205 protein-coding genes, 1 tRNA gene and 2 pseudogenes (1 of these 208 only partly in view) are annotated in these 226,257 nt (G+C 72.0%); 129 read left to right on the top strand and 79 right to left on the bottom strand.

All coding sequences use genetic code 11. The features are described from left to right. Positions 1-30: 30 nt before the first annotated feature. The 20 genes from Q7L65_RS09900 to Q7L65_RS09805 all read left to right on the top strand — a co-directional run bounded on the left by Q7L65_RS09900 (position 31) and on the right by Q7L65_RS09805 (position 18,908). Positions 31-273, top strand: a complete 243-nt coding sequence (locus Q7L65_RS09900) for a helix-turn-helix domain-containing protein (RefSeq protein ID WP_304720800.1) — start codon at positions 31-33, stop codon at positions 271-273. 113 nt (positions 274-386) lie between these two features. Beyond that, the gene (locus Q7L65_RS09895; RefSeq protein ID WP_304720798.1) at positions 387-1,217 is read left to right on the top strand and encodes a hypothetical protein; all 831 of its coding nucleotides are present in this window, start codon (positions 387-389) and stop codon (positions 1,215-1,217) included. A gap of 22 nt (positions 1,218-1,239) precedes the next feature. Next, a tRNA-Arg gene (locus tag Q7L65_RS09890) sits at positions 1,240-1,312 on the top strand. A gap of 29 nt (positions 1,313-1,341) precedes the next feature. Beyond that, on the top strand, positions 1,342-1,938 hold the full coding sequence (locus Q7L65_RS09885) for a metallophosphoesterase (protein ID WP_304720797.1): 597 nt from the start codon (positions 1,342-1,344) through the stop codon (positions 1,936-1,938). Positions 1,939-1,953: 15 nt separating this feature from the next. Beyond that, the gene (gene rnz / locus Q7L65_RS09880) at positions 1,954-2,937 is read left to right on the top strand and encodes a ribonuclease Z (RefSeq protein WP_304720796.1); all 984 of its coding nucleotides are present in this window, start codon (positions 1,954-1,956) and stop codon (positions 2,935-2,937) included. Positions 2,938-2,939: 2 nt separating this feature from the next. Next, the gene (locus Q7L65_RS09875) at positions 2,940-3,329 is read left to right on the top strand and encodes a PASTA domain-containing protein (RefSeq protein WP_304720795.1); all 390 of its coding nucleotides are present in this window, start codon (positions 2,940-2,942) and stop codon (positions 3,327-3,329) included. Between the two features lie 111 nt (positions 3,330-3,440). Beyond that, the gene (pyrR, locus tag Q7L65_RS09870) at positions 3,441-3,995 is read left to right on the top strand and encodes a bifunctional pyr operon transcriptional regulator/uracil phosphoribosyltransferase PyrR (RefSeq protein WP_304720794.1); all 555 of its coding nucleotides are present in this window, start codon (positions 3,441-3,443) and stop codon (positions 3,993-3,995) included. Further along, on the top strand, positions 3,992-4,951 hold the full coding sequence (locus tag Q7L65_RS09865; RefSeq protein WP_304720793.1) for an aspartate carbamoyltransferase catalytic subunit: 960 nt from the start codon (positions 3,992-3,994) through the stop codon (positions 4,949-4,951). Before pyrR ends, Q7L65_RS09865 begins: the two co-directional genes overlap by 4 nt. Positions 4,952-5,029: 78 nt before the next feature. Then, entirely contained in the window at positions 5,030-6,385 is a 1,356-nt protein-coding gene (locus Q7L65_RS09860; protein ID WP_304720790.1) for a dihydroorotase, read from the top strand. Beyond that, positions 6,382-7,530, top strand: a complete 1,149-nt coding sequence (gene carA, locus Q7L65_RS09855) for a glutamine-hydrolyzing carbamoyl-phosphate synthase small subunit (protein ID WP_304720789.1) — start codon at positions 6,382-6,384, stop codon at positions 7,528-7,530. The genes Q7L65_RS09860 and carA overlap by 4 nt, the downstream gene beginning before the upstream one ends. A 1-nt stretch (position 7,531) precedes the next feature. Further along, positions 7,532-10,669, top strand: a complete 3,138-nt coding sequence (gene carB, locus Q7L65_RS09850; RefSeq protein WP_304720787.1) for a carbamoyl-phosphate synthase large subunit — start codon at positions 7,532-7,534, stop codon at positions 10,667-10,669. Positions 10,670-11,011: 342 nt separating this feature from the next. Then, positions 11,012-11,353: an integration host factor, actinobacterial type gene (gene mihF / locus Q7L65_RS09845; RefSeq protein WP_304720785.1), complete on the top strand. Its 342-nt coding sequence runs from the start codon at positions 11,012-11,014 to the stop codon at positions 11,351-11,353. 4 nt (positions 11,354-11,357) lie between these two features. Continuing rightward, positions 11,358-11,918 carry a guanylate kinase gene (gene gmk / locus Q7L65_RS09840; RefSeq protein WP_304720783.1) on the top strand — a complete coding sequence of 187 codons (561 nt, stop codon included), beginning with the start codon at positions 11,358-11,360 and terminating at the stop codon, positions 11,916-11,918. Between the two features lie 103 nt (positions 11,919-12,021). Continuing rightward, positions 12,022-12,456: a helix-turn-helix domain-containing protein gene (locus Q7L65_RS09835; protein ID WP_304720782.1), complete on the top strand. Its 435-nt coding sequence runs from the start codon at positions 12,022-12,024 to the stop codon at positions 12,454-12,456. Between the two features lie 35 nt (positions 12,457-12,491). Next, the gene (gene rpoZ, locus Q7L65_RS09830) at positions 12,492-12,719 is read left to right on the top strand and encodes a DNA-directed RNA polymerase subunit omega (RefSeq protein WP_221243089.1); all 228 of its coding nucleotides are present in this window, start codon (positions 12,492-12,494) and stop codon (positions 12,717-12,719) included. Positions 12,720-12,748: 29 nt separating this feature from the next. Further along, the gene (coaBC, locus tag Q7L65_RS09825; RefSeq protein WP_304720780.1) at positions 12,749-14,032 is read left to right on the top strand and encodes a bifunctional phosphopantothenoylcysteine decarboxylase/phosphopantothenate--cysteine ligase CoaBC; all 1,284 of its coding nucleotides are present in this window, start codon (positions 12,749-12,751) and stop codon (positions 14,030-14,032) included. Beyond that, positions 13,989-14,954 (top strand): MoxR family ATPase, encoded by a 966-nt coding sequence (locus Q7L65_RS09820; protein ID WP_304720779.1) that lies wholly within the window; start codon positions 13,989-13,991, stop codon positions 14,952-14,954. Before coaBC ends, Q7L65_RS09820 begins: the two co-directional genes overlap by 44 nt. A 57-nt stretch (positions 14,955-15,011) precedes the next feature. Then, on the top strand, positions 15,012-16,121 hold the full coding sequence (locus Q7L65_RS09815) for a DUF58 domain-containing protein (RefSeq protein WP_304720777.1): 1,110 nt from the start codon (positions 15,012-15,014) through the stop codon (positions 16,119-16,121). After that, positions 16,118-18,463, top strand: a complete 2,346-nt coding sequence (locus Q7L65_RS09810; protein ID WP_304720776.1) for a transglutaminase family protein — start codon at positions 16,118-16,120, stop codon at positions 18,461-18,463. The genes Q7L65_RS09815 and Q7L65_RS09810 overlap by 4 nt, the downstream gene beginning before the upstream one ends. A 79-nt stretch (positions 18,464-18,542) precedes the next feature. Then, positions 18,543-18,908, top strand: a complete 366-nt coding sequence (locus Q7L65_RS09805) for a tetratricopeptide repeat protein (RefSeq protein ID WP_304720775.1) — start codon at positions 18,543-18,545, stop codon at positions 18,906-18,908. A gap of 45 nt (positions 18,909-18,953) precedes the next feature. Here the strand turns inward: Q7L65_RS09805 and Q7L65_RS09800 are convergent, their stop codons facing one another. Both Q7L65_RS09800 and Q7L65_RS09795 read right to left on the bottom strand, forming a co-directional pair. After that, positions 18,954-19,700, bottom strand: a complete 747-nt coding sequence (locus Q7L65_RS09800) for an AAA family ATPase (RefSeq protein ID WP_304720773.1) — start codon at positions 19,698-19,700, stop codon at positions 18,954-18,956. Continuing rightward, positions 19,697-20,116, bottom strand: a complete 420-nt coding sequence (locus Q7L65_RS09795; protein ID WP_304720772.1) for a YbjN domain-containing protein — start codon at positions 20,114-20,116, stop codon at positions 19,697-19,699. Before Q7L65_RS09795 ends, Q7L65_RS09800 begins: the two co-directional genes overlap by 4 nt. A gap of 253 nt (positions 20,117-20,369) precedes the next feature. On the opposite strand from Q7L65_RS09795, the gene rimP reads away from it, so the two are divergent. The 11 genes from rimP (at position 20,370) to Q7L65_RS09745 (ending at position 29,590) form a co-directional block, all read left to right on the top strand. Then, a complete protein-coding gene (gene rimP / locus Q7L65_RS09790; protein WP_304720771.1) occupies positions 20,370-20,789 on the top strand; it encodes a ribosome maturation factor RimP in 420 nt (139 codons plus the stop codon). Between the two features lie 5 nt (positions 20,790-20,794). After that, a complete protein-coding gene (gene nusA / locus Q7L65_RS09785; protein ID WP_304720770.1) occupies positions 20,795-22,240 on the top strand; it encodes a transcription termination factor NusA in 1,446 nt (481 codons plus the stop codon). Continuing rightward, positions 22,237-22,515 carry a YlxR family protein gene (locus Q7L65_RS27710; RefSeq protein ID WP_370552546.1) on the top strand — a complete coding sequence of 93 codons (279 nt, stop codon included), beginning with the start codon at positions 22,237-22,239 and terminating at the stop codon, positions 22,513-22,515. The genes nusA and Q7L65_RS27710 overlap by 4 nt, the downstream gene beginning before the upstream one ends. Then, positions 22,512-24,959: a translation initiation factor IF-2 gene (gene infB, locus Q7L65_RS09780; RefSeq protein WP_304720769.1), complete on the top strand. Its 2,448-nt coding sequence runs from the start codon at positions 22,512-22,514 to the stop codon at positions 24,957-24,959. Before Q7L65_RS27710 ends, infB begins: the two co-directional genes overlap by 4 nt. Before the next feature lie 87 nt (positions 24,960-25,046). Continuing rightward, positions 25,047-25,466 carry a 30S ribosome-binding factor RbfA gene (gene rbfA / locus Q7L65_RS09775; RefSeq protein ID WP_304720767.1) on the top strand — a complete coding sequence of 140 codons (420 nt, stop codon included), beginning with the start codon at positions 25,047-25,049 and terminating at the stop codon, positions 25,464-25,466. Then, positions 25,466-26,470: a bifunctional oligoribonuclease/PAP phosphatase NrnA gene (locus Q7L65_RS09770; protein WP_304720765.1), complete on the top strand. Its 1,005-nt coding sequence runs from the start codon at positions 25,466-25,468 to the stop codon at positions 26,468-26,470. The genes rbfA and Q7L65_RS09770 overlap by 1 nt, the downstream gene beginning before the upstream one ends. Next, positions 26,467-27,288 carry a tRNA pseudouridine(55) synthase TruB gene (gene truB / locus Q7L65_RS09765; protein ID WP_304720763.1) on the top strand — a complete coding sequence of 274 codons (822 nt, stop codon included), beginning with the start codon at positions 26,467-26,469 and terminating at the stop codon, positions 27,286-27,288. Before Q7L65_RS09770 ends, truB begins: the two co-directional genes overlap by 4 nt. Before the next feature lie 84 nt (positions 27,289-27,372). Continuing rightward, complete coding sequence (locus tag Q7L65_RS09760; protein WP_304720761.1) at positions 27,373-28,284, top strand: bifunctional riboflavin kinase/FAD synthetase; 912 nt, start codon at positions 27,373-27,375, stop codon at positions 28,282-28,284. After that, a complete protein-coding gene (gene rpsO, locus Q7L65_RS09755) occupies positions 28,281-28,553 on the top strand; it encodes a 30S ribosomal protein S15 (protein ID WP_304720760.1) in 273 nt (90 codons plus the stop codon). Before Q7L65_RS09760 ends, rpsO begins: the two co-directional genes overlap by 4 nt. Next, on the top strand, positions 28,550-29,008 hold the full coding sequence (locus tag Q7L65_RS09750) for a redoxin domain-containing protein (protein WP_304720758.1): 459 nt from the start codon (positions 28,550-28,552) through the stop codon (positions 29,006-29,008). The genes rpsO and Q7L65_RS09750 overlap by 4 nt, the downstream gene beginning before the upstream one ends. A 78-nt stretch (positions 29,009-29,086) precedes the next feature. Further along, entirely contained in the window at positions 29,087-29,590 is a 504-nt protein-coding gene (locus Q7L65_RS09745) for a DsbA family protein (RefSeq protein ID WP_304720757.1), read from the top strand. Between the two features lie 9 nt (positions 29,591-29,599). Here the strand turns inward: Q7L65_RS09745 and Q7L65_RS09740 are convergent, their stop codons facing one another. Beyond that, positions 29,600-30,082 (bottom strand): SRPBCC family protein, encoded by a 483-nt coding sequence (locus tag Q7L65_RS09740; protein ID WP_304720755.1) that lies wholly within the window; start codon positions 30,080-30,082, stop codon positions 29,600-29,602. Between the two features lie 113 nt (positions 30,083-30,195). On the opposite strand from Q7L65_RS09740, the gene Q7L65_RS09735 reads away from it, so the two are divergent. From Q7L65_RS09735 to Q7L65_RS09705, 7 genes are all read left to right on the top strand, one after another. Beyond that, on the top strand, positions 30,196-32,466 hold the full coding sequence (locus Q7L65_RS09735; protein ID WP_304720754.1) for a polyribonucleotide nucleotidyltransferase: 2,271 nt from the start codon (positions 30,196-30,198) through the stop codon (positions 32,464-32,466). 97 nt (positions 32,467-32,563) lie between these two features. Further along, positions 32,564-33,853, top strand: a complete 1,290-nt coding sequence (locus Q7L65_RS09730; protein ID WP_304720753.1) for a pitrilysin family protein — start codon at positions 32,564-32,566, stop codon at positions 33,851-33,853. Continuing rightward, positions 33,850-34,506 (top strand): 4-hydroxy-tetrahydrodipicolinate reductase, encoded by a 657-nt coding sequence (dapB, locus tag Q7L65_RS09725; RefSeq protein WP_304720752.1) that lies wholly within the window; start codon positions 33,850-33,852, stop codon positions 34,504-34,506. The genes Q7L65_RS09730 and dapB overlap by 4 nt, the downstream gene beginning before the upstream one ends. Before the next feature lie 37 nt (positions 34,507-34,543). After that, positions 34,544-34,861, top strand: a complete 318-nt coding sequence (locus Q7L65_RS09720; RefSeq protein WP_304720749.1) for a hypothetical protein — start codon at positions 34,544-34,546, stop codon at positions 34,859-34,861. Between the two features lie 17 nt (positions 34,862-34,878). Next, entirely contained in the window at positions 34,879-35,208 is a 330-nt protein-coding gene (locus Q7L65_RS09715) for a hypothetical protein (RefSeq protein ID WP_304720748.1), read from the top strand. A gap of 48 nt (positions 35,209-35,256) precedes the next feature. Then, complete coding sequence (dapA, locus tag Q7L65_RS09710) at positions 35,257-36,117, top strand: 4-hydroxy-tetrahydrodipicolinate synthase (protein WP_304720746.1); 861 nt, start codon at positions 35,257-35,259, stop codon at positions 36,115-36,117. Further along, entirely contained in the window at positions 36,114-37,784 is a 1,671-nt protein-coding gene (locus tag Q7L65_RS09705; protein WP_304720745.1) for a ribonuclease J, read from the top strand. The genes dapA and Q7L65_RS09705 overlap by 4 nt, the downstream gene beginning before the upstream one ends. A 41-nt stretch (positions 37,785-37,825) precedes the next feature. On the opposite strand, the gene Q7L65_RS09700 is transcribed toward Q7L65_RS09705, so the two are convergent. Next, positions 37,826-39,265, bottom strand: coding sequence for a HAMP domain-containing sensor histidine kinase (locus Q7L65_RS09700; RefSeq protein WP_304720744.1), 1,440 nt, complete (start codon positions 39,263-39,265; stop codon positions 37,826-37,828). Next, positions 39,204-39,893: a response regulator transcription factor gene (locus tag Q7L65_RS09695; protein WP_304720742.1), complete on the bottom strand. Its 690-nt coding sequence runs from the start codon at positions 39,891-39,893 to the stop codon at positions 39,204-39,206. The genes Q7L65_RS09700 and Q7L65_RS09695 overlap by 62 nt, the downstream gene beginning before the upstream one ends. A gap of 101 nt (positions 39,894-39,994) precedes the next feature. Here Q7L65_RS09695 and Q7L65_RS09690 point away from each other — a divergent pair, with 101 nt between their 5' ends. The 10 genes from Q7L65_RS09690 to Q7L65_RS09645 all read left to right on the top strand — a co-directional run bounded on the left by Q7L65_RS09690 (position 39,995) and on the right by Q7L65_RS09645 (position 52,854). Further along, positions 39,995-42,706 carry a DNA translocase FtsK gene (locus tag Q7L65_RS09690; RefSeq protein WP_304720740.1) on the top strand — a complete coding sequence of 904 codons (2,712 nt, stop codon included), beginning with the start codon at positions 39,995-39,997 and terminating at the stop codon, positions 42,704-42,706. A gap of 111 nt (positions 42,707-42,817) precedes the next feature. Then, entirely contained in the window at positions 42,818-43,648 is an 831-nt protein-coding gene (locus Q7L65_RS09685; protein WP_304720739.1) for a helix-turn-helix domain-containing protein, read from the top strand. Continuing rightward, positions 43,645-44,952, top strand: a complete 1,308-nt coding sequence (locus tag Q7L65_RS09680) for a competence/damage-inducible protein A (RefSeq protein ID WP_304720738.1) — start codon at positions 43,645-43,647, stop codon at positions 44,950-44,952. The genes Q7L65_RS09685 and Q7L65_RS09680 overlap by 4 nt, the downstream gene beginning before the upstream one ends. A 188-nt stretch (positions 44,953-45,140) precedes the next feature. Next, positions 45,141-46,229 carry a recombinase RecA gene (recA, locus tag Q7L65_RS09675; protein ID WP_304720736.1) on the top strand — a complete coding sequence of 363 codons (1,089 nt, stop codon included), beginning with the start codon at positions 45,141-45,143 and terminating at the stop codon, positions 46,227-46,229. A gap of 15 nt (positions 46,230-46,244) precedes the next feature. Continuing rightward, entirely contained in the window at positions 46,245-46,727 is a 483-nt protein-coding gene (locus tag Q7L65_RS09670; RefSeq protein WP_304720734.1) for a regulatory protein RecX, read from the top strand. 327 nt (positions 46,728-47,054) lie between these two features. Next, positions 47,055-48,497 (top strand): ribonuclease Y, encoded by a 1,443-nt coding sequence (gene rny / locus Q7L65_RS09665; protein WP_304720732.1) that lies wholly within the window; start codon positions 47,055-47,057, stop codon positions 48,495-48,497. Between the two features lie 26 nt (positions 48,498-48,523). Beyond that, a complete protein-coding gene (gene miaB / locus Q7L65_RS09660) occupies positions 48,524-49,873 on the top strand; it encodes a tRNA (N6-isopentenyl adenosine(37)-C2)-methylthiotransferase MiaB (protein ID WP_304720730.1) in 1,350 nt (449 codons plus the stop codon). 86 nt (positions 49,874-49,959) lie between these two features. After that, positions 49,960-50,628 (top strand): HAD family phosphatase, encoded by a 669-nt coding sequence (locus Q7L65_RS09655; protein ID WP_304720728.1) that lies wholly within the window; start codon positions 49,960-49,962, stop codon positions 50,626-50,628. Positions 50,629-50,659: 31 nt separating this feature from the next. After that, a complete protein-coding gene (locus tag Q7L65_RS09650) occupies positions 50,660-51,787 on the top strand; it encodes a radical SAM protein (RefSeq protein WP_304720726.1) in 1,128 nt (375 codons plus the stop codon). 107 nt (positions 51,788-51,894) lie between these two features. Continuing rightward, positions 51,895-52,854 (top strand): mechanosensitive ion channel family protein, encoded by a 960-nt coding sequence (locus Q7L65_RS09645; protein WP_304720724.1) that lies wholly within the window; start codon positions 51,895-51,897, stop codon positions 52,852-52,854. 16 nt (positions 52,855-52,870) lie between these two features. On the opposite strand, the gene Q7L65_RS09640 is transcribed toward Q7L65_RS09645, so the two are convergent. The 3 genes from Q7L65_RS09640 to Q7L65_RS09630 form a co-directional block, all read right to left on the bottom strand. Beyond that, positions 52,871-54,649 (bottom strand): DEAD/DEAH box helicase, encoded by a 1,779-nt coding sequence (locus Q7L65_RS09640; protein ID WP_304720723.1) that lies wholly within the window; start codon positions 54,647-54,649, stop codon positions 52,871-52,873. 113 nt (positions 54,650-54,762) lie between these two features. Next, a complete protein-coding gene (locus tag Q7L65_RS09635; RefSeq protein WP_304720721.1) occupies positions 54,763-55,182 on the bottom strand; it encodes a helix-turn-helix domain-containing protein in 420 nt (139 codons plus the stop codon). Between the two features lie 15 nt (positions 55,183-55,197). Next, positions 55,198-57,198: a beta-propeller domain-containing protein gene (locus Q7L65_RS09630; RefSeq protein ID WP_304720720.1), complete on the bottom strand. Its 2,001-nt coding sequence runs from the start codon at positions 57,196-57,198 to the stop codon at positions 55,198-55,200. 162 nt (positions 57,199-57,360) lie between these two features. Between Q7L65_RS09630 and Q7L65_RS09625 the strand changes: the two genes are divergently transcribed. The 4 genes from Q7L65_RS09625 to dhaK all read left to right on the top strand — a co-directional run bounded on the left by Q7L65_RS09625 (position 57,361) and on the right by dhaK (position 60,734). Next, on the top strand, positions 57,361-58,233 hold the full coding sequence (locus Q7L65_RS09625; protein WP_304720718.1) for a class II fructose-bisphosphate aldolase: 873 nt from the start codon (positions 57,361-57,363) through the stop codon (positions 58,231-58,233). Beyond that, positions 58,230-59,021: an HAD-IA family hydrolase gene (locus tag Q7L65_RS09620; RefSeq protein ID WP_304720717.1), complete on the top strand. Its 792-nt coding sequence runs from the start codon at positions 58,230-58,232 to the stop codon at positions 59,019-59,021. The genes Q7L65_RS09625 and Q7L65_RS09620 overlap by 4 nt, the downstream gene beginning before the upstream one ends. Next, positions 59,018-59,665 (top strand): dihydroxyacetone kinase subunit DhaL, encoded by a 648-nt coding sequence (gene dhaL / locus Q7L65_RS09615; protein WP_304720716.1) that lies wholly within the window; start codon positions 59,018-59,020, stop codon positions 59,663-59,665. Before Q7L65_RS09620 ends, dhaL begins: the two co-directional genes overlap by 4 nt. A 73-nt stretch (positions 59,666-59,738) precedes the next feature. Beyond that, the gene (dhaK, locus tag Q7L65_RS09610) at positions 59,739-60,734 is read left to right on the top strand and encodes a dihydroxyacetone kinase subunit DhaK (RefSeq protein ID WP_304720714.1); all 996 of its coding nucleotides are present in this window, start codon (positions 59,739-59,741) and stop codon (positions 60,732-60,734) included. Between the two features lie 4 nt (positions 60,735-60,738). On the opposite strand, the gene Q7L65_RS09605 is transcribed toward dhaK, so the two are convergent. From Q7L65_RS09605 to Q7L65_RS09595, 3 genes are all read right to left on the bottom strand, one after another. Further along, positions 60,739-61,749 carry a lytic polysaccharide monooxygenase gene (locus Q7L65_RS09605; protein WP_304720713.1) on the bottom strand — a complete coding sequence of 337 codons (1,011 nt, stop codon included), beginning with the start codon at positions 61,747-61,749 and terminating at the stop codon, positions 60,739-60,741. Between the two features lie 86 nt (positions 61,750-61,835). Further along, a complete protein-coding gene (locus tag Q7L65_RS09600) occupies positions 61,836-63,053 on the bottom strand; it encodes a low temperature requirement protein A (protein WP_304720711.1) in 1,218 nt (405 codons plus the stop codon). 48 nt (positions 63,054-63,101) lie between these two features. Further along, on the bottom strand, positions 63,102-63,971 hold the full coding sequence (locus Q7L65_RS09595; protein WP_304720709.1) for a hypothetical protein: 870 nt from the start codon (positions 63,969-63,971) through the stop codon (positions 63,102-63,104). A 109-nt stretch (positions 63,972-64,080) separates the two neighbouring features. Between Q7L65_RS09595 and Q7L65_RS09590 the strand changes: the two genes are divergently transcribed. Both Q7L65_RS09590 and Q7L65_RS09585 read left to right on the top strand, forming a co-directional pair. Further along, positions 64,081-64,776 carry a YoaK family protein gene (locus tag Q7L65_RS09590; protein WP_304720708.1) on the top strand — a complete coding sequence of 232 codons (696 nt, stop codon included), beginning with the start codon at positions 64,081-64,083 and terminating at the stop codon, positions 64,774-64,776. Between the two features lie 160 nt (positions 64,777-64,936). Continuing rightward, positions 64,937-65,329, top strand: a complete 393-nt coding sequence (locus Q7L65_RS09585) for an SHOCT domain-containing protein (protein ID WP_304720707.1) — start codon at positions 64,937-64,939, stop codon at positions 65,327-65,329. 219 nt (positions 65,330-65,548) lie between these two features. On the opposite strand, the gene Q7L65_RS09580 is transcribed toward Q7L65_RS09585, so the two are convergent. Continuing rightward, positions 65,549-66,595 carry an aldo/keto reductase gene (locus Q7L65_RS09580; RefSeq protein WP_304720705.1) on the bottom strand — a complete coding sequence of 349 codons (1,047 nt, stop codon included), beginning with the start codon at positions 66,593-66,595 and terminating at the stop codon, positions 65,549-65,551. A gap of 73 nt (positions 66,596-66,668) precedes the next feature. Between Q7L65_RS09580 and Q7L65_RS09575 the strand changes: the two genes are divergently transcribed. Then, a complete protein-coding gene (locus Q7L65_RS09575) occupies positions 66,669-67,307 on the top strand; it encodes a TetR/AcrR family transcriptional regulator (RefSeq protein WP_304720704.1) in 639 nt (212 codons plus the stop codon). Here the strand turns inward: Q7L65_RS09575 and Q7L65_RS09570 are convergent. Beyond that, positions 67,234-67,782: a TetR/AcrR family transcriptional regulator gene (locus tag Q7L65_RS09570; protein ID WP_304720702.1), complete on the bottom strand. Its 549-nt coding sequence runs from the start codon at positions 67,780-67,782 to the stop codon at positions 67,234-67,236. The two genes, Q7L65_RS09575 and Q7L65_RS09570, sit on opposite strands and share 74 nt — an antisense overlap. A gap of 96 nt (positions 67,783-67,878) precedes the next feature. On the opposite strand from Q7L65_RS09570, the gene Q7L65_RS09565 reads away from it, so the two are divergent. Beyond that, a complete protein-coding gene (locus tag Q7L65_RS09565) occupies positions 67,879-68,544 on the top strand; it encodes a DUF2867 domain-containing protein (protein WP_304720701.1) in 666 nt (221 codons plus the stop codon). Positions 68,545-68,553: 9 nt separating this feature from the next. Here the strand turns inward: Q7L65_RS09565 and Q7L65_RS09560 are convergent, their stop codons facing one another. After that, entirely contained in the window at positions 68,554-69,036 is a 483-nt protein-coding gene (locus Q7L65_RS09560; protein WP_304720700.1) for a hypothetical protein, read from the bottom strand. Positions 69,037-69,266: 230 nt separating this feature from the next. Here Q7L65_RS09560 and Q7L65_RS09555 point away from each other — a divergent pair, with 230 nt between their 5' ends. The 4 genes from Q7L65_RS09555 to Q7L65_RS09540 all read left to right on the top strand — a co-directional run bounded on the left by Q7L65_RS09555 (position 69,267) and on the right by Q7L65_RS09540 (position 72,786). Further along, entirely contained in the window at positions 69,267-69,992 is a 726-nt protein-coding gene (locus Q7L65_RS09555; RefSeq protein WP_304720698.1) for a dihydrofolate reductase family protein, read from the top strand. Positions 69,993-70,009: 17 nt separating this feature from the next. Further along, on the top strand, positions 70,010-70,372 hold the full coding sequence (locus tag Q7L65_RS09550; protein ID WP_370552536.1) for a YciI family protein: 363 nt from the start codon (positions 70,010-70,012) through the stop codon (positions 70,370-70,372). A 508-nt stretch (positions 70,373-70,880) separates the two neighbouring features. Next, positions 70,881-72,077: a S1 family peptidase gene (locus Q7L65_RS09545; RefSeq protein ID WP_304720697.1), complete on the top strand. Its 1,197-nt coding sequence runs from the start codon at positions 70,881-70,883 to the stop codon at positions 72,075-72,077. A gap of 43 nt (positions 72,078-72,120) precedes the next feature. After that, positions 72,121-72,786, top strand: coding sequence for a hypothetical protein (locus tag Q7L65_RS09540; protein ID WP_304720696.1), 666 nt, complete (start codon positions 72,121-72,123; stop codon positions 72,784-72,786). Positions 72,787-73,429: 643 nt separating this feature from the next. Here Q7L65_RS09540 and Q7L65_RS09535 read toward each other — a convergent pair. The 7 genes from Q7L65_RS09535 to Q7L65_RS09505 form a co-directional block, all read right to left on the bottom strand. Then, positions 73,430-74,158: a hypothetical protein gene (locus Q7L65_RS09535; RefSeq protein ID WP_304720694.1), complete on the bottom strand. Its 729-nt coding sequence runs from the start codon at positions 74,156-74,158 to the stop codon at positions 73,430-73,432. Beyond that, on the bottom strand, positions 74,152-74,889 hold the full coding sequence (locus tag Q7L65_RS09530) for a hypothetical protein (RefSeq protein ID WP_304720693.1): 738 nt from the start codon (positions 74,887-74,889) through the stop codon (positions 74,152-74,154). Before Q7L65_RS09530 ends, Q7L65_RS09535 begins: the two co-directional genes overlap by 7 nt. Before the next feature lie 189 nt (positions 74,890-75,078). After that, on the bottom strand, positions 75,079-75,858 hold the full coding sequence (locus Q7L65_RS09525; RefSeq protein WP_304720691.1) for a hypothetical protein: 780 nt from the start codon (positions 75,856-75,858) through the stop codon (positions 75,079-75,081). A 242-nt stretch (positions 75,859-76,100) separates the two neighbouring features. After that, on the bottom strand, positions 76,101-78,047 hold the full coding sequence (locus Q7L65_RS09520; protein ID WP_304720689.1) for a calcium-binding protein: 1,947 nt from the start codon (positions 78,045-78,047) through the stop codon (positions 76,101-76,103). Positions 78,048-78,158: 111 nt separating this feature from the next. Further along, positions 78,159-78,905, bottom strand: coding sequence for a hypothetical protein (locus tag Q7L65_RS09515; RefSeq protein WP_304720688.1), 747 nt, complete (start codon positions 78,903-78,905; stop codon positions 78,159-78,161). A gap of 59 nt (positions 78,906-78,964) precedes the next feature. Continuing rightward, positions 78,965-80,659, bottom strand: coding sequence for a sulfatase-like hydrolase/transferase (locus Q7L65_RS09510; RefSeq protein WP_304720687.1), 1,695 nt, complete (start codon positions 80,657-80,659; stop codon positions 78,965-78,967). 166 nt (positions 80,660-80,825) lie between these two features. Continuing rightward, the gene (locus tag Q7L65_RS09505; RefSeq protein ID WP_304720686.1) at positions 80,826-81,215 is read right to left on the bottom strand and encodes a hypothetical protein; all 390 of its coding nucleotides are present in this window, start codon (positions 81,213-81,215) and stop codon (positions 80,826-80,828) included. A gap of 46 nt (positions 81,216-81,261) precedes the next feature. Between Q7L65_RS09505 and Q7L65_RS09500 the strand changes: the two genes are divergently transcribed. After that, positions 81,262-81,918 carry an SDR family oxidoreductase gene (locus Q7L65_RS09500; RefSeq protein WP_304720684.1) on the top strand — a complete coding sequence of 219 codons (657 nt, stop codon included), beginning with the start codon at positions 81,262-81,264 and terminating at the stop codon, positions 81,916-81,918. Positions 81,919-81,935: 17 nt separating this feature from the next. Here the strand turns inward: Q7L65_RS09500 and Q7L65_RS09495 are convergent, their stop codons facing one another. Continuing rightward, the gene (locus tag Q7L65_RS09495) at positions 81,936-83,693 is read right to left on the bottom strand and encodes a hypothetical protein (RefSeq protein WP_304720682.1); all 1,758 of its coding nucleotides are present in this window, start codon (positions 83,691-83,693) and stop codon (positions 81,936-81,938) included. A gap of 145 nt (positions 83,694-83,838) precedes the next feature. Here Q7L65_RS09495 and Q7L65_RS09490 point away from each other — a divergent pair, with 145 nt between their 5' ends. Then, on the top strand, positions 83,839-85,653 hold the full coding sequence (locus tag Q7L65_RS09490) for a sensor domain-containing diguanylate cyclase (protein WP_304720681.1): 1,815 nt from the start codon (positions 83,839-83,841) through the stop codon (positions 85,651-85,653). A gap of 141 nt (positions 85,654-85,794) precedes the next feature. Here Q7L65_RS09490 and Q7L65_RS09485 read toward each other — a convergent pair whose 3' ends face one another. Then, positions 85,795-89,625, bottom strand: coding sequence for an amidase family protein (locus Q7L65_RS09485; RefSeq protein WP_304720679.1), 3,831 nt, complete (start codon positions 89,623-89,625; stop codon positions 85,795-85,797). Positions 89,626-89,961: 336 nt separating this feature from the next. Between Q7L65_RS09485 and Q7L65_RS09480 the strand changes: the two genes are divergently transcribed. Then, positions 89,962-90,837 carry an oxidoreductase gene (locus Q7L65_RS09480; protein ID WP_304720677.1) on the top strand — a complete coding sequence of 292 codons (876 nt, stop codon included), beginning with the start codon at positions 89,962-89,964 and terminating at the stop codon, positions 90,835-90,837. 100 nt (positions 90,838-90,937) lie between these two features. Here Q7L65_RS09480 and Q7L65_RS09475 read toward each other — a convergent pair whose 3' ends face one another. The 4 genes from Q7L65_RS09475 to Q7L65_RS09460 form a co-directional block, all read right to left on the bottom strand. Then, a complete protein-coding gene (locus Q7L65_RS09475; RefSeq protein ID WP_370552545.1) occupies positions 90,938-91,426 on the bottom strand; it encodes a MarR family winged helix-turn-helix transcriptional regulator in 489 nt (162 codons plus the stop codon). A gap of 36 nt (positions 91,427-91,462) precedes the next feature. Beyond that, positions 91,463-92,734, bottom strand: coding sequence for an MFS transporter (locus tag Q7L65_RS09470; RefSeq protein WP_304720674.1), 1,272 nt, complete (start codon positions 92,732-92,734; stop codon positions 91,463-91,465). Further along, positions 92,731-93,162, bottom strand: a complete 432-nt coding sequence (locus tag Q7L65_RS09465) for a MarR family winged helix-turn-helix transcriptional regulator (RefSeq protein ID WP_304721195.1) — start codon at positions 93,160-93,162, stop codon at positions 92,731-92,733. Before Q7L65_RS09465 ends, Q7L65_RS09470 begins: the two co-directional genes overlap by 4 nt. A gap of 94 nt (positions 93,163-93,256) precedes the next feature. Continuing rightward, entirely contained in the window at positions 93,257-94,261 is a 1,005-nt protein-coding gene (locus Q7L65_RS09460; protein ID WP_304720672.1) for a LysR family transcriptional regulator, read from the bottom strand. A 126-nt stretch (positions 94,262-94,387) separates the two neighbouring features. On the opposite strand from Q7L65_RS09460, the gene Q7L65_RS09455 reads away from it, so the two are divergent. The 12 genes from Q7L65_RS09455 to Q7L65_RS09400 all read left to right on the top strand — a co-directional run bounded on the left by Q7L65_RS09455 (position 94,388) and on the right by Q7L65_RS09400 (position 105,436). Next, complete coding sequence (locus Q7L65_RS09455; protein WP_304720670.1) at positions 94,388-95,263, top strand: xanthine dehydrogenase family protein subunit M; 876 nt, start codon at positions 94,388-94,390, stop codon at positions 95,261-95,263. Further along, on the top strand, positions 95,263-95,763 hold the full coding sequence (locus tag Q7L65_RS09450; protein ID WP_304720668.1) for a (2Fe-2S)-binding protein: 501 nt from the start codon (positions 95,263-95,265) through the stop codon (positions 95,761-95,763). Before Q7L65_RS09455 ends, Q7L65_RS09450 begins: the two co-directional genes overlap by 1 nt. Continuing rightward, a complete protein-coding gene (locus tag Q7L65_RS09445; RefSeq protein ID WP_304720667.1) occupies positions 95,760-98,123 on the top strand; it encodes an aerobic carbon-monoxide dehydrogenase large subunit in 2,364 nt (787 codons plus the stop codon). The genes Q7L65_RS09450 and Q7L65_RS09445 overlap by 4 nt, the downstream gene beginning before the upstream one ends. A 64-nt stretch (positions 98,124-98,187) precedes the next feature. After that, a complete protein-coding gene (locus Q7L65_RS09440) occupies positions 98,188-99,246 on the top strand; it encodes an XdhC family protein (RefSeq protein WP_304720666.1) in 1,059 nt (352 codons plus the stop codon). A 127-nt stretch (positions 99,247-99,373) separates the two neighbouring features. Then, positions 99,374-100,009, top strand: a complete 636-nt coding sequence (locus tag Q7L65_RS09435; RefSeq protein ID WP_370552544.1) for an NTP transferase domain-containing protein — start codon at positions 99,374-99,376, stop codon at positions 100,007-100,009. After that, complete coding sequence (locus tag Q7L65_RS09430; protein ID WP_304720664.1) at positions 100,006-100,926, top strand: MoxR family ATPase; 921 nt, start codon at positions 100,006-100,008, stop codon at positions 100,924-100,926. Before Q7L65_RS09435 ends, Q7L65_RS09430 begins: the two co-directional genes overlap by 4 nt. After that, positions 100,923-102,167, top strand: a complete 1,245-nt coding sequence (locus tag Q7L65_RS09425) for a VWA domain-containing protein (RefSeq protein WP_304720663.1) — start codon at positions 100,923-100,925, stop codon at positions 102,165-102,167. The genes Q7L65_RS09430 and Q7L65_RS09425 overlap by 4 nt, the downstream gene beginning before the upstream one ends. Beyond that, positions 102,164-102,976: an SRPBCC family protein gene (locus Q7L65_RS09420; protein WP_304720662.1), complete on the top strand. Its 813-nt coding sequence runs from the start codon at positions 102,164-102,166 to the stop codon at positions 102,974-102,976. Before Q7L65_RS09425 ends, Q7L65_RS09420 begins: the two co-directional genes overlap by 4 nt. Next, positions 102,973-103,212 (top strand): hypothetical protein, encoded by a 240-nt coding sequence (locus Q7L65_RS09415; protein WP_304720660.1) that lies wholly within the window; start codon positions 102,973-102,975, stop codon positions 103,210-103,212. The genes Q7L65_RS09420 and Q7L65_RS09415 overlap by 4 nt, the downstream gene beginning before the upstream one ends. A gap of 32 nt (positions 103,213-103,244) precedes the next feature. After that, positions 103,245-103,820 carry a hypothetical protein gene (locus Q7L65_RS09410; RefSeq protein ID WP_304720658.1) on the top strand — a complete coding sequence of 192 codons (576 nt, stop codon included), beginning with the start codon at positions 103,245-103,247 and terminating at the stop codon, positions 103,818-103,820. 88 nt (positions 103,821-103,908) lie between these two features. Beyond that, on the top strand, positions 103,909-104,829 hold the full coding sequence (locus tag Q7L65_RS09405) for an NADP-dependent oxidoreductase (protein ID WP_304720657.1): 921 nt from the start codon (positions 103,909-103,911) through the stop codon (positions 104,827-104,829). Positions 104,830-104,866: 37 nt separating this feature from the next. Then, positions 104,867-105,436: a dihydrofolate reductase family protein gene (locus Q7L65_RS09400; protein ID WP_304720656.1), complete on the top strand. Its 570-nt coding sequence runs from the start codon at positions 104,867-104,869 to the stop codon at positions 105,434-105,436. On the opposite strand, the gene def is transcribed toward Q7L65_RS09400, so the two are convergent. After that, positions 105,415-105,918: a peptide deformylase gene (def, locus tag Q7L65_RS09395; RefSeq protein WP_304720655.1), complete on the bottom strand. Its 504-nt coding sequence runs from the start codon at positions 105,916-105,918 to the stop codon at positions 105,415-105,417. The genes Q7L65_RS09400 and def overlap by 22 nt on opposite strands. A 51-nt stretch (positions 105,919-105,969) precedes the next feature. Here def and Q7L65_RS09390 point away from each other — a divergent pair, with 51 nt between their 5' ends. The 4 genes from Q7L65_RS09390 (at position 105,970) to Q7L65_RS09375 (ending at position 109,402) form a co-directional block, all read left to right on the top strand. Continuing rightward, entirely contained in the window at positions 105,970-106,434 is a 465-nt protein-coding gene (locus tag Q7L65_RS09390) for a helix-turn-helix domain-containing protein (protein WP_304720654.1), read from the top strand. A gap of 204 nt (positions 106,435-106,638) precedes the next feature. Further along, positions 106,639-107,688 (top strand): ATP-binding cassette domain-containing protein, encoded by a 1,050-nt coding sequence (locus Q7L65_RS09385; RefSeq protein ID WP_304720653.1) that lies wholly within the window; start codon positions 106,639-106,641, stop codon positions 107,686-107,688. Further along, positions 107,685-108,536, top strand: coding sequence for an ABC transporter permease (locus tag Q7L65_RS09380; RefSeq protein ID WP_304720651.1), 852 nt, complete (start codon positions 107,685-107,687; stop codon positions 108,534-108,536). The genes Q7L65_RS09385 and Q7L65_RS09380 overlap by 4 nt, the downstream gene beginning before the upstream one ends. Before the next feature lie 95 nt (positions 108,537-108,631). Then, positions 108,632-109,402 carry a hypothetical protein gene (locus Q7L65_RS09375; protein ID WP_304720650.1) on the top strand — a complete coding sequence of 257 codons (771 nt, stop codon included), beginning with the start codon at positions 108,632-108,634 and terminating at the stop codon, positions 109,400-109,402. Between the two features lie 18 nt (positions 109,403-109,420). Here the strand turns inward: Q7L65_RS09375 and Q7L65_RS09370 are convergent, their stop codons facing one another. Together Q7L65_RS09370 and Q7L65_RS09365 are read right to left on the bottom strand one after the other, a co-directional pair. After that, entirely contained in the window at positions 109,421-109,780 is a 360-nt protein-coding gene (locus tag Q7L65_RS09370; RefSeq protein ID WP_304720649.1) for an MmcQ/YjbR family DNA-binding protein, read from the bottom strand. A gap of 122 nt (positions 109,781-109,902) precedes the next feature. Further along, entirely contained in the window at positions 109,903-111,639 is a 1,737-nt protein-coding gene (locus tag Q7L65_RS09365; protein WP_304720648.1) for a hypothetical protein, read from the bottom strand. A 223-nt stretch (positions 111,640-111,862) separates the two neighbouring features. Between Q7L65_RS09365 and Q7L65_RS09360 the strand changes: the two genes are divergently transcribed. The 3 genes from Q7L65_RS09360 to Q7L65_RS09350 all read left to right on the top strand — a co-directional run bounded on the left by Q7L65_RS09360 (position 111,863) and on the right by Q7L65_RS09350 (position 114,211). Continuing rightward, positions 111,863-112,237 (top strand): YciI family protein, encoded by a 375-nt coding sequence (locus tag Q7L65_RS09360; RefSeq protein WP_304720647.1) that lies wholly within the window; start codon positions 111,863-111,865, stop codon positions 112,235-112,237. Beyond that, positions 112,234-113,664 carry an RNA polymerase sigma factor gene (locus tag Q7L65_RS09355; protein WP_304720646.1) on the top strand — a complete coding sequence of 477 codons (1,431 nt, stop codon included), beginning with the start codon at positions 112,234-112,236 and terminating at the stop codon, positions 113,662-113,664. The genes Q7L65_RS09360 and Q7L65_RS09355 overlap by 4 nt, the downstream gene beginning before the upstream one ends. A gap of 91 nt (positions 113,665-113,755) precedes the next feature. Continuing rightward, complete coding sequence (locus Q7L65_RS09350; RefSeq protein ID WP_304720645.1) at positions 113,756-114,211, top strand: GNAT family N-acetyltransferase; 456 nt, start codon at positions 113,756-113,758, stop codon at positions 114,209-114,211. Positions 114,212-114,340: 129 nt separating this feature from the next. Here Q7L65_RS09350 and Q7L65_RS09345 read toward each other — a convergent pair whose 3' ends face one another. Beyond that, positions 114,341-115,450 carry a SpoIID/LytB domain-containing protein gene (locus Q7L65_RS09345; RefSeq protein WP_304720644.1) on the bottom strand — a complete coding sequence of 370 codons (1,110 nt, stop codon included), beginning with the start codon at positions 115,448-115,450 and terminating at the stop codon, positions 114,341-114,343. Between the two features lie 98 nt (positions 115,451-115,548). Here Q7L65_RS09345 and Q7L65_RS09340 point away from each other — a divergent pair, with 98 nt between their 5' ends. Beyond that, complete coding sequence (locus Q7L65_RS09340; RefSeq protein ID WP_304720643.1) at positions 115,549-116,268, top strand: HAD-IA family hydrolase; 720 nt, start codon at positions 115,549-115,551, stop codon at positions 116,266-116,268. 7 nt (positions 116,269-116,275) lie between these two features. Here the strand turns inward: Q7L65_RS09340 and Q7L65_RS09335 are convergent, their stop codons facing one another. After that, a complete protein-coding gene (locus Q7L65_RS09335) occupies positions 116,276-116,953 on the bottom strand; it encodes a TIGR00266 family protein (protein WP_304720642.1) in 678 nt (225 codons plus the stop codon). Positions 116,954-117,041: 88 nt separating this feature from the next. On the opposite strand from Q7L65_RS09335, the gene Q7L65_RS09330 reads away from it, so the two are divergent. Genes Q7L65_RS09330 through Q7L65_RS09320 form a run of 3 tightly spaced genes read left to right on the top strand, consistent with a single transcriptional unit; the run spans position 117,042 to position 119,946 of the window. After that, entirely contained in the window at positions 117,042-118,208 is a 1,167-nt protein-coding gene (locus Q7L65_RS09330) for an AI-2E family transporter (protein ID WP_304720640.1), read from the top strand. Positions 118,209-118,251: 43 nt separating this feature from the next. After that, positions 118,252-118,908, top strand: coding sequence for a ribose 5-phosphate isomerase A (gene rpiA, locus Q7L65_RS09325; protein WP_304720639.1), 657 nt, complete (start codon positions 118,252-118,254; stop codon positions 118,906-118,908). A gap of 33 nt (positions 118,909-118,941) precedes the next feature. After that, positions 118,942-119,946 carry an NADP-dependent oxidoreductase gene (locus tag Q7L65_RS09320; RefSeq protein ID WP_304720637.1) on the top strand — a complete coding sequence of 335 codons (1,005 nt, stop codon included), beginning with the start codon at positions 118,942-118,944 and terminating at the stop codon, positions 119,944-119,946. A 71-nt stretch (positions 119,947-120,017) separates the two neighbouring features. Here the strand turns inward: Q7L65_RS09320 and Q7L65_RS09315 are convergent, their stop codons facing one another. Beyond that, positions 120,018-121,064 (bottom strand): UDP-N-acetylmuramate dehydrogenase, encoded by a 1,047-nt coding sequence (locus Q7L65_RS09315; RefSeq protein ID WP_370552543.1) that lies wholly within the window; start codon positions 121,062-121,064, stop codon positions 120,018-120,020. A 245-nt stretch (positions 121,065-121,309) separates the two neighbouring features. Here Q7L65_RS09315 and Q7L65_RS09310 point away from each other — a divergent pair, with 245 nt between their 5' ends. Further along, on the top strand, positions 121,310-122,362 hold the full coding sequence (locus Q7L65_RS09310; protein WP_304720634.1) for a L,D-transpeptidase/peptidoglycan binding protein: 1,053 nt from the start codon (positions 121,310-121,312) through the stop codon (positions 122,360-122,362). Between the two features lie 124 nt (positions 122,363-122,486). Then, complete coding sequence (locus Q7L65_RS09305; protein ID WP_304720632.1) at positions 122,487-123,191, top strand: DUF3159 domain-containing protein; 705 nt, start codon at positions 122,487-122,489, stop codon at positions 123,189-123,191. Here the strand turns inward: Q7L65_RS09305 and Q7L65_RS09300 are convergent. Beyond that, positions 123,188-123,394 carry a hypothetical protein gene (locus tag Q7L65_RS09300; protein WP_304720630.1) on the bottom strand — a complete coding sequence of 69 codons (207 nt, stop codon included), beginning with the start codon at positions 123,392-123,394 and terminating at the stop codon, positions 123,188-123,190. The genes Q7L65_RS09305 and Q7L65_RS09300 overlap by 4 nt on opposite strands. Before the next feature lie 94 nt (positions 123,395-123,488). Then, positions 123,489-125,873, bottom strand: a complete 2,385-nt coding sequence (locus Q7L65_RS09295; protein ID WP_304720629.1) for a glycerophosphodiester phosphodiesterase family protein — start codon at positions 125,871-125,873, stop codon at positions 123,489-123,491. 152 nt (positions 125,874-126,025) lie between these two features. Here Q7L65_RS09295 and Q7L65_RS09290 point away from each other — a divergent pair, with 152 nt between their 5' ends. From Q7L65_RS09290 to Q7L65_RS09280, 3 genes are all read left to right on the top strand, one after another. Further along, on the top strand, positions 126,026-126,982 hold the full coding sequence (locus Q7L65_RS09290) for an ROK family protein (protein WP_304720628.1): 957 nt from the start codon (positions 126,026-126,028) through the stop codon (positions 126,980-126,982). 108 nt (positions 126,983-127,090) lie between these two features. Continuing rightward, positions 127,091-128,113: a MoxR family ATPase gene (locus Q7L65_RS09285; RefSeq protein WP_304720627.1), complete on the top strand. Its 1,023-nt coding sequence runs from the start codon at positions 127,091-127,093 to the stop codon at positions 128,111-128,113. Next, positions 128,110-129,093, top strand: coding sequence for a DUF58 domain-containing protein (locus Q7L65_RS09280; RefSeq protein ID WP_304720625.1), 984 nt, complete (start codon positions 128,110-128,112; stop codon positions 129,091-129,093). Before Q7L65_RS09285 ends, Q7L65_RS09280 begins: the two co-directional genes overlap by 4 nt. Here Q7L65_RS09280 and Q7L65_RS09275 read toward each other — a convergent pair. From Q7L65_RS09275 to Q7L65_RS09245, 7 genes are all read right to left on the bottom strand, one after another. Next, entirely contained in the window at positions 129,077-131,665 is a 2,589-nt protein-coding gene (locus Q7L65_RS09275) for a vWA domain-containing protein (protein ID WP_304720624.1), read from the bottom strand. The two genes, Q7L65_RS09280 and Q7L65_RS09275, sit on opposite strands and share 17 nt — an antisense overlap. Before the next feature lie 80 nt (positions 131,666-131,745). Further along, entirely contained in the window at positions 131,746-133,719 is a 1,974-nt protein-coding gene (locus Q7L65_RS09270; protein ID WP_304720623.1) for a VWA domain-containing protein, read from the bottom strand. Next, a complete protein-coding gene (locus Q7L65_RS09265; protein WP_304720622.1) occupies positions 133,716-135,254 on the bottom strand; it encodes a hypothetical protein in 1,539 nt (512 codons plus the stop codon). Before Q7L65_RS09265 ends, Q7L65_RS09270 begins: the two co-directional genes overlap by 4 nt. Before the next feature lie 86 nt (positions 135,255-135,340). Next, complete coding sequence (locus Q7L65_RS09260; RefSeq protein ID WP_304720621.1) at positions 135,341-137,317, bottom strand: PQQ-binding-like beta-propeller repeat protein; 1,977 nt, start codon at positions 137,315-137,317, stop codon at positions 135,341-135,343. 215 nt (positions 137,318-137,532) lie between these two features. Next, positions 137,533-140,100 (bottom strand): VWA domain-containing protein, encoded by a 2,568-nt coding sequence (locus Q7L65_RS09255; protein WP_304720620.1) that lies wholly within the window; start codon positions 140,098-140,100, stop codon positions 137,533-137,535. Next, on the bottom strand, positions 140,097-141,869 hold the full coding sequence (locus Q7L65_RS09250) for a BatA domain-containing protein (protein WP_304720619.1): 1,773 nt from the start codon (positions 141,867-141,869) through the stop codon (positions 140,097-140,099). Before Q7L65_RS09250 ends, Q7L65_RS09255 begins: the two co-directional genes overlap by 4 nt. 88 nt (positions 141,870-141,957) lie before the next feature. Next, positions 141,958-143,418, bottom strand: coding sequence for a hypothetical protein (locus tag Q7L65_RS09245; RefSeq protein WP_304720618.1), 1,461 nt, complete (start codon positions 143,416-143,418; stop codon positions 141,958-141,960). Positions 143,419-143,593: 175 nt separating this feature from the next. Here Q7L65_RS09245 and Q7L65_RS09240 point away from each other — a divergent pair, with 175 nt between their 5' ends. From Q7L65_RS09240 to Q7L65_RS09220, 5 genes are all read left to right on the top strand, one after another. Continuing rightward, entirely contained in the window at positions 143,594-145,339 is a 1,746-nt protein-coding gene (locus Q7L65_RS09240) for a PQQ-binding-like beta-propeller repeat protein (protein ID WP_304720616.1), read from the top strand. Between the two features lie 200 nt (positions 145,340-145,539). Continuing rightward, positions 145,540-146,949: a PQQ-binding-like beta-propeller repeat protein gene (locus Q7L65_RS09235; RefSeq protein ID WP_304720614.1), complete on the top strand. Its 1,410-nt coding sequence runs from the start codon at positions 145,540-145,542 to the stop codon at positions 146,947-146,949. A 50-nt stretch (positions 146,950-146,999) separates the two neighbouring features. Beyond that, positions 147,000-147,977 (top strand): hypothetical protein, encoded by a 978-nt coding sequence (locus Q7L65_RS09230; RefSeq protein WP_304720612.1) that lies wholly within the window; start codon positions 147,000-147,002, stop codon positions 147,975-147,977. After that, complete coding sequence (locus Q7L65_RS09225) at positions 147,974-148,480, top strand: hypothetical protein (protein ID WP_304720611.1); 507 nt, start codon at positions 147,974-147,976, stop codon at positions 148,478-148,480. The genes Q7L65_RS09230 and Q7L65_RS09225 overlap by 4 nt, the downstream gene beginning before the upstream one ends. A 122-nt stretch (positions 148,481-148,602) precedes the next feature. Continuing rightward, entirely contained in the window at positions 148,603-150,837 is a 2,235-nt protein-coding gene (locus Q7L65_RS09220; RefSeq protein WP_304720609.1) for a PQQ-binding-like beta-propeller repeat protein, read from the top strand. 133 nt (positions 150,838-150,970) lie between these two features. Here Q7L65_RS09220 and Q7L65_RS09215 read toward each other — a convergent pair whose 3' ends face one another. Further along, positions 150,971-151,174: a hypothetical protein gene (locus Q7L65_RS09215; RefSeq protein ID WP_304720608.1), complete on the bottom strand. Its 204-nt coding sequence runs from the start codon at positions 151,172-151,174 to the stop codon at positions 150,971-150,973. Between the two features lie 150 nt (positions 151,175-151,324). Between Q7L65_RS09215 and Q7L65_RS09210 the strand changes: the two genes are divergently transcribed. Both Q7L65_RS09210 and Q7L65_RS27705 read left to right on the top strand, forming a co-directional pair. Continuing rightward, the gene (locus Q7L65_RS09210) at positions 151,325-152,800 is read left to right on the top strand and encodes an MFS transporter (RefSeq protein WP_304720606.1); all 1,476 of its coding nucleotides are present in this window, start codon (positions 151,325-151,327) and stop codon (positions 152,798-152,800) included. A 55-nt stretch (positions 152,801-152,855) separates the two neighbouring features. Further along, positions 152,856-153,380: pseudogene (locus tag Q7L65_RS27705) on the top strand (TetR/AcrR family transcriptional regulator); the annotation flags it as partial. Between the two features lie 26 nt (positions 153,381-153,406). Here Q7L65_RS27705 and Q7L65_RS09200 read toward each other — a convergent pair. Beyond that, positions 153,407-154,786, bottom strand: coding sequence for a multidrug effflux MFS transporter (locus Q7L65_RS09200; RefSeq protein WP_304720604.1), 1,380 nt, complete (start codon positions 154,784-154,786; stop codon positions 153,407-153,409). A gap of 182 nt (positions 154,787-154,968) precedes the next feature. Between Q7L65_RS09200 and Q7L65_RS09195 the strand changes: the two genes are divergently transcribed. Further along, complete coding sequence (locus Q7L65_RS09195; protein WP_304720603.1) at positions 154,969-156,465, top strand: DHA2 family efflux MFS transporter permease subunit; 1,497 nt, start codon at positions 154,969-154,971, stop codon at positions 156,463-156,465. After that, positions 156,462-156,980 (top strand): MarR family winged helix-turn-helix transcriptional regulator, encoded by a 519-nt coding sequence (locus Q7L65_RS09190; RefSeq protein WP_304720602.1) that lies wholly within the window; start codon positions 156,462-156,464, stop codon positions 156,978-156,980. The genes Q7L65_RS09195 and Q7L65_RS09190 overlap by 4 nt, the downstream gene beginning before the upstream one ends. A 53-nt stretch (positions 156,981-157,033) precedes the next feature. Here the strand turns inward: Q7L65_RS09190 and Q7L65_RS09185 are convergent, their stop codons facing one another. Both Q7L65_RS09185 and Q7L65_RS09180 read right to left on the bottom strand, forming a co-directional pair. After that, on the bottom strand, positions 157,034-157,975 hold the full coding sequence (locus Q7L65_RS09185) for a glycosyltransferase (protein ID WP_304720600.1): 942 nt from the start codon (positions 157,973-157,975) through the stop codon (positions 157,034-157,036). A 117-nt stretch (positions 157,976-158,092) separates the two neighbouring features. Beyond that, on the bottom strand, positions 158,093-158,986 hold the full coding sequence (locus Q7L65_RS09180) for an NAD(P)-dependent oxidoreductase (protein WP_304720598.1): 894 nt from the start codon (positions 158,984-158,986) through the stop codon (positions 158,093-158,095). A gap of 76 nt (positions 158,987-159,062) precedes the next feature. Between Q7L65_RS09180 and Q7L65_RS09175 the strand changes: the two genes are divergently transcribed. Continuing rightward, positions 159,063-160,274, top strand: coding sequence for a saccharopine dehydrogenase family protein (locus tag Q7L65_RS09175; RefSeq protein ID WP_304720596.1), 1,212 nt, complete (start codon positions 159,063-159,065; stop codon positions 160,272-160,274). 61 nt (positions 160,275-160,335) lie between these two features. Beyond that, positions 160,336-160,617 carry a DUF427 domain-containing protein gene (locus Q7L65_RS09170; protein WP_304720594.1) on the top strand — a complete coding sequence of 94 codons (282 nt, stop codon included), beginning with the start codon at positions 160,336-160,338 and terminating at the stop codon, positions 160,615-160,617. Positions 160,618-160,649: 32 nt separating this feature from the next. Here Q7L65_RS09170 and Q7L65_RS09165 read toward each other — a convergent pair whose 3' ends face one another. Further along, positions 160,650-162,785 carry an MDR family MFS transporter gene (locus Q7L65_RS09165; RefSeq protein ID WP_304720593.1) on the bottom strand — a complete coding sequence of 712 codons (2,136 nt, stop codon included), beginning with the start codon at positions 162,783-162,785 and terminating at the stop codon, positions 160,650-160,652. A 66-nt stretch (positions 162,786-162,851) separates the two neighbouring features. Between Q7L65_RS09165 and Q7L65_RS09160 the strand changes: the two genes are divergently transcribed. Further along, on the top strand, positions 162,852-163,277 hold the full coding sequence (locus Q7L65_RS09160) for a septal ring lytic transglycosylase RlpA family protein (RefSeq protein WP_304720592.1): 426 nt from the start codon (positions 162,852-162,854) through the stop codon (positions 163,275-163,277). Here the strand turns inward: Q7L65_RS09160 and Q7L65_RS09155 are convergent. Together Q7L65_RS09155 and Q7L65_RS09150 are read right to left on the bottom strand one after the other, a co-directional pair. Beyond that, positions 163,261-164,565 carry an MFS transporter gene (locus Q7L65_RS09155; RefSeq protein ID WP_304720591.1) on the bottom strand — a complete coding sequence of 435 codons (1,305 nt, stop codon included), beginning with the start codon at positions 164,563-164,565 and terminating at the stop codon, positions 163,261-163,263. The two genes, Q7L65_RS09160 and Q7L65_RS09155, sit on opposite strands and share 17 nt — an antisense overlap. Positions 164,566-164,665: 100 nt before the next feature. After that, on the bottom strand, positions 164,666-165,271 hold the full coding sequence (locus Q7L65_RS09150) for a hypothetical protein (RefSeq protein ID WP_304720589.1): 606 nt from the start codon (positions 165,269-165,271) through the stop codon (positions 164,666-164,668). Positions 165,272-165,424: 153 nt separating this feature from the next. Here Q7L65_RS09150 and Q7L65_RS09145 point away from each other — a divergent pair, with 153 nt between their 5' ends. Further along, positions 165,425-166,408 (top strand): aldo/keto reductase, encoded by a 984-nt coding sequence (locus tag Q7L65_RS09145; protein ID WP_304720587.1) that lies wholly within the window; start codon positions 165,425-165,427, stop codon positions 166,406-166,408. A gap of 64 nt (positions 166,409-166,472) precedes the next feature. Here Q7L65_RS09145 and Q7L65_RS09140 read toward each other — a convergent pair whose 3' ends face one another. Further along, on the bottom strand, positions 166,473-167,102 hold the full coding sequence (locus Q7L65_RS09140) for a hypothetical protein (protein WP_304720586.1): 630 nt from the start codon (positions 167,100-167,102) through the stop codon (positions 166,473-166,475). A 130-nt stretch (positions 167,103-167,232) separates the two neighbouring features. Then, a complete protein-coding gene (locus Q7L65_RS09135) occupies positions 167,233-168,339 on the bottom strand; it encodes an alcohol dehydrogenase catalytic domain-containing protein (protein ID WP_304720584.1) in 1,107 nt (368 codons plus the stop codon). 110 nt (positions 168,340-168,449) lie between these two features. Here Q7L65_RS09135 and Q7L65_RS09130 point away from each other — a divergent pair, with 110 nt between their 5' ends. From Q7L65_RS09130 to Q7L65_RS09115, 4 genes are all read left to right on the top strand, one after another. Then, the gene (locus Q7L65_RS09130; protein ID WP_304720583.1) at positions 168,450-168,890 is read left to right on the top strand and encodes a Fur family transcriptional regulator; all 441 of its coding nucleotides are present in this window, start codon (positions 168,450-168,452) and stop codon (positions 168,888-168,890) included. A gap of 62 nt (positions 168,891-168,952) precedes the next feature. Beyond that, a complete protein-coding gene (locus tag Q7L65_RS09125) occupies positions 168,953-169,807 on the top strand; it encodes a 3D domain-containing protein (RefSeq protein ID WP_304720582.1) in 855 nt (284 codons plus the stop codon). 20 nt (positions 169,808-169,827) lie between these two features. Further along, positions 169,828-170,439, top strand: a complete 612-nt coding sequence (locus Q7L65_RS09120) for a hypothetical protein (protein ID WP_304720580.1) — start codon at positions 169,828-169,830, stop codon at positions 170,437-170,439. Positions 170,440-170,457: 18 nt separating this feature from the next. Beyond that, on the top strand, positions 170,458-171,264 hold the full coding sequence (locus tag Q7L65_RS09115) for an SOS response-associated peptidase (protein WP_304720579.1): 807 nt from the start codon (positions 170,458-170,460) through the stop codon (positions 171,262-171,264). 5 nt (positions 171,265-171,269) lie between these two features. Here the strand turns inward: Q7L65_RS09115 and Q7L65_RS09110 are convergent, their stop codons facing one another. Genes Q7L65_RS09110 through Q7L65_RS09090 form a run of 5 tightly spaced genes read right to left on the bottom strand, consistent with a single transcriptional unit; the run spans position 171,270 to position 176,043 of the window. After that, on the bottom strand, positions 171,270-172,049 hold the full coding sequence (locus Q7L65_RS09110) for a type 1 glutamine amidotransferase (RefSeq protein WP_304720577.1): 780 nt from the start codon (positions 172,047-172,049) through the stop codon (positions 171,270-171,272). After that, positions 172,042-172,770: a class I SAM-dependent methyltransferase gene (locus Q7L65_RS09105; RefSeq protein ID WP_304720575.1), complete on the bottom strand. Its 729-nt coding sequence runs from the start codon at positions 172,768-172,770 to the stop codon at positions 172,042-172,044. The genes Q7L65_RS09110 and Q7L65_RS09105 overlap by 8 nt, the downstream gene beginning before the upstream one ends. Before the next feature lie 57 nt (positions 172,771-172,827). Further along, positions 172,828-174,204: a Mur ligase family protein gene (locus tag Q7L65_RS09100; RefSeq protein ID WP_304720574.1), complete on the bottom strand. Its 1,377-nt coding sequence runs from the start codon at positions 174,202-174,204 to the stop codon at positions 172,828-172,830. Continuing rightward, positions 174,204-175,073 (bottom strand): diacylglycerol kinase family protein, encoded by an 870-nt coding sequence (locus tag Q7L65_RS09095; protein WP_304720572.1) that lies wholly within the window; start codon positions 175,071-175,073, stop codon positions 174,204-174,206. The genes Q7L65_RS09100 and Q7L65_RS09095 overlap by 1 nt, the downstream gene beginning before the upstream one ends. A 13-nt stretch (positions 175,074-175,086) precedes the next feature. Further along, positions 175,087-176,043 carry an HAD-IIA family hydrolase gene (locus tag Q7L65_RS09090; protein WP_304720570.1) on the bottom strand — a complete coding sequence of 319 codons (957 nt, stop codon included), beginning with the start codon at positions 176,041-176,043 and terminating at the stop codon, positions 175,087-175,089. Between the two features lie 25 nt (positions 176,044-176,068). Here Q7L65_RS09090 and Q7L65_RS09085 point away from each other — a divergent pair, with 25 nt between their 5' ends. Both Q7L65_RS09085 and Q7L65_RS09080 read left to right on the top strand, forming a co-directional pair. Next, the gene (locus tag Q7L65_RS09085) at positions 176,069-176,740 is read left to right on the top strand and encodes a peptidylprolyl isomerase (RefSeq protein WP_304720568.1); all 672 of its coding nucleotides are present in this window, start codon (positions 176,069-176,071) and stop codon (positions 176,738-176,740) included. A 98-nt stretch (positions 176,741-176,838) separates the two neighbouring features. Then, positions 176,839-177,225, top strand: coding sequence for an arsenate reductase family protein (locus Q7L65_RS09080; protein ID WP_304720566.1), 387 nt, complete (start codon positions 176,839-176,841; stop codon positions 177,223-177,225). Here Q7L65_RS09080 and Q7L65_RS09075 read toward each other — a convergent pair. From Q7L65_RS09075 to Q7L65_RS09060, 4 genes are all read right to left on the bottom strand, one after another. Next, complete coding sequence (locus Q7L65_RS09075; protein ID WP_304720564.1) at positions 177,209-178,411, bottom strand: winged helix DNA-binding domain-containing protein; 1,203 nt, start codon at positions 178,409-178,411, stop codon at positions 177,209-177,211. The genes Q7L65_RS09080 and Q7L65_RS09075 overlap by 17 nt on opposite strands. Before the next feature lie 69 nt (positions 178,412-178,480). Continuing rightward, positions 178,481-180,043: a calcium-binding protein gene (locus tag Q7L65_RS09070; RefSeq protein WP_304720562.1), complete on the bottom strand. Its 1,563-nt coding sequence runs from the start codon at positions 180,041-180,043 to the stop codon at positions 178,481-178,483. Positions 180,044-180,130: 87 nt separating this feature from the next. Then, on the bottom strand, positions 180,131-181,099 hold the full coding sequence (locus tag Q7L65_RS09065; protein ID WP_304720561.1) for an AraC family transcriptional regulator: 969 nt from the start codon (positions 181,097-181,099) through the stop codon (positions 180,131-180,133). Positions 181,100-181,256: 157 nt separating this feature from the next. Beyond that, a complete protein-coding gene (locus Q7L65_RS09060; RefSeq protein ID WP_304720560.1) occupies positions 181,257-184,853 on the bottom strand; it encodes a M36 family metallopeptidase in 3,597 nt (1,198 codons plus the stop codon). A 188-nt stretch (positions 184,854-185,041) separates the two neighbouring features. Between Q7L65_RS09060 and Q7L65_RS09055 the strand changes: the two genes are divergently transcribed. From Q7L65_RS09055 to Q7L65_RS09040, 4 genes are all read left to right on the top strand, one after another. Then, on the top strand, positions 185,042-186,199 hold the full coding sequence (locus Q7L65_RS09055; RefSeq protein WP_304720559.1) for an ABC transporter ATP-binding protein: 1,158 nt from the start codon (positions 185,042-185,044) through the stop codon (positions 186,197-186,199). Between the two features lie 2 nt (positions 186,200-186,201). Beyond that, entirely contained in the window at positions 186,202-186,927 is a 726-nt protein-coding gene (locus Q7L65_RS09050) for an ABC transporter permease (RefSeq protein ID WP_304720556.1), read from the top strand. Beyond that, positions 186,924-187,625, top strand: coding sequence for an ABC transporter permease (locus Q7L65_RS09045; RefSeq protein ID WP_304720554.1), 702 nt, complete (start codon positions 186,924-186,926; stop codon positions 187,623-187,625). Before Q7L65_RS09050 ends, Q7L65_RS09045 begins: the two co-directional genes overlap by 4 nt. Positions 187,626-187,716: 91 nt before the next feature. Further along, positions 187,717-188,688 carry a glycine betaine ABC transporter substrate-binding protein gene (locus tag Q7L65_RS09040; RefSeq protein ID WP_304720552.1) on the top strand — a complete coding sequence of 324 codons (972 nt, stop codon included), beginning with the start codon at positions 187,717-187,719 and terminating at the stop codon, positions 188,686-188,688. Between the two features lie 205 nt (positions 188,689-188,893). Here Q7L65_RS09040 and Q7L65_RS09035 read toward each other — a convergent pair whose 3' ends face one another. From Q7L65_RS09035 to miaA, 8 genes are all read right to left on the bottom strand, one after another. Further along, on the bottom strand, positions 188,894-191,251 hold the full coding sequence (locus tag Q7L65_RS09035; RefSeq protein WP_304720550.1) for an esterase-like activity of phytase family protein: 2,358 nt from the start codon (positions 191,249-191,251) through the stop codon (positions 188,894-188,896). A 164-nt stretch (positions 191,252-191,415) separates the two neighbouring features. Then, on the bottom strand, positions 191,416-191,838 hold the full coding sequence (locus Q7L65_RS09030; protein ID WP_304721194.1) for a type II toxin-antitoxin system VapC family toxin: 423 nt from the start codon (positions 191,836-191,838) through the stop codon (positions 191,416-191,418). Then, the gene (locus Q7L65_RS09025) at positions 191,838-192,125 is read right to left on the bottom strand and encodes a type II toxin-antitoxin system Phd/YefM family antitoxin (RefSeq protein WP_304720548.1); all 288 of its coding nucleotides are present in this window, start codon (positions 192,123-192,125) and stop codon (positions 191,838-191,840) included. The genes Q7L65_RS09030 and Q7L65_RS09025 overlap by 1 nt, the downstream gene beginning before the upstream one ends. 57 nt (positions 192,126-192,182) lie before the next feature. Next, complete coding sequence (gene hflX / locus Q7L65_RS09020; RefSeq protein ID WP_304720545.1) at positions 192,183-193,511, bottom strand: GTPase HflX; 1,329 nt, start codon at positions 193,509-193,511, stop codon at positions 192,183-192,185. Positions 193,512-193,606: 95 nt separating this feature from the next. After that, positions 193,607-194,305, bottom strand: a complete 699-nt coding sequence (locus Q7L65_RS09015; protein ID WP_304720543.1) for a class I SAM-dependent methyltransferase — start codon at positions 194,303-194,305, stop codon at positions 193,607-193,609. A 41-nt stretch (positions 194,306-194,346) separates the two neighbouring features. Beyond that, entirely contained in the window at positions 194,347-195,510 is a 1,164-nt protein-coding gene (locus tag Q7L65_RS09010) for an LL-diaminopimelate aminotransferase (protein ID WP_304720540.1), read from the bottom strand. Further along, entirely contained in the window at positions 195,497-196,375 is an 879-nt protein-coding gene (gene dapF / locus Q7L65_RS09005; protein ID WP_304720539.1) for a diaminopimelate epimerase, read from the bottom strand. The genes Q7L65_RS09010 and dapF overlap by 14 nt, the downstream gene beginning before the upstream one ends. 37 nt (positions 196,376-196,412) lie before the next feature. Beyond that, complete coding sequence (miaA, locus tag Q7L65_RS09000) at positions 196,413-197,321, bottom strand: tRNA (adenosine(37)-N6)-dimethylallyltransferase MiaA (RefSeq protein WP_304720536.1); 909 nt, start codon at positions 197,319-197,321, stop codon at positions 196,413-196,415. Between the two features lie 182 nt (positions 197,322-197,503). On the opposite strand from miaA, the gene Q7L65_RS08995 reads away from it, so the two are divergent. The 5 genes from Q7L65_RS08995 (at position 197,504) to Q7L65_RS08975 (ending at position 200,896) form a co-directional block, all read left to right on the top strand. Continuing rightward, positions 197,504-198,661, top strand: coding sequence for an FIST N-terminal domain-containing protein (locus Q7L65_RS08995; protein ID WP_304720534.1), 1,158 nt, complete (start codon positions 197,504-197,506; stop codon positions 198,659-198,661). Between the two features lie 64 nt (positions 198,662-198,725). Further along, a complete protein-coding gene (locus tag Q7L65_RS08990; RefSeq protein WP_304720533.1) occupies positions 198,726-199,076 on the top strand; it encodes a hypothetical protein in 351 nt (116 codons plus the stop codon). 14 nt (positions 199,077-199,090) lie between these two features. Then, positions 199,091-199,576, top strand: a complete 486-nt coding sequence (locus tag Q7L65_RS08985) for a type II toxin-antitoxin system VapC family toxin (RefSeq protein WP_304720532.1) — start codon at positions 199,091-199,093, stop codon at positions 199,574-199,576. Between the two features lie 58 nt (positions 199,577-199,634). Further along, the gene (locus Q7L65_RS08980) at positions 199,635-200,429 is read left to right on the top strand and encodes an SDR family oxidoreductase (protein WP_304720530.1); all 795 of its coding nucleotides are present in this window, start codon (positions 199,635-199,637) and stop codon (positions 200,427-200,429) included. Between the two features lie 116 nt (positions 200,430-200,545). Then, a complete protein-coding gene (locus Q7L65_RS08975) occupies positions 200,546-200,896 on the top strand; it encodes a hypothetical protein (RefSeq protein WP_304720529.1) in 351 nt (116 codons plus the stop codon). On the opposite strand, the pseudogene Q7L65_RS08970 reads toward Q7L65_RS08975, so the two are convergent. Beyond that, positions 200,893-201,904 (bottom strand): annotated as a pseudogene (locus Q7L65_RS08970) (macrolide family glycosyltransferase). The gene Q7L65_RS08975 and the pseudogene Q7L65_RS08970 sit on opposite strands and share 4 nt — an antisense overlap. Before the next feature lie 200 nt (positions 201,905-202,104). Here Q7L65_RS08970 and Q7L65_RS08965 point away from each other — a divergent pair. Next, entirely contained in the window at positions 202,105-202,902 is a 798-nt protein-coding gene (locus Q7L65_RS08965; protein ID WP_304720528.1) for an alpha/beta fold hydrolase, read from the top strand. Positions 202,903-202,953: 51 nt separating this feature from the next. On the opposite strand, the gene Q7L65_RS08960 is transcribed toward Q7L65_RS08965, so the two are convergent. From Q7L65_RS08960 to Q7L65_RS08940, 5 genes are all read right to left on the bottom strand, one after another. Continuing rightward, positions 202,954-203,223 (bottom strand): DUF2277 domain-containing protein, encoded by a 270-nt coding sequence (locus tag Q7L65_RS08960; protein WP_304720527.1) that lies wholly within the window; start codon positions 203,221-203,223, stop codon positions 202,954-202,956. 131 nt (positions 203,224-203,354) lie between these two features. Then, a complete protein-coding gene (locus Q7L65_RS08955) occupies positions 203,355-204,488 on the bottom strand; it encodes an LLM class flavin-dependent oxidoreductase (RefSeq protein ID WP_304720525.1) in 1,134 nt (377 codons plus the stop codon). A gap of 13 nt (positions 204,489-204,501) precedes the next feature. Then, positions 204,502-205,572: an ABC transporter substrate-binding protein gene (locus Q7L65_RS08950; protein WP_304720523.1), complete on the bottom strand. Its 1,071-nt coding sequence runs from the start codon at positions 205,570-205,572 to the stop codon at positions 204,502-204,504. A gap of 77 nt (positions 205,573-205,649) precedes the next feature. Beyond that, on the bottom strand, positions 205,650-206,387 hold the full coding sequence (locus tag Q7L65_RS08945; RefSeq protein ID WP_304720522.1) for an ABC transporter ATP-binding protein: 738 nt from the start codon (positions 206,385-206,387) through the stop codon (positions 205,650-205,652). Then, positions 206,384-207,193 carry an ABC transporter permease gene (locus Q7L65_RS08940; RefSeq protein ID WP_370552542.1) on the bottom strand — a complete coding sequence of 270 codons (810 nt, stop codon included), beginning with the start codon at positions 207,191-207,193 and terminating at the stop codon, positions 206,384-206,386. Before Q7L65_RS08940 ends, Q7L65_RS08945 begins: the two co-directional genes overlap by 4 nt. Positions 207,194-207,440: 247 nt before the next feature. On the opposite strand from Q7L65_RS08940, the gene Q7L65_RS08935 reads away from it, so the two are divergent. The 4 genes from Q7L65_RS08935 (at position 207,441) to ligD (ending at position 213,766) form a co-directional block, all read left to right on the top strand. Further along, on the top strand, positions 207,441-209,531 hold the full coding sequence (locus Q7L65_RS08935) for a methyl-accepting chemotaxis protein (RefSeq protein WP_304720519.1): 2,091 nt from the start codon (positions 207,441-207,443) through the stop codon (positions 209,529-209,531). A gap of 231 nt (positions 209,532-209,762) precedes the next feature. Continuing rightward, positions 209,763-211,856 carry a methyl-accepting chemotaxis protein gene (locus tag Q7L65_RS08930; RefSeq protein WP_304720518.1) on the top strand — a complete coding sequence of 698 codons (2,094 nt, stop codon included), beginning with the start codon at positions 209,763-209,765 and terminating at the stop codon, positions 211,854-211,856. Between the two features lie 230 nt (positions 211,857-212,086). Beyond that, positions 212,087-212,782 carry a hypothetical protein gene (locus Q7L65_RS08925; protein WP_304720517.1) on the top strand — a complete coding sequence of 232 codons (696 nt, stop codon included), beginning with the start codon at positions 212,087-212,089 and terminating at the stop codon, positions 212,780-212,782. Positions 212,783-212,824: 42 nt separating this feature from the next. Beyond that, complete coding sequence (gene ligD / locus Q7L65_RS08920) at positions 212,825-213,766, top strand: non-homologous end-joining DNA ligase (RefSeq protein WP_304720516.1); 942 nt, start codon at positions 212,825-212,827, stop codon at positions 213,764-213,766. Between the two features lie 88 nt (positions 213,767-213,854). On the opposite strand, the gene Q7L65_RS08915 is transcribed toward ligD, so the two are convergent. Continuing rightward, on the bottom strand, positions 213,855-214,058 hold the full coding sequence (locus tag Q7L65_RS08915) for a hypothetical protein (protein ID WP_304720515.1): 204 nt from the start codon (positions 214,056-214,058) through the stop codon (positions 213,855-213,857). Between the two features lie 40 nt (positions 214,059-214,098). Here Q7L65_RS08915 and pepT point away from each other — a divergent pair, with 40 nt between their 5' ends. Beyond that, positions 214,099-215,376 (top strand): peptidase T, encoded by a 1,278-nt coding sequence (gene pepT, locus Q7L65_RS08910; protein ID WP_304720513.1) that lies wholly within the window; start codon positions 214,099-214,101, stop codon positions 215,374-215,376. A 70-nt stretch (positions 215,377-215,446) separates the two neighbouring features. Here the strand turns inward: pepT and Q7L65_RS08905 are convergent, their stop codons facing one another. Beyond that, complete coding sequence (locus tag Q7L65_RS08905; protein WP_304720512.1) at positions 215,447-217,531, bottom strand: methyl-accepting chemotaxis protein; 2,085 nt, start codon at positions 217,529-217,531, stop codon at positions 215,447-215,449. Positions 217,532-217,782: 251 nt separating this feature from the next. On the opposite strand from Q7L65_RS08905, the gene Q7L65_RS08900 reads away from it, so the two are divergent. Next, a complete protein-coding gene (locus tag Q7L65_RS08900) occupies positions 217,783-218,853 on the top strand; it encodes an AbrB family transcriptional regulator (RefSeq protein ID WP_304720511.1) in 1,071 nt (356 codons plus the stop codon). Positions 218,854-218,893: 40 nt separating this feature from the next. Then, the gene (gene mgrA, locus Q7L65_RS08895; protein ID WP_304720510.1) at positions 218,894-219,928 is read left to right on the top strand and encodes an L-glyceraldehyde 3-phosphate reductase; all 1,035 of its coding nucleotides are present in this window, start codon (positions 218,894-218,896) and stop codon (positions 219,926-219,928) included. A gap of 288 nt (positions 219,929-220,216) precedes the next feature. Here the strand turns inward: mgrA and Q7L65_RS08890 are convergent, their stop codons facing one another. Then, entirely contained in the window at positions 220,217-220,957 is a 741-nt protein-coding gene (locus tag Q7L65_RS08890; protein WP_304720508.1) for an alpha/beta fold hydrolase, read from the bottom strand. 245 nt (positions 220,958-221,202) lie between these two features. On the opposite strand from Q7L65_RS08890, the gene Q7L65_RS08885 reads away from it, so the two are divergent. Further along, positions 221,203-222,072 (top strand): LLM class flavin-dependent oxidoreductase, encoded by an 870-nt coding sequence (locus tag Q7L65_RS08885; protein ID WP_304720507.1) that lies wholly within the window; start codon positions 221,203-221,205, stop codon positions 222,070-222,072. Positions 222,073-222,113: 41 nt separating this feature from the next. Here the strand turns inward: Q7L65_RS08885 and Q7L65_RS08880 are convergent, their stop codons facing one another. Together Q7L65_RS08880 and Q7L65_RS08875 are read right to left on the bottom strand one after the other, a co-directional pair. Next, positions 222,114-222,290: a hypothetical protein gene (locus Q7L65_RS08880; protein WP_304720506.1), complete on the bottom strand. Its 177-nt coding sequence runs from the start codon at positions 222,288-222,290 to the stop codon at positions 222,114-222,116. A 96-nt stretch (positions 222,291-222,386) separates the two neighbouring features. After that, entirely contained in the window at positions 222,387-224,138 is a 1,752-nt protein-coding gene (locus Q7L65_RS08875; RefSeq protein WP_304720504.1) for a methyl-accepting chemotaxis protein, read from the bottom strand. A 183-nt stretch (positions 224,139-224,321) separates the two neighbouring features. On the opposite strand from Q7L65_RS08875, the gene Q7L65_RS08870 reads away from it, so the two are divergent. Next, on the top strand, positions 224,322-226,257 hold the 5' portion of the coding sequence (locus Q7L65_RS08870) for a phosphoenolpyruvate carboxylase (protein WP_304720502.1). Its footprint extends 941 nt past the window's final position; the window shows 1,936 of its 2,877 coding nt (coding positions 1-1,936); it begins with the start codon at positions 224,322-224,324; its stop codon lies beyond the right edge, outside the window.

Genomic DNA, 226,257 nt, shown 5'->3' with positions numbered 1-226,257 from the left:
TGCAAGCGCGAACCCGTAAAGGGTTGCGCTGTGACCGATCCGCTCTCCAGAGAACGCCGCGCGCTCGCGGTCGCGGTGCGCGAGCTGCGGGTGCGCAGATCGCTGAAGCAGGAGGAGGTCGGAGAGGCCGCCGGCCTCGGTCGCAACTACCTGACGACGCTGGAGAACGGCCGCACGAACCCCTCCTTCGACGCGCTCGTGCGCCTCTCCCGCGGCCTCGGCGTCCCGCTCTCGGAGTTGGTGCGGACGTACGAGGAGCGGCTGCGCGACTGAGCGGACGGCGGGGCGCGGCAGCGTGACCGGCACGGCGATGCAGGCTTGGGACCGAGTGCCCGTTGGCACGTCGGCGTTTGCGCCTGCGCGGCGTGGCGCCTACTCTCCGCAGGATGAAGCCCCTCCTCTGCGCGGTCGCCGCGCTGCTGCTGACGGCGTCCGTCGCGCACGCCCAGACGACCGCCGCACCGCTCCCCGCCTGCAGTTCCCACGATGCCGCGATGGAGGCGTTCGCGCCGAGCCACGCCAGCCTCGGTCAAGCCGTCACGATCGAACTGGAGGGCATCTCGTCACTCAGCGGCGTCTACTCGAACGTGCGCGGCACGAGCGAGGCAACGACCCGCACCACCGACCTCGATGCCGACGGCTCCGGCGAACTGCGCCTGCCGCTGCCGCGGCACAACGGTCCTGCGACGGTGACGATCGCCTGGGACCAGGCCGCAGGTGCCGCCAGCGTCGACTCGCCGGCGTGCAGCGGGACGCTCACACTGGACGTGTCCGTGGTCAGGGGTCGCGTCGGCGACCTCGAGCGGCCGCTCGTCGACGGCTCCTGGACGCTCAGGCTGAAGGGCGCCCGCGCAGCCCTCCGGTGGCAGGCGGTGCCGACGTGCGCGGTCGGCGGCTGCGATTTCGCGATGCGACTGCAGGGCTCGCCGCCTGCCACCTATCGCTACAAGCTCCGAGCCGACGGCACGTACCGCTCCTCCCGGAGATACCGGCAAGTCGTGCAAGGGTGCGAGGGGGAGAAGGCCGTGGCGCGTGTCGAAGAAGAGGAGACACTGCGCGTCACGCACACGAAGCCGCGCGCAGACGGCAGTACGATCGCCACGCGCATGACGGGATATTCGCGTGTACGCGTCGTGCCGATCCCCGGCACGAGGCTCGCCGCCCGCTGCAACGCGTCGCCGTGGAACGGCGCACCGGCGACATTGGTCCGACGCTGACACGGTAACCTTCCGCGTTCACGCGCCCGTAGCTCAGTGGATAGAGCGCTCGCCTCCGGAGCGAGAGGTCGCAGGTTCGAATCCTGCCGGGCGCGCTCGCCGTTCCTCCGACCGCCTTGCGCGGATGCAGCTCGCGATCCTCTCCGACACCCACATGCCGAAGGGCGCCCGCGCCCTGCCGGCCGACTGCGTCGCGCGGCTGCAGGCCGCCGACCTGATAGTGCACGCGGGTGACTTCGTCCGCGCCGAGGTGCTGTACGAGCTGCGCGCGTACGGGGAGGTCGTGGCGGTGCACGGCAACGTCGACGAGGAGGCGGTGCGGCGCGAGCTGCCGGCCGAGCGGATCGTCGCGCTGCCCGGCGGGGTGCGGATCGCGCTGACGCATGACGCCGGGCCGTCGCGGGGCCGCCTGGAGCGGATGCAGCGGCGCTTTCCGGACGCCGACGCGCTCGTCTTCGGTCACTCGCACATGCCGCTGCACGAGACCAAACAAGCGACCGGTTTTCAGCTCTTCAATCCCGGCAGTCCGACCGAACGCCGCCGCGCGCCGCGTCACACGATGGGGCTGGCGACCGTCGCCGACGGTCGCGTCAGCTTCGAGCTGATCGCGCTCGAGACGGCCGAACCGTCGCCGGACGGCACGTTCGGTGCGGCCGAGCCGCGCTCGCGTGACGCCGCCGGCCCCGCGGACCCCGAGCCGGGCGCACCGCCGACCATCTAGTCTCAGAAGGCTGCAATGGACCTCTCGCTCTTCTTCGCCGGCACCGCCGGCTCGGTGCCGACCGCACGGCGCGGACTGCCCGCGCTGCTGCTGCGCCGGGGCGCCGACCGGATCCTGTTCGACTGCGGCGAGGGCACGCAGCGCCAACTGCTGCGCTCGGCCGGGCTGGCCGATCTGACCGATGTCTTCATCACGCACTTCCACGCCGACCACTGGCTCGGCCTGCCGGGGATGCTGAAGACGTTCGACCTGCGCGCGCGCGAGAAGCCGCTGACGATCTACGGCCCGCCCGGGCTGCGCCCGCTGATGAATTCGATGAAGCACGTCTGGGGCGGCTGCGGCTACGAGATCAGGCTCGTCGAGCTGCCGCCCGACGCGATGGTCGAGCGCGACGAGTACGTGATCGAGCCGTTCGCGGTCAACCACCGCGGCGCCGCCTACGGCTACGCGATCACCGAGGACGACCGCCTCGGCAGGTTCGACGCTGAGCTGGCGCAGCGGCTCGGCGTGATGCCCGGACCGGACTTCGGGCGTCTGCAGCGCGGCGAGACGATCAACGGCGTCAGACCCGAGCAGGTGATCGGCGAGACCCGCCCCGGCCGCAAGCTCGTGATCTCCGGCGACACCGGGCCGTCGGAGGAGCTGATCGAGATCGCCCACCGCGCCGACCTGCTCGTGCACGAGGCGACCTTCACGCAGGACGAGGCCGCGCGCGCGAAGGAGACGCAGCACTCGACCGCCGCCCAGGCCGCGCGCGCCGCCGTCGAGGCGGAGGTCAGGCTGCTCGCGCTCGTGCACCTGTCGACGCGCTACGGCGGGCGCGAGATCCGCGACGAGGCGCGCGCGATCTTTCCCGACGTCGTCGTCCCGCGCGACTTCGACGCGATCGAGGTCCCGTTCCCCGAGCGCGGCGCACCCGTGCTGGTGCGCTGGGATCCGAGCCGCCCGCTGCCGCCGCAGGCCGCGGCCGAGGTCGCCGCGACGGAGCCCGGGATCTGAACGTGAGCCAGCTCCCCAGAACACCGAGCTGGACGACGGTGGCACTCGGCTGCGCCGCCGGCTTCCTCGTCGGCGTGCTGCTCGTCGTGGCGCTCGGGATCGGACAGGCGCAGGAGCCGCCGGCGCGCACGATCACCGTCGTCAGCAGAGCGCCGGCGCTCAGCGGCGACGAGACCGTCATCACGAAGACCGCGGTGCCCGACGTCGTCGGCGAGCGGCTCGACGTCGCGCACGACCGGCTCAAGCGCGCCGGCTTCATGGTGAAGGAGGAGGACAACGGCCTGTTCGGCACGGTCATCGACTCCAACTGGGAGGTCAAGGAGCAGGATCCGGCCGCCGGCACCGCGCTGGAGCGCGGCTCGACGGTCCACATCAAGCTCGACCGCCGCTGAAGCGGCTCTGCGCAGCAGGCAGGCGCCGCTGCGTCCCGTGCCGTTGCTAGGGTGAGGCGCAGCAGTCCAATTCGTCCTTTAACCGGGTCCTGAGAGGCCAGGAAGGCGTGCATGAGTGAAGCGAAGGTCGTCCTCGACCGCGACGACATGCGGCGCACGCTGGTGCGCATCGCGCACGAGATCGTCGAGAAGAACCCCGCCCAGCAGCTCGCGATCGTCGGCATCCACCGGCGCGGCGCCGTGCTCGGCGCCCGGCTCCACGGGCTCGTCTCAGAGCTGCTCGACAGCCCGCCGCCGCTCGGCGACATCGACATCTCCTTCTACCGCGACGACGTCGCGACGCGCGTCGGCGCGCCGGTCGTGCACGCCTCGCACATCGACTTCGGCCTCGACGGCCTGACCGTCGTGATCGTCGACGACGTGCTCTACACCGGGCGCACCGTGCGCGCGGCGATCGAAGCCGTCTTCGACTACGGGCGCCCCGCCCGCCTGCAGCTCGCCGTGCTGGCCGACCGCGGCCACCGCGAGCTGCCGATCCGCCCCGACTACGTCGGCAAGAACCTCCCGACCGCGCGCGAGGAGCGCGTCAACGTCCGCGTCGAGGAGCTCGACGGCGTCGACGAGGTCACGATCTCAGAAGCCCGCCCCGTGGAGGCAAACGCATGAGACACCTGCTGTCGATCGACGACCTCGACCGCGCCGGCATCGAGCGCGTGCTCGACCGCGCCGCCTCCTTCGCCGAGGTCGCCGGACGCGAGATCAAGAAGGTCCCGGCGCTGCGCGGGCGCACCGTCGTCAACCTCTTCTACGAGGCCTCCACGCGCACCAGCAGCTCGTTCGAGCTGGCCGCCAAGCGCCTCTCGGCCGACCTCGTCTCGATCCGCGCCGCCAGCTCGGCCGTCGCCAAGGGCGAGTCGCTGAAGGACACGATCGCGACGCTGACCGCCTACGACCCGGCCGCGATCGTGATCCGCTCGCCGCACGCCGGCGCCGCGCAGCTGGTCGCCGGCTGGACCGACGCCGCCGTCGTCAACGCCGGCGACGGCAAGCACGAGCACCCGACGCAGGCGCTGCTGGACGTCTTCACGCTGCGCCAGAAGCTCGGCTCGCTGGAGGGCGCGAACATCTGGATCATCGGCGACGTGATGCACTCGCGCGTCGCGCGCTCGGACATCCTGGCCTTCACGCGGATGGGCGCGCGCGTCACGCTCAGCGGCCCGCCGACGCTGATCCCGCGCGGGATCGAGGCGCTCGGCTGCAGCGTCGAGCCGACGCTCGAGCGCCTGCCCGAGGCGGACGTCGTCTACGTCCTGCGGATGCAGCACGAACGGATGGAGGAGGCGTACGTGCCGTCACTGCGCGAATACGCGATGCGCTACCAGATCGGCACGAGCAGATTGCTGCCGCACCAGCTGCTGATGCACCCGGGACCGGTCAACCGCGGCGTCGAGCTGTCCGGCGCCGCGATCGACTCGCCGCAGGCGCTGATCAACCAGCAGGTCGAGGCCGGCGTCGTCGTGCGGATGGCGGTCCTGTACGAGCTGCTGGCCGGGGCAGGGGCGACCGCCGCCAGAGGCGTGCCGATCGGCACGCTCGAGACGCGCGCGGTGGCGGCGGCATGAGCACGGGGAACTGCGCCCAAGGGGCTTGTTCCCTTGGCATGAACTCGGCAGAGCCTCGCTCATGCCGCGAGGTGAGCTATGAGCGTTGAACGGCTGTTCTTCCGCGGCGGGCACGCGGCCGACCTGCTGATCCAGCGCGCGCATCTGCTGGACCCGCGCACGGACCTCGACGGCCCCGGCGACGTGCTCGTGCGCGGCGGCGAGATCGCCGAGATCGGCGCTCCCGGCACGCTCGTCGCGCCGGAGGGGAGCGAGACGATCGACGCGGAGGGGCAGCACCTGTTCCCCGGCTTCGTCGACCCGCACGTCCACTTCCGCACGCCCGGCCAGGAGTACAAGGAGGACCTCGACACCGGCACCGCGTCGGCCGCCGCCGGTGGCTTCACGGCCGTGATCGCGATGCCGAACACCGCGCCGACGGTCGACGACGCCTCGGTCCTGGGCTCGCTGCGCGACGCCGCCGAGTTGCAGGCGCGCGTCCCGGTCGGCTTCCTCGCCGCGATCACGAAGGGCCTCAGCGGCCACGAGCTGACCGAGATGGCGGAGCTGCGCGACGCCGGCGCGCTCGGGTTCACCGACGACGGCAGACCCGTCGTCTCGGCCGGCATGCTGCGCAAGGCGCTGCAGTACCAGCGCCTCGCGGGCGGCGTGCTCGGCCTGCACGAGGAGGATCCGTCGCTGTCGGGCGCCGGCGTGATGCACGAGGGGGAGGTCTCCGCACGGCTCGGTCTCGCCGGCTACCCCTCGATCGGCGAGTCGACGATGGTCGCGCGCGACGCGGCGATCGCCGCCTTCGAGGGCGGCCGGATGCACTTCCAGCACCTCTCCGCGGTCGAGTCGGTCGAGGCGCTCGCGTACTGGAAGGGGAGAGGCGCGCAGGTCACCGGCGAGGCCTCGCCGCACCACCTGACGCTGACGCACGACGCCGTCCGCTCGCTCGACACGCGCTACAAGATGAACCCGCCGCTGCGCGCGGAGTCCGACCGCCAGGCGCTGATCGCCGGCCTCAAGGACGGCACGATCGACTGCATCGCGACCGATCACGCGCCGCACGCCAAGCACGAGAAGGAGGTCCCGTTCGAGGAGGCGCCCAACGGCGTCACCGGGCTGGAGACCGCGTTCGCCTCGATCTACAGCGAGCTGGTGATCCCCGGGATCCTGCCGCTCGCGCTGCTGGTCGAGAAGCTCACCTCCGGCGCCGCGCTGTACGATCTGCGCACGCCGCGGATCGCCGTCGGGCAGCCCGCCGACCTCGCGCTGATCGACCTCGGCGCGCAGTGGGTCGTCGGCAAGCACGGCTACGCCAGCCGCTCGCAGAACTCGTGCTTCTTCGGCCGCACCTTCAACGGCGTCGTGCGGCTGACCGTCGCCGCCGGCACCGTCGCGCATCGCGCGCCCGCACCGAACGCCACCGCCACTGGAGTGACCGCATGAACGACGCGACCGCCTACGTCCTGCTGCAGGACGGTGAGCGCTTCGACGGGATCGCCTGCGGGGCGGACGGACACGCCGTCGGCGAGGTCGTCTTCACGACCGGCATGACCGGCTACCAGGAGGCGATGACCGACCCCAGCTTCGCCGGTCAGCTGATCACGTTCACGACCGTGCACGTCGGCAACTACGGCGTCTCGCAGGCGGCGATGGAGTCCGACCGGATCCACGCGCGCGCGGCGATCATGCGCGCCGCGACCAACCGCGACGACGCCCCGGGCGCCGACCAGGGCTGGCTCGACTGGCTGCGCGAGCAGGGGATCCCCGGCATCACCGACCTCGACACGCGCGCGCTCGTGCGGCACATCCGCGACGCCGGCGCGATGAAGGGCGGCGTCTTCCCGGCCTCGATCGACGAGGACGAGGCGCAGCGGCTGATCGCCGCGGAGCCGTCGATGGACGGCCGCGATCTCGCGCGCGAGGTGACGCCCGCGTCGATGGTCCGCCTGCAGCCGCTCGGCTCCGGCGTCGCCGGCAGCGACGGCCCGACGATCGCGATGATCGACACCGGCGTGAAGTCCTCGATCGTGCGCAACCTCCGCGAGCGCGGCGCGACCGTCGAGCTGCACCCCTGCACGACCGGCGCGCAGACGCTGCTGGACAGCGACGCCGACGCCTTCTTCATGGCCAACGGCCCCGGCGACCCCGCCGCGCTCGGCTACGTCGTCGAGACGCTCAGAGCGCTCGTCGGCAAGAAGCCCGTCTACGGGATCTGCCTCGGTCACCAGCTGCTGTGCCGCGCGATCGGGCTGGAGACGTACAAGCTGCCGTTCGGTCACCGCGGCTCCAACCACCCGGTCAAGGACCTCAGCACCGGGCGCGTCGAGATCACGAGCCAGAACCACGGCTTCGCGGTGCTCGGCCCGGACGGGGGTCAGAAGGTCGAGTCCGACGAGCCGGTCCGCTGGGAGACCGACTTCGGCGCCGCCGAGCTGACGCACGTCAACCTCTACGACCGCACCGTCGAGGGGCTGACGCTGCGCGACGTGCAGGGCGCGACCGTCCAGTACCACCCGGAGGCGGGCCCCGGCCCGCACGATTCGCTGTACCTGTTCGACCGCTTCATCAAGGAAATCGTGGCTGCCTGACATGCCCAAGCGCACCGACATCAAGAAGATCCTGATCATCGGCTCCGGCCCGATCGTGATCGGGCAGGCGGCGGAGTTCGACTACTCCGGCACGCAGGCGTGCAAGGTCCTGATGGAGGAGGGGTACGAGGTCGTGCTCGTCAACTCCAACCCGGCGACGATCATGACCGACCCGGAGATCGCGACCGCGACCTACGTCGAGCCGCTGCTGCCCGGCCCGGTCGCCCAGGTGATCGAGCGCGAGCGGCCTGACGCGCTGCTGCCGACGCTCGGCGGCCAGACCGCGCTCAACCTCGCCAAGGCGCTCCACGAGGACGGGACGCTCGCGAGATACGACGTCGAGCTGATCGGCGCGAACTACGACGCGATCGACCGCGCCGAGGACCGCGACCGCTTCCGCGAGACGATGGAGACCGCGAGGCTGCGCGTGCCGCGCTCGACGATCGCCCACACGCTCGACGAGGCACGCGGCGCGCTGGAGGAGATCGGCCTGCCGATGATCATCCGGCCGGCCTTCACGCTCGGCGGCCGCGGCGGCGGGATCGCCCGCACGGTCGAGGAGTTCGAGGCGATCTGCCAGCGCGGCATCGAGGCGTCGCCGATCGACCAGATCCTGATCGACGAGTCGGTCCTCGGCTGGGGCGAGTTCGAGCTGGAGGTGATGCGCGACCACGCCGACAACGTCGTGATCATCTGCTCGATCGAGAACCTCGACCCGATGGGCGTCCACACCGGCGACTCCGTCTGCGTCGCGCCGCAGCAGACGCTCACGGACAAGCAGTACCAGGCGCTGCGCGACCAGGCGATCGCCGTGATCCGCGCGGTCGGCGTCGAGACGGGCGGCTCCAACGTCCAGTTCGCCGTCAACCCGGCGACCGACGAGATCATCGTGATCGAGATGAACCCGCGCGTCTCGCGCTCGTCCGCGCTCGCCTCCAAGGCGACCGGCTTCCCGATCGCGAAGATCGCCGCGCGCCTGGCGGTCGGCTACACGCTGCAGGAGATCGACAACGACATCACGCGCGCGACGCCGGCCTCGTTCGAGCCGACGATCGACTACACCGTCGTCAAGTGGCCGCGCTTCGCGTTCGAGAAGTTCCCCGGCTCCGACGCCGGCCTGACGACGCACATGAAGTCCGTCGGCGAGGCGATGGCGATCGGGCGCACGTTCAAGCAGGCGTTCGCGAAGGCGCTGCGCTCACGCGAGCTGGACCAGGTCGCGCAGCCGCCCGCCGACGACGAGCAGCTGCTGCGCGAGCTGGAGCACGGCGGCCCGGACCGCTTCGACCTCGTGCTGGAGGCGCTGCGCCGCGGCGTCGCGGTCGAGACGCTGCACGCCCGCACGCAGATCGACCCCTGGTTCCTGCGCGAGCTGCAGGAGCTGGCACTCGACCCGGAGTCGGTCGAGGCCGGCGCGCGCGTCTTCAAGTCGGTCGACACGTGCGCGGCCGAGTTCGCCGCGCGCACGCCGTACTACTACTCCTCGCGCGAGCGGCCGCGCAGATCCGGCGTCCGGGGAGGAAGGGCGGGTTCCAGTTCCGAGGTCGTGCGCGGGGACCGCCCGAGCGTCGTGATCCTCGGCGCCGGCCCCAACCGCATCGGCCAGGGGATCGAGTTCGACTACTGCTGCGTGCACGCGGCGATGACCGTGCGCGAGTCCGAGCGCGACGCGGTGATGGTCAACTGCAACCCCGAGACCGTCTCGACCGACTACGACACCTCCGACCGGCTCTACTTCGAGCCGCTGACGCTGGAGGACGTGCTCGCCGTCTGCGAAGTCGAAAAGCCCGAGGGCGTGATCGTCCAGTTCGGCGGCCAGACGCCGCTGCGGCTCGCGGCCGGCCTGGAGGCCGCGGGCGTGAGGATCCTCGGCACCTCGATCGACGCGATCGACCACGCCGAGGACCGCGGCCGCTTCGGCAGGCTGCTGGAGACGCTCGGCTACTCGGCGCCGCCGTACGCGACCGCCCACTCGGCCGAGGAGGCGCTGCTGAGAGCGCCCGAGGTCGGCTTCCCGCTGCTGGTGCGCCCGAGCTACGTGCTCGGCGGCCGCGCGATGGAGATCGTCTACTCGCAGGCGGGCCTGCAGGACTACCTCGACCGCGTCGGCACGCCGCACGGCTCCGGCAAGGAGATCTTCCTCGACCGCTTCCTCGAGAACTCGATCGAGGTCGACGTCGACGCGCTGTGCGACGGCGAGGACGTCTGGATCGGCGGCATCATGCAGCACGTCGAGGAGGCCGGGATCCACTCCGGCGACTCCGCCTGCGTGCTGCCGCCGCACTCGCTCGGCAACGAGGCGCTGACGCAGATCCGCGAGCACACCGAGGGGATCGCGAAGGCGCTCGGCGTCGTCGGGCTGCTGAACGTGCAGTACGCGGTCTCGCAGACGGGCGAGCTGTTCGTGATCGAGGCGAACCCGCGCGCGTCGCGCACGGTCCCGTTCGTCTCGAAGGCGATCGGGCTGCCGCTGGCGAAGCTCGCCTGCCGCATCATGCTCGGCGAGAGAGTCGCGGACCTGAACCTGCCGGCGGATCCGGTCGGCGACGTCGTCTGCGTGAAGGAGGCGGTGATGCCGTTCGACCGCTTCGCCGGCGCCGACTCGCTGCTGGGCCCGGAGATGCGCTCGACCGGCGAGGTGATGGGGATCGCGCACGACTTCCCGACCGCGTTCGCGAAGGCGCAGGCGGCGGCCGGCTCGCTGCTGCCGTCGCAGGGGACGATGTTCATCACCGTCACCGACGGCGACAAGCCGGCGGCCGCGGGCGTCGCGATGGCGCTGCACGGCCTCGGCTTCAGGATCGTCGCGACGCACGGCACCGCGCAGGCGATCAAGCGGATGGGCATCCCCGTCGAGGCGCTGGAGAAGATCGGCGAGGGCTCGCCGAACGTGCTCGAGCTGATCGCCAAGGGCGAGGTCCAGCTGGTCGTCAACACGCCGGTCGGCACCGGTGCGCGGATCGACGGCTGGGAGATCCGCTCGGCCGCGATCGCCGCCGGGATCCCCTGCATCACGACGATGACCGGCGCGATGGCCGCCGCCCAGGCGATCGCCGCGGGCGGCAGAGGCGAGCCACGCGTGATCGCGCTGCAGGAGCTGCAGCGCGTCGCACAGCCGGCTCCGTCGCACGCCGCTTGAGCCCTCCGCCGGCTGATTGCCGGCTATCAATCTCAGGAGACGGTGCCGCGATCCAACCGCGCGGCACCGTCGGCAGTGAATGCGGGATGCTCCTCGGAGTCCTCCGCGCAGCGCTCCGCGGACGCTGGGACACGCCTTGCAGCGACCCTCCCCGGATTGCGCCGGGAACGCACGAGTTCTGGCGCGCAGACATCAGGCCCACCTTCGACCGCACGGGAAAACTCCTGCAAACCAATGCGATCTGATACCTCACTCTCGACATCGCTGAACCTCAACTTGAGGTCGAGACGAATTCGTCCCCTGCCGCTTGTACCACCACTCTCAGGATGTAGACTCGCCGCCATGCCGCCGGCCATCCCCACCGCCACCAAGCACGCGACTGCGCCGGACCGGTCCCTCGATCAGCGCATGGACGCGCTGCACCGCGCGAACGAGATCCGCACCCGACGGGCGCAACTGAAGCGGGACCTCAAAGCCGGACGCGCGGCGATCCACGAGCTGCTCATGGAGCCGCCGACCTACATCGAGACCGCGAAGGTCTTCGACCTCCTGCTCGCCGTCCCCAAGTACGGGCGCGTGAAGGCGAACAAGGTCCTGACGCAGTGCCGCATCTCGCCGAGCAAGACGATCGGCGGGCTCTCCCAGCGTCAGCGCGCTGAGCTCGTCGCGCTGCTGCGCCGCTAGCGCGTTGGCACGCGTCTTCGTCATCACCGGCCCCTCGGGTGTCGGCAAGGGCACGCTGATCCGCAACCTGCTCTCGCGCGTGCCCACGCTCGAGCTGTCCGTCTCCGCGACCACGCGCAAGCCGCGGGGCGACGAGCAGGATGGCGTTCATTACCACTTTCTTACCGACGAGGAATTCGCCTCGAAGGTCGCCGAAGGGGCGTTCGTCGAGCACGCTGACTACTCCGGGCGCCGCTATGGCACGCTGCGCTCGGAACTGGAGCGTCGGACCGCGGACGGCGCCCCGGTCGTGCTGGAGATCGAGGTCCAGGGGGCGCGTCAGGTGCGCGAGACGCTTCCGGACGCGGTTCAGGTGTTCATCGTGCCGCCGTCCGCGGAGGCGCTGCGAGAGCGCCTCGTGGGGCGGGGGACGGACAGCCCCGAGGACGTCGAGCGCCGTCTGCTCGTCGCCGAGGAGGAGCTGACCGCGCGCGACGAGTTCCAGTACCAGGTCGTCAACGACCGGCTCGAGGACGCGGTCGCCGAACTCGAGCAGATCGTCTCGCGCGAGCTGCCGCAGCGCTGATCGCGCGGGACCGCCGCGCTGCCGATGACCGCGCGCTGACACGGGACGGTGCGCTTCGACTGCCGTGGTTTCGCTATCGCGCTAGCTGGCTATCCTGCTAGCTATGCCCCAGGCGAAGACCCGCGGCGGCGAGCGCGAGGCGCTCTTCGTCCGCATCCCGACCAGCGAGGCGCAGCGGCTCGACCGCGCCGCGTTCGAGCTGAAGCTCTCCAAGCAGGACATCGTCAGCGCGCTCGTCGCGCGCTACGTCGACCCCAGCACGCCCGGCGGGCTGGAGGCGCTGCGTGCGCTCGGCACCGCGACGCCGCTGCAGGCGCCGGCGGCGGCCGGCACGCTGACGCTCGGGCGTCACGACTTCCGCCCCGATCCGGCCCCCGAAGTACTCACCGTCACCGACGCGGCGGCGCTGCTGCAGGTCGAGCAGGAGGTCGTCGAGCAGCTTGCGCGCGACGGCGAGCTGCCCGGCCGGCGCATCGGCAGCGAGTGGCGCTTCACCCGCCAGGCGATCCTTGACTGGCTTTCCGCCGGTAGCAGCTAGAATGCAGGGTCAATGACCTCTCGAAAGGCCACGTCTTGATCTCTCCCCGCATCGACCGCCTCCTCCAGCACGTCGACTCCGACTACGCCAGCGTCGTGGTGGCCGCCAAGCGCGCGCGTCAGATCAACTCGTACTACCACAACCTGGGCGAGGGTACGTTCGACGAGTTCCCGCCGCCGATGGTCGAGACGCGTTCGAAGAACTACCTCACGATCGCGCTCGAGGAAGTCGCCGACGGAAAGATCAAGTACCACTACCGCTAGGTAGCAGCAGCGGGACGGGAGCGACGGTCGTGGCTCGGATCCTGCTCGGCGTCTGCGGCGGGATCGCCGCCTACAAGGCGCTGGAGGCGGTCCGCTTGGCGACGAAGGCCGGGCACAGCGTGCGGGTCGTGCAGACGCCGACGAGCGAGCGGTTCGTCGGCGGCGCCTCGTTCGAGGCGATCACCGGCGCGCCGGTGCTGACGAGCGAGTTCGCGCCCGACCCGGCGCGCGGCGCCTTTCCGGGCGACCCGCCGCCGCAGCACGATCCGATCAGCCACCTCGCGCTCGTCGGCAACGCCGACGTCTTCCTGATCGCGCCCGCCTCCGCGAACACGCTCGCGAAACTGGCGGGCGGCTTCGCCGACAACCTGCTGACGAGCGCCGCGCTCGCCGCGCGCTGCCCGCTGATCGTCGCGCCCGCGATGAACGACGCGATGTGGGAGCACCCCGCGACGCAGACGAACCTCGCGACGCTGCGCGCCCGCGGCGTCCACGTCGTCGACCCGGGCGTCGGTCAGCTCGCCTCCAAGGGCGAGCACGGCGTCGGGCGGCTGGCGGAGCCGGCGGAGCTGTTGGCGGCGGTCGAGCGGGTGCTGGGGGTGGACGCCGACCTCGCCGGGCTGCGCGTCCTCGTCACCGCCGGCGGCACGCGCGAGCCGATCGACAGCGTCCGCTTCGTCGGCAACCGCTCCTCCGGGCGGATGGGCTTCGCGCTCGCCGAGCGGGCCGCCGCACGCGGTGCCGCCGTGACCGTGCTCGCCGCCAACGTCGCGCTGCCGCACGCGCCAGGGATCGCGTACCGCGAGGTCGAGACGGCGGCGCAGCTCGCCGCTGCCTGCGCGCACGAGTTCCCGCGCTGCGACGTGCTGCTGATGGCCGCCGCGGTCGCCGACTTCCGGCCGGTCGCACCGGCCGCGACGAAGATCAAGAAGGACGCGGACGCGCCCGACTCGATCGCGCTGGAGCGCACGCCCGACATCCTCGCCGGCCTCGCGCAGCAGCGCACGCTCCGCCAGACGGTCGTCGGCTTCGCCGCCGAGCACGGCGACGGCGCGCTCGACTACGCGCGCGGCAAGCTCGCGCGCAAGCGGCTGGACGCGATCGTCGTCAACGACGTCTCCCAGCCCGGCATCGGCTTCGACACGCCCGACAACGCGGTGACGATCGTCACCCCCGAGCGCGAGCGGCCGCTGTCGCGCGCGCCGAAGGGGGAGATCGCCGCCGCGATCCTCGACGAGGTCGTGCGGTTGCGCGCGATCAGGGACGCAGATGGAACCAGTGGATCTCCCGCCGGTCGCGCGGCACGAGTGTGAGGCCGCGGCGGGCACCGCCCGCCGCATCGTCGAGAACGTCCGGGCCGCGGTGCAGGTGCAGTCGCGCACGCTCGAGCACGTGATCGTCGCGCTGCTCGCCGAGGGCCACGTGCTGATGGAGGACCATCCCGGCGTCGGCAAGACGGCGCTGGCGCGCGCGATATCGCGCTCGGTCGACTGCCAGTTCGCGCGCATCCAGTGCACGGCAGATCTGCTGCCCTCCGACGTCGTCGGCACCAGCATCTACAACCAGCGCGAGGGGCGCTTCGACTTCAGGCCCGGGCCGGTCTTCGCGAACGTGGTGCTGGTCGACGAGATCAACCGCGCCTCGCCGCGCACGCAGTCCGGCCTGCTGGAGTGCATGCAGGAGCGGCGCGTGACCGTCGACGTCCACACGCACGAACTGGCGCGGCCGTTCGTCGTGCTGGCGACGCAGAACCCGGCCGAGTACGAGGGCACCTATCCGCTGCCCGAGGCCCAGGTCGACCGCTTCATGGTGCGCGTGTCGCTCGGCTACCCCGACCTCAACCACGAGGTCGCGATGCTCGGCGACCACGCCGCCGGCGACAGAGTCCTCACGCTCGAGCCGGTCGTGACGGCCGCCGAGGTGCTCGCCGCGCAGGACACCGCCGCGCGCGTGCAGGCGTCGCAGCCGCTGCGCGAGTACCTCGTGCGCGTGCTCGCGCACACGCGCGCGGACGACCGCGTCGAGGTCGGCGCCAGCCCGCGCGCGGGACTCATGCTGCTGCGCGCCGCGAAGGCGCGCGCGATGCTCTACGGCCGCAGCCACGTCGAGCCCGACGACGTCCAGTCGCTCGCGCAGCCGGTGCTCGCCCACCGCCTCGTGCTCGCGCCCGACGCCGTCGGCATCGGCACCGACCGCGTGATCGCCGACGCCGTCGCGGCGGTTCCGGCGCTCTAGCGGCATGCGCCCGCTCGCCGCAGCGGCCGCGAACGACCCGGTGCGGGAGCGCTGACGATGCGGCGCGCGGCCGGCGTCGTCCTGCTCGGCCTGGTGCTGGTCGGCGTCGCGGGCGTCTTCGACGCCTCGCCGCTGTACGTGCCGGGCGTCGGCTTCGCGGCGGTCGGACTGCTGACGGCGGCGTGGGTCGAGCTGAGCGCCCGCGGGCTGCGGATACGGCGCGAACTGGACGTCAAGCGCATCGTCGAGGACGAGCCCGTGCCCGTCCGGATCGAGATTCGCACGAGCCGGCTGCCGCTGCCGGTCGCGACCGTCGAGGATCCGCTGCTGGAGGGCGCGATGCGTCTCCCCGCGGGCAGACGCGAGCGCACCTTCACGGTCGTCGCGCGCTTCGGCCGTCGCGGCAGGCTGCAGATCGCGCCGCCGACGGTCGTGCTGCGCGACCCGTTCGAGTTGATACGCCGCGTCGTGCGCGGCGCGGGGGAGGGCGAGCTGCTAGTGCTGCCGCGCACCAGCGCGGTCGCGCTCGCCAGACGCCGCGGCGCCGACGGGCGACACGGCGGCCTCGCCGCGCTGCTGGGTGCGGCGGCGACCGACGTCGACGGCGTGCAGCCCTACCGCGAGGGCACGTCCGCCGGGCGGATCCACTGGCCGGCGCTGGCGCGCGGCGCCGGGCTGATGGAGCGGCGCCTGCGTGTCGAGGCCGACGCCCGCCCGCTCGTCGTGCTCGACACGCGCGGCGCCGCCTCGCGCGACGAGCTCGACATGGCCGTGCGCGCCGCCGCCTCGCTGACGCTCGCGTTCGCGCGCGCCGGCGGCTGCGCGCTGCTGCTGCCGGGCGAGCGCCGCCCGGTGACGATCGGCGAGGAGCTGGGCAACTGGCCGTCCGCGCATGTGCGGCTCGCGCTCGTCGAGGGCGGCGACGACATGCCGGTGCCGGCGCTGGGCGGCGCCGGCATGCGCCGCGGCGCGCTGATCTACGTCTGCGCCCGCCGCATCGAGCGGCTCCCACCGGCCGCCGGCGCGATCGCCCGCGGGCCCGCGACGCTCGTGATCCCGGGCAGACTCGCGGGCCGCGAGGCGAGCTTCGCGGTCGCCGGCTGCAACGGCTACGCGGTCTCGCGACGGCCGGCCGCGACGGCTGCGAGCGGGGCGGTGACGGGATGACCGCCACCGCGACGCCGCCGCCCGCCGCGGACGCCCCGCGGCCGGACCTGCCGCTGCGCAGACCACGCCGCCGCGCCGGGCGCCCCAGCGCACCGCTGCTGTCGGCGCCGGTCGCACGGATCGTGACGTTGACGGCGCTCGGCGCCTACGCGGCGCTGCGCTGGTCGACGCTCGTGGCGCCATCGGGCGCGGGGCGGATGGCGCTGCTGCTGGCGATCGCGCTGGCGGCGGGGCTCGCCGTCGGACAGCTGACGCGGCTGCCGGCGCTGGCGCAGGCGCCGGCCGCTGTCGCGGTCGTCGTCGTGTGGGCGGCGGCAAGCATGATCGCCTCCGGCGCGGCCGCGTCGCTGGTGCTGGAGCCGCGCAACTGGGACGACCTCGCGCTCGGCCTGCAGCAGGGGATCGAGCAGCTGCCGCGCGTGCTGGTCCCGTACTCGCAGCCGGACGAGTGGCCGCGCATATCGATCCTGCTCGGCGGCGCGCTGCTGCTGGCGCTCGGGTGCGTGCTCGGCCTGTCGCCCGGCCGCCGCGGCGTCCCGCTGCGCGACGGCACGCCGTTCGGCGGCGGGATCGGCCTGCGAATGGTCGCCGCGACGCCGCTGATCGCCGCCGCGATCGTGCCGCCGGTGATCATGGAGCCGAGCGCGCCGGTGCTGGAGGGGATCGCGCTGTTCGTGCTGCTGGCCGCGTTCCTGTGGCTGGAGCGGCTGCCGCGCGCCCACGTCCTGTTCGCGGTCATGCTGCTCGCGATCGCCGCGGGCGTCGGTGCCGTCGGGCTGACGTCGCTGGACAGAAAGGAGCCGTGGGTCGACGCGCAGAAGCTCGTCGGGGCGCTCGACAGACCCGATCCAGCGCGCTTCGACTGGTCGCAGTCCTACGGTCCGCTCGACTGGCCGCGCACCGGTCGCGAGATCGTGCGGATCAAGTCACGGGTGCAGACGTACTGGAAGGCGCAGAACCTCGACGGCTTCGACGGCGTGCGCTGGACCCGCACCGCGCCGCTGCGCCCGACCGCGCCAGAGGCGGAGGTCCCGCAGCAGGCGGAGCACAACAGAGCGTGGCGGGTCCCGGTGCAGGTGACGCTGCGCGACTTCTCCACCTCCGACGTGATCGGCGCCGGCACGACGACCGGCTTCGAACACGAGCCGACGAAGTTCGTTGCCGGCGCCAGCCCCGGCACCTGGGTCTCCAACGAGCCGCTGGAGCCCGGCGACGGCTACGTCGCGAACACGATCGTGCCGCGCCCGAGACAGCAGCAGCTGGCGAACGCCGGCACCGACTATCCCGAGCAACTGCTGCGCTACCTGCTGGTCGGCCTGCCGCAGCCCAACAGCCCGAACGCAACCAACCCGCGCCGCTACTCGCCCGGCGCCGGGGTCGCGTTCGTGCCGCCGTTCGGGAGCGCCGCCGACGGCGCGCCGCAGTCGGTGGTCGCGGCGCAGCTGCTCGTGACCAGTCCCTACGAGCGCAGCTATCAGCTGGCGCAGCAGCTCGCCGCCGGCGCCGCGACGCCCTACGAGTTCGTGCAGCGCGTGCTGGGGTACCTGCGCCAGGGCTACAGCTACAGCGAGACGCCGCCGCGCCGCCAGCTCCCGCTCGACGCCTTCCTGTTCCGCGACAGAGTCGGCTACTGCCAGCAGTTCGCCGGCGCGGCCGCCCTGCTGCTGCGGATGGGCGGCGTGCCGACGCGCGTCGCCGCCGGCTTCACGAGCGGCTCGCGCGACGGCGCGCGCGACGAGTACGTCGTGCGCGACTACGACGCGCACGCCTGGATCGAGGTCTGGTTCCCGCAGATCGGTTGGGTCAAGTTCGACCCGACGCCGACGACCGCCCCGGCGCGCTCCGGCAGAGCGCCCAGAGCCGCGCCGACCAGAACGGTCCAGACGCCTCTGCCGCAGCAGAGACTGCCGGAGCCGCCGGCGGCGAGAGTCGACACGCCCGCGCCGACGGCCGGGAGCGGCAGCTCGGGCTGGTCGCCGGTCGCGTTCGTCGCGCTCGCGCTCGTCGTGATCGCGCTGCTGGCGGCCGGGCTGCTGTGGCGCCGCTCGCTCGCCAGGCCGCGTGACGCCGACGCGCTGCTGGGAGAGCTGCAGCGCGCGCTGCGCCGTACCGGGCGCCCGCCCGAGCCGCAGCTGACGCTGCTGGCGCTGGAGCGCCGGATGCACGACGCGCCCGACGCGGCCGGCTACGTGAGAGCCGTGCGACTGGCGCGTTTCGGCGGCGAAGACGCCGGCGTGACGCCGCGCCAACGCCGCGCGCTGCGCGCCGAACTGGCTCGCGGGCTCGGCCTCGGCGGCCGCCTGCGCGCGCTGTTCGCGCTGCCGCCGCGATGGGGTCGTTGAGCGCGGCAGCCCGCCAGCCCGCGCTGTCCGTCGAAGAACTCGCCCCCTTTGCCGCTGACCGGCCGCCTACACTGGAGCGATGGCTGACGTCTATCAGCTCTACCTGCGCGGCACCGAGCTGCTGGAGAGCGGCGACTACTACCAGGCGGCGATCCCGCTGCGACAGGCGCGCGACGCCGCGCCCGACAAGTCCTCCGTCCGCGAGGCGCTCGGGCGCGCGCTCTTTCATGCGCAGCACTACGAGGAGGCGGCGGCCGAGTTCGCCGCTGTCGTCGAGCAGGCGCCGACGAACGACTACGCGCTCTTCTGCCTCGGCCGCTCGCTGCAGCAACTCGGCCGCCACGCCGACTCGCTGCCACCGCTCGCGCAGGCCGCCGGCCTGCGCCCCGAGCGCCGCGACTACCGCAGATACCGCGACCGCGCCCGCGCGGCCTGCGGGCGCTGATCCGTCGTTTGGCGGTCGCTCAGGGCCGCGCCCGACCGCGCCGCCTCAGTCATCCGCCAGCAGTCGCTCGAGGAACGCGTCGGGGGACTGCAGGAACGAGCGCGTCAGCTGGACCGGGGGCGCCTCGTCATAGGCGACCCGCTCGATCCCGGCCGGCGAGGAGAGCTGGTAGATCGTCGCGCCGGGGTAGGCGAGCAGCAGGGGAGAGTGGGTCGCGACGACGAACTGGGAGCCGTCCGCGACCAGTTCGTGCATCCGGCGCACCAGCGTCAGGCAGTTCTGCGCCGACAGCGCCGCCTCCGGCTCGTCGAGCAGGTAGAGCCCGTCGGGGCCGAAGCGGTTCAACGTGACGGCGAGGAACGACTCGCCGTGCGACTGGGCATGCAGCGACGCGCCGCCGTAGGAGTCCAGCGCCCCGCCGCCGAGTTGCTCCAGGTACGTCGCCGCGTTGAAGAGGCTCTCCGCGCGCAGGAAGAAGTCGGTGCGCGGACGGCGGATGCCGCGCGCGACACGCAGCGCGTCGCCGAGCGGATGGTCCTCGGCGCGCGTCGCGAAGCCGAAGTTGGAGGAGCCGCCCTCCGGATTCATCCCGAGCGCGACCGCGAGCGCCTCGATCAGCGTCGACTTGCCGCTGCCGTTCTCGCCGACGAGGAAGGTGACGGCGGGATCCAACTCCAGCGGCGCCTCCTGCAGCGACTCGACCACGTGCAGCCACCACGGGTGCCCGTCGCGCGGCGGGTCACCGGGCGCCGGCGGACGGATCGCGATCGAGCGCAGGAAGGCGTCGTTCACACGCGCTCGTCGTCGTCAACGGTGTCGCCCGCACGCTCCCCGTCCGCCCGCCCCGCGGCCTCCCGCGCCTGCACCACACTCAGGACGAGCAAGCCGAGGAAGGTGTCGAGCTGGACGGGGTCGACGGCGACCAGCGGCAGGTCGCCCTGGATCCAGACCTCGCCGTCGCGCGTGTGCGCGAAGCGGACGAAGGGGACCTGGCGGTTCCAGCGCAGCAGGTCGTGCGGGTCGATCCGGTCGGGGCCGATCACGTGCGCCTGAGCGCGCAGCAGGCCGTCGCGGATCGCGACGCCGACGTCGAGCGGCCAGCCGGCCGCCTCGACCGTGATGCCCCACTCGGCGAACGCGAGTCTGCGGGTCTCGCCGTCGAGCCCCTCGATGAAGGTCTCGACGGTCATACGGGGGTCTCTCGTCATCGCCGCGCAACGATACGTGGCGCACGCCCGCGACGCCGCGCACGCCCTCCCCGCGAGCGCGTCCGCAGCATCCACGACGGGCACGCGAAAGTGTTCGCAAAGGCACGTGCATTGCAGCGGATTCGCGACCCGCGACGCGCGGCAGTGCTAACCTGGCCTGACAGCTTTCTGCGTCGGTCTCGAACCGACGGCCGTTCCGAAAGTGGGCGCTCGCCCACTTTTTTTTATGAGTCGAATGGAGGTGAACGCGCAAATGGGCAGGATTCAGGATGACGTCGAGGCAGTGCTGAACCAGGCCGAGCCGGACGTCGAGGTCGTGCTCGCCGAAGTGATCGGCGGCAACACCGTGCGCCTCTTCATCGACCATCCGGACGGCGTCTCGCTCGCGCTCTGCGAGCGCGTCACGCACCATCTCGTCGCGGTCCGCGAACGCTACGCGCTCGAGGTCTCCTCGCCCGGCAGCGACCGCCCGCTGACGAAGCCCCAGCACTACCAAGCTTTCATCGGACGACGCGCACGCGTCCGCACCCGCGGAGCGCACGGCGGACACGGCTCGTTCATCGGCGAGCTGGTCGGCGCCAGCGACTCCGAGGTCACGATCGCCGCGGACACCGGCGTCGTCTCGATTCCCTATACCGACATCAAACGGTCCAACCTCGTCCCAGGAGAGTAAGCAGCATGTCGAAAGAGATCCTGGATGCCGTCCGTGGACTTGCGGCCGAGAAGAACATCTCGAGCGAGAAGCTCATGGTCGCGCTCGAGGACGCGCTCCTGTCCGCCTACAAGAAGCAGCCAGGGGCGGCGCCCTACGCGCAGGTCGAGATGGACCGCGAGCTCGGTGACTTCACCGTCTGGGAGCTGGTGATCCCCGAGGACCTCGAGGACCAGCTGATCACCGAGCAGGAAGAGATCATCGCGGCCGAGTTCTCGGGCGTCGATCCCGAGACGGGCGAGGCCCGTCAGATGCCGGAGCCCGAGCTCGACTTCGAGAAGCTCGCCGAGTACGAGGACCAGATCGAGCGCGTCGACGTGACGCCCGAGGACTTCGGCCGGATCGCCGCGCAGACCGCGAAGCAGGTCATCCTGCAGCGGATCCGCGAGGCCGAGCGCGACATGATGTTCGAGGAGTACCGCGACCGTGTCGGAGAGCTGATCACCGGCATCGTGCAGCAGTCGGACTCGCGCTACACGCTCGTGCAGCTGCGCGAGCGCGTCGAGGCGCTGCTGCCGAAGTCCGAGCAGGTCGACGGCGAGCGCTACGACCATTCGCAGCGGATCAAGGCCGTGATCAAGGACGTCTCGGCTTCGACGAAGGGCCCGAGCATCATCGTCTCGCGCCGTGACCCGGAGCTGATCAAGGCGCTGTTCGAGCTCGAGGTTCCGGAGATCGCCGACGGCCTCGTCGAGATCACCAACGTCGCCCGCGAGCCCGGCTACCGCTCGAAGATCGCGGTCGTCTCGCACGCCGACGGGGTCGACCCGGTCGGCGCCTGCGTCGGCCCGCGCGGCTCGCGCGTGCGGATGGTCGTCTCCGAGCTGCGCGGCGAGAAGATCGACATCATCCCGTACAACGACGAGCCCGCCCGCTTCGTCGCGAAGGCGCTCTCGCCGGCGCGCGTGCGCGAGGTGCTCGTCGACGACGACGGCAAGCAGGCGACGGTGATCGTGCCCGACGACCAGCTCTCGCTGGCGATCGGCCGCGAGGGCCAGAACGCCCGCCTGGCGGCGCGTCTGACCGGTTGGCGGATCGACATCCGCTCCGAGACGGAGTTCGCCTCCGAGGAGGCCGACGGCGGCTACGAGGAGGAAGAGGTCCAGGGCGGGCGCTGCTCCGCGATCCTCTCCAACGGCCGTCGCTGCCCGAACTCGGCCCTGCCCGGCTCGCGCTACTGCGGCCTGCCCAACCACCAGGCGCTGGAGGGCATCGACGGCGACGAGGTCGCCGCGCTCGGCGGCGGCGCCGCGGTGCTGGTCGCCGAGGAAGAGGCGGAGCTGCTCGAGGAGAGCGTGATCGAGGACGAGCACGAGGCTCTGGAGGCGCAGGAGGAGCAGCTCGACGGGGATAGCGACCCGGTCGAGGACGAGGCGGCGGGCGAAGAGCCCGCGGAGGAGCCCGCCTCATAACGGGTCACGAGCCGCTTCGGCGCTGTGTCGGCTGTGGCCGCACGGCGCCGAGAAGCTCGCTCTTGCGCTACGTCGTCATCGACGGAGCGCTTGTCGCCGACAGCGCCGGTCAGCTGCCCGGCCGCGGGGCATACACCTGCCGCGCACGGGATTGCTTCGACGCGGCGCGCTCGCGCGGCGGCTTCAACCGCGCCTTCCGACGAGCCGTTCGGGTGCCCTCCACGGTGCCCGCCGAGCTTGATCCTTCAGAGAACGTACACTTGGACACTGCATGAGCAATAAGCGAGTCAGCGACATCGCCAAAGAGCACGGCATCTCCGCCGGACACCTCATCGCCACGCTGAGATCGGCAGGCCTCAACGCGCCTACGCCGTCTTCCAGCGTCGACGAGTCCGCCGCGTTGAGAGTGCTCGACGAGAAGGGCCTGCGTAGAAGAACGCCGCCGACGAGAGCGAGAGTCGGCACCTACCGCGACAGAAACGCCCCTGAGAGACCGAGAGTCGTGCCGCGCGTGAGAACGCGCATGCCGGCTCCCGGCACTGCCGCCGCCGGCAACGGCGGCCAGCAGCGCACGGGCGGTCCCGGCGGCAGTCCGCGCGGTCAGGGCGGTCCCGGCGGTCAGCGCGGCCCCGGCGGTCCCGGCCAGCGCGGCGGTCAGCGTCCGGGCGGTCGCCCGGGTGAGGGCCCGCGCGGCGGCGGTCGCCCTGGCGACGGTCCGCCTCCGGCGCGCACCGACGGAACGACTCCCAACGGCGAGCCGAGACAGCGTCCCACGCGCGACTCGCTCGGCGGCGGCGCTGCCGGCGCCGCGGGCGGCGGTCGCCGTCGCGTCGTGATCGACTCGCAGGCCTCGCGCCGCGCGCCCGGCGGCGGGCCGATGAACCAGCCGCCGCGCCGTCAGCGTCGCGGTCGCCGCCGTCGCGGTACGTACGAAGAGCCGGCGCCGCTCGAGACGAGAGTCTCGGCCGGGCCCGCGCACGTCAAGATCGCGTCGGGCTCGACGGTCAAGGACGTCGCCGAGTACCTCGACATCCCGATCCCCGAGATCATCAAGAAGCTGATGCAGCTCGGCGAGATGGCGACGCTCACGCAGACGCTGTCCGACGACGCGATCGAGATGCTCGCGAGCGAGTTCGACCGCACGGCCGAGGTCGTCCACGCGGCCGACGACGTCGACGCCGAGCCCGAGTACGACGACAGCGAGGACGAGCTCGTCGAGCGCGCCCCGGTCGTCACGATCATGGGTCACGTCGACCACGGCAAGACGTCGCTGCTCGACGCGATCCGCGACACCGAGGTGACGGCCGGCGAAGCCGGCGGCATCACGCAGCACATCGGCGCCTACCAGGTGCATCACGCCGACAGAGAGGTCACCTTCCTCGACACGCCGGGCCACGAGGCGTTCACCGCCATGCGTGCCCGCGGCGCGAAGGTCACCGACATCGCCGTGATCGTGGTCGCCGCCGACGACGGCGTGAAGCCGCAGACGCAGGAGGCGGTCGACCACGCGAAGGCGGCGAGAGTGCCGATCCTCGTGGCGGTCAACAAGATCGACAAGGAGGGCGCACAGCCCGACCGCGTCCGCACCGAGATGACGCAGCTGGGCCTGCAGCCGGTCGAGTGGGGCGGCGAGATCGAGTTCGTCGACGTCTCCGCGAAGACGAAGAGAGGCCTCGACAACCTGCTCGACACGATCCTCGTGATGTCCGAGGTCGAGGAGCTGAGAGCGAACCCGAACGCCGAGGCGTCGGGCATCGTCGTGGAGTCGAAGCTCGATCCGGGCCGCGGCGCCGTCGCGACCGTGCTGATCCAGCGCGGCACGCTGCACGTCGGCGACGCGCTCTTCGCCGGGCCTCACTGGGGCAAGGTGCGCGCGATGAACGACTTCCTCGGCCAGCGCGTGAAGAGAGCGCTGCCGGGCGAGCCGGTCGAGATCCTCGGCTTCGACACCGTCCCGGAGGCCGGCGAGACCGTGCGCGTCGTCGAGAACGACCGCAAGGCCCGTCAGCTCGCCGGCGAGCGCGCGAACCGTCTCAAGACGGAGGCCCGCGCCCGCCGCTCCGGCAAGCGCATCTCGCTGGAGGACATCTTCAAGAGCGAGTTGCAGGAGCTGAACCTCGTGCTGAAGGCGGACGTCGCCGGCTCGCTCGAGGCGATCGAGGACGAGATCGCGAAGCTGCCGCAGGACGAGATCTCCGTCAACGTCGTGCATCGCGGCGTCGGTGGCGTGAACGAGTCCGACGTGATGCTGGCGGCCGCCTCCGAGGGCGTCGTGCTGGCGTTCAACGTGCGGCCGATCGGCGACGCGGCCCGCGTGGCGGACCGCGAAGGCGTCGAGATCCGCTCCTACGCCGTCATCTACCGCGCGATCGAAGAGCTGCGCGCGGCGATGGAGGGCATGCTGGAGCCGGAGGAGGTCGAGGACCAGATCGCCTCGATAGAGGTCCGCGCGATCTTCCGCGCCTCGAGAATCGGCGTGATCGCCGGTTCCTACGTCACCGAGGGCAGAGTCACGCGTGGCGCGAGAGTGCGCCTGGTGCGCGACGGCACGGTCGTCTACGACGGCGAGATCGCTTCGCTGAAGCGCTTCAACGAGGACGTCAGAGAGGTCGCGACCGGATTCGAGTGCGGCATCGTGCTGAGAGACTTCGCGGACGTGAAGGAAGGCGACCTGCTCGAGGCCTACACGACGCGCAAGGTCGAGCGCGAGCTGGCCTGAGATGGCTGCCGGCTGCGTCGCCGTGCAGCTCCGTCGCTTCGCGGCGGGGCTCACGGCGTCGGTCGATGACCTGCGCGGAGGGATAGGATGAGCGGCAGTCGAATCCGTCGCGTCGACGAGGCGGTACGGACCGTCCTCAGCGAGGCGATCACGCAGGAACTCAAGGATCCGCGCGTCGGATTCGTCACCGTGACCGCCGTCAGAACCAGCTCAGACCTCCGTCACGCCCGCGTCTACGTGAGCATCCTCGGCGACGAGGAGGCGCGTGCCGCGGGCCTGGAGGGGCTGCGTTCGTCGCAGGGTTTCTTGCAGCGCAAGGTCGCGCGCGAGGTGCGGATGAAGTACACGCCTGAGATCACCTTCGCCTACGACGACTCAGTGGACAGAGGCTTGCGCATCAACGAGCTGTTGAAGGAGATGCCGCCCGGCGCGCGCGACTCGATCGAGCTCGATCCCGAGGTCGGCGACGGCGCCGACGCGCCCGCCCCCGAGCCGGAGGACGCGTGATGAGCACCACCGGCACCAACGGCAAGCGCGCGACGAGGTCGCAGGTGCTCGACGAGATCCGCGGCGCCGAGAAGTTCCTGCTCGGCACGCACGAGAACCCCGACGGGGACGCGCTCGGCTCGCTCGTCGCGATGCACCAGATCCTCGTCGCGGCCGGCAAGGACTCGATCATGTTCATGGACGCGGACGAGTTCCCGTTGCCATACGAGTACCGCTTCTTCTCGCTCGACGGCCTCGTCTCGGTTCCGCCCACGGACATCGAGGAGCGCACGATCGTCCTGCTCGACTGCGGCAACATCGACCGCAACCCGGCCGATGCGCTGAAGTTCGAGGGCGCCCACATCCTCAACGTCGACCATCACCACGACAACACCCATTTCGGCACGGTCAACCACGTCGTGCCCGAGGCGTCGTGCACCGCGGAGATCGTCTGGGACCTGATGCGCGGGCTCCGCGTCGAGCCGACGACCTCGATCGCGGAGGCGCTCTACGTCGGCCTCGTGACCGACACCGGCAAGTTCATGTATGAGAACACGGGCACGCGCGCCCACGTGATGGCGGCGGAGTTGATCGACGCCGGCGTCGACGTGCACGACATCTACCGCCGCATATACGAGGGCATCCCGTACGGCAAGCTCGCGCTGCTGGCGCGCGGCCTCTCGCAGGTGGAGCGCTACGACGGGGGCCGCCTGACGGCGACCAGACTGACCGCCGAGGACTACCGCGAGACCGGTGCCGAGGAGAACTACTCCGAGGGCGTGATCGACCACCTGCGCTCCGTCGAGGGGACGGCGGTCGCCGCGCTCGTGCGCGACCGCCTCGGACCAGGGCAGGAGGGCCTCAGAAAGGTCTCCCTGCGCGCCTCCGACGACCGCGTCGACGTGTCCGCGATCGCCCGCGCGCTCGGCGGCGGCGGGCACCGCCAGGCGGCCGGCTTCTCGACGGAACTGTCGTGGGAGGAGCTCGTCGCGTTCCTGCGCGACGAGGTCGCCCGGCAGCTGTGACCGACGGCGTCATCCTCTACGACAAGCCCCGCGACATCACGTCCCACGACGTCGTGTACCGGGTGCGGCGGCAACTGCCGCGCAAGACGAGAGTCGGCCATGCCGGCACGCTCGACCCGTTCGCGACCGGGCTGCTGCTCGTGCTCGTCGGCCGCGGCACGCGCGCGCAGAGATTCCTGATGGGGCTGGGGAAGACCTACGAGACGATCGCCCGCTTCGGCGCCGTCTCGACGACCGGCGACAGCGACGGCGAGATCACGGAGACCGGCGTCGTGCCCGACGGCGATCTGACGCTGCCGACCGGCGTCGTGCGCCAGCGCCCGCCCGCCTACTCGGCGCTGAGAGTCGACGGCGAGCGCGCCTACGCCCGCGCCCGCCGCGGCGAGACGGTCGAGCTGCCCGAGCGCGAGGTCACCGTCGAGCTGTTCCGCCAGCGGTGGCACGACGGCGCGCGGCGCGCGTTCGAGATCCGCTGCTCGTCGGGGACCTACGTGCGCAGCCTGATCGCCGACCTCGGCGACGCCTACTGCGAGGAGCTGCGGCGGACCGCGATCGGGCACTTCGACGTCGCCGACGCCGACCCGGAGAGGATCGTCGGACTCAACGACGCGCTCGCCTTCCTGCCGGAGCACCGTCTGGAGGGCGACGAGGCACGGCGCGCGGGCTACGGCGTGGCGGTCGCCCACCCGGATCCGCCGGCCCAGGGGCCCGGCTACACGCGCCTCACCGACGCGGACGGGCTGATCGCGATCGCCGAGCCGCGCATCGCCGACGACGGCGCGCCGCTGCTGAAGCCGATCGTCGGGTTGCGCGGGTAGCGCGGCGCGGCGCGCCGGCCGATCGGCGCGCTCTTCGCGCGTGGCTGACCGGTCTCGCGGCCCCGATCACTACTCTTCCGCGCCATGCAGATCACCTGGCTGCCCGACGTCGCGCCGCGGCCCCGGCGCGTCGCCGTCGGAGAGTTCGACGGCGTTCACCTCGGTCACCGCGCCGTCATCGCGGGAAGCGACACGGTCGTCACGTTCGAGCCGCACCCGCTCGCGGTCGTGCGCCCTGAGGCGGCGCCGAAGCTGCTGACGAGCCTCGACGTGAAGGCCGAGCTGATCGCCGCGCTGGGCGTGCAGGAGCTGGTCGTCGTGCCGTTCGACGAGACGATCCGCCACCAGAGCGCGCAGGAGTTCCTCGACGACGTGCTGGTCGACAGGCTGGGCGCCACGCACGTCTCGGTCGGCGAGAACTTCAGGTTCGGGCACGGCGCCAGAGGCGACACGGCGCTGCTGCGCGCCGACGGGCGCTTCGAGGCGCGCGTCGTGCCGCTCGTGCAGGCCGACGGCGAGATCGTCTCCTCCTCGCACGTGCGCGGCCTCGTGCAGGCCGGCGACGTCGAGCGCGCCAACGCGCTGCTGGGCGCTCCGTTTCGCATGACCGGCACGGTCCAGCACGGCGAGAAGCGCGGGCGCGAGCTGGGCTTCCCGACCGCCAACCTCGTCCCCGACCCGGCGCTCGTCTGCCCCGGCAACGGCGTCTACGCGACGCGCGTGACGTGGGAGGGAGCCGACGGCCAGCACTGCGCGGCGACCAACGTCGGCGTGCGCCCGACGTTCGAGACCGGCCTCGGCCTGCTGGTCGAGGCGTTCGTGCTCGACTTCGCCGGCGACCTCTACGGACGCGCGTTCACGGTCGAGTTCCTGCGCCGTCTGCGAGGCGAGCAGCGGTTCACCTCGGCGGAGGCGCTGATCGAGCAGATGCACCTCGACGTGGTCACGGCGCGCGAGGTCTGCACGGGCGATTCTGCTACGCTGCCCGGCCGATGACGACCCTCACCAGCGAGCGCAAGCAAGAGTTGATCGCGAAGTTCGGCAGAGGCGAGAAGGACACCGGCGCTGCCGAAGTCCAGATCGCGATGCTGACTGAGCGCATCAACGACCTCACCGAGCATCTGCGCACCCACAAGAAGGACCACCACTCCCGGCGCGGCCTGCTCATGCTCGTCGGCCGCCGCCGCCGTTTCCTGAACTACCTCCAGCGCAAGGACCTCGAGGGGTACCGCGCGCTCGTGAGAGAGCTCGGTCTGCGCAAGTGAGCGTCCTGCAGCCGGGCACCCCCGCGCCGGAGTTCACGCTCCAGCGCGAGGACGGCGAGGCGTTCACGAAGGACGACTTCACGGGCAGAACGACCGTCCTGGTCTTCTATCCGTTCGCGTTCAGCCCGGTCTGCACGGACCAGCTCAACCTCTACGAAGAGGTGCTGGACCAGTTCACCGCGCAGGGGGCGACGCTGTACGGCGTCTCCTGCGACTCGTCGTGGTCGCAGAGAGCGTTCCGCGAGAAGCTCGGCGTCACGATCGAGCAGCTGTCGGACTTCGAGCCGAAGGGCGCGACGTGCGCGGCCTTCGGCGTCCTGCACGAGGGCGGCTTCCCGCAGCGCGCGCTCGTGATTGTCGGCCCCGACGGCGTGATCAGCTGGAGCTACCAGGCGCCGTCACCCGGCGACCTGCCCGGCGCCAACTTGATCTTCGACGGTCTCGCGGCGGCGTAGAGCCGCGGCCTGCGGCCTTGCGTCACGCCGGGAGAACTCGCCCTGGGGCTCGTTCTCCCAGATGCGCCTGACAGCTCGATGACCGGCGGACTCGGCAGCGCGCCGCTTCCTCCTCCGCAGCCGGACGACCACCGCAGCGGTCCGCCCGAGCGGCCGCTGGCGATCGTCTACGCCGACTACGAGTGCCCGTACTGCGCGGTGCTCGAAGAGCGGCTCGTCGCCTGCGGAGCGCAGCGGATCTTCCGCCACTTCCCGGTCACGTCGAAGCATCCGCGCGCGGGTGCCGCGGCCTGCGCCGCCGAGGCGGCCGGGCTGCAGGGCCGCTTCTGGGAGATGCACGCGCTGCTGTTCGCCGACCAGGGGCGGCTGGAGGACCCGCATCTGTGGGCTCGCGCCGAGCGGCTCGGCCTCGACGTCGAGCGCTTCGACGCCGATCGCCGCTCCGAGGCGGTGATCGCGCGCGTCAAGCGCGACTTCGTCAGCGGCGTGCGCGTCGGCGTCGTCACGACCCCGACGCTGTTCCTCGCGGGCGAGCCGCATCCGGGGCTGCCGAGCGACGAGCTGATCGATCGGCTCGGCTGAGCGGCCGGCTCAGCGCTCCGCCTCGCTCACATCGGCGACCATCCGCGCGACGGTCTGCGCCCGGTACGCGAAGATCCGCTCCAGGTCTCTTCGCACCATGATGCGGTGCGCCAGCTCTCCGAGCGGGCCGAACGGCAGCGCGTAGCGGACCGTGTCGCGCATCACCGTCCAGCCTGGTCTCCCCGGATCGGCGGCGAACGCATGCGTGTGGTGCCAGAGCGCGTAGGGGCCGCGCAACTGCGCGTCGACGAAGCGCACGCCCGGCTCCCACTCCTCGATCCGCGTCAGCCAACGCAGCGGCACGCCGTGCAGCTTCAGGCGGTAGGCGATCAGCGTCCCGGGCGCCATCTCGATCGGTGCGGGCGTCATCACTCTGAAGCCGAGGAACGGCGGCGTGATCGCCTCCAGGTTGCGCGCCTGCGCAAAGAACGGGAAGACGGTGTCAGGCGTGCCCGCAAGCGTCTGCGAACGGGTCAGGACGTGAACGGTCATGGGGGAGATACGCAGGCATTTCGTCGTGGGATCGCTACGATGGAGGGGTTCCGTAAAGAAAAGACGCACGCTCTCCACCTACCGAAGGGTGGAGCAGAAGGGAAAACACATATATGTCTGACGCCGTTACGCGGCTTTCCGTCGAGATCGCCGGTAGAGAGATCTCGTTCGAGACCGGTCGTATGGCCAAGCAGGCCTCTGGCGCAGTCGTCGTCCGCTCGGGCGACACGATGGTCCTCTCGACCGCGACCGCGGGCAACCTCCGCGACGTCGACTTCCTGCCGCTGACGGTGGACGTCGAGGAGCGCATGTACGCCGCGGGCAAGATCCCCGGCTCGTTCTTCAAGCGCGAGGGTCGCGCCGGCGAGAAGGCGACGCTGACCGCTCGCATGGTCGACCGTCCGATCCGCCCGCTGTTCCCGAAGGGCTGGCGTCGGGAGACGCAGCTCGTCACGCTGACGCTGTCGGTCGATCACATCAACCCGTACGACGTGCTCGCGATGAACGGCGCCTCCGCGGCGCTGATGCTCTCCGACATCCCGTTCCCGACGCCCGTCGGCGCGGTCCGCATCGGCAAGGTCGACGGCAACTTCGTCGTCAACCCGAACGAAGAGGATCTGCTCGAGAACACCGATCTCGACCTGATCGTCGCCGGCACCGAAGAGGCCATCCTGATGGTCGAGGCCGGCGCCAACGAGATCGTCGAGGCGGAGATCCTCGACGCGCTCGACATCGCGCACGACGCGATCAAGAAGCTCTGCAGACTCCAGTGGGACCTGCAGAAGAAGGCCGGCAAGGCGAAGACCGAGGTCGAGGTCCCGCAGGTCGACGAGAGACTGCTGAGACAGATCACGAGATCGCACGGCAGAAAGCTCGACAGAGCGACCGCCGTCGTCGACAAGCTCGAGCGTCAAGACGCGACGAAGGCCGTCGAGGCCGAGATCTTCGCGAGATACGCCGCCGACGAGGACGACGCCGAGACGCGCCAGAAGGTGCAGCTCGCGTTCGACAAGCTCGAGAAGTCGCTGATCCGCGAGCGGATCGCGATCAAGAAGAAGCGCCCCGACGGTCGTAGAGCGGACGAGATCCGTCCGATCACGATCGAGGTCGGCGTCACGCCGCGCACGCACGGCTCCGCGCTCTTCACGCGCGGCCAGACGCAGGCGCTGTCGACCGCTTCGCTGGGCACGACGCGCGAGGAGATGCGCCTCGACACGCTCGGTCTGGAAACCAGAAAGTATTACTTCCACCACTACAACTTCCCGCCGTTCTCGGTCGGCGAGGCCGGCTTCATGCGCGGCCCCAAGCGCCGCGACATCGGTCACGGCGCGCTCGCCGAGCGCGCGCTCGTGCCGATGGTGCCGAGCACGGAGGAGTTCCCGTACGCGATTCGCGTCGTGTCGGACATCCTCGAGTCCAACGGCTCCTCCTCGATGGCCTCCGTCTGCGGCTCCTCGCTGTCGCTGATGGACGCGGGCGTGCCGCTCAAGCGGCCGGTCGCCGGCATCGCGATGGGCCTGATCAAGGAGGGCGACGACTACATCGTGCTCTCCGACATCGCGGGCATCGAGGACCACCTCGGCGACATGGACTTCAAGGTCGCCGGCACGTCCGAGGGCATCACCGCCCTGCAGATGGACATCAAGATCACGGGCGTCACCTTCGACATCCTGCGTGACGCGCTGGCGCAGGCGAAGAAGGGCCGCGAGTTCATCCTCGCGAAGATGACCGAGGCGCTGACCGCTCCGCGCGAGGAGCTGTCGAAGTGGGCGCCGCGCATCTCCACGGTCCAGATCGACCCGGAGAAGATCGGCCTCCTGATCGGCAAGGGCGGCGAGACGATTCGCGGCCTGTGCGAGGAGTTCGAGGCGCAGATCGACGTCAACGACGAGGGCCAGGTCCTGATCTACGCGCAGAACGGCGAGCTGGGCGACGCCCTCGCGGACCGCATCCGCTCGATGACCAAGGAAGTCGAGATCGGCGACGCCTTCAACGGCAGAGTCGTCAAGACGACGACCTTCGGCGCCTTCGTCGAGCTGGCGAAGGGCACCGACGGCCTGCTGCACATCTCCAACGTGGCGCCCGGCAGACGCGTCGACACGGTCGAGGAAGTGCTCAACAAGGGCGACGAGGTCCAGGTGCGCGTGGTCGAGGTCGACCGCGAGCGCGGCCGCATCGGCCTGCGCCTCGCCGAGGACCCGGACATCGCCGGCAAGACCGTCGAGGAGCTCGCGGCGCTCAGCGCCAGCAGCAACGGCGGTGGCGGCGGCGACCGCCCGCCGCGCGACCGCGACCGCGGCGCCCGCCGCGGCGGCGGCGACCGTGGCGGTTCGCGGCGCGAGGGCGGCGGCGGACGCGGCAGCCGCGACCGCGACCGCGGCTAGGTGCTTCGCATTGCGAGTTCCACGGCGGCGTGCTGCACTGCGATGCGTGGGCGGGAACTCGCGGGCGTGGCCGAGCGATACGGGTCGTAGCTGAGAGATGAGTGATCACCGGATAACCGAACTGGATTCGGGCGTGCGGATCGTGACGGAGGCAATGCCCTCCGTCCGGTCCGTCTCGCTCGGCTACTGGATCGGCACCGGCTCGCGGGGCGAGAGCGACGCGCAAGCGGGGCTCTCGCACCTGATCGAGCATCTGCTGTTCAAGGGCACCGCCAGATACGAGTCGCTCGAGATCGACCAGCTGTTCGACGGCATGGGCGCTGAGCTCAACGCCGGCACGGGCAAGGAGACGACCTCCGTCTACTCGCGCGTGATCGACGAGCACTTCGACCTCGCCTTCGACGTCATGAGCGACATGGTCTTCAGACCGCGCATCGACGACGTCGACAGCGAGCGCGAGGTGATCCTCGAAGAGATCGCGATGTACGAGGACGACCCGCAGGACAAGGTCTTCGACGTGCTCGGCGAGGCGGTCTTCGGCGACCACCCGCTGGGCCGCTCGATCATCGGCGCGGCGGACGTCGTCGCGAGAACCCCGATCGACCAGATCAGAGCGTTTCACGACAGCCGCTACGTCGCCTCCAACGTCGTGATCGCGGCCGCGGGAGCGGTCGACCACGACGCGCTGGTGGAGCTGGCGGCAAGCCGGGTGCCCAACGGCGGCCGCAGCGCGGATGCGCCGCAGCCGCTGCCGGCGCCCGCCGCGCTCGCGCCGCGGGTGCGGTTCGAGCGCAAGGACACCGAGCAGTACCACGTCTGCCTCGGCGGACCGGGGATCGCGCGCTACGACGAGCGGCGCTACGCGCTGCGCGTCCTCGACACGATCTTCGGCGGCACGTCGTCCTCGCGCCTCTTCCAGGAGGTACGCGAGAAGCGCGGCCTGGCGTACTCGGTCTACTCGTTCACGGGCCAGTTCTCCGACACGGGCCAGGTCGGCCTGTACGTCGGCACGCGCGCCGACAACCTCGCTCCGGCGATGGAGGTCGTCGCGCAGGAGCTGACGCAGCTGCAGCGCGAGCCCGCCACGGCGGACGAGCTGCAGCGCGCGAAGGAGAACCTGAAGGGCCGCGTCGTGCTGTCGCTGGAGTCGACCGGGTCGCGCATGAACCGGCTCGGCTCGGCGATCCTGACGGGCGTGCCGCTGCTGTCGGTCGACGAGGTCGTCGAACGGATCGACGCGGTCTCGCTCGACGTCGTCGCCGAACTGGCGGCGGAGCTGTTCGACCCGGCGAAGCTGTCGACGGCCGGCATCGGCCCCGACGAGGAGCTGTTCAGAACCGCGCTCGCGCCACTGGCGCCGAGCACCACGACGGGGGCGGCGACGTGATCCGCGTCGCCGTCGCCGGCGCGGCCGGTCGGATGGGCGCGACCGTCTGCGAGGCGGTCGAGGGCGCCGACGACATGGTCCTGACGGGCCGTGCCGACCCGGCGCTCGGCACGACGCTCGCCGAGGTGCTCGGCGAGGCCGACGTCGTCGTCGACTTCACCCGCCCGGACACGGCGCTGCCGAACGCGTTGGAATGCGTCGCCGCGGGCGTGCACGTCGTGATCGGCACCTCCGGCTTCGACATCGAGCCGCTGCGCGACGCCAGAGGGGCGAACGTGTTCTTCGGCCCGAACTTCGCGATCGGCGCGGTGCTGATGACGAAGTTCGCCGCCGAGGCCGCCAGATACATGGCGAAGGCGGAGATCGTCGAGCTGCACCACGACAGAAAGCTCGACAAGCCGAGCGGCACCGCGGCGCACACAGCGCGGCTGATGGCCGAGGCGAGCGGGGGACAGGAGCCGCCGATCCACTCGATCCGGCTGCCCGGCCTCGTCGCGCACCAGGAGGTCATCTTCGGCGACCTCGGCCAGACGCTGACGATCCGCCACGACTCGATCGACCGGATCGGCTTCATGCCGGGCGTCCTGATGGCGATCCGCAGAGTCGGGTCGCTGGACACGAGCCCGGTCGTCGGGCTCGAGCACCTGCTGTAGAGCACCCGCGGGCAGCTATCCTCCGGTTCCTAGTCCGTTGGGAACCGGAGGCGCAGCGCTGTCACAGCAGACCCGTCACATCCTCGTCGTCGCCGGCCCCGCCGCGGATCCCGCGCAGCTGCGCCGCACGCTGCAGCAGCGCAGCGCGCGCGGCCCGGCCGAGTTCACGCTGCTCGTGCCCGCGGGCGAGGAGGACGCCGACGCGCCGCAGCGGCTCGTGCAGCTGGTCGAGCTGCTGCGCGCGAGCGGGCTCGACGTCGCCGGCCGCCTCGGCGCGCCCGACCCCGCCGCCGCGGTCGCGGAGACGTGGGACCCGCTGGAGTACGACGAGCTGGTGCTGGAGCAGCCGCGGTAGCCGCTACCGTCAGCGATGTGAGCGTCCTCGTCGCAGTGACAGATCACGCCGCCGAGCGCTTCCGCCAGCGCGTCGCGGCGCGCAACGGAGCGCTCGATCCCAGATTGGAGATCATCGAGCGCGTCACGCGCGCCTGGGACGCCGGGCGCTGGAGCGAGACACCGCCGGCGGGGGCCAGCGGCGCACGCGGCTCCGTCTACGTGCGCGACCTCGTCGACCGCGATCTGCTGTTCGTCTGCCGCCGCGAGCGCGCCGACGGCGAGCTGGTCGTGATCTCGCTGTGGGAGGCGGGGCGCATCGGCGCACCGCGCGTTCCCCGCCGCTTCACCGACGCGCTGCGCCGCTGAGGCACGCACGCGGCGTCTTGCGGCGCGGCTTGCGATAATGATTGGCGAATGTCAGGGCTGGGAGCAATTCTCACTGCGATGGTCACGCCGTTCGACGCGCAGCTGCGCGTCGACGAGGACGGCGTCGCACGCCTCGCGAACCACCTCGTGTCCAACGGATCCGACGGGGTGGTCGTCTGCGGGACGACCGGGGAGGCGACGACCCTCACCGATGCGGAGCACCTCCGCGTGATCGAGCTGGTCGTCGCAGAGCTGAAGGGCCGCGCGACCGTCGTCGCGGGCGTCGGCTCCAACGACACGCGTCACGCCGTCCACCTGACCGAGCGCGCGACCGCGCTCGGCGTCGACGGCCTGCTGCACGTCACCCCCTATTACAACCGCCCGAATCGGCGCGGGATGATCCGCCACTTCGCGGCATGCGCTGAGGCGACCGACAAGCCGATCGTGCTCTACAACATCCCTGCCCGCACGGGCACGGACATGCCCAACGACCTGCTCGCCGAGCTCGCGCAGCTGGACAACGTCACCGCCGTCAAGCAGGCGAACCCGGACAATCTGGCGCCGGTCGACGGGCTCGAGCTCTACGCCGGCAACGACGACATGCTCGCCGACGTGCTGGAGCTCGGCGGTGCCGGCGGCATCCTCGTCGCCAGCCACGTCGTCGGAGAGGAGATGCGCCGGATGGTCGACGAGCCCGAGAGACGCCGCGAGATCGACGCGACGCTGCAGGAGATCTACGCCGCGATGGGCGCGACGACGAACCCAATTCCGGTGAAGGCGGCGATGAATTTGCTCGGACACAGAGTCGGAGGCCTGCGGCTGCCGTTGGTCGAAGCGGACGAGCAGGAGCTGGCCGTCGTGCGCGGCGCACTCGAACGTCACGGTCTGCTCGCGACGGCGTCGGCGTGAGTAGCTCCAAGCTGCGCGTCCTGCCGCTCGGCGGGCTCGGCGAGATCGGCAAGAACATGACCGTCATCGAGTACGACGAGAAGATCGTCGTGGTCGACACGGGTCTGCGCTTCCCGACGGCGGAGCAGATGGGCATCGACCTCGTGCTGCCCGACTTCACCTACCTGAGAGGGCGCGTCGAGGACATCGAGGCGATCGTCATCACGCACGGTCACGAGGACCATCTCGGCGCGCTCCCGTGGGTGCTGCGCGAGCTCGGCCTCGACAACCCGCCGCCGGTCTACGGCGGCCCGCTCGCGATGGCGATGGCCCGTTCCAAGCTGGACGAGCACCGCATCAGAGACGTCGTGCTGGAGGACGTGCCGGACGGCGAGGTGATCGAGGCCGGACCGTTCGACATCGAGCTGATCCACATGACGCACTCGATCCCGGACTCCAACGCGGTCGCGATCACGACGGATGTCGGGACCGTGCTGATAACCGGCGACTACAAGTTCGACCAGACCCCCGTCGACGGCCGCCCGGCCGACATGGCGCGGCTCGCGGAGCTCGGCAAGGACGGCGTCCTGCTGCTGTGCGGCGACTCGACCAACGCCGATCGCCCGGGCTACTCGCCGTCGGAGTCGAGAGTCGGCCCGCACCTCGAAGAGGTCTTCAGCCGCTGCGAGGGCCGCATCGTCGTGACCAGCTTCGCGTCGAACATCCACCGCGTGCAGCAGGTCGTCGACGCCGCCGCGGCGCTCGGCCGCAAGGTCGCGCTGGTCGGCCGCTCGATGCGCAAGAACGTCAACATCGGGCGCTCGCTCGGGCACATCAGACTGCCCGACGGGATCCTGCTGCAGCCGCGCGAGCTGGACGACTTCAACGACGACCGCATCGTGATCATCTCGACCGGCTCCCAAGGCGAGCCGCTGTCGGCGCTGCGGCGGATGGCGCACAACGACCACCGCCAGGTGAGATTGCACAAGGGCGACACGGTCGTCTTCTCCGCCACGCCGATCCCCGGCAACGAGCGTGCCGTCAACGAGACGATCGACCGGCTCTACCACATCGGCTGCGACGTCATCACGACGGCGGACGCACCGGTGCACGCCTCCGGCCACGGCTACCAGGAGGAGATGAAGCTGATGCTCAACCTGACGCGGCCGAGATACGTGATGCCGATGCACGGCGACTTCAAGCGGATCCACCTGCACGGCCAGCTCGCCGAGTCGGTCGGGATCGCCGCCGAGATGATCTTCCAGGGCGAGAACGGCCTGCCGCTGGAGCTGGACGAGAACGGCGCGCGCTGGGGCGACAAGGTCCAGTCCGGGATGATCTTCGTCGACGGCGTCGACATCGGCGACCCCGCCGACGTCGCGCTGCGCGACCGCAGAATGCTGTCGGCCGACGGCATCTTCATCATCGTCGCGACGATCTCCGAGCAGGATGGCCAGTCGGTCGTTCCGCCCGAGGTGATCTTCCGCGGCGTGCCGTTCGTCGAGCAGGCGGACGAGCTGATCGAGGAGATCCGCGGCGCGATCGAGGACTCGCTCGCGAAGGCCGCCAGAGACAGCGTGCGCGAGGTGGACCTGCTGCAGCAGGTGCTGCACGACGACCTCGCAGCGTTCGTCTACGACCGTCTGAAGCGCCGCCCGATGGTGCTGCCGGTCGTCGTCGAAGTCTGAGTCTGCGCAGTCGTGTGAGCGGCTCGCCTCGCGGCGCGCGCTCACACGATCGCGACGTTCGTTCTGTGGGCCGCCGGCAGCCGCACGTTGAAGCGGGCGCCGCCGCCGGGCGGGGCGTCGACGGTCACGTCGCCACCGTGCGAGCGGGCGACGGCGCGCACGATCGAGAGGCCGAGGCCGGAGCCGCTCGGGGCGCCGTCGCCACCGCCGCGCACGAAGCGCTCGAAGAGGCGCTCGCGTAGATCCGGCGGGATGCCCGGGCCGTCGTCCTGGACCGTCAGCACGACCTCGTCGCCGACGTGCGCGACCGACGCGTGCACGTGCGTGCCCGGAGGCGTGTGGCGCAGCGAGTTCTCGACCAGGTTGAGCGCGAGCCGGTGCAGTTCGTCGCTGGCGCCGGAGACGAACGCCTCCGCGGAGCTGGTGTTGATCGTCAGCTCGTGGTCGCCCCTCGCGGCGATCGGCTCCAGCTCGGAGGCGACCTCGACCAGCACCTGCGCGAGGTCGGTCTCGCGGTGGGGCACGATCCGCCCGGCGTCCGCGCGCGCCAGCAGCAGCAGGTCGGCGACGAGCCGGCGCATGCGGCGCGAGGAGCGCAGTGCGGAGGCGGCCGCATCGCGCTGGTCGCCGTCGAGCGTCTCCTCCAGCAACTCCAGGTTCGCCAGCACCGACGTCAGCGGCGTGCGCAGCTCGTGCGACGCGTCGGCGACGAACTGGCGCTGGCGCGCGAGCGTCGCCTCGGTCTCGTTCTGGGCGCGGTCGAGCGCCTGCAGCATCTCCTCAAGCGTCGCGGCCAGCTCGCCGACCTCGTCGTCGGCCTCCTGCTGGGGCATGCGGCGGCTGGCGTCGCGCGTGCGGCCGATCTCGCGCGCCGCCGCCGTCAGCTCCGCGATCGGCGCCATCGCGCGGCGCGCGACGAACAGCCCCGCCGCGAGCGCGAGCGCACTGCCGCCGAGGACGCCGAAGATCAGGAAGAAGCGGACCTTCGTCGTGGTCACGCGCGTCTCCGAGAGCGGGCGCGCGTAGAGGACGTAGGCGTAGCCGAGCGGGTTGACCGAGACTCTGCGCGCCTCGACGCGGTAGCCATCCTCGTCACGCGGGAACGCGCCGACCGGCTCCAGTCTCGGAGCCTTTGGGCTGAGGCTGCCGAACGTGCACATCTGCGTGCCGTCCTGGTAGTAGACGCGGACCTCCGCGCCCTCGCCGCTGGAAAGACCGCCGCAGTCGGGGGTGCCGTCGTTGATCGAGAAGCTGATTCTCGCTCGCTGCGCGAGATAGTCGGCCGTCTTGCGGACCGAGTCGTTGAACTGGATCCCGATCTGCCGCGTCGTGAGGAAGCCGACGATGATCGCGAAGCCGCACAGGATCACGAACGTCAGCGCCGCCGATCCGCCGGCGAGCCGCCAGCGGGTCGGGACCCTACGGTACGCGGAGGACGTAGCCTGCGCCGCGGATCGTATGGAGGAGCCGGGGCTCGCCATCCGCTTCCAGCTTCCGTCGCAGGTTGGAGACGAACACCTCGATCGTGTTCGTCGTCGAGAACGGGTCGTAGCCCCAGACCTCGTCGAGCAGCCGCTGCCGCGAGATCACGATGCGCTCGTTGCGCATCAGGTACTCCAGCAGCTCGAACTCGCGCTGCGTCAGCTCGATCGAGCGCTCGGCGCGATGGACCTCGTGCGTGTCCGGGTTCAGCCGCAGGTCGCCGACCGTCAGCGGGGCCGAGCCGCGCGGCGGGCGGCGGCGCAGCAGCGCGCGCAGGCGCGCCAGCAGCTCCTGGCGCTCGAACGGCTTCACGAGGTAGTCGTCGGCGCCGGCGTCGAGCCCCTCCACGCGCGACTCCAGCGCGTCGCGCGCGGTCAGCATCAGGATCGGCACGTCGTCGCCCTCGCGCAGCGTCTTGGCGACGTCGATGCCGTCGAGCTTCGGCAGCCCGAGGTCGAGGATCACGAGGTCCGGCAGGAACGAATGGGCCTCGTCGAGCGCGCTGACGCCGTCGCCGGCGGTGCGGACGTCGTAGCCCTCCATCCGCAGCGAGCGCTGCAGAACCTGGGCGATCTCGTCGTCGTCCTCGACGACGAGGACTCGTGCGGGGCGGGCGTAGTCGCTCATGAGGATCGATGGTAAACGGGAAAGACCCGCGGATGCGGCGATTTTAGGCATTCATTACTCCTGGCAGGTCTTCGCCCGCCGACGTCGAACGAGATCCGGAGATGGCCACGTCCAGCCGCCGTAGACCCGCGAGATCGACCAGATCCCGCTCACGCGCCCGCGCGCGACGCTCCACCGCTCCCGGCCTCGGGCTGCCGCAGCTCGCGCCGCACCAGGTCGACGTCGTCGGGCTGGCGCTCGTCGCGCTCGGGATCTTCCTCGCCTTCGTGATGTATGCCGGCTCGGCCGGCGGCCAGGTCGGCGACGCGCTGCGTGACGGGCTGATGCTGCTGTTCGGCCGCGTCGCCTACGCCGCGCCGATCGGCTTCGTGATCGGCGGCGCGCTCGTCGTCGGGCGCACGCTGATCCCCAGCATCAGGCCGCTGCGGGCCGGCGTCTGGTGCCTCTTCGGCGCGGTCGAACTGGCGCTCGCGGCCGGCACGCTCGGCCTCGGCGGCGGCGGGCGCAGCGGCGTGGACATGTGGGACGCCGACGTCATCAAGGAGCGCGGCGGCGCGATCGGCGAGTCGCTCTACTGGGTCGGCTCGACGCTCTTCTCCGACGTCGGTGCGCACATCATCGCGGTCTTCCTGTTCGCGGCCGCGCTCGTGCTGCTGAGCGGCGTGACGGTCGCCAGCGTCCTGCGCAGCGCCGGCCAAAGCGTTGCCGAGACCGGACGGCGGGCTGCGACGCTCGCGCCCGCGCGCGCGTCTTACGAAACGGAGGCGCCTGCGCCGACGCGTGCGCCGCGCAGACGCAGAACGATCGTGCCCGCCGACGACGACGCCGTGATCGCCGCGAGGGCCAACGACGACAACGACGTGCCGGAGCTGCTGAGCCCGCCCGAGCTGGAGCCGGCGAGACTGGTCGTGCGCGCGACGCACGTCGAGGCGCCCTCGCTCGACGGCGCCGAGCGCTATCCCGACCTGTTCGACGACGACGACGCGGCGCCGCAGGCGTACCGCGGACACGGCGCCGATGACGACGACGCTCCGGACGTGCCGCCGCCGCTCGCGTTCGGCGACGACGTGGACGACGATCCAGCCACGAGCGAGTTCCCGGCGCTCGCCGCGGTCCCCGACGACGCTGACGACGAGCCGGCCACCGACGAGATACCCGAGCTGGAGCTGGAGGAGCCGGACGAGCCCGGCGTCACGACCGGTCCGATCGATGTCGATCCCGCCGACCTCACGCCGCAGGGCCGCTACCGCGCCTCGATCACAGACGCCGAGGACTTCGTCTGGCAGCTGCCCGACGCGAGGTTCCTGACGCGCTCGACCGCGGAGCAGACGCGCCCGGACACCGCCGGCCAGGAGATCGTCGCCGCGCAGTTGGTCGAGGCGCTGGAGCACTTCAGAATCGACTCGAAGGTCGTCGGCATGACCTCGGGCCCGCACATCACGCGCTACGAGCTGCGGCTCGCGCCGGGCACCAGAGTCGGCAGAGTCGCGAACCTCAAGGACGACCTCGCCTACGCGCTCGCCGCGACCGACGTGCGGATCCTCGCGCCGATCCCCGGCAAGCAGGCCGTCGGCGTCGAGGTCCCCAACGCGAAGCGCCGCATCGTCCACCTCGGCGACGTCTTCCAGGAGCCGCCGGCCGACTGGTCGCCGCTGACGGTCTGGCTCGGCAAGGACGTCGCCGGCCGCGCGATCGGCGTCGACCTCGCGAAGATGCCGCACCTGCTCGTCGCCGGCACGACCGGCGCCGGCAAGTCCGGCTGCGTCAACGCGATGCTGTCGAGCATCCTGCTGCATGCCGACCCGCACGAGGTCAAGCTCGTGCTGGTCGACCCCAAGCAGGTCGAGCTGAACCACTACGAGTCGATCCCGCACCTGCTGACGCCGGTCATCACGAGCCCGCGCAAGGCCGCCAACGCGCTCCAGAACCTCGTCAAGGAGATGGAGATGCGCTACGGGATCATGTCCCTGTCGCGCACCCGCTCGCTGCCGGAGCTGAACAGACGGCGGCTGGAGCGCGGCGAGGCGAGACTGCCCTACATCCTCTGCGTGATCGACGAGCTGGCCGACCTGATGATGGTCGCGCCCGCCGACGTCGAGGACTCGATCATCCGCCTCGCGCAGAAGGCGCGCGCGGTCGGCATCCACCTCGTGCTGGCGACCCAGTCCCCGCGCGTGGACGTGATCACCGGCATGATCAAGGCCAACGTGCCGTCGCGGATCGCCTTCGCGGTGTCCTCGCAGACCGACTCGCGCGTGATCCTCGACCAGAACGGCGCCGAGTCGCTGCTGGGCCAGGGCGACATGCTGTTCTCGCCCGTCGGATCCTCCAAGCTGCAGCGGATCCAGGGCGCTTACATCGACGAGGACCAGATCGCCGAGCTGACCGAGACGTGGCGCAGACAGGGCGAGCCGGAGCTGCGCGACGATCTGCTGGAGGAGGTCGAGGACGAGGACGCGCCGGAGGAGTCCAGCGCCGACGACGGCTTCGATCCCGACGAGGATCCGTTGCTGGAGGAGGCGATCGGCCTCGTCGCCCAGATGGGGACCGCCTCGACGTCGATGCTGCAGCGGCGCCTGCGGCTCGGCTACACGCGTGCCGGACGGCTGATCGACATGCTCGAGCGGCGCGGGATCATCTCCGGCTACGAGGGCTCCAAGCCGCGCCAGGTGCTGATAACCGAGTCCGACGTGCCGCGGATCCTCGTCGCGCTGTCGGAGAGAGCCGGGCCGCCGCCGGGCGAGCGCGTCGGCGATCAGATCCCGTTGCCGACGCCCGCCGCCGCCGACCGCGGCGACGAGCCCGAGCAGTAGTCCTGCCACTCCACCGCACCGTTTCTTGGGGCCTGCGCGGGTGCCGCGGCCCCGTGCTTGCAGGAATTTCGCCGCGGTTTCGGCGTCGCGGTCGATAGCCTTCGGCAGCGAATGCCAGAGATCGGCCCAACTCTCCGCGAGGCACGCATGCGTGCCAGGATCGACATCACCGAGGTCGAGCAGGCGACGAAGATCCGTGCGAAGTACCTGCGCGCGATCGAGAACGAGGAATGGCAGCTGCTGCCTGGCTCGACGTTCGCGAAGAGCTTCATCCGCGGCTACGCGGACTTCCTCGGGATCGACGCCCGCTCGCTCGTGGAGGAGTACAAGCTCCGCTACGAGCGGCCGAGCGAGAACGAGCTGCGCACCGTCAGCCCCGGCCTCGCGCGCGATCGCGGGCGCGGACGCGGCGGACGCGGTGGCGGTCGCGGCGGTGGGGGCGGAGGCCGCGGAGCGCCGCGCTGGGCGATAACGCTCGGCCTGCTCGCGATCCTGATCGCCGCGCTGGTCGTGCTCGGCTCGCTCGGCGGCAACGACGACAAGGGCTCGACGACCCCGACGCAGACGCAGACGACGAGAACGGCCAGAAGAGCCAGAGGCACGTCGAGAAGACGGCAGCAGCCGTCGGCGAGAAGAAGACAGGCGCCGACGACGCCGACGCAGGCCGGGATCCGGCTGATACCGACGGGCGACGTCTACGTCTGCCTGGTCGACCAGACCGGCAGAGTCCTGGTCCCCGGCACGATCTTCAGAGCCGGCGAGCAGGTGCCGGTCTACAGAGCCGACGAGCTGAGAATGACGCTCGGCAACAGCAACGTGCAGCTGAGAGCGAACGGCAGAGTCGTCGAGGTGCCGTCGTCCTCGGAGGCGATCGGCTTCGCCGTGACGCCCAGAGGCGTCTCGCCGCTGACCGGCGACCAACTGCCGACGTGCACGCCATGAGCGCGCGCGCCGGCATCGTCGTGACGGGGACCGAGGTCCTCAGCGGCATCATCAGAGACAGCAACGGCCCGTGGCTGTCGGAGCGGCTGCGCGAACTGGGCGTCGACGCGGCACAGATCGTGATCGTCGGAGACCGCCCCGACGACCTCCACGCCGCGCTGCGCTTCCTCGCGGAGGAGGGCGTCGCCGTGATCGTCACCAGCGGCGGCCTCGGCCCGACCGCCGACGACCTCACCGCGGACGTCGTCGGGCGCTTCCAGGGCCGCGAGATGGTGCTGGACGAGTCTTTGTTCGGCCGGATCGCCGCGATCCTCGAGCCGCTGCTGTCGCGCTGGCCCGACCTCGACCGCGACGCCGTCCTGCGCTCCAACCGCAAGCAGGCGATCGTGCCGCAGGGGGCGACGATCCTGGAGCCCGTCGGGACCGCGCCCGGGCTCGTCGTGCCGCCGTCGGAGGCGGGCGTGGCGGGGATCGGCGGCCCCGCCGTCGTCGTGCTGCCGGGGCCGCCGCGCGAGCTGCAGCCGATGTGGAGGACGGCGACCGCGACCGACGCGTTCAGAGCGGCGACCGCCGGCGCGGGCGTGTTCGAGTGGCGGATCATGCGCTTGTTCGGGTTGCCGGAGTCGGAGATCGCGGAGTCGCTGCTGGTCGCCGAGCGCGACGGGATCCAGCTCGGCGAGCTGGAGATCACGACCTGCCTGCGGCGCGGCGAGATCGAGATCGCGACGCGCTTCGCGCCGTCCGCGAACCCCGTCTACGCGGCGTTCGAGGCGTTTGTGCGCGCCCGCCACGGCGAGCTGCTGTTCTCGACCGACGGCTCGACGATCGACGCGCAGGTCGCGTCGCTGCTGCTGGGAACGGGCGGGATCGCACGCACGATCGCGACGGCCGAGTCGTGCACCGGCGGCCTGCTGGCCGGGCGGCTGACCGACCTCGCCGGCTCCTCCGCGTACGTGCTCGGCGGACTGGTCGTCTACTCCAACGCCGCGAAGGTGGCGCTCGCGGGCGTCGCGCCGGAGCTGCTGGAGCGCGTCGGCGCCGTCTCGGCCGAGGTCGCGGAAGCGCTCGCCGACGGTGCGATCGCGCGCCTGGAGAGCGACGTCGGCGTCGGCATCACGGGCATCGCCGGCCCGGGCGGGGGGACGCCGGAGAAGCCGGTCGGCCTCGTCTACGTCTGCGTCGCGCTGCGCGACGGGCGCCGCATGACGCGCAAGCTGTCGCTGCCGGGCAGCCGCGCGGACATCCGCGACCGCACCACGACGGTCGCGCTGCACATGATCCGCCGGCTGCTGCTCGACGCCTGAGGCGGCCTCGGCGCGCTCTCGCGCGCCTGACTGCGCAGAGCTGACACGAAGACGGCGCAAACGCGCGTAGCGCTGCCGCAACAGGTCCGCCTACGCTGGAAGCCGACACGATCGTGTGTTCGTATTCGGTCCGTCCGGACCGGAGCGTACCTTGCATATCTCCCGACGTGACCAAGGAGTTTCCAGGAATGAGCGAGCAGGACAAGTCCGCGAAGCAACGCGACGCCGCCCTGCAAGGGGCGCTGACTCAGATCGAGCGCCAGTTCGGCAAGGGCACCGTCATGCGGATGGGTGACCCGGGCGCGCGCGTGAGAGTGAACGCGATCCCGACCGGTGCGCTCTCGCTCGACCTGGCGCTCGGCATCGGCGGCGTCCCGCGCGGGCGTATCGTCGAGGTCTTCGGCCCGGAGTCCTCCGGTAAGACGACGCTCGTCTACCACATCATCGCCGAGGCCCAGAGACTCGGCGGCGTCTGCGCCTTCATCGACGCCGAGCACGCGATGGACCCGCTCTACGCGCAGCGGATCGGCGTGAACATAGACGAGCTGCTCGTCTCGCAGCCCGACTACGGCGAGCAGGCGCTCGAGGTTGCGGACATGCTCGTGCGCTCCGGTGCCGTCGACATGGTCGCCATAGACTCGGTCGCCGCGCTGACGCCGCGCGCCGAGCTCGAGGGCGCGATGGGCGACCAGACCGTCGGCGTGCAGGCGCGCATGATGTCGCAGGCGATGCGCAAGCTGACCGCGAACCTGAACCGCACGCAGACGATGTGCCTGTTCACGAACCAGATCCGTGAGAAGGTCGGCGTCATGTTCGGCTCGCCGGAGACGCAGCCGGGCGGTCGCGCGCTGAAGTTCTACTCGTCGCAGCGGCTCGACATCCGCCGCATCGAGACGCTCAAGGACGGCACCGAGGCGGTCGGCAACCGCGTCCGCGTCAAGGTCGTCAAGAACAAGGTCGCGCCACCGTTCAAGCAGGCCGAGTTCGACATCGAGTTCGGCCAGGGCATCTCGACCGAGGGCTGCCTGATCGACTACGGCATCGAGCACAACATCGTCACGAAGTCAGGCTCGTTCTTCTCCTACGACGGGGAGCGTCTCGGCCAGGGCCGCAACAACGCCAAGAACCATCTCAAGGAGCACCCAGAGCTGGCGAAGGAGATCGAGGACAAGATCTACACCGCGCTCGGGTTCGACCGCGACCTCGTCGTGCCGATAGAGCCGGACGCCAGACGGATCCAGGCGGTCGAGGCCGAAGCCGAGCCCGCGGCTGCCTAGCCTTCACACAGAGCCTTGGCTGAGGTAGGGCAGGAGCGGCTGCAACTGGCGCTCGAGAGAGCCTTCCGCTACCTCGGTCCGCGCGCGCGGACCGAGGTGGAGCTGCAGCGCCATCTGGAGGGCAAGGGGATCGAGCCGGAGACGGTCGCGCAGGCGCTCGACAGCCTGCGCGAGCAGGGCTACGTCGACGACGTCCGCTTCGCGCGCGAGTTCTCCGAGGACAAGCGGCTGCTGGAGGAGTGGGGCGCCGACCGGATCGAGCGGCGGCTGCTCGCGCTCGGCGTTCCGCAGGAGATCGTCCGCAGGGCGGTCGGCGCGCGCGGGCGTGACGACGAGCTGGAGGCGGCCGCAGCGCTGCTGCAGCGGCGCTTCCCGGCGCTCGACGACGACCCGCGCGAACAGCGCCGTGCAATCGGCGTGCTGGTGCGCAAGGGCTACGACTCCGAGCTTGCCTGGGACGTCGTGCGCGCCCATGCCCGCGGCGGCGGCTTCGACTGAACGCCGAAGATTGCACCAACTGTTGCGCGGTACTACGATCCCGCTCAGCGAACGACTGGCCCGCAAGGGCATGAAACACCAGCAAACTTCCCTGAATCCTGAGACCAGATCCTTCACCCGTGACTGCCAGACACCGTACGTCCGCAGGCCTGTTGCCCATGCAGCACGCGCCACGAACACCGGCATAGCCGGTGCATGAAGGGCGGCGCCGCGGCGCCGCACCTGGTGTTCAGCTCCGTGCTCCTCGCACGGCCGGTCCGCCGCTACCCAAAAGGACAGTGAGCAGCAGCCCAGCCGCAAGGCCGTGCTGTGAGGAGAGGAACGGCAATGGACATCGTGATCGCGGCGGCGGTGCTGGCAGTGGGCCTGATGGTCGCTGCTGCGCTCTACGCCAAACGCGGGAGCGGCCAAGCGGCGGAGGCGAACGCGCGCGCCACCGCCGACGTGGACGCCGCGCTGCGTGAGCGGCGGGCGGAGATCGTCCGCATCGAGGAGCGGATCCTCGGCAAGGAGGAGTCGCTCGACAACCAGCGCGCCGACCTCTCGCGCCGCGAACGGTCGCTGGAGGAGCGCGCCGCCGCGCTCGACAGGGAGGTCGCGTCCGTCGCCGACCGCCGCGCCGAATACGAGCACGCGCTGGAGCGGCTCGCCGGCGTGACGGCCGCGCAGGCGAAGCAGATGCTGCTGAAGGACCTCGAGGACGACGTCCGCCACGAGTCCGCCAAGCTCGTGCGCCAGATCGAGGAGGAGACCAAGCGCGACGCCGACCGGCGCGTGCGCAACATCCTCTCCGTCGTGATGCAGCGGATCGCCGCCGGCCACGCGACCGAGACGACCGTCTCCGTCGTCCAACTGCAGTCCGACGACATGAAGGGCCGCATCATCGGCCGCGAGGGGCGCAACATCCGTGCGCTGGAGAACCTCACCGGCGTCGACTTCATCATCGACGACACGCCCAACGCGGTCGTGCTGTCGGGCTTCGACGGCGTCCGCCGCGAGGTCGCCCGCCTGACGCTGGAGAAGCTGCTGCAGGACGGCCGCATCCACCCGGCCCGCATCGAGGAGATGTTCTACCAGGCGAAGTCGGAGCTGGAGGAGCACATCCAGGAGCAGGGCGAGGAGGCCGTCTTCGAGGCGAAGGTGCAGGGCCTGGACCCCGAGCTGATCAAGCTGCTCGGCCGCCTCAAGTACCGCACCAGCTACGGCCAGAACGTGCTCGCGCACTCGGTCGAGTGCGCCAATCTCGCCGCGATGATGGCGCACGAGCTCGGCGCCTCGCCGAAGACCGCCCGCCGCGCCGCGCTGCTGCACGACATCGGCAAGGCCGTCTCGCACGAGGTCGAGGGTCCGCACGCGCTCGTCGGCGGCGACATCGCGCGCAAGTACGGCGAGCCCGAGGCGGTCGTCCACGCGATGGAGGCCCACCACAACGAGGTCGAGCCGCAGACCGTCGAGGCCGTGATCGTGCAGGCCGCCGACGCGCTCTCCGGCGCGCGGCCGGGCGCGCGCGGCGAGTCGCTGGAGCAATACGTCAGACGGCTGCGCGAGCTGGAGCAGATCGCCACCCGCCACGACGGCGTCGACAAGGTCTACGCGATGCAGGCCGGCCGCGAGATCCGCGTGATGGTCGCGCCGTCGGCGGTCGACGACGACGCCGCGACGCTGCTGTCGCACGCGATCGCGCGCGAGATCGAGAGAGAGCTGGAGTACCCGGGCCAGATCAAGGTGACGGTGATCCGCGAGTCGCGCGCGGTCGAGTACGCGAGATAGGGGGTGCGCGGTACCCTTCGACGTCGATGAAGCGGTACCACGTCACCACGTTCGGCTGTCAGATGAACGAGCACGACTCCGAGCGCATGAAGGGCATGCTCGAGTCGATCGGCTACGCCGAGGCGCCCGACCCTGATGCGGCCGACCTGATCCTCTTCAACACCTGCTCGATCCGCGAGGCGGCGGACAGCAAGTTCCTCGCGCACCTCGGCCACGCCAAGCGCCGCAAGCGCGAGCGCCCCGACGTCGTGATCGGCGTCGGCGGCTGCTGGGCGCAGTCCGTCAAGGACGAGGTCTTCCAGAAGTTCCCGTTCGTCGACGTCGCGTTCGGTCCCGGCCAGGTCCACAAGCTGGCCGAGTTCCTCACGAGCGAGTCGCTGACCGCGCAGGGCTACTTCGAGTTCGAGGGCTTCGCCGGCGACTTGCCCGAGAAGCGGGCGCGCGAGTTCCAGGGCTGGGTCCAGATCTCCGTCGGCTGCAACATGAAGTGCTCCTACTGCATCGTCCCGAGCACGCGCGGCCGCGACGTCGCGCGCCCGCTGCAGACGCTCGTCGCCGATGTCGAGCGGATGGCCTCCGAGGGCGTCACCGAGGTCACGTTGCTGGGCCAGAACGTCAACGCCTACGGGCGCGATCTGCACAGACGCGGCTTCACGCCGGCGACCTTCGCGCAGCTGCTGGAGGCGATCGACGCGATCGACGGGATCGAGCGGATCCGCTACACGAGCCCGCACCCGCAGGACATGAAGGAGGACGTCGCGCGCGCGCACGCCGAGTTGAGCGCGCTGTGCGAGCACGTCCACCTGCCGCTGCAGTCGGGCTCCTCGCGGCTGCTGAAGGCGATGCGCCGCACTTACACGCGCGAGCGCTACCTCGACCGCGTCGCGCTGCTGCGCGAGCACGTGCCGGACGTGGCGCTGACGACCGACATCATCGTCGGCTTCCCCGGCGAGACCGACGAGGACTTCGAGCAGACGCTGTCGCTGTGCGAGGAGGTCGCCTACGACGGCGCCTTCACGTTCGTCTACTCGCCGCGCCGCGACACCGAGGCCGCGGACTTCCCCGACCAGGTCCCGCACGAGGTCAAGGTCGAGCGAATGGACCGACTCGTGGAGACGATCCAGCGCAACGCGCACGAGCGCGCGCAGCGGTTCGTCGGGCGCACGCTGGAGGTGCTCGTCGAGGGTCCGTCGCGCAAGGACCCGACGCGCCTGCGCGGCCGCTCGCGCCACAACAAGGTCGTCAACTTCGTCGGCCTCGCGCAGCCGGGCGACTACGTGCACGTCGAGATCGAGCGCGCGACGAGCCAGACGCTGACGGGCGAGGAGTCGCTGCTCGCCCGCGCGACCGGCGGCGCCGCGGCGCTGGCGCGCTGAGCCGGCCTTCCGCCGATCGTCTCGCTCGTGCCCGCAGCAGCCGTGTCGCTCGTGTCCGCAGCCGACCCCGGCCGAGCATCTCACCCGTGACGTCCGGTTCCGGCCTCGTGATCTTCGACTGCGACGGGGTGCTCGTCGACAGCGAGACGATCTCGATGCGCGAGCTGACGCGCGCGATCAACGCGCTGGGGGTCGCGATGACCGAGACGGAGGCCCACGCCGCGTACGGCGGCGCGACGCTCGCGCAGATCGAGCGCGACGTCGAGCTGCGCAACGGCGGGCCCGTCCGCGGCGGCTGGATCGACGAGTTCTACACGGTTCGCGCGGAGGCGTTCGCGCGTGAGCTGGATGCGGTCGACGGCGCGCGCGAGACGGTGCTGGAGGTCCAGCGGCGCGGCTGGGCGACCTGCATCGCCTCGCAGGCGCGCGTGATCAAGATGGAGCAGACGCTGGCGCTCGCGGGCCTCGACGACCTGTTCCCGCCCGAGCGCATCTTCTCCGCGACGATGGTCGAGCGGCCCAAGCCCGCGCCCGATCTGTTCCTGCACGCCGCCCGCAGCTGCGGCTGGGAGCCCGCCGACTGCGTCGTGGTCGAGGACTCCGCCGGCGGCGTTCGCGGCGCCCGCGCGGCCGGCATGCGCGCGCTCGGCTACGTCGCGCCCGACCGCCCCGCCGACGCCGCGATCGCGCTCGACGCCGCCGGCGCCGAGATCGTGCGGGACATGCGCGAGGTGCCGGAGCGCGTCTCGGCATGACACCGTCCTCGGCGTATGCGAACATACGTTCGTGCGCTGGGACAATCTCACCCTGACCGCCGAGGAGGCCACGCGCCTGCCCGGCTACAGAGACGACGCCGTCGTCCGCCGCTTCGACGCTCCCGAGGCGCTCGACATGCGCTTCTACGAGGTCCACGCCAGATCGGTCCTCAACCGCGTCCCCGCCCAGTCGAGGATGCCATTCAAATGGACCATCAACCCATATCGGGGTTGTAGTCATGCATGCGTGTACTGCTTCGCTCGTCCCACGCACAGATATCTCGACTTCGGGCCGGGGCGGGACTTCGAGCGGGAGATCGTCGTGAAGGCGAATGCGCCGGAGGTGCTGCGGGTGGAGTTGGCGCGACGGTCGTGGAAGGGGGAGCACGTCGCGCTCGGGACGAACACGGATCCGTACCAGTGGGTCGAGGGGCGTTACAAGCTGATGCCGGGGATCTGGGAGGCGCTGCGGGATGCGCGCAATCCCTGCTCCGTGCTGACGAAGTCCCCGCTGCTGCTGCGCGACCTCGCGCTGATGAAGGAGCTGGTGGCGGTGACCGACTTCACAGCCAGCCTGTCGATCCCGACGCTGGACGAGAAGGCCTGGCGGGCGACCGAGCCGCACACGCCGAGCCCGCGGGCGCGGCTGGAGGCGGTCGCGGAGCTGAACCGCAACGGGATACCGACCGGAGTGCTGATCGCGCCGCTGATGCCCGGGATCAACGACGCGCCGGAGCAGGTCGAGCCGCTGCTGGCCGCTGCCGAGGACGCCGGGGCCACCTCGATCGGCGGGATCGGCCTGCACCTGCGCGGGGACGTGCGCGGGGTCTTCATGGACTGGCTGCGCGGCACCCGACCGGACCTCGTGCCGCGCTACCAGAGGCTCTACGCAAGAGGCGCCTACGCGCCGAAGGAGGAGCGGGCGCGGCTGTCGGCGCTCGTGCGCGGACGGCCGCGCAGCAGCGGCGCGCGCGGGTGGCGGCTGCCGGCGAGCGATCGGGTCGTGGAGCGGACTGAGGTGGAGGCGGGGCACGTGCAGCCTGAGCTGCCGGCTGCGTTGCCGGGAGCGGGAACGGGCGGTAGATCGAAGGTGCGCGTCCCGCAGCCGCCGCTGCGACGGACCGTCGCGGTGGTCGAGGTGCAGCAGGCGTTGTTCTGAGCGCGTCGGGCTGCCGGGCGGCGGGTACGTCTGTGTCTGCAACGGGCGGGGCGCGTGTGCGCCGCGCCACACGGGCCGGCGGACCGCCGGCCTATGGTGAAACCGAGATGGGTTCGAAGATAAAACGCTTCCGAGGAAGCCGCGAGCGAGCGCTGGAGCGGATGCTGCAGACGCGCAGCCACGCCTGGGAAGAGGTCGGGCTCGCGCGGCAACTGGGGCAGCGCGCGGCCAAGCGCGCCCGCCGCCAGGCGCTCGTGCTGCTGCCGCTGCTCGTTGCCGTGCTCGTCGTCTACTCCAAGCGCGGTGAGCTGTTCGGCAGAGACTGGGACACGGCCGTCAGGGTCTTCACCGTCGTCGCGCTCGTGATCCTCGGCTGGGCGTTCGCGCGCGACGTCGGGCGGGCGATCGCGCCCGACCTGTTCCGCCGCATGGACCCCGGCACCGCCGGCACCACCGGCTTCATCCTGCGGCTCGCGACGCTTGCGATCTTCACCGTCGCCGCGCTGCGGATCGCCGGCATCAGGCCCGAGACGCTCGCCGTCGGCGGCGCCTTCACCGCCGTCGTCTTCGGTCTCGCCGCGCAGCAGACGCTCGGCAACCTGATCGCCGGCACCGTCCTGCTCAGCGCCCGCCCCTTCCGCGTCGGCGAGCGCGTGCGGTTGCAGGCCGGCGGACTCGCCGGCCAGGTCGAGGGCGTCGTCAGCTCGCTCGGGCTGCTCTACACGACGCTCGCGCGCGGCGAGGACCGCATCATGGTCCCCAACAGCGTCGTGCTCAGCGCGGCGGTCGTGCCGCTGCGCGAACCTGCCGCGGTCGACCTGCGCGCGCGCCTGCGCCGCGGCGTCAAGCCGACGACCGTGCAGGCGATGCTCGCCGACGCGATCACCGTCCCGCTGCGCGGCCGGCCCGACATCGGCCTCGAGGAGATCGACGGCGACGAGGTGATCATGCGGATCCAGGCGACCCCGGAGCACGCCGACGACGGGGCGCGCCTCGCCGACGAGGTCCTCACCGCGATGTCGTCGGTGACCGACGAGCACGACATCGCGATCTCCCACGACACCTGAGCGAGGGCCGTGGGGCCTACTCGTCCGCGGGCGCCGTGCCCCGCTCGTAGCGTTCCCTGCGGATCGTCGCCTTCTTGCCCTTGATCGTGCTCGCGCGCAGGGCGGCGATCACGCCGTCGGCGGCGGGGAGGGGGACTTCGACGAGCGAGAAGCGGTCCTGGATCTCGATCGCGCCGATCTCACGGCCGGTCAGCTGCGACTCGCCCGTGATCGCGCCGACGAGGTCCTGCGGGCGCATGCCGACTCTGCGGCCGAGGCCGATGAAGATCCGCGTCGTCGGGCCGCTGGGGCCGGGGCGCCGGCCGCCGGGGCCGCGACCGCCCTGTCCGCCGCCGGGGCCGCCACGGCCGCCCGGGCCGTCGCCGCGCATGCCGCGGTCCTTCGGTGCCGGGCGCGGCGTGATGTCGGGGATCTCCTGCTCGTCCTCGTCGCCGCCGCCGAGCGCCTCGTGCGCCAGCTTGACCGCGGCGAGCGCGACCTCCATCACGTCGAACTCGTCCGTCAGCGTCTCGACGACGACGCGGAAGCGATCGAGGTCCGTGCCGCCCTCGGCGTTGTCGATCAGCGCCTCGTTGATCGCGGCGCGCGTCATCTCCATCCGACGCGCGTGCAGGTCGGCGACGGTCGGGATCTTCTCGATCGCGATCCGCTGCTTCGTGGCCCGCTCGATCGTCTTCAGGTAGCGGTGCTCGCGCGGCTCCGCCAACGTGATCGCCGCGCCCTCGCGTCCGGCGCGGCCGACGCGCCCGATGCGGTGCACGTACGACTCCGGCGACGACGGCACGTCGTAGTTGACGACGTGCGTCAGCTGCTCCACGTCGAGTCCGCGGGCGGCGACGTCGGTCGCGACCAAGAGGTCCGCGTTGCCGTTGCGCAGCCGCGCCATGACGCGGTCGCGCTGCTCCTGCGTCATGCCGCCGTGCAGCGCCTCGGCGCGGTAGCCGCGGCCGTTGAGCGTCTCGGTCAGCGTGTCGACGTCGCCGCGCGTGCGGCAGAAGACGATCGCCGCGGCGGGCGCCTCGACGTCGAGGATCCGCCCGAGCGCGGCCGGTTTGTGCGAGCGCGCGACGACGTAGGCGCTCTGGCGCACCAGCGGCGTCTCGCCCGCCGACGTCGAGCGCGCGATCTCGATCCGCACCGGCTCGCTGAGGTGCTGCCGGGCGATGCGGTCGATCCGCGGCGGCATCGTCGCGGAGAAGAGGACCGTCTGGCAGTCGTCGGGCGTCTGCTCGAGGATCGCCTCGATGTCCTCCGCGAAGCCCATGTCGAGCATCTCGTCGGCCTCGTCGAGCACCACCATCGACAGCGTCTGCAGCCGCAGCGTGTTGCGCGAGATGTGGTCCTGCACGCGGCCGGGCGTGCCGACGACGACGTCGACGCCGCGCTTGAGCGCCTGCAGCTGACGGCCGATCGGCTGGCCGCCGTAGATCGGCAGCACCCGCGCGCCCAACGACCTGCCATAGCGATGCAGCGCCTCGGACACCTGCACGGCCAGCTCACGCGTCGGCACCAGCACGAGCGCCGTCGGCGGCAGGTCCTGGCGGCCGGGGGAGAGCCGCTCCAGGATCGGCAGCGCGAACGCGGCCGTCTTGCCGGTTCCCGTCGCCGCCTGTCCGAGCAGGTCGCGGCCCTCCAGCAGCGGCGGGATCGACTCGCGCTGGATCGGCGTCGGCTCCTCGTAGCCGAGTCTCGCGAGCGCGTCCAGCAGCTCGGGGCGAAGCGCGAGATCGGCGAAGGTGTCAGTGTCTGAGGAGGCTGGCGTGGCTGGCGCGGCGTCCGGGGCGGGGATGCTCATTCCCTCTATTGTCGCGCGCTCGGCCGCGATCTGCGGTCCCGCCGTCCGGCGACCGCTGCGGTCGCGCCGCGCGGCGCTGCTGCGGGGCGTGTCCGGCCGGCGTGACAGCCGCGTCAGAGTGGCGCTTCGGCGGCATCCGACGACACGTCGGTGAGCGCCGCGGCGATGATCTCGTCGAGCGGGATTCCGATCCCGCGCGCGAGCTTGAACTGCGTCAGCAGCGTCGGATTGACCTCGCCGCGCTCGATGTTGCCGATGTAGACGCTGCTGAGCCCGGAGACGGCGGCGACCGCGTCACGCGTCAGCTCGCGCTGCTCACGCAGGCGCCTGACAGCGAGCCCGAAATGCTCCAGCAACGGGTTGCGATGCGGGCTGTCGAGCCGGCGACGATCAAGCGTCCGCGTGCCCATCTGGAGCACCGTATACCCAGCCTTGCAGCGGCTTCGCTGCTCGACCGCTGTTATGGAGCTTCGCCCCGGTTCGACGACACCGGTTTTCGGGGCTTCATTCGCTGCGGTGGCGGGCGATTCCACCGCCGCGGCGACGCCTCAGCCGGCATCGGGGAATGCGAGCCAGCGGCCGTCGGCGAGCGAGTCGAGATCGCTCGACATCACGCCCAGGTCGGAGAGCGTGAACAGCCGTCTGCCGACCACGACCGAGCGGTCGACGGCGTCGCCGGAGTAAGCGCCGGCGTCGGGGTGGCGCAGCTCACCGACCTTGCGCAGCCCGCCGGCGCGGGTGATGCGGAAGCCGCTCGCGCCGGCGCGCGTGCCGTCGGCGCCGAAGCCGTCGGCGGGGATCACGGCCAGGCGCGTGCGCGGCCAGTAGAGGAACGCGTGGTGGTCCCACTCGACCTGAGAGGACCAGCCGGGCAGCGCGGCGGTCGCGAGCCGGCGCGGCCGTCTGAGGTCCGAGACGTCGAACAGCGACACCTGGCCGCCGCGCCGCCGGCCCAGCTCGTCCGCGTCCTGGCCGACGCCGAGCAGCAGGTCCTCGCCGACCGGGTGCAGGTAGGCCGAGTAGCCGGGGATCTTCAGCTCGCCCAGCAAGCGAGGTCTGGCCGGGTCGGCGAGGTCGAGCGTGTAGAGCGGGTCGGTCTGGCGGAACGTCACGACGTAGCCGACGTCGCCGATGAAGCGCACGGCGTAGATCCGCTCGCCGCGCCCGAGGCCGCCGACCTGGCCGAGTTGCACGAGCTTGCCGTCGCGCTCGCCGAGCGTGGTGACGAAGCTCTCGCTCTGCTGCGTCGAGACGCCCGCCGTCCACGGCGGCGTGACCGTGCTGGCGGCGCGCACGACGCCGTCCTGCTCCGACAGCGACCACTGGCTCAGCAGCGAGCCGGCGACGCGGCCGCTCGCGCGGTACTGCGTCTGGCCGTCGGGGCGCAGCGCGAACTTGTGGATCAGCGTCGAGGCGGTCGAGCCGCTGCCGCTGCCGTCGGAGGAAACCGAGCTGTCGGGGCTGGCCGCGTCGGTCGTCGTCCCCTGCTGCGCGTAGCTCGCGACGTAGAGCGCGTCACGCGAGCTGTAGACCGTCCCGACGTCGGCCAGGACGCTGTCGGAATCGACCGGCGTCAGGCCTCTCGCGAGGTCGATCGAGAGCACCGTCAGCAGGCCGAAGCCGGAGAACTCCGCCGGGCGGCGGACCTGCGTGCAGGCGGAGACGGGGCGCGTCGCGGTACGGCCCGTGCGGCGGTTGCGGACGCGGTAGTGCGGGACCCAGCCCGCGACCTGCGCCCGCACGTCCTCGTCGACGAGCGCCTGCGGCGAGGCGGAGGTCACCAGCCGCACGATCCCGTCCACGACGCGCGCGGCACGCAGCGCGCCGTCGACGCGCAGGTTGCGCACGATCCGCGGGCGGCCGGGCAGCGTCAGGTCCAGTTCGGTCAGGAGCGTCTGGCTGGGGGTCGGCATCGCGACCATCGCGGGGCGGGCCGAGGGAGGCGTCGCGACCGACGGCGCGTTCGTGGCGGACGGAGCGGGCGCTGGCGCGGCGGTCTGCGGCACCGGCAGCGGCGTGGGGATGCCGATCGGCGCGCTGTAGACCTGCGCGATCACGAGTGCGCGGTGGCCGGACAGCAGCAGCTGCTGGCTGTTGCCCTCCAGTCTGAGCGTCCCCAGCACGCGCGGCGTGGCCGAGCGAGCGTCCAGCTCGACGAACTTCCCGCGCGCGATCGTGAAGATGCGGCGGCCGTCGGTCTTGACCGTGTCCGGCTCGTCGACGCCGTCCTCCTGCACGTTGGTGGAGGAGAAGTCCGGCTCCTCGCCGACCGCGCTGCCGCCCGGCGCGGCCGTGGCGGAGTCGGTCTCGGGCATTCCCGCGGCCGGGGTCGGCATCGCCGTCGGCGGGATCGGCTTCGACGGGTCGTACGGGACCGGCTCGGGCAGGTGATCGCGCTCGTATCCGAGCAGCTCCTCGCAGGAGGAGAACGAGACGAGCCGTTGCGCGGCCGGGGGCGCATCCGCGGCGGCCGCGGCCTGCGCGCCGCCCGCCAGCAGCGTCACGCCGATCGCGACGCCGCCTGCTGCAATCCGTCGAACAATGCTCACAACGACTGAGACGAGCTCGAACGCCGCTTGTTGCGCTGTTCGTCAGATCCCTTCAGGGGGTGAGACATGGCGCTTAGACGTATGCCGCGGCAGTGTGCGCGAGCGTCGGTTTGGGGACCATGAAACCGTAGGGGCATGCAGCAACCCGGAAGCAGGTTCGTCATGGCAGTCGCTTCGCTGAAGCAGGTCCTCGACCCGGCGTTCGAGGAGCGCTATGGCGTCGCCGCGATCAACATCGTCGACGACCTCAGCCTGCAGTCCGTGATCGCCGCCGCCGAAGTGCTCGAGGCGCCGCTGATCGTGCAGACCTCGCTGAAGACCGTCAAGTCGATCGGCGCGCCCGTCCTGTCGCAGCTGTTCCGCGCGCGCGCGGAGGCGGCGTCGGTGCCGGTCGCGCTGCATCTCGACCACTGCCCCGAGCGCGAGTGGATCAGCATCTGCCTGCAGAACGGCTGGAACTCGGTGCTGTTCGACGGCTCGCATCTCGACGTCGAGGAGAACCGCCGCCAGACCGCCGAGGTCGTGCAGGAGGCCGCGCGCTACGACGCCCAGGTCGAGGGCGAGATCGAGACCGTCCGCGGCGTCGAGGACGGCGTCGGCTCCGACGAGGGCGGCCTCGTCCATCCGATCGAGATCTCCGACGGCTTCATCGCCGACACCGGCGTCTACGCGTTCGCGCCCGCGATCGGGACCGCGCACGGGATGTACGCGGCCGAGCCGCACCTGATGCCCGAGCGCGTCACCGAGCTGGTCGCGCGGCAGCCGATCCCGATGGTGCTGCACGGCGGCACCGGCCTCGCGCGCGAGCAGTTCGAGGACCTGATCGCGCGCGGCTGCGCGAAGGTCAACATCTCGACCGCGCTGAAGATCGCCTACACCGACGCGGCGCGCGCCTTCCTCGACGCCAACCCCGCCAAGCACGACCCGCCGTCGCTCTTCAGACACGTCTCGCAGGCGGTCCAGGCGATGGCCGAGGACCACATCAGCATGTTCGGATCGGCCGGCAAGGCGACCGCTGTGCAGGCACGCGGATGAAGGCGCTGGTGTTCGACTGCGACGGCGTCCTCGCCGACACCGAACGCCACGGCCACCTGCCCGCGTTCAACGCGACCTTCGAGGCGTTCGGGCTGCCAGTCCGCTGGAGCGAGGAGCGCTACGGCGAGCTGCTGAAGATCGGCGGCGGCAAGGAGCGGATGGCGACCCTCTTCGACGACGCGCAGCTGGTCCGCGGCCAGCGGCTGCCGGCAGATCCCGACGGGCAGCGCGAGCTGCTGCAGGCGTGGCACCAGCACAAGACCGCGCTCTACAAGGCGCGCGTGCAGGCCGGCGAGCTGCCCGCGCGCGCGGGGATCGCCCGCGTCGTCGGCGAGGCGCTCGCGGCCGGCTGGTCGCTGGCGGTCGCCTCGACCTCGGCGGAGGAGTCGGTCCGCGCGGTGCTGGAGCATGCCGTCGGCGCCGAGCGCGCGGCGCGTTTCGAGGTCGTCGCGGGCGACATGGTCCCGCGCAAGAAGCCCGATCCGGCGGTCTACGAGCTGGCGCTGGAGCGGCTCGGCGCGCGGCCGCAGGAGGCGATTGCGATCGAGGACTCGCGCAACGGGCTGCTGGCCGCCGTCGGCGCGGGGATCAGCTGCGTCGTGACCGTCAACGGCTACACGCAGGACGAGGACATGAGCGAGGCCGCGCTCGTCGTCACGAGCCTCGGCGACGCCGGCCAGCCGGCGCGCGTGCTCGCCAACCGCAGCGCCGCCCGGCCCGGCGCGACCATCACGTTGGCCGACCTCGAGGCGTGCCTCGGGGTCCCGACCCCGGAGGAGTCGTCGTGACCCAGGTGACCCCGTTGAGCGAGGCGCAGCAGGTGGTGCGCATCATCGCCGCGACCGCGATCGACAACGAGACGTACTTCTGCGAACTGGACGCGGTCGTCGGCGACGGCGACTTCGGCTACTCGCTCGCGCGCGGCTTCGGCAGACTGATGGAGGACTGGGAGACGCTCGAGTACGACGACGTCGCCGGGCTGCTGCGGCGTTGCGCGATGGTGATCTCCGGTCGCGTCGGCGGTGCCTCCGGGCCGATCTGGGGGACCGCCTTCCTGCGTGCCGCGATGGCGCTGAGAGACAGACCGGATCCCGACGGCGCGGACGTGGTGAGCGCGCTGCGGGCATCGATCGAGGGGATCAAGCAGCGCGGCGGATCCGACGTGGGGGACAAGACGCTGCTCGACGCGCTCGTGCCGGCGGTCGACACGCTGGAGCGGGAGCTGACGGCCGGCAACGGCGCCGCCGCCGCGCTCACCGCCGGCGCGACGAGCGCGCGCAGCGCCGCCGAGGGGACGAGAGGAATGCTCGCCAGACGCGGGCGCGCGGCGTACGCGGGAGAGCGCTCGCTCGACTCCGTCGACGCCGGCGCGATCGCCGTCGCGGTGATGTTCGAAGCGGTCCGCGACGGGTGGGACGCGACGGACGCATGAACCGCTTGAGCGCTTGAACGTCTGAACTCTGGATCAACAACGCCTGCCTGCCTGTGGAACCAAAGGAGGAGTCGTGAAGAAGTTCGTCAACGATCCCCAGCAGTTCGTGCCCGAGATGCTGAAGGGCATCGCGCTCGCCAACCCGGACACGCTCAGATACGTGCCGGACTACAACCTGATCATGCGCGCCGACGCCCCGCGCGACGACAAGGTCTCGATCGTGCAGGGCTCCGGTTCAGGACACGAGCCGGCGCACGCGATGGCCGTCGGACCGGGCATGCTCGACGCCGCCTGTCCGGGCGACGTCTTCTCCGCGCCGCCGTCGGACTACGTTTACGAGACGACGAAGCTGCTGCGCTCGGAGATGGGCGTGCTGCACATCATCAACAACTACACCGGCGACCGCATGGCGTTCGACATGGGACGCGAGCTGGCGGAGGCCGAGGGCATCCGCGTCGGCACGGTCGTGGTCGACGACGACGTCGCGGTCAACGACTCGACCTACACGGTCGGGCGGCGCGGTGTGGCGGGCAACTTCTTCGTCATCAAGGCGCTCGGCGCGGCGAGTGAGCAAGGGGCCGAACTGGACGACCTCGTGTCACTCGGTGAGCGGGTGAATTCGGTGACGCGCTCGATGGGGATCGCACTCACCTCCTGCACGCCGCCGGCGAAGGGCTCGCCGCTGTTCGACCTCGGCGAGAACGAGATCGAGGTCGGCGTCGGCATCCACGGCGAGCCGGGGCGGCGCCGCGAGCCGATGAAGCGCGCCGACGAGTTGGTCGACGAGATGCTCGACGCGATCGTCGACGACCTGCCGTACACCTCGGGTGACGAGGTCGCGCTGATGGTCAACGGCCTCGGCGGCACGCCGATCTCCGAGCTGTACGTGCTCTACGCCCACGCGCACGAGGCGCTCGCCGGCCGCGGCATCGAGATCGGCCGCTCCTACGTCGGCGAGTACTGCACCTCGCTCGACATGGCCGGCGCGTCGCTGACGCTGGTGCGTCTCGACGACGAGCTGAAGGACCTGCTGGGCGCGCCGGCGCAGATCGCGGCGCACACGTTCTGAGCGCTCAGCGCGTGGCGCAGTAGCCGAACGAGGTCGAGCCGCCTGGGCGCAGCGTGCGGTTGTAGGGCTTGCCGCGCACGCTCAGGCGGCCGCCGTCTCTGGCGGCGACCGCGTCCCAGATCGTGTCGATGCGGTCGGGCATCCGCATCGTCGCTCTCCATGCGCGCGAGCGCTTGGAGCGGTTGCGGACGGTGACGGTCGCGCAGTAGCCCGTGCTCCAGTCGTCGTCGATTCTGCGGCGCATCGAGATGCCTCTCCCGGAGAGTCTGAGCGGGGAGGACGGGGCCGTTCTGGGCATGCCTCTGCCACCGCCGTGGCCGCCGTGTCCCGTATGCCCGCCGCCGCCCGCGCCCGGCTGGCCCGCCATCTCGTCCGGCATCGGCGGCGCGAGCGGCAGCGTCCCGGGCGCGCCGAAGATCAGGTCGCTGCAGGCGTAGAACGCTTCCGGGCTGTCGCTGCGCTGCCAGATCACATAGAGGATCTGGCGTCCGCTGCGCTGCGGCAGGTCGACCTGGAAGGACTCCATCGTCGCGGCCGGGCGGCGGCCGGAGTCGTGGATCAGCTCGAGGTCGCCCCAGCCGAGCGCCTGCGTCGCCGGATCGAAGCCCTGCTTGGTGAGGTAGAAGCGGTAGTAGAGCGTCGCGTGCGGCGCGTTGAGGACGTATCTGATCGTCTGCGGCCCAGCTCTGACGCCGGTCGCCGGCCACGCCGCCGACGGCTTGTCGAACGCCGCGTACTTCGGGTCGCCGGCCGAGCACAGCTTCCCGTTCGGGATCAGCTCGCGGTGGCGCCCGTCTGCGTTGGAGATCAGCAGCGCCATCCAGTCGTACAGCGCCTGCGGATTGCTGCGCCAGGCGTTCGCGCACGGGCCGGGCGTTCTGTCGACGTACCGGCACGCATACGTGCGCGAGGCGGGGAAGTAGGTGGTCCCGTGCGCGTGCGCCTGGCCGGCGCCGAGGGTCACGAGCGCCACCGTGGTGGCGAAGGTCCGCAGGAACGTCGAGCGCCGCGTCATCGTGGCACCGTACCGCCCGCCGCGGCCACCAGCACCGCTCCGGCGGCCGGATGTCTGCGCGAGGTGCTGACGCCGTTCCTCACGGCCTAAGCCGCCTGTGCGGCCGCCGACCGCGTGCCCGGCGGGCGCGTGCAGTAGATCGTCCAGCCGACCGTCAGGGCGAGCGCCCAGACCAGGACGCCGACGTCGATGTGGTCGCCGAACGCCCCGAGCAGCAGTGGGATCGCGAGGCCCGGCAGCGCCCAGCGCGTGACCTCGGCCGTCCTCGCGTCGGCGATCAGGGCGCTGACGGCTGCGATCGCCGCGTAGGCCGCGATCGTCGCGCACAGCAGCCAGCGCGCGCTCGGCGGAAGGTGGTCCTCGGCGTGCAGGACGGCCGCTCCCAGACCGGCGGCCAGCGCGGCGATCACACCCGTGGTCAGCGCGTGCAGCAGCATCACCCGCCGCAGCGGGAGATGTCCCGGCCGCAACTGCGGGACGCCCGCGAAGCCGCCGGTGAGCGACAGCCACCAGAGCCCGACGAGCACGGCGAAGCCGCCGAGCGCGCTGGCGACGACGGGCCGATCCCAGGCAACCTCCGACGCGGCGTCGATCCCCAGGACGACCCCTTCGCCGAGCACGATCAGCACGTACAGCCCGAGCCGCTCGGCGACGTGCTCCGGGTTCGTGCGCGCGGCCTCGATCGTCGGCTCGCTGCCCTCGGGCGGGGCGCCGCGGCGGCGGACGGCCTGCTGCAGGCGCTCGGTCGAGCGCGCGAGCACTCTCGCGCCCGACACGGAGAAGAGAATCCACAGGTCGATGGCGATCCCCAGTGCCCACAGCCAGTAGCGGGCGTCGGTGTGCACCCACAGCGAGACGATCCACGGGGTCGTGCCGCCGCCGACCTGCGCCAGCGGCCAGTCGACGACGACCGTCCCGCGCCGCCACACCTGCGCGGCCATCGCGCGCAGGACCACGTAGACGATGATGAACGCGACCGCGTGGTCGCCCTGCACCTCCGGGACGGCGGCCGCGAGCACCGCCAGCCCGAGCATCCCGCGCAGCATCGTCCACGTGCGCGCGTCCTGAGCGCGGACGTCGCCGTAGATCATGAACCCGCTCCAGACGATCCAGAAGGCGAGATAGAGCACCGCGTACAGCCCGAGATCGCCCCACGTCGGCCCGTCGTGAAGCAGGTCGGCGAGCTTGCTGATCCCGGCCACGACGACGAGGTCGAAGAACAGCTCGGTCCACGTCGCACGCTGCTCCGGCGCGTCGCCGCGCTCGTCGGACCCTGGAAGATCGGGGAGGCGCGGCTCCGTCATCGCGCGATCATCGGCGAAAGATCTCACGCGCGGCAGACGCGGCGGCGTTCAACCGATCCGCGTCGCGCGCTCCAGCGCCCGGCCGTACCACGGCATCTGCCGTGCGCGCCAGACGTGGCACTTCTCGCGCGGGAAGGCGTAGACCGGGTTGCCGTCGTGGACGAGCCCGCACAGCCGCGGCTCGCGCAGCTCCTGCGCGGACCAGTCGTAGAGCCGCTGCAGCCGCGGGACGATCACGGCGTAGTCGAGCACGCGACCGAGGCGATGCTCGCCGGCGAGGTACGTCTCGACGTCGTCGTCGAGCGGATAGCGGTCCGGCAGGACGCGCCCGAGCGAGAGGAACGCGCCGGCCATGCCGAGCCGCGGGTCGCCGAGGACGCGGCCCAGCGGCGCGAACCGCGCGAGCGCCAGCCGCGGCGCCGCGACCAGCGCGTGCGCGTACTGCACGCGCAGCAGCGCGACGTTCATGAAGAAGCGCTCGGGCTCGCTCTCGCGCGCGGCGAGGCCGGCGTTCTCGAGGTACCCGGCGGCGATGCTCGCGTTGTGGGCGCGATACCAGGTGCTCGCGGTCGGCGCGGCGACGAACGCGTTCCACCAGCGCACCGGCTCCGACGACGGCTCGCCCGGCAGCCCCGCCGCGAGCGCGACCGCCTCGCAGCCGTCGCGCAGCAGACGGCCGTTGACGCGGCGCCACCATTCGCTGCCGGGCGGCGAGGCGTCGAGCGGCTGCAGCAGACCGCGCTGCAGCTGCCAGCGCATGAACGACAGCGCAGCCCGCCGGAAGCGGCGGTGGCGCGGCGCGTGTCCGTCCGGCCCGCGGTAGGTCCGCTCCAACAGCGCCCGCCGACGGGCCGGGTCGTCCCTGACCGCGGCGACCTGTTCCTCGGCCCACGCCGCGGCGGTGAGGTTCCCTGTCATCGGCGGATCCGCGGGCAGGACATGGTCGAGGAGCATCCCACGCCCGGCACCGCCGCACGAACCCATGTCCACGGCTCGCCGTCCGCCCGCGGCGTCAGGATCCGCGGTCGTGCGGGGACTGGGATTGGACGGGCGCGGGCGGCGGCTGCTGGCGCTGACCTGCGCGACGGGCATGATCGACGCGGTCGCCTTCCTCGGCCTCGGCCAGGTCTTCTGCGCGATGCAGACGGGCAACGTCGTCTTCCTCGGACTCGGCATCGCAGGCACCGACGGCGCCCCGTTCGCCGCACCGCTGACCGCGCTGTGCGCGTTCGTGGCCGGCGGCGTCGCGGCGGCGCTGCTGCTGCGGGCCGGGGCCGGGGCCGTGACGGGCGCCGCGCGCGGCGTGCGGGCGGCGGTCGCGGCGGAGATCCTGCTGCTGGTGCTCGCGACCGCCGTCGCGGCCGGGTTCGATCCGCGCGCGGGGGAGACGGCGGCGCTGCTGACGATCGCGGCGCTGGCCGGCGCAATGGGACTGCGCACGACCGTCGTGCGCGGACGCGGCGCCGCGAACCTCGCGACGACGGTGCTGAACCTGACCGCCATCGGCGGCCCGGCGAGCGCCGGCGTCACCGTCGCGAGCGGCGCCGATCTCGCCCAGCGCGCCGCCGCGCTGGTCGCGCTGCTGGTCGGCGCGGTCGCGGGCGCGCTCTCGCTGGAGACAGCGCTGTGGCTCCCGCTCGCGCTCGCGACAGCGCTCACGCTCGCGACTCACGCCCTCGACCGCTCACGTCGACCGGGAGGCCGACCGACGACGCTGGCATGACGATCCAGCTTCCTGTGGCACCGGCCTTGCGGCTTGAGCCACGGGGACGCTGCGCACCGATCCGTCCCGCTTGACCGGTCGTCGGTAGATCGAATACGGTGACCCACGCTCGAGCCCGCGAGTCGGCGTGGCGAGCCCATTCGGAGCGGGAGAGTGCGTCATGACGCCGGTCTTTGCAGAATTCACCTTCGGTCACGCACTGCTGACGGTGATCGAGATCTTCTTCTTCGTGATCTGGGTGTGGATGTTCATCACAATCGTGATGGACCTCTTCCGCGACCACGAACTGTCCGGCGGCTGGAAGGCGCTCTGGTGCCTCTTCCTGATCGTCATCCCGTTCCTCTCCGCGCTCGTCTACCTGATCTTCCGCGGCAACGGCATGCGCGAGCGCGCGATCTCCCAACAGCGCGAGATCCAGCAGGCCACCAACGCCTACATCCGCGACGTCGCCGCCTCGCCCGCCGACGAACTGACCAAACTCAGCGACCTCCACACCAGCGGCGTCATCTCCGACGACGAGTTCCAGAAACTCAAGGCCAAAGTCCTCAGCTGATCTCAGGGCCGTGTGCGGGAACGGCATCACCGCGCGCGGAATCGGAATGACGAGGAGAACGGCCCGATCCGAGCGTGCCGTCACGACGCGACGAGCTCGCCTGGCACGACCGCGCCCTCGGCGCCAACGACGTGCGTCACCGCTGGCACGCCGGCAGCGGGGCTGGGCCAGGCCGCTCCACGCCGACACGAGTGCCGCGGACGACGCTCGCGCCCGAGATCACGTCACGGGAACGTGCGGCGCGTCGAGGAGGGTGCGGTCGCCGTCGAAGCCGTGCCCGAGAGCGGCCACGACATCGTCGTGGGGCGTGCCGAGCCGGACCCCGCTGACCTCGTCCAGCTGCCGGTAGTGCTGCTCGTCGAGCTGCAGCTCCAGCGACTGCAGGTACGCCTCGAGGTGGGAGGGAGAACGCGGTCCGACGATCGGGATCAGGGTGGTCGCGGCCAGCGCGGCGCGGCGCCGCAGCCACGCGAGCGACACCTGGACCGCGCTGCTCCCGAGCTCGTCGGCGACCGCCAGCACGGCGTCGACGACGGCAGTCCGCTGGGCGGTGCCTTCGGCGGCGTCACCGCGAGCGCTCAGCCGACCTCTTTCGCCGTGCCGGTACTTGCCGGTCAGCAGGCCCCCGGCGAGCGGGGAGTAGAGCACCACGCCGAGGCCATGCGCCTCGGCCATCGGCAGCAGCTCCCGCTCGGCGGACCGTTCGGCGAGGCTGTACTCGGTCTGGATCCCGACCAGCGGGGCGAGCCCGCGCAGGTCCGCCCGGACCGCCGCCCCGGCGACCCGCCACGCCGGGAAGTTCGACAGCCCGCCGTGGAGGATCTTGCCGGAGCGGATCAGGTCGTCGAAGCCCGCCAGGATCTCCTCGATCGGGGTGGTCCCGTCGGGAAAGTGCGGCATGAAGACGTCGACGTAGTCGGTCTTCAGCCGGCGCAGGCTCGCCTCGAGGGAGCGGATCATGGTCTTCCGGCTGTTCCCGGTCGTCGCGGGACGAGGCTGCTCCTCCCGCGTCCCGCTGTACTTGGTGATCACCACGAAGTCGTCGCGGCGCGCGCCGAGCAGCTCTCCGAGCACCGTCTCCGCCTGCCCGCCCTGGTAGATGTTGGACGTGTCGAAGGTGGTGCCGCCGGCATCGACGAAGGCCTCGAAGATCTGCCGCGAGGCCTCGGGGCCGGCGCTGGTGACGGCCGTCCCGAAGTTCGCTGTCCCGAGCGCGTATTCCGAGACTCGCAGCCCGGTCTGTCGTCCGAAGGTCGTGTAGCGCATGGCGGCTCCTGGGGGGGGGGTGAAGCGGGGTATCCTGCACGAACCTACCAACAAAAACGAATGATCGTTCTTTATGCCCAAGGTCGACCAAGCGCACCTCGACGCCCGCCGTCAGCAGATCGTGGACGCCGCCCGCGCACGCTTCGCCAGCCACGGCTTCGCCCGCACCTCGATGACCGACATCGTCACCGAGTCAGGACTCTCGACGGGGGCGATCTACCGGTACTTCGCCAGCAAGGACGAGATCGTCATCGCCGTCTGCGAGCAGGCGAGCGACGCCTTTCCCGAGGCGCTCACCGTCGAGGCCGTCAACGGATTCCTGGAGCACGTGCGCAGCTTGGCCCGCGCGCAGGGTCATGCCAGGCTCACCGCCCAGATCTACGCCGAGGCGGCGCTGTCACCGGCACTCGCAGCGATCGTTCAGCAGCAGCTCGCCGCGATGCGGGCGGCGGTCGCCGAGCTGCTTCCTGACGAGCGCAGCGGCGATGCCAGACAGATCGCCGAAGCGTTCGTGACGATCTGCAGCGGCTACAGCCAGCAACTGGCCGTCCGCGGCGACCTGGACCCCGCGCCCTTCAGCGCGGCGCTGATGGCGATTCTCGAGACCTGGGCACGAGACGAGTCGTCGCGCGAGCGCATCACCGCAGCAACCGTCTCAGCGCCAGCGCCAGCACCTCGGAGCGATCGCGCGCGCCGTGGTCGGCGGCGATGAAGGGCGCTCCGATCCACATCGAGAAGACGAGCATGCAGCGGATCTCGACGTCGTCGGGATCGGGGCAGAACTCGCCGAACAGGTCGCGCATGTAGTCCATCCGCCGGTTGTCGACGCGTCGCAGGCGCGCGGCGACCGGCGGCTCGCGGCGCGCCCAGTCGCGGATCGCCAGGTCGGCCGCGAGCAGATCGGCGCTGACGGCCGCGAGCGCGAACAGTCGCCGCAGCCGCGCCCGTGCATCGCCGCCCCTGCGCTCGAGGTGCTCGATCACGTCCTCGATGCTGCGCTGCTCCCACGTGTCGAGCAACTCCGTCAGCAGCGCGCCGCGATTCTCGAAGTGCCAGTAGAAGCCGCCCTTGGTGACGCCGAGCGCCTCGGCCAGCGGTTCGATCCGGACGGCGTCCGGGCCGCCGGCGGCGAGCGCTCTGAGCCCCTCCTCGATCCATCTGCTGCGCGGTGTGCGGGTCGCGGCCATCGCCCTCTTCTATCGCTCCTGGCGCGAGATTGACACCGCACCGGATCGCTGACTATGCTGTTTCCATACGGTACCGTATGGATTGGAGGCGGACAGATGAGGCTCCCGAACTCCGCGCACACCTCGCGGCCCTGGCGGATCCACGCACTGACCCCGGACTTCCGGCTCGAAGACGTGTGGTCGCTGCCGACGCCGGGCGGACCGGACGACTTCCACTGGCTGATCGAGGGGGTCGCGGCCGGTGACCCGGCGCAGGCGCCCTCGCCGATCGCGCGCACGCTGTGGGCGCTGCGCTGGAAGGTGGGGGAGCTGCTCGGCTGGGACGATCCCGACAGCGGCGTCGGCTCCCGCGTGCCGACGCTGCGGGATCGCTTGCCCGTTGATCTGCGTGAGGGCCCGTCCGGTCCGGAGTTCGCCACGCTCCCGTTCACCTCGCTGTACCTGACCGGCGACGAGTGGGCGGCGGAGGTCGCCAACCAGACGATGCACGGCGTGATGCACATCGGCTGGGTCCCGGACGGGACCGGCGGGCACCGCGGCCAGATGGCCGTCCTCGTCAAGCCCAACGGCCTGTTCGGCAGCGCGTACATGGCCGCGATCGCCCCGTTCCGCCACCGCGTCGTCTACCCACCGCTGATGCGGCAGATCGATCGGACGTGGCGGTCGCGCTTCGGGGAGCCGGCGCCGGCAGAGCCCGAGCGCTGCGGCGGCACGCTCACGCACATCGGACAGCGCGCGGCCGCATCGCGCTGGGGGAGCTGATGCGCCCCGTCAGGCGCCCATCAGCGCCTGCAGCCGCGGCGCCAGTCTGACCGCGTCGCGGCGGACGCGCGCAATCGCTCTCTTCGCCTGCCGCTGCAGCGCGTTGCCGGTGGTGATCGCGCCGCGCTGGAAGGCGGCGAGCGAGCGATCGACGGTCTTGTAGGCCTTCTTCTCCGCCACCAACAGCGCGACGAATCTGCGCTTGACCGCGGCGCCGTCAGCCGTGGTGGTCGTCTCGGCGCGGACCGGTCTGAGGGCGCGGTCGACCTGCGCACGGGTCGCGGCGGCGGCTCTGCGCGCCGCGGGGATCGCGCTCTTGCCGCGGCGGTCGACACGCACGAGCGCTCTGCCGGTGGCGCTCTCGTATCTGGCCAGCTGACGGGCTTGATCGACGGCGGTCGTCGCGAACGAGCGGTCATCGGCGCGGGCGACGGCGGGCAGCAACAGGAGCGCCGCGGCGACGACGCAGAGGCGCAGGACGGTGCGGGACATCAGGAGGTCCGTTCCTTTCGATACGACAGGACCTCATGACACTGCCCACCCGACGGCGTGGGCATGCGCTTGCAGTGACATGAGTGATTCGATGTCGAGCCACGTGCGATGCCGCTCAGACATCTCGGGTCTCATGAGTTTCTCGTCGGCGCGTGTCGAGCACGGGCGGTCGGCTCCGACTCATGTGTACCGGCGGCCAAGGAGCCGCCAACACCAGAGGAGTGCGAACGATGACCAAGGTGACCGCCCAGATGTCGGTGTCCCTCGACGGCTTCTACACCGGACCGCGGGACACGCGGAACCCCAAGGAGATGAGCGGCTGGATGCGGGGCCCTGAGGCGCCCGGCTTCTTCCGGGTCACGCGCTGGGCCGTCGACGCGATGGCCTGGCGCGAGCGGCAGGGCTTCGCCGGCGGCGAGCAGTCGATCGACTCGGAGATCATCGCGCAGACGTTCGCGGCGGCCGGTGCCTATGTCATGGGCCGGCGCATGTTCGACGCCGGCGAGGTCCCATGGGGTGAGGAGCCGCCGTTCCACGCCCCGGTTTTCGTCGTCACCCACCGCACCCGCGACGTGCTCGAACGCCAGGGCGGCACCTCGTTCACCTTCGTCACCGAGGGGCTCGAGCGGGCGATCGAGCTGGCCCGGGAGGCCGCCGGCAGCAAGGACGTGGCGGTCGCCGGCGGTGGGGAGCTCGTGCGTCAGGTGCTGAGTGCCGGACTGCTCGACCAGCTCGAGTTGCACATCGCCCCGGTGCTGCTGGGTGACGGCCAGCGCCTGTTCGACCACAGCCTCGGCCTCGGCGCCGACGACGGCATCGAGCTGATCCCGACCCGTGTCGTCGAGGCGCCCGCGGTCACCCACATTCGCTATATCGTCACCGGGCGGTCGAAGCTGGTGCTGGACGATCGCGGCGCCAGCGGCGACCTGGTCGGACCGGGCCAGTCGGAGGAGTGAGAGAGAGGAGCGAAGCCGTGAAGTACATGCTGCTGATCTACGGCAACGAGGAAGCCTTCAGCTCGGTGGGCGGGGAGGCCCTCGCCGAGATCATCCGAGAGACCGACGCCCTCAACCAGGAGCTGTTCGCGTCGGGTGAGCTGGTCGGCGCCTATGGCGTGGCCGACCAGGTGAACGCCAAGCTGGTCCGCGCCACCGACGGGACGCCGGTGGTGACCGACGGCCCGTACGCCGAGGCCAAGGAGTATCTGGGCAGCTTCACGATCGTCGACTGCGACAGCCTGGAACGGGCTCTGGAGATCGCGGCTCGCAACCCGTCGGCGCGCCACTGGGGTGTCGAGGTCCGGCCGCTCGTGCACGAGGCCAACGTCGAGCCGTGACGGTTACATGGCGGATGCCTTGGCGAAGTCCGGAGGTGCTGTGGCGTCTCATCGGTCTCTCACTAATCTGTCGCGGCGTTCGGTCAGTGCAGCGAGAGGTCCACGTCCGCCACGCGGCCGTCCACGGCCTCCGTTGGGTCGACGTCAAAGCCGACCTCGGGGTGGTTGTCCTCGAATTCCTTGACCCGGCACGCGAGCCTGCCGCGCTCGGCGCGGGGACCGGGCCCACGTGAGCGGGCGGGGGCTACGCAGCCCCGTCGCACCGCGCGCCGGTGCGACGGCCTCATGCCGCCGTGCGGTCGCCGAAGTTTGGAGCGGCAGACGCCGGCGGCAGACACGTGAGCGCTCATCGCCCCCGTAAACAGGCGGTGAACGTGTCTGTTTACGAACGGGGGTGTTCTCTAGGTTCCGGGTATCGACTCACGGAAAATGGGAGACTGGGTTGTCGGGACGGGGCGGATGGGTTGGACGACGTCTTTGGGCTGCTGGCGTGATTGTCGCTGCGGCGATGGCGCTGACGGCTCCGGCTGGCGCGGCTGAGCGCAGCGGGGTCGTGTCCGGCGCGGAGCGCGAGGGGCTCGCTGCGGCGATCGTGCGCGACTTCGGCGTCAGCGAGCGGCAGGCGCTCGCGAACGTCGATGTGCAGGCGCGCGCCGGCAACGTCGTGGAGGCGTTGCAGAAGGCGCTTGGCGACGGGTACGCCGGCGTGTGGTTTGACAACGACGGCGGCGAGTTCGTCGTGAACGCGGCCGCGGCGACCGATCGTGACGCGGTGAAGGCCACGCTGGCGAGACTCGGGGTCGCGACGGACGCGCGGATCGCGACGATGGACGCGACGTGGAAGGAGTTGCAGCAGCAGGCGGCGCGCTGGACCGAGCGCGCGAGCGACGCGCTGCCGGCCGATCAGTTGATGGTCGGGATCAACGCGGTGACCGGCACAGTGAACGTCACCGCTTCTGAGCGCGTCGGTGAGGCGGCCGTGGCGGGCTTGCGGGAGCAGGCGCGGGCGGTCGCTCCGGCGGTCCGGGTCAGCACCGCGCCCGCGCGCGTGTTCGAGCAGCGTGAGCTGACGGCCTGCTCGCACCCGTACTGCGACGCGCCGCTCGGCGGCGGTGTCCAGATAAACGGCAGCGGAGGCTGCACCGCCGGCTTCCTGGCGTTCAGCAACAGCGATCTGGCGCCCTACATCCTCACCGCGGGCCACTGCATCACTGCGCCGGCGAACTGGTGGACCTACTACGCCAACCAGGTCGGCTGGGCTTACATCGGCCCCAACTGGAACAACGCCTACGACGGGCGCGGCGACACCGGCATCGTTCGCATCACGAACGCGCCGTGGGTCTCGGGCGGGGGCATGTCGGCCAAGCTCGCGGCCTGGACCACCGGCAACGGCAACTACCTGATCTACGGCGCGGGGTGGAGCTACTTCGGCCAGTCGCTCTGTCACTACGGCGCGACAAACCCGCGCGTGTGCGGGACCAACGACACCGCCGGCTGGGTGAACATCACCGCGTTCGGGCTCGGCGCGCAGACCTACAACAGCGCGTGCTCCTCGCACGGTGACAGCGGCGGGCCGTGGGCGGCGGCCAATGTCGGCTACGGCGTCCAATCCTCCGCGTACCTCTGCCCGAGCGCCGGCAGCTGGTTCACCGAGGCCGTCGCGGCGGCCGCCAACATGGGCGTCCACGTCGCATCAGCCGGCTAGAGCCCAGCCGGGGCATGACCATCGACCAGGGGAACGACAGACCATGAAGAACCGCCGCAGCCTCGCCGTTCTGGGGGTCTGCGCGGGCGCGGCGGGCGTCGCAGCAACGACGCCCGCCGGCACGCTCGCCGACACCGCGACCTCGAGCGGCGCGCCGGCCGCGACGACGGCACCGGCGCGGCCGCCAGGCATGCCTCCCAGTCCGCTGCTGGTCGCCAGGGCGGTCGCCGAGAAGGCGACGAGCCTCGGTCGCAAGCGGCTCGGCGCGACCTACGCCTGCGTCGACGTCTTCGAGCGCGACGCGCGCCGGCCTCGGGTCGTGCTGCGCGTCACGACAGCGAGATCGCGCCCGGCCGCCCGGAAGGTCCTGCAAGACGCACGCGCCGCCGTCGGCATCACGTCCGACCTGACGGTCAAGCTCCCGCGCCTCACCGTCGAAGCGATCGATCGACGACTCGCATTCCGCACCCTGACCACGATCTCCGAGCGGCTGCAGCGCGAGTCCCGCAGATGGATCACCGCGGGCTCGCCGACGATCCCGGGCATCAACCCGCCCAGCGGCTGCGAGCCGATCACGATCGTGCTCGAGGCCGCTCACACGCCCGACCAGCTGACGTGGGCCCAACAGCAACAGCAGCGCTACGGCACCGACCGGATCGCCCTCCAGATCCACACCGGCAACGAGCCTGCACCGGTCCCAACCGCGTGATCGCCAGCTGCTTCTAAGCGCTCCATCGCGCTCCTGCTTTCAGCGGAACGTGCCAGGACCTCGATCGTCATCTCTCTCATAGCTGCGACGACCGCGCGGAGTTTGCCGTGGTCTGCTCGGGCGTCTCCGGAGCGCTCGCGAGCTCTTCACCGCAGGGGCTTGCTCCCTCAGCCCGGCCCGCCCCTCAATGCCCGATAATCGATCTTATGTGAACCTGGACAAAGAACGGCGGGATGGCACCGTGACCCTCGCTGCGCGAACAGATGACCGCTTACCGCTCTCATGCACGACGCTGCGCTCTTCAGAACCGAGACGCCTGACACCGGTCCTCGTCGAGCAGCTGCGGCGACGTGCTGCGCGAACCGATCTCGTACTTGGGGCCACAGACACGACGGCTCGGCGAGCAGCTCACCACGGTCGAGCGCACGCCGACGAGAACCCCGCGGTCATCGCCATCGTCAGCGACCCGCGTCGGCAGTTGCAGGACCTCGGCGAGTGGGAGCGCGAGATCACGGAGATCGCGGCCGTGGCCGCGCCGAGATCCGGCCACTTGCTGGTTGGCGCGGGGCCGGTTGCGCGAGGAGAGGCGAGCCGGTCGGCTCGCCGCTGTGCTCCCCTGGCGGGACGCCGCCGGCGCTCGGTTCTAGCGCTTTGGGATGGTGCCTGTGGCGGTTTCGGTGCTCAGGCGTGCGAGGTCGACGGGCTTGTCGTCCATGGTGATCCCGCGGACCTCGCCGGTCTGTTCATCGGTGACGACGATGAGGTAGGGGTAGGACGGCGGCTCGCGGTCGGGCTGGTCTGCCGCGGGCGGCGGGGTCGGTGGTGAGAACTTGCCGGGGACCTGCACGACGCTGAGCGTGTCGTTGGGTGAGTGAGGCGAGGTGGTCGAATCCGACGGGGTCAGGACGGCGCTGAGCACGTCCAGTGCGATCCCGGTCGCGATCTCGACCGGCACCGTTGCCGGTGCGTCTTCGGTGCCGCGGGCGGGCGCGGAGGCGGCGCCGTTGGCGCCCGCCACGTTCGCGGCGTTGTCGAGCGCCGTGTCGATGACCGCGCGCGGCGTCGGCTTCGCTGGCCGGGACGGTCCGGGCACCGCGGGTCGCGGGTTGGCCACTCGCTCGCGCACGAGCTGATCGGAGAGCTGGTGCGCCTCGCGCTGCAGCTGCTGCGCCTGGGCGCGGGCGTCGGTCGGGCTCGACGGCGCGCTCGGCGCCACGGCGGCGGCTTGGCGCTCCTTAGGGTCGCCGGCTCGGGCGAGCGCGACGCCGCCGGCGACCGCGGCGGCAGCCGCGACGGCCCCGGCGGTGCTCACAACGGTCCGGCGTGAGAATCGCATGCGCCGCGGCCCCCTTCGATCGTCGTGGTTCAGCATGTTATGTTCCCCGCGCACTCGCCAGCTCGCGAACGAGTGTGGTCTGCGAGTGGACGATGAACTCGAGTACGGGCGGCGCGACCTCTGCCAGGCGATCCGCGAGCGCCGCGAAGAACTCCGGGCCCGAAGGTCGTGGTGTACTCGCCTGACTTGTCCTGCACCTGTATTCTGCTGAACGGCAATGGGGCGAGCTGGTCGGGCTCGCGCTTCGTCAAGCTTGGCTTGCCCGCCACCGACCAGACGTTGTTGGCCACCGGCACTCGCTCGCGACTGCCGTCGGCGTGTGTGACGAGCGCGGCGACGTAGTCGTCCGGCGCCATCCCGGCCAGGATGCCGCCCGGGCCGCCGAGGTCGGGGATGTACGTCCATTGCTGGCCTCTGAGCACCGACGCAGTCGGCAAGCAGCCGACGCCGACCGTCTCAGACGACTCCGGCAGCTCGGTCAGGAGGATGCACGCACCTTCGGTGCCCGGCGCGACGGTGACCGACACCCCGTTCGGCGTCGTGACGCTGCGCGCGGGCCCGAGCACGACGCCCCACGGCAACCCTGGCAGCTGGCTGGGATCAACCGCCGTACGCGCACCCCGGTTCTTGCGCAGCAGCCTGAAGTGCTTGTAGAGCCGTCTGTTCACGACACGCCTGTGATGCTTCTTCGCGGCGACGGCCCGGTCGACGCGCGCCTTCTCGCCCTGGCCCGTGTTCGCGGCCACCACGCCGACCTGGGCGCTCACAACGCCGACCATCGCCGCCGCAACGGCGACGCTCCTTCCCCGCCACTTCATCCCGCGCCCCTGGTCGTTGGAGAACACCCGCACCCGACTGGTTGCGCATCCTACATTCGGGCGTAAGACAGGGAACCGCCGATAACATGACGTTCACAGCATTGACGCCCTGTAATCGTCCCCCGGCGCTCGCTCCCGTCAGCTGAACGGATAGCTCACGACCGAGGCGCGGCAGGCGCCGGCGCTCGCCGCGAACGTCCCCTCGGCCTGGACGCCTCCCGCCGCCGTGAAGATGCTCCCCGAGTAGCGCGCCCGCGGACCCCGTATCGGCGCGGTGCCGACGGAGACGAGCTCGACGGGCGATGACGACGAGTCGGCAAACTGAACGCCGCTCACCAGGGTCGTGTTGGTGCCGCCCAATCCCTCGCGCGTGATGTAGCCGTCGACGGTCGCGGCGGGACCCGCGACGAACAGCGTGAGCAGGACGTCAGCGCCGTCCTGGGTGCAGGTCGCGGAGAGCGTGAACGGCCCGGCTCTGCCGAGGACATGCGGGGTGCCTGACGGGGTCGGCGTCATGTCGCGCGCGATCCCTGTCGCGCCCGGCCCCTGCGGGCCGGTGTCGCCCTTGGGCCCCTGCGGTCCGCTGTCGCCCTTGGGCCCCTGCCCCCCGTTCTCCCCCTTGGGTCCCCTCGCCCCCGCCTCGCCTCTCCCACCGGCGGGTCCGGGACCGCCCTTCGCACCTCGTGGACCGGTCCTCCCCCGCACGACCTGCGCTCTTCTTCTCGCTCTGGCTCTCTTGCTCGCTCTGGCCGGCTTCTTCTTCGCCGCCTTCGCCTGCGCGGCGCCACGGTCGCGATCGGTGTTCGCGCGCGCATCGGCAGGATGCGCCGCAGCCGCCGCTGAGCCGACCGGTCCAGCGACCGCCGCGCCGAGCGCCAGCCCGGCCAGCAGCGCCACTCGCTCGATGGAACGTCTCATGCCATCTCCTCAGCGTCGTGCGCCGGGCACCGTACCTGGCGCGAGCACGCTGCGATGGTACGCAGCCACATCGCACCGTGCGCCGGTGCCACAGTCATAACTAAGGACCGCCCCGTCGCTGCTGCGCGGCCACGGGCTTGACTCCCGCCCGTGGCCGCGCTGTCTCCCGTGCCTTGTCAAACGCGCTCAATTGAGCGAATCGGCAGAACCCCCGTCGTAGGCGCGCAAGCGACGACGTCGCCTCACCGGCGCACCGGCCGGGTCAACCGCACGCTCGCGCTGACGCTGGTCGCGCGTCTGGCGGCGTCGACCGTCTTGACTTCGAGCCGCGTCGCGAGGGATCTGCGAACGGTGGCGAGGCGGGTACGGGCGACTCTGCTGAGCCGGAGCGCGACGACGGTCGTGCGGCCGGGAGCGAGCCGGACGCGGGCGCTGGCCAGGAGCGCGCTTCTGCCGCGTCTGTCTCTGCCTCCGCGCAGCGTGAGCTGAGCCGTGCACGCGGCGGCGTTGGCGCGAGCGGCCTTCAGGCGGATCTTCACGTTTCCGCGCGGACCCGCCGTCGCGCGTCTGGTGGCGACCGTGACGATCGCGCAGCGCGCTGCGCCCACCGGAGCGGTGGTCGGCGGCTGCTGTGCGGGCTGCGCCGGCTGCGGCGCGACCGGCGGCTCGGGCGCGGCGACCTGCGGCAGCTGCACCGTCTCGCAGTCCGGGCTGACCGTGTCGTTCACGTCAGCGATCACCGTGTCGGCGCCCGCGCCGCACGTGACGGCGTCGGCAGAGCCGTCGCGGCTCGTGATCGTGTCGTCGCCGTCCGCGCCGGCAAGCGTGTCGGCGCCCGCGCCCCCGTCGAGCGTGTCGTTCCCCTCGCCCCCGTCGAGCACGTCGGCGCCGTCGCCCCCGTCGAGACGGTCGTCGCCGATGCCGCCGCTCAGCGCGTTCGCGCGTGCGTCGCCGAGCAGCGTGTCCGCTCCCGCGCCGCCGATCGCGTTCTCGACGTCGACGCCGACGTTGTCGGCCTCGCCGGCGGAACCGTCGTCGGCCGCGCCGTCGAAGTCGACCGACACCGGGTCTCTCTTGACCGCGTAGGAGACCGTGTCGATGCCGTCGCCGCCGCGCATCGTGTCCGCGCCGCGGCGCGCGTCGAAGTCGCCGAGCAGCAGGTCGTCGCCGGCCTCGCCGACGAGCTCGTCGTCGCCCGTCCCCCCGTCCAGCGTGTCGGCGCCGTCGCCGCCGCGGATCTCGTCCTGGCCGTCGGAGCCGCGCAGCTGGTCGTCACCGCCACCGCCCGCGACCTTGTCGTCGCCCCAGTGGCCGTCGATGACGTTGGCTCTGCCATTGCCCGTGATCTGGTCGTTGACGTCGCCGCCGAGCACGCGCTCGACGTCGGAGCGGACGTTGTCGCCCTCGCCGGCCGCGCCGTCGTTGGGCTGGTCGTCAAGTGAGATCGTCAGCGGCTGTCTGGCGAACTGGTAGGTGACGTAGTCGACCGACTCGGGCTGCCCCGCGACCGCGTCGGTGCCGCCGCGGAAGTCGTCGGCGCCCGGCCCCTGCTGCAGCTCGTCAGGACCGGGACCGCCGAGGTAGAGGTCGTTGCCGTCGCCGCCGGACATGCTGTCGCGGCCGGGCCCGCCGACGAGCGTGTCGTTGCCGGGCCCGGCACTGAAGGCGTTGAAGTCGCCGTCGCCCGCCTCCAGCACGTCGTCGCCGCCACCGCCGTCGAGCCAGTCGTAGGCGGAGCCGCCGATGATGTGGTCGCTCCCCTCCCCGCCGTAGTTGTAGCTCTGGATCGCGGTCGCGTTGACGGAGCTGTCGTCGCCGTCGCCCAGCCGCACGACCAGCGTCTCGACGCCGCTCGCGGCGCATCTGGCGGTCGCGACGAGCACGACCGGTATGCCGACCAGCGTGTCGCTGCAGCCACCGCCGGCGGTCGCGCGCACGCCGGCGGTCCCGTCTCTGACGACGATCGTCTCGCCGCTGCCGTCGAGCGAGAAGCGCGCCTCGTTCGCTCTGCCCGGCTGCGCTCTCAGCTCGACGGAGAAGCGGGTCGGCGCGCTCGCCGGCGCCGAGCGGGTGACATAGGAGTCCTCGGCGGCCAGCGCCGAGGGCGCGGCGGCGGCGAGGCCGGCGACGGTGAGCAGGCCGCAGACGGCGACGGCGGTGGACTTCGGACTGGCGGCGATCGGCGACATCTGCGCTCTCCCGTGAAGGTGGACTGCTGACGGCTACAGCAGACCAGCGCGGAGGCGAGCGTTCGACGAGCTGCTTGACAGCGGTTGTGTCGAATGCGCGACAGAGCAGCGCTACTCGTCGATCGCGAAGATCGAGCGCGCGACGTTCGTGCGCAGCTCTCCTTCGGGTCCCAGTTCGACGTACAGCCGGCGCCCGGCGGCCGACAGTGTGACCGCCGCTGCATGCAACGCGCCGTCGCTCCAGTAGCCGACCTCGCCGGCCCGCGGGGTGTCGGTGGCGGCGGCGAGCGCGACGACGCTCATGCCCTCTCGTTTGAGCATCCGCGCGCCGAGGCCTCTCGTCAACTGCGCCGGCGTCGAGAACGCCGACGGGTTCCCGCCGTTGCCGAGCGTGCTCGCCATGCCCAGCGCCCCGATCAGCAGCGCGGACTTCTCGCTCTCGTCGAGCGCGATGGCGCCGGCCTGTGTGACCGGGATCCTCACCACGGGATCGATCATCAGCATGCGATCGTTCTCGTAGCGTAGCGCCACCGTGCAGTAGTCGCTGTCCGCAGGTCCGACCGGCAGCGGCCGGCGCTGCTTCGGCGCGCGCATCGCGCCGCCGGTGATCCCCTCCTGCATGATGCCGGCGCCGCCGGGCGGGCCCAGTTGCGTGCAGCCGACCTCGATCGTCCTGCCCGCGAGCTGTCTCCACAGCCCGTTCGCACGTCTGGTGAAGACGATCGTGGCGCCGTCGCGACCCTGCACGATCCGCACGCCGTGCGCCTCGCCGACGGGCAGGGTGGTGGCGGCGCCGGCGGCCGCCGGAGCAGCGAGCAACGCGGCGGCGGCAGCGGCCAGGAGAAGACGGGTTGGCATGATGCCGCTCATCCTATCCTCGCCGCCGATCGCGGCCGCCGGCCGCCGCCGGCCCTGCCTCAGTTGTCGGTGTCGGCCGTGAAGTCGACCGGCGGCTGCGAGAACCAGTCCGTGAACGCCTGCTGCTGGATCGGCTGCAGCGGCACCGGGAGCGTCTGCTGTATCTCGTCCGTCATCGCCTTGTCCAGCAGTCTGTCGAGTCTGCGCACGAGCGCCTTGTCGGCGCGGCTGGAGCCGCGCTTGTCGTAGATGTTGTCGAGCTCCATCCGGCCCGATCTGCTGGCGTAGTTGTAGGCCTCGTACTGGATCGGCTTCGACTCGTCCAGCTCCAACGTGCCGTCCTTCCAGAAGGCGTAGCGCGCGAACTTGCCGTGCTCGGTGCGCACCGCTGTGATGTGGTTGGGCGCCGGCCGCAGCTGCTGGGAGGTGGGTATTCTGGAGCTCGTTCCCGGCTCGTCGGTCGCGTGCGCGATGTACGCGCGGCCTCTCGCAGACGGGTTTGTCAGCATCGACGCGACGTCGGCGCGGCCCGCGATCTGGGCGTAGGCGGAGTTGCCGCGCCAGTTGTCGTTGCCGGTGCCGAGCGTCAGCAGCAGCGGCGCCAGGTCGACGCTCTCGATCAGCTGTCTGCGGTCCAGTCTCGTCGCCTTCGTCCAGCCGCCGGTCGGGTCCTTGACGATCAACGGGACGCGGATGCCCTCCTCGTAGAAGGCGAAGCCCTTGCCGCGCATGCCGTGCGCACCGCCGTACTCGCCGTGGTCGGAGCAGAAGACGACGATCGTGTTGTCGGCGAACGGCGATCTCGCGAGTGCCTTGAGCACGAGCCCGACCTGGATGTCGACCTGGTTCTGCATCAGCAGGTAGGTGTCGAGCATCTTGACCCACGGTCTCGTCGGCGTCTCGTCCGCCGGCATCAGGCCGAAGCTCTCGTTCTCGATCTGCTGCGCGCGCCGTTGCATCTCCGGCTTTCTGCGGGCGCGCCGCTCCGCGGTCGTCTCGAAGTTGGCCGCCGGCTGCGTGAAGACCGAGGGCGGCTGCGACTGGCCCTCGACGCCGCGCGTCCAGCGCGGATACCAGGCGATGTCATGCGGGTTGACGAAGCTGACGGTCGTCGCCCACGGGTTGCCGCCGGTGGGACGCGCGGCGAGCCAGTCGCGGAACTGCTGGCGGATCACCGGGTCCATCGCCTGGCCCTGGCCGGGGCCGCCGTTGGGCGACGGACAGGTGCCCGATCCCGGCCAGTCGGCGGTGAATCCGTACGACTCGTACGGGTTCGGCTCACAGCCGCCGTTCTGATCGCCGGACATGTGCCACTTGCCGAACCAGTAGGTGTCGTAGCCGTTCTGGCGCAGCATCGTGCCCCAGGTCGGGAAGCCGGGGTTGAGGTCCGTCGGCGGGGTCGTCGCGAAGATCGCGGTCTGGTGCGTGTACAGACCGGTCGCCTGCGTCGTGCGCGACGGGGTGCAGTCGTTGGACGACGTGTAGTAGTTCGAGAAGCGCACGCCCTCGTCCGCGAGTCTGCTGATCGACGGGATCGCCTTCCGCTGCAGTCTCGGCGACAGGTACACCCATGGCGTGCGCAGCTGGTCGACGATCACGACCAGGATGTTCATCCCGCCCTGCGGGCTCGCCGCGCGCGCGGATGCGGTCAGAAACTGCGGTGCGGCCGCAACCGCGCCGGCGGCGACGCCGGTCTTCGCCGCGGTTCCAAGGAAGCTCCGCCGCGTGACGGGTCCCGATCGTTCCTGAGACATGCCAGCTCTCTTTGTTGACGCAGTGGCAAGAACCTACCGGGGAAACCGGCAGCTATTTGGCAAATCGGCCTCTTTGCAGCGTTTACGAGCGCCAAGAGCGCACCCCAATCCGGAGTCTGCAGACGGCGACGGCGTCAGCATCCGCCGTCGGCCAACCGCGACCGCCTCAGCGCATCGCCGCGAGCCGCGCCCGCCCCCACGCCGCCGCCGCGTCGGCGCTCGCGTCCCGCGCCTGTCGCTCCCAGTAGCGCACGCGCATCTCCCGGCGCGCGGTGTGCTCGCGGCGGTAGTCGCGCAGCGCGTCCTCCAGCTGCGCGAGCTGACGCTGCTCGTCGGCGTCCCAGTCCCACTCGGCGCGCCCCGATTCGGCGGCGGGAGCGGCGGCGGCCGCGGCCGCGGTCCGGCCGACGCAGGTCCACCCCGGGAACCCTGCCTCGTGCGGGAAGCGCGAGTTCCAGATCAGCTCCAGCACGACGACGCCGCCAGCCGAGATCTCGATCGTGACCTCGCCGTCGACCTCGACCTCGCGTGAGGCGATGCGCCCGTGATCCAGCATGCCGACGTCAGGCTAGTGGCCGCGCGGCCACGGGTAGGAACCCCTCATGTCCTCCATCGTCATCGTCGGTGCCGGCCCCAACCTCGGCCTCGCGGTCGCGCGCCGGTTCGGGCGCGAGGGGTTCGCGGTCGGGCTGATCTCGCGCACCCAGGCCAAGCTCGACGATCTCGCCGCGCAACTGCAGGCCGACGACGTCACCGCGGCCGGCGCCGCCGCCGACATCCGCGACGCCGACGCGCTCGCGTCGTCGATCGCCACGCTCGCCGACCGGCTCGGCCCCGTCGAGGTGCTCGAGTACTCGCCGCTGCCGGCGAGCGAGTTCATGAGACCGGTTCTGGAGCTGAGCGCCGACGACGTGCGCGGGCCGCTCGAGTTCAGCGTCGTCGGCGCGATCGCGGCGACGCGGGCGGTCCTCGGCGAGATGCTCGCTGCCAGACGCGGGACGATCCTCTTCACGACTGGCGGCGCGGCGATCACGCCGAACCCTCAGCGCTCCGGCGTCGGCATCTCGTTCGCCGGCGAGGTCGCCTACGCGCGGATGCTGAACGAGGAGCTGGAGGAGTCCGGCATCCATGTCGCCCACACGGCGATCGCCGGTCGCATCGCGCCAGGCATGGACCACGAGCCCGACGACGTCGCCGAAGCGCTCTGGCGCCACCACGTCGAGCGCGACACGTTCCAGCTCAAGCTCGGGTTCGACTGACGCGCGGGCCTCCGCTGCTACCCCAGTCTCGCGCCCTTCAGCGCGACCAGCGTGACGCGCGCATTGCCGCCGTAGCCGCCGGTCGGCGTCGAGACGAAGCGCGTGACGATCGACGAGCCGGCGCGGCTGAGCTTGCTGACGCCGCGCTTGCCGAGTCTCAGCGCGATCTTCGACGTCGCGCCCGGTCTGACCGTGCGCGCGCCGGAGCGGGCGATGACCTGGCCGGAGGTGACCGTCACGGCCGGGATTCTGCAGGCGGTCGGACCGAAGCAGCCGACCTGCACCGACAGCGTGCCGGTGCGCGAGACGAGCACCGTCGTCGTCAGGATCACGAGCCGCGACGGGCCGCCGAAAGCCGGCGTCTGCGCCGTCGTCGAGACCCCGTCGAGCGTCGCTCTGACCGAGCACTGCAGCACCTGGCCGGCGTCGGCGCGCTGCGCCGTGTAGCTCGCCGAGGTCTGGCCGGCGATCGCGATGCCGTTGCGGATCCACAGGTACGTGAAGGTCGGGCTGCCGGTCCAGGTGCCGGGGTTGCACGTCAGTCTGCCGCCGATCGCGGCCGTGCCGCTGACGGTCGGCGCGATCGACGCCGACGGACCAGTGAAGGTCGGGACGCCGACGGCCGGCGTTCTCGCGACCGCTCTGCCCGTGGCGTTGGTCGCCGTCACCTCGCAGGCGAGCTGCTGGCCCTGGTCCGCCGTCGCGACGGTGTACTGCGCTCTCGTCGCACCGGTGATCGCGACGCCGTTGCGCAGCCACGCGACGGCGAGCGCTGGCGCGCCGCTCCACGTGCCCAGCTCGCAGGTGAGCTGTCTGCCGAGCGCGACGGTGCCGGACAGCGTCGGCTGCGTGACGATCGCCGGCGCGGCGGCCGGCTCGTAGCTGACGGTCGCGAGGCCGTTGCCGGTCCGCACCGCAGCCTGGATCGCGACGTTCTGCGCCTGCAGCACCGGCGCGACGTAGCTCTGGCCGCCGGCGCCACCGCCGCCGCCCGCACCGTTCGCCGTGCCGTTGGACGCGCCGGAGCCGCCGCCGCCACCGCCGGTCCAGCCGCCGCCACCGCCGCCGCCGCTGCCCCCCGCGCCGGTGCCGGGCGCGCCGGGCTGCGAGCCGCCGGCGCCGCCGAAGCCGGCCACCGTCAGGCCGGAGTCGCCCGCCGCGCCGTTCGTCGCGCCGGTGCCGCCGAGACCGCCGGCGCCCGTCGTCTGGCCGCCGAGGCCGGGCAACGACGGGCCGCTCAGCAGCCCAGGCGCGCCGTTGGCATTGCCGGACCCGCCGGCGCCGCCGGCGCCGTTGGGCTGCGTGACTGTGCCGGCTGCGCCGCCGCCGCCACCGCCGGCAGCGACCAGCAGCCGCTGGCTGGCGTCGCCGCCGATCGGCCGCAGGTCGGTCGCGCCGCCGCCGCTGCCGGCGTCTTCGCCGTTGTCGTCGTCGCCGGGCGCGCCGCCGCCGTTGAAGCCGCCGTCGGCGCCGGGACCGCCGGCGCCGCCGACGTACAGCGCGTAGGTCGTCCCCGGCACGACCGTGATCGTCGCCGTCACCTGCGAGCCGAGCCCGCCGAGCGCGGGCACGGAGCCCGGCGAGCCGGTCCCGCCCTGCGCGCCCTGCAGCGTGAACGTCGCCTGCGTCACGCCGTCGGGAACTCTCCACGTCTGCGCCGCGCCGGTGGTCGTGAACTGCTCCTGGATCGGAGCGGCCGACGCGGACGCGGCGAATGCCGCACCTCCGGCGGCGACGGCCGCGAGCGCGGCGAGACAGCGGGGGACGCGATGCATGAGACTCTCCTCGACGAAGACCTTGATGGCGCCATCGTCGCAGGCGATCGGCGCTGTCACGCAGGACTTCGCCCACCGCGGTGCGCCTGTCAGGTTCGTGACCTTCAATAAAGAGAGTGAAGTGTCGACCGATTACAGCCTCAGGATGGACGCCCGCATTCGTCACCCGCGCGCGCTTGCATGGACAGGCGCCGTCGGCGCCGGTTACCTGGGGCTGGCCTGCGCCGGCTTGAAGCTCGTCGACCCCGACGACGGCGCCGCCGTGATCTGGCCCGCCGCGGGCCTGGCGATGGGCGCGCTGGTCGTCGCGCCGCGGCGGATGTGGCCGGCGCTGGCGGTCGTGATCCTGCTGGCGAACTTCGCCGCGCAGATCCTGGTGCGCGGCTCGACGGTCCCGATTAGCGCGGCGATCGCGGTGACCGGCCTGCTGCAGTCCTTCCTCGCCGCGCTCGTGATGCTCGCGATCGCGGGCGAGCGGCGCCCGCGGATCGGATCGCCGCGCACGGTCGCCGGTCTGTTCGCCGGCGCGGTGATCGGGGGCGGGTTCGCGGCGGTGCTCGGCGCCTCGGTCCTGTCGATCGGCGTCGGGCAGGAGTTCCAGGCCGGCTTCCTCGGCTGGTGGCTGGGCAACGCGATCGGGATGATCGTCGTCGCGCCGGTGATGCTCGCGATCGCGCGGCCGAGCGAGCAGAACGTCCACCCCGCCGAGGCCGTTGGCCTGATCGTGCTGACCGCCGGCGCCGCCGTGCTGCTGTTCGGCCGGGTGCCGCAGAGCGGGCTCGCGGTCTTCTCGGTCAGCTACATGATCATTCCGTTCCTGCTGTGGTGCGCGATCCGCGCCGGCGCCGGCGCGACCACGATCGCCTCGCTGCTGGTCGCGACGATCGCGACGCTCGGCACGATCCACGACCGCGGGCCGTTCGCGGCGGCGCGCTTCAGCGAGCACGAGAGCGCCCAGGTGCTGCAGGGCTTCCTCGCGATCGTCGTGCTGACGACGCTGGTCGTCGGCGCGGTCGTCGCCGACCAGCGCCGCGCGCGCGGCGAGGCGCGCAGCGAGGCCGACCGGCTGACCGAAGCGCTCGCCGCGCTGCGCACGGCGCAGGAGGATCTGAGAACGGTCTTCGAGCGCGCCCCGATCGGGCACGCGATCGTCGGGCCAGACGGCATCAGCGGCACCAACGCCGCGCTGACCGCGATCACCGGCTACGACGTCGAGGCGCTGCGCGAGCTCGGCGCGGAGGTGCTCGCACGCCCGCAGGAGGATCTCGCGCCGCTGACCGAACTGCTGGAGGAGCTGCAGCGCGACGCGACCTGCAGCGGCGAGGCCGAGATCGCGATCGTCCATCGCGACGGTCACGTCGTCGAGCTGGCGGTCTACCTCGCGGTGCTCGGCGGCACCGATCGCGCGACCCGCCGCACGCTGCTGCAGGTCGTCGACGTGAGCGAGCGCAAGCAGCTGGAGACGCGCCTGCGCCAGCTCGCCGACCGCGACCCGCTGACCGGGCTGCTGAACCGCCGCAGCTTCGACAAGGAGCTGACCGCGCACCTCGCGCGCGCCCGCCGCTACGGTGGCGGCGGCGCGCTGATCGTGCTCGACCTCGACGGCTTCAAGCGCGTCAACGACAGCCGCGGCCACCACGTCGGCGACGAGCTGCTGGTGTCCGTCGCGACGCTGCTGACGCGCCGCCTGCGCGCGACCGACGTCGTCGCGCGACTCGGCGGCGACGAGTTCGCCGTGCTGCTGCCGCACGCCGACCGCTCCGACGCGGCCTACATGGCGCAGTCGCTCGTGACGGCGGTGCGCAGCGAGCTGGACGTGACGACGAGCCTCGGCGTCGCGATGGTCGGCGCCGGCGGCAGCGACTCCGCCAGCCAGCTGCTGATATCCGCCGACCGCGCGATGTACCTCGCGAAGGAGGCCGGCCGCGACCGCCACGCCTTCTTCGCGCTCGACGGCTGAGCCGCACCGCCGCCGTCGCCCGGCGCGACTCGCCGTGCGCCCGTCTGCGGCTGAGCCGCACCCGCCACGAGAACGGGTGCGGCTGGCCGCCTGCCGGCGCTCGGCGCGCGCGGTCCGTGCCGGCCGCGCGCGCCGCGCCCGCTAGCGCTTCTTGGCGCCCACCGTCTTCTTGACGGTGCGCGCCTTGCTGCCGGTGGAGGCGCGCGGCGTGACCGTGACGGTCAGGCTCGCGGCCTTCGCGCCGGGCACGACGATCCGCACCTTGCCGACGCCGTTCGCGTTCGCGATCCGCTTGCCCTTGCGGACGGCGGTGACGCTGAGGCGCGCTCTGCCGGCGACCGTCACCGTGCAGGTCAGGACCGGCGTGCTGCGGCCTCTTCTGCGCAGGATCGCGGTCGTGCACTTGATCGTCGGACGGGGCGCGTCCTTGCCGGCCGGGCCGGTCGGACCGGCGGGACCGCCCGGGCCTGCCGGGCCTGCCGGACCGGTCGGGCCGCCCGGACCTGCCGGACCGCCGGGGCCAGCCGGACCGCCGGGACCCGCCGCGCCGTCTCTGCCGGCCGCGCCGTCTCTGCCCGCGGCCCCGTCTCTGCCGGCCGCGCCGTCGCTGCCGTCCGCGCCGTCGGCCCCGTCTCTGCCGTCGTCGCCGTCGATCCCGTCTCTGCCGTCCGCGCCGTCTCTGCCCGGCTGGCCGGGCGCGCCGTCCTCACCGTCTCTGCCGTCTCTGCCGGGCGGACCGGTCTCCGGGTCGACCGGCTCGGGCATCGTGTCGAGGATCGCCTGCACGGCGTCGTCGTCCGGTGCGCACGAGTGCGCCGGCAGCAGGCTGCCCGCGACGCAGCGCCACGTCATCGGCGTCGTGAAGCTCGGCGCCATCCGCGCGCCGCGCTCCAGCTCGTAGTCGTTGCCGAGCGCGAGCAGCGTCGCCTCGCTGTACGGCGCGCCGATCAGCACGAAGCCGACCGGGTTGCGCGAGCCGGGCGAGACCAGCGGCGGCTCCGCGACGCCGTTGTAGACGGCGAGCGCCGGGTAGCCGGCGCGGTCCGCGTAGCCGACCACGGCCGAGCCGTTCGGGACCATGATGGCCGCGAAGTCGTCGGTCGTGTCGCCGGCCGTGCCGTTGGTGAAGACGGCGTCGAGCGCGGCCGCGTTGGCCGCTCTGCCGGCCGCCAGGTCCGCTCTGTAGGCCGTGTCCGTCGCCGCGTCGCCGAGGTCGACGGCCGCTGCGGCGAGCAGCGGATCCTGTCCGTACTTCAGCGCCTCGGCCGCGTGCGATCTGTTGTAGTCGACGATGCTCTGCAGGCCGACGATCCGCTGCGGCAGGTTGGGGCTCGAGGACAGGTACGACTCGAGGTCGCGCTTGAACTCGCTCGGGACGACGTCTCTGACGCTGGTCGGCGCCACGACCGGTCTGACCGTCGCCGTCGCGCCCGCCGCCGTGAGGTCGGCGACCGCCTCCGTGTAGTTGGCGTTGATGCTGGCCGAGACCGTCGCGATTCTCGCCCCGACCAGAGCGTCGCTTCTCAGCGCCGCCGTGTAGTCGGGAACGCTGATCGGCTGCCCGGCGGTGCCCGCGTCGCCGCCGTCTCTGCCGGCGATCACCTGCAGGCCCGCCGCGACGTCCGCGACGCTCTTGCCGATCGGCCCGGCGCTGTCCTGCGACAGGGCGACCGGCAGGATGCCTCTGCGGCTGACGAGGCCGACCGTCGGCTTGAGGCCGTCGACGCCGTTGACGTTCGCCGCGTTGACGATCGACGCCGTCGACGGCGAGGTCTGCGTGCCGAACGTCAGCGCCGCCAGGCCAGCGGCCGCTGCCGCCGCCGCGCCGGAGGACGAGCCGCCCGGGTTCTTGTCGATGTCGTAGGGGTTGAGCACCTCGCCGCCGAGCGACGAGTAGCCGCCGTCGGTGGTCGGCGAGAACAGCATGCCGCCGAGCTCCGTCGTGTTGGTCTTGCCGAGCACGATCGCGCCGGCCGCCCGCAGTCTCGCGACGAGCGTCGCGTCAGCCGCGGCCTCGTTGCCCTGCAGCGCGACCGAGCCGCCGGTCGTGTCGAAGCCCTTCGTGTCGATCGGCTCCGAGATCAGCACCGGCAGGCCATGCAGCGGACCGCGCACGTTGCCGTTTCTGCGCTCGGAGTCGAGTGCGGCGGCGCGGTTCAGCGCGGCGCGCGCGTCGACGGACCGCACGGCGTTGATCGACGGACCGGACTGGTTCGTGATCGCGATCCGCGCGAGGTACGCCTTCGTCAGCTCGACGGCGGTGAGCGTGCCGGCCGACTGACGCGTCTGCAGGCTCGTCGCCGTCTCCTCCTCCAGCGAGAACGGCAGCGTCGGCGGCGTGCCGACGACGTCGAGCAGCTCCTCGCCGGGCGCGCAGTCGCCGCGCGAGGCGTACTTGCTCGCGAGCGTCAGCGCGGGGTCGGCGCAGCGGTACATCGCCGGGTTCAGGACGCTCGGCGCCTTGCGCGCCTGCGTGCCCTGCTCGATCACGAACGCGATCCCGATCAGGTCGCGCTCGGAGTACGCGACGCCGTTGACGGAGACGTTCTGGGCACGGCGGTTGGAGGCGCCATAGCCGATCGGGACCGTCAGCTGCGGGTAGCCGGCGCGCGGGCCCTGGCTGACGCTGCCGACGATCGCGATCACGTCGTCGCTCGGGTCGTCGAGCGTCCCGTTCTTCATCGTGTCCTCGATCGCGGCATGCGAGATCTGCTTGCCTCTGAGGAGGAAGTTCTTGTACGCCGTCGTCTCGGCGGAGTCGGCGGTGACGTCGATCGCCTGGCTGCCTGTCAGCGTCGTCATGCCGAACTTCAGCGCCTGCTGCGCGTTCGTCTGGTTGAACGCGATCACGTCGGCGAGCGATCTGATCGTCGCGCTCGGGCCGAGGTGCGCGAGGTAGTTGTCGAGGTCGCGCTTGAACTCGTAGTTGAGGACGGAGCCCGACGGGATGCCGCTCGCATTGACGGAGACGACCGGGACCATCACCGCGCCGGCGTCGCTCAGCACGCTGACGGCCTGGGCGACCTGGTCGTTGGTCGGCGTCGGGTCGGTCGAGCTTCTCGGCGTGTAGCCGATCCGCTTGCCTCTGACGAAGTCGAGTCTCAGCGCCGACAGGTAGTTCGGCACGGCACCGGGCTGCGGCGGGATGATCTCCTCGTCCGGGACGCCCGCGCCCCACAGGTCGGCGGGGTGGTCTCTCGGGTCGGGTCCGGCGATCGCCTGCAGCGTCGCGGCGGCGTCGGAGACGGTGCGGACCATCGGGCCGGCGGTGTCCTGCGAGGCCGAGATCGGGATGATGCCGTAGCGGCTGACGAGGCCGACGGTCGGGCGCAGGCCGACGATGCCCTCGGCCTGCGACGGGCTGATGATCGAGCCGGAGGTCTCCGAGCCGATCGTGATCATCGCGAGACCGGCCTGGGCGGCGGCGCCGGAGCCGGACGAGGAGCCGCTCGGGTTCTGGTCGGCGTCGTTGGCGTTGAGGACCTGACCGCCGAGGCCGGAGTAGCCGCTCGGGTTGCCGCTGGTGATGAAGTTGGCGAACTCGGACAGGTTCGCCTTGCCGAGGATGATCGCGCCGGCCGCGCGCAGGTTTCTGACGACGGTGGAGTCGTCCGGCGGCATCGAGTTCTCGAGCGCGAAGTCGCCCGCGGTCGTCGGCAGGCCGAACACGTCGATGTTGTCCTTGACGATCACCGGCATGCCTTCGAGCGGCCCGCGGATGTTCCCGTCGGCGCGCTCGGCGTCGCTCTCGGCCGCTTCTTCGAGCGCGTCCGGGTTGAGGATCCGGACCGCGTTGAGGCCGGGGCCTCTGACGTTCAGCGCGGCGATCCGCTTCAGATAGGCGCGCGTGAGGTCGACGGCGGTGAGGTCACCGCTCGCCATCATGCCCTGCGCGGTGTCGACGTCGAGCGTCTCGAGGTCGAGCACCGGCGGGGCCGCTGCCGCGGATCCTGCGAGAACCCCTCCGGACAACGTTCCCACCGCAACCGCGCATGCGGCTGCACGCCGCAGCGATCGTGGAATGACCACGTACCACCCTCCCATTTGCGAGTTTTCGGACTCCCGCGCCGCGGTGCAGGCGACGGACGCGAGGTCGGGGGGCGTGACCTCGGCCGCCGTTCTCTTCACATGTGCGACACAGGAGCGGCGCCGAGCTTTACCTCGCCATCCCGACCTGTCCAGCCGATCGCCGTTCAACGTCGATTTCCGTCACGAGATGCCGCTTGCACGGCGGAAACCGTCACGTCGGAGCCGGTGTCGACTAACTGCTACGTTGGTGTTGCATTTGCTCTCTTCAAGGAGGCTCTGATGTCGAAGGTCTGGTTCATCACCGGCAGCTCCCGCGGCCTCGGTCGCGCGCTTGCGGAGGCTGCGCTCGGGCGCGGCGACCGTGTCGCGGCGACCGCCCGCACGCCCAGCGCGCTCGACGCCCTCGTCGCGCGGTACGGCGCCGACGCGGTTGCGGCGATCCCGCTCGACGTGACCGATCCCGCGCAGGCCGCGAACGCCGTGCAGGCCGCCCTCGACGCGTTCGGCCGCATCGACGTCGTCGTCAACAACGCCGGCTACGCGAACGTCGCCGCGATCGAGGAGTTCAGCGAGCAGGACTTCCACGCGCAGGTCGACACCAACCTGTGGGGCGTCGTCAACGTCACGCGCGCGGCGCTGCCGGTCCTGCGCGCGCAGCGCAGCGGCCACGTGATTCAGATCTCGTCGGTCGGCGGCCGCACGACCGCACCGGGCCTCGGCCCGTACCAGCTGTCGAAGTGGGCGGTCGAGGGCTTCTCCGGCGTGCTGCTGAAGGAGGTCGCGCACCTCGGGATCCGCGTCACGGTGATCGAGCCCGGCGGCATCCGCACCGACTGGGCCGGCGCGTCGATGACGGTCCATCCGGTCGGCGAGGACTACGAGCCGTCGGTCGGCATGATGATCAGACTGGTGACGGCGAACGGCCCGGAGTCGGCGGCCGGCGACCCGGCCAAGATGGCGCAGGCGATCCTCACCGTCGCCGACGCCGACAACCCGCCCGCGCAGCTGCTGCTCGGCAGCGACGCGATCGCCCTCGGACGCGCCGCCGACGAAGCGCGCCTGGCCGAACTGGCGCAGTGGGAGCAGCTGAGCCTCTCGACCGATCACGACGACGAGACGGAGCGCGACCTGAGCTCGCTGCTGGGCAGAGGCTGAGCAGAGCGCGCGACGGGCCCAGTCGTCCCGCGGTCCCCAGACCGACCGTCTCCCACGCCTCGTTCGCCGTCCTCGCCCGCCTCGCGAGCGCCTGCCGCACTCAGCAGCTGTCGTGGCCGTCCGACTCGTAGACGTCGGCGCTCGGGTCGAGCGGGATGTTGGCGGTCGCCTGATGGAGCAGGTCGTAGAGCGTTTCGCGCTGCTCCACGGTGAGGCCGGCGAGGACGATGTCCTCTGCCGCCGCGAGCGCGAACTCGGCCTGTGCGAGCCGTCTCGAGCCCTTGTCGGTCAGCTCGACGATGTGGCGGCGGCGGTCCTCGGGCGAGCGGGTGCGGGTGATCAGACCGTCGGATTCCAGCTCGTTCAGCAGCCCGACCAGGTTCGTGCGGTCGATCTGCAGCGTGCCCGCCAGCGCCTGCTGCGTGCTGCCGTGCTGATCGCGCAGCACCGTCAGCGCGATCAGGTGACGCGAGCGCAGACCGAGCGGTTCGAGCGCGGCCTCCGAGCTGACGCGCATCCGGCGCGCGAGCTGCACGAGGAACGCGGAGGAGCGGCGCGGCGGCTGGTCGATGACGGGAAGCGAAGCGATCCCATCAGTCTACGCGATGCTCCAGCATTATCCGCACTATGCAACTCGTTTGTGTAACACAACAAGATTATCCGCGACCCCCGCCCGCGCCCGCATGATCCGGCGCAGCGCGAGGAAGCCGAGCAGCGTCACGAAGATGCAGGTGAATGCGCCGATGCCGAGGCCGGCGCGGGCGCCGAGCGACGCCATCGCCCAGCCGACGATCGGTGCGCCGATCGGGGTCGAGCCCTGGAAGGCGACGAACCACAGCGCCATCACGCGGCCGCGCATCGACGGATCCGCGCCGAGCTGCAGCGTCGCGTTGCCGGTCGACATGAACGCGATGCTGGTCCCGCCCACGAGCGCCAGCGCGATCAGCTCGATCACGAGCGTCGGCGCCATCGCGGCGAACAGCATCGTCACGCCGAGGCCGCCGGCCGCGAGCGTCATCGGGCGCAATCCGGTGTGGCCTCTGGCCGCGACCAGCAGCCCGCCGACGACCGCGCCGATCCCCATCGAGGCGGTCATGAAGCCGAAGCCGGCGGAGCCGCTCTCCAGCGCCTCCTTCGCCATCACCGGCAGCGACACCTGGAACTCGTACGCGAGCATCCCGGCGAGTGCCATCATCAGCAGCGGGATCCCCAGCTCCGGGGTGCGCGCGACGTAGCGCAGGCCCTCGCGCAGCTGCCCTCTGGCGCGCGGCGCGGGCGGACTCGGGCGCAGCGCTGAGCGGTCCAGCCGCAGCAGCGAGCTGACGACCGCGACGAAGCTGGCGGCGTTGAAGAGGAAGCAGACGCCGGTGCCGACGGTGGCGATCAACAGGCCGCCGACCGCCGGGCCGACGGAGCGCGCGGCGTTGACGAAGACCGAGTTGAGGCTGACCGCGTTGCGGAGGTTGTCGCTGCCGACCATCTCCAGCATGAACGACTGCCGCGCCGGGTTCTCGAACGCGTTGTTGAGCCCCAGCAGCGCGGCGAGGATGCCGATCTGCCAGACCTCGACGAGGCCGGTCACGGTCAGCACGCCGAGCACGAGCGCCTGCACGCCCATCGCGACCTGCAGCACGATCATCAGTCTGAGCTTGTCGACGCGGTCGGCGATCACGCCGCCGTAGGGACCGAGCACGAGGACCGGGAACGTCTGCAGCGCGACGATGATCCCGAGCGTCGTGGCGGAGTGCGTCAGCGTCAGCACCAGCCACGACATCGCGGTCATCTGCATCCAGGTGCCGATCATCGAGATCGCCTGGCCGCTCATGTACCGGCGGTAGTTGGGGACGGCGAACGCCGCGAACGTGATGCGGCCGGCGCCCATTATCCGCTCGGTCATCGCTGCACCTCACGCGTGACGGCCTCCGGCTCCCGCGTCATGCAGGCGGCGAGCCGCTCGAGCGCCGGCAGCGCGTTCAGCAGCTGCTCGCGGTCGGCGACGTCGAGGCGGTCCAGCTGGGCGTCGAGCACGGCGGCGCGCTCGCGTTGGATGCGGCGGCGCAGGCGCTTCCCGTCTCCGGTCACCTCCAGCACCGCGGCGCGGCGATCGGCGGGATCCTGCAGTCGCTGCACGAGCCCCTTCTCCGCCAGGCCCGCGACGACGCGCGAGAGCATCGTCGGGTTGAGACCCTCGATCTCCGCCAGCTCCGCGAGCCGCAGCGGCCCGCGGCGCGCGACCGTGAGAAGGACGGACAGGCCGGTTGGTGTGAGGCCGCTGCCGCCGCTGGTGTAGAGGCTGCGCGAAAGCTTCGCGACGACGGTGCGCAGGCGCGTGGCGGTGTCGTCGGCGTGGACCTGAGAGTTGTCTGGAAACTGTGTCGTGGTCGGCCTCTTCGATCTAATACTTGCTTGCCGGCAAGCATTATATCGCGTCGCCCACCCCCCGCCACAGCGTCACGTGGACCGACGGTCGCACGCGCGCCGAGGTCGTCCCGACGCGGCCGGCCGACATCGCCTGCATCGCCTCCGGCGTCGTCGCGAAGCGCTGCAGCGCCAGCGCCGCCGGCAGCGCGCGGTCAAGGCCCAGCGTGCTCGCGTGCCACAGCTCCACGAGCGGCATCCCGCGCACGTCGAGCGGCACCAGCGCGCGCCGGCTCAGCTCGACGATCACCGAGTGGGCGAGCGTCAGCACGATCCCCTCGCCGGCCGCGGCGGCGGCGATCGCGGCCGCGTGGCTGGTGTAGGCGCCGACCGCGGCCGGCGTGATCGCGTGACGCTCGAAGTAGCGCCCGACCCCGATCGTCGGATCGATCGCGGGCGGTCCGACGAGCCAGCGCTCGCGCGCCAGCGACGCCGGCTCCAGCCCCGCTCGCCCGACGAGCGGATGCCCCGGCGCGGCGACGATCAGCTGCCGCGCGCGCAGGAACGGGACCGACGCGATCGTCGCCGAGCGCTCCAGCCCCGGATGCGGACCGAGCGTCACGTCGGCGCGGCGTTGCTCCAGCAGGTCGGGGAACGACGCACCGGGCACCGCCTCGACCGCGACGTCGACCGGGACCGACTCCGAGCGCGCGGTGAACGCCTCGATCAGCGGCCCGATGTGCTCCGCGACGAGGCCGGTCGCCGCGACCTCGACCCGCCGCGCCTCCCCCGGCGCCTCGCGCACGGTCCGGCGCGCGTGCTCGGCGAGCCCGAGGATCTCCCCCGCCAGCGCCGCCAGCCGCCGTCCGCCGGGCGTCAGCGCGATCCCGCGACCGGAGCGCACGAACAGCTCGTCGCCCAGCTCTCTGCGCAGCGCGCCGACAGCCACCGACACGGCCGGCTCGGTCACCTCCAGCGCGTTCGCCGCCGCGGTCACCGAGCCCAGCCGCGCGACCAGCACGAACGACTTCAGCTGGGCCAGCGTCACTCTCCACCACCCGGTCATAAGGGATCGCTTATCCCGGTTTGCTGCGATCCACCATAACGACGGATGCTGCGCTTGTGGGCCTTTCGGTCGCTGCCGCAGATCGGCGGCGGTCCGTCGGGCGAGGGTGCGTGAGAGGAGAGACTCGTGCAGGTCCCGTCACCGTTCGCCTACGAGCGCGCGAGCAGCGTCGAGCACGCGCTGCAGCTGCTCGACAGCCTCGGCCCCGAGGCGCGCCTGCTGGCCGGCGGCCACTCGCTGCTGCCGATGATGAAGCTGCGGCTCGCCAACCCCGAGCACCTGATCGACATCGACGGGCTCGCGGACGAGCTGGGTTACATCCGCGAGCAGGACGGCGAGGTGCGGATCGGCGCGATGACCCGCCACCGCGCACTGCTGGAGTCCGAACTGCTCGCGAGCCGCCTGGGGATCTTCGCCGACGCCGAGCGCGTGATCGCCGACCCGGTCGTGCGCAACCGCGGCACGATCGGCGGCGCGCTGTGCCAGGCCGACCCGGCCGAGGACCTCTCGGCCGTCTGCGCGGCGGTCGGCGCGCGCGTCGTGATCCGCGGCCCCGGCGGCGAGCGCGTCGTCGACATGCACGAGTTCCACCGCGGACCGTACGAGACCGCGGTGCAGGACGGCGAGATGGTGACGGAGATCCGTGTGCCGCTCGTTGCAGACAGCGGCAGCGCCTACGAGAAGGTCGAGCGGCGCGTCGGCGACTGGGCCGTCGCAGCGGCCGGCGCTTCCGTGCGGCTGGAGGGCGGCGCGATCGCCGCCGCCGGGATCGCGCTGACGGCCGTCGGCGCCGGCGTCACCGCGCCCGAGGCGGAGGCGGCGCTGGTCGGCAACGCGCCGTCGGACGAGCTGTTCGAACAGGCGGCGAGGATCGCGGCGGACGGCGCCAACCCCGTCGGCGACCAGCGCGGCACCGCCGCGTACAAGCGACATGCAGCGGCTGAGCTGACGCGACGCGCACTGCGCCGCGCGACGGCGCGCGCACTGCGAGAGGAGGCGTGATGCAGGTCACCGTGTCGGTCAACGGCGAGGAGCACGTGCGCGAGATCGAGCCGCGGCTGCTGCTCGTGCACTTCCTGCGCGACGAGCTGGGCCTGACGGGCACCCACTGGGGCTGCGACACGTCCAACTGCGGCACCTGCGTGGTGCTGATGGACGGGATCCCGCTGAAGTCGTGCACGACGCTGGCGGCGACCGCCGCCGGCCACGAGGTCACGACCGTCGAGGGGATGGAGCGCGACGGCGTGCTCGACCCCGTCCAGCAGGGCTTCCACGAGGAGCACGGCCTGCAGTGCGGCTTCTGCACGCCGGGGATGATGCTGACGGCGCGCGCGCTGCTGAACGAGAACCCGGACCCGAGCGAGCACGAGATCCGCGAGGCGATCTCCGGTCAGATCTGCCGCTGCACCGGCTACTCGACGATCGTGCGCTCGATCCGCTGGGCGGCCGAGCACCCGGCCGGGGCCGGCGCCGGCGCGCCGGCCGAGGAGGTGTCCTCATGAGCGCCACCGAGGAGGAGGCGACCGTCGGCTACGGCCGCCTGCGGCGCAAGGAGGACGCGCGCTTCATCCGCGGCCAGGGCAACTACGTCGACGACGTGAGACTGCCCGGGATGCTGCACGGCGCGGTCCTGCGCAGCCCGGTCGCGCACGCGCGGATCGTCTCGATCGACACCTCCGCGGCGCTGCAGCACCCGAAGGTCCACGCCGTCATCACGGGCAGAGACCTGGAGGGGCTGGGGCTCGCGTGGATGCCGACGCTGTCGGCCGACACGCAGGCCGTGCTGGCGACCGACAAGGTCCGCTTCCAGGGCCAGGAGGTCGCGTTCGCGATCGCCGAGGACCGCTACTCCGCGCGCGACGCGCTGGAGCTGATCGACGTCGAGTACGACATCCTGCCGGCGGTCGTCAACGCGCGCAGAGCGCTCGACCCCGACGCCCCGGTGATCCGCGACGACATCGAGGGCAAGACCGACAACCACATCTTCGACTGGGAGTCGGGCGACAAGGCCGAGACCGACGACGTCTTCGCGCGCGCCGAGGTCGTCGTCAGAGAGGACATGCTCTACCCGCGCGTCCACCCCGCGCCGATGGAGACGTGCGGCGCGGTCGCCGACTTCGACAGAGTCAGCGGCAAGCTGACGCTGTGGTCCACGACGCAGGCGCCGCACGCGCACCGCACGATCTACGCGCTCGTCGCGAGACTGCCCGAGCACAAGATCCGCGTGATCTCGCCCGACATCGGCGGCGGCTTCGGCAACAAGGTCGGCATCTACCCGGGCTACGTCTGCGCCGTCGTCGGCTCGATCGTCACGGGCAGACCGGTGAAGTGGATGGAGGACCGCTCCGAGAACCTGATGGCGACCTCGTTCGCGCGCGACTACGTCATGCACGGCGAGATCGCGGCGACCAGAGCGGGCAAGATCCTCGGCGTGCGGGTCGACGTGATCGCCGACCACGGCGCCTTCAACTCGACCGCGCAGCCGACGAAGTTCCCGGCCGGCTTCTTCCACATCTTCACCGGCTCCTACGACCTCGCGGCCGCGCACTGCCACGTGCGCGGCGTGTACACGAACAAGGCGCCGGGCGGGGTCGCCTACGCCTGCTCGTTCCGCGTCACCGAAGCGGTCTACCTCGTCGAGCGGATGGTCGACGTGCTCGCGCTGGAACTGGACGCCGACCCGGCCGAGCTGCGGCTGAAGAACTTCATCAAGCCGGAGCAGTTCCCGTACGCGTGCAAGACCGGCTGGGTCTACGACTCCGGCGACTACGAGCGCACGATGCGCCTGGCGCTGGAGATGGCCGGCTACGACGAGCTGCGCGCCGAGCAGGCGCAGAAGCGGGCGCGCGGCGAATTGATGGGAATCGGCGTCGGCTTCTTCACCGAGGCCGTCGGCGCCGGGCCGCGCAAGCACATGGACATCCTCGGCCTCGGGATGGCCGACGCGGCCGAGCTGCGCGTCCATCCGACCGGCAAGGTGCAGCTGGGGATCAGCGTGCAGACGCAGGGTCAGGGCCATGAGACGACGTTCGCGCAGATCGTCTCGCAGGAGCTGGGGATCCCCTCCGCCGACGTCGAGGTGGTGCACGGCGACACCGACAACACGCCCTTCGGCCTCGGCACGTACGGATCGCGCTCGACGCCGGTCAGCGGTGCGGCGACGGCGGTCGTGGCGCGCAAGGTGCGCGAGAAGGCGCGCATCATCGCGTCCGCGATGCTGGAGGTCGCGCCCGCGGACCTCGAATGGGAGCCGGGGCGCTGGTTCGTCAGAGGCGACCCCTCGCAGGGCGCGACGATCGCGGAGATCGCGATGGCGACGGTCGGCTCGATAGAGCTGCCGGAGGGCGTCGAGGGGTCGCTCGACTCCGAGACCGTCTACGACCCGCCGAACCTGACGTTCCCGTTCGGCGCCTACCTGTGCGTGGTGGACGTCGACCCGCAGACGGCGGTCGTGAGAGTGCGGCGCTTCATCGCCGTCGACGACTGCGGCACGCGCATCAACCCGATGATCATCGAGGGCCAGGTCCACGGCGGCCTGACCGACGGCGTCGGGATGGCGCTGATGGAGCTGATCGCGTTCGACGAGGACGGCAACTGCCTCGGCGGCTCGCTGATGGACTACCTGATCCCGACCGCGCTCGAGGTGCCCGACTGGGAGACCGGCTTCACCGTCACCCCCTCCCCGCACCACCCGATAGGCGCCAAGGGCATCGGCGAATCGGCGACGGTCGGCTCGCCGCCGACGATCGTCAACGCGGTCGTCGACGCGCTGAAGCCGTACGGCGTGCGCCACATGGACATGCCCTGCACCCCGTCGCGGGTGTGGGAGGCGATGCAGGGCCGGGCGGTGCCGCCGCAATGATCGGACGGGGCCGGATCGCGGTGTGGCGCGGCAGGCGCGGCGCGCGGGCGACGGAGCCGCGGCGATGATCGGCGGTCAGCTCGCCGAGCGCGCGCAGCGACTGCTGGCGGAGCGGGTCGGCTTCGTCGTCGCGACCGTCGTGCGCGCCCAGCACCCCACGAGCGTCCACCCGGGCGACACCGCGCTGGTGTTCGCCGACGGCACGATCGAGGGCTTCGTCGGCGGCACCTGCGCCCAGGCGTCGGTGCGCCTGCACGCCGCGCGCGTGCTGGAGACCGGCGAGCCGCTGCTGCTGCGACTGGTGCCCGAGCCGGAGCCTGCGGCGGAAGGCGAGGCCGGTGCGGGCGAGGTCGGCACGAGCGCCGGTGGCCGCGGCGCGAGCGACGTGCGCGCCGGCGCGGCCGAGCCCGTCGTCGAGGGCGTCGCGATCGCCCACAATCCCTGCCTCAGCGGCGGCGCGCTCGACGTCTTCCTCGAACCGCTGCTGCCAGCACCGCGCCTGGTGATCCTCGGCGAGGCGCCGATCGCGCTGGCGCTGGAGCGGCTCGCGAGCGCGGCCGGCTACACCGTCGCGCGCGAGTCGGCGGGCGCGCCGGCGCCGCGCCCGGACGACGCCGCCTGCGTCGTCGCCTCGCACGGTCGCGACGAGGAGGCTGCGCTGAGCGCCGCGCTGACCGCAGGCGTCCCATACGTCGCGCTCGTCGCGAGCGCCAGACGCGGTGCGGCGGTGGCGGCTTCGCTCGACCTGCCCGACGCGCTGCGCACACGGCTCCACGTGCCCGCCGGCCTCGCGATCGGCGCCCGCACGCCCGTCGAGGTCGCGATCTCGATCCTCGCGCAGATCGTCGCGGAGCAGCGAACGCAGCCGGCCGCGCTCGCGGTGCATCCCGCGAAGGCCGCAACCGATGCAACGACTCGGCGATTGGATGCAATCGGCACCCCGGCGGATGCACGCGCGGCCAGCGCGGTGACCACCGCGATCGACCCGGTCTGCGGGATGGAGGTCGCGGTGACGGAGGCGACCCCGTCGATCGACGCGCCCGGCGGGCGTGCGTACTTCTGCTGCGAGGGCTGCCGCACGACGTTCGCCGCGCAACCGGCGGCCGATCAGCATGTTCGGTGAGTCGAGCGAAGCGCGCGGCGGCGCGGCCGGCCGCCGCCCGCGCGGCGACGTGATCGCCGGTGAGTCGAGCGACGCGCGCGATGCCGCGGCGCCCGCCCGCGCGGCTGGCCGCCGCCCGCGCGACGACGTGATCGCCGGCCTCGTGCTCGCGGCCGGTGGGTCGCGGCGGCTGGGGCGACCGAAGCAGCTGCTGCCCTACGGCGGCGCGACGCTGCTCGACCACACGCTCGTGACGGCGCGGGCGTGTGCGTTTCACCAACTGCTGTGCGTGCTCGGCGGCGGTGCGGACGGCGTGCGCGAGCATGTCGACCTGCGCGACGTCGAGGTCGTCGAGAACGCGCACTTCGGCGACGGCTGCTCGTCGTCGATCGCGGCGGCGCTGAGCGCGGTCGATCCGCGCTGCGAACTGCTCGTGCTGATGCTCGGCGACCAGCCCGGCGTCACGCCCGCGACCGTCGCAGCCCTGCTCGCCGGCCGCGGCGACGCGCCGCTCGCCGCCTGCCGCTACGACGACGGCCGTGGCCACCCGCTCGTCTTCGCGCGCGAGGTCTTCGGCGAGCTGGCGGCGCTGCACGGCGACAAGGGCGTCTGGAAGCTGCTCGACCGCCGCGTCGACGACGTCGTCGACGTCCCGATCCCCGGCCCGATCCCGCTCGACGTCGACACGTGGGCGGACTACGAAGCGGTGCTCGCGGGGACCGCTGACCCGCGCGCGGCGGGAGCGACGACCGCCGCGGACTCCTCGCCGGGGGTGCGCACGTGAACCGCCCCGCCCGCCCCGGCGCCGAGGCCGCGGTGCGTGCGGCAGTGCCGGACGTCGAGACGCTCGCGCAGCGGCTGCAGGAGATCGACTACCTGGCCGACGACGGGCTCGCGACCGCGCTCTACCTCGGGCTCGCGCTGCCGCAGCCGCTGCTGCTGGAGGGCGAGGCCGGGGTCGGCAAGACGGAGGCCGCGAAGGCGCTCGCGGAGGTGCTCGGCACGCCGCTGATCCGCCTGCAGTGCTACGAGGGGATCGACGCCGCGGAGGCGCTGTACGAGTGGAGCTATCCGCGCCAGCTGCTGCGGATCCGGCTCGCCGAGGCGAGCGGCGACGCGTCGCTCGGCGAGGCCGACCTGTTCTCCGACGAGTACCTCGTGCGCCGCCCGCTGCTGCAGGCGATCGAGCATCCCGGACCGCTGCCGGCGGTGCTGCTGATCGACGAGCTGGACCGCGCCGACGACGACTTCGAGGCGTTCCTGCTGGAGCTGCTGGCGGAGGCGAGCATCACGATCCCCGAGCTGGGGACCGTCCGCGCGACCCACCCGCCCGCGGTGATCCTCACGTCCAATCGCACGCGCGATCTGCACGATGCGCTCAAGCGCCGCTGCCTCTACCACTGGATCGACTACCCGGACCCCGCGCGCGAGATCGAGATCGTCCGGCGCCGCGTGCCCGACGCGGCGCAGTGCCTGGCGATCGACGTCACTGCGGCCGTCGCTCGCCTGCGCGCCGCCGAGCTGCAGAAGCCCCCGGGCGTCGCGGAGGCGATCGACTGGGTCAGCGCGCTGCGCCTGCTCGGCGTCGAGCGCCTCGACGCTCCGGGCGCCGCGCGCACGCTCGGCGCGGTGCTGAAGTTCCGCGAGGACGAACAGCTCGTGCGCGAGCGCGGGCTCGCGTGGCTGGTGGGGGACGCGTGACGGGCACCCCCGAGCAGCTCGACCTCCCCGCCTTCGCCGCCGCGCTCGGGCGGGCGCTGCGCGATGCGGGGCTGCGCGGGTCGCCGGATCGCAGCGTGCGGTTCGCGCGGGCGGTCGCGCTCGCGACGCCGCAGACGCGCGACCAGCTGTACTGGATCGCGCGCACCGTCTTCGTCTCCGCGCGCGAGCAGGTGGCCGCGTTCGACGGCGTCTTCAGCACGGTCTTCGACGGGATCGCCGATCCGGCGGCGGCGCAGCGCGGCGATCCCAACGCCGCGCCGCGGCCGGGCAGCGCCGCCGGCCCCCGCCCCGCCGCGCCGGCCGCAACGCACGGCGGCGCCCAGCAGCCGACGCCGCCCGCGCCCCAGCGCGCGCCCGGCAGCGACGGCCTGCGCGAGCGCGACAACCGAGCGCACGAGCAGGAGCGCGACATCCACGTGACCGCCGCCAGCGACGCCGAGCGGCTCGCGCAGCGCAGCTTCGCGGAGCTGGACGCGGACGAGCTGCAAGCGCTCGCGAAGCTGATGCGGACGCTGTCGCTGGCGCCGCCGCTGCGCCGCTCGCGCCGTGCCCGCCGCGACCGTCACGGCAGCCGGCTCGACGTGCGCGCGACGTTGCGCACGAGCGTCCGCACCGGCGGCGATCCCGCCGTGCGCGTGATGCGCAGACGCGAGCTGCGCCCGCGTCGGCTCGTCGTGCTGTGCGACGTGTCGGGCTCGATGGAGCCGTACTCGCGCGCCTTCCTGCAGTTCCTGCACGCCGCCGCCGTCGGCGCCGACGCCGAGGCGTTCGTCTTCGCCACGCGCCTGACGCGGCTCACGCGCGCCCTGCGCGCACGCCAGCCCGAGCTGGCGTTCGAGCGCGCGGCCGCGGCGGCGCAGGACTGGTCCGGCGGGACGCGCATCGGCGCGGCGCTGCGGCAGTTCAACGACGAGCACGGCCGCCGCGGCATGGCGCGCGGCGCGGTCGTCGTGATCGTCTCCGACGGCTGGGAGCGCGGGGATCCGGCGCTCGTCGCGCGCGAGCTGGAGCGGCTGCGGCGGCTCGCGCACCGGATCGTCTGGGTCAACCCGCGCAAGGCCGGCCGCGATTTCGCTCCGCTCGCCGGCGGGATGGCCGCGGCGCTGCCGTTCTGCGACGCGTTCGTGAGCGGCCACAGCCTGCGCGCGCTCGACGAGGTGGCGGCGGCGATCGCGGGCCCAGCACCCGCCATGACAATGACCAAGAAGGTGGAGTTATGAGATTCGACAACGGCTTCGTCGTGCAGGCGCCGATCGAGGAGGTGTGGGCGACGCTGCTCGACGTCGAGCGGGTCGCACCCTGCATGCCCGGCGCCGAGGTGCTCGAACGAGAGAGCGAGGACAGATACAGAGTCGCGATCAGAGTCAAGGTCGGGCCGGTCTCGATGAGATACAGAGGCGAGGTCCAGATCGTCGAGCGCGACGACGACGCCCACCGCGCGACGATGCGCGTGAAGGCGAAGGAAGCGCGCGGCCAGGGCACGGCCGACGCGCACGTGCGGATGGCGCTCGACGGCGACGGTGCCGACGGCGGCACCCGCGCGACGATGGAGACGGAGGTCCAGATGAGCGGCAAGGTCGCCGCGATGGGCCAGGGCGTGATCGCCGACGTCTCCGCCCGCCTCGTCGAGACGTTCGCCGGCAACCTCGCGGCGATGCTGGAGGGCGGCGGACAGGAGGAGCAGGCGGCGGCTGCCGCCGTACCGACCCCCGCCGCGGCGACCGGGTCCGCTTCGTCGTCCGCCGACGCGCGCGGCTCTGCCCCGGCCACGCCGTCGAACGCCGGTGCGACCGCGGCCGGCGACGCAACGGCAACCGTCACGAGCGACGCTCCCCGATCCGCCCCCAAGCCCACCGCAAACCGCTCCACCCCCGCCCCGCAAGCCGACTCCTCCCTCCCCGTCGGCAAGATCGCGGCCGGCGTCATCGCCGGACGCTTGAGCGATCCGCGCGTCCTGCTGACCACGACGGCCGGGCTCGCGCTCGCGGCGGGAGCGGTCGGGTTCCTGCTCGGAAGGCGCAAAGAATGAGCGTGGTCTTCGCCCACATCGCCGGGATCCCGGTCGAGGAGACGCTGCTGGCGCTCGCCCCGGCCGGGCTGCTCGGGATCGGCGTCGCGCTGCGCGGCGCGACCGTCCACGCCGCGCGGCCGTTGCGCGGCGCGACCGTCCGCGCGGCGCGAGCGCTGCGCCGCACGACCGCCCACGTCACGGCGCGCCTGCCGCGCCGCGGGCGCCCACGCGCCACCGCTCGCACACGCAGCTGACAGCCTCTCCGCGCACTGGTACGTTGCGCACCATGATCAGGTGTCTTTCGCTCCTCGCCGCGGCCGCCTTCGCCACCGCCGTCGTCGCACCCGTCGTCGGCGCATCGGCCGACGCACCCAGTCCACAAGCCCGCGCCGCCGCGCTGCCGACGCTGCGCCTCGACGGCATCGGCCCGCTCAGACTCGGGATGACGAGTGCCGCGGCGCTCAGAACCGGGTGGCTGGCGAACAGAGGCAGAGGCTGCGAGCTGGCCGGCGATCCGCTGCCGTTCGTATTCCAGTTCAGAGGCCCGAGAGCACCCGCCGGCCTGGTCGGCATAGCGACGTTCGACGGCTCCACGAGAAAGCTGACGAACATCTCGTTCCGCAGAGGCGTGCGGACCGCGACCGGCGTCGTCGCCGGGCAGACGACCGCGACCGGGATGGTCAACCGCTACAAAGACGCCGGCTTCTCCGCCAGAGCGCAGTTCTTCGACACCTTCGCCGGCACGCTCGTGACGGTGAGGAGAGGCGGCAAGCGCGTCGTCGGCGGGTTCGCGAACGGCAGAGCGAGCGCCAGAAGACCGCTCGCCACGCTCGCGATCCCGGGCGTCTCGATCTGCGACTGAGCCGCACCTGCGGCGAACCTCACGTTCGTGCTCGACTCGTTGCGTGCACCATCAAGGACAATCACCCCGTCCGCGAAGGAGCACGACGATGAAGGCAGTTCGATTCGACGAGTACGGCGGCGTCGACGTCCTCGAGGTGCGTGAGGTCGACGACCCGGTGCCCGCGGCCGGCCGGGTCCTCGTGCGCGTGAAGGCAGCGGCGATCAACCCCGGCGAGGCCGCGATCCGCGAGGGGGCGCTCGCCCAGCGCTGGCCGTCCACGTTCCCGTCCGGTGAGGGCAGCGACTTCAGCGGCACCGTCGAGGCGCTCGGCGACGGCGTCGCGACGTTCGCCGTCGGCGATCCGGTGCTGGGCTGGAGCGACGAGCGCTCCAGCCACGCCGAGCTGGTGAGCGTCCCGGTCGAGCAGCTGAGCACCAAGCCCGAGGCGGTCTCGTGGGAGGTCGCCGGGTCGCTCTTCGTCGCGCCGTGCGCGGGCTATGCGGCGGTCAGAGCGGTCGCCCCGCAGGCCGGTGAGACGGTCGTCGTGTCGGCCGCCGCGGGCGGCGTCGGCGGCACCGCCGCGCAGCTCGCGCGCCATGCCGGCGCGACCGTGATCGGCCTCGTGGGCGCAGCGAACCACGATTGGCTGCGCTCGCGCGACATCGTGCCCGTCGCCTATGGCGAGGGCCAAGCGGAGCGGATCCGCGCCGCGGCGGGCGACGGCGGCGTCGACGCCTTCATCGACACGTTCGGCGACGGCTACGTCGACCTCGCGGTCGCGCTCGGCGTCGCACCGCAGCGGATCGCGACGGTGATCGACTGGGGCGCCGCGGAGCGCGTCGGCGCGCAGGCGACGGGCGGCAGCTCGATCGTCAGCGCCGTCGTGCTGGCGGAGCTGGCCGGCCTGGTGGCCGACGGCGCGCTGGAGATCCCGATCGCGCGCACGTACCCGCTCGACGAGGTGCGCGACGCCTACCGCGACCTGGCCAAGCGCCACACGCGCGGGAAGATCGTGCTGCTGCCGTGACCGATGAGTCCGGTCGCGTGACACAGTCCTCACCACCATGAGCGCACACGTGATCTACGGCATGCAGGTCTCCCTCGACGGCTTCGTGGAGGCGCCGGGCGCGGCGATCGACTGGACGATGCCCGACGCAGAGCTGCACGGCTTCCTCAACGACCAGTCGCGATCCGCGGCCGGCGAGCTGTACGGGCGCAGACTGTGGGAGCTGATGAGCGGCTACTGGCCGACGGCGGACGAGGAGCCGGGCGCGAGCCCGGAGGTGGTCGACTTCGCGCGCATCTGGCGGGCGACCCCGAAGGTCGTCTTCTCGCGCACGCTGGAGCGGGTCGAGGGCAACGCGCGGCTGGTCCGCGGCGACGCTGCGGAGGAGGTCGCGCGGCTCAAGCGCGACGGCGACGGTGAGCTGCACACCGGCGGCGCGGCGCTCGGCGGCTCGCTGCTGCGCGCCGGCCTCGTCGACGAACTGCGCCTGTACGTCTACCCGATCGTGCTCGGCGCCGGCACGCCGTTCCTGCCGCCGCTCGACCGGCGCCTGCCGCTGGAGCCGATCGAGACGCGCAGATTCGGGATGGGCGTGACGTACCTGAGCTATCGCGTCGCGAACGCCTGATCGCGCAGCTCGCGGATCGCGCGGCGGCGCTCCGCGGGTGCGGCGCGGTCGAGCATCAGAATGCCGTCGAGGTGATCCAGCTCGTGCTGCAGCACGACCGCGCCCGGACCCTCGGCGGTGACCGTCCGTTCGACGCCGCGCGCGTCGCAGCCGACGACGGTGACCGCCGCCGCGCGCTCCACCTCCACCGCCACGCGCGGGATGCTGAGGCAGCCCTCCGGCCCGAGCAGGCGCTCGTCCGACGCCCACGTCAGACACGGGTTGACGAGCACCTCGACCGGCGCCTCCTCGCTCAGCCGGTAGACGAACAGCCGCTGCGCGCTGCCGGCCTGCGGCGCCGCGAGGCCAGCGCCCGCCGCGCCCTCCATCAGCGCGCTCATCCGCTCGACCAGGCGCCGCAGGGCACCGTCGAACACCGTCACCTCGACCGTCTTCATCCGCAGGATCGGATCGCCCCACTGGCGCAGCTGCTCTCGCGACATCGGCAACAGGATAGCTAATGCGATATCCGATAGCGCGCTAAGATATCCTCCATGGGCGAAGAGCTGACACCGTTGTTCGTGCGCCTCTCGGCCGAGCAGGGCGAACGGTTGGACCGCGCCGTCACAGCGATCGACGCGCGCAAGAAGGACCTCGTCGCCGGCCTCGTCGACCGCTATGTGGACCCCGACTCGCCCGCCGGTCTCGAAGCGCTGCGCGCGGTCGCCGAGATCGGCCGCGGGGAGCTGGCAGGGGCCGTCGCGGTCCGCACCCCGCGTGATGACGTCACCGAGGCGGGCACGGCCGATCCCGACGCCGTCGCCGACACCGCGCTCGACAGCCCCGACCGCCCGATCCTCACCCCCGCCGGCGCTGCGACCCTCCTGGGCGTCCGCGAGGTCGACGTCCTGGAACTCGCCGAGCACGGCGAGCTGCCCGGCCGGCGCGTCGCCGGCGCATGGCGTTTCGCGCGCCACGCGTTGATCGCCTGGGTTGCGCACGCGCCGCCCGTCGGCTGAGCGCTCGCGCGTCGCACGTGCTGCTCCGCAACGACGACCGATGAGTTCCGCGCACCGCGCCGGTCTCTGTCCTCGAACAGGTCGATCGCCAGTTCACGTTTGACTTCAAGCCTGCTTGAGGGCAGACAATCGTCACGGGCCCCTGACGCAGAGCTGGACAGATCGACCGTCCAGACGACAGACAGACCGATTCGAGGAGCCCGTATGACACCGCCTTCCAGTCTCGCGATCGAAGCGAGCGGACTCGTGAAGCAGTTCGGCGACAAGCGCGCCGTCGACGGCGTCGACCTCGCCGTCCCGACCGGCTCGGTCTACGGCGTGCTCGGCCCCAACGGGGCCGGCAAGACGACGACGATCCGGATGCTCGCGACGCTGCTCGCGCCCGACGCCGGAAGCGCCCGCGTGTTCGGCCACGACGTCGTGCGCGACGCCGACGCCGTCCGCAGCGCCGTCAGCCTGACCGGCCAGCTCGCCTCGGTCGACGAGGAGCTGACCGGCCGCGAGAACATCATCCTGCTGGCGCGCCTGCTCGGCTACGGCCGCGCGCAGTCGCACGCGCGCGCCGACGACCTGCTCGACGCGTTCGGGCTGGAGGAGGCCGCCGGCAAGCTCGTCAAGAACTACTCGGGCGGGATGCGGCGACGGCTCGACATCGCCGCCAGCATCGTCGTCACGCCGCGGCTGCTGTTCCTCGACGAGCCGACGACCGGCCTCGACCCGCGCTCGCGCAACCAGGTCTGGGACATCGTGCGGCTGCTGGTCGCGGAGGGGACGACGATCCTGCTCTGCACGCAGTACCTCGAGGAGGCCGACCAGCTCGCCGAGGGGATCGCCGTGATCGACCGCGGCAAGGTGATCGCGGAGGGCACGCCGGCGCAGCTGAAGGCGTCGGTCGGCGCGGGCGCGCTGCACGTGCGGCTGCTCGACCCCGCGCAGCGGCCGCAGGCCGAGCGCGCGCTGGCGGCGCGGCTGGGCAGCGTCCATCTCGAGGCCGATCCGGCGGCGCTGTCGGTGCAGTGCGGCGACGCGCAGGCGGCCGCCGCGGCGATCGGCGAGCTGACGGGCGGCGGGCTCGGGGTCGCCGGCTTCTCGCTCGGGCAGCCGAGCCTCGACGAGGTCTTCCTCGCGCTCACCGGCCACACCGCCGCGAGCGAGGAGGGCGACGACGACGGCAGCGACGACGAGCGCCCGGACCCGAAGACACCGACACCGACCTCCACCTCCACCTCGACCGAGCAGGAGCAGGCGGCATGAGCACGCTCGACACGACCCAGACCAACGGCCGCACGGCCGCCGAGCACGAAGCGCTGCGCAAGGCGCTGCAATCCGGCCCGCGGCCGCCGCGCGCGAGCGCGTTCGCGCACTGCCGCGCGTTCGGCTGGCGCGGGCTGCTGAAGATCCGTCACGTGCCGGAGCAGCTGATCGACGCGACGCTGACGCCGGTCCTCTTCACCGTCATGTTCACGTTCATGTTCGGCGGCGCGATCGCCGGCTCCACCAGCGAGTACCTGCAGTTCATCCTGCCTGGTCTGATGGTCCAGTCCGTCCTCTTCACGACCGTCTACTCCGGCGTCGCGTTGAACACCGACATGACCAGAGGCGTCGTCGACCGCTTCCGCTCGCTTCCGCTGTGGCGCCCGGCGCCGCTCGTCGGCGCGGTGATCGGCGACAGCGCGCGCTACCTGATCGCCGGCAGCGTCGTCGTGGTCGTCGGGCTGATCCTCGGCTTCCGGCCAGACGGCGGCGTCCCCGGCGTGCTGCTCGGGATCCTGCTGGTGCTGCTGTTCGCCTTCGGCCTCGCGTGGGTCTTCATGACCGTCGGGCTGCTGATGCGGGCGCCGAACGCGGTCATGAACACCGGCTTCATGGCGCTGTTCCCGCTCGTCTTCCTCAGCAACATCTTCGTCGACCCCAACACGCTGCCGAGCGTGCTGGAGACGATCGTCCAGATCAACCCGGTCACGCACCTCGTGACGGCGGTGCGCGGGCTGATGCAGGACGACGCGGCGCTCGACGACATCGCGCTGGTGCTGGGCGAGGCGGCGGTCCTGACGCTCGTGTTCGTGCCGCTGACGACGCGGCTGTACCGCAAGGCCGGCTGACGTGAACGACCGGTGAGCGCGCGCGTCGGGCGCGCGCTCGTCGGGTAGCCATCGAACTGGCACGTTCGTCCCCGGTCGCCAGAGGTCCCGTACAGATGCTCCCCATTCGTCTCGTCGTCCTGGTCGCTTCGCTCACCGCAGTCGCTGCGCCGAGCGCCTCCGCCGCAACCGTCACCGGCGGCACCGCCCCCGCCTACCCCGGCAACACGATCGCGATCGTGAGACCGGACCGGCTCGTCGCGGGCAGCGTGCAGAAGGTGAGGCTGTCGGGCCACGCGGTCTGGAGCGAGCCGCAGACGAGCGCGACGACGACCTCGTACACGCTCTCGATGTACGTCCAGAACGCCGACGTCGACCCGCTCTGCGCGCCCAGCTACAGCACCCAGCTGCAGAAGTCGATCAACCTGCCGGGCCTCAACGCCTCGCTCTCCCCCACCGGCTTCGTGATGGACGACAGCCTGCAGGTGAACCCGGACCCGCCCGCGAACACGCTCGACTGGTCCGGCGACTCGGTCCCGTTCGGCGTCAAGCTCGGCGTTCCCAACGTGGTGCTGTGCGCCTACCAGCGCTACATCACCGACGACGTCGCCTACTACCAGCTCCCGCTCCGCCCGCAGGCGCCGAGCTGCCGCTTCGCGCGCGCGAGCGTCGCGCACGGCGCGCGCGTCGGGGTGCGCTGCAACGTCAGCGGCCGCATCAGCTTCCGCGCGACCCGCAGAGGCGCCCGCCCGCGCACGCTCGTCGCGACCGCCGACGGCAGAGGCCGCGCCGCCCTCCCGACGAGATCGCTCGCGGCAGGCGGCTACCGCGTCGCGATCAGCTCCAACGGGGTGAGACTCGGGACGCGCACGTTGCGGGTGCGGTGAGACGGGCGCGCGGCCCGCTCAGACCTGCCACCGCAGCGTCTGCCGCTTGGCTCTCGGCAGTCTCTCCACGACGAGGTCGTAGGAGTCCTCGATCATCTCGACGATCATGCCGCGCGACAGCGAGCCGTCGACGGTGACCGTGTTCCAGTGGCGCTTGTTGAGGTGCCAGCCGGGTGCGATCGCCGCGTGCTTCACGCGCAGCTGGACGGCCAGCTCCGGCTCGCATCTGAGGCTCACTCTCGGCGGCTCGTGCTCCAGGCGGCAGATCGCGAAGACCTTGCCCGCGACCTTGAAGACCGCGGTCTCCTCGCCGAACGGGAACTCCTTGCCGGCGCCCGGCAGCGCCAGGCAGGCGGCCTCGATCTGCTGCGGCGTCATGCCGCCAAGCCTAGCCAGCACGGCGGCGTGTCGGCCGCCCGTCTGCGCGGACGAGGACCGGAGGATTGCTGCCGCCTGGCAGCAGTGATCCTGCGGTCCTCGGCCACCCAGCTCAGCGCACGTCAGCCGCGCCGGTGCGCCCGTCTCGCGTGTCTCTTCTTTCTCACCACCACCGCGGTCACCGCGAGTCGGCGCGTGCCGCCGTCCGGGCTGCTCAGCACGAGCCGGTAGTGCCCGCGCTTCAGCCGCGGCAGGCGGATGACGTTGACGTCAGGGCCGGCGGGCAGCGTCAGCGCGGGCAGCGTTCTGGCGCTCTTGAGCGAGCCGCCGCGTCGCTGCAGCGTGACGCTCCAGCGCGTCGCCGAGCCGTCCTGCAGCGAACGCAGTGTGACGGCGGTGCGGCGGTTGGCGCGCACGCGGCCCGATCTCAGCCGCAGGTAGCCGAGTCTCGCCGCCGGCAGCGCGAGCGCCGGGTCGAGCGCCGGCGGAGTGCGGTCGGCAGCGACCGCCGGCAGCACGCCGGTCGGGCTGACGCCGGCGGTCGTCGCGCCCGCGGCGTTGGGGTCGACGAAGTGCGGCGAGCCGGCGAACGCCGCCGCGTCGAACGCGACGCCCGCGGCGGCGAGGATCGCCTCCCCCTCGGGCGACGACAACGGCGACGCGTCCGTCACGGCCCAGATCGCGTCATTGGCACCGAGCGGGCCGCCGAGGCCGACGGCCGGGTCCGCCTGGCGGCGCGCGATCTCGTCGACGATCTGCTGCAGCGCGGCGTATTGCGGATAGGTCGTCGCCAGCGCCGCCGCCGGGCCGAGCACGTCGAAGCGGCCCTCCGTCTTGGGGACGTGACGGTGGAGGTCGATGCAATAGGCGAACAGGCCGTCACGGTGAACGGTGCCGCCCTTCGGGGCGTAGAGGTCCAGCGGCGCGCCGACGACCATGTTCTGGTCCTCGGCGCTCTTGTTCGCGAGCACGTCGCCGGGGTTCGCTCTCATCCGCACGCCGGCGCTTGCGATCAGTCTGTCGACGTCGCCGGGGATGATCGGCTTGTCGTGCTCGGCGCCGGTCCCGTCGGCCATGATGTCGTTCTCGCCGCCTCTCGGGATCCCGGGCTGTATGTCGCCTCTGCCATATCTCGCATCGAGCGCGTCGGACGCTCTCACCACCGAGTCCCACCAGGCGTTCATCGCTCTCATGTCGCCGCCCGCGCCTCTGTACTCGGGCAGCTTGACGTGCTGCCCGTCGGGTCCGATCCACTCCGGCTTGCGCGCCGTATAGCGGTCGCCTATCCCAAGCAGGTGGCCGGTCTCGTGGGCGAGCGTGGTCGTCGTCTCGTTCGTGCCCCAGCTGCCCGACTTCTCGCCGTTGGGCCCGAACGGTCTGCCCGAGACCATGCTCGCGTCCGACGCGCGCGGGCGATCCTCCAGCACGATCTGGTGGTACCCGGGTGTGCCGCCGGTGAGGGGGTCGCTGCCGGCGCGGACTCTCGCGACGACCTCGACGCTGAACGGGGTTCCGTCGGAGGACTTCGAGCCCGCGAGCCGTCTGGCGATCGCGGCGGCGATCTCGTCGGCCTTGCTCTGCGGCCACGGCGTCCCGTCCTTCTGCGTGCCGAGAAACTCGATCCGCACCGTCGCGACGACCGGCGCGCCTCTGACGCGCGCACCGGTCAGGTCGACCGCGACGCTGTCGCCGCCGAAGCCGCCCTTCGGTCTGAGGTCGACGATCCCCGCCGCCGCTGCCTCCTGCAACGACAGCGGCTGCGATATCTCCGTCGCGGGCGGGAGCGGGTCGGCGGCGTGGGCGGCTGCGGGCAGGATCAGCACGAGCAGCAGCGATGCGAACAACAGCGTGGGCCTCATGGCGCGCGACGCTATCCGTTCGCGGTGTGTGGCGGGAATGTTTCCGGTGTGACGTGTCGCGCGGGCGCTCGCACGGGAGGACCGGAGGATTACTGCTGCCATACGACAGCAGTCCTTCGGTGCTCCGCTGTGATCTCCAGGACGATGTCGAGAACCCGCCGGCAGTTCCGACTCCCCCATGACAGGCGCCCGGACGAGCGCGCCGCGACCGACAGGAGCCACCATGAAGTACATGCTGCTGATCTATGACAACGCCGACACGCGGGCCGCGTTCTTCGGCGACGAGGGCGATCAGTTGATGGCGGAGATCAACGCCGTCATGAAGGAGATCACCGATTCCGGTGAATTGATCGGCACGCAGGCGCTGGCGGATCCGTCGCAGTCGAAGACTGTGCGTCCGCGCGACGGGATCAAGGGCGGCGTGCCCATCGCCACCGACGGACCGTTCGCGGAGGCGAAGGAGCACCTCGGCGGCTACCTGATGGTCGAGTGCGAGACGCCCGAGCGCGCGTTGGAGATCGCGACGAGATGGCCCAACTCGCGCTTCGGTGCGATGGAGGTGCGCCCGATCCTGAGCCAATCCGGCGAGGAGATGTGACGGATCCGTCGCAGATAGAGGGTCTGCTGCGCGAGTTGGCGCCGCAGGTCCTCGGCGCGCTCGTGCGCCGCCACCGCCAGTTCGACCTCTGCGAGGACGCCGTCCAGGAGGCGCTGCTGGCCGCCTCGACGCAGTGGCCGGCCGACGGCCTGCCCGGCAACCCGCGCGCCTGGCTCGTCACCGTCGCCTCGCGCCGCGTCGTCGACGAACTGCGCAGCGAGCACGCCCGCCGCCGCCGCGAAGAGGTCGCGGCGGCGCGGGAGCCGGCGGACGCGCAGGTCGCGCAGGCGCCGGGCGAGGAGACGGCGCGACCGCTCGGCGCGAGCGGCGCGACAGCGCTCGGATCACGCGACGACGAGCAGGACGACACCCTCACGCTCCTGTTCCTCTGCTGTCACCCGGCGCTCTCGCCCGCGTCGCAGATCGCGCTGACGCTGCGCGCCGTCGGCGGCCTCACGACGGCCGAGATCGCGCAGGCGTTCCTCGTCCCGGAGGCGACGATGGCGCAGCGGATCAGCCGTGCGAAGGCGCGGATCAAGGCGAGCGGCGGCCAGTTCGCAATGCCGCCCGAGCCGCGGCGCGCCGACGCCCTGCGCGCGGTCCTGCACGTGCTGTACCTGATCTTCAACGAGGGCTACACGGCGACCTCCGGGCCGGACCTCGCGCGCGCGGAGCTGACGAGCGAGGCGATCCGCCTGACGCGGGCGGTGCATGCGCTGACGCAAGCGGCGCCGAACCGTGCCGATGCGCGTGTCGAGCGGTCCGGTCCCGCGAGCGCAGCCGCGGCGGCGGGGGCCGCCGATCCGATGGCCGCCGGCGCCGCCGATCCGATCGCCGCCCGCGCCGCCGATCCGATGGCCGGGGAGGTCGCGGGCCTGCTCGCGCTGATGCTCTTGACCGACGCCCGCCGTCCCGCGCGCACCGACGCCGACGGCAACCTCGTGCGGCTCGCCGACCAGGATCGCTCGCGCTGGAACGCGGCGTACGTGCGCGAGGGCGTTGCGCTGCTGGAGGCGACGTTGCCGCACGCCCCGCTCGGCCCCTACCAACTGCAGGCCGCGATCGCCGCCGTCCATGCCGAGGCCCCCGACGCCGAGCAGACCGACTGGCCGCAGATCCTCGCGCTCTACCGCCTGTTGGAGCGCGTCGCGCCGAACCCGATCGTGACGCTCAACCACGCCGTCGCGCTGGCGATGGTCGACGGCCCGCGCGCGGGCCTCACGCTCCTCGACAGGCTCGCCGACGACGACCGCACCGCGACCCATCACCGCCTCGAGGCAGTCCGCGCGCACCTGCTGGAGCTGGCCGGCGACACGGACGCGGCCCGCGCCGCCTACGAGCTGGCCGCCCGCCGCACCACGAGCCTGCCCGAGCAGCGGTACCTGGCGGCGCGCGCGGCGAAGCTGGCCGAGCCGCCGGTGCAATGAGCGGCGACTGGCCGAGCCGGCGCCGCCCGGTCGCCGCGCCACGTCGCGCAGCACCTGGCGTCCGCGTCGCCAACCTGATTGGGTGCGGGCGATGAGCACTCCCCTGCAGGTCCGCGCGCTGCGCGCCGACGACCGCGCCGCGTGGCAGCCGCTGTGGGACGGCTACCTGCGCTTCTACCGCCACGAGCTGGATCCGGCGATCACCGACCTGACGTTCGCGCGCATGTGCGAGCAGCGCGACGGGATGTTCGGGTTGGCGGCCGTCAGTCACGAGGGCTCGCTCGCGGGCTTCGCGCACGCGATCGTCCACCCCTCGACCTGGTCGGCGACGAGCTACACCTACCTCGAAGACCTCTTCGTCGCCCCGACCGCGCGCGGCACGGGCGCCGGCGTGGCACTGATCGAGGCGCTCGCGACCACAGCGCGCGAGCGCGGCTCCGAGCGCCTCTACTGGCAGACGCAGCAGTTCAACGGCCCCGCCCGCTCGCTCTACGACGAGGTCGCCGACCTGACCTCGTACGTCGTCTACGAGCGGATGCTCGGCTGAGCCTGGATCCACCGATCTGCGCGGCGGCACGCTCGCGGATATCGGTGGATCCAGGCTGAGCGGCGCGCCGGTCGCGCCGCCGCGAGCGCGCGTCGGCGGCCGCCGACGCCGACGCCGACGCCGCGGCGCTCACCGCAGCGTGTAGCTCGCCCACGTCGACCACAGCCCGAACGCCGCCGCCAGCTGGTCGCCCGTGACCGTCGTCGCACCGTCGCTGCCGACCACCTCTGCGCTCACGACGCGACCTGAGAAGCCGCGTCTGAGCACGCGGATCGCGACCAGCGAGCCGTCCAACGTGCTGCCGAGGCGGCGCTCGGCGTCGGCGACGGTGAAGCTTCTCGTCCAGCTGCGGTACGGGTTGCCGGACCAGAGGTCGTAGGGATCGGCGACACCGACCAGCCACGGCTCCGGCGACGACCCGGCGAAGCCGACCTCGGCGTTCTCGGTGCGCCCGCCGGAGCTGGCGTAGAAGTACGTCGGGACCGCTCTGCCGCGATAGGTCACGACCTGCAGCCGCGTTGCGGCGACCGCGGCGTCGGTCGCGGCCGTCTCGGCTCTGACGCCGCCGTAGACCTGCGAGCTGGTGTCGTTGAAGTGGTCGAAGCCGTCGTCGCCCTTTCTGATCGTCAGCGCGTAGGTGCGCGCGGCGACGGCCTGGGCCCTCAGCGCGTCGGGCAGCCAACTCGCGTACATCTCCGCCGAGACGACGCCGCGCACGTAGTCCTCGATCCCGACCGCGTTGACGACCTGCAGCCCGCCGTCGTCGCCCCGCGACAGCTCCAGCGTCCCGCGGTAGCGACCGAGCCCGCCCCCGACCGTGAGCGGCCCGGGACCGGCGATCCGCGCGCGCTGCGCGACTCTGACCGTGCGGCCGCCGCCCGCCAGCACGACGTTCGAGCCGCTCAGCGCCGCGCGGTACGTCGTCGCCGCGTTCAGTCTGCTGCGCCCCGCGCGTGTCGCGCCCGTGAACGTCGCGGTGCGACCTCTGCGCAAGAGCACCCGCACGACGGACGACGCCGGGACCCGGCCCAGTCTGGTGCCCGCGTAGTAGTGCGCGAGGATCGTGCGGTAGTTCGCGCCCTGCAGCGCGTAGCCCTGCGCGCCGTACTGGCTCATCCCGACGCCGTGGCCGAAACCGGCGCCTCTGACCACGAGCCGCTGCGCCGCGCCCGCGGGAGCGACGGCGAAGCACGCTGCGACGATGACGAGCAACGGGGTGAGGCGGAACGTTCGGAGCATGCACCGATGACACCAGAGCGGCGCGGGAGTTGTGGCGTCAGAGGACCCGCTCGCGATGCGCCATTCTGGTGCATCGTGTCCTGCTACACCATGAACCCATGAGCGACCGAGCCACGACGCACCTCGCCGACCCCGAGACCGCCGGGCCCGGACCCGCACCGCACCCCGCGCAGGCGTTCGCCGGACGGACCTTCGACGCGATCCTGTTCGACCTCGACGGCACGCTGATCGACTCGACCGCGTCGGTCGAGCGCTGCTGGCTGCGGTGGGCCGAGGAGGAGCAAGTCCACCCCGACCGCCTGCGCGGCAGCCACGGCATGCCGGCGGCGGAGATCGTCGCGCGGCTGCTGCCGCCGGAGCGCGTCGCCGCCTCCGCCGCGAAGATCACGCACTTCGAGGTGACCGACACCGAGGGCGTCGTTCCGCGGGCGGGCACGCTGGAGGCGCTCGCCTCGTTGCCGGCCGAGCGCGTCGCGATCGTCACCTCGTGCACGCGCCCGCTGCTGGACGCGCGCGCTGGCGCCGCAGGCGTGATCCAGCCGCAGGTCGCGGTCACGATCGACGACGTCGAGCGTGGCAAGCCGGACCCGGCGCCGTTCCTGCTCGGCGCCAGGCTGCTGGGCTTCGAGCCCTCTCGCTGCCTCGTCGTCGAGGACGCGCCGGCCGGCCTCACCGCCGCGCGCGCAGCGGGCTGCGCGACGCTCGCCGTCGACGGCACGCACGAGCTGCGGCTGCTCGACGCCGACGCCGCCGTGCCCGATCTGACGCACGTGCGCTTCGTGACCGGGCCCGACGGCGTGTCGGTTCAGGAGCTCTGAGCGGGGCTCAGCCGCGCGAGAACGGCAGCACCGACGTCAGCCAGGTCACGAGCGCGCCGGGCGTGCGCGACTGCGTCAGGATTCGGCCGGGGCCGGTGAACTCCATCACGAGGCCCTCGCCGCTCTTCAGCGTCGTCATCAGGCCCTTCGTCACCTTGCGCGTGGTGAATTGCGTGGACGGATCGAACGCGACGACGTGGCCGGAGTCGAGCACGATCGACTCACCCGCGGCGAGGTCGACCGTGTCGAGCGCGCCGTAGCAGGAGACGATCACCTTGCCGCTGCCGGAGGCGTGGATGAAGAAGCCGCCCTCGCCGCCGAAGAGGTTCTTGAAGCCGCCCCACTTCGTGTCCAGCTCGACCGTGTCGGAGGAGGCGAGCCAGTTGCCCTTCGCGATGTTGACCGCCTCGCCCAGCTCGATCACCTGCAGGTCGCCCGGGAGCGTCGCCGCGACGTCGACCCAGCCGCCCTGCGACGGCGCCGTGTAGGACGAGATGAACAGCGACTCGCCGCCGAGCACGCTGCGCTTCAGTCCCTTCATCAGGCCGCCCTGCATCTTGGCCTCTATCCCGACGCCGCCGGAGGTCGCCATCATGGCGCCCGACTCGGCTCTGATCGACTCGCCGCCGGAGAGCGTGCAACGGGCGACGGCGAAGCTTGGAGAATGGCGCAGGGAGACGTTCATACCCCGATACTCGACGCTCGCGCGGACGGACTTGAGGGCCCCGCGGCGGCTCCCGGCGTGCCGCCGCTGCGCCGCTTAGAGTGCGCGCGTGAGCCAGCAGCCGCCGCAGCCGCCCGCCGTGCCCCCGGCGCCGCCCGCACCGCCGGCGCCGCCCGCCCTCCCAGCCCGTCCGCAGCGCAAGCAGGTCGAGCTGATCGTTCCGGTCCGCACGCTGCTGCTGATAGCCGCCTTCGGCGCGGCCGTGATGCTGGCGCTGCTGTCGCTCGGCGCGCTGCTGTCGATCTTCGTCGCCGGCGTGCTCGCGCTCGGGCTCGACCCCGTCGTCAGCGCGCTCGTGGAACGCGGCTGGCCGCGCGGCCGCGCGGCGCTGACCGTCTTCGTCGGCCTGTTCCTCGCCGCCTTCCTGATCATCGCGATCACCGTCGGCCCGCTGTGGGGTCAGGTGCACGACTTCATCGAGCACCTGCCGGAGTATTGGGACGACCTGACCAGCAGCAGAGCGTTCGAGACGTTCGTCTCCTCCGGCAACCAGGACACCGTCAGAAACGCGCTGAAGGACCTCGCCTCGGGCCTGCCGGAGGCGGCGACGACGCTGCTCGGCGTCGCGGGCGGCGTCTTCGGCTCGCTCCTCTCGCTCGTCACGCTCAGCTTCCTCGCGCTGTTCCTGCTGATGGAGCGGCCGAAGATCACCGACTGGCTGTTCGGCTTCGCGCACCCGGCGGTCGAGGCGCGCTGGCGCCCGATCCTGGAGGAGTCGATCAGGGCGGTCTCCTCGTCGCTGATCGGCAACGTCGCGATCTCGTGCGTCGCGGGCACGGTCGCGGGCCTGTCCGCGTGGGCGTTCGGGCTGCCGTTCCCGATCGTGCTGGCGGTGATAGCGGCCTTCCTGGACCTGATCCCGCAGGTCGGCGCGACGATCGCGGCCGTGATCCTCGTCGCCGTCGCGCTCACCGTCAGCCCGCTCGCGGCCGGCGGCATGCTCGTGATCCAGCTGATCTACCAGCAGATCGAGAACTACGTCGTCTACCCGCTCGTCTACCGCCGCGCGGTCGAGCTGACGGCGTTCACGACGATCGTCTCGGTACTCGTGGCAAGCTCGATCCTCGGCGTCGTCGGGGCGATCCTCGCGGTCCCGTTCGCCGCCGTGCTGAAGATCGTCATCCGCGAGGCCGGCCGGCCGCGGCGCGAGCGGATGGAGTCGATGCGCGCGCCCGTCGCGGCGGTCGAGACCCCGGCCGGCGCAGCGGCCGACTGAATCGCCCGGCGCGGCGACGGGCGGACCATCTACCCTGCGCCCCATGACGACGAGTGCGGCGGAGATCGAACAGCAGAAGCAGGCGTCGGCGGAGGCCGCGGCGCTGCTCGTGGAAGACGGCCAGAAGGTCGGGCTCGGGACCGGCTCGACGGTCGCGTACCTGCTGCCGGCGCTCGCCGCTCGCAACCTCAAGCGGATGCGCTGGGTCGCGACCTCGCCGCGCACCGAGGCGGCGGCGCGCGCGCTGGGTCTGCAGGTCGAGCCGTTCGAGCTGTCGGAGCTGGACGTCGCGATCGACGGCGCCGACCAGGTCGCGCCCGACGGCTGGCTGATCAAGGGCGGCGGCGGCGCGCACACGCGCGAGCGGCTCGTCGCGGCCGCCGCGGACCGCTTCGTCGTGATCGCCTCCTCCGACAAGACCGTCGAGCGGCTGCACGCTCCGGTGCCGCTGGAGCTGCACGAGTTCGGCCTCGCCTCGACGCTGCGGCGGCTGCCGATGGCGCGCCTGCGCCCGGACACCCCGCGCTCGCCCGACAACGGCCTGATCGCCGACCTGCACGAGCCGATCGACGACCCGGCCGCGCTGGCGCAGCGGCTGGAGGCGACGCCCGGAATCGTCGACCACGGCCTGTTCCCATCTGCGATGGTGCACGACGTGCTGATCGCGCGCGCGAGCGGCGTCGAGCACCTCCGCATCTGACCGCAGCATGTGAGATCGAGAGGAACGTCGTCGATGGACCTGACCGCACGCGAGATCCACCTCAGACAGCGCCCGCACGGCGAGCCCACGCTCGACGACTTCGCGTTCGTCGAGCACGAGCTGGCGGAGCCGGCCGAGGGCGAACTGCTGGTGCGCAACCACTGGCTCAGCGTCGATCCGTACATGCGCGGACGCATGAGCGATCGCACGTCCTACATCGCGCCGTTCGAGGTCGGCGCGGTGATGGACGGCGGCGCGGTCGGCGAGGTGATCGCCTCCGGCGACGAGCGGTTCGCGCGCGGCGACCGCGTCCTGCACGGCGCCGGCTGGCGCGACCTCGCGCTGATCCCCGCGCGACGCGCGCAGAAGGTCGACGCGACGGTCGTGCCCGAGCAGGCGTACCTCGGCGTGCTCGGGATGCCCGGCCTCACCGCGTACGCCGGGCTCGTCGAGGTCGCGCCCGTGAGAGACGGCGACGTCGTGCTGATCTCCTCCGCGGCCGGCGCGGTCGGCAGCGCCGCGGCGCAGCTCGCGCGGCTGCTCGGCGCCACGCGCGTGATCGGGATCGCCGGCGGGCCGGCCAAGACCAGCTACGTGATCGAGGAGCTCGGCTGCGAGAGCGCGATCGACTACAAGCAGACGCCGGTGCGCCCGCAGCTGCGCGCGATCGCCCCTGACGGGATCGACGTCTTCTTCGACAGCGTCGGCGGCGAGCAGCTCGAGGCGGCGATCGGGTCGCTGCGGGTCCGCGGCCGGATCGCCGTCTGCGGCGCGATCTCGATCTACAACGCGACCGAGGCGACGCCCGGCCCGCGCAACCTCGACCGCCTGATACAGACGCGCGGCCAGATCCGCGGCATGCTCGTGGGCGACCACGTTCACCTGCGCGACAGATTCCTCGCACAGGTGGGCGGCTGGATGGCGTCCGGCGCGCTGCGCTACCGCGAGACGATCGTCGACGGCTTCGAATCCACGCCGCAGGCGTTCATCGAGCTGCTGAACGGGGCGAACATCGGCAAGATGCTGGTGCGGGTCTAGTCAATCGCCGCCGCCGCCGGCAGGGTGCCGCCGCGGGCTCACGCGCTGCCGCGGACTCCCGTGCCGACGCGCTACCAGCGATGCCCGACGAAGACCGGTTCCGGCACGAGCCGGACGCCGAACGCGCGCTCGACGCCGGCGGCGATCTCGCGTGCGAACGCGACCAGCTCCGCGGTCGTCGCGCCACCGCGGTTGACGAGCGCGAGCGTGTGCTTGGAGGAGATCCCGACGCGGCCGCGCGCGGTCCCGCGCTCGAAGCCGGCGTGCTGGATCAGCCATGCGGCCGACGTCTTGACGCGGCCGTCGGGCTCCGGGAACGCCGGCGGCGGCGGATCGCCCGCGGCGGCGGCGAGCGCGGCGAACGCGTCCGCGGCGAGGATCGGGTTGGTGAAGAACGAGCCGGCGCTGACCGAGTCGGGATCGGCTGGATCGACCACCATCCCCTTGCCGCGCCGCAACCCCAGCACCGCCGCGCGCACGTCGGCGAGCGGCGCCCGCGCCCCGACCGCGACCCCGAGCGCCCGCGCCAGCTCGGCGTAGGCGATCGGCGTGGGAGCATCACCCAGCCCGAACCGCACCGACAGCACGATCCGCTCGTCGCGGCCCTTGAACGCGCTGGTGCGGTAGCGGAAGTCGCAGTCGGCGGCCGGTAGCTCCAGCACGTGCCCGCTCGCGCGGTCCAACACGCGCACCGCGACGATCGTCTGGCTGACGTCCTGCCCGTAGGCGCCGACGTTCTGGATCGGCGTCGCGCCCGCCGATCCGGGGATGCCCGACAGCGCTTCGATCCCTGCCAGCCCGTGCTCGACGGCGTACGCGACGACGCCGTCCCACGGCTCCCCGGCCTGCACGTCGAGGATCGCCTCGTCGCTTCCCACAGGGGAGATCCCGTACGTGCGCACGTGCACGACGGTGCCGTCGAAGCCGGCGTCGGCGATCACGACGTTGGAGCCGCCCGCCAGCACCAGCAACGGCTCGCCGGCCGCGTCCAGCTCCGTCACGGCGCTGACCAGCTCGGTCTCGCTCGTCACCGCGATCAGCCTGCGCGCGGGTCCGCCGAGCCGCAGCGTCGTCAGCGGCGCGAGCGGCGTCGCGATGGTGTCGGATTGAGACCTGATCGGCACGGACCGCGACGATAGCGACCGGCGCGCGGACCGGGCGCGGAGGGCTGGCCACCCGCTTGGCGTCGCCCGATCGGCAGCGCAGCGACCCGCGCGAGACCGCTCGGCGCCTCGCGCGGTCGGCAGCGAAGCGACCCGATCGAGGTCTCGATGCTGACATGCCCAGCCGCCATATGCAGGCGATCTTGTAACGCCTGCCGCCGCGACCGCTACCTTCTTGCGACGTGTCGACACGATCCAACATGACTCGAGCACGGACGCTCCTGCTCATAGCTGGTGCCCTGCTGCTGCTCGCAGCCGTGGGCGTCGGCTTTCTCGGCTACAACGCGAGCGCCGCCAGCGACCGCATCCCGAAGGGCGTGACGATCGCCGGCGTCGATGTCGGCGGCAAGTCGCCGGCCGAGGCGCGCGTGCTGCTGAAGAGACGCGTCGGCAAGCCGGCGCAGCGATCGGTCAAGGTCGAGGTCGACGGCAGAACCGTCGAGCTGAAAGCGTCCGACGCGAGAGTCGGCATCTCGTTCGATGGCGCGATCCGCCGCGCGCTTGCACATGGCGAGCAGGGCAACTTCCTCCAGCGCGGCTGGCGCGAGCTGACCGGCGGCAGAGTCGAGGGCAACGAGAAGATCATCGTCGCGGTCAACAGAAGAGCCGTCGCCGCGTTCGTCGACAGAATCACGAGATCGGTCGAGAAGCCCGCCGTCGACGCCTCGCTGGCGATCGCCGTCGACAGCGTCTCGGTGACCGAGTCGCAGGACGGCGCGAGATTGAAGGACCCGGCGAAGCTGCAGAAGCAGATCGTGCGGGCGCTGCACCAGCCGCGCGGCGAGCGCAGCTTCAGAGCCCAGACGATCGTCGTCCCGCCCGCGAAGACGACCGACCAGGTGTGGGAGGCCACGCCGACCGTCGTCACCGTCTCGAAGTCGAGCACGACCGTGCGCGTCTTCGTCAGAGGCGAGCTGACGACCAGCTACGGCGTCGCCGTCGGCTCCGCCGAGTACCCGACGCCCGAGGGCCAGTTCGTCGTGCAGTCGATGCAGGTCGACCCGCCGTGGAACGTCCCCCAGTCGGAGTGGGCGGGCGACCTCGCCGGCCAGACGATCCCGGGCGGCGCCCCGAACAACCCGCTCGTGGCGCGCTGGATCGGCTTCAACGGCTCCGTCGGTTTCCACGGCACCGCGGACATCGGCTCGCTCGGCAGCGCCGCCTCCCACGGCTGCGTCCGCATGGACCCCGCCGACGTGATCGACCTCTACGAGCGCGTCGACATCGGTACGCCCGTCCTCGTCGCCGCCTAGCGCGACGGAAGAGGTTCGATCGCGAAGAGCGTGAGCACGTTGCCCAGAGGGCTTTGGGCACCGAAGTTCGCCTCGTCGCGCAGGCATGCCGCCGCCGGCTCGCCGACTCCGTCAACATGACCCCATGAGCGACGAGCACCACGACCCGCGCCGGGACGGGATCGCTGCCGCGGCACAGGCGCCGACGGCGAGCGCCGCGTTTGCGGAGGCGCTCGGCGGGCCGCTCGGGATCATCGAGTCGGCCGTGCCGGCGGCCGCGTTCGTGATCGCCTACAGCATCGGCGGCCTGGAACCGAGCAGCGCCGCGATCGTCGCGGTCGCGATCAGCGTCGTGATGGCGATCGCGCGGCTCGTGCGCAGACAGACGGTCCAGTTCGCGCTGTCCGGGCTCGCTGGGATCGCGATCGCGGCGTTCGTCGTCTCGCGCACCGGCAAGGCGGAGGACTTCTTCCTCCCCGGCCTGCTGCTGAGCGGCGCCTACGTGATCGGTCTCGTCGGCTCGATCGTCTTCCGCTGGCCGGTCGCCGGCGTCGCGCTCGGCCTCGTCTCGCAGACCGGCATGGGCTGGCGCAGAGATCCGGACAAGGTCCGCATCTACACCCACGTGACGTGGATCTGGGTCGCCGTCTTCGCCGCCCGCCTCGCGGTCCAGCTGCCGCTCTACTTCGCCGGTGCGGTCGTCGCGCTCGGCGTCGCGAAAGTCGCGATGGGCCTGCCGCTGTTCGCCGTCGGCATGTGGCTGTCGTGGCTCGTGCTGCGCCAGGAGGGCGCGCTGCAGCCGCGCCCGTCGTCGGGCTCAGAGCCCGACGACGCAGCCGCGCCGCACTAGGCGCCCGCGCCGATCTGCTGCTCCGCCCAGCGCTCGACCATCTCGCGCTGGACATGGGTGAGGTTCGGCTCGCGGCCCTCTTCGAGCGCTCTGGCGGCCTGCGCCAGGGTCATCCCGACGCCGGTCAGCACGCTGCCGATCAGCGGGGGCACGTCGCTGCCGCAGACGCCGCAGCCGCAGGTGGGATCTGAGTAGCTCGCCATCGTCGTTCGAAGATAGCGAGCCGGAGACGCGAACGGCGGCGGCCCTCGCGGGCCGCCGCCGTCTGCTCACATCACTTCAAGAGTGACGTGCGCCTCAACGCACCGTCACCTTCGCCGCGACGACCTTGTGGCCGTTCGCGACACGCAGCGTGTAGCGGCCGCGCTTGACCTTGCGGACCGGCTTGAGCGCCTTGACGCGCCCCTTCGCGTACGTGCGGCCGTTTCTGACGAGGCGGGCTCTCGTGCTGGAAGCCGCCGCTCTCGCGCCGAACGTCACCGTGCAGGCGATTCTCTGGCTGCTGCTGGTGCCCGTGATCTTGCACGTGACGATCGCGTCGCGGCCGTTGGCGCCTCTCGCGCCGGTGTCGCCCTTCGGGCCGACGGGTCCGACCGGACCGCTCGGACCGGCGGCGCCGTCTCTGCCGTTGGTGCCGTCGACGCCGTTGGCGCCGTCTCTGCCGTTGACACCGTCGACGCCGTTGGTGCCGTTCGTCCCGTCTCTGCCAGCCGGGCCCTCCGGACCAGCCGGACCGGGCTCGCCCTGATCGCCCTTGTCGCCCTTGGGACCCTCCGGACCGGGGATGCCGGTGCCCGGCTCGTCCTCGCCCGGACCCTCGGCGGCGGCCAGTGCGGCAGCCTCGTCGCCGATCGCTCTCGCGGCCGCATCGCCCAGCTCGCTGTCATGCGCGACCAGCGTGCCGGCGATTCTGCCCCAGCGGTGCGCGAGCGCATCGACCAGCAACTGCGGGCGCAGCGAGTTCGGCACGCCTCTCGCGGCGGCGATCAGCTGCGAGATGCCCGTCACCGACGGGACGACCGTGAAAGACGCCGTGGCGGTTCTGGTGGCACCGGTGCCGCTGCTCGTCGTCAGCCTGACGGTGTGCGCGCCGAGCGCCAGGTCGGCGGCGCGGACGGTCGCGCCGTCGGCGATCGCAGCGCCGTCGAGCGTCGCCGCAGCGGACGCCGCGGCACCCGTGTCGATCGACAGCGAGAACGACTCGCCGCGCTTGTACTGCGCGCCGTCGACCGGCGCGAGGATGCCGGCTCTGGTGACGCCGCCGCTTCTGCCGGCCGTTCTCAGGCCCCACTCCCAGCCGGTCAGCTCGCCCGGCTTGTTGGTGATGATGCCGTCGACGCCCTCGTCGCGCATCAGCGCCCACTGGTTGGGGTCGTCGACCGTGTACGGCATGACCGCGATGCCAGCGGCGTTCAGCGCGGCCGTCACCTCGGGCTTGCCGCGCAGGGCGCCCCAGTCGGGGTTGTACGCGACGACGTCGAGGCTTCTCGCGACGGCGACCGGGTCGGCGTCGAGCGCGCCGCGCAGCGTCGCGAGCGGGACGTCGGCGTTCGCCTCGCGCGCGTAGCGCAGCTCGTTGTCGCCGAAGCTCTGGATGATCGTGCGGTCGATCATGCCGGCGTCGACGACCTCTCTGACGATCTTGGCGACCTGCTCTCTGCTCTGCGGCGCCTTGATCTCGAGCAGGAAGTCGGCCGGGCTGAGCTTGACCTCGGTCAGCAGCTCTCTCAACGTCTCCAATCTCTGGCCGGCGTAGGCCGGCGCGAACCAGCTGCCGGCGTCGAGCACGTCGAGGTAGCTGTCGGTCAGGTTCTTGATCGCGCCCGTGCCGTCGGTCGTGCGGTCGACGGTGTCGTCGTGCGAGATGTACGGCGTGCCGTCGGCGCTGGTCGTGACGTCGGTCTCGACCCAGTCGGCGCCGGCGCGCGCACCGGCCGCCTCGGCCGCGAGCGTGTTCTCGGGCGCGATCGCCGAGTAGCCGCGGTGGGCGATGTTGCGCGGGTAGTTGGTGCCGTCGTTGGGCTGCACGAGCGACAGACGGTCGAGCTTGGTGACCTTGACGTCGTCGAACTCGACTCTGCCGCCGTTGACGACGAAGCCGAGGCCGCCCGACTGAGAGCGCTGCAGCGACGTGGTCGACTGCGTCAGCACGTCGTTGAAGTACCACTCGCCCCGGTTGCCGTGCACGACGATCTTGACTCTGACGTCTCTGCCGGTGCCGGCGGCGGTCGGAGCAGGCGCGGCGTTGGTCACGACCCACGCGTTCGCGACGGTTCTCTGCGCGAACTCGGTGCCGTTGGCGGCGGTCGAGCCGCTGCGCATCGCGGCATGCCACCACGGCGCGCTGCCGTCGGCGGGCATGTCGAGCGCGAGCGCGGCCCATCGCGCTGCGTCGGTCACCGTGACGAAGCGAACGGTCGCCTCGAACTGGAAGTCGTGCAGGTGCGGGCCGAACGTGATCTTGTTCGTCGTCGCGCTGTTCGGGGAGACGCCGGTCAGACGGCCGTTGGCGACCGTCCACGTTCCGTCGATGGCTCTGAAGCCGTCGGGGATGGTGGCACCGTCGAAGTTCTCGGCGAGGACCGTGACGGGGTCTGCGAGCGCGGGCGCGGCCGTCGCGCCGGCGAGCGCGCCGGCAGCGGCGACCGTGCCGAGCAGCGCGGCCATTCTGCGGGTGATCATGCGACTCCTGTCGGGGATTCGAGGGGGTACGACGCCGCCAACCTAGGAGCCCGACTACGACAGGTTGTAGTTGAGATGTCATTTTGATGTGATGGAACTGAGACCAGACCTTCAGGTCCAGTCACAGCCGGAAGCACCACTATGCTGGCCGGATGGCTCCACGCGGTGGCATCGATCTCGGCGGAACGAAGATCCAGACGGTCGTCGTCGACGACGACAACAGAGTCCTCGGAGAGGCGCGGCATCCGACCCCGTTGACGGGCGGCCCGCAGGACGTCGCGGACGCGATGGCGGCCGCGCTGCGTGAGGCCGCGGAGGCGGCCGACGTGGCGATCGGCGACCTCGGCGGCGTCGGCGTCGGCTCACCCGGCGCGATCGACGCCGGTGCCGGCAGCGTCGGCCAGGCCCGCAACCTGCCCGACTGGGACGGCGTCTTCGCGCTTGCCGACGCGCTGTCGAGACAGCTCGAGGGCGCGACCGTGAAGCTCGGCAACGACGTCTCGGTCGCGACCGACGCGGAGGTCCAGCTCGGTGCCGGCAGGGGCGCCCGTTCGCTGCTCGGCGTCTTCTGGGGCACCGGCGTCGGCGGCGGGATCGTGCTCGGCGGCAAGACCTGGGACGGCGAGGGCGCGGCTGGCGAGCTCGGCCACGTCGTCGTCAAGCAGGGCGGCGCGAAGTGCCCGTGCGGCCGGCGCGGCTGCCTCGAGGCCTACGCGGGCCGCGGCGCGATGGAGGCGCGCGCCCGCAAGCGTCACGACGAGGGCGAGAAGACCGATCTCTTCCACTTGATGAAGAAGCACGACAGACCGCGCCTGACGAGCGGCATCTGGCAGCGCGCGCTGGAGGGCGGCGACAAGCTCGCGATCGAGCTGATCGACGAGGCCGTCGAGGCGCTCGGGACCGGCGTCGCCTCCGCCGTCAACCTGCTCGACGTCGAGGTCGTGGTGATCGGCGGCGGGCTCGGGCTGCGGCTCGGCGAGGAGTACCGCCTGAAGATCGCCGGCGCGATGCAGCCGCACCTCTTCAACGACGACCGTCCGCCGTCGATCCGCCTGGCGGCGCTCGGCGATCTCGGCGGCGCGGTCGGCGCGGCGCTGCTGGTCGCCTGACCGCTGCTGGTCGCCTGACCGTTTCGGCGCGGCTGGTTCCGCCCCCGGGCCGGGACGGGTAGGCTCGGTTCGCCGGAGGTCGAATTCGAGTCGGAGGAGTGACGTGGCGTGAGCGCAGGATCGATCGGAGCGGATCCCGAGGGTCTGCTCACGCCGGATCGCTTCCAACAGGTGGCGCAGGAGATCGAGAACGCCGTCGGCGCGGCGATCATCGGTCAGCGCGACGCCGTGCGCGGGACGCTGCTGTGCCTGCTCGGCGGCGGGCATGCGCTGCTGGAGGGCGTGCCCGGCCTCGGCAAGACGACGATGGCGCGGGCGTTCGCGTCCGGGCTGTCGCTGGAGCACCGGCGGGTGCAGTTCACGCCGGACCTGATGCCGGCCGACATCACCGGCACGACGGTGCTGACGCAGGACGACGGCGGCGGCGCGGGCGCGCAGCTGCGCTTCCAGCCCGGCCCGCTGTTCGCCAACCTCGTCGTCGCCGACGAGATCAACCGCGCCGCGCCGCGCACGCAGAGCGCGCTGCTGGAGGCGATGCAGGAGCAGACGGTGACGATCGGCACCGTCACCCATCCGCTGCCGCAGCCGTTCACCGTGCTGGCGACGCAGAACCCGGTCGAGATGCGCGGCACGTATCCGCTGCCGGAGGCAGAGCTGGACCGCTTCCTGCTGAAGCTGCTGTTCACGTTCCCCGACGAGGCGGAGCTGACCGAGACCGTCACCCGCACGACCGCCGGCGCGCCGCCCGCGCTGCCGCAGGTCGCAGACGCCGCGACGCTGAACGCGATGATCCGGCTCGCGCGCTCGGTCCCCGCCGCGCACCACGTGATCGGCTACGCCAGCCGCCTCGTGCTCGCGCTGCAACCGGATCGCGACGACGCGACCGAACTGGCGCGCCGCTGGATCCAGCTCGGCCCCAGCCCGCGCGGCGCCCAGGCGCTGTGCGTCGCCGGCCGCGTCACCGCGCTGCTGGAAGGCCGCGCCAACCTCGCCTTCGAGGACATCCGCGCCGTCGCCCTCCCCGCCCTGCGCCACCGTCTGCTGCTCTCGTTCGAAGCCGAGCGCGAGGGCGTGACGGCGGACGCGATCGTGGCGGACGCGCTCGAGCGGGTGGTGGCGGAGGCGGCGTGAGCGCGGCGGGCGACGACGACCCTCTCCTCGACGGGGCGACGCTGCGGCAGCTCCAGCGGCTGCGGCTGCGCGACCTCGACGCGATCGTGCGGGCGCTGCTCGGCGACGTCGCAGCCGGGAGCGGGAGCGGCGGGCGCGGGATCGAGTTCGCCGAGTACCGCCCGTACGCGCCGGGCGACGACCTGCGGCGGATCGACTGGAACGTCTACGCGCGGCTGCGGCAGCCGTTCGTTCGGACCTCGCCGCAGGACAGCGAGCTGGGCCTTGCGCTGCTGCTCGACGGCAGCCGCTCGATGGGCGATCGCGGCGCCCCCGCACGCCGCCACGCCGAGCGGATCGCCGCGCTGCTGGGCGCGGTCGCGCTGATGCGCGGCGGGGTCGTCCAGCTGACCGTTCTCGCCGACGGCGACGGGATGAACGGCGAGCCGTTGAGCGGCGAGCAGCAGGTCCCGATACTGCTCGACCAGCTCGAGCACCTCCCGCGCGGCCGCTCGACCGACCTCGCCGCCGGCATCGGAGCCCGCCGCCCGCTGGCAGCCGGCGTCGAGTTCGCCGCCCTCCTGACCGACGCCCTGATCGACCTCCCCGCGCTCGACGAAGCGCTCGCCGCACTGCGCGGCGTGCGCGCGGCGACGTTGCTGCATGTGACGGAGGAGGGCTTCGCACCAGCCGCCGCGGCGGCTGGTGCGGGCGCGAGCGGGACCGTCGGCGGGCGGACGAGCGGCGCCGCACGCGCAGAACGCGAACCGCTCGGCCCGGTCGAGCTGATCGATCGCGAGACGGGCGAGTCGCTCACGCTCGACGTGACGCCGGAACTGCTCGCCGCCCACGCCGCCGCGCTCGACGAGCACACGCAGGCGGTGGCGCAGCGTTGCCGCGCGCTCGGAGTCGGCTACGTCCACATGCCCGCCGGCGTCGACCCCTTCGCCCAGGTCGCCGCGCTCGCCGACGCCCAGGAGCTGCTCACGTCAGCGCGGTGAGCGGGACGCCCGGCGGCGCCAGCCGCAGCGCGACGGCCGCCAGGAACGCGAGCAGCGCGGCGAGCGCGAGCGCCCACCACAGCTGCGTCACGCCGCCGGCGAGCGCGTCGGGGTTCGCGGCGGCCAGCAGACGGCCGCCGGTCGCGGCGGTCAGCGGCCCGAGCGCGGACGATCCCTGCGGCCGCGGCAGGTACTCCGCGGCGTACGGCACCGCGAGCGCAGCGCTGGCGCTCGGGACCGTCCCGTCGCCGTCAGCGACCGTCGCGCGGTAGATCCCGGCGGAGAGCGCACCCGCCGCCACCTCGTACCGGCTCGGCCCCGTCTGCGTGAAGGTCAGCGCCACAGGTCTGCCGTCGGACCCGGCCAGGGTGCCGGTCAGGTCGGCCAGCTCCAGCGGTTCGTCGGCGTTCTGGAGCGGGTCGACGACGATGCGGTCGGGGTCGCCGGACAGCAGCGCGGGCGTCAATGCGGGGGTCGCCGAGGCCCGCTCCGCCCAGCGCGTCGCGTCCTGCCACAGGCGTGTCTCTCGCGCCCATGGACCCGCGGTCGTGGGCGCGACGCCCGGCGTCCACACGACGACGCGGCCGGAGCCGTACTGCCAGTGCGCGAGCACGGGATCGGTGCGGTGGCCTCTGTCGGCGCCGAGCAGATCGGCCTGGGCGCCTGGGCGCAGCGTCGTCACGACGTTCTCGCGCAGCGGCGCCAGCGCGCGGCCGGCGAGGCTGCGCACGATCGCGCTGTCGGTCCCCTCGCTCACCGCGATCCGCCCTCTCACGCGCGTCGGACGCGCGGTGCGGCGCGCGTCGGAGGCGAAGATTCTCGGCAGCCGACGCGCGTCGGAGGTCTGGTAGTAACGGCCTCTGGTCGTCGTCGCGATCGTCTGCAGCAGTCTCGTGTCCGCCTGCGCCCCGAGCGCGACGGCCGAGACGGTCACGTGCTCCTGCGCGAGTCTTCTCAGCAGCGGCGCGTAGTCGGCGTCCTCGCTGACCCCGTCGCTCATCAGGATCATGTGCCGCTGCGGCAGTCTGCTGGTCTCGATCTGCTCGGCGGCCTGGCGCAGCGCGAGGTAGATGTCGGTGCCGCCGTCGGCCTGCAGCCCGTCGATCGTTCTCACCACCGCCGGCACGCCCGCTCTGGTCAACGGCGCGAGCGGCACCAGCACGCGCGGCGTGATGTCGAACGAGACGATCCCGAACTGATCTCTGTGGCTGGCCGCGAAGCGCGCCCCCACCCGCGCCGCCGCCTGCGCCATCCCGATCTTCGGCACGCCGCCGGCGAGGTCGGCCATGCTGCCGGAGCGGTCGAGCACCAGTTCGAGCGCGAGGTCGCGCTGCTGCCGGTTGCCCGGTCTGAGGCTCGTGACCGGCAGCGCGGCCTCCAGCGGCGAACCGGCGTAGCGCCCGAGCGAGAAGCTGTCCGGCCCCCCGAACGCGACCAGCCCGAGCCCGCCCCGCACGGCCGCCACGAGCGCTTCGGCTCGCTCGGCTCCGAGCGCGGTCGCAGAGACGTCGTCGAGCACGACGCCGTCGATCCCGTCGTAGCCGTTCCCGCTCGCTGCGGTCGATCCGGAGGCGTCCCCGCTCGACGGCGACCCACCGGACTCGCCCGCGCTGGTCGGCAGCGCCTCCGGGCCGACCGACTCCGCCGCGATTGCGTCCGCGCGCAGCGTCGTGGTCAGCGACGAATCGCCCCGGGCGACGACGAGCACGCGCGGCTCGGCCGTCACCCGCACGGCGGCGTCGAGCGCGTCGTTGCGAGCGATCCGATCGCCCGCCAGCGTGACCTGCAGGCGGAAGCGGTGGTCGCCCGGCGTTGCAGGCGCTCTCAGTGCGAGCTGCAGCGGCGTGTCGCCGGCCCTGATCGCCAGCCGCTGGGTGCCGGCCGGAGCGCCGTCGCGGGTCAGCGACGCGGTCACGGTCGCCGCGACCGTCGAGTGAATCGTCGCCTGCAACGGGAGCGGATCTCCCGCATGCACCGCCGCCGGAGCGTCGAGCCGCGCGAGCGCCGCATCGCGCCGGCCGTCTGCGAGCTGCACCCCGTCGATCTGGATCCGTCGAGCACGCGCCAACGCGGCGATGGCGGAGAGATCCTCGTTTGCCGTCGCCGCGCCGTCGCTGACGACCACGAGCCGTCCGCCGACTGCAACGCGGCCGAGGGCGAGACGCAGCGCTCCGGCGAGGTCGGTCTCACCGGGCCGCAGCGCCACGCGCGCCGCACCGGTCGCAAGCAGCGCTGTGGTGCGCTGGAAGCGGCTCGTGCCGGCGAACGTCACGACGCCCGTCGCGTGAGCAGGGCCGCCGTCGCGCGCCTTCGTCAGCCATGCCGCTTCATGCGCGGTCGCCGCGGCGTCGATGCTCGCTGAGCGGTCGAGCAGCAGCACCGCCGGTGTGCGCGATCCGTGTGTCAGCTGCGGCTGCGCGAGTGCCAGCACGAGCAGCAGGCATGCGGCCAGTCGCAGTGCGCGCGCCGCACGATCGCGTCTGCCGATCGCAGGCCGCCGCACGGCGAGCGCGACCGCGAGCGCAGCGACCGGCAGGGCGAGCAGCAGCAGGAGCGGATCGGCGAAGCGCACTGCCTCAGCGCTCCCGGGCGGGTCGAACGATGGCGCTTCTCACGAGCGCCACCGGAGGTCGGACCGGGCTGCGGCGCGCCTCACGCGCGTGGCTCCTCTGAGCGCAGCGAACCGCTTCGAAGCGCGAGCGCCGACTCGAGAAGCAGCAGCGCCAGCCCAACGACCAGCAGCCACCACGCGAGCGACGACCGAGCGGGCGGCGCCGTGGCCGCCCCGGCAGCGTCCGCGAGGTCGATCGCCGCACCCGGCGCGATCGCCGTCGCGACGGGCTCGACCGCGAGCGAGCCCGTCCTCGCGCTCGTCTCGCTCGCCCGCCGTTGCATCCCGTTCACGAGGCCGGCCGCAGGGGTGAGCGCGACCTCCCCGTCACCGCGCCGAAGCGAGCGGGTGCTCGTCTGGCCGGCGGCGTCGCGTTGCTCGAGGCTCGTCCGCAGCGTGCCGGGCGGCTGCTCGACGGCGATCGGCGAGGCGGCGCCGGCCTGGGCGGGCAGCCAGCCCTGCGACCAGGCGAGCAGGTTGGAGATCAGCAGCGGGAATCCGGCCAGTTGCGGCAGCGTCGACTGAGCCGGATCGAACGTCAGCAGCGCGACGCGCTGTCCGTCGTCGACCCCCGAAGCGATCAGCGGCCCACCGCGCGCCCACGCCGCGGGCGTCATCCAGCGCGGCAGCCGCACGCGCGCAACCGCGGCGGGATCGATCGCGAGCGAGGTCAGGTCGACGCCGGCCAGCAGCGGATCGGCCGCGTCCTCGCCGGCGAGACGGGCGTCGGCCAGGTGGCCGGCGATCGTGCCGCCGGGGATCCGGGACGGGTGAACCAGGAGGAGCGCGGCGGCGGGTGGGAGCGACGCGGGGGACGCCTCGTCCTCTGTGGATGCTGGCGACCCAGCCGAGCCGGACGCGGCCGAAGCCGATGTGGTCGAGCCAGATGTGGTCGAAGCGGGCGCGGCCGCCGGCAGCGCGCCGTCGATCACCAGCAGGTCGCTCGCACGCGCGTCGGCGACTCTATACGTGTCCGGGGCACGGAGTCTCACCTCTACGCCGGGCGTCGCGGCCAGTGCGCCGACGAGCGGGATCGCCCCGGCGCCGCTGCCGACGACGGTCACGTGAACCGTCTGCGCGCCCGGCACGACCGCATACGCGACGTCGTCCGCCGGCAGTGCGTCGCTGCCGGCGATTGTCAATGTGAGCCGCGCGCCGGCCGGCACGCGGAAGACGACAGGAGCCGAGCCATGCGCGGGGACCGCGACCGTCGTCGCGCTCGCGAGGTTCTCCGCGTCGGAGACTTCGACACGCGCGCGAACCGGGGACGCTCCGGAGCTGACCACGCGCGCCAGCAGCTCGCAGCCGCCGTCCGGAAGCCCGCAGCGCGTGGACACGCCGGACAGTCCGCGATCCGCGATCGGATCGCCGACGGACGTCACGCGCAACCCGGCGCCGCGGCCGGTCGCCCCCGCCCCGCTCCTCGCCACCGGCACCGGGTTCTCCGGCGCGTGCAGCAGCTCGATCGGATCGGACGGCCGCACGCGCAGGCCGGCGGCCAGGCGGACCGCTGCACCGAGGTCGGCGGGGCCGTCGGTCGGGGTCATGCGATCCAGCGATCCGCGCGCCTCGCGCGCGCCGCCGGAGAAGCGCACCGAGGGGTCGGCGGTCGCGAGGACGATCCGCACGGGCGCATCCGAGGAGAGTGCGGCGAGCCGCCGCGAGAGCAACCGCCGGGCCGCGTCGAAACGTGTCGATCCGCCATCTATCGCCTGCATCCAGATCGAGTCGTCGAGCACGAAGACGTGCGTGGCGGGCCCTTCGGCCGCCGAACGGACCGGTCGCGCCAGACCGGTCACGAGCACGACCAGCGCGAGCGCCTGCAGGGCGAGCAGGAGCGGCAGCGGCGGCGGGCGCAGGCGGCGACGACGCTGCGGCGGGACGGCGTCGAGCGCACGCCAGCCGATCAGGCTCGCCGTCTCCCGCCGTGGCAGCCGCCGCCCGCGCAGGTGCAGCGCGACCAGCGGCACGAGCAGAGCAAAGCCCGCCAGCGCCCAGGCGCTCAGCAGCGTCACGGCCGGCCGGCGAGCAGGCTCAGCTCGCGCAGGTAGTCGAGCAGCAGGGTCTGCTGGCCACGGCCGAGCGGGGTGGCGGCGGATGGAATGTAGGGGAACGATCCGCCCGCCGCAGCGCCCGCGCCGGCGACCTGCTGCGTGCGGCTGCGACCGCCGCCGCCGCTGCCCTGCTGACCGGGTCTCGCGGCGCCGCCGCCCGGTCTGCCGGGGGCGAACTCGCCCTGCAGCGGCAGGCCGACCGAACCGGCGGTCTGCTGCTGCGGCGCTGTCGGCGCGCGCTGCGTCGTGCCGCGCTGGTGACCGGCCTCCGTGCCGCCCGTCGGGGATCCGCCGGTCGCGCTGCTCGGCGACGACGCGCTTCTCTGCGCGCCCCCGGACGGAGATGGTGCGTTGCCAGATCTGCCCCGCGATCTGGTGGTGTTGCCGGGCGTCGTGGTCGACGCGCCGCCGCCTCCGCCGGGCGTGCTCGCGGCGCCGCTCGGCGTCGGGCTGCCCGGCGATGGCGGCTTCGTGACCGGCGTGATCGCACCGGCGCGCGCGCCGCCGCCGGCCGCCGGACTGGTCACGTCCGGACCGTTCGCGTTGCGCGTGCCGTTCGACGCTCCGCTCTGCTGTCTCTGCCCGGCTCCACCCGCGCTGTTGCGCAACGGCGCAGCGCCCGCATCGTTGACGTCGGGCTTCAGACCCGGGCTCGTGTAGCTGATCGTCGGCTGGCCCTGCAGCCGCTTCAGCAACCGTCTCGAATACGCGCTCGCAAACGGATTGCTGCTGTAGGGATTGGCCGACGACGGCACGCCGCCGCCGGTCGGTCGCGGTCGTCGCGCCTGCGATCTGCGATCGCCTGCCGCGGCGCCGGCCCCGCTCGCCGCGCCTCTGCGCTGAGCCGATACCCCGGGCTGCGACTGCGACGACGTCTCGGCGCCGCTCAGCACCAACGCGACGACGGCGACCACGCCGGCCGCCACGACCACCGCCCCCCACTCGCGCGGCGCCCGCCGCAGCCGCGCCCGCCGCGCGTCGAGGCTCCACGCCAGCGCATGCTCCGCCTCCGCGACCACGCGGGTCGCCAGCGAATCTCCCACGCCCACCAGGACCGAAGGATTGCTGCCGCTGGACGACAGCGATCGTTCGGTCCTCCCGGCCCGCGGGGCGGGCGCGGTCAATTCGAGGGCTGTGGCGAGGCGTTCGGACAAGGCCAGGCGGTCGTCGAGCAGGCGGGCGACCGCGGACAGCGACGGGCGCCGGCGCAGCAGAGCGCCGCACGCGATTAGCGACAGCACGCACGGGACCGCCACGACCACGGCTACGCCGGAACCCAGCAAGCACAGCAGCGCCGCGAGCAGCAGCGCGACGATCAGCCACCGCCGCGCCAACGCCAGCGCCCGCACGCGCGCGATCCGCACGCGCCAGCGCTGCAGGCCGGTGGTGAGCGGGACGCGATCGACGCCCCGCCCACCATCGCGCTCGCCAAGCACCACCACCACGCCCGGCTCAGCCGTCAGCCACCTCGCGATCCGCCGCGCGCCGGCGCTCACACGAGCGCCAAGACGCCGGAGCCGGGCGCCACGCGGCGCCCGGCTCCTGTGCGTTGCGACCACCGCTGGAGGCGTGGTCTAGCTCCTCACGGGGCGCCGCCGCCGTTGCCGCCGCCCCCGCCTCCGCCGCCGCCTCTGCCGGCGACCGACGAGACGTAGGTGGAGACCGAGTCGATCTCGCTTCTGGAGAGGGTCCCGCCGAACGCCGGCATGCCGCCGCCGCCGTTGATGACCTGTCTCTGAACCTCAGCCATGCTCGGCATCAGCTGATCGAGGTTCGGGCCCACGTTGGCGCTCGCACCAGCCGCCGCGAGCGTGTGGCAGCTCGCGCAGTTGGTCGAGAAGACTCTTCTGCCGGCCGCGATGCTGGCGGCACCGCCGCCACCTCCGCCGCCCGCCGAGGCTCTTCTCTCGCCGCCGCCAGCCGCCGCGGGCGCTCTCTCGGCACCCGTCGCGCCGAGGCGGTACGCGACGATCTCGGCTCTCTGCCCGGCCGCACCCGGGAAGCTGCCCGCGGTGATGACCGTGTCGTCGTTGATCGCCACCGGCGCGTTCGTGCCGGCCGGCAGTCTGGCCTGGAAGGCGACGTCGCCGGTGCTCGTGTCGAGCGCGAACAGTCTGCCGTCAAACGTCGTCGTGAAGACGAGATCGTTGATGACCGCGGTCGCGCCGTACGGCGAGCTGGCGAATCTGTGGTCCCACTTGATTCTGCCCGTCGCCATGTCGAGTGCGACGACTCTGCCGGTGCCTCTGGTGGCGTCGTCCGGCGTCTCGGCCTGCTGTCTGACGATGCCGGGCAGGTCGACGATCGCCATGTAGACGGTGTCGTCGTCGGACGCGTACGGGGACTCGACGCCGCCGAACTCACCCGGCAGCACCTTGTACGTGCTGTTCGGGTCCGGCAGCTTGTCCCACTGCCGCTTCATCCCGTAGATGTTGTCTCTGTCGTGACCGTTGTGCTCGCCGACGGCCGTTCTCCACAGCAGTCTGCCGTCCGACGTGTCGTTGGCGATCGCCTGACCGCCCTTGCCCGCGGAGATCACCATCTCCTGACCGCCGACGTTCGCCAGCAGCGGCGAATTGTTCAGGTCCCAGTCGTACACATCGTGCGGGAAGAGCTGGTGGTACCAGATCATTCTGCCTGTCGTCTTGTCCAACTTGACGACGGAGTCCGTGTAGAGGTTCGGACCCGGGCGCGAACCGCCGAAGGCCGTTCTTCTCGACGGGTTCGGTCTGTTGGGGCTGCTGCCGACGAACGGCGCGGGGTTGGCGACGTCGATGTACACGTCGCCGTTGGCGTCGAACGTCGGCGGCTCCCACTGGCCACCGCCGGAGTTGATTCTCTTGTTGCCCCAGAGGTCGTCCGGGACTTCCTTCCACTTCCACTTCGTCGCCCCGGTTCTGGCGTCCATCGCCCACAGGATCGCCTGGCCCTGGCCGGAGTAGAAGCCTCTCGCGTTGCCCGGGACCGTGGAGACGTAGACGGTCCCCTCGTTCACGCCCGGAGCCATGTCGATGCCCTCTTGACCGTTGCGCACGAGTCTTCTCGTCCACAGCTGCTCGCCGGTCTTGGCGCTGAGCGCGAAGGCGTTGCTCGCGGTCGCGCCGTAGACGGTGCCATCGACGACGTTGACGCCGTCAGGTCCGACGTTCGGCGAGTTGTACGCCTTCGTCCACAGCACTCTGCCGGTTCTGAAGTCGATCGCCTCGACGTCCGAGGTCAAATTCTGCACGTAGACGACGCCGTCGACGACGACCGGCGTGGTCGCATAGTTGCCGAACGTGCCGGCGCCTCTGATCGGCACCGTCCAGGCGACGCCGAGTCTGTCGACGTTCGAGCTGTCGATCTGGCCGCTGACGCGGCGCGTGTTGCCCAGGTCCGCGTTCGGCAGGGTCCAGCCCGATGCCACCTCGGCGGCAGCCGGCGCTTCCGTCGTCGTCGTCTGCTGCGCCGGGGCTGGCGTCGTCGCCGGTGCGGATGCGCTGGTGCTGGTGGTGTCGTCGTCTCCACCACCACCGCATGCGGCGATCGTCGCGGCGACGGCAAGCGCTGTGGCTGCCATGCCGAGGCCGCGTACGAGCCTGGCTGATGTCAGCCTCGCCGCGTCAGGTCCATGATTCATCGACCTATGCTCCCTTCTGACTTCGCGAACGACTCTTCGTCTCCGCTCGCGCCCGTCGTCGATCCTACCCCTTCGGAGCACCCGCGTACCGAAATGATTCGGTACCTAATGAATGTAGGGTGCCCTAAATTCTCGCCGTCGGCGCGAGGCTCATCTCACTGTGACGTGGCACGTGCGCGCACTCGGTCGCGTGGTCGCGCGCGGCGGCCGGCCGCGACCGCGGCCAGCAGGAGGACGATCGCTGCGGCGGCGAGCAACCGCCAGAGCCCGCCGGCGCGCTCGGGCCGCAGCGCCGCGTCCGGATCGCCCGGTTCGTGGGCGCTGCCACCGGTCGCGCTGGTCAACGCGCCGAGCCACGCGCTGTCAGCAGGCTGAGGGCGGTACTCGGCGGGGTACGGCACCGCCACCAGCGCCTGCGCCGCGAGCGCGGCGGCGTCGTCGGCGCCAACACCGATTCCATACACACCGGCTGACGCCGAGCTCCCCCCGGGAAGCGTCGCGGCGTAGCGACTGGGAGCGACCTGGACGAAGTCGAGGCCGCGCTGCGCGCCGCCCGGCGGGCGGACGGTTCCGTCGACCTGCGCGAGCGGGAGCGAGCGGCCGGCCGTCGCCAGCGGATCGACGATGACCCGGCCGCGCGCCGCCGGATCGAGCGCGGGCTGCAGCGCCGGCGTCGCGACGGCGCGCGCGGACCAGCGCGCCGCGTCCGCGAAGACGGCCGGCTCGGCGTCGAGCCAGGTGCCGGCCCACGCGCCGGCGCCCGGCGTCCAGACGGCGACGCGGCCGAGGCCGTACTGCCATTGCGCGAGCACCGGCGTGCGGGCGCCGTTGACCTCGGTCGCGAGCGCCTCGGTCGCGCCCGCGCGCAGGCGCGTGAGGACGTCGCCGCTCAGCGTCGGCAGGCGCTCGTCCGCGAGACTCGCGACGAGCGGGCTCGCGGCGGTCGCGGTGACCGGCAGCGTCGCGCGCACGGCGACCGACGGGGCGCTGCGCCGCGCGTCGCGGGTGAACACGCGCGGGAGGTCGCGCGCGTCGCCGACGTCGTAGAAGCGCCCGCCCGCCTGCTGCGCGAGTCTGCGCATCAAGGCGTCGTCGGCGTCGCGGCCGAGCGAGATCGTCGAGAGCGTGATGCCGTCGCGGCGCATCCGCGCCAGCAGCGGGGCGTAGTCGCCGGGCTCCGAGACGCCGTCGCTCAGCAGGATCAGGTGCTTGACCCTCGCGCGGCTCTGCTCGACCTGCTCGACGCCGCTGCGCAGGCCGCGCAGCATGTTCGTGCCGCCGTCCGCGTCAAGGCCGTCGAGCAGCCGCCCGATCGTCGCGACGTTCTGCTCGTTCACCCGCTCCAGCGGGACGATCGTGTGCGCGTCGGCGTCGAACGCGACGACGCCGACCTCGTCGTCGTCTCTGGCGGCGAGCCGCAGCGCCGAGCGCGCCGCGGCGCGCGCCATCGCGATCTTCGAGTCGTAGCCGCCGGCCAGGTCGTTCATCGAGCTGGAGCGATCGAGCACCAGCTGGAGCGCGAGCTGGCGCTTGCGCACGCCACCCGGCGCGAGGCTCTGGGTCGGCAGCAGCGTGTCGAGCGTCGTCCCGGCGTAGCCGCCGAGCGAGAGGCTGTGCTCCCCGCCGAGCACGAAGAGCCCGATTCCGCCGTCGCGAACGGCGTCCTGCAGCGCCGTCACGCGCGCGGGCGCGAGCGCGCGCGCGAGAACGTCGGCGAGCACGACCGTGTCGGCGGCTTCGATGTCGCTTTGCGAGAGCGCCTGCGGTGTCGCGGAAGCGATGGTGACCGCGGCGCCGTCGTCGCTCAGCAGCTGCGGCAGGGTGCCGGCGCTGCCCGGCGCGCCCTCGAGGACGAGGACGCGCGGAGCTGGCCCGACGCGGGTCGTGGCGTCGAGCGCGTCGTTGGCGGCGACGGTGTCGCCGCTCATCGCGACCGCCATCCGGTAGGCGTGCCAGCCCTCGGCGGGCGCGCGATACGTCAGCAGCAGCGCGTTGTCGCCGACCCGCAGGCGGACCGGCTGGCGACCGATCTCGGCGCCGTCGCGGGAGAGCCGCAGCGTCGCCGTGCGCGCGACGGTGCTGCGGACGGTCGCCTGCAGCGTCAGCTGATCGCCCGCGCGCAGCTGCGACGGCGCGACCAGGCGTGTCACCGCCGCGTCGGCGACCGTCGCGGCCGGCGCCAGCGCGACGGTGTCGACACGCACCCCCGCGCGGCGGGCGGCTCGCGTCGCCGCCGCGATCGCGCCGCCGGGATCCGGCGCGGTGTCGAGCCCGTCCGACAGCACGATCGCGCGGCCGCCGTCGCGCAGCTCCCCCGTCGCCAGGCGCAGCGCCGCGGCCAGGTCTGTCGCGCCGGAGCCGGGCGCAGGCGACGCCGGCAGCCGGCCCGACGCGGGAACGCCGGCAAACGACGGCTCGCCCGCGAACGTGATGACGCGGCACGGCGCGGGACACGCTCCCTGCTCGATCGCCGTACGCACCCACGCGCTCTCACGGGCCGTCATCCCGGCGTCGATGCTCGCGGAGCGGTCGAGCAGAAGGAGGGTCGGACCGCCCCTGTCAGAGCCGGTCTGCGGCTGCGCGAGGGCGAGCACGAGCGCCACGGCGGCCGCCGCGCGCAATGCGAACGCGAGCCGTGGCGCCCCGGCGCGCGGTCGCAGCAGCGCGGCGAAGAGCCCGAGCGGGATCAGCGCCAGCAGCCAGAGCGGGGCCGCGAGGCTCACGCGCGCGCCTCCGCTCGCGTCGCCCAGCGTGGGTAGGCCCACTCCGCCAGCAGCACGAGCAGCGCGGCGGCGAGCAGCAGCGGCCACCAGCCGGGGCGGCGACCGGGAGCGGCCGCGCCACCATCGGTCGCGCGCAGGACCAGGGTGGGCGAGCCGTCGCTCGCAACGGCGTCGTCTGCTCCCGCGGCGTCGCCGCCCGCGCCACCGACGCCGCCGCTTCCCGCGACCGGACCGGCGCCGCCCGCCGTCACGCTCCCCGTCGCACCATCCGGCAGCTCCCCCAGCGACCAGGCGACGACGTTCGCGATCAGGATCGGGAAGGCCGGCAGTTGCGGCAGCGTCGAGGCCTCCGGATCGAAGGCGAAGAGGGCGATGCGTCGATCCGCCGCGGGTTGCCCGGCGGCGATCAGGGGGCCTCCCGGGGCCCAGGCGATCGCGCGCAGAGCGGGCGGGAGCGTGATGCTGTGCGCGCCGCCCGTGGCAATCGCGAGACCGTCGAGGTCGACGCCCGCCAGCAGCGGGTCCGCGGCGTCCTCCCCGCTCAGCTCGGGATCGGCGAGCGCGGCGCCGACATGACCGTCGGGGAGACGCGGCGGATCGACCAGCAGCGTGGCGGGCGCATCCGGCAGCGCACCGTCCGGTGCCCAGCGGTCGAACACGACGAGATCGGCGGCGGCGCTGTCGTCGTCGGAGTAGTCGGTCGGCGAGACGAGCCGCAGCGTGACGCCGGGCACGCTCGTCAGCGCGCGCGAGAGCGGCTGCGTGGACGGTCGCGACGAGACGAGCGTGACGGAGGCGGGTTCCGGCACGCCGGGCACCGTGACGGTCGCGCGCGCATCGTCCGCGCCCGGAGCGACCACCCGCAGCGTCAGCCTCGCCCCGGGCGCAGCGTCGAACGAGATCGTGGCGCGGCTCTGCCCCGCGACCGAGAGCGTGCGCGAAGCGACGGGCCGTCCCGCCCGCTCGACCACCAACCGCGCCCGCGCCCGCGAGCGTGCGTCGTTGCGTATCGCGGCGAAGACCGTGCAGCGCGGCGCCGGCGGAGCGCCGGCAGTGGCGCCGACCTCCCCCGGAGCGCAGCGCCCGACGGGCTGCTCCAGCGTCTGCGCCGGGCCGCTGGCGCCGATCGCAACCGCGCTGTAGCTCACGCCGTCGGTCCGAACGCGCGGGGGCATGTCCTGCGCCGCGTGGACGAGCGTGACCCGTGCGCCGGGCGCGTGCAGCTGACCGGCCGCGAGCGCGAGCCCGGCGCGCAGGTCGGACGGCGGTGCGTCCGCGCGCAAAGCCGCGGCAGGCGTCAGCGATGCGACCGCATCGCGCGCCGTGCGCGGACTCGCTCCGGCGACGAGCAGGCGCGGCGCGGCGCCGGCGACCACGACGCTGACGGGTGTGTCCGATGCCGTCTGCGCAAGCCGCCGATCGATCTCCGCGCGTGCGGCGGTCAGGGCCTCGCTGGGGCCAGAGCCGGAGCTGAGCGCCTCGTCGAGCACGAACACCTGCGCCGGACGCGCCTCCCTCCCGCTCGAGCCGGCACCGCCGCGCGGTTGTGCGAGTCCGACCACGATCAGCACGACGATCAGCGCCTGCAGCGCGAGCAGCAGCGGCAGCACGAGCGCCGCGCGCCGCCGACCGGCAGCGGTCGACGGCAGCTCACGCCACAGCAGCAGGCTCGCGACCTCACGCTGTCTGCGGCGCCGTCGCAGATGCAATGCCACGAGCGGAGCGAGCGCGACGAGGCCCAGCAGGAACCACGGTGTCAAGAGGGTCAACGGCGGCAGTCGTCCGGCTGTCGACGCTCAGCGCGCACCGCTGCCGCAAGCGCTGCGCGCTGCTCCACCGGCTGTCGCCACACAGCGCTCACCGCTGCGGGAAGTACGTCGCGACGAGCTGCCGCAGGTAGGGCGCGATCGCGTTTGCGGCGGTAGGCACGAAGGCGCTCGCGGCGGGAGCCGAGGCGGCCGGCTGCGTCCCGGCGGCCGCGCCGTTCTGTACGCGCGCCGCGCCGTGCCCTCTCCCCCCGCTGCCCGCTCTTCCCGCGCCGGCTCCGCGGCGGCTGCCGCCGCTGGCCCCGAGCGTCCGCAGCGGCAGGCGGCGCGCTCCCGTCTCGCTCCGACGCGACGGATCGGCGTGGCCGAGCTGGGCCGACTGCTGTCCCGCGCCCCGGGTGCCGCTGCGCGCGGCGCCGCGCTGCGCGTCGGCCGCGCGCTGCGTCGCCGGAGCTGCCGTACCCGACGAGGTCGGCCGCTGCGTGGAACGGCCCTGCGCGGCGAGGCCCTTCACCTGATTGGGAGCCGGGACGCGACCCGCTTGCGGTGCCGCGGTCGTGCTCGCGCCGCGACGGCCTCTGGCCGACATGCTGCCACCGCCTCGGGTCGCACCGCCGCTGCTCCCCCTGCTCCCCGCCGCAGCGGTCGTCCCAGCCCCGGCGCCCGCCGCCTGCTGCTGGCGAACCGCGATTCTCGGAGCCGCCGTGCCCGCGCGGCCTTCCGAGGCGGTCGTGCCGTTGCGCGGCGTCGTCGTGGCGCCGCGCTGCCCGGTCTGCGGAGACGCGTCCGGCGCCGGCACGGGCGTGGAGCGCACCTGCGTGCTCGTGGCGGTCGTCGCCGTCGAGCCCGGGGCGCGTGCGGCCGCCCCGTCGCTCCCGTCGCCCCGGCCGCTCTGCGCGCGCAGGTCTCCCGCCTCGCCCGGCCCGCCGATCGCGACCAGCAGCGCCAGCGCCGCCGCCGCGACCGCAAGCGCCGTCCACTCCTTCGGCGCCGGCCGCGCACGCACGCGATACCGCTCGCCGACGCTCCAGACGAGCCGCTCACCGTCGGCGACCACGCGTTGTGCGAGCAGGTCCGGCTGATTGGCCGCGGTCGCCGCGCTGCCTGCATCGACGCTCGCCGCACCCGTGCCGCCGCCGCGCAGCGCCGAACGGCCACCGGTCGCCGTCTGCTCTCCACCCCTCCCCGCCAACTCCCAAGCCGTCGCGAGCCGCTCAGCCAGCCTGAGGCCGCCGTCGAGCAGTCGCGCGACGCGGTCCAACGTGAGGGCACCGGGCGAGCGCCCAGCACCCGTGCCGCCGCGCGCCGCGCCCACCAGCCACGCACCGGCGAGGGCCGCGAGCGGCACCGCGATCAAGGCCCAGCCGTCCGGCGAGCCGAACGCGAGCCGCAGCAGCAGCATCAGCACGCCCACGACGAGCGCGACGATCAGCGACCGCCGCAGCGCGACGACGAGGCGATGACGCAGGATCTCGCGCCGCCACCGCAGCAGCCCGTCGCGCAAGCCATGCCCGCGGGCGCGGCCCGCAGCCGCCGCCCGCGGCCGGAACACGACCACCGCCGCCGGCGGGGCCGACAGCCAATTCGCGACGCGCGCGAGGGGACGATGGGAAGGGTCGCGGGGACTGCGGTGCGGCACGGCGCAATGGTAGCCTCAGCCGCTGTTAATCCACATTCGCTTCCTGGGGCGCACGATGCGTGACAGGCGCGCCAGAGGGTCGAGGGCAATGTCTCACGCGCAGCATCACATCGTAAAGTGGAAGCACGTCTGCCTGTCAATCGCCGCGGTCGCAGTGCTGGTCGCAGCCAGCGGCTGCGGCGGCAATTCCGACGATTCAACGAAGACGGCGGCAGCCACTTCCTCGACCACCGCCAGCGCCGGAGGCGATAGCGCCGGAGGCGCCACCACCGCGGGCGGCACGGCGGTCGACGAGCACTTCTCCCCGGACGACTGGCCCGTCTTCGGCCGCGACCGCGACAACACGCGCTACGCCCCGCAGACGCAGATCAACTCGAGAACGGTCGCGCGGCTCGGCGAGGCGTGGAGCTCGGACCTCGGCGGCGACCAGTACCTGCAGGAGAGCTTTCCGATCGTCGTCGACGGCGTCGCCTACGTGACGACGAGCACCAACGAGATCTTCGCGTTCGACGGCGCGACCGGCAGAGTGAAGTGGAAGTACGCGCCGAAGGTCGACTTCTCGCTCTCCAGCGGCGTCGGCGGCTACGGCATCGCCGTCAACCGCGGCGTCGCGGTCAGCGACGGCGAGGTCTACATGTTGACGTTCGACTGCAGACTGAAGGCGGTCAGCGCCGCGACCGGCGAGGAGGTCTTCTCGACGCAGGTCGACGATCCGACCACCGGCGCCTACGAGACGATGTCGCCGACCGTCTACAACGGCCTCGTCTACGTCGGCAACTCCGGCTCCGACCAGGGCGTCGCCGGCTTCGTCGCCGCCTACGACGCGAAGACCGGCAGAGAGCGCTGGCGCTTCAACACGATCCCGAGAGTCGGCGAGGGCTGGCGCAGAAGAGGCACCGGCGGCGGCACCGTCTACATGGCCCCGACGATCGACACGGAGTCCAACCGCGTGATCGTCGGCACGAGCAACCCGTCGCCCGCGATCGTCGGCACGAGACGCCCCGGCAAGAACCTCTACACCTCGTCGATCCTCGCGCTCGACGCGACCACCGGCAGATACGCGTGGCACTACCAGGTCGTCGCGCACGACCTGTGGGACTACGACGCCGCCTCGCCGGTCGTGCTGCTCGACACCGAGATCGACGGGCAGAGACGACGCGTCGCGGCGGAGGCCGGCAAGAGCGGCTGGCTGGTGATGCTCGACGCGGAGACGGGCGCGACGATCCATCCGCGGCTGTCGTTCGTCAGACAGGAGCGCAGCGTCCCGACGACGACGCCGAAGCTGATGTGCCCCGGTCCGCTCGGCGGCTCCCAGTACGACCCGATGGCGTACAGCCCGAGAGTCGACGCGACCTACGTCTCCGGGATCGACTTCTGCTTCCTGCTCGCCGTCAGCGACGAGAGACTGCCCGGCGAGTCGAGATTCGGCGGCACGCGCTCGATCCCGTCGGACCTGAGACCGTCCGGCAGCTTCTCCGGCGTCGACATGAAGACCGGCAGATTCCTGTGGCGTCGCAGAATGCCGACGCCGATGGGCGCCGGCGCACTGGCGACCGGCTCCGACCTCGTCTTCACCGTCGACCAGAGAGGCGTCATCTACGCCTTCGACGCGCACACCGGCGCGACGAGATGGAAGGCCAACCTCGGCCTCGCGGGCGCCGCGGCGCCGGTCCTCTACACCGTCGACGGCAAGGACTACATCGGGGTCGCGATCGGCGGCTCGGGCCTGACGTCGTCCAACGACTTCGGGCCGATCGGCTCGCGCTTCGTCGTGCTGGCGCTGGACGGCAAGAGAATCGTGCCGGTGAAGGCACCGAGAAACAAGTCGAGCTGACGATCGCACGCCTGGCGGCAGCCGTCGCGGCCGCGGCCGCCGCACTCGCGGCGGCATGCGCGCTCGGCGGCTGCGGCGGTGGTGGTGGAAGCGATCCGGCACCGCCGCCCGGCCCCGCCGCCGACGTCGGCTGGCCCCGTTTCGGCAACGACGACAGCCAGGCCCGCTCCTCGCCGCTGCGCGCGGTCGACCGCGCGAGCGTGAGCCGGCTCGGCGTCGCGTGGAGCTACGAGCCCGGCCCCGAGATGGCGCAGTGGGAGAGCTTCCCCGTCGTCGTCGCCGGCACGATGTACGTGACGACCAACACCGGTCAGGTGCTGGCCTTCGACGCCGCCAGCGGCGCCGAGCTGTGGACGTACACGCCGCGCGTCGACTTCCTCACCGGCGCGGCGGCCGGGCAGCCGCAGCCGACCAACCGCGGCGTCACCGTCGCCGGCGGCCGCGTCTACCTGCTCACCTACGACGAGCAGTTGATCGCGCTGCGCGCCTCCGACGGGCGCGAGCTGTGGACCACGCGCGTCGCCGACCCGCGCAGCGGCGCGATCGGGACCTCGCCGCCGACCTACTGGCAGGGCCGCCTGATCGTCGGCAGCGGCGGCAGCGACGTGCTGCGCACACGCGGCTTCGTCGCCGCCTTCGACGCGCACGACGGCAGACGCCTGTGGCGCTTCTGGACCGTCGCGGCGAACCGCGGCGGCGGCCGCGTCTGGATGCCGCCGACGGTCGACCCGCGCAGCGGGATCGTCTACGCGGGCACCGGCAACCCGAGCCCGGCACTGCGCGGCGAGGACCGCCGCGGCTGCGAGGAGTGGGTCAGCGGGATGGTCGCGCTCGACGCCCGCGACGGAACGCTGCGCTGGGGCGCGCACGAGGTCTGCGACGACGTCTGGGACTACGACGGCGGCCAGCCGCCGCTCGTCTACGACGCGCGGGTCGGCGGCCGCACGGTGCGCGCCGTCGGGCACGCGAACAAGTCGGGGACCTACTGGATCCGCGACGCGGCGAGCGGCCGCTCGCTGGTCCCGCCGCGCAGACTGGTCGCGCAGACGACGCCGCGGCCCCGCCCCAGCCGGCGCGGCGCGCACGTCTGCCCGGGCGCGCTCGGCGGGATCGCCTACGGCCCGGCAGCGCTCGACCCGGACGGGCGCTCGATCTACCAGGGGACGACCACGCTCTGCATGACCTACAGCCTCGGCGGCAGAGAGGCCGGTCCGCGCGTGCAGTTCGAGGGCGGCGACGCGCGCGTCACGCCCGGGACCCCCGCGCGCGGCGCGATGGTCGCGCTCGACAGCGCCAGCGGGCGCGTGCGCTGGCGGCGGCCGCTGCCGGCGCCGCTGGCCGGCGGCGCGCTCGCGACCGCCGGCGGCCTCGTCTTCAGCGGCTGCGACGACGGCTACCTCTACGCGCTCGACGCGCGCGACGGCGCGATCGTCTGGCGCGGGCGGATCGGCCTGCCGTTCGGCACCGCCCCGCTGACCTACCGGATCGCCGGCGTGCAGTACGTCGCGATCGTCGCCGGCGGCTCCAGCATCGCGTCGCTGACGGGTGCGAGAGCGGGCGCGCGGCTGGTCGTGCTGCGGCTCGGCGGTCGTCCGCTGACGGCGCGCTGAGCACACCACCGGCAGGGCTCCGACGCGCCTGCTCTGCTAGTTTCGCCTCGATGTCGACGTCGCGCAAACGCCTGCTCGCAGGGCTCCTCGGGGCCGCCACCATCGCCGCCGGAGGAGCCGCGATCGCAACCGCGACGACCGGCGTCGGCACCGGTCTGCCGGAGCCGGCGATCAAGGTTCCGCCGGAGATCGGCAACCAGTTCGTCGGCCAGTTCGTGCTCAGCCAGATCGACCGCCGCGCGAGAATCACCGCCGGCCAGGTGATGATCGACTACACCGAGACGGTGCGGCCGTACATCGTCGGCAACCTGACGCTCTACGGCTACGACAACGCCGGCCGTCAGTCGAGCTCGACCTCGAACCTGTACCCGTTCAGATTCCACGGCAGACTGCTGCGGGCGAACATCCTCACGCAGGGCTCCAACGGCAGAATCGGCTCCGTCACGTTCCAGCTGCCGACCTCTCCCACGGAGATGTCGGGCACGCTGACGTGGCGCGGCGGAACCTACGACGTCGTCTACACGCGCGGCGACGACGACGCCGACCCGACGGCGCCGCTGCCGAACGCGAAGCAGATCGACCCGGTCCCGCCGAAGCTGACGAAGGAAGGGATCGGCCCGAGAGCCGACGCCTACTACGGCCGCTATGCGCTCGAGCCGAGCGAAGAGGACCCGGGCACCAGCGCCGGGGTCTACGCGCCGATCGTGCGCGTCGCCGAGGCGCTCAGCACCGGCCAGCTCGTCGCCGACAGCGGCAGCCTGACGCTCTTCGGCGACCAGCCGATCAGATCGCTCCCGCCGACGCCCGCGGCGATCGTCACGTTCCACGGGCCGAGCGCGACGCGCGTCGCGTACCTGACCGACTTCAGATGGGGCGGCGACTGGCGCACGGCGACCGTCCGCGGCGGCAGCACCGAGGGCCCGGCCGTCGGCAGATTCGCCGGCAGACTGCGCGGCAACCGCCTCACGGGAACGCTGACGACCGGCAGACAGCGCGTCGAGCTGACGTTCGTGCGGAAGCAGAGATGACGAAGGTGAAGCGCAACGTGATGACCTGGCAGCGGCGTGCGGCCGCGACCGTGCTCGTCGGCCTCGTGGGCCTCGTCGTCGCCGGCTGCGGCGGCGGCAACGACGACAACGGCAACGCCGACAAGCAGCTCAGCCACACCGCGCTCGTCGCGCGTGCGAACTCGCTCTGCAGAGCGGCGACGAGCGGCGTCACGAAGGTGCCGCCGGCCAGCTCGCTGGAGGCGCTCGCCGACTACGCGAGCGACGTCGCGACGATCAGCGGCAGACTGCACGCCGACCTGGCGAGACTGACGCCGCCGGCGAGAGACCGCGTCACCTACAACCGCTACCTCGAGGCGCTCGCGACGTCGAACGAGCAGTTGAGCGCGATGCAGAGAGCGGCGCAGGACGGCGACGACGGCGGCGTCCGCACGGCCGTCAGCAAGATCGTCGGCGCCGACGTCGGCCTGGCGGCGGCGAACGCGGGCTTCGGGCTCTGCGCCGCCGCGACGCCCGTCTCCTGACAGTTCGTCTACCCACGAAGCATCGCAACCGTCCGCGGGTATACCCTCGTAGGTCTTGGAGGGTGGGCCGGGGCGTCGCATTGCAACTGTCCGCTCGTTGTATCGAACGGAAGAGGTACGCAATGCAAGGGCGCTCCTTCGCGCAGTTCGTGCGCAGGAACACCAAGGTCGCCGCGATGCTGCTCGGCGTCTTGACGCTGCTCGTCGTCGCGGGCTGCGGCGGCGGTGGCGACGACACGACGGCGTCGACGTCGACGGTCCCGCAGCAGGGCACGCCCCCGCCGAACAGAGAGACGGCCGAGCTGTCGACGTCTCCGACCGCACCGCCGTTCGAGCCGGCCGCGCTGTTCGCTCCCCCCGGTGACAACTGGATCACCAACGGCGGCGGCACGACGAACGACCGCTATTCGCCGCTTGACGAGATCACGACGGCGAACGTCGCGAGACTCAGAGGCGACTGGCTGACGCACCTCAACGGCAGCGGCACCGCGAACAAGTACTCCGCTGAGGGTCAGCCGCTCGAGTACAACGGCACGATCTACATCCCCACGGGCGCGGACGACGTCTTCGCGGTCGACGCGGCGTCGGGCAGAATCAAGTGGTCCTACAGAGCGAACATGCCCGACTCGCTGGCCAGCGTGATCTGCTGCGGTTGGGACAACCGCGGTGTCGCGCTCGGCGACGGCATGATCTTCTCCGGGCAGCTCGACGGCAGCCTCGTGGCGCTCGACCAGATGACCGGCAGAGTGATCTGGGAGACGCGTCTGGCGAAGCCGGAGGAGGGCTACACGATCACCGCCGCGCCGCTGTACGTGGACGGCAAGGTCATCATCGGCCCGTCGGGCGCCGAGTACGGCGTGCGCGGCCGGATGGACGCCTACGACGCCCGTACCGGGAGACTCGTCTGGCGCTTCTACACGATCCCCGGCCCCGGTGAGAGAGGCCACGAATCGTGGCCGCAGGACAACGACGAGTGGCAGCACGGCGGCGCCACGACGTGGAACACGCCGTCGTACGACCCCAACCTCGGGATGATCTACTTCTCGACCTCCAACGCCGGCAACGACTACGACGGCTCCAACCGTGCGGGCGACAACCTGTACGCGGCCTCGATCGTCGCGCTCGACGTCAAGACCGGCAAGCTGAAGTGGGCCTACCAGCAGGTCCATCACGACCTGTGGGACTTCGACTCGCCGAGCCCGACCGTTCTGATCGACGCACCGATCGACGGCATCATGGTGAGAGGGATCGCGGAGCCGTCGAAGAACGGCTACGTCTTCTTCCTCGACCGCGCCACCGGCAGACCGGTCTTCCCGATCAGAGAGACGCCGGTCTACCAGGACGAGTTCCAGAGAACGGCGAAGACGCAGCCGATCCCGACGATGGAGCCGTTCTCGAAGGTCAGAGTCGACGACGCGCAGCTGAGAGCGCTGAACGCCTCGGTCGCCTCGCAGGGCAGAAGAGGCAGACCGATCGTGATCAATCCGGGCTCGATCTACAGCGGCGTCGGCGTGCGCAGCGGCCCGATCACCGCGACGGCGCCGAGCGCCGCCGGCGGCGACAACTGGCCGCCGAGCTCGTACAACCCGAAGAACCACATGTACTACGTGTGCGCGCAGGACGGTGCACAGGGCTTCCAGGTCAGATCCGAGACGTTCAGAAGCGGTGCGACCTACACCGGCTCGACGATCTTCGCGTTCACGGGCTTCAACTCCCCCGGCACGCTGACCGCGTACGACATGACGACCGGCACGATCGCGTGGAGAAACGCATTCCCGGACGCCTGCTACTCGGGCGCCGTCTCGACCGCGGGCGACCTCGTCTTCGTCGGCCGCAACAGAGGCGAGCTGGAAGCCTATGACGGCAGAACCGGCGACAGACTCTGGAGCTTCCAGACCGGCGCCGGCGCCAACAGCACGGCGGCCGTCTACCAGGTCGACGGCAGACAGAAGATCGCCTTCCTGTCCGGCGGCAACGCGCTCAACGGCAGCACGCACGGCGACAACCTGTGGCAGTTCTCGCTCGACGGGACGATGGCTCAGGTCAGAGCGGGCGGCGCGGCGAGAGCGATCGAGCATGCCGGCGACAACCAGGACGCGGCCCCGGACAACGGCGGCGGCGACGCGGACGCGGGCAGATCGATCTTCACCAGCAACTGCTCCGTCTGCCACGGCCTGACCGGCAGAGGCGGCAACGGCGGTCCCGACCTGACGGCGATCGCCGAGGCCAAGCAGATGCCGGCCGTGATCAGACAGGTGACCGAGGGCGGCGGCGGCATGCCGGCGTTCGGCGGTCAGCTGACCAACGACGAGATCGCCAACGTCGCCGCGTACGTGACGAGAGTGATCAACAGATAGGCGACGCCGCACGGACGACGTCCGTCCGCGCTGGAGCGTGAAAAGGGCCGCGACGCACAGCGTCGCGGCCCTTTCCGCATCTGCCGGCGCCGCCGCTGCGAGGACGCGGCCCCAGCAGCGCCCGGCCGGACGGCTACGGCGCGTTCGGCGCGGGATCCTCGTTGTCGCGCTCGACCGGCGGCGGCGTGCCGTCGCCCTCGTAGTCGGTGTCGCTGTCGAGGTCGGGCGCGCCGGCCGTGATCATGTCGGGATCGTCGGGCGGATTGCTCGACTGCGCGTCGCCGAGCGACGCCTCGCCGTGGCCGACGCGGTCGGCCCCTTCGTGCGATCGGTTCATACCTCGCAATCTACCCCTGCCCGGATATGGGCGCGGAAGCCGTACGAGCAGACGTTCGGGACAGATAACAAAACGCTAACCGGAGCGGTCGCTCCTCTTCTGATACCTTGCGAAGCGGATCGCCCACTCCGGTTACAAGGACTCGTACGTATGTCAACAGCACAACCTGCCGTATCCGCGCAGGCCAGAAGCACGGACACGAACCGCTGGGTCGTGCTGGTGCTCGTCTGCCTGGCCCAGTTCATGGTGGTGCTCGACGCCACGATCGTCAACGTCGCGCTCCCCTCGATCCAGTCGGATCTCCACTTCAGTCCAGGCAACCTCGCCTGGATCATCAACTCCTACACGCTGCTCTTCGGCGGCTTCCTGCTGCTCGGCGGCCGCGCCGCCGACCTCTTCGGCCGCAAGAAGATCTTCCTTGCGGGCGTGATCCTCTTCAGCGCCGCCTCCGCCCTGTGCGCCCTGGCGACCTCGCAGGGGATGCTGATCGGCTTCCGCGGCCTGCAGGGCCTCGGCGCCGCCCTCGTGTCGCCCGCCGCGCTGTCGATCATCATGACCACGTTCGCCGACGGCGCGGAGCGCACGAAGGCGCTCGCCGCCTGGGGCGCGATCGCCGCCTCCGGCTCCGCCTTCGGCCTGCTGCTCGGCGGCGTCCTGACCGAGTCGCTGTCGTGGCAGTGGATCTTCCTCGTCAACGTCCCGATCGGCATCGCCGCCTTCGTCGCCTCGCTGCGCCTCGTGCCTGAGTCGATCGGCAAGGAATCCGGCAGCTTCGACCTGTTCGGCGCCGTCTCGGTGACCGGCGGTCTCGTCGCGATCGTGTACGCGATCGTGAGAGCCGAGAGCGACGGCTGGGGTTCGACCGCGACGCTCGGCTTCGGCGCGCTCGGCATCCTGCTGCTGGTCGCCTTCGTGCTCGTCGAGCGCGTCCACAAGGACCCGCTCGTGCGGCTCGGGATCTTCAAGATCCGCTCGCTGTCGACCGCCAACGGCGTGATGATCCTCGTGATGGGCGGCATGTTCGCGATGTTCTTCTTCGCGACGATCTACGTCCAGGAGGTGCTCGGCTACTCGCCGATCGAGGCCGGCCTCGCATTCCTGCCGTTCACCGTCGGCATCATCGGCGGCTCGATCGCCGCGCAGCAGCTGATCCCGCGGATCGGCGTGCGGGCGCAGATACTGTTCGGCATCGCGCTGTCCGCGATCGGCCTGCTGCTGATGACGCGGATCACGCCCGAGGGCGACTACGTCACCGAGCTGCTGCCCGCCGTGATCCTGATCGCCGTCGGCATGGGCAACACGTTCGTCCCGCTGACGCTGCTGGCGACGACCAACGTCGAGGGCGAGGACGCCGGGCTCGCGTCCGGTCTCTTCAACACCTCGCAGCAGGTCGGCGGCGCGCTCGGCCTCGCGATCCTCGCGACGTTCGCGACCTCGCGCACCAACAGCAGCCTCTCCGACGGGATCGCGCCCAACCAGGCGCTCGTCGATGGCTACCACCTCGCGTTCGTGATCGGCGCGATCTTCGCCGTCGTCGCCGCGGTCGCGATCATCCTGCTGATCCGCAGAAGCGACGTCGCCAGCATCAACGCGGAAGAGCCCGCCGCCGTCGCCATGGCACACTGAGCAACGAGCACATCGCAGGAGCCAACCCCGGTATGGTCGAACACCACTGACGCCCATGGCGACCGTCGACACGACAACCACGGCCGAGCCGCAGCGAGCGCTGCGTGCCGACGCGCGGCGCAACCGCGAGCGCGTCCTCGCGGCCGCGTCGGCGGCGTTCGCCGAGGAGGGCTTCGACGTCAGCGTGGCGGAGATCGCCCGCCGCGCCGGCGTCGGCACCGGGACGCTCTTCCGCCACTTCCCGACAAAGCTGGAGCTGGAAGTGGCGGTCGTGCTCGAGCGCACGCAGGGGATGCGGGTCGCGCTCGCCGACGCGCTCGATGAGCCGGACCCGTGGGGCGGCTTCGTGCAGTTGATGGAGGCCGCCGTCGAGATGACCGCCTGCGACCGCTGTCTCGGCGACGCCGTCAGCGAGGAGATGCTCGCCGACCCGCGCCTGGACCAGCAGCGCACGCAGATGCTGGCGGGGATCGAGACGCTGCTGCAGCGCGGTCGCAGCGCCGGGGCGATACGGCCCGACATCATGGCCGAGGACATCTTCGTGCTGACCAGCGCGATCGGCTCGACGATGGAGCGCTACCGCACCCGTCCCGACCTGTGGCGCCGCTACCTCGGCGTCGTGCTCGACGGCCTGCGCGCCGAGGGCGCCGAACCGCTCTTCCCCGGTCCGCCCGACATGGGCGTGCTCGACGAGGGCTGCAGCTCGTCGCCCGCGCGGCCGCCGGCCGGCTGAGCCGCACCGCCGGCTGACGCGGCGCCGCCCGTCCCGCCGTCACGACCGCCGGCCGGCTGCGTTCCCGCCCCGGCCCGCGCCGCCAGCGCGAACGCCGTCAGCGACGCCGCGCTCAGCGTGATCACGACGAGCGCGAGCGGGAGCGCGGTGTCGCCGCCCGCGATGCCGACCAGCGGCGCGACCATGCCGCCGATCGCGAAGTGCGCGAGCCCGAGCAGGCCCGAGGCGCTGCCCGCGGTTCTCGGATGACCCGCGAGCGCGAGCGCCGCGGCGTTGGGGCTCGCGAGGCCGACGGCGGAGACGATCAGGAAGAAGCCCGGCAGCACCATCGCCAGCCCGACCGAGAGCACGACGCCGAGCAGCAGCGTGACCGCGCCGAGCAGGCCGACCAACAGCCCCGCGCACATCAGCGTGCGCGGGTTGTAGCGGCCGAGCAGGCGTCGCCCGACCTGGCTCAGCAGCACGAAGCCGAGCGCATTGGTCGCGAACGCGACGCTGAACAACTGCGGCGAGCGCCCGTAGACGTCCTGCACGACGAACGGCGAGCCGGCGATGTAGCAGAACATCATCGCGGCGGAGCAGCCGTTCGCGAGCGTCACACCGAGGAAGGCGGGCTCGCGCAGCAGCGTGCCGAAGACGCCGGTCGTCGCGCGCAGGCCGCCGCCGTGACGCTGCGCGGGCGCGAGCGTCTCCGGCAGCAGCCGCCAGGCGACGAGCAGCAGCCCGAGCCCGATCAGCGCCAGGACGCAGAAGATCCCGCGCCAGTCGGTCACCGCCAGCAACTGGCCGCCCAGCAGCGGGGCGATGATCGGCGCGAGGCCGTTGACGAGCAGCAGCAGCGCGAAGAAGCGCGCGGCCGCGATCCCGCTGTGCAGGTCGCGCACGACCGCGCGGGCGATCACGATCCCCGCCGCTCCAGCCGCGCCCTGGACGAGCCGCAGCGGTATCAGCACCCAGATCGTCGGCGCCAGCGCGCACAGGCCGCTGGCGAGCGCGTACAGCGCGAGGCCGATCAGCAGCGGCCGCCGGCGCCCGCGCGCGTCGCTGACCGGACCGGCCAGCAATTGGCCGGTCGCCAGGCCGATCAGGCACGCCGTCAGCGTCAGCTGCGCGACCGACGGCGACGTGCCGAGGTCGCGCGCCAGGTCCGGCAGGCCGGGCAGGTACATGTCGAGCGACAGCGGCCCGAACGCGCTCAGGGCGCCGAGCACGACGACGAGCGTGCGGGTCCCCGGCAGTCTCGTCGCGCCCATCACCGCTCGCACGCTACCGGCAGGCGGCGCCCAGCACCGCCCGCCCTGCTGGCCGCACCGCCCGCCCTGCTGGCCGCACCGCCCGCCCGCTGGCCGCAGTGTGACGGAAATCACATTCGGCACCGAAACATTCGTGGTCTAATCTTTCGGTAACGAAATACTCCTCTCAGCGTCAGGCCCCGATGACCACACCCAGCTCCCCCACCGCCCCACCAAAACGCGAACCGATCCCGTCGCACATCTGGCCGATCGCGCTCGTGATCGTGCTCGGGATGATCATGTCGGTGCTCGACACGACGATCGTCAACGTCGCGCTCGACGACCTCTCGACCGAGCTGCACGCCTCGCTGGAGGACATCCAGTGGGTCGTCACCGGCTACATGCTGTCGCTCGCCGCCGTGATCCCGATCACCGGCTGGGCCGCGACGCGCTACAGCGCGCGCAAGCTCTACATCACCTCGCTCGTCCTCTTCACGCTCGGCTCGCTGCTGTGCGGTCTTGCCTGGTCGTCCGGCTCGCTGATCGCCTTCCGCGTGCTGCAGGGCATCGGCGGCGGCATGCTCGCTCCGCTGGGCCAGATGATCCTGGTGAAGGCGGCCGGGCCGAGAAACCTGCCGCGCGTGATGGCGATGATCGGCGTGCCGATCATCCTCGCGCCCGTCTTCGGCCCGACGCTCGGCGGCCTGCTGATCGAGCACGCCGGCTGGCAGTGGATCTTCTTCATCAACCTGCCGATCAGCTTCTTCGCCGTGATCGCCGCGCTCAGGCTGCTGCCGCAGGACAAGGGCGACCCGGCCGCCGGACGGCTCGACGTGATCGGGCTCGTGCTCGTCGCGACCGGCCTGGTCGGCGTCACCTACGGCCTCGCGCAGAGCGGCGGCGCCGGCACGCTCGTCGACGACAGCGTGATCGTCCCGCTCGCGATCGGGCTCGCGCTGATCGCGATCTTCATCGTCCGCTCGCTCAGAATCGCCAGACCGCTGCTCGACGTCCGCCTGTTCGCCAACAAGGCGTTCGCGGCCGCGTCGGTGACGACCTTCTGCCTCGGCGCCGCGCTGTTCGGCGCGATGATCCTGATGCCGCTGTACTTCCAGACGGTGCGCGGCGAGGACGCCGTCGCGACCGGCCTGCTGCTGATGCCCCAGGGCGTCGGCGCCGCGATCGCGATGGGCCTCTCGGGCCGCGCGACCGAGCGCCTCGGCGGCGGCCTGACCGCCCTCATCGGCGGCGTCATCACGATCCTCGCGACGGTCCCGTTCGTGCTGATCGGCGGCTCGACCTCGTACGTGCTGATCTCGATCGCGATGATCTTCCGCGGCTTCGGCATCGGCATGTCGATGATGCCGTCGATGACCGCCGCGTTCTCGGTCCTGCGACGCGACCAGATCAACCACGCGACGCCGCAGCTGAACGTGCTGCAGCGCGTCGGCGGCTCGATCGGCACCGCGCTGCTGTCGGTGGCGCTCGAGAGCCGGCTGCGCGACGCGGGCGCCGGCGCGACGCCCGCCGCGATGGCCGACGCGTTCGGCGAGACGTACGTGATCGTGATGGTCGTGACGCTCGTCGCGCTGGTGCCGACGCTGATGCTGACGATCATCGAGCGGCGCGCGAGAAGAAACCACACGCTCCACGAGGTGCCGATCGAGGCGCGGCTGGAGCTGGAGGCCGAGGCGGCATGAGCACGGAGCCGCTCGCAGAGGGTGCTGGCGCCGCGAGCGGCGGCCCCGGCCGCGCGGCCGCTGCCGCGGATCGCGCCGACGCCCGCGCGCAGCTCGCCAACGAGCTGCGCGCCGCGCTCGGCGAGATGCTGCGGGCGGAGCGCAAGCTGCGCAGCCGCGACCCGAAGCGACCGGGCGCGCTCTCCTACGCGCAGGTGCGGGCGCTCGTGCTGCTCGACGACATCGACGAGGCGACCGCGGGGCAGCTCGCGAAGGCCGCCGACCTGACGCCCGCGAGCGTCACCGCGATGCTCGACCAACTGGAGGAGCAGGGCATGGTCGAGCGCCGCCGCAGCGAGACCGATCGCCGCCTCGTCGTCGTCTCGCTGACCGCCGAAGGCCGCGCGCTGCTGGAGCACAAGCGCGCGAACTGGCTCGCGCACTGGGACGAGGCGATGGGCGACCTCCCGGAGGCGGAGATCCGCACGAGCATCGAGGTGCTCCACCGCATGGCGAGGATGTTCGACCGGTTCTAGAACCAAAAAAAACACCACGACACGGTCGCGTGAGCGGTTCGCTCACGCGACCGTCAGCTGCGCGCGAGCTCTGTTGCGTGCCCGAACATCTGCTCCAGGTCCTCGACGTGGTCGAGCACGACCTCGCCCGCGGCCCATCTGCGGCCGGCGACCGACAGTCTCTGGCGCTTCTCCTCGCTCAGCACCAAAGTCTGCAGCGCCGAGCGCCAATCGCCGTCGGCGACCAGTTCGCCGCCCTGCTCCTCGCCCATCCACGCGTAGTCGCCGACCGGCGAAGCCAGCCACGGGACGCCGACCGCGGCGTACTCCTTCAGCTTCACGTTGGAGCGGGTGCGGTTGAACGGGACGTCGGCGAGCGGCGCGAGCGCTATGTCGCAGCGCGCGAGCAGTCCGGGCAGGCTGTCGTAGGCGGTCCACGGCACGTGCTCGTAGCGCGAGCTCGCAATCTCCATGTCGAGCCCTATACCGAGCAGTCTCACGTGCAGGTGCTGCTCCAGCAGCCGCGCGAAGACCTCCCGCAGGCCGAGCTGCTCGAAGTCCCATGCGTGCTCCTGCATCGCCGCCCAGCCGACCGTCAGGCCTCGTTCGGGCAATGTGCGCGGGCGCGTGAACGTCGGCGGCAGCAGGTTCTCGACGATCTCCACGTCGCGCGCGCCAGCGGCCAGGTAGCGCTCGGCCAGCTCCTCCGTCGGCACCGTGACGAGGTCCGCGAGGCGCATCATCGCCTGCTGGTCGGACTGCCAGCGCTGGCCCGCCATGCCGCGCGTCGCGACGCCGACAGGATGGTCGGCGGGCGCCGAGGACGCGTCGAAGTCGTTGTCCCACACGACCGCGACGCCAGCCGCCTGCAGCTGTCTGGCGAGCCGGCGCGCCGGCTGGTGGCAGAGGCGGAAGAACTGCACCGCGTCGCTGCCCAGCAACGGCGTCGGATCGCTGCCGACGTCGTTGCGCTCCTCGACATGCACCCGATGCCCCTGTAACGCGAGTGCCTGCATCGGCACGAAGGATCGATACAGCGAGCTGGGCGCCCCCTCAGGCACCAGCGAGATGATCTGCATGAGTACGAGCATGCCTGGGCGGCCGCAATTAAGCAACCGCCCAGCGGGGCCCGCTCAGTCGTCGTTCAAGCGCACGTCGGCGAGGCTCTCCAGCACGTCGACGACGGCGGCGATGTCCTGCTCGCCGAGGCCGCGGCCGACGCCGGCGTTGAACAGCTCGCCGGCGTTCGCCGCCGCCAGGAACGGCGCGCCCGCCTCGTTCGCCGTCTCGAGCGCGAGCCTGACGTCCTTCAGCATGTGCTCGAGCTTGAACAGCGGCGTGAAGTCGTGCGCGAGCATCGGCGCCGCCTTCAGGTCCGCCATGCGCGAGCCGCCGGCGCTTCTCGGCAGCACCTCGATCATCCGCTCGACGTCGACGCCGGCGCGCTTGCCGACCAGCAGCGCCTGCGCCAGCGCCGTCAGGTTCGCCGCCGCGAGCGCGTTGCTCAAGACCTTGACCGTCTGCCCGTGGCCGACCGGCCCGACGTGCACGATCGTCTCGCTCATCGGCTCCAGCAGCGGCCGCGCCCGCGCGATGTCGGCCGGCGCACCGCCGGCCATGATCGTCAGCGTGCCGTCGGCCGCCTTCGGCGCAGAGCCCGTCACCGGCGCGTCGATGAAGCTGACGCCGTGCTCCGACAGCTGCGCCGACAGCGAGCGCGCCTCGTGCGGCGCGATCGTCGACATGTCGATGCAGAGCAGCCCGTCGCGGGCGTCCTCGACGACGCCGTCCTCGCCCAGCAGGACCCGCTCGACCTGCGGGCCGTCGACGACGATCGAGATGATCGCGTCGCAGCGCTCGGCCAGTTGCGCGGGCGTCTTGGCGACGGCGCCGCCGTGTTCCTGCGCCCACGCCTCCGCGGTCGCGCGGGTGCGATTCCAGACGGTCACCTCGAAGCCGGCGCGGCGCAGCGTCGCCGCCATCCGCGAGCCCATGATCCCGAGGCCGATGAAGCCGACATGTTCCATGGCCTCGATGCTACATGGGGCCGGGTTCCGGACGAATTCGCTGCAGATCGCCGGCATTCGCGGGTAGTGTCAGCGGATGCGAATCCTCATCGTCGGCACCGGCGGCGTCGGCGCCGCAGCGGCGGCCATCGCCCAGCGGCGCAGCTTCTTCTCCCACATGGTCCTCGCCGACGTCGACCTCGCCCGCGCGCAGGCCGTCGTCGACCAGCTCGGCGAGCCGGATCGCTTCAGCGCCGCCCAGGTCGACGCCTCCGACGAGGACGCGCTCGTCGCGCTGATGCGCGAGAGCAGAGCCGACGCGATCCTGAACGCCTGCGATCCGCGCTTCAACGAGCCGATCTTCAGCGCCGCGCACGTCGCCGGGCCGACCTACCTCGACATGGCGATGACGCTGTCGCACCGCCATCCCGAGGATCCGTACAACAAGACCGGCGTGATGCTCGGCGACGTCCAGTTCGAGGCGGCGGAGGCGTGGGCGCGCAAGGACCAGCTCGCGCTCGTCGGGATCGGCGTCGAGCCGGGGCTGTCGGACATCTTCGCCAGATACGCCCAGGACCATCTCTTCGCCGAGATCGACGAGGTCGGCGTGCGCGACGGCGCGGACCTCGTCGTCGAGGGCTACGACTTCGCGCCGACGTTCTCGATCTGGACGACGATCGAGGAGTGCCTCAACCCGCCGCTGATCTGGGAGAAGGAGCGCGGCTGGTACACGACGCCGGCGTTCTCGGAGGCCGAGGTCTTCACCTTCCCGGAGGGGATCGGCGACGTCGAGTGCGTCAACGTCGAGCACGAGGAGGTCGCGCTGATCCCGCGCTGGGTCGACTGCAAGCGCGTGACGTTCAAGTACGGCCTCGGGCAGGAGTTCATCGACGTCCTCAAGACGCTCAACAAGCTCGGCCTCGACCGCACCGATCCGGTCACCGTGCGCGGCTTGGAGGTCTCCCCGCGCGACGTCGTCGCGGCTGCGCTGCCGAACCCGGCGACGCTCGGCGACAAGATGAGAGGCCGCACCTGCGCCGGCACCTACGTGACCGGCACCGGCAAGGACGGCAGACCGCGCAAGACGTACCTGTATCACGTCGCCGACAACGACACGACGATGCGCGAGTACGGCAGCCAGGCGGTCGTCTGGCAGACGGCGATCAACCCGATCGTGGCGCTGGAGCTGATCGCCGACGGCACGTGGAGCGGCGCCGGCGTGCTCGGTCCGGAGGCGTTCGACGCGGTCCCGTTCCTCGACCTGCTGAGCGCGTACGGCTCGCCCTGGAGAATGGAAGAACGGGCATAGGGCTGTGCGCGCAGCGGGTACTACCATCGGTTAGATCCGCCCCGAACCGAAAGGAGCCGTCATGCGTGCCACCTGGAACGGCGTCACCCTCGCCGAGAGCGACGACACGGTCGTCGTCGAGGGCAACCACTACTTCCCCGTCGAGTCGATCAGAAGCGATCTGTTCACGCCGAGCGACTCGCACACGGTCTGCCCGTGGAAGGGCACCGCGAGCTACTACGACGTGCAGGTCGACGGCGACACGAACGCCGACGCGGCGTGGTTCTACCCCGAGCCGAAGGACGCGGCGAAGGAGATCAAGGACCACGTCGCCTTCTGGAGAGGCGTCGAGGTCACGGCGTAGCCAGCGCGCGGCCTCTGAGCGGCGCGCGCCGCTCAGAGCGCGGCCGCAGCCGGCGGCGGCGCGCCGGCCTTCGGCAGCATGTCGCCGGGATCGTGCGCGAGGTCGTCGGCCAGCTTCGTGAGCAGCCCGGCCAACTCGTCGTGCTGCTCGGGCGACCAGCCCTCCAGCAGCTCCTCCAGCCGCTCTCTGCGCGCGGCCATCAGCCGCGCGTAGACGGCGTGACCGGCCTGCGTCAGCACCAGCGGGCTGGCGCCGAGCGCGTCGGCGTGGGCGCCGTCGCTGGCCCAGCCGGCGTCGTCGCCGCCGTCCAGCAGCGTCGGCGCGCTGTGCGCGCACTCCTCCACCAACTGCTCGACCTCCAGCTCCGCCAGCGCGACTCTCAGGCGCGCCCGCGCGACGCCGCAGTTGTCCTCCAACTGATCCAGCGTGACGGGCGCCTGCTCCGCGATCCGGCCCAGCAGCCAGACCGACGCGGGCGGCAGGTCGACGCCCGCGCGCGCCGCCAGCCGCTCGTAGATCCGTCTGCGCGTGTCGCGCCGCGCGAGCACGCTGACCGCGCGCGCGATCTCGTCGATCGAGGCGTCGCCCTTGGGGACCGCGAACGACTCGCCGAGCCCGTTCGTCGCGACCGTTCTGCGCAGCGGCACCTCGCGCAGCAGCCACGTCAGCGCGAACGCGATCAGCACGATCGGCAGCGCGACCAGGAAGACGGTCGAGAGCGCGTCGGCGTAGGCGCCCACGAACGGCACCTGGATCGCGGGCGGCAGCTGCTGGATCTGCGCGGGATCGATGCTGCCGGTGCCGCCCGTCAGCGCGCCCGGCTCACCGCCCGGGAACGCGTCGCCGATCGTCGTCGAGAGCCGGTTGCTGAAGATCGTGCCGAAGATCGCGACGCCGAACGAGCCGCCGATCGAGCGGAAGAAGGTCGCGCCGGCGGTTGCGACGCCGAGGTCTCTGTAGTCGACGGCGTTCTGGACCGCGAGCACGAGCACCTGCATCGTCATGCCGAGCCCGAGGCCGAGCACGAGCATGTAGGCCGAGCGCTGCAGCGTCGTCGTGCCGGCGTCCATCGTCGACAGCAGCGCGAAGCCGACCGCCATCAGCGCGGTCCCGACGATCGGGAACGGCTTGTAGCGACCGGTGCGCGCGATCACCTGCCCGCTCGCGATCGAGGTCGTCAGCAGGCCGACCATCAGCGGCACCAGCTCCAGGCCCGAGCCGGTCGGGCTGGCGCCGTTGACGACCTGCAGGAACAACGGCAGGAACGTGACCGCGCCGAACAGCCCGAAGCCGACGATGAAGCCGACGGCGCTGGCGACCGCGAAGACGCGGTTGGAGAACAGCTTCAGCGGCAGGATCGGCTCCTCCGCTCTGCGCTCGGCGAGCACGAACAGGACCGTCAGCACGAGTCCGCCGACGCCGAGCGCGATCGACTGCGGCGAGCCCCACGGCTGCGTCGAGCCGCCGAGGCTGAGGAACAAGATCAGGCAGCTGACGCCGGCCGTCATCAACGCGGTGCCGAGCCAGTCGATGCGGTGGCTGCGGCGCGCGGCGCTGGCCGGCAGCACCGCCGCGATCACGGCGAGCGCGATGAAGCCGATCGGGATGTTGATGTAGAAGATCCAGCGCCAGCTGAGGTGCTCGACGAAGAAGCCGCCGAGCAGCGGGCCGGCGACGCTCGCTATCCCGAAGACGGCGCCGAAGATGCCCTGGTAGCGGCCGCGCTCGCGCGGTGAGACGACGTCGCCGATGATCGCCTGCGCGCCGACGATCAGACCGCCTCCGCCGAGCCCCTGCAGCGCGCGGAAGAGGATCAGCTCCAGCATCGACTCGCTCAGCCCGCACAGCGCGGAGCCGATCAGGAAGATCACGATCGCGACCTGGAAGACGCGCTTGCGTCCGTAGAGGTCGCCGAGCTTGCCGTACAGCGGCGTCGAGGCGGTCGAGGCGAGCAGGTAGCCGGTCGTCACCCACGAGATGTGATCGAGACCGCCGAGGTCGCCGACGATCGTCGGCAGCGCGGTCGCGACGATCGTCTGGTCCAGCGCCGCCAGCAGCAGCGCGAGCATCAGGCCGCCGAAGACGGCGCGCACGCGCACCGAGCCGATCGGCGGTGCCGCGCCCTCCCCCGGTTGCCCCGCACCCGGGGCGGTCGCCGTGACGCTCATCCTTCCAGTCTTACCCATTTGAGGGTGGTTGGTGAGGTTTTCCGCTGGGCATCCGATAAAGGAGTTATGTATCGCCAGCCTTATCTCCGGCGCCGCCTGATCGCGGCGTTCGTGCTCTCCGGCCTTGCAGCCGTCGCGTTCGCGGCCGGCGTGAGCGTCGCGGGCGGCTCACCGGCGCGGGCGGACGCCGACTTCGTCCAGGACACGCTGACCCCGCGCGAAGCGGGCTGGCAGCCGGCGATAGCGTCGCGCTTCGACGACTACGGCCTGCCGCTGGCGTGCGGCGGCGTGCTGACGCCCGACATGCAGGGTGTCGCCTCGCGCACGCTGCCGTGCGGCACCGCCGTGACGATCGCCTATCGCGGGCGGCGCGTGACGGTGCCGGTGATCGACCGCGGCCCATACGTCGACGGGCGCACGTGGGACCTGACCGGCGCGACCGCGGAGGCGCTGCGCTTCCCCGGCCTCGCGACGGTCATGTGGCGTCGCTAGCGGGATTCTCAGGTGGCCCCGCGCCGCTCGGCCCGCTCTGCTCCGCCAGCCGCAGCGCGCTCGCCATCCTGCGCACGAATATGAGGCTCAGCAGGACCGTGCCGCCGCACACCAGCCACATCGCCTGGTAGCCCTCGGTGCCGTCGAACGGGCCGCGCAGCACCTCCACCGCGATGCCGGTCAGCAGCGGGCCGAGCATCGTGCCGACGCCGCGGCTGAGGCTGTAGAAGCCCGTCAGCGCGCCGTGCGAGCCGGCCGGCATGTGCGGCATCAGCAGCGCGTACGGCAGCGTCATCAGCGTGCCGCCGCCGAACGCCGCCAGCGGCGCGATCAGCACCAGCGGCAGCGTCGCGGTCGTGAACGCCGGCAGCAGCAGGCCGAGCCCGTAGACGATCAGCGTCACGCGCAGGATCTGCAGCTGGCCGTAGCGGTCCGCCAGGATCCCGCTGATGACCGCGCCGGCGAGCACGAAGACGGCCGCCGCGCCGACGATCAGCGCCGCGTCGCCGACCTCGAAGCCGAGACCGACCGTGACGTACAGCAGCACGAACGTCTTCAGCGCGCCCAGCGACGCCTCCCACAGCGCGTTCGCGGCCAGGTACGCCTGCAGGCCGCGACGCCCGGCGACGAGCGAGCGCAGCTCGCGCACCGCCGCGCCGAGCGGCTTGGGGTGCTCCGGCTCGTGCCATCTGCGCCCAGGCTCGTTCAGCATCGCGTGCAGGAACAGCGCCATCACGGCGAGCGTCAGCACGGCGGTGACGACGAACGGCAGCCACGCGGTCAGGTCGAACAGCAGGCCGCCGGCAACGAGCGCCAGGCCGGTCGCGGCGCCGCGCCAGATCGCCTGCACGCTCTGCGACTTGCCGGCGTTCTCGTCGGAGACGAGGTCGGGATAGAGCGCGCGGTAGGGCTCGTACGCGACGAAGTAGGCGGCGAAGAACAGCCACACCAACCCCAGCGCGATCACGAGCGAGTTCGCGAAGCCGATCAGCGCGAGCGAGATCGCCAGCGGCGGCGTCGCGACGATCAGGAACGGCAGCCGCCCGCCGATCGGCGACTTCAGCTGATCCGACCACGTCCCGACGACCAGCGGCAGCACCAGCGCCAGCAGCCCCTCGCTGCCGATCAGCACGCCGACGACGATCGAGTTGTCGGTGAAGTCCTGCGCGATCAGCGGCAGGTAGGTGGTGACGACCGTGATCGACAGCGCCAGCGCGAACGTCGGCAGCCCGAGCAGCCAGATCGCCCGCCGCTCGCGCTGCTGTGCGGATGTCGGGGTCGCGGCCACGCTCGGCCGTGGTCTACCCGCGGCCGAGCGCACCGATGCGAACTACCCGTGGTGCGGAGCGCCGTCGAGCAGCCCCTCACCACCTGAGAGCCTCCGTCGGCTACACGTTTAGTAGGACATAGACGACCGGCGGGTTGTCGATCAGCGTCCCGCTGACCGACAGAGACTGCTGGCATCTCGGCGCGGCACCCACGACGGGGAGCGCGTTGCCGAGCAGCGTTAGCGTCGCGCCGTTGGGGCTGAGACGGCCTAGCAGGGTCCCTCTGTATAGGCAGCCCGCGAGCGGACCGCCGGGCGAGATCTGGAAGTCTAGGATCCCGAACAGCAGCTCACCGGTGAGTAGGTCCGACGCTAGGTAGCTGATGTCCCAGCTCGTGGGCAGCGGCCCGATTATCCCGGCGCCTAGTCTCTCCGGCACGTTTAGGACCGCGATCGGGCAGTCGATCGCCGGCGTCGCTCTGAACGACGTGATCTGGCCGATTCTCGTTAGGCCGAACGGGTTTACCGGGACTAGCCCTCTGACGAAGGTCTTCGTCAGCTCGACCTGGCAGGTCAGGAACGCGGGGCCAACCGGGATTCTGATCGTCCCTCTCTGCGTCGTTAGGGCAGTGAATATCTGTATGCCTCTGGTTGTCGCCGAGGCGGAGCCGGCAGCGGCCAGCAACGCCGCCGCGGCGACGAGACATGTCACGACGTTCATTCGCATGTGGGTGTCCTCCCGAAGGCGCACACGCGCCTTCGTCGCGTTGGGGACACCGACCGGTCGGCGTCAGAGCGCAGACAGTCTAGATGTCGCAGAAGCTCCGATGCGCCACATTTCAGTCCTGCGTGGAGCACGCCACCGTCTACCCTCGATCACATGGCACTTCCACAGCGCAGACTCGGAACACAGGGCCTCGTCGTATCCGCCGAAGGGCTCGGGGCGATGGGCATGTCGGCCTTCTACGGCGCGATCGACGAGGACGAGGGGATCGCGACGATTCAGCGCGCGCTCGAGCTCGGCGTCACGCTGATCGACACCGCCGACATGTACGGCCCGCACACGAACGAGCGGCTCGTCGGCCGCGCGATCGCCGACCGCCGCGACCAGGTCGTGCTGGCGACGAAGTTCGGCAACGCGATCGAGCCGGACGGCAGACGCAGCGTCAAGGGCTCGCCCGAATACGTCCGCTCCGCCTGCGACGCGTCGTTGCAGCGGCTCGGCGTCGACTACATCGACCTCTACTACCAGCACCGCGTCGACAAGAACACGCCGATCGAGGAGACCGTCGGCGCGATGGCCGAGCTGGTGCAGGCCGGCAAGGTCAGATACCTCGGCCTCTCGGAGGCGTCGCCGGAGACGATCCGCCGCGCGCACGCCGTCCATCCGATCAGCGCGCTGCAGACCGAGTACTCGCTCTGGACGCGCGACCCCGAGGCGGAGATCCTGCCGACGGTGCGCGAGCTGGGGGTCGGCTTCGTCCCCTACTCCCCGCTCGGCCGCGGCTTCTTGACCGGCACGATCAGCTCCCCCGAGCAACTGGCGGAGAACGACTTCCGCCGCAGCAACCCCCGCTTCGCCGGCGACGCGCTGGACCACAACCTCGCGCTCGTGGAGCGCGTCAGGGAGATCGCCGACGAGAAGGGCGTCAAGCCCGGTCAGCTGGCGCTCGCATGGGTGCTCGCGCAGGGCGACGACATCGTGCCGATCCCCGGCACCAAGCGCCGCACCTACCTGGAAGAGAACGTCGCGGCGGTGCAGATCAAGCTCAGCGACGACGAGCTCGCGCGCCTCGACGCCGCGCTCCCGGCCGGCGCCGCCGCCGGCGAGCGCTACCTGGACATGTCGACGATCGACCGCTGACTCCAGACGACAGATCCCGCGCGCGGCCTGTCCTGACCGCGCGCGGGACCGATGATGCAGCGAATTACAGGCCTATCGGAGCTATGCTGTTTAGTAGTCTGTAGATGATCGGCGGGTTGTCGTTGAGTATGCCGTTGACGTTTATCTGCGGCGGGCATCTGCTCGGGTTGACGCCGAACAGCGGCAGCGGCGGGACGCCGAGGAAGCGTAGGGTCGTGCCGTTGGCACTGAGGCGGCCTAGCAACGTGCCGCGGTATAGGCAGTTGGTGAGCGGATCGATCGGGATCGAGACCTGGAAGTCTAGGATCCCGAACAGCAGCTCACCCGTGACTAGGTCCGACGATAGGAAGCTGACGTCCCAGCTCGTCGGTGTCGGTCCTATCGGCGGCGAGCCGCCTAGCTCCGGCGGCAGATTTAGGAACTTCGCCGCCCCCGGCACGTTTGGGCAGTTGATCTGCCCTGCCGCGACACGGCCGAGTCTCGTTAGCTGACTCGACGGTCTCACGAGTATTAGTCCCGTGAGCAGCTGCTTTCTCAACGTGACGTTGCAGTTGATGCCGTTGAACTGCAGATTGCCGATCTGCGTCGTTAGCGGCGTCTGGTTGAGTATTCCTATCGTCGTGGCCGAACTGGCTGCCGCTCCAAGTGCGAGCAGCAGCGCGACGGCCGCGAGGATCGCGACTGACTTGCGCATTCGATGTCCCCCAGTTGACGGGCCGCATGGGCCCATATCGATGTGGACACCGACCGGTCGGCGTCAAGACACCCGAAAGTGTAGCGACGCCGTCCGGCGCGTGCTCCAGCCCTGCGTCAGCCGTGGTGCGTCAGCTGAACTCGATGACGCTGCGGATGCCGTCCTGGTCGTGCATCAGGTCGAAGCCCTTGTTGACCTCGTCGAGCGTGATGCGGTGCGAGATGAACGGGTCGACGTCGATCTCGCCCGCCATCCAGCGGTCGATCAGGACGGGCACGTCGTCGCGGCCCTTCAGTCCGCCGAACGACGAGCCGGCGATCCGGCGGCCCTGGATCAGCCAGCGCGGGATCACCTCCAGGTACTCGCCTCTGCCGGCGACGCCCGCGACCGTGCACAGGCCCCAGCCCATCCGCGCCGCCTCGACGGCCTGTCTCATCACGCTGACGAGGCCGGTCGCCTCGAACGTGTAGTCGGCGCCGAAGCCGTCGGTCATGTCGAGGATCTGCTGGACCGTGTCCGGCCCGCCGACGAGCAGGTCGGTCGCGCCCTGGCCTCTGGCCAGCTCGAGGCGATCCTGCGACAGGTCGACGCAGACGACGCGCTCCGCGCCCGCCATCCGCGCGCCGGCGACGGCGCCGAGGCCGACCATGCCGGCGCCGAACACGACCGCCGTCGAGCCGGGCTCGACCTTCGCCGTTCTGAGCGCCGCGCCGAGCCCCGTCGAGAGGCCGCAGGCGAACAGCGCCGCGCCCTCCAGCGGCGCCTCGGGGTTGATCTTCGCGAGCGCGATCTCCGGCATCACCGTGTACTCGGCGAACGTGCTCGTGCCCATGAAGTGGCGCAGCTCGTCGCCGGCGCGCTTCAGCCGCGTCGTCCCGTCGGGCAGGTAGCCGGCGTTCTGCTGCGCGCGGATCTTCATGCAGAGGTTCGTCTTCGGGCTCTTGCAGTGGACGCACTCGCCGCACTGCGGCGAGAACAGCGTCACGACGTGATCGCCCGGCTTCACGAGCGTCACGTCCGCGCCGACCCGCTCGACGACGCCCGCGCCCTCGTGCCCGAGCACGCACGGCGCGTAGCCGGACGGGTCGGCGCCGCTGGCGGTGTACATGTCGGTGTGGCAGACGCCGCACGCGACCAGACGCACCAGGACCTCCTCGGGTCCCGGCTCGGTCAGCTCGACGGTCTGCACGACGAGCGGCTCGCCGAACTGCTCCAGCACTGCTGCGCGAATCTCCATGCAGCGCATCCTAGGACGTGGAAGCGACCGCGCGAAGGCTGGTCCGGCGCGCGTCTAACGCAAGCGATTTACAAGAAGACCCCGCTAAAGGCTCCGCTATGATCGGCCGCGTGACCGCCGACAACGAAGTCATCGACGCCGACCTCGTGGAGCGCCTGCGCGCTCGCGGTCAGCGGGTGACCTCGCAGCGGCTGGTGATCAACCGGATGCTGCGCTCGCGCGATCAGCACGTCACCGCGGAAGAGGTCCTCGGCGCCGTCACGCAGACGCTCCCGGGCACCTCGCTGCCGACCGTCTACGCGACGCTGGAGCTGTTCGAGCAGCTCGGGATCGTGCGGCGCGTCAACGCCGGCGGCGGCGCGGTCCTGTTCGACTCGCGCACGGTCGAGCACCATCACCTGATCTGCCGCACATGCGGCGCCGTGCAGGACGTCGACGCGAACGTCGAACTGGAGGCGGTCTTCGCGGCCGCACGCCGGTCCGGCTTCGCGCCCGACCGCGCCGCGCTCGTCGTTGACGGCGTCTGTGCAGACTGCGGCAGCAGCGCGTAGTACCCTCCGGCGTCGCAGTCGACCTCCGCAGCTTCTCGCGCGAACCGGTGTTTCAGCTTCCCGTGACCCGCACCCGCACACTCCTCACCGTCCTTGCGGCGCTCGCGTTCGCCGCGTTCGCGCTCGCGCCGGCGGCGCAGGCGAAGCCGATCAAGAGAGCCGGCTGGCTCAGAGGCGTCGATGTGACCGAGTACTACCCGGCGCCGGAGTGGTGGTTCATCGGCAAGAAGGTCGACACACCCGGGCTCGCGCGCAAGTCGCGCGTCGACTGGCTCTACTCCGCGACCGGGATGTCGATGGAGGGCGACGGGATCGGACTCGACGGCAATCGCTACCACATCGCCGGGCTCGGCTCCGGCGGCTGGGTGACCGATCGCGGCAAGTCGAGCACGCCCGGCCACAAGGGCTGGGCGGGCGGCTCGCCCTTCTGGCGTGCCGGCGCCTACTGGCTGTCGAAGTCGAAGTACGTCACCTTCCCGCTCGACGGCGGCGGCTGGTCCAACGGCGTCGGCGTCAAGTACAGGCCGCTGCCGGGCGTCACGTTCGGCGAGGGACCGTCGCGTGAGCTGAGCTACTACCGCTCCGTCGCGGTCGACCCGGACCTGATCCCGCTCGGCAGCAAGGTCTACATCGCCGCGTACCGCTCCAGCGCCGGCGGCGGCTGGTTCAGCGCCGACGACATAGGCGGCGCGATCATCGGCAGACACCTCGACGTCTACCGCACGCCGCCGGCGCGCGCCGACATCGGCGGCGGCTACCTGCAGGACCAGCGCGTCTACGTGCAGCCGCCCGGGTCGAAGGCGGCCAGCACCGCGCCGCCGCTGACGAAGCCGAGAAAGACGCCCGAGCCGGCACCGCCCGTGCCGCAGCCGGCGCCGATCCTGTCGGATCCGTCCGGCGGCGCAGAAGCGCCGTAGCGCACTAGACTCTTCGTCCTATGGCGAAGCAGCAGAAGCAGCGTCCGATGCGCATGGAGCAGCGCGGCTCCCTTGCCGCGATGCAACAGCTCGAGACGCGCACCGACGAGCAGCTCGAGTCCGAGACGAGATTCAAGGCCGCCGCGATGGCGATCCTCGGTGCGCGCGCCGCGGAGCGCTACGACGCGAAGGCGACGCGCGCCTACTACTCCAGAGCGATAGCCGCCGCGCGGCCGCAGGAGCGGATCCAGCTGCGCCGCATGGCGGAGGCCTCGATCGCGCTCGCCGAGCGCCGTGCCGGCGACCTCAAGCAGGCGATCACGAGACTCGGCCAGAGACCGCCGAGCAACCGCCAGCTGCTGATCCTGCAGTTCATGGGCCTGCTCGCGCCGCCGCCGGGCGCCTCGCTGCTGATCCGCGCGCGCGGCATCGCGATCGTGCTCGGCATCGTGATCGTGCTGCTGGCGCTCGGCTTCGGCATCGCCAAGCTGATCGCGCTGCCGTTCGGCGGCGTCGGCACGCTCGGCGGGCTGCTGCTCGGGATCATCGTGATCGTCGCGGTGCTCGGGATCATGGCGCTGCTGGGCAGACGCCGGCAGACGCGGGCACGAGCCAGAGCCGCGGCTCGCTAGGCAGGAGGCGCTCGCACCGTGTGCGGACGCTTCACGTTGGCCACGACGACGGCGGACGAGCTGCGCCATCGCTTTCCCCTGGGCGAGTCCGTCGAGATCGAGCAGCGCTTCAACGTCGCGCCCGGCGACCAGGTCGTGACGGTCGGGGTGCGCGAGGGCGTGGCGACGGGCCGGCTGCTGAGATGGGGGCTCGTGCCGCCGTGGGCGAGAGATCCCTCGATCGGCTACCGGCTGATCAACGCGAGAGCTGAGACGGTCGCCGAGAAGCCGGCCTTCCGCACCTCGTTCGCCAGACGCCGCTGCCTGATCGTCGCCGACGGCTTCTACGAGTGGCAGAGAGAAGTCGTGACGACGCCCGTGGCGCCCGGCGGGCGCAGACGTGGCAGAGCGTCGTCGTTGAAGCAGCCGTTCCACATCACGCGCGAGGACGGCGCGCCGTTCGCGTTCGCGGGACTGTGGACCGGCTGGAAGGACCCCGCGATCGAGGACGAGGACGCGGCCTGGCTGCGCACCTGCACGATCGTCACGACGGAGGCGAACGAGAAGATCCACGGCATCCACCCGCGGATGCCGGTGATGCTCGAAGCCGCCGACGAGGAGGTCTGGCTCGACCCCGAGTCGACGCCCGAGCGCCTGCGGGCGCTGCTGCACCCGCTCCCGCCGGCAGAGACTCACTTCCGCCCGGTCTCAAGAGCGGTCAACAACGCCAGATACGACGGGCCCGACTGCCTCGCCGACCCCGCGCCTGAGGACCTGAAGGCGTTCGCGGAGGCGGTCAACGCCGCGCACGCGGCGCCGACGGGCGAGCAGGACGGGTTGTTCTGACGACACTAGGCCCCGGCCGCCCGCCGCGCCTCGACGTGCGCGGCGTTCTCCAGCGCATCGTCCAGCGCCGGGAGCGGCTCGCTGCGGCCGAGCGCTCTGGCGATCAGCCAGTCGGCCAGCCAGGCGTTCTTCGGCAGCAGCGGGCCGTGCAGGTAGGTGCCGATCACGTTGTCGCGGCGGACGCCCTCGACGCCGCTCTCGCCGTCGTTGCCGTGGCCCTTCAGCACCCTGCCGAGCGGGGTCTCGCCCGCGCCCAGGCGCGTGCGGCCGCCGTGGTTCTCGAAGCCGGCGAGCACTCTCGGCCCCTCGCCGAGGTCGACCTCGATCGCGACGTTGCCGATCAGCCGCGGGCCGTCGCTGCGGACGGTCGTGAGGTCGACCAGGCCGACCCCGGGCAGCGTCTGATCGCCCATCTCGTACGAGTGGCCGAGCAGCTGGTAGCCGCCGCAGACGGCCAGCAGCGCCGCACCGCGCGCGGCGGCCGCGTGGATCCCCTCGCGCTTGACCTCGGCGAGGTCGAGCGCGCACAGCGCCTGGTCGCGATCCTGGCCGCCGCCGATGTAGAAGAGGTCGGCCGCGTCCGGGTCCAGCGGCTCGCCGAGGTCGCTCGCCGACAGCTCGAACCCGATCCCGCGCCACTCGCAGCGGCGCTGCAGCAGCAGCAGGTTGCCGCGGTCGGCGTAGATGTTCATCAGCTCCGGATAGAGCGCGCAGACGCGCAGGGTGTCACGGCCGCGCGCGGCAGCGACGGCGGTGCGCGGCGGCGTCTGCGGCTGCTCACCCACGCAACAACACCACCTCGGAGCCGACGTGCTCCTCCGTCTGCTCGACACTCGTGCGGCCGGCGTCGCGCAGGCCGGCGGCGACGCCCTCGGCCGTGAGCTGGTCGGCGGTGAGGACGTCGAGCACGATCGTGTCGCCCTCGGCCTCGCGTCTGCCGTCGGGCGAGACCCACTGGCGAATCCGCTCGATCGCGGTCCCGTCGTCGCCCGGCCGCACCGCGAGCGGCTGGCTGACGTAGACCCAGCCGTCCAGCTCGACGATGTCCGGCAGCGGCGGCTCGGTGTGCTCGGCGTCGAAGCCTTCGAGCGCGTCCGCGAGCGCGGCCGCCATCAGGCCGCCGGGCGCCAGATGCCGTCTGACGCTGCGCAGGAACGCGCCGCGGCCGTCGGGCCCACCGAACAGCTGCACGGTCTGCATCGGCGCGAGGATCAGCGGGAAGCGGCGCTCACCCAGCTCGAACGTGCGCGCGTCGCCGGCGACGGTCTCGATCCGCTCCCCCACCCCGGCGATCTCGGCGCGCGCGTCGAGCGCGTCGAGGAAGACCTGCTCGCGGTCGAGCGCGACGACCTCGAAGCCGGCCGCCGCGAGATCCAGCGCGACGCGGCCGGTGCCGGCGCCGAGGTCGAGCACCGGCCCGCCCTCGGCAGCGGCCAGAGCGCGCCACAGCGGCAGGTCGGCGTCGTAGGCGCCGCATTCGAGGTCGTGCCAGATCACTTCGCGCATCGCGTCGTCGTCGCCTCCTTCGCGTGCGGCGGCTGCGGGGTTCGGTTCATGCATCGGCTACCGCCAGTACTCCGGCGCCAGGCCGCGCTGCGACAGCAGGTCCTTCAAGGAAAGCAGGGCCGTGTAGGTCGGCAGCGCGAAGAGCGTGCCGTCGCCGTCGAGGCGGGCCTCGTCGAGCGCCGCCTCCAGCCCCGGCACGACGACGATCCGCTCGGGCGCGACGCCGGCGTACTTCAGCCGCAGCGCCAGTTCGGCGGCGCGCGTGCCGGAGCAGGTGACGCGGCGCAGGCGGCCGGCGAGCAGCTCGAAGTCGGCGTCCCACACCCACGAGATGTCGCGCCCGTCGGCGACGTTGTCGTTCAGCACGGCGAGCAGGTCGACCTGCTCCGGTTCGAGCGCGAGCGTGCGCAGCACCTCGTTCGCACCGGCCGGGTTCTTGATCAGCAGGATCGACATCTCGCGCCCGTCGAGTCTGATCGTCTCCGCGCGGCCGAACGCGGCCGCGACGTGCTCCAGCCCGGCGACGATCTCCGGCAGCGGGACGCCGAGCGAGTGCGCGAGCGCCGCGGCGGCGAGCGCGTTGTAGACGTTGTAGAGGCCCGGCAGCGGCAACTCGACCTCGACGACGCCGGCTGGCGTCGTGAGCGTGAAGTGCGCGCCGCGCGTGCCGCGCAGCGTCACCTGCGAGGCGATCACGCCCGGGTCGGGCCGGCGCTGGCCGCACTGCGGGCAGTGGTAGCGCCCGAGGTGGCCGAGGTAGACCGCGTCGTACTCGTAGGCGTGCCCGCATCTGCGGCAGTGCTTGGAGTCCGACGCGTGCTGCATCTGCGCGAGCGCCAGCGAGTCGTCCTCGACGCCGAAATATATGACGCGCGGCTGCTGGCGGCCGAGGTCGGCGACGAGCGGGTCGTCGGCGTTCAGCACCAGCTCGGTCGTGCGGCCGTGCACGGCGACGATCTCCGCCCAGCGGTCGGCGATCGTCTCCAGCTCGCCGTAGCGGTCGAGCTGGTCGCGGAAGAGGTTGCCGAGCAGCAGCTTGCGCGGGCGCAGCTCCGAGACGAGCTGGCCGAGCCAGAACTCGTCGACCTCGAACAGGCCGAGCTGGCCGTCGATCCCCTTTCCGCGCGCGGCGCCCATCAGCGTCGAGGCGATCCCGCCGGCCATGTTCGCGCCGGCGCGGTTGTGGACGAGGCGCGTGCCCCTGCGCTCCAGGATCGAGGCGACCATCGCGGCCGTGGTCGTCTTGCCGTTGGTCGCGGAGATCGCGATCGAGCCCTGCGGCAGCCGCCTCGCGAGCGCCCCGATCGCGTGCGGCTCCAGCTTCATCAGCACCTTGCCGGGCAGGCTGGTGCCGCCGCCGCGGCCGGCGCGGCGCGCGAGCGCGCCCACGGTGCGGGCGATCAGGAGCTTCGGGCCGAGCGTGCGCGACGCCATCAGGGGACGAGCATGCGAACGGCGCCCGGCAGCGTGCGGACCGTCGCCGGCAGCTCGGCGATCGGGTCGCCGTCGGCGTACAGCGTGAACGGGCGGTCGGCGGTGATCTCGACCTCGCGCCCGCGCCGCACGTCGACCTCGGGGTTGCGGACGTGGGTGCCTCTGAAGACCTTCGGCAGCTGCGTCACGAAGCGCACCTTCGAGACGCCGGTGATCGTGACGACGTCGAGCTGGCCGTCGTCGAGCTGCGCGCCGGGGGCGATGAACATCCCTCCACCGTAGGCGGGTCCGTTCGCGGCGGCGACCGAGTAGCCGCAGAACGCCTTCTGCTCGCCGTCGACCGTGACGACGAAGTTGGCCGGTCTCCAGCCGATCAGCGCGCGCACGGCGGCGTACGCGTAGGCGGCCTCGCCGGGGACCCTCGTCGCGTTGGCGATCCGGTTGGCGTCGGAGTCGAAGCCGCAGCTGGCGATCCCGGCGAAGCGTCTGCCGTCGACCTCGCCGAGGTCGATGCGGCGCTCGTGCGAGCGCTCGAAGACGGCGCACGCGGCGACCGGGGACTTGGGGATCCCGGCCGCGCGCGCGAAGTCGTTGCCGCGCCCGCCGGGCAGGACCGCCAGCAGTCCGTCGGTGCCGACGAGCGCCCCCGCGACCGCGCCGACGATCCCGTCGCCGCCGAACGCGCATGCGACCTCGCCGGCTTGCGCGGCGGCGCGCGCCAGCTCCCGCGCGTGCTCGATGTCCGTCGTGCGCTCGACGTGGTAGCCGACGTCGTGCACGCGCAGCCATCTCTCGACGCCTGGCAGCAGGCGCAGCATTCGGCCCCCGCCGGCGGCGGGGTTGACGATCAGGGCGACGTTGCGGTCCATTCGCCGCAGAACCCTACCCAGCCGCCCGGCCCCACCCGGCCGGCGGCAGCTCCGGCGGGTCGGGTGGCGCCTGCGGAGGCGCTGCCACGGGCGGCGGCTCGCCGAGGATCAGCTCGGCGAGATCGTGGGCGATCGCGACGGGGCGCGGGGGCTGCTCGGGGGGACGGGCGGGCGTTCCGCCGCGCTCGCCCGGCGCGCTTGCGGCTCCGGCCGCCTCCGCCTCCGCGCGCGTCGTCGCGCCGCTGAGGACGATCGCGCCGTCGAGGCCGGCGGCGTGGGCGCCGGCGAGGTCGACGTCGAGGCGATCGCCGACGACGAGCGCTCTGCCCGGTCCGAGCCGGTCCAGCGCGGTCAGGAAGATCTCCGGCTGCGGCTTGCCGACGGAGCTGGCGGTGCGGCCGGAGGCGTACTCCAGCGCGGCGACGAGCGCGCCGGTGCCGGGCCACATCCCGTCGGGCATCGGGAACGTGCGGTCGCGGCCGGCGGCGACGAAGTCCGCGCCGCCGAGCAGCGCCTGCGTCGCGATCTTCAGCTCCTCGAACGTGAGCGCGTCGTGCCCGGCGGCGACGACGACCTCGGCATGCGGCGCCTCCGGCATGCCGTTGACGACGCGCAGTCCGGCGTCGGAGACGTGGCGGAAGATCGCGGGCGTGCCGATCACGTAGGCGCTGGCGCGGCGAGCGCCGTGGCGGTCGGAGAGGTGGTGCTGCAGGGCGCCGCCGACGGTCACGACCTCCTCCAGCGAGGCGCGGAAGCCGAGCGCCCACAGCTTGCGGACGTACTCCTCGGCGCTCATGCGCGTGTCGTTGGTGACGAACGCGATCCGCTTGCCGCCGGAGCGCAGGGCCTCCAGCGCGCGGGGGGCGTCGCGCGTCGGCGTGCCGCCGACCCACACGCAGCCGTCGAGGTCGAGCAGCAGGTAGTCGTAGGCCCGCACGAGCGGGGTCAGGGTCGGGACAGTCTGGGTCACGCGTACCTCATTATCCTTCCCCGCCGTGCGCCACCTCCTCCCGCCCTCCCTCCTGGCCCTCGCAACCGCGCTCGCAGTCGTGCTCGGAGGTTGCGGATCCGGCTCCTCGACGACGACCGAGACGGTCCCGGTGGCATGCCGCAGAGTCCCGGCACCGGAGCCGCGCGGAGAGCCGAGACGCCGCAAGTCGACCGCGCTGCTGTCGGCCCAGGTCAGATGGACCGCGACGGTGGTGACCAACTGCGGCACGTTCGAGATCACGCTCGACGCGAGAGACTCCCCCAGGACGACCGGCTCGTTCGCGACCCTCGCCCGCGCCGGCTTCTACAACGGCCTCGACTTCCACCGCATCGCGAGAGACTTCGTGATCCAGGGCGGCGACCCGCTCGGCAACGGCATCGGCGGCCCCGGCTACACGATCGCCGAAGCCCCGCCGAGAGGCACGAGATACCTCCACGGCACCGTCGCGATGGCCAAGACCGCCACCGACCCCGACGGCACCTCCGGCAGCCAGTTCTTCATCGTCACCGGCGAAGACGCCAAGCTCCCCCCGCAATACGCCCTCCTCGGCCAGGTCACCGCCGGCATCGACGTCGTCGACGCGATCAACGACCAGCCGCTGGAGACCGGCGACCCGCAGGGCTCGGCGCCGGTCTCCCCGATCGTCATCGAGAGAATCACGATCTCGCGCAGCTGAGACGCGGCGCCGTCGGTCTCGGCTGATCAGGCGCGACCGCGCCCGTCGCTCCAAGCGCATGACGCCGCAGCTCGCCTGGTCCTCCTAGGATCACCGACGTGACCCTGACACTCATGCACAACCCCCACTGCCCTACCTCGGTGAACGCGCTGGATGCGCTCACCGACGCCGGTTACGACGTGACCGTGCGCAAGTACCTGCTCGTCGCCGAGCGGTTGTCCGAGGCCGAGGTGCGATCGCTCGCCGAGCGGCTGCAGGGCGATCCGGCCGACGCGCTGATCCGGCGCGACAAGAGGTACAGAGACCTTGGGCTCGCGGCCGACGGGCTGGGGCTGGACGAGGTCGTTGCGATCCTCGTCGAGCATCCGGCGCTGCTGCAGCGGCCGATCCTCGACGACGGCACCAACGTCGTGATCGGGCGCCCGCGCGAGCGGCAGCGGGCGTGGGCGGCAACGGGGAGAGCGGTCGTCAGCGAGCCGTCGTGAGACCCGCGTCCCCACCGCCGCGTGCGTCCAGCGCCCGCACGAGCGGCGACTGGTAGATCGTGCGCACCACGTCGCCGGCCAGCCAGTCGGTGAGGCGCTCGGCGGCTGCCGCCAGCGCCTGCTCGGCGGCCGCTGGGATCGGCTCGGCGGGGACGACGACCACGGCGCCGTCGTCGGTCTGGGTCCAGCCGCCGACGATCCGGCCGTCCCACCACGCCGTCGGGCCGGCGTTGCCGTTGCGGTCGACGATCCGCGCGGCGTGCTCGCCGAGGTAGAAGCCGCGCGCCTTCCAGCCCATCGTCGTCGGGTCCAGCGCGGGCAGCAGCGCGGCCCACGGCGCGGGCGCGACGACCTCCTCCGTGTCGAGCGGGTGCAGCCACGCCGGGCTGCCGTCGGCGAGCTGCACCGCGACGGCGCCGACGTCGGCCAGCGCACGCCGCACCGCGCCCTTCGTCGCGCCGAGCCACCAGACGACGTCGGCCTCGGTGCCGGGACCGAAGCGCGCGAGCCAGCGCGCGACCAGCTCCGCGTAGCCCGCCCGCTCGTCGAGCATCGCGAGGGGCGCGCCGAGCCACTCCTCGGTCGCGGTCCAGAACGGTCGCGAGACCTTCCAGCCCGCATCGTTGCGCCCGCGCACGATCGCCCCGCCGGCGGCCAGCGTCGCCAGCACGCGCGGCGCGATCGGGACCTCCCCGCCCCATCTTCTGCCCGGCGCCGTCACCAGGCGCAGGTCGAGCGCCGGGATCGCCGCGCGCAGCTGCGCCGTCGTCGCGGGCTGGTCTCGCACCTCTGCGAGGACGGCCGCGCACGCGTCTCGCACCCACGCCTCCCCGTCCTCCGCGAGCCCGTTCGCCCGCACCTCCTTCGCCAGCCGGGCGGCGAGCTGCGCGGCCACCCGCGCCGACGCGCTCCCGCGCGCCGCCGGGAGGAGGTCGCGCGGGAAGGCGAAGACGGTCCGGCGCATCGCGAGCTGCCGCACGACCGTGCGGTCCTCGTAGAGCGCACGATCGATCTGCTCGCGCGCCGCGCCGCTGCGGGCGAACGCCGACAGGTGCACGTTCGCCGGCTCCGTCGCATGCAGACAGACGACGGCCGCGACCGCTTCCTCCACAGACGCAGTCGGGGCGGCGAGCGCGTGGCGGACGCCGAGGCGGGCGCGGCGTTCGTCGTCGCTGATCAGGCGCATGCCGGCATCGTCTCATCAGGCGGATGCCGTGGTAGAGCCGAAAGCCGAACGTCGCGACCAGCCCGCCCGTCAGCGCACCTGCACCGCGAACGTCTGCGACTTCGCGCCGGCTCTCACGACGACGCGGTAGCGGCCGGGGCTGAGGGTGCGGCGGCCGAGTCTCGCGATCGTGCGGGTGCTTCTGCCTCTTCTGCCTCTCAGCGTGACCTTGCCGAGCGGTCTGCGCGCTCCTCTGCGGGTGACGGTGATCGTGATCGTCGTCGCGCGGCGCAGGGCGAACGTGAGCGTGAAGCGCCGTCTGCCGGCTCTCACGCTCGCGCTGCTGAGCGCCGGCGGCGGGCCGGCCGCTCTTCTTCTCGGTCTCGGGCCGACCACGGGCGGCTGCGGCGCGGGCGGCACCGGCGCCGGCGCGGCGGCCCGATCGACCGACTCGCACGCCTGGAAGCCGTCCTGCGCGACCGTGTCGATCGCGTCGACCTGGGCGCTGTCGGCGCCGGAGCCGCAGTTGACCGCGTCGCCCTCGCCGTCGCGCGCGAACAGCTGGTCGTTGCCGGCGGAGCAGCCGTAGGCGGAGCAGGAGCTGTAGTCGCCGTAGAGGCTGTCGAGGCCCGGTCCGCCGTCGACGCGGTCGTCGCCGTCGCCGCCGTAGAGCGTGTCGTTGCCGGCCTCGCCGAACAGCTGGTCGGCGCCGGAGCTGCCGGTCAGCTCGTCGTTGCCCCCGCCGCCGCGGGCGACGTCGTCTCCCCCGGCGCCGTCGAAGACGTCGTTGCCGGGCGTGCCGACGTACGTGTCGTTGCCCGGCGTAGCCGTGATCTTCTCGAGGTCGGAGTGGTAGTTGTCGCCCTCGCCCGGCGTGCCGTCGTTGGCGACGTCGTCGAGCACGATCGCGACCCCGCCCGCGTGGCTGAACATCTGCAGCTCGTCGAAGCCTGGTCCGCCGCGGATGTCGTCGGCGCCGGGGTCCGCGTCGTCGCCGCCGAACGAATCGTTGCCGGCGCCGCCGTCCTGCAGGTCGTTGCCGGCATCGCCGCGGAATCTGTCGTCGCCGTCGCCGCCCAGGAGCTGGTCGTTGCCGTCCTGGCCCCAGAGCTGGTCGTTGCCAGGGCCGCCCTGCAGCACGTCGTCGCCGCCGTCGCCGCGCAGCTGGTCGTCGCCCCCGCCGCCGTCGAAGTGGTCCGGACCGGGACCGCCTATGAACATGTCCGAAGCGCTGCCGCCGGTCACGGTCGCGAGCTGGTCGGCCGGGCAGCCGTCCGGTCGCGAGAAGTTGCCGGGGCCGTCGCCGAGGCTCGCGGTGATCGACGGCATGCAGACGTTCTCCAGCATGAGTCTGTCGGCGCCGCCCTGGTAGTTGGCTTGCAGGGCCGTGGCCGCGCCCGGGCAGTGGAAGTAGGTCGAGCCGAGCGCGGGGACGTACTCCTCGGTGCAGCTGCTCGCGTTCACGACGCCGCTCGAGTTGCGGACCGTGACCGTGCCGTCGAAGCTGTCGAAGGCGACGTAGGTGATGTTGTCCCCCGTGCCCTGGATCCCGATCGTCGTGCCGCTGTACGTGAGCGTGATGACGGCCGAGGCGTTCGGTGCGACGACGAGCGAGCCGACGAGCACCATCAGGACGAGCAGAGATCGGAGCATCACGCGATCGTAGGATCGCCCGACGGCCATCCGCATCAGGGAAACCACGGGCGTGCAGCCAGCCGCCGGGCGGCCGCACGACCGGTCTCAGGGCAGCAACTGGAGCGCCCGCGGCGCCGCCTGCGCGCGCAGGCGCGAGACGTCGCGGCCCGGCGGCGCGCCGAACTGGCGGCGGTACTCGCGGCTGAACTGCGACGCGCTGTCGTACCCGACCGCGTAGCCGGCGCCGGCGACGTCGTCGGGGTTGGCGATCAACTGCAGGCGCGCTTCCTGCAGGCGGATCCGCTTCTGGAACTGGATCGGGCTCATCGCCGTGATCGCCCGGAAGTTGCGATGGAAGGCGGAGACGCTCATGCCGGCCTGGCGCGCCAGGTCCTCGACGCGAAACGACTCCGCGTGATGATCGCGGATCCAGCCGATCGCGCGGCTGACGTGCGAGAGGCTGCTGTCGGTGAGGCCGAGCTGCCGGACCGTCGCGCCCTGCTCGCCGGTCATCAGTCGCCACAGGATCTCGCGTTCGGCCAGCGGCGCGAGGATCGGCAGGTCGGCCGGCCGGTCGAGCAGCCGCAGCAGCCGCACGACCGCGTCGAGCAGCTCCGGGGACGCGTCGCTGACGGTGAGACCGGGCGGCGCCACGGGGCGCCGGGCGCGCCGGATCGCCTCGCCGCCGACCGCCGCATCCGACGTGAGGCGACCGCCGAGCGCGCCCGCTCCGTCCCCCTCCCCCGCCTCCAACAGCAGCGACGCGATCGTGGACGGTCTCAGGATCAGGCCGAACCCGAGCGCCGGCTCGGACGGGCTCGCCTCGCTGAAGTGGCCGGTGATCGGCAGGTCGACGGACGCCACCAGGTACTGGCCTGCGCGGTACTCGTGGACGCGGTCGCCGAGCGCGAGGCGCTTCGCGCCCTGGGCGATCAACGCCATCACGAGGCCGGTCGTCGACGCCTCGGGCGCCGTCGGCCGCGACACCGACGAGACGAGCACCCCCTCGATCGCGGTCCGCCAGCCGTGTTGCGCATGGCGGGCGATCAGGGTGCGCAGTTCCTCCAGCAGCATCGGCCGATCAAAGCACTCGGCCGGTCTGCCGGCAAGCCGATTCCCGAGGTCTCTGGCGACCGCTCTGGGGACCTTCGGGAGCGGGCAGGAGAAGGAGCTGCCGGCGGTGACGAACCTCCATCTCGCGCCGCGAGACTCGAGGTCCGCCCGCGCCCGCTCAGCGTCTCGCCGTCGCCGTCACCGTCTTCGCGGTGATGTTGCCGCCGGCGTCGGTCGCGAGGATCGCGACGCCGAACGTCAGCGTCCGCAGCTGCGCGCGATCGAGCCAGATGCGCGTGTTGCGCGGCAACCTCACGCGCAGCGTCGTCGTGCGGTTGGCGGCGACGCGCGCGTTGGAGAGCCGCCCGATCGCGACCGTGCCCTTGCGCTGCTTCGCCATTCTCAGCCTGCGCGCGGTCGCCGCCGGCAGCGTGATCGTCGCGATCACTCTCACGCGCTCGTCGGAGCGCAGCCGCAGCGGGATGCCCGCCTTGCTCAGCACCGTTCTGAGGCTGCGGCGCCTGGGCAGCGGCACGGCGACCTTCGACAGCTTCGGATCGGCGTCGACGGCGACGGGCCCTCTCTGCTCCGGCGCCGGTCTCGACGGCGGTGGCGTGACCGTGCCGGGGTCGCGCGGCGTCTGGTCGCCGCCGGGCGGCGGGGTGCCGGGGTCCGACGGAGGGCCCGGGTCCGACGGGTCGCCGGGATCTGACGGATCGCCCGGGTCCGGCGGATCGGGCGGGTCGGGCGGGTCGACGGCTCTCGTCGGCGGCCCATAGACGGCCAGCTCGGCCATGTCCATGAACCAGTTCTCCGACGAGCCGACGCCGCCCTGCGGGCTCAGCATCGTCATCCGCACGTAGCGCACGCCGGCGGTCGTGCCGGCATACGGCGGGAGCACGGTGAGGTAGTGGTTGTGCGCGCGCGTGAAGGTGCCCGTCGCGGCCAGTCTCCAGTTCGACCCGTCGGTCGAGGTGTGCAGCTGGTAGCCGCCCAGCGACGCGCTGTCGTCGTCGCCGCAGATCGCGCCGGGGTCGACCTCGAAGCTGCTCACGTCGACCGCGGCCGGCAGTCTCAGCACCAGCTCGCGCGGCGATCTGTCCGCGGGCGGCAGGCCCGCGTGCAACGAGCCGTCGTAGCCGGGCTGGTAGCTGCCCCAGCCGTAGGCGCTGGTGCCGTCGATCGCGTCCTCGGGCCCGCAGCCGAGCGCGGTCAGGTCCGGGCCGCTGAAGCTCTGCACCGTCGCCAGGCCCGAGCGCGACGCCCAGTTGCGGCGCAGTCTGAGGTCCAGCACGCTGGAGCCGTCAGGCGCGACGGTCACGTCCGCCTGCTTGGTCGTCGCGTAGCCGTTGCGCTGCACCAGCAGGCGCGGGTACTCGATCCCGGCGAGCGCGTCCCCGATCTCGTAGGCGCCGTCGGCGTCGGTCTCGTCGCTGGGGCCGTCGGCGCCCGGGACGCTCGGCAGCCGCACGACCGCGCCCGCGATCGGCACCCCGGTGTCGGCGTCGGTGACGGTCCCGCGCAGCGCCGCGGTCGGCGTGCCGGAGGGCGGCGGCAGGTGGAAGTCGGCGGTCGGGGCCGGGTCGTCGGCGTTGAGCGTCGCGGCGAAGTAGCCCATCCCGCGCGCGGCGAAGACGTCCCAGATCAGCTGGCGGTGGAACTCTCGCGCGTCCGGGTCGGCGACCAGGTCGGCGGCGTTCGCGGCCAGGATCGCGTCGCGCATGTCGAGGAACGACGGCTCCGGCGGCGCCAGCCGCATCCCCTCGGTCACCAGCAGCCGCGTCGTGTACTCGCCCTGGTCGATCCCGTCCTGCTCGGTGCCGCCGGCGCTGAGCGCGTCCTCGATCCCCGCTCTGATCAGCGCGCCGCGCAGGTCCCACAGCGTCTGCGCCCAGATCTCGCCGTCGGCATGGACCTCCGGGCCGTAGTCGGCGATCACCCTGCCGTAGTCGGCGTAGGTGAAGCCGCCGCCGGCGCACTCCGGGGCGCTGCTGTCGACCGGGCAGTCGAGCGCGGCCTCGCGCAGCGAGCCGGTCTGCCCCTGCGAGATGTAGCTCCCGAGCAGCACGTCGCCGTCGGCGGCTCTGTCGACCTGGTCGCCCTCGGCGGTGAGGAAGTCCATCGCGTAGAAGTCGCTGAACCCCTCCCCCATCGCGCCGGCCTGCGGCGCGTTGAGCGCCTGCTCGCCGTCGTCGTCGGTGATGAGGCGGCTGGAGAGCCCGTGCGTGTACTCGTGGTAGACGATCGAGGCGTCGTCGCCGCCGTTGGCGTCGACGGTCGGATCGGTCGACGGGTCGGCGCCCGGCATGAACAGGTACATCTGCATCCGCGGGGACTCGCCGTCGGGCGGCGTGAACATGTTCGCGTTGTTGAGATGGTCGTTGTCCGGGTGGTGCTCGTGGACGAAGTCCTCGCCGTCGACGTAGGTCTTGTCGGCGCCGTCGTCGGTGTTGGCGATCACGTAGTCGTCGCCGAAGAAGTTGCCGGAGCCTCTGTCGAAGCCGATCGGGTCCTCGGCGAGGTGCTGCTTGTAGCGGTTGAGGAACCAGAAGACCTGGACCGCGTTCTGCGCGCGGTTGACGTTCCAGCCGCCGATGCCGGTCTGGTCGGAGAGGTCTCTCCACGAGCACGGGTAGGTCGCGCTGCAGAACGACCAGCCCGGCGAGACGACGTTGAACGGGTAGTCCCAGACCGGCACGCCGGCATCGACGTCGTTGCTCGGGATCTCCTCGGAGAGCCCCGCGGCGTCGTTGTCGTCGACGTCGGAGTAGACGTGCGCGTTGAGCCCCTTCAGCCGCGTTCCGCCGGACGTGATCCAGCCCTGCGGGAAGCGCCGTTGCACCTGCCTCCAGGCGGGCTCGCCGTTTCTGCCGGTGGTGCCCAGGCGCGGATTCGGCAGCGTCTCGTCGCTGGGCGCGAAGGCCCACGCGCCGCCGCCGTCGGCGCCGCCCGCGGCGCCGCTGTCGGCGAAGCGGACGAGGTTGGAGCGCTTCAGGATCGCGCCGCTGTCGGCGTCGAGCACGTAGGAGTAGCGGTGCGTGCTGTCGGCGTCGACGCGCACGTGCCAGGCCAGCCGCGGACCGTCGTGGGCGGCGAAGATCACGAGCTTCGGAGCCGGTGGCGCGCCGGCGTCTGTGCCCGCGCCCGGCTGTCCGGCCGGCGCGCCGGCGTCGCGGCGCACGCGCGCCAGCGCCTGGTCGCCCGACAGCCGCGGCGTCGTGCTCGCGACCGCCGTGTCGGGCAGCGGCGCGCCGCCGAGCGCGATCAGCCGGCCGTCGCGCGCGACCGCGGCGCGCAGCCCGGCGCCGAGCACCGGAATGTCGCGGTAGCGCTGCGTCCAGCGCATGTGGCGCACGCCGGCGGGCGTGACGGTCGTGCGCGGCGTGCCGAGCGCCGACAGCTCGCCGCCGGTCAGTCCGAAGACACCGGAATGCGCCCGGACGTAGTCGAGCGCGACGGTCTCCGCGCTGCTCGCGGAGCGGCCGGTCAGTGCGCCGTCGGTGCGCAGCAGCTGGCGCGGGGTGCCGTTGACGGGGTCGATCGAGACGACGCCCTGCGGTCCCAGCTGCCGCGCGAGCGCGTCGACGGCGCCGCCCGGCGCGCTCGGATCGTCGACCGCGACGGCCGCGCGCACGTCATAGGGCGCCTGCCCCGTGCGCTGCTGCGACGGGCCCAGCGCGTTCGCACCGGCAGGCAGGAGCACCGCCGTGGCGGCTGTCGCGAGCGCGGCGGCGAGCGCTGAGCGACGGGCGAGACGGGCACGGCGCTGCGACATGCAGACGGTTTCCTTCGGGGCAACGGGGACGGACGCGCTGCAACTCCAATCGGCAGCCAACGCGAATGCTTTAGCGCTTTCAAGGATTGCGGTCGGGTCGGACGGTCGTTGGCATGTCGCCGCTCGCCTGCCGAACTGTGTCCGGGCGATGGCTAGACTGGACCACTCCCTCCACAGGGAACTGCTCTGTGAACAGCGAAGACACCGCCCAGAACGAGGGGCCGACGGCCTACCCGAGCGCTGCTCCGCTGGAGTTCCGTAGCGTCGGCAAACGCTACCCCGGCGCTGACAGACCTGCGATCGAGGACCTCTCCTTCGCCGTCCCGGCGGGCGAGATCTGCGTCCTCGTCGGGCCGTCCGGCTGCGGCAAGACGACCGCGATGCGGCTCGTCAACCGGATGATCGACATGACCTCCGGCGAGATCCTGCTCGACGGCAAGAGCATCACGACCCGCAAGGGCTCGGATCTGCGCCGCGAGATCGGCTACGTGATCCAGCAGATCGGCCTCTTCCCGCACCTGACGATCGCGCAGAACGTCGCGACGGTGCCGAAGCTGCTCGGCTGGGACAAGCACCGCACCGAGCGCCGCGTCGCCGAGCTGATGGAGCTGATCGGCCTCGACCCGGACCTCGGCGCACGCTACCCCGGACAGCTGTCGGGCGGCCAGCGCCAGCGCGTCGGCGTCGCCCGCGCGCTCGCCGCCGACCCGCCGCTGATGCTGATGGACGAACCGTTCGGCGCGATCGACCCGATCAACCGCGCGAGACTGCAGAACGAGTTCCTGCGGCTGCAGAGCCAGATCAGAAAGACGATCGTCTTCGTCACGCACGACATCGACGAGGCGATCAAGATGGGCGACCGGATCGCGATCCTGCGCGAGGGGGGCCACCTGGCGCAGTTCGCCACGCCCGACGAGCTGCTCGCCGCGCCGGCCGACGACTTCGTCGCGAAGTTCGTCGGCGCCGACCGCGGCCTCAAGCGACTGACGCTCAGCAGACTCGCCGACGTCGAACTGGCCGACGCCAACGTCGCGCACATCGGCACCCCGGCGGAGGAGGCGCGCCGGATCGCGCAGCAGCACGGCGCAAACGAGCTGGTCGTGTTGGACAGCGCCGAGCAGCCGATCGGGCGCCTGCCGATAGAGCGCCTCAACGGGCTGCCGGTCGCGGCCGAGGACGCCGAGCCGCTCGCCGCGATCGCCGGCCGCGACACCTCCCTGCACGACGCGCTGTCGCTCGTCGTCGCCGACCGCAACCGGCCGCTCGTCGTCGTCGAGGCCGACGGCAGGCTGGCTGGCCTCGTCTCGCTCGAGCTGATCAGCAACTCGCTGCGCCCGCCGGAGTGATCATGGACGGCGCTCTCTTCGCGCAGTCCGCACCGGTGATCCCCGACTTCGGCAGAGGCAGCTCCTGCGAGCGCAACGACGGCCTCTTCTGCTGGGGCTGGGTGAAGGACAACTGGGCCGACACGCTGCAGCCGGCGCTGCTGCAGCACATCCTGCTGACGCTGATAGCGGTCGTGATCGGCTCCGCGATCGCGTTCGCGCTGGCGCTCGCCGCGCACCGCCGCGGCTGGCTGGCGACCCCGATCGTCGTCGTCACCGGCTTCCTCTACACGATCCCGTCGCTGGCGCTGTTCCAGCTGCTGGTCCCGTTCACCGGCCTGACGCGCCTGACGGCCGAGATCGCGCTCGTCTCCTACACGCTGCTGATCCTCTTCCGCAACGTCCTCGCGGGCCTGTCCGGCGTGCCGGCGGAGGTGCGCGACGCGGCGCGCGGGATGGGCATGACCGAGCAGCAGCTGCTGTGGAAGGTCGAGCTGCCGCTGGCGCTGCCGGCGATCTTCGCGGGCCTGCGGATCGCGACCGTGACGGTCATCAGCCTCGCGACGATCGCCGTCTTCGTCGTCAACGAAGGCCTTGGTGCCCCGATCTACACGGCGCTGCAGCAGACCTTCAGCACCGAGCTGCTGGCGGCCGGCGGGCTGTGCGTGGCGCTCGCGCTGATCGCCGACGGGCTGCTGGTGCTGGTGCAGCGGGCGCTGTCGCCGTGGTCGCGGGCGGTGCGGCGATGAACGACTTCACCGACGCGCTCAAGTTCATCGGCGACAACGTCTCGCTGCTGTGGGAGCTGACGCTCGACCACCTCGCGCTGACCGGCGCCTCGATGGGGATCGCGCTGCTGATCGCGCTCCCGATCGGCGTCTGGCTGGGCCACCTGCACCGCGGCTCGTTCGTCGCGATCAGCATCTCCAACATCGGCCGCGCGCTGCCGAGCCTCGCGCTGATCGCGATCGGCGTCGCGCTGCTGGGGATCGGCTTCGTCAACGTGATGGTCGCGCTGGTCGTGCTGGCGGTCCCGCCGATGCTGACGAACGCCTACGTCGCGATCGACCAGGTCGACCCCGACTCGGTCGAGGCCGCGCGCGGGATGGGCATGACGTCGACCGAGGTGCTGCTGCGGGTCGAGCTGCCGCTCGCCCTGCCATTGATCTTCGCGGGCGTTCGCACCGCCGTCGTGTATGTGATCGCGACTGCGACGCTCGCGCCGCTCGCCGGGGCGCACAGCCTCGGCGACATCATCGTCGACCAGGCGACGTACCGCCTCCCGGGCGTGCTCGGGGCGGCGATCTGCGTCGCGGCGCTGGCACTGGTCGCCGAGCTGCTGTTCGCTGCGCTGCAGCGGGCGGTGACCCCGCGCGGGTTGCGCGCGGGGCGAGCAGAACGCGAGCTCTCCGCCGTCGGTCCGCCGGCGGCGACGGAGACCGTATGACGGGCGCCGGAGGACAGAGGAGGTCTCCGGCGGTCGGGGGGAAGGAGGGGACGTGCTGGTGAGTACGCCAACAGAGAAAGGACATCCCAACGTGAAGCAGGGAACGTTGCGCACACTGCTGATGGCAGTCGCCGCGCTCGTGCTGGCCTTCGGAGTCGCCGCCTGCGGCAGCGACGACGACAGCAGCACGACCGCCGCCACTTCCACCGGCGCCGGGACCGAGACCACGTCCGGCGCGCTGCCGGGCGAGGGCAAGCCGGCGGTGACGCTCGGCACGAAGAACTTCACCGAGCAGTTCGTGCTGGGCCAGCTGTACAAGCAGGCGCTGGAGGCGAGAGGCTTCAGAGTCGACCTGAAGGAGAACATCGGCTCGACCGAGATCGCCGACAGAGCGCTCAGAAGCGGCCAGATCGACATGTACCCCGAGTACATCGGGATCTTCAACACGACCGTCGCGGGCGACACGAGACTGTTCGGCTCGCCGGATGAGGCGCTCGCCGCCGGCCAGGCGTTCGCGGAGAGAAACGGCTTCACGCTGTTGCCGCTGACGCCGTTCACCGACACCGACGCGCTCGCCGTGCTGCCGGACTACGCGGCGGAGAACAACCTCAGATCGGTCGCCGACCTGGCGAAGATCAGAGGTCTGAAGCTCGGCGCGCCGCCGGAGTTCCGCAGACGCCCGACGGGCCTGCCGGGCCTGGCGAGAGCGTACGGGATCACCGACGTGCAGTTCTCGCCGCTGACGATCGGGCTGCAGTACGACGCGCTCGACAACAGAAAGATCGACGTCGCGGACGTCTTCACGACGGACGGTCAGCTGACCGGCGGCAGATACGTCGTGCTGAGAGATCCGAAGAACGTCTTCGGCTTCCAGAACGTCACGCCGGTCGTCTCCTCGAGAGTCCTCGAAGCCGAGGGCCCCGCGTTCAGAGAGACGCTCGACGCCGTCAGCGCGAAGCTGACGACGGAGGCGATGCAGAGAATGAACGCCGCCGTCGCGATCGACAAGCAGCAGCCGGACGCGGTCGCGAGAGCGTACCTGGAGGCCAACGGGCTGCTGTAGCTCAGTCGAGCGTGACCACCTTCTCGACCTTGGCGACGCGTCCTCCCGCGTGCGGGAAATGCGCCGTCAGGGTCGTGAAGGAGAAGCTGAAGCCGATCCGGCCGGCTCGCGGAGCCATCGCCCGTGCGGCGGCTCCGCTCGCTTCATGCCGGGTCGCGGAGCCATCGCCCGTGCGGCGGCTCCGCTCGCTTCATTCCGGGTCGCGCTAGCGGCGGACCTTCACCGCGACGGTCGCCGTCTGCTTGCCGTGGCTGTCGAGCGCCGCGAACGTGACGCGCCGCGCCGAGGCAGGGAGGCGCAGCGACGCCACGCCGCGGCGCACCGTCGCCCGGGCGAGCGTCCGGCTGCCATGGCGGGCGACGATCTTGCTGGCGCGGGTGGCCTTCACCGCGCAGCGCACTCCGGTGATCGCGCGCTTCTTCTTCACCAGCGTGCAGGTGACCTTCGGCGTCGGACCGGCGGGGCCGCGATCGCCCTTGGGGCCGGCGGGACCGGCGGCGCCCGTGTCGCCCTTGGGGCCCGCGACACCCGCTGCGCCGGCCGGACCGGTGTCGCCCCTGGCGCCGGCGTCGCCCTTGGCGCCCGGTCCGCCGGTGGCGCCCGTGTCGCCTCTGGGGCCGGTGCTGCCGGTGTCCCCTCTCGGCCCCGTCTCGCCGGTCTCCCCTCTCGGGCCGGTCGCGCCGGTGTCGAAGTCGGCGACCGCGGCGGTCTCGCTGCTGACCGAAGCGGCCGAGACGGCTCTGACCGGACCGCTGACGCGCGTGCCGACGACGCTGCAGCTGATTCTCGCGCCGACGTCCTCGGCCGAGAGCGTGTAGCGCGTGCCGTCGGCGGCCGCGATCGGCGTGCCGTCGCGCAGCCACGTGTAGGCGTACTCGACCGTGCCGGTGCCGGTGAACGCCGGCGCCAGGCAGGTCAGCGTGCGGCCGGCCTTCGCGGTGCCGCCGAGGGTCGTGCCGTCACCGCTGACGGCGGGACGCGTCGTGTAGATGCGCAGCTGCGAGGAGGGATCCGCGGCGCTGGAGATCACGTTGGTGGCCGGCTCCTGCGAGAAGCCGAAGTCGTTGTCGTTGACGACCGCGATCCCCGGGATCCCGTTCAGCAGCGCGATGCCCTCGATCTTGCCGTTGAGGAACTCGACGCCGCCGTCTCTCTGGAAGCCGATGTTGAGGTACTCCGACTTGGGGGCCGCTCTGACCGGCGTCGGCAGGTGTGACAGCTCGCTCTCCGAGCCATTGTCGAAGAAGCAGCCGAGCGGCTGCGTACGGCCCTCGACGGTCGTGCTCGCACCGCGCTCGGCGTACGTGTCGTAGGCGGGATCGGCCTGCAGGTTGGTCGCCTCGTTGAGGTCGACCTCGAAGAACTTGCGGCCGTTCTTGTCCGCGTTGACGTCGTCGTGCTCGTCGACGATCAGTCTGCGCGCGCCGTTCCAGGCGATGTCGCTGACGCGCAGGAACGCCTGCGTGTCAGGGTTCGTCGCCGACAGCTGGTTGAGCCGGTAGATCCACTCGCCGGTCAGTCTCGGCTGCGAGGAGTCGGTCACGTCGAACTCGACGATCCGCAGGTCACGCCACCAGTTCGTGCTCGTCGGTCTCGTCGTGCCGGCGTCGCCGGAGCCGACGCAACTGGCGGTGCCGTAGCCGAGCGACGCCGGGTACCCGGCCGTGTCGAGCGAGTTCTGCATGATCGCGTAGAGCTTCGTGCCGTCGGGCGACTGCGCGAGGCCCTCCAAGCCGCGGTTGAGCTTGCGCGCGTTGTACTCGTGCGGGAGCAGCTCCTGCAGCGACGGCTCGTCCTGGGACGGGCCGCCGTAGGCGTCCGACAGCGGCGTGAAGCCGGCGGTCGGGTCGGTGTCGAGCAGCGCGCCGGCGCCCTCGGGCACGATCCGGTCGCGCATCACGCCGTTGCGGTCGAGGTGCACGATCGACGGTCGGTATTCGTCGCTGACCCAGTAGGAGCCGTCGCGCGGGTCGCGCGTGATGCCCTCGGTGTCGAGGCCGTACGGGTCGGTCGGCAGGTACTCGCTGAGCGTCGTGTCGTTGCTCATCAGATACGTGCGGTCGTCGACTCTCGCGTCGACGACGTTGCGGATGCCGGTGATCAGCGACGGGTCCCCGGCGAAGGTCGCCTCGGAGCGGCGCGGGTCGGTCCCGGGCACGCGGATCTGCGTGCGCGAGAGAACGGCGAGGCGGCCGTCGGCATCGGCCTCCAGCTCGAGGATCGTCGGCGAGTAGGTCGGCGACGGAAACGTTCTGCCGTCGACGGAGCCGGCGACGGCGCCGTTGGGCCCGCGGTCGGAGATCGTCAGGAAGCGGCGGTTGCCGCTGCCGGGCACCACCTGCAGCGCGGACAGCCCGCCCTCGCGCATCCCTCTGTTGCCGAACAGGTCGCCGGTCGAGAGGATCGGGCTGAGGTCCGTCAGGTTCGGCGTCGGCAGGACCAGCGCGCGATCGAGCGCATACCGCCCAGCCTCCACGGGATCGCTGAGTGCCGCGGCCGAAGCCGGCGCAGCAATCGCGAGGGCCGCGCCCACGGAGGCAGCCAAGGTCGTGATCGTCTTCATGGCGCGACGCTACGGCCGCCGGTGCAACGGGTTCGTGACCGACCGGTGAAGATCACGTGGTCGTCGTGTGAAGCGCGCGGGCGGTTGAAGCGCATGACCGATCAGCGACCAGACCGCTCGCTCGGTGACAACTCCCGGCCGGCGCCGAAGCGACCGCCCGCAGGCTATCTCGGCGCTGGCGCGACCGCGAGCTCTTGTGCGATTGCGGCGTCGGCGAGGTCGCGGTCCCAGGTCGCCATGACAAGGCCGGACGCGTCGATTGCGGCCGCCGACGCGAGATGGACCGCGTCGTACCCGCGCAGCGCGTGCTGTTGCGCAAGCGCTCCGGCTGCTCGTGCGAGCGGTGCGTCGAGGCCGATCACGTTGAGCTCTTCGCACCGTTCGTCGATCGTCCGGACGGCGGCTCTGAGCGTGCGCGCGTCGATGCGGCCGCCACGATGCGCTGCCGCCGCAGCAGCACGTGCTTCGGGGTAGATCAGCTGGCTGGAGGTGGTGGCGTCAGCGCGGTCCCACAGCTCAGCCGCGACCTCGGACCCAGACTCGTCGAAGACGAGCTTGATCAACGCGGAGGCGTCGAAGTAGACGATCAGCGTCGCTGCTCAGCGACGAGGTCCGAAACAGGAGCAGCGGCAGCGAGCCGCTTGCGACCGCTGACGGGGCGCTTGCGCTGCGCCGGCTCATGCACGAGACCGCGCGCTCGCAGCTCAGCAAGCGGATCGCCGGATTCCAACGGAGAGAGCCGCGCGACACGCTGCCCGCGCATCGTCACGAAGACCTCGCCGCCCTCCGCCGCGTGCCGCACATAGCGACTGAGCTGGTCGTGCAGTTCGCGCACCCCGACCTCTCTCTTGAGCGCAACTCCATGTGGCGTCATGGAGATCACCTTAGACGCTACATGGAGCCAACGACAAGGCGGCCCACGCCGGGCTGCTCAGCCCGCCGAGCCGCCGTTCGGCGAGTGCCCGTTCGTCGAGTAGCGCACGAAGCGGGCTGCGACGGTGGCGGGCACACGGGCGGTGACGCGGACGCCTTCGGGGGTGTCCTCGCGCACGAGGTCGCCGGCGATCTGGTGCAGCTCGGCGAGTCTGCCGCCCTCGCTGTAGGGCATCAGCAGCTCGACGTCCTGCAGGCGGCGCTCGAACTCCTCCTCGATCCGCTCGCCCAGCTCCTCCAGCCCCTCGCCCGTCCTGGCGGAGACGAGCAGGCCGTCGGGGTGGCGCAGCTGGACCTCGTGGCGCTCGTCCTCGGTCAGCGCGTCGGCCTTGTTGAGGATCAGCATGCGCGGCTGCTCGCCGGCGCCGATGTCGCCGAGCACGGAGTCGACCGCGCGCATCATCTCGTCCAGCTCCTCCTCGGGCGCGGAGGCGTCGACGACGTGCAGCAGCAGGTCCGCCAGCCGCGTCTCCTCCAGCGTCGCGCCGAACGCCTCGACGAGCTGGTGAGGCAGCTTGCGGATGAAGCCGACGGTGTCGGTCAGCAGGTAGTCGCGGCCGCCGAGTCTGTAGGAGCGCGTCGTCGGGTCGAGCGTGTGGAAGAGCCGGTCGCGCACGCCGACCTCGGCGCCGGTCAGTTTGTTCAGCAGCGTCGACTTGCCCGCGTTGGTGTAGCCGACGAGCGCCACCGTCGGCAGCTGCGCGCGGTCGCGCTCGGCGCGCATCGTCTCGCGAGCGCCTCTGACGCGCTCGAGTCTGCGCCGCAGCGCGGTGATGCGGTCACGCGCGAGGCGGCGGTCGGTCTCGATCTGCGACTCGCCCGGGCCACGCGTGCCGACGCCGGCGCCGAGGCGCTCGAGGTGGGTCCACAGGCCGCGCATGCGCGCGAGGTTGTACTGCAGCTGCGCCAGCTCGACCTGCAGCTTGCCCTCGGCCGAGTGCGCGTGGCCGGCGAAGATGTCGAGGATCACGGTCGTGCGGTCGACGACCGGCGTGTCGAGCGCTCTCTCGAGGTTGCGCTCCTGGCGCGGGCTGAGCTCGTCGTCGACGGCGACGACGTTGGCGCCGGACTCCTTCAGCAGCTCCTTCAGCTCCTGCAGCTTGCCGGACCCCAGGTACGTGTTCGGGTGCGGCTTCTCCATGTGCTGGACCAGCTGCCCGACGGTCGCGACGCCCGCGGTGCGCAGCAGCTCCTCCAGTTCGGCGAGGTCCTCGCCCTGCTCCAGCGCGGCGATCATGAACGCGCGCTGTCGCGCGCGCCCTGCCTGCGATCTCTCAGATGTGAGCGTCTCGTTCGAGCGCCCGTTGCGGCTGCGGGTCGTCGTCATCTACATACGAGTCTAGTGACGCCCGCCCTCCGCCGGGACGCGATCGTCAGCGCGTCCGGTCCACCCCGCGCGCCCGCTCCGAAGCGGGCCAACCGCTATGCCCGCGGCCGGTCCGCAACCGCGAAGACCTGGCGGTAGCGCTTGACGCTCCCGAAGACGCGGGCCAGCGCGTCGAACGCCGGACGCGGCAGCCGCGGGAACAGCCACTCGTTGTAATAGGGCTGCAGGTAGGTGAAGGCGCGGGCGCTGCGCACGTCGAACCCGACCTCCTGGAGCAGGTTGGTCAGCAGCAGCGGGGTCCAGGTGAACAGGTGATGGTTCGGGTCGCTGCCGTCGACCTTGCGCTGGGCCTTCTGCCGCCAGTCGTCCAGCGGCAGACAGAGGACCAGCCGGCCGCCGGGCCGCACGATCCGGAACAGCTCCTGCAGCTCGGTGTACGGGGAGAGCGAGTGCTCGAGCGCGTGGTTGGAGATCACCACGTCCGCCCATCCGTCCTCGACCTCGGCCGGACCGGCGACCGTGTCGATGCCGAGCTCGGACGCGTGCTGCCGGGCGACCGGGTTCGGCTCGATCCCGAGCTTCTCCCGGGCGTTCGCCAGCTTCAGCAGCCAGCCGGTCCCGCACCCGAAGTCCACGAGTCGGTCACCGGACCCGATGTACGGCTCGAACCGCGTGATCGAGATCTGCGCCGCCGTACGCGCCCCGGCCACCTGGTACGAGAAGTAGTCGGCGCCGTGCTCGTCGTACTGCGCCGAGACCGTCGTCGATGCGGGAGGGGTCTTGTCGTTGGTCACTCGTGATCCTCGTCTTCGGGGACGTCCCGCCCAGCCTACTCTCAGCCCAGTCTGCGGATCCGCTCGACGGCCTCCGCGAGGCGGTCGTCGGGCGTGGTGAGGGAGATGCGGAAGAAGCCCTCGCCGGAAGCTCCGTACGCGCCGCCCGGGGAGATCACGACGGCGGCCTGCTCCAGCACGTGCTCGCAGTAGGCGGCCGAGGACTCGTAGCCGGGGGGGATCGGTGCCCACACGTAGATCGTGCCCTTCGGCGCGGTCACGTCGACGCCGGCTGCCTTGAGGGCGTCGACGACGAGGTCGCGCCGGCGCGTGTAGATCGCGTTCATCGCCGCCACGTCCGCGTCGACCGCCGGCGAGAGCGCCTCGATCGCCGCCAGCTGGACCGCCTCGAACAGGCCCGAGTCGACGTTGCTCTTGAGCTTCCAGTAGGCCGCGATCGCGTCCGCGTTGCCGACGATCGCCGCGGCCCGCCAGCCGGTCATGTTGTAGCCCTTGGAGAGCGAGAAGACCTCGACGCCGACCTCCTTGGCGCCCGGCGTGGAGAGGAACGACGGCGCTGCATATCCGTCATACGTCGTCTCGCTGTAGGCGTTGTCGTGCACGACGAGGATGTCGTGCTTGCGCGCGAACTCCACGACCTGCTCGAAGAAGCCGTCCGGCACGATCGCGCCGGTCGGGTTGTTCGGGTAGTTGATGAACAGCAGCTTCGCGCGCGCCGCGTCGGCGTCGGAGATCGCGCCGAGGTCGGGCGCGAAGCCCAGCTCCGGCTTCAGCGGCATCAGCACCGAGCCGGCGCCGGCCAGCAGCGGTCCGCCGGTGTAGACCGGGTAGCCCGGGTCGGACGCGAGCGCGATGTCGTCGGGATCGAGGAACGTGAGGCTGAGGTTGAAGATGCACTCCTTCGCGCCGATCGCCGGCATCACCTCCGTCGCCGGATCGAGCGTCACGCCGAAGCGGCGCGCGTAGAAGGCTGCGAACGCCTCGCGGAAGTCCTGGCGGCCGCGGTTGGACGGGTACTGATGCGTGCCCGGGTCCGCGACGGCGCGCTGCGCGGCCGCGACGATCGGCGGGTACGTCGGCGTGTCGGGGTCGCCGATCCCGAGCGAGATGACGTCGATCCCCGCCGCCTTCTTGTCGGCGATCTTGCGCTCCAGCTGCGCGAACAGGTACGGCGGGATCAGGTCGAGTCGCTTACTCGGTCTCATGCAGCTCCTTGATGAAGTTCTCCGACAGCGTCCCCGTGAAGACGGGGACGGCCCAGCCGGTCAGGTTCACGTGCAGGTCCTCGGCCACCTCGACCTCCAGCTCGCCGCCGTCGAGCACGACGGTGACCGTCGAGGTGTCCGGATCGTGCGGATCTTCGCCCCCGCCGCCGCGCATCACGTGCGCGACCGCGGCGCCGGTCGCGCCGGTGCCGGAGGAGAGCGTCTCCCCGACGCCGCGCTCGAAGATCCGCGCGCGGATGCGGTCGTCGGCCAGCTCGGCGTACCAGGAGACGTTGGTGCGGTTGGGGAACAGCGCATGGGCCATGATCGCGTCGCCGATCGCGGGCAGGTCGAGCGCCTCCAGCTCCGCCTCGGAGCCGACGCGGATCGAGCACTGCGGGTTGCCGATCGAGACGTGCTGGAAGGCCCACGTCGTGCCGTCGGCGGTCAGCTCGGATCTGCCGTCGTCGGGGCCGCCGGGGAAGTCCTTGGAGGTCAGCTTCGCGCGGCCCATGTCGACCTTGCAGGTCGTCGGGCCGGTGATCGTCGGGCGGATCTCGCCGGCCGCGGTCATGATCGAGAAGGTGTCGGCGTCGACCCAGCCGCGCTGACGCAGGTACATGATCGCCTCGCGCGCGCCGTTGCCCGACAGCTCGGCCTCGGAGCCGTCGGGGTTGAAGATCTTCAGCTGCGCGACGTAGCCGGGCTCGGCCGTCTCGCTCAACAGCAGGATCCCGTCTGCGAAGACGCCGAAGTGGGCCGCGCAGAAGGCGCGCACGCGCGCGGGCGTCAGCTCGAACGGGAGGTCTCTGGCCTCGACGATCGCGTAGTCGTTGCCGAGCGCCTGCCACTTCTCGAACTTCACGCTGCCTCCGGGGATCTGGGGGTCGTCCGCTGCCGTGCTATCGGCGGCGGAGGTTATCTATCTCGGCTGCCACGTCATCCGCCGAGCGGCCGGTCGTGTCGATCGTCTCCGCGCCGGCCAGCTTGCGCATCCACGTCAGCTGGCGGCGGGCGTAGTTGCGCGTGTGACGCTGCATCGCCTCGACGTCGCCGGCCAGCAGGTCCGCGAAGCCGAGCGCCTTGCGGGCGGTGTCGGAGGCGCCGGCCGCATCTGCCCGCAGCACCTCCTCGCGCGCGCCCGCGGCGACCATGGCGCTGACGCGCTCGTCGATGCGCGCGTACAGCGCCTCGCGTTCCATCGTCAGGCCGGCCAGCAGCGTCGGGTGGCGCGTCTCGGCGGTCCACAGCTGCGACGGCTCGCCGGTCGGCGGCTCCAGCGCGCCGGCGTCGAGCAGCTCGTGCGCGCGCACGAGCCGCTGGCGGTCGTTGCGCTCGATCCCGGCCGCCGCCCACGGCGCGCGCTCGTTCAACTGCGCGTGCAGGGCGGGCGCGCCGACGCGCTCCAGCTCCGCCAGCCAGCGCTCGCGCGCGCCCTCCGGCGGGGGCGGCTTCAGCCGCAGCTCGGTCAGCGCCGCGCGCAGGTAGAGGCCGGTGCCGCCGACGACGATCGGCGTGCGGCCCTCGGCGAGCGCCCGGTCGACCTCGGCGTGCGCCAGCTGCGCGTACCGCCCGGCGCTGAAGGTCGCGGCGACCGGCAGGAAGGAGATCAGGCGGTGCTCCAGCTCGGCCTGCTCGGTCGCGTCGGCCGCGCCCGTCAGCGTTTCGAGGCCGCCGTAGACCTGCAGCGCGTCGGCCGAGATCGCGACCGGGTCCTCCCCAGCCGCGCGCAGCCGGCGCGCGAGCGCGAGCGCGACGGACGTCTTCCCGATTCCCGTCGGACCGAAGATCGCGATGACGTTTGGCGTCATGCGGCGGAGTATGGCCGGCGGGCTGTGCTCGCCGTCCCGCGGGGCGATGGGGGTGCGGGCGGGCGACGACGCGGCAGCGCGCCCGCAGAGCGGACCGGCCCGCGCGGGCGAGCGCCGCGGCGGCGGGCCCGCCGGCTGCGAGAACCGTCGAGTCGGCTTCCGAACGGCAGTAGAGTGGAGCGGTGAGCGCGCTGATCGGAACAGGGGTATCGACGCACGGCGACGCGCGCGTCGGCGCGATCGAGGCGGCGCACGCGGCCGGGCAGGCGCTGATGGGCCAGAAGGCCGATCTCGCGATCGTCTTCGCCTCCGGCGCGCATCTCGCCGCGCCCGAGGCGACGCTCGAAGGCATCCACGAGGCGCTGCGCCCGCCCGCGCTGATCGGCTGCGGCGCCGGCGGCGTGCTCGGCTGCGGCGCCGAGCACGAGGGCGGCACCGCCGTCGCCGTCTGGGCCGCCTCGCTGGGCGGCGGCAGCGCGACGACCTTCCACGCGACCGCGCAGCAGATCGACGAGTCGATCGCGGTGACCGGGATGGAGGACCTCGCCGGCGCGCGCGGCGCGATCCTGCTGCCCGACCCGTTCTCGTTCCCGACCGATGCGCTGCTGATGGACCTCGCGACGCGCGCGCCCGGCGTGCCGGTCGTCGGCGGCCTGTCGAGCGCGCGCACAGCCGAGGGGACGACGGCGCTGTTCCACGGCGACCGCGTCGTCGACAGCGGCGCCGTCGGCGTGCGGCTGGACGGGGTCGAGCTGCTGCCGTGCGTCTCGCAGGGCGCGACGCCGTTGGGGCCGGAGATGACGATCACGGCCGCCGAGGGCAACGTCATCACCGAACTGGCCGGCAGACCGGCGCTCGACCACATACGCAAGACGATCGAGCAGCTCGACGCGCGCGATCGGACGCTGATCGCCGGCGGCCTGCTGGTCGGCATCGTCGTCGACGGCGGCCAGCCCGAGTACGACCACGGCGACTTCCTCGTGCGCGGCCTGCTCGGCGCCGATCCGGTCGCCGGCACGATCGCGGTCGCCGCCAACGTCCAGCCCGGTCAGGTGCTGCGCCTGCACGCCCGCGACGCGGCCTCCGCCGACCGCGACCTGCACGACCAGCTGAAGCTGCGCGTCGACGCGCTCGGCGGCGCCCCCGCCGGCGCGCTCGCCTTCGCCTGCCACAGCCGCGGTCGCGAGATGTTCGGCGTCGCCGACCACGACGCCGGCCTGCTCGCCGACGAGCTCGCAGGAGCCCCCTCCGCCGGCTTCTTCGCCGCCGGCGAGATCGGCCCTGTCGGCGGCGCGAGCTTCATGCACAGCTTCACGGCGACGGTCGCGTTGTTCGCGTGATTTCTGCCGTCTTCGCGTAGATTGCAACGTCTTAGCGCATCAACTGATGCGCTAAGATCGGCGTATGGCGACGACACCCAGGCGACCGACCACCACATCGGCGCGCTCCGAACCGCGGGCTCCCCGCAGCGAGGGACCGCGGACGACGTTGCGCCTGCCCGACGAACTGGCAGCCGTTGCGGAGCAGTTCGCGGACGAGCTCGGCATCTCCCGCAACGACGCTCTGCTGCGACTCGCGACGCGCGGTGCGCGCATCTACACGCAGGAGCAGGCGATCGCCGCGCGCCGAGAAGCACGCTGGGCAGCCGTCGTTCCAGGAGGCGCCGTCGACGTGGACCTCACCAGACTCCCGTCGCCAGACGAAGCGGCAGCGGCAGTCCTGGCATTGCGCGACGCTGTCGAGCAGGCAGCCTGACACGCGTTGCAACCGTGACGGCATTGTGGGACACGACGCTCGCATCGCTCCTGCATCCCGGCAGTGAGACGCTGGAGTACGCGATCGAGCGATCTGCCGAAGGTCTCCCCGTGCGGATCGCCGCGCCGACGATCCTCGAGATCGCATACGGCTACCAACTCCAGACAGGGCGCGACGAACGGTACGGCGAACTGCTGTCGTGGTTCACGCGCCTGACCGCGAGCGAGACGCTGTCGATCGTGCCGGTCGACGGGCGGGCCGCGCTCGTCGCGGGCCGACTTCGCGGCGCGATGCCGCATCCACCAGGCAGACGCGATCGACGCTCGAAGACGATGCGACAAGCCTCATGGCTGCTGGACGTCCAAATCGCGGCGACTGCGTTCGCCGCCGGCCTCGACGTCGCGACGCGCAATCGCGTGGACTTCGAAGCGATCGCCGCGATGCTGACGCGGCTCTTCCCGACAGCGCCCGCGCTCGCTGTCGTCGACGGACCGCTCTGAAGCGCTTCGACCCGATGAAGGGCCGCCGTCTCGTCGCGTTTCTGGCAGGCTTGGGCGCATGACCGAGATTCAAGGCACCACAGTTCTGCTCACTGGCGCCAGCGGGGGCATCGGACAGGCGATCGCGCGGGCGCTGGCGGCGCGCGGGGCGACGCTGGTGCTGACCGGGCGGCGGGCGGAGGTGCTGGAGCCGCTTGCGCAGGAGCTGGGCGGGCGGGCGCTGTCGGTCGACCTCGCCGATCGTGCGGCGCCGGAGCGGCTGGTCGAGCAGGCAGGCGACGTGGACGTGCTGATCGCCAACGCGGCGCTGCCGGCCAGTGGGACGCTCGACGACTTCACGCTGGAGCAGATCGACCGCGCGCTCGACGTCAACCTGCGCGCGCCGATCGCGCTCGCGAAGCTGCTGGCCGGGCCGATGGCGGCGCGCGGGCGCGGGCACATCGTCTTCATCTCGTCGCTGTCGGGCAAGTCGGCGCAGCCCGGCGGATCGCTCTACTCGGCGACGAAGTTCGGCATGCGCGGCTTCGCGCTCGGGCTGCGCGAGGATCTGCGCGACAGCGGCGTCGGCGTCTCGACCGTCTTCCCCGGCTTCATCCGCGATGCCGGGATGTTCGCCGAGTCGGGCGTCGAGCTGCCGAAGGGCGTCGCGACGCGCACGCCGCACGACGTCGCCTCCGGCGTCGTGAGGACGATCGAGGACAACCGCGCCGAACTGGACGTGGCGCCGCTGAGCCTGCGTGTCGGCGCGACCTTCTCCGGCCTCGCGCCGGAGCTGTCGGCGAGCGTCAGCCGCAAGCTCGGCAACGCGAGGATCTCCGCGGCGATGGCCGCCGGGCAGCGCAACAAGCGGTAGGGGCTCGCGCCCGCTAGACGAGCTCCTCGCTGTGGACGGGCGCGAGCGTCCCGCGCGCGCGGGTGAGAGCGCATCACTCGCGGCGGGTGAGGGGGCGCCAGATACCGTTCGCCGGCATGAGCCTGAAGGTCCCTCTCGCCTACCCCGCCGCGATCCCCGTCGGCCACCACGTCGAGCTGACGTGGCGGCTGAAGCAGGGTGGTCTGCGCGGCAACAAGCTCGTCGAGCAGCCGTACGAGCCGTTCCTGATCGACCTCGACAGCGGCGTCCAGTACGCCCCGGAATGGCAGGTCGGCAGCTTCGGCACCTTCCGCAGCGGCGCCGTCAACGACTACGCGCCGGAGCCGCTCGTCGAGCAGCAGGTCACGCGCGTCGTACGCGGCCGCGTGCGCTCCTGCACGATCGTCCACGTCGGAATGGCGGAGCCGTATCAGCAGACGATCCTCGTGATCGAGCCGGACGCCTAGGACACCTCCGCCTCGATCAGGTCCGCCGCGCGCGCGGCGCCGCCCTCGCGCGCGATCTCGCCGCGCAACTGGGCCGCCCGCGCACGGACCTGCGGGTCGTCGGTCAGCTCCTGCAGGGCGGCTCGCAGGTCCTGCGGGGTCGCCTCGGCGGTCGCGAGCTGGCGCGCGACGCCCAGCTCGACGAGCCGCGCGGCGTTGGGGAACTGGTCGACCGCCTGCGGCAGCGCGATCATCGGCACGCCCGCCGCGAGCGCCTCCTTCGCGCTGCCCATGCCGGCGTGCGTGACGAACGCGCCCGCCTGCGCGAGCACCGCGAGCTGCGGCACGAAGCGGTGCAGCTCGACATTCGCCGGCAGCTCGCCCAGCTCGGCCGGCTCGACGTATCTGCCGATCGACAGCACGACGTGCCAGCCGTCGAGGCCGCCGAACGCCTCCAGGCAGGCGCGGTAGAACGCCGGCTGCTCGGTGAAGGCGGAGCCGAGCGAGATCAGCAGCACGCGGCTGCCGTCCGCGGGTCCCTCCCATGCCGCCTCGTCGCGGCCGGCGTCGACCGTCGCACCGACGAACGTGTAGCGCGTCGCGTCGACGCGGTCGGCGTTCGGCTGCAGCGCGCGCGGGATCAGCGCCAGGCAGCGCGGCGGGCGGCCGACGAACTCGTCGACCGACAGCGTGATCCCGTCCCGCGCGAGCCAGTCCGCGAAACGTGCCGTGTACTCGTCGTAGCCGTCGAGCGCGCGGACCGGCGCGAGCGCCTCCGCCATGTCCTGCTCGTAGCCCTCCCACGCGACGTAGGTCGGCGACAGCTGCACCGCCGGCACGCCCCAGCGGTGGGCCAGCACGCGCGCGTGGTAGGCGCCGATGTCGTACAGGAACCGCGTCGGCGAACTGCTCCGTGACGGCGTAGGTGACGCGATGCCCGCGCGCGCTCAGCTCGCGGATCACCGCGAGGCTCGGATTGACGTGGCCGTGCGCGGGCACGGCGAACATCGCGATGTGACGTGAATGCATTGGTGCTGTACTCCGTTTCGATTCAGTGGATGAATTCGAGAACGCAGGAGCGGGTCGCGCCCGGCGTGGGCGTGACCGGTCGGCTCACTGCAGCCGCGAGCGGCTTACAGGTACAGCGGGAGGTGCGGAGAGGCGAAACGCATGGATCGAGAGGGTACCGCCGATGATCCGGGCGCGTGCGGGATACCGTACTCGCCTCGATGGGCGTCGTCAGTCACTCCTCCGAACGGGCCGCGCTGGCCTATGACCGGCTCGGCAGCGGCGACCCGCTGCTGCTGTTGCACGGCCTCGGCGGGGAGCGGCACGTGTGGGAGCCGGTGCTCGCGCCGCTGGCCGAGCACCGGACGCTGATCGTGCCCGACCTGCCAGGCTTCGGCGCCTCCCCGGCGCTGCCGTCGGCGCTCACGCCGAGCCCGCCGCTGCTGGCGAGCGTCGTCGCGGACCTGCTCGACGAGCTGGGCCTCGGCGCGCCCGACGTGGCCGGCAACTCGCTCGGCGGCTGGGTCGCGCTGGAGCTGGCGCTGCGCGGCCGCGCGCGCAGCGTGACGGCGCTCTGCCCGGCCGGCTTCTGGTCGCGGCCGCTGGGCCCGCGCCGCGACACCGCGCGCAGAGCCGCGCGAGCGCTGCGCCCGCTGCTGCCGCTGCTGACGCACGTCGGGCCGGTGCGGCGGGCCGCGCTCGCGAGCACGGTCGCGCACCCCGAGCGCGTGCCGCCGCGCGCCGCGGCACGGATGATCGGCGCGTACGCCGACGCACCCGGCTTCGTCGCCGCGAACGCCGCGATGCGCGCCGGCCGCTTCGCCAGAATCGCCGACGTGCGCGTGCCGGTGACGCTCGCGTGGGGCGAGCGCGACAGACTGGTGAAGCCGCCGCGCGCGCTCCCGCTCGGCGTCACCTCACTGCTGCTGCCCGACTGCGGTCACCTGCCGATGTGGGACGACCCGGGGCTCGTGACGCAGGTGATCCTGACGGCCGCCGAGCGCGCTGCTGCGGCCTGACGGGCGCGGCCGAGCACGACGCGCGCTGCGCCGGCGCCGCGCGACCTCGTGTCAGGCCGCGTAACGCTGCTGCGCGCGGGCGCGGGCCTTGGCGGCCTCGATCTCGCGGTCCTTCGGCGGGGCGTTGGTCTCCAACGACGCGAGCAGCTCGCGCGAGGTCGCCGTGATCGCCTTCACGGCCGCTTCGAAGGCGGCCTCGTTGGCTCTCGACGGTCTCGTGAAGCCGCTGATCTTGCGCACGTACTGGACGGCCGCCGCGTGCACCTCGTCCTCGGTCGCAGGCGGCTCGAAGTTGTAGAGCGTTCTGATGTTTCGGCACATGCGACCGATTCTAGGAGCCGCACGGGCCGGCGCCAACCGCCGCGGACCGGACGCTGACCCGTCCTCGCGGGAGGTCCGCAGGATGACTGTCGTATGACAGCAGCGATCCTGCGGTCCTCGGCCGCAAGCGCTCAGCCGGCGAGTGCGGCGGTCGACGCACGGGCCAGCAGCCCGCGCCGGCGCAGCTCCGGGATCACGCCCTCGCCGACGCGGTAGACCTCCTCCAGGTGCGGATAGCCGGAGAGGATGAACTCCTCGATGCCGGCGTCGTGGTACTCGGCGATCAGGTCGACGACCTCGGTGTGGCTGCCGACCAACGCGGTGCCAGCGCCGCCGCGCACGAGGCCGACCCCGGCCCACAATCCCGGATAGACCTCCAGTGCGTCGGTTCTGCCGCCGTGCAGCGCGACCATCCGCGCCTGCCCCTCCGACTGCGACGCGCGCATGTTCGCCTGCGCCCGCGCGATCGAGTCGGGGTCCAGCCCGGCCAGCAGCCGGTCGGCGACCGCCCACGCCTCCTCCGACGTGTCGCGCGCGATCGCGTGCAGGCGGATCCCGAAGCGCAGCTCGCGCCCCGCCCGCTCCGCCGCCTCGCGCACGCGGGCGACCTTCTCCGCGACCGCGGCCGGCGGCTCGCCCCAGGTCAGGTACACGTCGGCGTATCTGGCCGCGACGTCGAGCGCGCCCGCGGAGGAGCCGCCGAGGTAGATCTGCGGCGCCACCGAAGGCGGATGGTGGACCTGCGCGCCCTCGACGTCGACGAACTCGCCTCTGAACGAGACCGGCTCGCCCTCCCACACGCCGCGCATCACCGCGAGGTACTCGCCCGCGCGGCGGTAGCGCTCCGTCTTGTCGAGGTGGTCGCCGAAGCGGCGCTGCTCGACGTCGTCGCCGCCCGTGACGACGTTGAGCAGCAGCCGGTTGCCGGAGACGCGCTGGAAGGTCGCCGACATCTGCGCCGCCAGCAGCGGCGAGACGAGGCCCGGCCGGGCCGCGATCAGGAACTTGAAGCGCTCGGTCGCCTGCGTCAGCGCGGCGGCCATCACCCAGCCGTCCTCGCACCAGCTGCTGGTCGGCATCAGCGCGCCGACGAAGCCGAGCTGCTCGGCGGAGCGGGCGATCTGCCCGATGTAGCCGATCGTCGGCGCGCGCACGGGCGCACCGCCGCCGTCGCGGTGCTTGTGCGCGCCGACCGCGTTGCCCTCCGACAGGTCGGTGCGCGAGTCGCCCGTCGTCGGCAGGAACCAGTGCAGGGTGACGGCCATCGTCCTTCCCCTCCTACTTCTCTGTCGTCGCGGTGTCGGCGGCCGCGGCGGCGTCGCCGCCGGCCGCGTCGCCGTAGACCGACTCGTCGACGACGTCGGTGAACGTGATTCTTCTCGGCAGCTCGCCCTCCTCGGCGAAGAGGTCGGCGAGTCTTTGCTGGCTATCGACGATCGCGGCGTCGAGCGGGACGATGTCCGACGCCTTTCTGACGGCGGTCACTCTCGTCACCTCCAGCGGCAGCCCGGCGTCCTCGCTCCACGCGGTCGCCCACTCGTCCGGGTTCTCGCCGGCCCAGTCCCACGCCGCCTGCAGCCGTCTCAGGTAATCCCTCAGCGCGGCGACCTTGGCCGGATCCTCGAGCGCCTTCGACGAGGCGATCTCGAAGCCGAGGCCGCTCTCGAACGGCTCGCCGGCGGCGATCTCTCTCGCGTCGAGCGTCAGCAGCGCCTGCTGCGCGAACGGATCCCAGACCGACAGCGCGTCGACCGAGCCGCTCTGGAAGGCGGCGAGCGCATCCGGCGGCGCGAGGAAGGCGAACTCGACGTCTCTCGTCGACAGCCCCTCGGACTTCAGCGCGTTGAGGATGAAGGCGTGGCCGGAGGTCCCTCTCGGGACCGCGATCTTCTTGCCCTTCAGGTCCGCGATCGAGGCGATGTCGGAGTCGGCCGGCACCAGCAGGCGGTTCTCCTGGCTGTCGCGCTCCTTCACGGCGGCGATCACGTTGAACGCGGCGCCGGCGGCGGCGCCGAAGATCGGCGGTGCGCAGCCGACCCAGGCGACGTCGATTCTGTCGGCGCCGGCGGCCTCCACCAGCGGCGGCCCGGCGACGAACGTCGACCATTCGATCTCGTACGGCAGGTTCTCCAGCTGGCCCGACTTCTGCAGCACGGCTCTGATCCCGTCGCGCTGAGTGCCGACGCGCAGCGTGACCTTCTCGCCGCCACCGCCGTCGTCGGACGCGACACCGGCAGCAGCGGTCGAACCGCCGCCGTCATCGGAGTCGCTGCCGCAGGCGGCGAGCGCGAGCGCCGCGAGGGCGATCAGCAGGAACGGGGCAACGACACGGCGCAGGGTGCGCGACATCGGCAGGCCTCCTCAGACCTTCGTTTGCGGACGGACGTACAGACGGGTACGGCGGTGCTGCGGTACGACGGGCGGCGCTACTCGGCGTCGTCGACGCCGAGGCGCTTGAGCAGGTCGCTGCGACGCGCGACCAGCTCGGGGTGATCGCGGCGACGGGGCCGCGGCAGGTCGAAGCGCTCGTCGTAGACGATCGCCCCGTCCTCGATCAGGAGCGTGCGGTCCGCCAGCAGCAACGCCTCTTCGACGTCGTGCGTCACGAACAGGACCGCGGGCCTGTGGCGCTCCCAGAGTTTGCGCACGAGCCCCTGCGCGGAGACGCGCGTGAGCGCGTCGAGCGCGCTGAACGGCTCGTCGAGCAGCAGCAGGTCGGGTTCTCGCACGAGCGCCCGCGCGAGCGAGACGCGCTGGCGCTGGCCGCCCGACAGCTGCCGCGGCCAGGCCGACTCGCGACCGTCGAGGCCGACCTCGGCGAGCGCCGCGACGCCGCGCGCTCGCGGGTCGGGGTCGCGCAGGCCGAGCGTGACGTTCTGCAGCGCGCTGCGCCACGGCAGCAGCCGCGGATCCTGGAAGACGACCGCGGGCGCGCGACCGGTCCGCATCTCGCCGGTCATGCCGTCGTCGAGACCCGCGAGCAGCCGCAGCAACGTCGTCTTGCCGCAGCCGGAGCGGCCCAGCACGGCGACGAACTCGCCGGGCGCGATGTCGAGGTCGATCGACCTCAGCACGACGCGGTCACCGAACGAGCGACCCGCGCCGCGCAGGCGTACGACTGGGTCGGCGGTCGTGCTGTGGACGGTCGTCGCAGTCGCCGTCATGCCCCCAGCTCCGAGTCCCGCCAGCGCAGCGCGCGGCGCTCCAGCGCGCGCACGATCGAGTCGGTCAGCAGCCCGAGCGCGGCGTAGCAGAGCAGCCCGACGACGATGATGTCGGTGCGCAGCACGTCGCGCGCGTTGTTGACCATGAAGCCGAGGCCGGCGCCGGCGTTGACCTGCTCGGCGACGATCAGCGCCAGCCACGCGATCCCGAGCGACTGACGGAAGCCGACGAGCGCGCCGGGCAGCGCGCCCGGGACGATGATGTGGCGCGCCCGCTCCCAGCGCGTCAGCCGCAGCGAGCGCGCGACCTCGATCAGCTCGGGGTCGATCGAGCGCAGCGCGGCGACGATGTTGAGGTACAGCGGGATCACGACGCCGAGCGCGATCAGCAGGACCTTCGGCGTCTCGCCGATCCCGAACCAGAGAATGAACAGCGGCACGAGCCCGAACAGCGGCAGCGTGCGGACCATCTGCATCGGCGGGTCGACGACCGCGTCGCCGAGCTTCGAGAGGCCGGCGATCGAGCCGAGCACGACGCCGGCGATCGAGCCGATCAGCAGGCCGACGAGCGCGCGCCGCAGCGAGACGCCGATCGCGTCGGCGAGCTGGCCGCTCTCGATCAGCTCGCGCGCCGTTCTGGCCAGCTCCAGCGGCGAGGCGAGCGTTCTCTCGTCGAGCACACCCGTGCTGCTGGCGAGCTGCCACAGCAGCAGGATCGCGAGCGGGCTGAGCCAGCGGATCGCGGTGTTGCGCCGCGGGCGCCAGGAGCGGCGGGCGCTGCGCGGCTGGATGGTGATCGCGGTCATGTGGGTGGCGCGCGGCCGCTCCCCTGAGGGCCGCACGGCCGCCAACATATCAATCCCGACCGGAATAAGCGAGTTAGTCGGAAATCCTCGAAATGGGCACCTTTTGCTTGAGCGAACGCGAGCGTTCGTGTTTCACCCACCGAAATTTTGGGGGTCGCTTTCAGTTCGACGAGAAACGTCCGAATACTCGGGTTGGCACCAAGCGCCGGTGCGCCAGATCCATCCGCTTTCTAGGAGTCCACCCCGCATGAAGCTCAACGTCCGGACGAAGCTGCTCGGCGGCTTCCTGATCGTGATCGCGCTGATGATCGCGATCGGCGTCGTCGCGATCACACGCATCAACACGATCAACAACGTCACGGGTTCCTTCGGTTCCGACGTCGTGCCGGGAACGCAGGCGATCGGCGACCTCAACCAGTCCTACTACTCGTACCGACTCATCCAGCTGCGTTATGCGACTGCCAACGAAGAGGGCAGACAGCCGTCGCTGATCGAGACCTACAGAGCGCAGCCGCCAGCGATCGACGCGCATCTCGCAAGACTCGCGAGCGTCGCGGGCAGCCCGGCGGAGAAGGCGCTCGTCACCAGACTGACCGAGAGCTGGAAGAGATACGAGAGAGACACCTTCCCCTCCAGAGAGCTGGCCGACAGCGGCAACGTCGCCGACGCCGTCACGCTGCTCTCCTCCGGCGCCGGCTTCGTCGACTTCAACGAGTTCAGAGCCGCGCTGGAGGCGCTCAGAGCGTTCCAGGTCAGAGAGAGCGCGACGGCCGTCGCGGACTCGAAGTCGAGCGCCTCGACCGCCCGCACCGTGATCATCGTGATGCTGGTGGCGGCCGCGCTGATAGGCATCGCGATCGCGCTCCTGCTGTCGCGGCAGATCGTCAACGGCGTGCGCCAGATGCTGGACGCCGCGCGCGGCATCTCGAAGGGCAACCTGCGCCAGAGCGTCGAGATCAGATCGCGTGACGAGATCGGCGAGACCGGCGAGGCGTTCGGGCTGATGATCGAGTACCTCGACGAGATGGCGACCGCCGCGCGCCGCATCGCGGCCGGCGACCTCGCCGTCGACGTGCGGCCGAAGTCCGACGACGACGAGCTGGGCATGGCGTTCAACGAGATGAGCGAGGAGCTGCGCACGGCGCTCGGCGACCGCTCCTCGCTGGAGCAGCTGATCGCCCGGATGGAGAGCCTCTCGACCAACGACCTGGCGGCGCTGGAGCAGGCGCTCGCCGCCGTCGCCGAGGGCGACCTGACGATCGACGCGACGACCGTCACCGGTCCGATCGACGCGGTCGAGGGCCTCGCCAGCGGCCGCCTGGCCGAGATCTTCAACATGATGCTCGCGCAGCTGCAGGCCTCGGTCGGCGGTTACAACGGCATGCGCACGAAGGTCGCCTCGCTGGTCGGGCAGATCGCGCAGGAGACGCAGGCCGTCGCCGCCGCCTCGCAGCAGATGGCGACGACGTCGGAGGAGTCCGGCCGCGCGGTCGGCGAGATCGCCAGCGCCGTCGGCGAAGTCGCCGCCGGTGCCGAGCGTCAGGTCCGCACCGTCGGCGAGGCGCGCGCGCTGACCGAGGAGGTCGTGACCGCGACCCGCGCCTCGGCCGACAACGCCGCCGAGACGGCCCGTGCGGCCGAGACCGCCCGCGGCGTCGCCGACCAGGGCGCGAGCGCGATCGCCGACGCGACCAACGCGATGGAGGCCGTGCAGGCGTCCTCGTCGGAGGTCACCTCGGTGATCCGCGACCTCGGCTCGAAGTCCGAGCAGATCGGCGGCATCGTCGCGACGATCACCGGCATCGCAGAGCAGACGAACCTGCTGGCGCTCAACGCCGCGATCGAGGCCGCCCGCGCCGGCGAGCAGGGCCGCGGCTTCGCCGTCGTCGCCGAGGAGGTCCGCAAGCTCGCCGAGGAGTCGCGCGGCGCCGCCTCGTCGATCTCCGGCCTGATCGACGAGATCCAGCGCGAGACCAGCCACGCCGTCGAGGTCGTCGAGAACGGCGCCCGCCAGACGCAGGACGGCGCCGCCACCGTCGAGCAGGCGCGCTCCTCGTTCCTGCAGATCGGCACGTCGGTCGAGGACATGACCGGCCGCGTCGAGCAGATCGCCGCCGCGGTCGGCGAGATCAGCGAGCGGGCGCAGCGGATGGAGGCCAACATGGCCGACGTCGTCTCGGTCGCCGAGCAGTCGTCCGCGTCGACCGAGCAGGTCTCCGCCTCGACGCAGCAGACCTCCGCCTCGACGCAGGAGATCGCCGCCTCCGCGCAGGAGCTGGCGAAGACCGCCGAGGAGCTGGAGCGGCTCGTCAGCCAGTTCAAGCTCGAGCACGCCTGACCCCACCGTCGCACCCCCTCAGCACCGCACCGACTGTCGCACCCGCAGCACCGCAGCACGGCACCGTCGGCGCGCTCTCGGACCCTCACGAGAGCGCGCCGACGCGCCACTTCCGGCTCGATTCGAGGCTTTTCGTTGCAATCACGCCCGATCACTGCCGACCACACGGGACAGCGCCCGTCCGTGTCCCCCTCCGTAGTCCGAACTTCCCCCGCTGAGGAGCACCTCCCCATGAGAATCAACGTCCGTACCCAGCTGCTCGGCGGCTTCCTCGTCGTGATCGTGCTGATGATCGCCGTCGGCGTGCTGGCGATAAGCCGCATCGGCTCGCTCGAAGACAGTGCCAAGGTCCTCGGCGACAACGCCGTCCCCGCGACCGAGGCGATCGGCGACATCCGCGAAGGCGTGATGACCCATCGCCTCGTGCAGACGCGCTGGGCGACCGCTGTCAACGCAGAGGACAGAAGAAGCCTCGAAGCGTCGATGTCGACCACGCCGGACACCGTCAACACCGCGATCGCGAGAGCGACCGCGCTGGCGGTCGACGCGCGCGACAGAGCCAACTACGCCGAGCTCAGAAGAGCGTGGGAGGACTACCAGACCGCGACGGCCGAGCCGCTCGCCAGATTCGTCGCCGACGGGCAGGTCGAGGACGCCGTCCTCGTGCTCAGCACGGGCGCCGGCAGAGACGCCTTCACGGCGCTCAGAACGGCGCTGGCCAATGCCGGCACGCACCAGAGAGAGCTGTCGCGCAGCACGGTCGCGGAGACGAACGACACCGCCTCCACCGCGCGCGTCGTGATCCTGATACTGCTCGTCGTGGCGACGCTCGTCGCGCTCGCGATCGCGCTGATCCTGTCGCGCCGGATCGTCGGCGGCGTGCGCCAGATGCGTGACGCGGCTCGCGGCATCGCCGAGGGCGACGTGCAGCAGACCGTCGAGATCAAGTCGCGCGACGAGCTCGGCGAGACCGGCGCGGCCTTCCGCGACATGGTCTCCTACCTCGAGACGACCGCCGACGCCGCGCAGCGCATCTCCGAGGGCGACCTGACCGTCGACGTGAAGCCGAAGTCCGACAGAGACGCGCTCGGCACGGCCTTCAAGGCGATGAGCGACGACCTCCGCAGCGCGCTCGGCGACCGCTCCTCGCTGGATCAGCTCGTCGAGCGGATGGAGAGCCTCTCGACGAACGACATCGCGGCGCTGGAGCAGGCGCTCGCCGCCGTCGCCGAGGGAGACCTGACCGTCGACGTCGCCTCCACGACCGGCCCGATAGAGACCGCCAACGGCCTCGCCCCCGGCCGCCTCGCGGAGATCTTCAACGAGATGCTCGCGCAGCTGCGCACGTCGGTCGACGGCTACAACGGCATGCGCGAGAAGATCGCCGCGCTCGTCGGCCAGATCTCGCACGAGACGCAGGCCGTCGCCGCCGCCTCGCAGCAGATGGCGACCACCTCCGAGGAGTCCGGCCGCGCGGTCGGCGAGATCGCCTCTGCCGTCGGCGAGGTCGCGGCCGGCGCCGAGCGTCAGGTCCGCACCGTCGGCGAGGCGCGCGAGCTGACCGAGGAGGTCGTCCACGCGACCCGCGCCTCGGCCGACAACGCCGCCGAGACCGCGCGTGCGGCGGACCAGGCGCGCGGCGTCGCCGACGAGGGCGCCGGCGCGATCGCCGAGGCGACGAAGGCGATGGAGGCCGTCCAGGCGTCCTCCTCCGAGGTGACCGCGGTGATCCGCGACCTCGGCGCCAAGTCCGGCCAGATCGGCGGCATCGTCTCCACCATCACCGGCATCGCGGAGCAGACGAACCTGCTGGCGCTGAACGCCGCGATCGAGGCGGCGCGTGCCGGCGAGCAGGGCCGCGGCTTCGCGGTCGTCGCCGAGGAGGTGCGCAAACTCGCCGAGGAGTCGCGCGGCGCAGCGTCGTCGATCTCGGGTCTGATCGACGAGATCCAGCGCGAGACCGGCCGTGCGGTCGAGGTCGTCGAGAACGGCGCCCGCCAGACGCAGGACGGCGCCGCCACGGTCGAGCAGGCGCGCACGTCGTTCCTGCAGATCGGCACGTCGGTCGAGGACATGACGAGCCGGATCGAGCAGATCGCGGCCGCGATCGGCGAGATCTCGCACAGCGCCGGCCGCATGGAGGCGAACATGGCCGAGGTCGTGTCCGTCGCCGAGCAGTCGTCCGCGTCGACCGAGCAGGTCTCCGCCTCGACGCAGCAGACCTCGGCCTCGACGCAGGAGATCTCAGCCTCGGCCCAGGAGCTGGCGAAGACGGCCGAGGAGCTGGAGCGCCTCGTCGCCCAGTTCAAGCTCACGCACGCCTGATCCACCCCAGCTGACGGTACCCCACGAAGGTCCCTCGATCCCACGGCCGCCCGCCCGCTGCACGACGCGGGCGGGCGGCCGGGATCAGCCCCTCTACCTCCTCAGCACCACGGCGGCGCTCGCGCGCTTCGCGGCGCCGCCGCGCTCGCTGCCGTGATGGCAGCCGAACGTCCGCGGCGCGCGGTTGATCCCGCGTTCAGGATTCATGCAGATCGACCGATAAGGGGCTCATGACTCCCATCAACGCCACCGACGTCGTCGGCCGCGCCTTCGCGATCTACAAGGAGCACGCCGCGCCTCTGCTCGCGGCGGCGTTTGCGGTCTTCTTCATCACCGCCGTCGCCTCGTTCGTGCTCGACCACGGTTTCCTGCTGATCCTGGTCGCGTACGTGATCTCGCTCGTCGCCCACACCTTCTACAAGGGCATGGTCGTGAGACTCGTCGACGACGTCCGCGACGGGACGCTCGACGCGTCCGTCGGAGACCTCTTCCGCAGCGTCGCACCGGTCGCGGTACCGCTTCTGCTCGCCTCGATCCTGCTCGGCATCCTGATCACGATCGGCCTCTTCATCGTGATAGTGCCCGGCCTCTTCCTGATGACGATCTGGGCGGTGGTCGCGCCCGCGATCGTGCTCGAGGGCCGCGGCGTCTTCGACGGCATGAGCCGCAGCTGGGAGCTGGTGAAGGGCAACAGCTGGCAGGTCTTCGGCGTGATCGTGATCATCTTCCTGCTCGAGTTCGGCCTCGGCATCGTCGGCGCCGCGATCGGCGCGATCGGCGGCGACGTCACGCGCGCGATCGTGCAGCTGGCGGTCGTCGTGCTGGTCGCGCCGCTGTCGGCGCTGGCGACCTCGGTGCTCTACTTCGCGCTGCTGGACGCGCACGGCACGGTCCCGACGCCCGCAGCATCCGCCACGACGCTCTGATTGCACGTGCAGCGTGGTGCCGTGGCGGGTAGGACAACCGCCATGGCACCAGGCGGCACAGCGGTCGCGATCAAGCTCGGCGAGCGCGTCGTCGAGGTCTCCAAGCCGGAGAAGGCGCTGTTCCCCTCGGGCGTCACGAAGCTCGACCTCGCGCACTACTACGAGCGCGTTGCGGAGACGATGCTGCCGCACATCGCCGACCGGCCGCTGAACGTGCAGCGCTTCCCTGACGGCGTCGGGCACCAGGGGATCTTCCAGCAGCACCTGCCGTCGCACTTCCCCAACTGGATCGACCGCATCGAGGTGCCGTCCGCGAGAGGCCCGGTGACGCACGTCGCCGCCGCCGATGCCGCGACGCTCGTCTACCTCGCCAACCAGGCCTGCATCACGCTGCACGCATGGCTGTCACGGCGCGACCGCCTCGACCGCCCGGATCGCATGATCGTCGACCTCGACCCCAGCGGCGGCAACGCCGACGACGTGCGGCGCGCCGCGCTGACGTTCGGCGCGCTGCTGCGCGACGAGCTGGAGCTGACGCCGTTCGCGCTGGCGACCGGCTCGCGCGGCTTCCACGTCGTCGTGCCGCTGCAGCGCCGCCACGACTACGAGGAGGTGCGCGAGTTCGTGCGCGACGTCGGCCGCGTCGCCGTCGCGCGCGACCCCGACGGGCTGACGCTGGAGCAGCGCAAGACCAAGCGCGGCGGCCGGATCCTCGTCGACGTGCTGCGCAACGCCTACGGCCACACCGCCGTCGCCCCCTACTCCGTCCGCGCGCTGCCCGCCGCGACCGTCGCGACGCCGCTGCGGTGGGACGAGCTGGAGGACCCCGCGACCCGCCCCGACCGCTGGTCGGTCCGCTCGCTCCCCGCCCGCCTGACGCGCCTCGGCAGCGACCCCTGGGCGACGATCGACGACGCCCCGCATGCCCTCGGCCAAGCCCGCAGATCGCTCGACGCGCTGCTGGCGGACGCCGGCCTCACCTGAGGTTCGCCGCGAGCTGCCAGCGGGCGACCGGCCTCACCGGAGGGCGATCACGTCGCGGACGCGTTCAGACGGTCGACGGGACGCGCGCCTACCGCCGCGCTTCCTTGAACGTCTTCTTCGGCACGAGGTCGAGCATCACGTAGTTGCCGTCTTCGCGGCGCTCGGCGAAGCCGGTCTGGGAGAGGCGCTTCAGGACCACGGGGCAGCGCTTGCAGCGGGGTCTGGACTTGCAGCACTTCTTCTTCGGCTTGACCGGCTTGAAGGGCTCGCGATGCTTGTGCGCCTTCGCCATGGGTGAGATGAGTGTAGGCGGCGGGGTAGGGTGCCCTCATATGGCGCCGTTCACGTCCTCACTCGCCGAGCAGCTCGCGCCCGACCTGCTCGATCGCTTCCTGCGCTACGTGCGCGTCTCGACCCAGTCCGACCGCGACTCGGACAGCCGGCCGAGCACGCCCGGGCAGCTCGACCTCGGGCACATGCTGGTCGAGGAGCTGCGCGCGCTCGGGCTCGACGACGCCGAGCTGCTCGACGGCGGCTACGTGATGGCGACACTGCCCGCGCGCGGCTGGAGCGGCGACGGCGAGCCGCCGGTCGTCGGGCTGATCGCGCACGTCGACACCAGCCCCGACGCGCCCGGCGACGGCGTCGAGCCGATCGTCCACCGCGGCTACGACGGCGGCATCATCGCGCTGCCGCGCGGCGGCACGCGGCTCGACCCCGAGCAGATGCCGGAGCTGCAGGGCAAGCAGGGCCACGACCTGATCACCTCCAGCGGCGACACGCTGCTCGGCGCCGACGACAAGGCCGGCGTCGCCGAGATCATGGCCGCCGTCGCGCACCTCGTCGCGACCCCCGACGCGCCCCGGCCCACCTTGCGGATCGGCTTCACCGTCGACGAGGAGATCGGCCGGGGCGGGATCCACTTCGACGTCGAGCGCTTCGGCGCGCGCTGCGCCTACACGGTCGACGGCTCGACGCTCGGCGAGCTGCAGGACGAGACCTTCACCGCCGCCGAGGCGATCCTCACGATCACCGGCGTCGAGGTCCACCCCGGCTTCGCGACCGGCAAGCTCGTCAACGCGCTGCGGCTCGCCGGGCGCGTGCTCGCGGCGCTGCCGTCGGACACGCTCACGCCCGAGACGACGAGCGGCCGCGAGGGCTTCATCCACCCGTACGAGATCAGCGGCAGCGCTGGCGAGGCGACGATCCGCGCGATCGTGCGCGACTTCGAGGACGAGCTGCTGGCGCAGCACGTCGAACTGCTGCGCAGCACCGCCGAGGAGATCGTCGCGAGCGAGCCGCGAGCGACGTTGGAGATGACCGTCACGCAGCAGTACCCGAACATGCGCGACCACCTCGCCGGCACGCCCGAGGTCGTCGAGCTGGCGGAGCTCGCGCTGCGCGCGGAGGGGATCGAGCCGCTGCGCACGCCGATCCGCGGCGGCACCGACGGCTCGCTGCTGAGCGCCCGCGGGCTGCCGACGCCCAACCTCTTCACGGGCGGGCACGAATACCACTCGGTGCGCGAGTGGGCCTCGCTGCACGAGATGGCCGCCTCGGCGGCCACGCTCGTGCGGCTCGCCGAGCAGTGGGCGCGGGGCCAGGACTAGGACCACCGACGACGACGCGGCCGGCGAGTGCCGGCCGCGTCGGTGCTGCTGCTCGCTCGCTCCAGTGCCTCTAGCGGTTCAGCGTGAACTGCGCGACGAGCCGCTCCAGCTCCTCCGCGGTCTTCGCCAGCTCCTGCGCCGACGCCGAGATCTCCTGCGAGGAGGCCGACGTCTGCTGCGTGGAGGCCGAGACCTGCTCGGTCGACGCGGACGACTGCTCGGCGACCGAGACGACCTCGGCCATGTTGTCGCCCATCTGCCCGGCGCGCTCGGAGATCTCGCCGACGGCGGCGGCGATCTCCATGATGCGCGCGTTCATGTCCTCGACGCTGGTGCCGATCCGCAGGAACGCCTCACGCGCCTCCTGGACCGTGCCGACGCCGGCCTCGATCTGCGAGCCGCTCGCCTCGACGCCCTCGACCGCGGTGCTCGTGTCGCGCTGGATCTCCTCGACCAGGCCGGCGATCGAGGAGGCCGCGCCGCGCGACTCCTCGGCCAGCTTGCGGACCTCCTCGGCGACGACGGCGAAGCCGCGCCCCTGCTCGCCCGCGCGCGCCGCCTCGATCGCGGCATTCAGCGCAAGCAGGTTCGTCTGCTCCGCGATGCCGGTGATCGTCGACACGATCCCGCCGATCTGGTTCGACTTCGCGCCGAGGCCGCGCATCGCCTCGGTCACCTCGCCGGACACCTGCACGAGCGCCTGCATGCCCTCGGTCGCGCGGGCGATCGTCTCGGCGCCCTCCTCCGCGACGGTGCGCGCCTGCTCGGCGGCGTGCGCGGTGCGGTCGGCGTTGTCGCTCGAGGAGCGGGCGGCGGTCACGACGGCCTCGCCGACCTCGCGCGCCTCGCCGACGGTGCGGACCTGACGCTCGGCGCCGGCGGCGACCTCGCCGACGGCAGAGGCGATCTCGCCGATCGCGCGGCCGGTCTCCTCCGACGTCGTCGCCATCTGCTGCGAGGCGGCCGCGACGGCCTGCGTCTCGTGCGAGATCTGCAGCAGCATCGCCGCGACTCTCTCGCGCATCTCGTCGTAGCCGCGGACGGAGTCCTGCAGCTGCGCGAGCATCGCGTTGAAGATCTCGCCGAGGCGACCGAGGTGGTAGCCCTCGTCCGCCGCCAGCGCGACCGTCGTGCTCGTCGCCTCGACCGTCAGGTCGCCGCTGGCGACCGCTTCCAGCGCCGCCTGCAGCGCCGCCAGGTCGCGCGTGGAGAGCGTCTCCATCCGCTCGACGAGCGCCTCCAGCGACGATCTGTCGCCGAGCGCCTCGCGCAGCTGCTGGGTCATCTCGGCGAACGCTATGCCAAGCGCGTCTCTGTCGGACTTCGGCTCCACCGAGACGGTCAGGTCGCCGGCCGCGATCGACTTTGCCGCGGTCGCCGTCTCGTCGAGGTAGGAGATCATGTCGCGGAAGGCCGCGCCGGCGTCGCCGAGCTCGTCGCGCGATCTGATCTCGACGCTCTGCTCGACGTCGCCCTTCGCGATCCCGCGCGCGGCGCGCACGAGCTGCTTGATGCCGTTGGAGATCGTCCCGCCGGCCACCAGCGCGATCGCTATGCCGATCACGGCCGCTATCGCCAGCAGCACGAGGATCATCGTGCGGCCGTCGCTGACCGTGTTCTCGGCGTCGTTGGTCTGCGCTATCGACTGTCTTCTGAGGCCATCGTTGAGCGCGACCAACTGCGCGACCGTTCTGTCGTAGGCGGTTCTGCCGGCGCCCTCCTTGATCGTCGCGATCGCGGTCGTGTAGTCGTTTCTGTCCGCGGGCGCCTTGAAGCCCTCGGTGACGGCGACGTAGTCGCCCCACGCCGCCTGGAACGCTCTCACGACCTCGGCCTGTCTCGTGCCTCTCGCATGGCTGGCGAGCGAGTCGATCGATCTCTGCATCGTGGCGACGTCGGTGTCGAGCGATCTGGTGATCGTCGCGCGTTCTCTCGGCGTCGCGATCACATAATTGAGCTGATCGAAGCGGTACAGGAAGATGTAGGCGTTGATCGAGCCGACGTCCTGCAAGCTCGGCGCGACGTCTGAACCGAACTCCTTGACGTTGTCGTTGACCGCGCCCATGCGCGAGATCGCGACGAAACCGATCACGACCATCAGGCCGATGACGACGAGGAAGCCGCTGAGCAGCTTCGTGCGGACGGTGAGCTTCACGGGGGGCTTCCTTCGGACGCGGGGGATTCGGACTAGCCGGGGTGATCGGCTGCCGGACCTCCGGCTGAAGCGTCGGAGGCGCCTCAGACCGATCGCCGTTGCAGCGGTGAATCGCCTGCTACCAGGCAGATTCCAGTGGCTGGAACGCGGTTCGATCGTGGCGCGCCAACGCGCTGTCGAGCACGCCTGCAAACGACTGCAGCTGGCGCGCACTCCGATCGCGCCGACGACCAACTAGCCTCGTGGCCCTCATGACGCGCTCCGCTCGATGGCTCGGACTCGCCGCAGTGGTCGCCGCCGTCGCGTGGGCGCTGGACCGCATCGGCCTTCCCTCCGCGACGCTCTTCGGCGCGCTGCTGGTCGGGCTCGCGGTCGCGTTGCGCGCACCCGGCCGCTTCGACGTCGCGCCGCGCGTGGCGCACGCCGCGCAGGGCGCGACCGGCGTCGTGCTCGGCTCCTACCTGCAGTCGTCGTCGCTGGAGGCGCTCGCGCACGACTGGCTGCCGGTCGCGCTCGTCAGCGCCGCGACGCTCGTGCTGAGCCTCGTCGCCGGCCACGTGATGGCGCGCACGACCGACGTCGACGAGCCGACCGCGGCGCTCGGGATGGTCGCCGGCGGCGCCTCGGGGATCGTCGCGATGGCGAACGAACTGGGCGCCGACGACCGCATCGTCGCGTTCATGCAGTACGTGCGCGTGCTGCTGATCGTGCTGACCACGCCCTTGATCGTCGCGCTCTTCTTCGGCGACCACCACGCCGCCGCCGCGACCGCGCAGACGAGCGGCCCGTTCCTCGGCGCGCCGCTCGACTGGCTGATGACGCTCGGGATCGCGGTCGCCGGAGTCGCGCTCGGGCAACTCGTGCGGCTGCCGGTCGCGACGCTGATGGGGCCGCTGCTGCTGGCGTCGGTGCTGGCGCTGACGCTGCCGAGCGGCACGGTCGAGGTGCCGCCGCTGCTGCGCGAGGCGGCGTTCGCGATGATCGGCCTGCAGGTCGGGCTGCGCTTCACCGTCGAGATGGTGCGGCGACTGGGCCGGCTGCTGATGCCGGTGCTCGTGTCGGTCATGCTGCTCTGCATCGCCTGCTTCGGACTCGCCGCGGCGCTCGCGGCGACGACCGGCGCGACGCTGCTCGACGCCTACCTCGCGACGACCCCGGGCGGCCTCTACGCGGTGCTGGTGGCGGCGGTCGGGACCGGTGCCGACACGACCTTCGTCGTCGCGGTGCAGACGCTGCGACTGCTGGTGATGATCGTGCTGGCGCCGTTCGCGGTGCGGCTGCTGCTGCGACGCTACGGGGCGCGCGCGGCGGCTTCGCGGTAATCGCCGCTTCAGCCCGCGCGGTGCGTGGGAGGATCAGGTCATGGCCTCCACCTACATCGCTGCCGCGGACCGCTACGACACGATGCAGTACCGCCGCTGCGGGCGCAGCGGCCTGCTGCTGCCGGCGATCTCGCTCGGCCTGTGGCACAACTTCGGCGACGATCGTCCGGTCGACACGCAGCGCGCGATCCTGCGACGGGCGTTCGACCGCGGCATCACGCACTTCGACCTCGCCAACAACTACGGGCCGCCGTACGGATCCGCCGAGACCAACTTCGGCCGCATCTTCGCTGAGGACTTCCGTACGCATCGCGACGAGCTGATCATCTCGACGAAGGCCGGCTGGGACATGTGGCCCGGTCCCTACGGCGAGTTCGGCTCGCGCAAGTACCTGCTCGCCTCGCTGGACCAGTCGCTGACGCGGATGGGCCTCGACTACGTCGACGTCTTCTACTCGCACCGCTTCGATCCGGACACGCCGCTGGAGGAGACGATGGGCGCGCTGCACAGCGCGGTGCAGCAGGGCAAGGCGCTGTACGTCGGGATCTCCTCCTACGGCGGCGAGCGCACGCGCGAGGCCGCGCGGATCCTGCGCGAGCTGGGCACGCCGCTGCTGATCCACCAGCCGTCCTACTCGATGCTCAACCGCTGGATCGAGCGAGATCTGCTCGACGTGCTCGGCGAGCTGGGCGTCGGCTCGATCGTCTTCACGCCGCTGGCGCAGGGGATGCTGACCGACCGCTATCTGAACGGCATCCCGGCCGACTCGCGCGCGGCGCGCGACGACTCGCTGGACCGCGGGTGGCTGACCGAGCAGACGCTGAACGAGATCCGCGCGCTGAACGAGATCGCCGCCCGCCGTGGCCAGTCGCTCGCGCAGATGGCGCTCGCGTGGACGCTGCGCGACCCGCGCGTGACCTCGACCGTCGTCGGCGCCTCCAGCGTCGCGCAGCTCGACGACAACCTCGGCGCGCTGCAGCGGCTCGACTTCAGCGCCGCGGAGCTGGCCGAGATCGACCAGCACGCGCACGACTCCGGCGTGAACCTGTGGGCGGAGTCGGCTGAGGTCGAGTGAGAGGCCGGGCGCGCTCGCCGATTAGATGGGACCGGCCGGGCTTGCGCCCGGCCGGTTGCCCCCGGTCATGGATCACCACTAACTGCAAACGTCCCAGGACTTGTGTCTTGATGCCTGGGCAACTGGACACTCCCGACCTCCTGGACAGGCCGCCGGCCGCAAGGCCGGCGCGTTGCCTGGACGAGCCCCGAAGGGTTCCGGTCGAGTGGGCAATCCGCCGGTCCGATCACTCTAGCGCCAGCGCGCGGGCGGCGTCGGTCAGGGTGTCGATGCGCCCGGCCGCGGCGCTCAGGCGGCCGCCGCAGGTCGCCCGCTCGCGATCGCGTCCAGCAGCGCGACGGTCTCCTGCGGGAGCGTCAGCATCGGCCAGTGGCCGGTCTCCAGCGTGGCATGGTCCCAGCCGGGCGTGTCGTCGCCGATCGGCGACGGCAGCATCCGTCTCGTGCACGTGACGTAGGTGCGCGGCAGCGCGGCGGCAGCGGGGTTGTCGAGCGTGAGCGCCTCGCCGAAGGTCGCGAGCGGATGGCTGACCGCGCCAGCGGCCAGCCAGGCGCGATCCTCCGCGCTGATCTCGTTGCCCGGGAAGTGCGCGTCGAGCGTCTCGTCGTCGAACCACGGCAGGCGCGTCGGGTCGCCTCCGGCCGCCGCGGTCGCGCGGATCGACTGCTCGAACTCGGGCCCCGCCGCCGCGAACATCGAGACGCCGGCGGTGGGGATCTCGGCGTCGAGGTAGACCAGCCGCGCGATCCGCTGCGGCACGCGCTCGGCGACGCCGCGGATCACGTTGCCGCCGTACGAGTGAGCGACCAGCACGACGTCGTTGAGGTCCTCCTGCTCCAGCATCCTGACGACGTCGACAACGTGCGTCGAGAGATCGACCTGCGAGACGTCGGCGTCGCGATCCTCCTCCCTGAGCCCGCTCAGCGTGACCGAGTGGACGTCGTGACCGGCCGCCTGCAGCTGCGGCGCGACGCGGGACCAGAGCCAGCCGCCGACGCCGACGCCGGGGACGAGCACGATGGTGGCCATCAGAACTGCTCCTTCGTTGGTGGGTGCTGGGAACGTCATAGCGCAGCCGGCGTTGCGCCGGCCGTTTCGGCGCTGCTGACGGAGGACCGCAGCTCTACTACCGCTCAGCAGCAGCGAACTGCCGGTCCTCGCTCAGGCGGGCGTCGTCGCGAGGCGCCGCGGCGGACATGCGTACGGGCGGCCTGCTCCGAGCAGGCCGGCTGCGCTGCGATCTCAGGCGCCTCCGCACGCGCTAGCGTGAGCGCATGGCTCCCCTTCAGCTCGGCGTCTTCGTCGTGCCCGACGCGCAGGAGGTCGAGCGGACGCTCGCGCTCGTCGCGGCGGCCGACGCGGCCGGCCTCGACCTCGTCGGCGTGCAGGACCATCCCTATCAGCGCCGCTTCCTCGACACCTGGACGCTGCTGTCGTTCCTCGCCGCCAGCACCGAGCGGATCCGGCTCGTGACCGACGTCGCGAACCTGCCGCTGCGCCCGCCGGCCGTGCTGGCGAAGGCCGCCGCGTCGCTGGACGTGCTCAGCGGCGGACGCGTCGAACTGGGCCTCGGCGCCGGCGGCTTCGCGGAGGCGATCGCGGCGATCGGCGGGCCGGAGCGCTCGCGCAAGGAGTCGGTCGACGCGCTCGAGGAGGCGATCGCCGTGATCCGCCTGATGTGGAGCGGCGAGCGGTCGGCCTCGTTCGCGGGCGAGCACTACACCCTGCGCGGCGTGCATCCCGGACCGCAGCCATTGCATCCGATCGGCATCTGGCTGGGTGCATATGGCCCGCGGATGGTCAGACTGACCGGCCGGCTCGCGGACGGGTGGCTGCCGAGCGTCCCGCGGATGCCGCTGGAGGAGGTCGGCGTGCGCCAGCGGTGGATCGACGAGGCTGCCCGCGCGGCCGATCGCGACCCGGCCGCGATCGTGCGACTCGCGAACGTCAACGGCGCGATCACCGACGGCGACCGCGACGGCTACCTGCGCGGCCCCGCCGAGCAGTGGATCGAGCAGCTCAGCGAACTGCGTGACAGATATCGCTTCGACGGCTTCGTCTTCTGGGGCGACGGCGACCCGCGCGACCAGCTCGCCCGCTTCGCCGAGGAGGTGGCGCCGGCGTTGCGCGAGCGGTTCGGGTAGCTGCAGCGGCGCGGCTGCTGCACCCCGCTTGGAACCTGTTCTTACTGCGACGGCACGTCCGAGTGCTGGTCGGTGTCGCCCAGCGCGGTGTCGGAGTCGCCCGGCGCGCCGGGCAGAGTGTCCTTGTCGTCGCCGTCTCTGGCGCCGGGCTTGTCGCCTCTGAGACCGGAGGCGGGCTTGCCGGCGTCGTCGTCGCGCTTCTCGTCGTCCTGTGTCATGCACAGTCAGCTACCCGGCCCGCCCACGTCGCACGCACATCGCGCCCGCCGCCCGCGCATGGCACCCTTGCACGCGCGTCGCGCCCCAGGCACGCCCTACGCCAACGTGAACCTGCTCACGAGCGCGTCCAACTCCTCCGCGGTGCGCGCGAGCGCCTGGGCGGAGGACGCGATCTGCTGCGTCGAGGCCGACGTCTGCTCCGTCGATGCGGAGACCTGTTCGCTGGAGGCCGACGATTCCTCCGCGACCGTCGCGACCTGGCCCATGCTCTCGCGCATCCGCAGCGCGCTCGCCGCGATCTGCTCGATCGCCCCGGCAATCTGCTCGACGCGCACGTGCATGTCCTCGACCGAGCCGCCGATCCGCTCGAACGACGCGCGCGCCTGCTCGACCGTCGCCGCGCCCTCCTGCGTCTGACGCCCGCCGGTCTCCACGACCTCGACCGCGCGACCGGTCTCGCGCTGGATCTCGGAGATCAGCCCGCCGATCGACGCCGCCGCGCGCTGCGACTCCTCGGCCAGCTTGCGCACCTCCTCCGCCACGACCGCGAAGCCACGGCCCTGCTCGCCCGCGCGCGCCGCCTCGATCGCCGCGTTCAACGCCAACAGGTTCGTCTGCTCCGCGATCCCGGTGATCGTCGCGACGATCCCGCCGATCTGGTCCGACTTCTCGCCGAGCGCGCGGATCACACCCGTCGCCTCGCTGGAGGAGACCCGCACCGCCTGCATCGCCGCCGTCGCCTGCGCCACCGCCGCCGCGCCGTCGACCGCGACCCCGCGCGCCTGCTCGGCCGCGCGCGCCGACTCCTGCGCGTTGTCGGCGCTCAGCTTCGATGCCGTCGCGACCTCCTCGGTCATCGTGCGCGCCTCCGAGACCGCTCTCGCCTGGCGGTCCGCGCCGAGCGCGACGTCGCCGATCGTCGTCGCGATCTCGGCGATCGCGCGTCCGGTCTCCTCCGAGTTCATCGCCACCTGCTGCGAAGCTGCGGAGACGCTCGCACTGCTCTGCGCGATCTCGCGCAGCATCTGCGCAAGCGTCGTGCGCATCCGCCCGTAGGAGTCGATCGACGTCTGCGCGCGCCCGAGCATCGCGTCGAAGATCTCTGCCAAACGCCCGCGCGACTCACCGACGCGCGCCGGCGGCAGCGGGCTCGTGGCCGCGTGTATGTCCAGCGTCAGGTCGCCCTGCGCCATCGCGGCCATCCCGCGGTCGAGGTCGGTCAGGCAGTTCGCCTCCAGCGACTCCAGTCGCGGGACCAGCTCGTCGAGGCAGGAGTGGTCGCCGAGCGCGGCGCGCAGCTGCTCGCGCATCGCGTTGTACTGCGCGATCGAGGTGACGGTCTTCTCGAGGATCTCGTTGACGCCGACCTGGATCTCGCCGATCTCGTCGCTGGAGACCCGCTCGATCGGGCGCGTGGTCGCCTCCACCGCGACGTTCATGTCGCCGCGCGCGACCGCCGCGAGGCCGTCGTTGAGGTTCGTGACGCAGTCGTCGCGCAAGTGGGAGAGGCGCGCGAGCACGCGCCGCACGCGCATTCTCAGCGCAAGCGCGATCCACAGCGCGAGCACCGTCGCCAGCAGCGTCGCGAGCACGATCGCGACGATCAGCAGCGTGCGCGAGTCGGAGACGTGCGACGAGAAGTCCTGGTCGATCGTGGCGACGCGGGCTCTCGCCGCCGCGTCGAGCGCCGGCGTCGCAGCCCCCACGACGCGGTCGTGGTCGTCCTGCAGCGACGCGATGCTGGAGAGCGCGATCGCGCCCGTCGCGAGCACCAGCACGAGCATCGCGCCGAACGCCAGCGCCAGCTTGCGTCCGACGGTCCAGCGAACGCCCATGAACCCCTTCACGCGCTGCTCCTCCCCGATCGATTGCGACGGACCGGAGTTCTGCTCCGCGTCCTCACGTTGCACCGTGTTCTCGGCAGACGCAGGCGTTTCTTGAATCGCCGCGATCGAACGCAGAAGATCGTGGCACCGATTTCACGCGCGGAACATCTGTTCCATACGCAACCTCGCCACAATGGTTGCGAGATGTCCGCTCCCTCCACCTCCACTCCCGCAGCCGCGAGCCCCCGCGGCGCCGCCGCAGACGCACTGGATCGCGACACCATCCTGCTCGAGCGCCTGCTCGGCGACGTGCTCGAGGAGCAGAACGGCCGCGCCTTCCGCGAACGCCTGTTCTGGCTGCGCGACAGCGCCGCCGCGCTGCGCGACGGGGACCATGCGCAGGGCGAGCAGCTGCTGACCTTCCTGCGCGGCCAGCCGGCCGCCCGCCTGGCGCCGTACGTGCGCGCCTGCTCGATGCAACTGCAGCTGGCGAACATCGCGGAGGAGCTGGAGCGCCTGCGCCGCCGCCGCGAGTACGACTCCGACACGAGCGTGCCGCAGCGCGAGTCGCTCGCCGCGACGCGGGGCGCCGTCACGCAGGTGCCGCGCTCACGCGTGGCGGAGGCGCTGCAGGAGCTCGACGTGCGGCTCGTGATGACCGCCCATCCGACCGAGGCGACGCGCCGCTCCGTCTTCGACCACCAGCAGTCGGTCTGGCGGATCATGGAGAAGCTCGACGACCCGCGCGTCGGCGCGACCCGCCGCCGCACGCTCGAGGACGAACTGCGCGAGGTCCTCACGACCTGGTGGCAGACCGACGAGGTGCGCAGAATGCGGCCGCTCGTGGAGGACGAGGTCCGCCGCGCGCTGTTCTTCTTCGAGGCGACCCTGTTCGACGCGGTCCCGCTGCTGGCGGCCGAGCTGTCGCGCAACTTCGACCTGCCGTGGCCGCCCGCGCAGCCCGCGCTGCGCTTCGGCTCATGGGCCGGCGGCGACATGGACGGCAACCCGGAGGTCGGCCCGGAGTCGGTCGCGCGCACGCTGCACCTGCACCGCACGACCGCGCTGCGCCTGCTGCACCGCCGCGTCGACAACCTCGCGCGCGAGTTCTCGCAGGCCGACGACCACATATTCCTCTCCCCCTCGCTGCGCTCCTCGATCGAGCACGACGAGGCGGAGCTGCCGAACGTCGGCAGCCGCCGACGCAACCCGAACGAGCCGTTTCGGCGCAAGCTCGGCCTGATCGGCACCCGCCTGCAGCGCACGCGCCGGCGCGAGGCGGGCGGCTACAGCGACCCCTCGGAGCTGGCCGCCGACCTCGAACTGGTGCGCGACAGCCTCTCCTCCGCGCGCGTCGCCGGCGGCGCGATCGCGCGCCTGCTGGTGCAGGTGCGGACGTTCGGCTTCCACCTCGCCGCGCTCGACGTGCGCCAGAACGCCGGGCCGCTGCAGGCCGCCGTCGCCGTGCTCGTGCCCGGCTACGGGGACGCCGACGAAGCGACCAGACAGGCGCTGCTGGCCGAGGCGATTCTGGGGCTCGATGCGGCCGGCGCGAACGCTGCCGGCGCGAACGGCGGCAACGAGCGGGGTCGGGCTCGCGGCGCGTCGGCGAGAGCCGGCAGGGGCGCCTCAGGCAGGGGCGCCTCAGGCACCAGCGACGGCAACGAGCGGGGTCGGGCTCAGGCGGCGTCGGCTGGCGCCGGCGGGCGTGCTGCCTCGGCCGATGCCGGCGGGGCCGCTGCGCCGGCGACCGGCGCCGACAGCGCCGAGCTGCCCGAATCGGTCACCGCCACGCTCGCCGCCTTCTCGGCGATCGCCGACGGCGTGCGGCTGCACGGGCCGCGCGCGCTCGGCAGCGTGATCATCTCGATGGCGGAGCAGCCCTCCGACGTGCTCGCGACGCTGTACCTGCTGCGCCGCGCCGGCGTCGGGCGCGACGGCCTGCCGGCGCTGCCGATCGTGCCGCTGTTCGAGACCGTCGACGACCTCACGCGCGCCACGGCGACGATGAACGCGCTCTACGTCGACCCCGGCTACGCCTCGCACCTGAACGGCTGCGAGCGCCGCCAGGAGATCATGCTCGGCTACTCCGACTCGGCCAAGGACGGCGGCTTCATCTCCGCGCAGTGGGAGCTGTACG

Origin of the sequence: Conexibacter sp. CPCC 206217, from assembly GCF_030646165.1 — a bacterium.
GTDB lineage: Bacteria > Actinomycetota > Thermoleophilia > Solirubrobacterales > Solirubrobacteraceae > Conexibacter.
The sequence above is the reverse complement of the archived record's forward strand: the minus strand, read 5'-3'. Positions and strand labels throughout refer to the sequence as shown.

What these genes read in the sequence shown, in the direction of transcription:
- Q7L65_RS09895 (WP_304720798.1), top strand. Translation starts at nt 387, where the DNA reads ATGAAGCCCCTCCTCTGCGCGGTCGCCGCGCTGCTGCTGACGGCGTCC.
- Q7L65_RS09885 (WP_304720797.1), top strand. Translation starts at nt 1,342, where the DNA reads ATGCAGCTCGCGATCCTCTCCGACACCCACATGCCGAAGGGCGCCCGC.
- rnz (WP_304720796.1), top strand. Translation starts at nt 1,954, where the DNA reads ATGGACCTCTCGCTCTTCTTCGCCGGCACCGCCGGCTCGGTGCCGACC.
- pyrR (WP_304720794.1), top strand. Translation starts at nt 3,441, where the DNA reads ATGAGTGAAGCGAAGGTCGTCCTCGACCGCGACGACATGCGGCGCACG.
- Q7L65_RS09865 (WP_304720793.1), top strand. Translation starts at nt 3,992, where the DNA reads ATGAGACACCTGCTGTCGATCGACGACCTCGACCGCGCCGGCATCGAG.
- Q7L65_RS09860 (WP_304720790.1), top strand. Translation starts at nt 5,030, where the DNA reads ATGAGCGTTGAACGGCTGTTCTTCCGCGGCGGGCACGCGGCCGACCTG.
- carA (WP_304720789.1), top strand. Translation starts at nt 6,382, where the DNA reads ATGAACGACGCGACCGCCTACGTCCTGCTGCAGGACGGTGAGCGCTTC.
- carB (WP_304720787.1), top strand. Translation starts at nt 7,532, where the DNA reads ATGCCCAAGCGCACCGACATCAAGAAGATCCTGATCATCGGCTCCGGC.
- mihF (WP_304720785.1), top strand. Translation starts at nt 11,012, where the DNA reads ATGCCGCCGGCCATCCCCACCGCCACCAAGCACGCGACTGCGCCGGAC.
- Q7L65_RS09835 (WP_304720782.1), top strand. Translation starts at nt 12,022, where the DNA reads ATGCCCCAGGCGAAGACCCGCGGCGGCGAGCGCGAGGCGCTCTTCGTC.
- Q7L65_RS09820 (WP_304720779.1), top strand. Translation starts at nt 13,989, where the DNA reads ATGGAACCAGTGGATCTCCCGCCGGTCGCGCGGCACGAGTGTGAGGCC.
- Q7L65_RS09815 (WP_304720777.1), top strand. Translation starts at nt 15,012, where the DNA reads ATGCGGCGCGCGGCCGGCGTCGTCCTGCTCGGCCTGGTGCTGGTCGGC.
- Q7L65_RS09810 (WP_304720776.1), top strand. Translation starts at nt 16,118, where the DNA reads ATGACCGCCACCGCGACGCCGCCGCCCGCCGCGGACGCCCCGCGGCCG.
- Q7L65_RS09805 (WP_304720775.1), top strand. Translation starts at nt 18,543, where the DNA reads ATGGCTGACGTCTATCAGCTCTACCTGCGCGGCACCGAGCTGCTGGAG.
- Q7L65_RS09795 (WP_304720772.1), bottom strand. Translation starts at nt 20,116, where the DNA reads ATGACGAGAGACCCCCGTATGACCGTCGAGACCTTCATCGAGGGGCTC.
- rimP (WP_304720771.1), top strand. Translation starts at nt 20,370, where the DNA reads ATGGGCAGGATTCAGGATGACGTCGAGGCAGTGCTGAACCAGGCCGAG.
- nusA (WP_304720770.1), top strand. Translation starts at nt 20,795, where the DNA reads ATGTCGAAAGAGATCCTGGATGCCGTCCGTGGACTTGCGGCCGAGAAG.
- infB (WP_304720769.1), top strand. Translation starts at nt 22,512, where the DNA reads ATGAGCAATAAGCGAGTCAGCGACATCGCCAAAGAGCACGGCATCTCC.
- rbfA (WP_304720767.1), top strand. Translation starts at nt 25,047, where the DNA reads ATGAGCGGCAGTCGAATCCGTCGCGTCGACGAGGCGGTACGGACCGTC.
- Q7L65_RS09770 (WP_304720765.1), top strand. Translation starts at nt 25,466, where the DNA reads ATGAGCACCACCGGCACCAACGGCAAGCGCGCGACGAGGTCGCAGGTG.
- Q7L65_RS09760 (WP_304720761.1), top strand. Translation starts at nt 27,373, where the DNA reads ATGCAGATCACCTGGCTGCCCGACGTCGCGCCGCGGCCCCGGCGCGTC.
- rpsO (WP_304720760.1), top strand. Translation starts at nt 28,281, where the DNA reads ATGACGACCCTCACCAGCGAGCGCAAGCAAGAGTTGATCGCGAAGTTC.
- Q7L65_RS09745 (WP_304720757.1), top strand. Translation starts at nt 29,087, where the DNA reads ATGACCGGCGGACTCGGCAGCGCGCCGCTTCCTCCTCCGCAGCCGGAC.
- Q7L65_RS09740 (WP_304720755.1), bottom strand. Translation starts at nt 30,082, where the DNA reads ATGACCGTTCACGTCCTGACCCGTTCGCAGACGCTTGCGGGCACGCCT.
- Q7L65_RS09735 (WP_304720754.1), top strand. Translation starts at nt 30,196, where the DNA reads ATGTCTGACGCCGTTACGCGGCTTTCCGTCGAGATCGCCGGTAGAGAG.
- Q7L65_RS09730 (WP_304720753.1), top strand. Translation starts at nt 32,564, where the DNA reads ATGAGTGATCACCGGATAACCGAACTGGATTCGGGCGTGCGGATCGTG.
- dapA (WP_304720746.1), top strand. Translation starts at nt 35,257, where the DNA reads ATGTCAGGGCTGGGAGCAATTCTCACTGCGATGGTCACGCCGTTCGAC.
- Q7L65_RS09700 (WP_304720744.1), bottom strand. Translation starts at nt 39,265, where the DNA reads ATGGCGAGCCCCGGCTCCTCCATACGATCCGCGGCGCAGGCTACGTCC.
- Q7L65_RS09695 (WP_304720742.1), bottom strand. Translation starts at nt 39,893, where the DNA reads ATGAGCGACTACGCCCGCCCCGCACGAGTCCTCGTCGTCGAGGACGAC.
- Q7L65_RS09690 (WP_304720740.1), top strand. Translation starts at nt 39,995, where the DNA reads ATGGCCACGTCCAGCCGCCGTAGACCCGCGAGATCGACCAGATCCCGC.
- Q7L65_RS09685 (WP_304720739.1), top strand. Translation starts at nt 42,818, where the DNA reads ATGCCAGAGATCGGCCCAACTCTCCGCGAGGCACGCATGCGTGCCAGG.
- Q7L65_RS09680 (WP_304720738.1), top strand. Translation starts at nt 43,645, where the DNA reads ATGAGCGCGCGCGCCGGCATCGTCGTGACGGGGACCGAGGTCCTCAGC.
- recA (WP_304720736.1), top strand. Translation starts at nt 45,141, where the DNA reads ATGAGCGAGCAGGACAAGTCCGCGAAGCAACGCGACGCCGCCCTGCAA.
- rny (WP_304720732.1), top strand. Translation starts at nt 47,055, where the DNA reads ATGGACATCGTGATCGCGGCGGCGGTGCTGGCAGTGGGCCTGATGGTC.
- miaB (WP_304720730.1), top strand. Translation starts at nt 48,524, where the DNA reads ATGAAGCGGTACCACGTCACCACGTTCGGCTGTCAGATGAACGAGCAC.
- Q7L65_RS09645 (WP_304720724.1), top strand. Translation starts at nt 51,895, where the DNA reads ATGGGTTCGAAGATAAAACGCTTCCGAGGAAGCCGCGAGCGAGCGCTG.
- Q7L65_RS09640 (WP_304720723.1), bottom strand. Translation starts at nt 54,649, where the DNA reads ATGAGCATCCCCGCCCCGGACGCCGCGCCAGCCACGCCAGCCTCCTCA.
- Q7L65_RS09625 (WP_304720718.1), top strand. Translation starts at nt 57,361, where the DNA reads ATGGCAGTCGCTTCGCTGAAGCAGGTCCTCGACCCGGCGTTCGAGGAG.
- Q7L65_RS09620 (WP_304720717.1), top strand. Translation starts at nt 58,230, where the DNA reads ATGAAGGCGCTGGTGTTCGACTGCGACGGCGTCCTCGCCGACACCGAA.
- Q7L65_RS09605 (WP_304720713.1), bottom strand. Translation starts at nt 61,749, where the DNA reads ATGACGCGGCGCTCGACGTTCCTGCGGACCTTCGCCACCACGGTGGCG.
- Q7L65_RS09600 (WP_304720711.1), bottom strand. Translation starts at nt 63,053, where the DNA reads ATGACGGAGCCGCGCCTCCCCGATCTTCCAGGGTCCGACGAGCGCGGC.
- Q7L65_RS09595 (WP_304720709.1), bottom strand. Translation starts at nt 63,971, where the DNA reads ATGACAGGGAACCTCACCGCCGCGGCGTGGGCCGAGGAACAGGTCGCC.
- Q7L65_RS09585 (WP_304720707.1), top strand. Translation starts at nt 64,937, where the DNA reads ATGACGCCGGTCTTTGCAGAATTCACCTTCGGTCACGCACTGCTGACG.
- Q7L65_RS09580 (WP_304720705.1), bottom strand. Translation starts at nt 66,595, where the DNA reads ATGCGCTACACGACCTTCGGACGACAGACCGGGCTGCGAGTCTCGGAA.
- Q7L65_RS09575 (WP_304720704.1), top strand. Translation starts at nt 66,669, where the DNA reads ATGCCCAAGGTCGACCAAGCGCACCTCGACGCCCGCCGTCAGCAGATC.
- Q7L65_RS09570 (WP_304720702.1), bottom strand. Translation starts at nt 67,782, where the DNA reads ATGGCCGCGACCCGCACACCGCGCAGCAGATGGATCGAGGAGGGGCTC.
- Q7L65_RS09565 (WP_304720701.1), top strand. Translation starts at nt 67,879, where the DNA reads ATGAGGCTCCCGAACTCCGCGCACACCTCGCGGCCCTGGCGGATCCAC.
- Q7L65_RS09560 (WP_304720700.1), bottom strand. Translation starts at nt 69,036, where the DNA reads ATGTCCCGCACCGTCCTGCGCCTCTGCGTCGTCGCCGCGGCGCTCCTG.
- Q7L65_RS09555 (WP_304720698.1), top strand. Translation starts at nt 69,267, where the DNA reads ATGACCAAGGTGACCGCCCAGATGTCGGTGTCCCTCGACGGCTTCTAC.
- Q7L65_RS09545 (WP_304720697.1), top strand. Translation starts at nt 70,881, where the DNA reads ATGGCGCTGACGGCTCCGGCTGGCGCGGCTGAGCGCAGCGGGGTCGTG.
- Q7L65_RS09540 (WP_304720696.1), top strand. Translation starts at nt 72,121, where the DNA reads ATGAAGAACCGCCGCAGCCTCGCCGTTCTGGGGGTCTGCGCGGGCGCG.
- Q7L65_RS09535 (WP_304720694.1), bottom strand. Translation starts at nt 74,158, where the DNA reads ATGCTGAACCACGACGATCGAAGGGGGCCGCGGCGCATGCGATTCTCA.
- Q7L65_RS09525 (WP_304720691.1), bottom strand. Translation starts at nt 75,858, where the DNA reads ATGAGACGTTCCATCGAGCGAGTGGCGCTGCTGGCCGGGCTGGCGCTC.
- Q7L65_RS09520 (WP_304720689.1), bottom strand. Translation starts at nt 78,047, where the DNA reads ATGTCGCCGATCGCCGCCAGTCCGAAGTCCACCGCCGTCGCCGTCTGC.
- Q7L65_RS09515 (WP_304720688.1), bottom strand. Translation starts at nt 78,905, where the DNA reads ATGCCAACCCGTCTTCTCCTGGCCGCTGCCGCCGCCGCGTTGCTCGCT.
- Q7L65_RS09510 (WP_304720687.1), bottom strand. Translation starts at nt 80,659, where the DNA reads ATGTCTCAGGAACGATCGGGACCCGTCACGCGGCGGAGCTTCCTTGGA.
- Q7L65_RS09505 (WP_304720686.1), bottom strand. Translation starts at nt 81,215, where the DNA reads ATGCTGGATCACGGGCGCATCGCCTCACGCGAGGTCGAGGTCGACGGC.
- Q7L65_RS09500 (WP_304720684.1), top strand. Translation starts at nt 81,262, where the DNA reads ATGTCCTCCATCGTCATCGTCGGTGCCGGCCCCAACCTCGGCCTCGCG.
- Q7L65_RS09495 (WP_304720682.1), bottom strand. Translation starts at nt 83,693, where the DNA reads ATGCATCGCGTCCCCCGCTGTCTCGCCGCGCTCGCGGCCGTCGCCGCC.
- Q7L65_RS09490 (WP_304720681.1), top strand. Translation starts at nt 83,839, where the DNA reads ATGGACGCCCGCATTCGTCACCCGCGCGCGCTTGCATGGACAGGCGCC.
- Q7L65_RS09480 (WP_304720677.1), top strand. Translation starts at nt 89,962, where the DNA reads ATGTCGAAGGTCTGGTTCATCACCGGCAGCTCCCGCGGCCTCGGTCGC.
- Q7L65_RS09470 (WP_304720674.1), bottom strand. Translation starts at nt 92,734, where the DNA reads ATGACCGAGCGGATAATGGGCGCCGGCCGCATCACGTTCGCGGCGTTC.
- Q7L65_RS09460 (WP_304720672.1), bottom strand. Translation starts at nt 94,261, where the DNA reads ATGACCGGGTGGTGGAGAGTGACGCTGGCCCAGCTGAAGTCGTTCGTG.
- Q7L65_RS09450 (WP_304720668.1), top strand. Translation starts at nt 95,263, where the DNA reads ATGCAGGTCACCGTGTCGGTCAACGGCGAGGAGCACGTGCGCGAGATC.
- Q7L65_RS09445 (WP_304720667.1), top strand. Translation starts at nt 95,760, where the DNA reads ATGAGCGCCACCGAGGAGGAGGCGACCGTCGGCTACGGCCGCCTGCGG.
- Q7L65_RS09440 (WP_304720666.1), top strand. Translation starts at nt 98,188, where the DNA reads ATGATCGGCGGTCAGCTCGCCGAGCGCGCGCAGCGACTGCTGGCGGAG.
- Q7L65_RS09420 (WP_304720662.1), top strand. Translation starts at nt 102,164, where the DNA reads ATGAGATTCGACAACGGCTTCGTCGTGCAGGCGCCGATCGAGGAGGTG.
- Q7L65_RS09415 (WP_304720660.1), top strand. Translation starts at nt 102,973, where the DNA reads ATGAGCGTGGTCTTCGCCCACATCGCCGGGATCCCGGTCGAGGAGACG.
- Q7L65_RS09410 (WP_304720658.1), top strand. Translation starts at nt 103,245, where the DNA reads ATGATCAGGTGTCTTTCGCTCCTCGCCGCGGCCGCCTTCGCCACCGCC.
- Q7L65_RS09405 (WP_304720657.1), top strand. Translation starts at nt 103,909, where the DNA reads ATGAAGGCAGTTCGATTCGACGAGTACGGCGGCGTCGACGTCCTCGAG.
- Q7L65_RS09400 (WP_304720656.1), top strand. Translation starts at nt 104,867, where the DNA reads ATGAGCGCACACGTGATCTACGGCATGCAGGTCTCCCTCGACGGCTTC.
- def (WP_304720655.1), bottom strand. Translation starts at nt 105,918, where the DNA reads ATGTCGCGAGAGCAGCTGCGCCAGTGGGGCGATCCGATCCTGCGGATG.
- Q7L65_RS09390 (WP_304720654.1), top strand. Translation starts at nt 105,970, where the DNA reads ATGGGCGAAGAGCTGACACCGTTGTTCGTGCGCCTCTCGGCCGAGCAG.
- Q7L65_RS09385 (WP_304720653.1), top strand. Translation starts at nt 106,639, where the DNA reads ATGACACCGCCTTCCAGTCTCGCGATCGAAGCGAGCGGACTCGTGAAG.
- Q7L65_RS09380 (WP_304720651.1), top strand. Translation starts at nt 107,685, where the DNA reads ATGAGCACGCTCGACACGACCCAGACCAACGGCCGCACGGCCGCCGAG.
- Q7L65_RS09375 (WP_304720650.1), top strand. Translation starts at nt 108,632, where the DNA reads ATGCTCCCCATTCGTCTCGTCGTCCTGGTCGCTTCGCTCACCGCAGTC.
- Q7L65_RS09370 (WP_304720649.1), bottom strand. Translation starts at nt 109,780, where the DNA reads ATGACGCCGCAGCAGATCGAGGCCGCCTGCCTGGCGCTGCCGGGCGCC.
- Q7L65_RS09365 (WP_304720648.1), bottom strand. Translation starts at nt 111,639, where the DNA reads ATGAGGCCCACGCTGTTGTTCGCATCGCTGCTGCTCGTGCTGATCCTG.
- Q7L65_RS09360 (WP_304720647.1), top strand. Translation starts at nt 111,863, where the DNA reads ATGAAGTACATGCTGCTGATCTATGACAACGCCGACACGCGGGCCGCG.
- Q7L65_RS09350 (WP_304720645.1), top strand. Translation starts at nt 113,756, where the DNA reads ATGAGCACTCCCCTGCAGGTCCGCGCGCTGCGCGCCGACGACCGCGCC.
- Q7L65_RS09345 (WP_304720644.1), bottom strand. Translation starts at nt 115,450, where the DNA reads ATGCTCCGAACGTTCCGCCTCACCCCGTTGCTCGTCATCGTCGCAGCG.
- Q7L65_RS09340 (WP_304720643.1), top strand. Translation starts at nt 115,549, where the DNA reads ATGAGCGACCGAGCCACGACGCACCTCGCCGACCCCGAGACCGCCGGG.
- Q7L65_RS09335 (WP_304720642.1), bottom strand. Translation starts at nt 116,953, where the DNA reads ATGAACGTCTCCCTGCGCCATTCTCCAAGCTTCGCCGTCGCCCGTTGC.
- rpiA (WP_304720639.1), top strand. Translation starts at nt 118,252, where the DNA reads ATGACGACGAGTGCGGCGGAGATCGAACAGCAGAAGCAGGCGTCGGCG.
- Q7L65_RS09320 (WP_304720637.1), top strand. Translation starts at nt 118,942, where the DNA reads ATGGACCTGACCGCACGCGAGATCCACCTCAGACAGCGCCCGCACGGC.
- Q7L65_RS09310 (WP_304720634.1), top strand. Translation starts at nt 121,310, where the DNA reads ATGACTCGAGCACGGACGCTCCTGCTCATAGCTGGTGCCCTGCTGCTG.
- Q7L65_RS09305 (WP_304720632.1), top strand. Translation starts at nt 122,487, where the DNA reads ATGAGCGACGAGCACCACGACCCGCGCCGGGACGGGATCGCTGCCGCG.
- Q7L65_RS09300 (WP_304720630.1), bottom strand. Translation starts at nt 123,394, where the DNA reads ATGGCGAGCTACTCAGATCCCACCTGCGGCTGCGGCGTCTGCGGCAGC.
- Q7L65_RS09295 (WP_304720629.1), bottom strand. Translation starts at nt 125,873, where the DNA reads ATGATCACCCGCAGAATGGCCGCGCTGCTCGGCACGGTCGCCGCTGCC.
- Q7L65_RS09290 (WP_304720628.1), top strand. Translation starts at nt 126,026, where the DNA reads ATGGCTCCACGCGGTGGCATCGATCTCGGCGGAACGAAGATCCAGACG.
- Q7L65_RS09260 (WP_304720621.1), bottom strand. Translation starts at nt 137,317, where the DNA reads ATGGCAGCCACAGCGCTTGCCGTCGCCGCGACGATCGCCGCATGCGGT.
- Q7L65_RS09240 (WP_304720616.1), top strand. Translation starts at nt 143,594, where the DNA reads ATGTCTCACGCGCAGCATCACATCGTAAAGTGGAAGCACGTCTGCCTG.
- Q7L65_RS09230 (WP_304720612.1), top strand. Translation starts at nt 147,000, where the DNA reads ATGTCGACGTCGCGCAAACGCCTGCTCGCAGGGCTCCTCGGGGCCGCC.
- Q7L65_RS09225 (WP_304720611.1), top strand. Translation starts at nt 147,974, where the DNA reads ATGACGAAGGTGAAGCGCAACGTGATGACCTGGCAGCGGCGTGCGGCC.
- Q7L65_RS09220 (WP_304720609.1), top strand. Translation starts at nt 148,603, where the DNA reads ATGCAAGGGCGCTCCTTCGCGCAGTTCGTGCGCAGGAACACCAAGGTC.
- Q7L65_RS09215 (WP_304720608.1), bottom strand. Translation starts at nt 151,174, where the DNA reads ATGAACCGATCGCACGAAGGGGCCGACCGCGTCGGCCACGGCGAGGCG.
- Q7L65_RS09210 (WP_304720606.1), top strand. Translation starts at nt 151,325, where the DNA reads ATGTCAACAGCACAACCTGCCGTATCCGCGCAGGCCAGAAGCACGGAC.
- Q7L65_RS09200 (WP_304720604.1), bottom strand. Translation starts at nt 154,786, where the DNA reads ATGGGCGCGACGAGACTGCCGGGGACCCGCACGCTCGTCGTCGTGCTC.
- Q7L65_RS09195 (WP_304720603.1), top strand. Translation starts at nt 154,969, where the DNA reads ATGACCACACCCAGCTCCCCCACCGCCCCACCAAAACGCGAACCGATC.
- Q7L65_RS09190 (WP_304720602.1), top strand. Translation starts at nt 156,462, where the DNA reads ATGAGCACGGAGCCGCTCGCAGAGGGTGCTGGCGCCGCGAGCGGCGGC.
- Q7L65_RS09185 (WP_304720600.1), bottom strand. Translation starts at nt 157,975, where the DNA reads ATGCAGGCACTCGCGTTACAGGGGCATCGGGTGCATGTCGAGGAGCGC.
- Q7L65_RS09180 (WP_304720598.1), bottom strand. Translation starts at nt 158,986, where the DNA reads ATGGAACATGTCGGCTTCATCGGCCTCGGGATCATGGGCTCGCGGATG.
- Q7L65_RS09175 (WP_304720596.1), top strand. Translation starts at nt 159,063, where the DNA reads ATGCGAATCCTCATCGTCGGCACCGGCGGCGTCGGCGCCGCAGCGGCG.
- Q7L65_RS09170 (WP_304720594.1), top strand. Translation starts at nt 160,336, where the DNA reads ATGCGTGCCACCTGGAACGGCGTCACCCTCGCCGAGAGCGACGACACG.
- Q7L65_RS09165 (WP_304720593.1), bottom strand. Translation starts at nt 162,785, where the DNA reads ATGAGCGTCACGGCGACCGCCCCGGGTGCGGGGCAACCGGGGGAGGGC.
- Q7L65_RS09160 (WP_304720592.1), top strand. Translation starts at nt 162,852, where the DNA reads ATGTATCGCCAGCCTTATCTCCGGCGCCGCCTGATCGCGGCGTTCGTG.
- Q7L65_RS09150 (WP_304720589.1), bottom strand. Translation starts at nt 165,271, where the DNA reads ATGCGAATGAACGTCGTGACATGTCTCGTCGCCGCGGCGGCGTTGCTG.
- Q7L65_RS09145 (WP_304720587.1), top strand. Translation starts at nt 165,425, where the DNA reads ATGGCACTTCCACAGCGCAGACTCGGAACACAGGGCCTCGTCGTATCC.
- Q7L65_RS09140 (WP_304720586.1), bottom strand. Translation starts at nt 167,102, where the DNA reads ATGCGCAAGTCAGTCGCGATCCTCGCGGCCGTCGCGCTGCTGCTCGCA.
- Q7L65_RS09135 (WP_304720584.1), bottom strand. Translation starts at nt 168,339, where the DNA reads ATGGAGATTCGCGCAGCAGTGCTGGAGCAGTTCGGCGAGCCGCTCGTC.
- Q7L65_RS09120 (WP_304720580.1), top strand. Translation starts at nt 169,828, where the DNA reads ATGGCGAAGCAGCAGAAGCAGCGTCCGATGCGCATGGAGCAGCGCGGC.
- Q7L65_RS09105 (WP_304720575.1), bottom strand. Translation starts at nt 172,770, where the DNA reads ATGCGCGAAGTGATCTGGCACGACCTCGAATGCGGCGCCTACGACGCC.
- Q7L65_RS09100 (WP_304720574.1), bottom strand. Translation starts at nt 174,204, where the DNA reads ATGGCGTCGCGCACGCTCGGCCCGAAGCTCCTGATCGCCCGCACCGTG.
- Q7L65_RS09095 (WP_304720572.1), bottom strand. Translation starts at nt 175,073, where the DNA reads ATGGACCGCAACGTCGCCCTGATCGTCAACCCCGCCGCCGGCGGGGGC.
- Q7L65_RS09075 (WP_304720564.1), bottom strand. Translation starts at nt 178,411, where the DNA reads ATGCGCCTGATCAGCGACGACGAACGCCGCGCCCGCCTCGGCGTCCGC.
- Q7L65_RS09070 (WP_304720562.1), bottom strand. Translation starts at nt 180,043, where the DNA reads ATGCTCCGATCTCTGCTCGTCCTGATGGTGCTCGTCGGCTCGCTCGTC.
- Q7L65_RS09065 (WP_304720561.1), bottom strand. Translation starts at nt 181,099, where the DNA reads ATGCTGCTGGAGGAACTGCGCACCCTGATCGCCCGCCATGCGCAACAC.
- Q7L65_RS09060 (WP_304720560.1), bottom strand. Translation starts at nt 184,853, where the DNA reads ATGTCGCAGCGCCGTGCCCGTCTCGCCCGTCGCTCAGCGCTCGCCGCC.
- Q7L65_RS09050 (WP_304720556.1), top strand. Translation starts at nt 186,202, where the DNA reads ATGGACGGCGCTCTCTTCGCGCAGTCCGCACCGGTGATCCCCGACTTC.
- Q7L65_RS09045 (WP_304720554.1), top strand. Translation starts at nt 186,924, where the DNA reads ATGAACGACTTCACCGACGCGCTCAAGTTCATCGGCGACAACGTCTCG.
- Q7L65_RS09035 (WP_304720550.1), bottom strand. Translation starts at nt 191,251, where the DNA reads ATGAAGACGATCACGACCTTGGCTGCCTCCGTGGGCGCGGCCCTCGCG.
- Q7L65_RS09025 (WP_304720548.1), bottom strand. Translation starts at nt 192,125, where the DNA reads ATGACGCCACATGGAGTTGCGCTCAAGAGAGAGGTCGGGGTGCGCGAA.
- hflX (WP_304720545.1), bottom strand. Translation starts at nt 193,511, where the DNA reads ATGACGACGACCCGCAGCCGCAACGGGCGCTCGAACGAGACGCTCACA.
- Q7L65_RS09010 (WP_304720540.1), bottom strand. Translation starts at nt 195,510, where the DNA reads ATGAGACCGAGTAAGCGACTCGACCTGATCCCGCCGTACCTGTTCGCG.
- miaA (WP_304720536.1), bottom strand. Translation starts at nt 197,321, where the DNA reads ATGACGCCAAACGTCATCGCGATCTTCGGTCCGACGGGAATCGGGAAG.
- Q7L65_RS08990 (WP_304720533.1), top strand. Translation starts at nt 198,726, where the DNA reads ATGGCGACGACACCCAGGCGACCGACCACCACATCGGCGCGCTCCGAA.
- Q7L65_RS08980 (WP_304720530.1), top strand. Translation starts at nt 199,635, where the DNA reads ATGACCGAGATTCAAGGCACCACAGTTCTGCTCACTGGCGCCAGCGGG.
- Q7L65_RS08975 (WP_304720529.1), top strand. Translation starts at nt 200,546, where the DNA reads ATGAGCCTGAAGGTCCCTCTCGCCTACCCCGCCGCGATCCCCGTCGGC.
- Q7L65_RS08965 (WP_304720528.1), top strand. Translation starts at nt 202,105, where the DNA reads ATGGGCGTCGTCAGTCACTCCTCCGAACGGGCCGCGCTGGCCTATGAC.
- Q7L65_RS08960 (WP_304720527.1), bottom strand. Translation starts at nt 203,223, where the DNA reads ATGTGCCGAAACATCAGAACGCTCTACAACTTCGAGCCGCCTGCGACC.
- Q7L65_RS08955 (WP_304720525.1), bottom strand. Translation starts at nt 204,488, where the DNA reads ATGGCCGTCACCCTGCACTGGTTCCTGCCGACGACGGGCGACTCGCGC.
- Q7L65_RS08950 (WP_304720523.1), bottom strand. Translation starts at nt 205,572, where the DNA reads ATGTCGCGCACCCTGCGCCGTGTCGTTGCCCCGTTCCTGCTGATCGCC.
- Q7L65_RS08945 (WP_304720522.1), bottom strand. Translation starts at nt 206,387, where the DNA reads ATGACGGCGACTGCGACGACCGTCCACAGCACGACCGCCGACCCAGTC.
- Q7L65_RS08940 (WP_370552542.1), bottom strand. Translation starts at nt 207,193, where the DNA reads ATGACCGCGATCACCATCCAGCCGCGCAGCGCCCGCCGCTCCTGGCGC.
- Q7L65_RS08935 (WP_304720519.1), top strand. Translation starts at nt 207,441, where the DNA reads ATGAAGCTCAACGTCCGGACGAAGCTGCTCGGCGGCTTCCTGATCGTG.
- Q7L65_RS08930 (WP_304720518.1), top strand. Translation starts at nt 209,763, where the DNA reads ATGAGAATCAACGTCCGTACCCAGCTGCTCGGCGGCTTCCTCGTCGTG.
- Q7L65_RS08925 (WP_304720517.1), top strand. Translation starts at nt 212,087, where the DNA reads ATGACTCCCATCAACGCCACCGACGTCGTCGGCCGCGCCTTCGCGATC.
- ligD (WP_304720516.1), top strand. Translation starts at nt 212,825, where the DNA reads ATGGCACCAGGCGGCACAGCGGTCGCGATCAAGCTCGGCGAGCGCGTC.
- Q7L65_RS08915 (WP_304720515.1), bottom strand. Translation starts at nt 214,058, where the DNA reads ATGGCGAAGGCGCACAAGCATCGCGAGCCCTTCAAGCCGGTCAAGCCG.
- pepT (WP_304720513.1), top strand. Translation starts at nt 214,099, where the DNA reads ATGGCGCCGTTCACGTCCTCACTCGCCGAGCAGCTCGCGCCCGACCTG.
- Q7L65_RS08900 (WP_304720511.1), top strand. Translation starts at nt 217,783, where the DNA reads ATGACGCGCTCCGCTCGATGGCTCGGACTCGCCGCAGTGGTCGCCGCC.
- mgrA (WP_304720510.1), top strand. Translation starts at nt 218,894, where the DNA reads ATGGCCTCCACCTACATCGCTGCCGCGGACCGCTACGACACGATGCAG.
- Q7L65_RS08890 (WP_304720508.1), bottom strand. Translation starts at nt 220,957, where the DNA reads ATGGCCACCATCGTGCTCGTCCCCGGCGTCGGCGTCGGCGGCTGGCTC.
- Q7L65_RS08885 (WP_304720507.1), top strand. Translation starts at nt 221,203, where the DNA reads ATGGCTCCCCTTCAGCTCGGCGTCTTCGTCGTGCCCGACGCGCAGGAG.
- Q7L65_RS08880 (WP_304720506.1), bottom strand. Translation starts at nt 222,290, where the DNA reads ATGACACAGGACGACGAGAAGCGCGACGACGACGCCGGCAAGCCCGCC.